Here is a 230686-nt window from a genome sequence, read left to right as displayed (position 1 = left end):
ATTATGACTGTCCGCTTACCGCCAGCGGCATTGTGCTCGTCGATACGCCGGGAGCAGATTCCCTGCATGCGCGGCATACCGGCGTGACGTTTGGTTACATGAAGAATGCCGATGCCATTTGTTTCGTGACCTATTACAACCATGCCTTCTCCAAAGCGGACCGTGGTCTGCTGGCCCAGCTGGGCAGAATTAAAGACAGCTTTGCGCTGGATAAAATGTTCTTCATTATCAATGCCTCTGATCTGGCAAGTGATGAAGAAGAGCTGGAGGAGGTCAAGGGGCATGTCGCGCAGAACCTGCGTGCCGGCGGGCTGACCTCGCCACGTATTTATGCGCTGTCTAGTTTGCTGGCGCTGGAGGGCAAGACAGGGAACGATCGGGACAGATATGAAGCCTCCCGTTTCCGGAGTTTCGAGGACGCGCTGGCACAATTCGCCGGTGGGGAACTTCCGCAGCTGTCGCTGGCCGCAGCGAGGGAGAGCATAACCGCCGTCCGTCTGCGGGCAACGGAATGGCAGGAGCTCGCTGCCATGGAGGCAGGGCGGCGGGAAACAGGCATGCAGGAGCTGCAGGAGCGTAAAGCTGCAGCCGGGAAGCGGCTCATGCTGCTCGCAGCAGAAGCAAGACCTGTCCGTGATCTGCGGCGTGAAGGGGAGGAACTGCTGTATCATGTTCGGCAGCGGATCGGCTTCGCATTGGGACGGTTCTTCCAGGAATCCTTCCATCCATCGCTGCTGCGTGAAGATGCCCGCAACTTGAAAGACATCTTCACGGCCTGCGGCAGAGAGCTGGAGCGTACCCTGCAGCGGGAACTGGAACAGGAATTGTGGGCAACTACGCTTCGGCTCGAAGCAGCAGGACACCGGTTAGTCCAATCGGCTGCTCAGTCAGCGGCAGAGGAGCTGTCCATTTCTCCGCAGGACCTGCAGTTTCTGGAGAATGAGAAGGAGGAGTGGCCATCACCGGATAAACTAGAAGCTTCATGGAATCCGCTTGACTGGCTGTCACTCTGGAGCTGTTTCAAATCGCCCCGCTATTTCTTCGAAGGGCCGGGCCGGTCCGAGCTGCGCGCTGAAGCCGAACCCCTGCTGAAAGAGGCTGTCGCCGGGGCGGCAGAAGTGCAGGAGAAGCTGCTGCTGGATTTCTATGTAAATGTTCTGGAGAAGGCATTAGGACGGGCCGCAGACAGACTTGGTGAAGAGTTAAACGAGCGGGAAGAGGTCATGTCAGAACTGCTGAGAGGAGGTGATTCTGCGGAGCATTGGAGCGATGTTGCTTGGCAATTGCACCGTCTTGAACATTCATTCGACGATGTCGTGGATAACGATCTGTGAAGTTTGTAGGAAAATGTCGAAGAACACTTGCAAATTAGCCGTTAATGGAAGAAAATAAAGAAGCCTGGAAATTTACAATGAAACTGCTGCGTTTACAGAAACAAAGAAAATACAGCAGTCAAATTTGCGAAAGAGGTTGGAATCGACAATGTGGGGAGCTCCTTTTTCAGCCCAAAGCCGTAAGCTGCTGCTCCTGGGCAGCGGCGAATTGGGTAAGGAAGTCATTATCGAAGCTCAGCGCCTTGGCGTAGAGACCGTAGCTGTGGATCGTTATCAAGATGCACCTGCGATGGGCGTGGCTCATCGTTCTTATGTTATCGATATGCTTGACGCGGAGGCACTTAAGAAGCTTATCCGCGCCGAGAAGCCGGACCTCATTGTGCCGGAGATTGAGGCGATTGCCACACATGCACTCCTGGAACTGGAGGCGGAAGGATTCGTTGTCGTCCCTACTGCCCGTGCAGCCCGGCTGACCATGGACCGCGAAGGCATCCGGAGGCTTGCTGCCGAAGAGCTTGGATTACCAACGGCGGCTTACCGGTTTGCTGACAGTCTGGAAGAGCTGCGCTTTGCCGTGGAAGAACTCGGCACACCTTGTGTGATTAAGCCGATTATGAGTTCATCCGGTAAAGGCCAGAGCATTTGCCGGAAGCCTGAGGATGCTGAAGACTGCTGGAATACGGCACTTGAAGGCGCCCGCGCCAAAGGAACCCGTGTTATTGTTGAAGGATTCGTAACCTTCGAGAGTGAAATTACTCTGCTTACGGTCCGTTCGGTAAGCGGTACGGTATTCTGTCCTCCCATTGGCCATATCCAGAAGGACGGCGATTATGTGGAGTCCTGGCAGCCGCATCACATGAGTGAGGCGCAGCTGGCCGAAGCCCAGTCTATCGCCAGAGCCGTGACGGATCAGCTTGGGGGACTCGGTATTTTCGGAGTCGAACTGTTTCTCACGGATCAGGGTGTATTGTTCAGCGAGGTATCGCCGAGACCCCATGATACCGGTATGGTAACCATGATCACACAGGATTTATCGGAATTTGCTCTGCATGTTAGAGCCATTCTTGGATTTCCGCTGGATTCGGTGCAGCTTTTGACACCGGGAGCATCGGCTACCCTTAAAGCGGAAGAGGCCGGACAAGCTTTTGCCATAACCGGTATCAGTGAAGCGCTGGCGATTCCACGTACGCAGGTAAGGGTATTCGGTAAACCTGAAATTCGCCAGGGACGGCGGATGGCAGTGACTCTAAGTGCCGCGGAAGATGTACAAATCGCGCGGACGGCAGCCAAACAGGCAGCGTCTATGCTAAAAGTGGAGGTATATGAGGATGAACAGTAGTACTCAGGAGCAAGTACTGCAAATTCGCAAATGGGGCGCAAGTGATCTGGAGAGAGTTACAGCCCTGTTGCGGGAATTCGGCTATCCGACAACGCTTAGCGTGATGAAAGAGAGAATGGAAGGCATGGAGCATGATCCGTTCCATTGCACACTGGTTGCAGAACTGGATAACGAAGTTGTGGGAATGATTGATCTTCGGCAGGTGAAATCCTATTACAAGCAAGCAGACTGTATTACGGAAATTACCGCGCTGATCGTATCAGAGGAACTTAGAGGGAACGGCCTTGGCAAAAGATTGGTCTCCGCAGCAGAAGATTGGGCCCGCCAGAATGGCTGCTGCCAGCTGTTCCTAAGAAGCGGCAACCGCGTAGAACGCGCGCCGGCACATGCTTTTTACCGTCATATCGGATTCGAGAAAAGCGCAGGCTACCGCTTCAGCAAAGCCCTGCTGTAAATCTTATACGTGCAATCATCCCCATCCCGCTCTTACGGGATGGTTTTTTTTTATGTTCAGCTATGTAAGGATACAGCCTTTATGTGTATTCTTAAAGTTGACCCTTGCCAAACGGGCAGACTAATATTATAGTGAAATGCCCGCTGTTTTTGCAGACATACTTATTTAAACAGACATAGAGGGCTGTGAATCAAAACATTATCCGAAGAGGGATGAAGCATGTATAAATTAATTCTGGCCGAAGATGAAGAAGACGTAAGAGAAGGGATTATTGCCCAGATTGATTGGGCGAAGTATGGCTTTGAAGTGGTGGACTCGGCTGAAAACGGGCGTGAGGCGACAGAGGCCATTGACCGCCTGCTGCCTGATGTAGTTGTTACTGACATTCAGATGCCATTTATGAACGGGCTTCAGCTGGCGGAATGGATCCGCAGCCGTCATCCTAACACGAAGATCATTATTCTGACCGGGTATGATGAATTCGAATATGCCCAGAAGGCGATAAAGCTGCAGATCGATGAGTATATTCTGAAACCGTTCTCTTCACAGGAGCTGATCGATGTTCTGCTTAAGGTAAAGGCGACCATTGAGGCGGAAATCGCCGATAAGGAAAATGTGTATGTGCTTAGCGAGCATTACCGCAAGAGCTTGCCTGTACTGCGCGAACAGTTCCTCTCCTCATTGGTGTCCCGCCGGCTGCCGCTACAGGAGATCACTGACAAGAGCGCGGAATACGGCATCAACCTTGACGGGAAGCAATTTCAGGCTTCGGTGATCAGCATTGACTATATCCGTGCGGGGCAGAGCCGGGAGGCTGCTGCGGGGCGACCCGTATCGTTGCGCGATACCGGCGACCATAATTTGCAGCTGTTCGCGATCCTCAATATTGCCGAGGAGATATGCCAGAAGCATGGCACCGGCAGGGTCTTCATCCACCGGGATGAAGTTGTGCTTCTCTCGGTTAGCAAAGAACCGGACGAAACGGAAATTACCGGCCATACCTTCGCCATCCTTGAAGAGATCCGCCAGAATGTACAGCACTTTCTGAAGCTGACAGTAACTGCGGGGGCCGGGACGGTATGCCAGTCTGCCTCCATGCTGTTCAACTCTTTCTCTGATGCAATGCAGGCGCTGGATTACCGGCTAATTCTCGGCAACAATAGAGTAATCTGGATTGAAGATGTCGAATCCAGATCCAATCAGATGCTGGTCTTCGATGAGCTGACACGGCAATCGCTGATCCGCACGATCAAGCTGGGGACGGTACAGGAGCTGAAGGAGGTCATGGACGAGCTGTTCGGAGGACTTGATACCGCTCATGTCTCTACACAGGATTATCAGATTTTTCTGCTGGAGATCATTACCTCGATTCTGCGTGTAGCCAAGGAGTCAGGCAGCGAGACCGCTAATTTTATCGTCCCTAACATGGCTACACTTACGGATATGAATAAATTCAATAATATGGGCGAAGCCAAACAGTGGATTATTAATGTATGTACCGGACTGATGGATTCCATTGCCTCTGGACGGCAGTCCAGCTATAAGCAGCTCATTGATCAGGCTAAGGAATATATCCGCAGCCATTACGAGGAATCAGATATATCCATCGGCAGAGTCTGCCAGCATCTGCATATCAGCACAGGTTATTTCAGCAGTATATTTAAAAAAGAGATGAAAATGACTTTTGTCAGCTATCTGCTGCAAATCCGTCTTGAGGCGGCCAAGGAGCTGCTGCGCTCCACGGAGCTGAAAGCTTTCGAAATTGCTGAAAAAATCGGGTTTGCCGATCCGAATTACTTCAGCTTCTGTTTCCGCAAGAAATATGGACAATCACCCAAAGAGTATAAGAACAGCGCCCGGGGAGGATAGCCATGAGCAAATCCAAGGGTTATTTCTTTCCGCTGCGGCCGCAGTCCGGTAACCGCGGCAGAATCCGCTTATCCGCCAAGCTGCGCAGCATTCAGCTGATTATTACCCTCTCATTCACGGCAGTAGCCGTCCTTGTTGCAGTAATCGTCAGTACAATGCTGTATAACAAATTTGCCAAAACCGCGGAAGAGAACGCCAACCTGAATATGCAGCAGATTATCGAGCAGGTCAATTATAATCTGGAGCTGTATGTGAAGGGCATGAGCAATATTTTTGAAACGGCAGAGGAGCAGGTTACGACAATTAATTCCATTGACTCACCGCTGCTCTATGAACGGATGGATACACTGATGAGCAGCCGGGAAGATCTTGTGTCCATAGCACTGTTTACCCCGCAAGGGAAGTATATTACTGGCACACCGGGCCAAAACATGCGGGTCAATACACAGCTGGAGAGTCAAAGCTGGTTTACCAACGCCCTAAAGTCCGCGGAGATTTCCTATTCAGCTCCACATATACAGAATTTGTTCAAAGGGCGGTACAACTGGGTGGTTTCGATCAGTAAGATGATTGAATACAAGGAGAAGGGGGAGCTGAAGCGCGGGATTCTGCTGATCGATTTTAACTTCCGTACCATCGACCAGCTCAGCCGCCAGGTAAAACTCGGGAAAAGAGGGTACGCTTACATCCTCGATTCATTAGGCAATATCGTATACCATCCGCAGCAACAGCTGATTTACGCCGGCCTGAAATATGAGAATGTCGAGCCGGTGCTTGCCTATTCCTTCCGCAGCTATCTGGATGAATCAACGGGTGAGAAGCGCTTTATTACTGTGCGAACCCTGGAAGAAACCGGCTGGAAAATTGTTGGTGTTGCCTATTACGATGAGATTGTAACGACCAAGCGCGATCTGAACCAGTTTCTGTTCTGGTTTCTGGCGGCGGTCATTCTCTGCGCCATTGCCGTCTCCGTATTCCTGTCGTGGCTGATTGCAAGTCCTATCCGCAAGCTGGAACGGACCGTCAAGCAGGTGGGCGAAGGGGATCTTAATACCCCGATCAATGTCAGCGGCGCTTATGAAGTCGAGCAGCTGTCGAGGCGCTTTAATCTGATGCTGCAGCGAATCCGCCAGCTGATGGATCAGATTATCTATGAACAGGAGACGAAGCGCAAAGGTGAGCTGGAAGTGCTGCAGTCGCAGATCAACCCCCACTTTTTGTATAATACGCTGAATTCTGTCATCCGGCTTGCCGAGCGGGGGAAAAATGAAGAGGTAGTTACGATGATCCAGTTCCTCTCCAAGTTTTTCCGGATTAGTCTGAGCAAGGGGAATAATATCATTACGGTACAGGAAGAATTGGATCATATCCGCCATTACCTAGTGATCCAGAGCTTCCGTTTCAAAAACAAATTCCGCTTTGAGATTAAAGCGCAGGATGAAGTACTTCCGTTCCAGACGATTAAGCTGATTTTGCAGCCCATTGTGGAAAATGCCCTCTACCATGGTATCGAAATGTCGCCGGATGAAGGACTCATCCTTATCAGCGCTGAACTGCAGGACAACCTGATCGTAATCCGGATCAGCGACAATGGCATCGGGATGTCCAAAGAGACACTTCATAATATCCTAAACGGCGGCAGTAAAAGTGCCGGCGGCTCCGGCGTCGGAGTTCGCAATGTGAATGAACGGATCGGTCTGTATTACGGGCGGGAATTCGGCCTTGCTTTTGAAAGTGAGCTGGAGGAAGGGACAACGGTTACGATCATCTTCCCGGCCATTGGACAGAGTGAAGGTCAAGAGAATACCGCGGGAGGGGAAACGTCATGAAGACAAAACGGTTAGTGCTGACTGTATTAATGTGCGCTCTGGTCTGGCTGACGGTCACCTCCTGCTTCAACAGAGCACCTGTTTATATCACTACGAACAAAACACGAAATATCCACATGATTGTGAAGATGAACAAGGGCGATTACTGGAACACGGTGAAGCTGGGTGCTGAAGCTGCCGCGAAGGAATTCAATGTGAAGCTGACCTTCAAAGCGCCGGATTCGGAAAGCGACATAGATGAACAGATCGCTATGGTGGAGGATTCAATTAACCTGCGTGCGGATGCCATCATCCTCGCTGCCAGCAGCTATATGGGGCTGGCCCAGGTTGTGGATCAGGCCGCCTATTATAAAATCCCTGTGATCTCCGTCGATGCAGAGGTCGGTTCTGCGCGGGTGCGGACCTATGTTGGATCGAACAGCTATGAGGCCGGGCAGAAATCCGCTGAACGGCTGATTAACCTGCTGAACGGATCGGGTGAGATCGGCATTCTCAACTTTACCAGCACCTTGCATGATCAGCGGTCTAACAGTGCTTCTATTGATTACGGGGCACGGGATGCGGACGAACGGGAGAATGGATTCCTGAATTATGCGGCCCGTTATCCGAATATTCATGTTGTGCAGATCTCCTATACCTCTTCCAACACTGCTGAGGCGGAGGAGCTGACCCGGCAAATGCTGCAGAACCACCCAGACCTGCGGGGCATCGCTACACTGAATGAGACGGCGTCACAGGGAGCGGGAAAAGTGATACAAAGTCTCGGACTTAACAATCTAATTAAGATGGTTGCCTTTGACAGCTCTCCGTCGATGCTGGAGCTGCTGCAGGACGGCACTGTTCAGGCCACTGTCATTCAGAATCCGTTCAGCAACGGCTATCTGGCGGTAAAATATGCGGTGGAAGCGCTGGAGGGAATCGAGGTGCCGGAACGTGTAGATACGGGGACAAAGCTGATCGATCTCGGTAATATGCTGTACCCGGAGAACCAGAAGCTGCTGTTTCCCTTCGTAAGATAGTATTTTTATAACATTAGAATTTTTATAAAAGAGAGTAGGATTTTGTATTCGCAACCGTTTTCATCTGGGGCATAATAAGGATGTACCTGAGACACGGTGCACAATAAAAAAAAGAAACATCACCAGGAGGTCATTTAATAATGAAAAAACTCACTTCCGTTTTACTTGCTAGTGCATTACTCGGGGCTGCTTTGGCAGGCTGCGGTGGCAATAACAACAATTCAGAAAATACAGCAACGAATGCTCCAGCCGGCAACGCGGCAACCAACACAGCAAACTCCGGCAGTGCAGAAACTCCAAAAGTCGGTGTAGCCATTTACAAATTTGATGATACCTTCATGACAGGCGTTCGTAACGCTATCGATGCTGCAGCTAAAGGAATTGCAACAGTAGATATCGTAGACAGCCAAAACTCACAGCCTACACAGAATGACAAGGTTGACCTGTTTGTTACTAAAAAATACGACGGCATGCTGATCAACCCGGTTGACCGTACAGCTGCAGGCGTTATCATTGACAAAGCAAAAGCTGCTGACATTCCGGTTGTCTTCCTGAACCGCGAACCGCTTCCGGAAGATATGAAGAAATGGGATAAAGTTTATTATGTAGGCGCTAAAGCTGAAGAGTCCGGCACGATGTCCGGCCAGCTGATCGTTGACTACTGGAAAGCTCACCCTGAAGCTGATAAAAACGGCGACGGCGTGCTCCAATATGTAATGCTTAAAGGCGAGCCTGGACACCAGGATGCGGAGCTTCGTACCACTTACTCCATCCAAGCCATTGAAGATGCCGGCATCAAGGTTGAGAAATTGGCTGAAGATACTGCAATGTGGGACCGCGTAAAAGGACAGGAAAAAATGGCTGCATTCCTTGGATCCCATGGCGACAAGATTGAAGCTGTTCTGGCTAACAACGATGACATGGCACTGGGTGCAATTGAAGCACTGAAAGCACAAGGCTACTTCACTGGCGACAAATACATGCCGGTTGTAGGTGTTGACGCTACTGCACCAGCTGTTCAAGCGCTGCAAGACGGAACTATGCTCGGAACTGTACTGAACGATGCCAACAACCAAGGTAAAGCGGCAATCGTACTGGCATCCCTGCTGGCTAAAGGTGAAACTCCAACCAAAGAAAATGTTGGCTTTGACATCACTGACAACCAATATGTATGGATTTCCTACAAAAAGATCACTAAAGACAACGTAGCTGACGCTCAATAATCGTGTACACATTCACTAGGTTTGCTAAATAAATATAATGACCGGGGAGCGGGTGAAATCGCTCCCCGGAATTCCTTTCGGGTAGGGAACAGGATGGAACCGCTGTGCCTCTCATGGAAAAAGAAAAAAGCGTAGGGGGCGTATCAACATGGCTAATGCTGAGTTTTTGCTGGAAATGAACAATATTACTAAAGAATTCCCCGGCGTTAAGGCGCTGGACGGAGTAAGCCTCAAGGTTAGACCGGGTTCGGTTCATGCACTGATGGGCGAAAACGGGGCAGGGAAATCGACTTTAATGAAATGTCTCTTTGGAATTTATTCACCGGATGCCGGTGAGATTTTTCTGGATGGCGAGAAGGCCACCATTACCAATTCCAATGATGCCCTCGGGCATGGAATATCGATGATCCATCAGGAGCTGCATCCGGTACCTTTCCGGAGCGTGATGGAGAATATCTGGCTAGGACGTTTTCCGACCAGAGGAATCGGGCCGATTCAATTTATTGACCACAAAAAAATGTATGCGGATACGGAAAGTCTGTTCAAGGATCTGGATATCGATCTGAATCCTGAAACCTTGGTAGGCAAGCTGTCCGTGTCAAAAATCCAATCCATTGAAATCGCGAAGGCAGTTTCTTTTCATTCCCGCGTAATTGTAATGGATGAGCCGACCTCTTCCCTGACAAGCGTGGAAGTAGAGCATTTATTCCGGATTATCCGGGATCTGCAAAAAAGAGGCGTAGCTATTATCTATATATCCCATAAGATGGAAGAAATTCTCGAAATCTCTGATGAAGTAACAATCATGCGTGACGGTAAAAAAATCGGTACCTGGCCGTCTGCTGAACTGACGACGGACCTGATTATCTCCAGAATGGTCGGACGCGATCTGACGAACCGTTTCCCGGAGCGCACCAATGTTCCTGGCGAGGTGTATCTGAAGGTAGAAGGACTGACTTCTCCGGAGCCAAGATCCTTTAAGGATGTGTCCTTTAATCTCCGTCGGGGTGAAATTCTCGGGATCGGCGGTCTCGTAGGTGCACAGCGGACTGAAGTTATTGAAGCATTATTCGGTCTGCGGGCAATTAAGTCGGGCAGCATCTCCATTGACGGCAAGAAAGTAAATATCAATTCACCGCAGGACGCCAAAAAGCACGGGCTGGCTCTTCTGACCGAAGAACGCCGTGTAACGGGTATCTTCCCGGTATTATCTGTTCATGAGAATGGTGCAATTGCCAATCTGGACCGTTATCAGAAGCCTTATTTCCTGCTTGACGGCAAGAAGAAGAAAACAGAAGTCGATAAAATGATCGAAAAGCTCCGTACAAAGACACCAACGACTAAGGTCCAGATCATGAATCTCTCCGGCGGTAACCAGCAGAAGGTGCTGCTCGCCAGATGGCTGCTGACTGAGCCTGAAATTCTCCTGCTAGATGAACCTACCCGCGGGATTGATGTCGGCGCAAAGTTTGAGATTTATTCAATCATTGCCGACTTGGCGAAGCAGGGCAAGAGTATCATCATGATCTCTTCCGAAATGCCGGAACTGCTGGGCATGTCTGACCGGGTAATGGTTATGTCCGAAGGACGGCTTACAGGAATATTAGAAGGCGACCAGGCTACGGAAACCGAAGTTATGCGTCTCGCCGCACAGCATTAGGATAGGAGTAACACAAAGACCGGCGAAGACAGTTTTGCATTCCGCAAAGCTGGTTCAACTCACGAAAGAGACGATAAACTTCGCGTAACACTTAAGGAGGAACACTACTCATGAACGTTAAAAAAGCTCAATCCTTTGTGACCCAAAACGCTATCTACATTGTACTTGTAATTCTCATAATGGGGATTATCGTATACGAACCAAGCTTTATGTCGATTAACACTTTGCGTGACGTTCTGATTCAATCTTCAACACGCGTCATTATTGCCCTGGGGGTTGCTTTCATCCTCATTACAGCAGGTACAGACTTGTCGGCAGGCCGCGTGGTCGGCTTCACCGCAGTTATCTCTGCATCGATGCTGCAAATTCCGGATTATTCCCGCCGTTTCTTCCCGGATCTTCCGCAAGTGCATGTCCTGCTTCCAATTGCTATCGCAATCGTGGCCGGTCTCCTCTGCGGATTAGTCAACGGTATCATTGTCTCCAAGCTTAACGTACCTCCGTTCATTGCCACTCTGGGCACAATGCTCATCGTATACGGTGTGAACTCCCTATACTTCGATATGGATCCAAACCAATCGCAGCCTATCGGCGGACTTCGTGAGGACTTCACCAAAATCGGCTCCGGCTTTATCGGCAGCGGCCAATATTCCATACCGTACATTGTCATTATAGCGATAGTCGTCGCGGCAATTGTCTGGGTACTGTTCAATAAAACCAAGCTCGGCAAAAACATGTACGCCATCGGCGGTAACATGCAGGCTGCCAAGGTTTCCGGTATCAACGTTTCCAAAAACCTGATCTACATCTACGCTATCGCTGGTGCCCTTTACGGTCTGGCTGGTGTGCTTGAAGCAGCTAGAACAGGCGGCGCTACCAACAACTATGGTAACATGTACGAGCTTGACGCCATCGCGGCTTGCGTAGTCGGCGGCGTATCCACTACAGGCGGTATCGGTACGGTTCCGGGCGTTCTCGTCGGTGTAATCATCTTCACCCTCATTAACTACGGTTTGACCTTTATCGGTATCAGCCCTTACTATCAATTGATCATCAAAGGCCTCATCATCATCGCGGCTGTATCGTTTGATATGCGGAAATATTCTTCGAAGAAATAGGGTGCGGCTCGGTGACCGGTCGTAACTGCGGGAAAGGTTTGGGCTTCCGGAAGCTGTTGTTCTCGAATTCCTTGATTCTATACCGCCTAGGCGGTGGGAATTCGAGAACAAAGGCGGACACTACCGCTCCTCCAGCTCCAAACTTTCCCTCCGTTACTCCCATCACCTCGCTAAGGTAGGGTAAAGCAGCAAGAAGCGTTTGCTAATACAGCAAACGCTTCTTTTGTTATTTCGATTGCTGCGCTCCGAAATGAAACGCCAAGAAAAAACAAAAATCAAAAAGCCCAACCAGCTACTGTTCAAAGCCCGGCTCAGCAGTGTCAACTGCAATGTTAGTGAGATCCTCAGCTTACACCTCCAATTGCAATAGTAGTGTAACACTAGCTCAGTCCACCAGCTGCGATAGTAGTGTAACCTCGGCTGAACTCACCAACTGCAATAGTAGTGTAACCTCGACTGTCCGCCCAACCTCATCATTCGTGCAAACTCAAGCAAGCCCGCAATTCCCGGCATTAGTGCAATCCGCGACACAGTACAACCCAAAAACTTTGTAGAGGTTACCCGTCGGCCGCTCCTTTCGACGGCTAACGGACTCCACAGCCGTTATTTTCGCTAAACGGCACTCTTGGGGAAGCTAACGGACCGAGAGGACCTTATTTCACCCCTGACAGGCTATTACCAGGCTGAATTGGTAAAATAACGGCGCTGGAGTCCGTTAGAATGTGATACTTGGGATTTTGCGGCGGATAAGGTCATCTGAGTCCGTTAGACGGATAGGAGATGCGGAGAGCACGCGAAGGACACACGAAGGACACGCGAAGAGCATGCAAAAGGTCAGATAAGGATATGCGTGGGCAAGGGGGGACGACTATGTTCTCTGAGCCGTTTCCTGCCGCCAAGCAGCAACAAAAAAAGCAGCCGCTCGACTTCAATCGAAGGGCTGCTGCGTATGGCTATTTTTATAAAGACCTTATTCAACATCATAGCAAGAACGGAAAGAAACAGTCTATATTTTTTCCAGGGATTATTATACAGTGAGGTAGCAGTAGCCGGCAATACATGATCAGAAGTGTTGTTTAATGAATGTTGACGTTAGCTGCCATCTTGCCCCCCTTGCGCTGCAGGAATATATCGGCCAGGTTTTTGGAAGCTCCTGCGTAGTTTCAGGTGTGTCCAGAATGCATGGCGGTGCCCAAAAGGTAGTCTATAAGGTAAACTGCACGAACGGCTTCAGCTGTGTGCTTTATGTGTGGGATCTGCCCATGAATTTTTTTCAGCAGGAAATCGAACAAAATACGATCAATGCAGGTTCTTACGGCAGCGGCCTGTTTGCATCCAGTAACAGGTTTTTGAAGGAACATTCTATCCGCACGCCGGCACTTTACGACTTGAATAATGAAAGAATGGACTATACGTTTGATTACGCACTGGTTGAGTATATAGACGGACAAAAAGCTGAAGCCTATTTCAGCCATCCTGATCCGGAGGTTAAGGAGCATGTTTTGCAGCAGGTAGGGACTCTGGTTACTGCAATGCATAACATCAAGAGGAATACCTTCGGGGCACCTGAGCAGCATCGCAATGTACGTAAACCAGGCCAATGTCATCTGGTGCTGCAGGATAATGCGAAGCAGCAGTTAGCTTATGCAGTGCAGTATATCGACCTCATTAACACTAATATAGAGAAGCTGCTGGATAAACACAGCTTTCTGGAATTCAGATTAGGCGAGTATTACCGCTATTTGAAGAACGATTCCCTTGATCCTGATAGAATGCGGTTTTACCGGTTCCATCATCACATCGCCTTAATCTCGGCCGGGCTGAAGCTGCTGCACCGCGGATTTCCGGATCAGCAATTTTCAAGAAATCTGTCGAGATATCATACAGAGCTTGCCATGCGGTATATTGAATAAGCTACCAAATCAAATTGTCCCGGTCTAACAGCCGCAGGATTACTTCCAGAAAAAAGTAGTCGCCGTAAATAATCGGCACTTCACGGTCCGACTCCCGGTGATACCTTCCGGAGCCGTAGGAAACGATGGAATCCGTCCCGGGGCTCCAGTCACAGAACATGTCAGCTTGCTCGGCGGAGATAAGCATGTTTCACTCGGCGATGGCCTGCCGCTGTTCAAGCTTGGGAAGGGGCTCGTTTTCACACTCCAGAACTCGTGATCTGAGAGAAGGGCAAGCAGGGCGAGGCTTTTGAAGGCACAGTATGGGGACTAGAAGCATTATATCCCTCTGACATATTGAGATTCGGATACGCATAACCAATGGATAACACGCCGCCATTATCAATCTGTAAAACGGATACAGCGCAGATAAGCGTGATTAAAGTAAATTATGGTAGAATTTTACCTGGATTTCACGTTATAGTGGAGAAGGAAAAATGCCATTCAACTTTGCACTGGGGGAGGAACATTTTTGAATCAACATTATCGCAAGCGTAATACCACTGCTTTCACATTGGCATCATATTTTGCTCTGGCTGCAGGTCTGTTCTTATTCTGTCTGGGGGTATATAACGACACTTGGGAACTGAATGTGAAGGGGTATTATCTGCTGTGCATGGTCTTAATTACGATTAGCTGCATCGTGATGCAGAAGGTTGTCCGGGACAATACGGAAGATCGAGAAATCCGCCTGGAAAACCCTAAACACCGGATGAGGAATACATCAGCTTTTACAGGTATGGCTATTGCAGGTTTAGTAATCGGGTATGCGATGTTCTTCATTGGTCTTTATAACGCTCCATTTGAATTAAATGTAAAAGGATATTACATAGCTGTTATTCTGTTAATTTCGTATAGCGCGATTGGCGTTCAGAAAGTGACAAGGGATAACGCAGAAGACAAAGATAATCTTGCCGAGCTGGAATCCAAAAGAGATTACCAGGGCTAAGAGGACGGACATAATTTCAATTTGTTCTGGACTGCCGCATCATTTGATAATGAAGAGGTCATCTCTGGATGGCCTTTTTTATTTATGGGATGTACGTTAATGAAGAAGCATTTGCCGGAGAATGGAGCGGCTGGGGATATGAAATGACCTGCCGGGATCGATACGATCCATGGAAGGGTGGATTTTATCCAGCTTGTCGGGATCACACAGCGTGAAGTGGAAGTGTTGAAGGACGACAGTACTCGTCTAAAAGGAGGATCTTATGTCTACCAGGCTAATCAAACGTTTTATCTCGTTCTCGTTAGTTGTTTTATTACTTCCGGCCACGGCGGTTTGGGCCGCTTCCGTGATCACGGACCCGGTATTGGCGAAAGCCATCCGGACGGAATTGAAGCTGCGGGCGGATACTGAGCTGAAGGCAGCTAATCTGCAGAAGCTGGAATCATTATATATCAACGGTTCCAGGCCTAAAGTTAGAACTGTACAAGGTCTCGAATACGCCGTGAACATGCAGAGTCTGATCCTGCCAAATCAAAATATAAGGTCGATTAGACCGTTGGGCAACCTGAAAGAGTTAACGTTTCTGGCGTTAGACGGGAATCAGCTTACGGACCTTTCACCAGTTGCAAAATTAAGCTCGCTGCGAACTCTGACCATGGACGGTAACCAGATTAAAAGTCTGGCCCCGCTAAAAAATCTGAATAAGCTGTCCTCACTTCTGGCCAACAGGAATCTGGTAGAAGATCTAAGTCCTATCCGGAATTTGAAGTTAGACTGGCTATTTTTGGGCGATAATAACATTCAAGATCTGACGCCGCTAAAGAATCATCCGACCTTGGAGCATCTTTTTCTGGAAGATAACTTTATCCGCGATATTGAAGTGCTCGAAACGATACCAAATCTGCAGGAAGTCTCGTTGTCGAATAATCCGCTGGGTGAACAGGCGGAGCAGGTTATCCGGCATTTAGAGGACAATGGTGTCACAGTAGAATGGGACAATAACGGCGATTCTCAGCTGGAATAGCTTCTAATTCAATGCATGTACCTTATAAGAAGCCGGATGTAGTGGAGCAAGCCAGGACGTTTTTGCTTGAGGCTAATGAACAGAATTTCGACCGGCTGAATAATCTGCTTGCAGAGTTAAGCATTGGATAACAAACAGGGGCTGTATAAAATGACTCCGTTTTCACGAGCATGTGGAAATGGAGCTTTTTTTATACTCCAATACGAATATTACTTGTAAAAAATGATGTGTAATTGCAGGAAATTTTATATAATTATAAAACATAGCAGGAAAATATAAACGTTTGGTTGTAATAATGGGGTTGTTTATGCTCCCTTAGAATTAGGAACATCCATAGTAGCACAAGCTGAGAGGAAGTTAACTTTTGTTTGAAACATTACTTTTAAATTTTCTGTTTTTATTATTTCCGGTCTTAATTGTTGTGATTTTCTTTGAAAATAGAGCAAACCGCTATAATCAAAAACTTCTTGTACTCATGTCTGCCGTTACGATGGTTCTGTGCATGGTTAAGCCCATCAAGCTGGAAATGGGGTACATTTACGATCTCCGGTATATTCCGTTCATTCTTGTGGCACTTTTTGGCGGATATAAGAACGTCCTTCTGTTGTATGTAATATTAAATTTAACCCGCTTCTATGTTGGAGGGCCCGGTACGCTTCCATCCTTCCTATTCTCAACGGCTATGCTGCTGCTGGTGCCATCTTTGAGTAAATGGTTCATCAAGCTAAGCGCGAGGCGCCGGATCTCGTGGGCAACCATCCTGGCGATGTTAACGATGGGGGTTTATCTGATTGTCCTCGGGGTGATGAAAGGTACACTGGATGATCAATTCTGGACGCTTACCGTGTATGCCTTAACGACACATGCGGTTGTGATGAGTATTATTATGATTCTAATAGAGCAGATCATCACCAATATTAAGAACCGTGACCGGGTACTGCAATCAGAGCGTCTGAACGTTGTTAGTGAGCTGGCGGCAAGTGTGTCCCATGAAATGAGGAATCCGCTTACGGTGACCAGCGGCTTTCTGCAGCTGTTAAACAAATCCAAGACCATCACGCCTGAGGAAAAAAGGTATGTGGAGTTTTCACTGCTGGAACTAAACCGTGCGGAGAAGATCATCAGTGATTATCTTTCTTTTGCCAAGCCGCAGTCTGACAACATGGTCTTCTCCAATATGAAAGAAGAAGCGGAGTATACCATGAACATCATCAAGCCCTTCGCAACTACCCACAAAGTAGAGGTCCATTTCAGTTTCAGCAATACGCTGAATATAAGCTACGACAAGAATCAAATTCAGCAAGGCCTGATTAATCTTTACAAAAACGGGATTGAGGCCATGAAAGATAAAGGCGGAGGGATCCTCTCGATTCATTTCTCGGAAAAGAAGCAGGACATCGTGATCACGATCCGCGACACGGGAATTGGTATGACCAAGGAAGAAATCTCGCGCCTTGGCAAGCCGTATTATTCGACCAAGGAAGAAGGAACGGGCCTGGGCATGCTTATGGCTTACAGTGCTGTCAATAAGGTAAAAGGGAATATAGAGGTGGAAAGCGAGAAAGGCAAGGGTACAACCTTCCGGATTACGATTCCTACCTGAAGCGGATCGGAAACAATAGGTCATTGCAATCTCGGTTATATTAGAATAGATAACGGCTATAATTCTTCCATAAGCAGAAAGGTGGCTGCGTATGAAGCATTTAGGAACGATGAATGTGGATGTAATTACGTTATTTGTAGAGGATTTGCTTAAGACGAAAGCTTTTTACCAGGATGTATTTAAATTGTCTACCGTTTACGAGGATGAGGTGTCAGCGGTATTCAGCTTCGGAAATATGAGCATTAATCTACTTGCTATTTCAGAAGCGGATGGCCTGATCCAGCCAGGTAAAGTCGCCAGCCCGCAGGACGGATCACGGTTTCAGTTTACAATCCGGGTAGAAGATATAGACGCTGAAATTAACGAGCTTATGAAAAGCGGAGTGGTGCTGCTGAATGGCCCATTGAACCGCCCGTGGGGAGTACGAACAGCTGCCTTCGCGGATCCGGCGGGTCATGTCTGGGAGCTTGCGCAGCAACTGGTCTAAACAAAAAATATGGATAGCGCGATATCTAACAAACAAGGAGCAGCTTGCCACGGCAGAGTTGCTCCTTGTTTGCGTAGAAGCTAAACGGGTAAACAGGAAGAAAAAAATTCCATCCGTATCCGGCAAATACTATTGACTAACCAGCTACTGCGTGTTACTGTGTAGTGGTAGTAAGTAATACAGCATACCAGTCATACAGAATAGCGAAGGGTGATTGTTTTGGAAAACATAACGGAAATGCTCAAAGGCGTGCTTGAGGGTAGTGTTCTTGAAATTATAAGCCGCAAAGAAACCTACGGCTACGAAATTACACGGCAGCTGAATGCCCTCGGCTTCACAGACGTTGTAGAAGGAACAGTGTATACCATTCTGATCCGGCTTGAAAAAAACAAACTGGTGGAGATCACCAAAAAGCCGTCCGACATCGGACCGCCGCGAAAGTTTTTCGCGATCAACGACGCGGGACGCGCTGAGCTGCAAAGATTCTGGGAAAAGTGGGAGTTCGTATCTTCAAAAATTAGCGAGTTAAAGGAGAACAGATTATGAATTTTTGGGAAAAAATCACCGGAAGTGACATGACTAAAGAATTTAAAGCTTTTGAAACGCGAGCCAAAAAGCTGCCGGCAGATTATCAGGCCGCATGGGAAAAAATCAAAGCCAACCTTTGGACGCACTCGGATTTCACCGGCCGTAATCTCATGCCTATTCTTGACGGTGTGCTTGGCCTGCTGGAAGAAACGGCGGCGGACGGCCAGAGCGTCCATGAGGCTTTGGGTGACGACATCAAAGGCTTCTGCTCCGCGCTCGCCGGCGAAGAAGGGGCAAAGTCCTATCGTGATAAGTGGCGCGAGCAGCTCAACCATAATGTCGCCAAAAAATTAGGTAAATAGGAGAGGATAAAATGAGAATAAGAGATATCATTGAAGGCAAAAAAGAGTGGCGGGCACACGTGGCGCGTGTCAAAGCGCTCCCGCAGGATTATCAGATTGTCTATAAAGAGATGCAAAAATACCTGTTTAAAGTCGGTCCTGTAGAACTAACCGAGGGAACGGGTTTGCTATCGGGGATTATTGATCTGTTTGAAGAAGGCGCGGCCTTGGGCAAAGGGGTGCTTGAAGTAACCGGAAGTGACGTGGCCGCTTTCTGTGATGATCTGATTAAAGACTCCAAGACTTACGCTGATATATATCAAGAATCCGCTAACCAAGAAGTGAACAAGGCTATCAAAAAGACAACGGATAAAACAAAGTAAAGGGGGAATATCGGATGGAACAAGCAATTCAGGTTAAAGGTCTGCGAAAATCCTTCAAGAACACAGAAGTCTTAAAGGGCGTAGATTTTGATGTGAAGCGGGGTGAGATTTTCGCCCTGCTGGGCTCCAACGGCGCAGGCAAGACGACGATTGTCAGAATCCTGAGCACGCTGCTTAAACCGGACAGCGGAACCGTTACCGTTAATGGATTCGATATTGCCTCAAAACCGGATCTGGTACGGCAGTCGATTAGTCTGACGGGGCAATTTGCGGCGGTGGATGAGATTCTGACCGGACGGGAAAATCTGATCATGATTGCCAAGCTGCGGCATCTGGATCATCCGCGTCAAGTTGCGGACGATTTGCTGAACCGTTTCGGCTTAACTGAGGCCGCTGACCGTAAGCCGTCGACTTACTCGGGTGGTATGCGCCGCAGGCTCGACATCGCCTTGAGTCTTGTGGGTAAACCGCAGGTCGTTTTTCTCGACGAGCCAACCACCGGGCTTGACCCCGAAGCACGTATCGAGGTTTGGAAGATTGTAAAGGAGCTGTCGGGCAGCGGCACTACGGTATTCCTGACCACGCAGTATTTAGAGGAAGCAGAGCAGCTCGCCGACCGGATTGCCATTCTGCACGAGGGCAGGATTATCGCCGGCGGCACACTCGCGGAGCTGAAAAAGCTGTTTCCAGCCGCAAAGGTAGAATATGTTGAAAAACAGCCGACACTTGAGGAAATTTTCCTTGCGATCATCGGTAAAAAGGAGGCCATCTAATGGAAGCTGCAAAAAAATATTTTATCAGCGACTTGAGAGTCATGCTCGGACGTTCCATGCGCCATATTTTCCGCAGTATGGATACCATCTTTACGGTCTGCGTCACTCCGATTGCAATGATGCTGCTGTTCGTCTATGTGTTCGGCGGTGCAATTGAGAGTGGCAGTGATAATTATGTAAACTACCTGTTGCCCGGCATACTGCTTATGGCTATTGCCAGCGGGGTGGCCTACGTGGCATACCGCCTGTTTTTGGATAAGCAAAGGGGCATTATGGAGCGGTTCCACTCCATGCCGATTGCGCGTTCCACCGTGCTGTGGGGGCATGTGCTGACCTCGGTGGTGTCCAATGTCATTTCTGTTGCCGTCATCATTCTCGTAGCGCTCATTATGGGCTTTCGCTCTTCGGCCGGGGTACTGTCCTGGCTAGCCGTAGCAGGTATACTAGTGCTGTTTACACTGGCTCTGACTTGGATCGCGGCCATTGCCGGGCTGTCTGCAAAAACGGTGGAGGGAGCAAGCGCATTTTCCTATCCGTTGATCTTCCTGCCGTTCATCAGCTCGGCCTTTGTACCGACCGACTCGATGCCGAAGGCCGTACGCATGTTTGCTGATAATCAGCCGGTAACCTCAATCGTGGAAGCGATCCGTGCGCTGCTCTCCGGTCAGCCGGTGGGCAATGATATATGGGTGGCTTTAGCCTGGTGCTTAGGGATAATGATCGTCGCTTATCTGTTTGCAGTGCGCGCGTACAAACGGAGTGCAGCTTAAGGTTGTGGGCATTAGAATGATGGCGGCCAACTAATGGGAATTAATATAATCAGGGATCAGACTATTACGGTAGCTGTTCCCTTTTTCATTGAAGCAGGTTCAAATCGTGGATGCTGTAAGCAGAATTTGGGATTTACATTACAATAAACACTCTACGGCTCTGCTTAAGGCAGTATTCCAAGGTCTTGATTCAATTATTTCTATCCCCTTCTGTTTACAGATATCAGCTATCCAATCCCCATATGAAATACTTACTTCAGCTCTGAAATGTTGTAATTCGCCACCTTCCCTAGATAAATAATTCTGTAATATTTGGCTTTTGTCTGATTCATGTACAAATATTGATTTTACCTCTGGGGTATCGAAAGATAATGTAAATTCGGGATGGATAAAATCGCCTTCAATAATAATAGGCAATTTATCTTCAATATGCCTATTTGCGAGTTCTTTTAAGACAGGGGATATTTCTTTGCTTACATCAATCAACCAATTTACATTGCCGGCAATTCCAATGTCCTTCCAGTCTACTCCAGAAACCCAATAATGAATTGCCGGAAAGTGATTCTTAGTTGTAACTGTTTTTACTGATAGATGGACATCATCTACTTCCAAGACATTCACACCATAAAATCGAGCAATTTCATAAGCAATACTTGATTTACCTATTCCTGATGCTCCCCCAATAAATAAAACAGTCCAGTTTCTATTAGTATTCATTTATCCAGCCCCAATTATATATTCATCGAGTATTTAGTAATGAAGTTCGACATTAATTAATATTTACCTTTTGTATCACTATAAAAAATAGGAGTCAGCTATTTAAAAAGGATAGAGCGCAGCAGCCCATGACTCACCCGGCTAACACCCTCACATAGGGTGTTTTTGTGCTGTCCTTAAGCCATTTATCAACGATAAGGGGAAAGTGACGGAGCGGTTTTTGGAACTGGAGGAGCGGTAGCGTCCGCCTGAAAGCTTTCCGCAGGAAAGCTCGCTTCGGAAGCAACACTGTCTTCGGATTTCACCCGCTGCAGCCCAAACATCCGCGCAGTTACGGCGATGCACCTAATTGGAAAGGGCAGAGCGCAGCTGCCCTTGACCCACCCGGCCAACACCCTTCACATGGGTGTTTTTGTGTTGCCCTTAAGCCGTTCATCAACGATGAGGGGAAAGTGACGGAGCGGATTTTGGAACTGGAGGAGCGATAGCGTCCGCCTTTGTCTTCGGATTTCACCCGCTGCCAGCGGTATAAATTAAAGAAATCCGAAGACAACAGCGGCCGAAAGTCCAAACATCCGCGCAGTTACGGCCATACCTCATCTTGTTCTTTCACCATCTTAGACACCCCCTTAGGCACATAAACACCCTTTCCCCCTCCATCTCATATTCTATAGGCAAAAGCCTTTGTAAGGGAGCGACTGGAATGCTGAGGATTAAGCTGAATGAGCTGGCAAAAGGAATGGATAGCGGCCCGCTGCAGGCGGAAGTGTGGAAGTGGGACGGGATCGGGTGGAACGAAGCTGTTGCCCAGCAGGAAGAGGATTTCATCCGTGCAGATGATGATCTGTTCGTCACGATCCCCGCAGAAGAGGGATTGTACCGTATAGACTACTCCATAAAACCGCTGGAAACACTTTACCTCCTGACTGATGGGGAAGGAAGCGGACTGCGGGCAGAAGTGCTCCATCCGGCGCCTTTTAAGCTAAAAGAAGGGACGCTGTGGGGATATATCAACAACGAAGGGCGGACGGTGATTGAACCGAGGTATGATTATGCCGAGGATTTTCAGGATAACGGTCTGGCCATTGTTCAGCGCAGGGACAGCAGTGGTCTGATTGACAGCAGCGGACGCGAGAAGGTAAAACCAGTCTATTCGTTTATCGCTCCGTATGCGGAAGGCCTGGCGGTCGTTTCGGATGCAAAGGGCTACACCTTCATTGATGAAAAAGGTAAAGAGGTAACTTCTGCGCGGTATGACTATTTGAATTCACTGCATGAAGGCCGGGCGCTTTTCTCTAAACAGAGCACAACAGGGAATTCAAGGTACGGATACCTGAATGCACAGGGCAAAGAAGTACTGCCCCCGGTGTATCTGGATGCGGGCGATTTCATGAACGGTACAGCACTTGTTAAAGTCAGCGAGGGAGAATATGCGCTGATAAACCCTGAGGGTACTGTTCTGCATACGTATAAACATCCTTTTGTCGGCAATCCGGGGGATGGACTGCTGGCTTATCAGGAGACGGAGAACGGTAAATACGGGTATCTCAATCTGGACGGCGGTGTCGCGATCAAACCGCAATTTACTGCTGCGTTACCCTTTTCTAAAGGAAGAGCGGTCATCAATACTGCGGAGGATTACGGCAACGCCAACGGTCTAATCGATAAGCAGGGCAAGCAGGTTGTTCCGGCCACCTATTATGAAGTGCAACAGCTCGGTGAAGACCGGGTCGCTCTGGGAACTCCGGTCTATGCAGACCAGCCGTACCGCGGGTCCCGCTATGTCATTGCCGATGCCGGAACTGGCAGAATTCTCAGCAATCATCCGCTGCTAGGGGTGAACAATTATCAGCACGGGCTGGCCTCCGTCTATGATGCTAAAGACACCTATTTTATTGACAAAAGCGGCAAAAAAGCATCGCAGCCACCCGTCATTGCCGGAGCAGGCACACTCTCCTTGAGCGGTAGCCTGATCCGCGCGGATATTGATCAGCGGACAGCCTATTACGACCGTAAGGGCAAGCAGGTGTGGCGTCAAAATGGGGTTATTCCGCTCAGACCGCCTTACTCCGTGCTGGAGAAGAAATATAAACCAAACCGGGACTATCTGGTTTATTATCCGGTAATAGAGGGGATTGCCAGCACAGAGGTATCCAAAGCTGTTAATGACAAGCTGCGCAGCCTTTCTCATGCCGAGGGGGTGGGAAGCGGAGGTCCGGCGCAGGATTTCAGCTACACGGGTGATTTTGCCGTAGAATTTTTCCGCAAAAATCTGCTCGTGCTTGAGCTCAGCGGCTATAACTTCCCGTTTGGCGCTGCACATGGCATGCCTACCCGGATCTATGAGCATATCAATCTGCGCAGCGGCAGGTTCTATACGCTCAGCGACTTATTCAAGCCGGGCAGCAAATATGTGGAGAAGCTTAGCGAGATTGTCGGCAAGCAGATCGCTACCGACCCGCAGTATTCCTACGTTTTCCCGGATACGTACAAAGGCATTACGGCGGATCAGCCTTTTTATGTGGATGAAGCTGCACTGTATCTATATTTTGCACCTTATGAGATCGCACCCTACGCCGCAGGATTCCCAACCTTCCGAATTCCATATGCTGAGATTATGGGGCTGATCTCTACCGAAGGAGACTTCTGGCAGTCCTATCATTAAGTGAAGTAGGCTGCAGTGCCGATAAATAAATAAGAAGCATAAATTGACGTGAAGACTGCCGTTCCTGAATAGGGCGGGCAGTCTTCTTAACCATGTGCAGATGCATAGGCGTGCTCTCTTAGCTGGACAAGACTTCCTGGAGTCTACTGATGGAAAAACTTAGAGGCGCACAATGAGAAGGAATTATGCTACAATGACTGAGGAACAGATTACAACTTTGTAATATTTGCCGCCAACACTCTTGGCATCACAGCAAATCCAACAACCAGAACAAGGAGATGGCAGAATGAAGAGCAAGACTGTAAGAGCAATGATAGGTGGTAGTGTAGCAGCTGTTATGGCGCTAAGCATTTCTCTACCATTACAAGCGGATGCTGCAACCAGCAACGCAGTTGAAGGATCAACTATGAGCTTTGCCCAACTCATGCAAAATTTCACTCAATATAGCAATAAGGCATTTTCTTTTAACGGTACGACAGTGACGGTATTTAAATTCAAACCGGTAGTTGTACCTCAGAAGACAACGGCTCCTGCAGCAACAGCAAAACCAGTGGCAACACCAGCACCTGTAGCTACACCAGCAACGGCGAAACCAGCGACACCAGCACCGACAGCAACAGCGAAACTAGCAGCAACACCGGCGCCGACAGCGAAACCTGCGGCAACTACAGCTCCGGCTGCAGCAGTAAACGCTCAAGCTACGTATGTGAAGCAGATTGTGGACCTTGTGAACAAAGAACGTGCCGCGGCCGGATTGTCTCCGGTAAGTGCGCTGGACAGTCTGAATAAGGTGGCAGCTGCTAAGGCAACAGATATGCGTACTAATAATTATTTCTCCCATACTTCACCTACGTACGGTTCACCTTTTGATATGATGGCGACATTCGGTATTACGTACCGGGCAGCAGGCGAGAACATCGCCATGGGCCAGAAATCACCTCAGGAGGTAATGACTGCCTGGATGAACAGTGAGGGTCACCGTGCTAACATTTTAAGCGCGAATTTCAATTACATTGGTGTGGGTTATGACAATAACTACTGGGTACAGGAATTCATCGGCAAATAAGCAATACGAAACCTAAATTGAGATAACAAAGGGACTGTTCAGTTGGCCATGAGATGGCTGGCTGGAACAGTCCCTTTTTGGTGGGGCGGGTTGTTAAACGGTGGCTTCAATGAATTCAGAAGAGTAGATCAGGAGATAATTCCTGCCTCCCAGATCGGTTCGGCGTACAGATTTTTAAGCTTGCTGCTGCAATCCTTACCTGTGTCATACGAGCGGTCGCCCAGCACCTCTTTGAATTTCTCCAGTGCCCGGGAGGCCTCGGCCGGTACTGAACTGTTCAGCCACGAGCCAAGAGCACGCAGTACCGTACGTCCTTCTGCCAGCGCTTCCTCCCACAGCTCCCAGACGCTTTCGGTCCGTACCTCCGAGTAGAGTGCTGAATGCCGCCATTCACCATGTTTTTCATTCAAGTAATCAAGCTTCTCCTCGGCAGGGGACAGCTGCTGTGAGAAAAGACGGCGGGCTTTACCCCGCAGGAGCGATTTCTTCCAGCCCCTCGGATCGTATAGGCATTTATGCGCCAGGAGCATATCGAGATAGGCCTCATGCCACATTTCAGCAGGCAGTTTTTTCGTGTCAGGATACCAGGCAGCTGCAGTTTCGTAAAGAATGGTGTGAATGGGGAGAGGCAGATGGGAGCCGACATTGATTTTTTTCCAGACCGCATGCCGCCAGGTATCAATTCCTTTCAGCCGCTTCATGAACACCGTATCAAGAACGATCTCGAAACGCTGATGGTCACGGTGCTTGTAGCCTGCTTTCCAATTGATATAAGGATGAAGATTACGGTCCAGCAGATGGTGGGTGAGGAAGCCCAGGAAATATTGCTGCACATTCTTCAGGTCGGCAGAGGGCAGGGATATGGCCCGTTTCCAGAATTCGAGCAGCACAGGACCGCAGTTCTCCGTATGCATAAGATCGCCGAGCCGAAGCGCACGGTTCTCTTTTTTCCAGGGCAGAAAGCTGTGATACAGCAGAAAATCCGGTCCTTGGCAGCCTAGCTGGTACAGCTCAGGACGAGTCTCCACATCCTCCAGAAAAGGAAACTCACTCTTGAATTCCTCCGCAAGCTGCTTACCATACTCCAGATGCATCCAAATATTAGGCATCTCCTTCACCCCTCCTGATCGTGGTTTCCTCCAGCATACAGGCTATATATTAAAAGAAAGTGAAACGCGCTATTGCGGATTGTAATTCCCGTTAAATATAGAGCAGCTGTGCTTTGTTTTCCTTCTTCTTTAGGGTACTCCTCACTCTAATCTTTTTCAATAATTCTGCGTTAGAGAAGGGCACTTTTTCCTGCGTGCATAGGCTGCTCCTATTTTTTGCATATTAGCATTTATTCGTAAGGCCGCAAGCTCTCCTGAAGGAGGAATCCGCCCTCGCAGGAAGGTGTCCCGTGTATTTGCAAAATGCGTATAGAAGAATTATGTTTAATTACATAGTTAAGAAGTTTGTAAAATGTGGAATAATGGAGAATAGAACGTACGGAGGGATTGCTTTGAAAGATTCCAAATGGACCTGGCGAAGTGTGAGCCTGATTTCCATAGCAGCAACAATAATATTGATTGTGGGATTTGTTTCTGCAGTAGGCGATATTCTTAACCCGCAGGGAGAAGCTCTGTCAACCGCTTTACCTCAGCAGACAGCAGTTCCTACTGCGGCAGCCGGAGATTCGATGAGGATTCTCGCGCTGGGTGATTCGCTTGCTAAGGGAACGGGTGACAACGACGGAAGCGGTTTTGTTAAGCGTACGCTGGACGGTTTGTCGGCTGACGGAGGATATGCCGAGCTCCTTGGCAATATGGGGATTAACGGACTGACAACGGCCGGACTGCAAACCAAACTTAAGGAAGAGGGCGTCCGTTACGCCCTGCGGCAGGCTAATATTATTCTGGTTTCCATTGGCGGTAATGATCTGTTCCGCGGCTCCGATATTCTGGGAGAGTCGACTGAAGGCCAGGGACCGGCAACACCAGGCCCGTCTCCATCAGCAGCCGCTGAGAAGCAGGATACTGTAAGCTCAGTCCATGCGACAGGAATCATTGACGGGAAGAACAGCGCTCTTGTTACTTCCACGCCTAAGCCGAATGAAGCCGAGTTAACGCCGGAGTCGCTTCTGGCTGCCTTGCCGGATGCCGCGAAGCGGCTCGGTGAGATCCTGCAGACGATTTCCGAGATTAATCCGCAGGCGCAAATTTTTTATGTGGGTCTATACAACCCCTTCGGAGATATTAAGGACCTGCTCGTGCCCGGGAATCAGGCGGCAACAGCCTGGAATAATGCCGCGATGGATATTATCAATACGCACAGCAATATGACCCTTGTTCCAACCTTTGATTTATTCAACCGCCATTTGGACAAGTATCTCTCAGGCGATCATTTTCACCCGAACGGCGACGGGTATCAGCGGATCAGTGAACGGATTATACAAGCGGTTCGATAAGAAGATTAGAGGTTTTCAAATCAGAACTGAACGCAGGCAAGGAGTTGTTGGATATGACAAAAGAGACAGGCGGAGCCACCGGAAACGTTGTATTGTCCGTAGACGGGGTCCGCAAAAAAATAGGCCGTAAATGGATCATCGACGATGTTACCTTTGACGTGAAGCAGGGGGAAATCTTTGGTTTCCTGGGTCCGAACGGCGCCGGGAAAACGACCACCATCCGGATGCTCGTGGATCTGATCCGCCCGACTGAGGGAACCATCACCGTCTGCGGCTACAATGTCAACCGTGATCCCGAAAAGGCACTCCAATACGTTGGCTGTATCGTAGAGAACCCGGAAGTGTACACCTATTTAACCGGGTGGGAAAATCTGCAGCACTTTGCCCGGATGCAGCCTGGAGTAGGTACGGACCGGATTGCCGAGGTGGTGGAGATTGTCCGGCTGGATCAGCGCATCCATGATAAGGTAAGCACCTATTCGCTGGGCATGCGGCAGCGGCTCGGCATTGCCCAGGCGCTGTTGGGACGCCCGCGGCTGCTCATTCTGGATGAACCGACGAACGGGCTGGACCCCAAAGGCATCAAGGAGCTGCGCGAATTTATCCGCGAGCTGGCTGAAGGCGGCCTTGCCGTATTCGTGTCCAGCCACTTGCTCAGTGAGATTCAGCTGTTGTGCGACCGCGTTGCAATTATCAGCAAAGGGCGGGTCCTGGCCGTCGGCGGAGTAAATGAACTTGTTGCCCGTAACTCCCCCTATGTGCTCTGGGATTTGGAGCCGCTTGAAACTGCGAGAGGCATTCTGGAAGAACGCCCGGATATCCGGCTGCTTAGGCTGGACGAGGTTACGCTGGACGACTCCATTATTGCCGGAATGGGCGAGGGCTCTTTGATCACAGCCATGGAGGATGACTTGATACCGGAGATTGTGGCTGTCATGGTTACAGCTCAGGTGGAAGTCAGAGCAGTGCATAAAATTAACCCCACACTGGAACAGCTATTCTTGAAGCTAACGGAAGGTGAATCTATTGACTAATCTGCTTCCGCTCATCCGGAATGAGTGTACGAAAATTATAAAAAAGAAACGATTCTATGTTATACTGCTGATTCTGCTTGTACTCGTGCCAATGTTTACATATGCGCAAATGCGGATAGCTGAACGCAGCCGGGACAAGTTTAATTCGGACTGGAGGCTGGAGGTTCAGCAGCAGATCACCGATAATCAGAACTCGCTCGGCAGTGACCGTATTCCAGAGGAGTGGAAGTCGTACCGGCGGATTTTTGTCCAGCAGCTGCAGTTTTATCTGGATCATGATGTGAATCCGAATGAGCCGAGCGGAGTGACGTTTACCCGTGAATTTCTGGATAATTCCGTCTCTTTATTCATTCCGCTGCTGATTATGGCCGTTGCCTCAGATCTTGTGTCCGGGGAACGGACCACAGGCACGATCAAAATGCTGCTTACCCGGCCGGTCAAGCGCTGGAAGGTCCTGTTCAGCAAGCTGGTGGCGCTGCTCATGTTTGTTTCCCTGATTGTGCTTTCGGTGTTTGTGATCAGCTACCTGATTTCAGGGCTCGCCTTCGGATATAAGGGCTTTAGTATCCCGGTCTTCACCGGCTTTCAGCTCAGCGGAGATACGGTGGACATGACGACCGTTCACTCGGTGCCGCAGTGGAAATATCTATTGATGCAGGGCGGACTGATCTGGTTCGTCAGTGTAGTGGTTGCTGTCTTGGCCTTTATGGTATCGGTTCTGGTGCGCAGCACGGCGGCGAGTATTGTCGTAATGATGGCAGCGCTGATTGCCGGAACCATACTCACCAATATGGCTGCGGCTTGGACGACAGCGAAGTATTTGTTTATGGTTAATCTGGGGCTGACGGGATATTTGGCCGGCACGCCGGCGCCAATTGAGGGAATGACGCTGTCATTTTCCATGGCTGTTTTGGGCGTTTGGGGGATTGCAGCCATAATCATTTCATTCGCCGTCTTTACGAAACGGGATATTTTGAATTAGAATGTACAAAGTGAACGAAAACGTTTGTTTGCATTTCAGAGTAAGTGAGACAAAGAAGGAGGAGCATGAATGCTCGAACAGATCGATATGTTTGCAAAAGTCTCTAAGAACGGCGAATCAGGCCGGACTGGATACGATGCTGACGACATTCAGGTGCTCGAAGGTCTGGTTGCGGTCCGCAAACGGCCCGGCATGTATATCGGAAGTACGAGTTCCTCGGGACTGCACCATCTAGTATGGGAAATCGTGGATAACGCCGTTGATGAGCATTTAGCCAAATTTTGTTCCAAAATTGATATTACCTTGCGTAAGGATGGTTCAGTTACAGTAATTGATAACGGGCGGGGCATCCCGACCGGAATGCATAAGACAGGTGTGCCAACCCCTCAGGTTGTCTTTACAATCCTGCATGCGGGCGGCAAATTCGGCGGTTCCGGCTACAAAAAATCGGGCGGTCTGCACGGCGTAGGTGCTTCCGTGACCAATGCACTGTCCGAGTGGCTGGAAGTCGAAATTTACCGTGACGGCAAAATCCACCGCCAGCGCTTCGAATACTGGGTGGATAAAGCCGGCAAGGAGCATGTCGGCGAGCCAGTAACCGGCCTTGAGATTCTCGGGAATACGAATAAGACCGGTTCGAAGATTACCTTCAAGCCGGATATTCGCGTCTTTGCAAATGGCATTGCCTTGAACTATGACACCCTGGCAGAGCGGGTACAGGAAATTGCCTTCCTGAACTCGGGACTGCGTATTAACATTAGCGATGAGCGCAGCGGCCGTCAGGATGAATATTTCTATGAAGGCGGAGCCAGCCAATTCGTGCAGTTCCTGAATGAAGGCAAGGATACCCTGCATGATGTGATCCATTTCAGTTCGGAGAAGGATGACATCGAGGTTGAAGTGGCCTTGCAGTATAACGCCGGATACACAGAAACGCTGGCCTCCTTCGTGAACTCTATTCCTACCCGCAGCGGTGGGACACATGAGACAGGTTTCAAGACGGCGTATACACGTGTGCTGAATGACTACGCACGCCGGACACAGCTGCTGAAGGAAAAGGACAAGAACCTTGAAGGCAATGACCTGCGCGAAGGCATGATGGCCGTAATCAGCGTGAAGATGTCCGAGGTGGAATTTGTCGGCCAGACGAAGGATCAGCTCGGCAGCGCCTCTGCCCGCAGCGCCGTCGATTATATCGTGTCCGAGAATATGGCCCGGTTCCTGGAGGAGAATCCCCAGGTGGCGCAGAGTCTGCTGAAGAAGTCCATTCAGGCTTCCAAGGCGCGGGAAGCGGCCCGTAAGGCCCGCGATGAAATCCGCAGCGGCAAGAAGCGCAGTGAAAGCTCTAATCTCGGCGGCAAGCTGTCCCCGGCACAGTCTAAGGACGTTACGCGTACCGAACTGTTTATCGTCGAAGGGGATTCCGCCGGAGGATCGGCCAAGCAGGGCCGCGACTCCAAGATTCAGGCTATTCTGCCGCTAAAGGGCAAGCCGATGAATCCGGAAAAAGCCAAGCTGCTTGATATCCTAAAGAACGATGAATACAAAGCCATTATTTCAGCAATTGGTGCAGGGATCGGCCCGGATTTTGCCGTGGAAGACAGCAATTATTCCAAGATTATTATTATGACCGATGCCGATACGGACGGAGCGCATATTCAAGTGCTGCTGCTGACCTTCTTCTACCGCTACATGAAGCCGCTGATCGATGCCGGGAAGGTCTTTATCGCCCAGCCTCCGCTGTATAAGCTGACGCGCAAATCAGGCAAGCTCGAAACGGTGCGTTACGCCTGGAGCGACGAGGAGCTGCAGAATTACCTGAAGGAATTCGGCAAAAACTTTGAGCTGCAGCGTTATAAAGGACTCGGGGAAATGAACCCGGATCAGCTGTGGGAAACGACGATGAATACCGATACCCGCACGCTGCTCCAGGTGCAGATTGAGGATGCCGCCAAAGCGGAGCGCCGTGTCTCTACCCTGATGGGTGACAAAGTCGACCCGCGCAAGCGCTGGATTGTCGAGAACGTCGATTTTACGGAATTTGTGGAGTAGGGCAGGGCAGGGATTTAGATCTCTTGGCTGAACTTATGGCGGCTTACAGCCCAGCGGGCCAAATGCATGCCGCTGATTCTATACGGCATGCAGCTTTTAGCGGAAGTGACGAATACTTCCGTTTCTAAAGAGCTTGGTGATTAGAGGAACAGAGGGGAATTTTGGAACTGTAGGAGCGTTAGCGACCGCCTAAAAGCTTTCCTTGGAAAGCTCGCTTCGGAAGCATAAGCAGTCTGCGGATTTCCACCGCGAACAGCGGTATACAATCAAGAAATCTGCAGACAACAGCGGCCGGAAGTCCAAACATTCTCCGGAGTGACGGTCAGATCACCACACGCTTTTGAATCAGATAGATTGAGGAACAGAAGGTGAGCCAAGTGAGCAGTTTATCAGAACAATTTTCGCCGGCTTTTCTGGAAGAGGTCGTCGGTGACCGCTTTGGCCGGTATTCTAAATATATCATTCAGGACCGGGCAATCCCCGATGTGCGGGACGGGCTGAAGCCCGTGCAGCGCCGGATTCTGTACGCCATGTACGACTCCGGTAATACCCCGGACAAGCCATACCGCAAATCGGCCAAAACCGTAGGGGACGTAATGGGGAATTATCATCCCCATGGAGACTCATCCATCTATGACGGTATGGTCCGTATGGCGCAGCCCTGGAAGATGGGGCATGTGCTTGTAGACGGGCATGGTAACTGGGGATCCATGGACGATGACCCGGCGGCAGCGATGCGCTATACGGAAGCCCGCCTGTCACCAATCGCCCTGGAGATGATGCGTGACATTGAGAAGCGGACTGTGCTGTTCAAAGACAACTTTGACAACACCGCGAAGGAGCCGGTAGTTGTCCCTTCACGGTATCCGAATCTTCTGGTTAACGGCACGAGCGGAATTTCTGCCGGCTTTGCTACGGAGATTCCGCCGCATAATCTGCGTGAGGTTATCGACGCCTGCATCGCCGTGATGCAGAAGCCGGACATCGAACTGGAAGACATCATGACCTTTATCAAAGGCCCTGATTTCCCGACTGGCGGGACAATTATGGGCGGTGACGGAATCATTGATGCCTACCGCACCGGCAAAGGCCGGATCTACCTGCGCTCCAAGACCGAGATCGAGAATCTGCGCGGCGGCAAGCAGCAGATTGTCATTACCGAGGTGCCGTTCCAGATCGTGAAATCGCGTCTTGTTACCTCGATGGAGAATATCCGTTTGGAGAAGAAGATCGACGGTATCGCAGAAGTGCGGGACGAGAGCGGCCGGGATGGCCTGCGTATTGTGGTAGAACTGAAGAAGGAAGCGGATGCTCAAGGTGTTCTGGCTTACCTGCTCAAGAAAACCGATCTGCAGGTTACTTATAACTTCAACATGGTGGCGATCGTCAACAAGGCGCCGCAGCAGCTCGGGCTCAAAGCGATCCTGGAGGCTTATATCGCCCACCAGCGGGAAGTTGTTACCCGCCGCACCCAGTTTGACCTGGAGCGTGCAGAAGACCGTGCTCATGTCCTCGAAGGGCTGGTCAAGGCGCTCAACATTCTGGATGAAGTTATTGCAGCGATTAAGGCTTCCAAGAACCGCCAGGATGCCCAGAATAACCTGGTCTGGATGTTTGGCTTCAGTGAACGTCAGGCTGATTCCATCCTTACCTTGCAGCTGTATCGTCTGACGAACCTGGAGATTCACTCGCTCCAGAAGGAATTGGACGAAATGATGGCCCGGATTGCCACGCTGCGCGGCATTCTCGACAGTGACAAGAAGCTGGTGGCCGTTATCCGCAAGGAATTACTTGAGATCCGCGACAAATACGGCATCGACCGCCGCTCGTTGATTCAAGGCGAGGTCGAAGAGCTGAAAGTCAGCCTCGAAGTGCTGGTTAACGCAGAGGATGTCCTGGTGGCGCTGTCAGCTGACGGTTATATCAAACGCACCAGCATGCTGTCCTTTACACGATCAGGCGGCGAACGGCATGCTTCGGGCGTTAAGGAAGGCGATCATATCGTCAAGCTGCTCGATCTGAATACCCGGGACAGCCTGCTTATCTTTACCCGCAAGGGCCAGTACTTCCTGCTGCCGGTTCACCAGATACCGGAATTCAAGTGGAAAGAGCCGGGGACTGCGGTCGTTAACGTCATTGGTCTGGCTAAAGGCGACAGCATCGTCAGTGTACTGCCGGCCCCGAATCTGGAAGATCCGAATGCCAGTCTTGTATTCGTCACCCGCAAGGGCCAGGTGAAGCGTACGGAGCTCAAGGAGTACTCTACCAGCCGTTCCGGAGCTGTTGCGGCCTGCAAGGTCGCTGAAGGTGACGAGATCATTACAGTGGCGCTGAGCAGCGGAGACAAGGACATTGTACTTGTGACCCGCGAAGGGATGAGCATCCGTTTCAAAGAAAATGAAGTGAACCCGATGGGCCGTGTGGCCAGCGGGGTAAGAGGCATTCAGCTGCGCGAGGGCGATGAAGTAGTATCCTGCTTCTGGGTCAGTGAAGATGAGGGAGAGATTCTCGCCGTCACGGACATCGGTTATGCCAAGCGTACCCTGCTGGTGGATTATCCTTCACAGAGCCGCGGAGGCAAGGGCATGCCGACCTTCGAGTTCAAGGAAGGCAAGCGTGTCCGGCCGAACGGCAGCCGGATCGCAGGCGCATTCCACTGCAAGGAACCGCTGGAACTTATCGCAATAACCCGCGATGGACTTGTACACACCCTCTCTTCAGAAGCTGCACCGCTGAGTGAGCGGCGTTCTACAGGCAAACAGCTGGTTCCTGTGGAGAAGAAGGATGAGATCCTTACGCTTTACCCGGCGATTAAATAATCCGGATCAACACACATAGATATAAACCCCAAACGGCGTGTGCGGCCGCTCTCTAAGAGCTGGCTGCCGCGCCGTTTTAAATGACTCAGAACTAACTACTCCCTGGTAACGGAGGACTGTAACACATTTTTATTTTTTTCTTTTGCAGGAAATGGAATTTTTTTCTCGAAAATGTAGGTATACCGGATAGAGATCCGCAGGGAAAGGAAGGAATACGTGTGCACTCCTCTGAATTCAGTAAAATCTGGCATAAAATATTGAAAGACTATAAACTACATATGGACAGCAAGCTTGCCCCTACACTGACGGATGCCCAGCTCACCGTACTGGAACTGCTTCAGGAACGTGACTCAATGAAACCTTCTGATCTGGCTCCGCATCTGGCAACTAGCCCGGCAGCGGTAACTATGCTCCTAGACCGGATGGAGAAAAACGGACTGATTGTCCGTGAACGTGATGCCGGTGACCGGCGGATCGTATGGGTTAGTATTACGGAGGTCGGGAAGAGGGAGACTGAACGGGGCCTCAAGATCCGCAGTGATTTTTTTGCCGAAGCGCTTGACCCGATTTCGTCTCATAACCAGCAGCTGCTGCTTTATCTAATGGGCAAGATGGCGGTTGCTCCGGCACCCGAAGGTTCTACGCCGTAATTACAATGATCTGAAATCTTGAACAGAATGAATTCCTATAAAAAAAGCAGGTCATCCGTCAGCGGATGGCCTGCTTTTGCAATTGCTGGGGCCACAGACTCCAGGGATGGGTCTGGGGCGGTAATGAAATCAGTTCGATATCGTCTTTGGTTACCGGATGCGGAAAGCCGACGAGTGATGACCAGAGGGCGATTTGCTGGCCCGGTCTGTTCACGGCGGAGCCGTATTTCTGGTCGCCGAACAGCGGGCAGCCGATGCCGCTCAGCTGCACCCGGATCTGATGTGAGCGTCCGGTCAGCAGATCGATCTTCAGCAGGCTGAAGCCCTCAGCACTGCCAAGAACCGTATAGTCAAGAATCGCTTCCTTGCCGCCGGGTGTACCTTTGCGGACAATGGTGACGGTGTTGCTCTTGGCGTCCTTCAGCAGCGTATTGACCAGGCGTCCTTGGGAAGCGGAAGGCTTGCCGTGGACAACGGTCAGATAGACCTTACGGAAGGCGTGGGTACGGACACTCTCGGAGAGCCGGGAAGCCGCCTTGGAGGTTTTGGCGAAGATCATCGCGCCGCCTACAGGACGGTCCAGCCGGTGAACGAGGCCCATATATACATTGCCGGGCTTATTATAACGTTCCTTCACATCTTCTTTGAGCAGGGTCAGCAGATCGGGATCCCCGGTTGCATCTTCCTGCACGGGAATATTAACGGGCTTTACAATGCCTAACAGGTGATTGTCTTCAAACAATACCTCGAAGCGGGATTGTCCGCGGTACGGCTCTTCACCAGCGCCGCCATGCTGCATATTCATGGCTTACGCCTCCCAGCGGCCCAAAATTCCGCAAGGCAGGTTCATGCCGGAGGAAGTGATCGGCAGGCCGATTTCACCGGAAGTCAGCTTGCCGCCGTAACGTTTGCCCATGGTCATGGAGAGCATATTCCGCAGAACGGTCGGCGAGATGCCTGTTGTATAGGAATTGATCAGCATGAAGAGCGGTCTGTCACTCATGATTTCCATACAGCTTTCGAGGAACGGATAGAGGCTGGATTCCAGCTTCCACATTTCGCCTCCCGGGCCGCGGCCGTAAGAAGGCGGATCCATAATGATTGCATCATATTTGCTGCCCCGGCGCTGCTCGCGCTGCACAAATTTGAATACATCGTCCGTAATGAAGCGGACCGGACGTTCGCCGAGTCCGGACAGCTGGATATTTTCCTTCGCCCATTGAACCATGCCTTTGGCTGCATCCACATGTACGACCGAAGCTCCCGCACTGGCTGCTGCCACAGTTGCTCCGCCGGTATAAGCGAACAGGTTGAGTACAGAGATCGGACGGTTCGCTCCGGCGATCTTGTCCATCATCCAGCTCCAGTTAGCCGCCTGTTCGGGGAATAAGCCCGTATGCTTGAAGTTGGTCGGACGCAGGTGGAATTTCAGCTTACCATAGCTGATCTTCCAGTCGTCCGGAATCGTTTTTTTCATTTCCCATTGTCCGCCGCCGGCGGAGCTGCGGTGATAATGTCCGTGCACATCGCGCCACTTGGCTGTCTCACTTGCCAGGGGCCAGATAATTTGCGGGTCCGGGCGGCGCAGGATAATATCGCCCCAGCGTTCCAGCTTTTCTCCGCCTCCGGTATCGATAACTTCGTAGTCTTTCCAATCGCCTGCTATATACATCTTTTATCCATCCTTCAAAAAATTCATTTAGCCTTTATTGTACAACATTTAACCCGGAGGCTACAAACAAAAAGGTTGCAAAGCTGCGACTATTCTCAGTCTGTCCATACTAAGTCTGGTACATAATATTTCCAAATATACAGGGGAGATTTTTTAGAACGCCCGTCATCTGGCGCTGCCGTCATGGATTGTGTATGATCAGGAGTAGTTGAATAACGGGGAAAGCGGAGGCGGAATCGTGATGTATAACCTTGCAAAGCTATATTACCCGATAACGGCAAGACCGGATGGAGCCGGAGAGTTCACTCCATGCAAGGCGCTGCAGCCGTATATCCGCTGTTTCTGGGGTACTACTGGAGGGCCGGACGGTCAGACTAGGGAGCTTACAGCTCAGCCGGACACGCTGCCTGGCCCGCTGACAACCCGGGAGATGATTATACCTGACACCTGTATGGACATCATCTGGGAGTGGGATGCGGCAACAGGCGAAGCCGGAGGTATCTTTTGCGGGATTAATGATACGCCGTTTGAAGTGGAAGCATCGGGGATGGCAGAACCAAGGGTACGCTTTGCCATCCGTTTTCATTTCTGGGCGGTGCATCTGTTTGCGGATGATCATCTGAAGGATGTGCTGAACTATAGCGGTGAAGTGGATCAATACTTCCGGTCGTTCCGCAGGGAATTAGGCGACAGGCTACCCGGAACCCGGACGCTTGGGGATCGCATTGCGGCGGCTGAGCATTATCTGCTGCGACGGCTGGACCAGGCGCGAATGAGCAATAACGGACTGATGAATGCAATACATACCATTTTGCACCATAAAGGAGTCGTGGCGGCAAGCGGACTGGAGAGCAGTACAGGCCTGAGCAGCCGCCAGCTTGAACGGCTGTTCCGGGAGTATATCGGGATCTCGCCCAAAAAAACAGCTGATCTCGTACGGTTTCAGAATGTATGGCTGAATTTATGCCATCCATCACCGCATATCCGGAATGTTCAGGATCTGGTTTATGCATATGGTTACAGCCACCAATCACATTTAAACAACAGCTTCAAGAGATATGCAGGCCGGACTCCGCTGGAAGCTTTGGCGTATGCACGGCAGTGAATGTCGTTTTTTTGCAATACAAAGAATCCGGCAGCAGGTAAACTATCTACAATAGCCGGTGTCCGGCTTACATCACAGTAAGAAAGAGGGGACCTTAATGATATCTGCTTTTGAAGGCATCAATCTGTACACTAAGGATACAGCGGCACTTGCAGCATTTTATGCAGAGATTCTGGGGATTCCGGTTCCGTTTGAGGGATTCGGTAATAGTGACGGGGCTAAGATCGGCTTTGAACGCGGTGTGCCGGGCCTGATCATCTGGGACGAGAATAAGTGGGGCAAGCATACGACTGGCGTCGTTAATCTGGTGTTCTCCTGCAGCAGCCTTGATGAAACTTATGAAGAACTTAAAGCCAGAGGACTGGATTGTCAGCCGCCGGTTACGATGGAGTATGGGGGCAAGGAAATGAATTTCCGTGATCCGGACGGCAACGGGATCACCTTGCTGGAAGGCGCCTATTAAACTTGTTGTTAAACTGCCTGATAAATGGTTCAGGGGAGAAAAGCGGACATTAGCCAGAAGGATGGCTACTATCCGCCTTTTTTAATGTTGACAATGAGAATCATTATCAAATAGAATGAGGATAGCAAAGCATGGTTTCGTTTACGAGGTGGAATCATGACTATACTTCATGTTTATCTTGGGGAGGACGGAATAAATGGCTAAGGTGCTTGTGGCATACGCCAGCTTGACCGGTAATACGGAAGAGATCGCTGAACTGATTGCTGAAGGGATACGCGAGGCGGGCGGAGAAGCTGTTTTGAAATCGGTGACCGACTGCAACGCGGTTGAGATAATGAATTATGAGGCTGTATTGTTGGGCGCATATACTTGGGGTGACGGTGAGCTGCCGGATGAATTCCTCGACTTCTACGAAGAGCTGGATGAGCTGGATCTGTCTGCCTACAAGGCAGCTGCCTTCGGAAGCGGGGACACCGGATATTCGATCTATTGCGGGGCGGTGGACCAGATTGAAGCGAAGCTGAAGGAGCGCGGAGCTGAGATCGTTCAGGCCAGCCTGAAGATTGAATACGGGCCGAATGCTGCGGAAAAAGAGGCCTGCCGGGATTTCGGGCGCCAATTTACCGAGACCTGCGCGGCGGTTTCCTAAAGATGGGCGGAGCGGCAGGAAACTTGGCGGAGGGAAGAACATCCCTACCTGTTATACAATATACACGGCTGAATGATTTTCGGATGGAGCACATCATGCTGGGCGGGTCGGCAGTACCGGACAGCGGAGCTGCAGCCACCGGACTCCCGCGCTGGAGGCAGCAGGTGCAGTATGCTATTGGCCACACGCTTAACGATTTCTACAGTCTGCAGCCTGAAGTGCGCCGGGAAACGCCTATTCAATTTCTGCTTGAACGTCGCTGGCCGCCTAAGGGGAATGCTTTTCCGTCGCTGATGCATTATTGGGATGTGAAGACTGCGGTGGGCGATGAGCTGATGCGGATTGCACCATGCAATCACATCCGAGAAATACCGGTAATGCTTTATGAGCAGTGGCATATTCCGGTCCCGGAGCTGGCTATTGAGCTGGCGATGATCTTTCAGCTGGTCTGGAATTCAGAGGTTAGCGGACGCTGCCTGAACATACAGAAATTCATGGTGTCCGGCAACGAGGAGGTGATCACCGGATTTCTGCATATGGCCAACGTATTTTGCCATAAGGCCTATGGAGAACCGGCGGAAACGATTGAAATCTATTCGCTGATGGATGGACGGAGGCATATATTCGATGGTGCCGGTGTGCCGCTTGCCGAATCCCTGGATTACGTGCGTCTGCTGTCCGTGTTCTTAACCCAGGAGGATTCGGCGGACCAGAAGGTAAGTGTCGGGGACCGCAGGAATGAGAAGAGCGAAGCTTCCTTCGGCGGATTCGGCCTGATGTAATCCGGATGTTTTGTGCTTGCCAATAGGGCGGAGGAGAGATAAGGTAGTGGCAGGAGGTGCCTGAACCAATGCCTGAACCGATCAAAACCTTTAATACCGCGGTTGAAGCAACGCTTGAAGTAATCGGAGGGAAGTGGAAGCCGGTTATTCTTTTCTTCCTTACCTTTGGCAAGAAACGCAATGGGGAGCTTATGGCCCTGATGCCAGCCGTTACACAGAAAGTGCTGACACAGCAGCTGCGCGAATTGGAGGCCGATGGTGTTATTCAGCGGATTTCTTACAATGTAGTTCCCCCGAGAGTAGAGTACGAGTTGACCGAATACGGATGGAGTCTGCGGGACATTCTTCACCTGCTGTGCAGGTGGGGAGATTCCCATATTGAACGGACTTATGGCGATAAGGCCATTGTGTTGTCCGAACGCGAATGGATGAACAAGACAGCCGGTCTCTGAATATAGAGACCGGCTGTCTTTCTGCAATCTAAGGATGTCTGGAAGGGGATTATGGGATGATTTTGCGTTCGCGCAGGAGATCGAAGATTTCCTTGAACATGAGCTCCGTACCTATGAAGTCATGGAAGCCGGCACGGCGCGCCTTGCTGCTGTCCGCAAAAAAATCGTAATCCCAGGAGAAGACAAAATCCCCGAATGCCCAGGAAGAAACACTCTGGTAGCTATTCGGAATCAAATCGTATTTTTTAAGCATTGTGTCCCACAACGCCTCTTTATCCTTCATGACAACAGACAATGACATCTGAAGCGGCGGTGCTGTTTCCAGCTCAAAGTAGGCGGCTATTTTTGGCCACAGCTCGTCCCAGCGGAAGAGGTCGCCATTCGTAATGTTGAAAGCCTGATTGGCACAGCGCTCATCGGTGGCGGCCCACACGGTTGCTTTGGCCAGCAGCCCGGCGTCGGTCATCTCCAGCAGGCTGTGATAAGCTCCAGGTTTGCCGGGAAAGCGCAAAGGGATGCCAAGTTCTTTTGACATAGAAGCATAGACAGCAATGACCATGGCTAGGTTCATGGGATTCCCCAATGCGACTCCACATACGACGGAAGGGCGCAGCGCAGACCAAGTCCATTGTTTCCCTGCCTGCCGCTGTTCAAGGAAGTTCTGCTGATCTATATTGAATTCAGGCGGCATATGATTGGCGTCTGTTTCCCGGGCCGGGGTTTTGAATGGTCCCAGATGCGCGCCATATACTTTATAGCCTTGCATCAGACTGATGTGCTGAAGTCCGCGCGCTGCCGGTTCAACGGCTTCAACTACATTGACCAGCATGGCGAGGTTCGGGGGTACTAGCTCTGCCCATGTAGGACGGTCCTGATAGGCTGCGTAGAAGATATGCGTCACTTCCATAAGGCTCCCAAGCTTTTGCCGGGTATCCAAGGCATCCAGCAGATCGGCGGAAATATAACGGATACGGTCCGTATTATCACCGCCCCGGCGTGACACACCGATAATGTCCCATTCCGGCAGAGTAACCAGATGCTCGATCAGATTGCTGCCGATGACCCCGCCGGCCCCGATCACGAGGGCCGTTTTGCGCATTGCTGTTTCCTGCTGATTCATACAATTGTTCCTCCCTTTGTGTGCTGGCTTCCTCTGCATTATGAGTCTCTGTACACAGGATGAACAGTACGCACTTTGAAGTCATATAGGAACCTTGAAGTAACATAGGCATGCTCATTGCTTGGATAAGGCAGCAAAAAAAAGCCCCTCAGCTCAGCAGGAACTGCCAAGAAAAAGGGGCCATGACTATTATTCCAAAACTCAATTTCGAAAAAAAACCTTGGGATCAGCCGGTATACCGGTAGTAGTCCTGCTTGTTCAAAATCACGAAACCGCAGCTTTCATACAGCTTCAGCGCATTGGGGTTATCAAGCGCCACCTCCAGGTTCACGCCATTGTAATTACGGCGCTCCCGTTCAATGGTCTGCTGCAGTGCGCTGCGTCCGATTCCGAGCCCGCGCAGCTTCCTATCTACGGTGAAGCCGTAAATCCAAGTCTCGTTATTCTCGGTCCACAGCCGCATCTTCCCGGCAGGCTGTCCGTTCATTTCGATCATAATGTGCTCCTGCAATGCTTCGTGCTGCTGCTGTTCAAACATTTCCGCAGCATCCTCCTGCGTCATGTTAAACCCTTCACGGTCCAGCTCGATGAGAATATGAGCCTCGCCTTCACGTACAGGACGCAGGATTACAGTTCCAGCCGCAGAGCTTGCTTCAGCTGAACCCTGCGGCACAGCTGCCGCATCCCATTTCATCTGGTATTCGGCATGATTAAATACGAGCGGCAAGGTCTTCAGAAAGCCGGAAGCAGACAGCGAGGCGGCCGGAGCATTCAAGAGCAGTGTCGTTATATTGTTCCGCTTGATAATCGTCTGTGCCCGCTCCCAGAGCGAGGTAAAGATTTCTCTGCGGCGGTAGCCCGGGCGGACCATCCCGCATACTTCCATCTCGCCGCCGAAGCCATATAAACCAATAAAGCCAACCAGCACATCTTCTTCGTAAGTCACCAGCCACTCTGCTCCACCGGCTTCCGGGGAGTGGCGCAGCATATCCCAATTCAGCTTCAGCGATATGCCTTCGTATTGTTCGCAGCGTTGCTGCAATTCTTCTATATCCTTTAAAGTATCAGCAGTAGTCAATCCGTTTCCTCCTCGAGTTAGAGCGAACTCTTATAGTTTCATATTCCTCAAGGAAACGGGCGCGGTCCTAAGACGAGCTTCCGTCTCCGCTGAGGACATCACCATACTCTTTATGCCGTTCAAATTGTTTGGCAGCATAAGGGCATTCCGGGATGATTTTGACGCCGGCTTCACGGGCCTTGTCCACGACTGCCCGAACCAGCTTCTCGCCTGTACCTTGCCCGCGCAGGTCTTCAGAGACATAGGTATGGTCAACGATCCAATTCCCTGTCGCCTCTTCCAGCCTGTATGTAATTTCAGCAAGGTCTTTTCCGTCACCAGCAATATACAAACGGCTTTCTCCCTGTTCAATTTGATCCATATCCTTCACTCCTGCCTTCTTGTAGTTCCTTTATTTTACTACCCTGATTTGGAAAAAGCGAGAAAACGCGCAAAGGCGGCTGGCAATAAGTTATAATAACTAGCCTCCAAGGACTATGGAAATGGAATTACTTGCGCATCCTCCGCTATTTGTCCTAAGATTAAGACACTAACGCTGTAGCGAAAAGAAGTTGCATCAGGAGGAATGTCAGTGGAATATGAGGTTGAAGTGCAATTCAAGCCGGTATATGAATTAGTGAGCAGCATACATACGTTTATCTGTAAGAAATCCAATAAAAAAATCGATCTGGGAACGGCCTGGGCCAGTGAAGTTGCCAAGGGTCTCAGCGGTGAGCTCTTGTCTGCCCTGGAAGGGACGGAGCTCGGGAATGACTGGAAGCTGCTTAATCTGCTGATTTATTGTTGTCCGGCCAAAGAGAGTGTAGAGAGTGTGCTGGACTGGCTGGAGAACCTGTCTGTAGGGGATATGTATGAGACGCTTGCCGCTTATGTCAGCGTGTTTCCTGCTCACATGGAACAATTCCGCAGCCGCTCACTGTTTCTGTTAACCGAATGGAACCGGCAGTATTTCAGCAGCAGCGACCCTGAGATTCTGACCCGGCTGCAGCATCACGCAGGTGAGCGGAATTTGGAGCTGCAGGGAAATCAGACCTCTAATTTTGTGAATACGACGACTAACGGTTTCTATTTTCTGCCGGTAGACGGGCTGCGCAGGCTGGTGCTGATTCCGCAGTTTCATTTTCAGCCCGCCAATATTATTTATAGCTACGGCTCCCTTACCATTTGCTATTATGCGGCCCGAATATCTGTTACTGACGAAGAGCTTTCCCCATTTATGTACAGGGCGATCCGCAGTCTGGGTGAAAAAAGCCGGCTGAAAATCCTCCAGTCACTCGGCGGTGAACGCAGATCCTTTACGGAAATCGCCAAAATGGCCGGAATCTCCAAAGGGATTGTTCATGACCATATTTTTAGTCTCCGCTGCGCCGGTTTGCTTAATGCCTATATCGAAGGGGAGAATGTTACCGCCTACAGCCTGCGTCTTGAAGGAATTCACCGGATGAATGAACTGCTCTTTGATTATTTGAAATAAACTCCAAGATTACAAAACAATACAATATACTAAAACATAAAGCTGAGATTTTCTCTGGAATTGGAGAATGTTTTGGCTTTTTTTTGCTATAAAAGATAATTATAACTTCTGTTAAAAAAGAATTTTTTTGCTGTTCTCTCTTTACAGAACAGGTTTTACTTTCTATAATGTGAACTATCGGCCTTTATTCACACTTAGTGGGTAGGAATTATGGTATTTATTATACGGAGAGAAGAGAGATGATTGTATGAGAAAAAGCACGATTTTATTGTCCTCGTTATTACTTGTAGGTTCCCTGCTGCTTACGGCCTGCTCTAACAACAGCAATACGAATAACGCTGCGGCAACAGGTAATTCAGTAACGGCTACAGCTGCGGCGGATGGTGCAACGGGTTCTGCGGCTTCGTCATCACCGGCACCGGTTCCGGCAGGGGCGCTAAGTGAGCCTTATACGGCATCTGACTTGTCAAAGCTTCCGGCAGCCGCCCAGAAGCGGACAGACACGATTATCGTCGGCCTTACCGATCCAAGCGGGGCGTTTACTCCTTATTTCCAGGAAAGCGGCTATGACGGCAACGTATCTTCACTGCTGTATGCTTCACTGGTGACGGTAGATGAGAAGGGTGTGCCGATCCCCGAGCTTGCTGAGAGCTGGGAAGTTTCGGAGGATCAGCTTACATACACGTTCCATTTGCGCAAGGACCTGAAATTCAGCGACGGCTCGCCGCTTACAGCGGATGATGTAGCTTTTACGTGGACGATTCAATACGACAAAGCCTATGACGGCGGTTCCTCGCTGCCTACGCTGAATGTGAAGGGCGGCCAGGCTTATAAAGAGGGTAAGGCCACAACCATTGACGGTATCAAGGTGATTAATCCGCAGACGATCTCCGTCACACTGGAAAAACCAAATGCGACGGCGCTGGTAGTTCTCGGTTCTAACGTGCTATCCAAGGCGTACTACGGCAAAGATTATAAGTTTGGCTCACTGGAGTACATCAAGAAGCTGCATGAGAAACCGCTCGGCGACGGCCCTTACAAGCTGGAGAAATTCATTCCCGGCCAGGAAGTCCGTCTGGTAGCCAATGAGAATTACTTCAAAGGCAAACCCAAGACAGAGCATTTCATCTACAAAACCTCTGAGGGTGATGTGTGGCAGTTCCTGGAGACCGGAGAGGTCGATTATGCTTCCTTCAGTGCAACAGAAGAGAATATCGAGAAGCTGAAGGCGCTCGGCTATGTCAACATTCTTCCCTATACCCCAAGCACCTACGGCTACATGCAGGTCAATCTGAAGCATGAGCAGCTGAAGGATAAGCTGGTCAGACAGGCGATTATGTATGGTCTTGACCGTCAGAGCATCTATGTGGATGCCCAGCAGGGGGCCGGTTCAATTGCCAACATTCCGGCTTCGCCAATCTCCTGGGCTTATACAGAAGAAGGTATCAATCCGTATAAATACGATCCGGAAAAAGCCAAACAGCTGCTGGATGAAGCAGGCTGGACGGTTGGTGCGAACGGTATCCGCGAAAAAGACGGCAAGCCGTTTTCGATTCACTATCTCGGCTCGAAGAGCAAGAACACCGATATATTCATCGCGGTAGCCAAAGAAAACTTTGCGGCGCTCGGCATCGACTTCCAGCCTGAAGTGTTCGCTGACTTCAACTCGCTGGTCTCCAAGGTAGAAGGCGGAGATTATGATCTCGTTTCTTTCTCCACCAGTATGCTGACTGATCCGGCAGACGGCTTCATGCAGTTCTTCGACGGAGAAATTACCGACTATGAGAACCCGAAATTCCTGGAGCTGTACAACAAAGCCCTGGCAACCAGCGATATTGAAGAGCGCAAGGCGGTCTATAAAGAGCTCTATCAGCTCTTTAACGATGAACTTCCGATTCTCTTCACCAGCTATAAGAAAACAGTTTACGCCTACAATGGACGCATTCAGAACCTTTCGGTCAGCCCGTTCATCGGACTCGCCGGCAGCCTGCCGGAATGGACGCTGAAATAATGACTACTTCGTCTCCTGCCCGGTACTTATGGGGAGGAGACGAATCCTTAAGGAGCGGATCATGAGTACTTATCTGACTAAAAGACTGCTGTATATGCTGATTATTCTATTTGCGGCGTCACTGCTGATTTTCTGCCTGTATGCACTAACTCCCGGGGACTTCATTACGGGAAACATCAAGCTGACGGCGGAGCGCAAAGCAGAGCTGCGGGAAATTTACGGGCTTAATAAACCGGTATTGGAGCGTTACGGCCTCTGGATGAAAAATGCGTTTCACGGGGATTTCGGAACTTCGCTTGCCCAGCAGAAGCCGGTGCTTCAGCTGTTTGGCGATTATATCTGGAATTCTTTTTTGCTGGCTGCCGTTTCAACCTTTCTGACCTGGGTGATCGCGGTGATTGTCGGCGTTGTTTCGGCGTATAAGCAATATTCCTGGTTCGACACGCTGGTGATGGTGGCGATCTTTGCCGCGATGTCGCTGCCGTCGTTTTTTATCGGCCTGTTCCTGATCAAGATACTGGCTGTGGACCTTAAATGGCTCCCGCCGGGAGGGATGATTACTACTGGAAGCAATGCAACCGGTCTTGCCTATCTCAACGAAGTAGTACGTCATATGACGCTGCCTGTAGTCGTCATGGTTCTGCTGGGTTTAGGTTCACTGACACGGTATTTCCGCAGCAACATGATCGATGTGCTTCAGCAGGATTATATCCGCACGGCCCGGGCAAAGGGGCTTAAGGAGCGGAAGGTGCTGTTCACCCACGCGCTGCGCAATGCGCTGCTGCCGGCGATTACCCTGGTGGGCTTCGAGCTGCCCGCGCTGTTCGGCGGGTCGCTGATTATCGAGCAGATCTTTAACTGGCCGGGCATCGGCCAATTGTATATGAAGTCCTTCGGGCTTAGGGATTATCCTTTGCTGATGGGCTTTACAATGTTTATTGCCATTCTGACCGTCATCGGAACGCTGTTCTCGGATATTCTGTACCGGGTAGCCGATCCGCGGGTCCGGTTGTAGTGAGGAGGGTACCGCTTTGGCTGCTGACAGCAAGTTAACTAAGCTCCATAGGCCGCAGATTAAGCTGCAGAAATCCTCCCTGTTCCGGCAATCGCTGGGGAGGCTAATGCACAATAAGCTTGCTGTTTCAGGTTTTGGGGTCGTTGTTTTTATGTTTGTGCTTTGTTTTATCGGACCGTTCTTTTCACCCTATACGGATAACAAAATTAATATGGCGATGATGAATAAGGCGCCGAATCTTACACACTGGCTGGGAACGGATGCACTGGGCCGGGATATTCTGACCCGTGTAATGCAGGCAGGACGCATCTCGCTTACAGTCGGGCTGGCCTCCATGGTACTGTCGGTGTTTCTCGGTGCACTGCTGGGTGCAATTGCCGGGTATTACCGCGGTTTGGCGGACCAGATAATCATGCGGGTCGCCGATCTGCTGATGACGATTCCAGGCCTTCCGCTGCTGTTCATCTTTGGCGCACTGCTGTCCGAATGGAAGATACCGACGGATTACCGGATGTATATTGTAATGCTCATGCTCAGCATCGTGAACTGGCCGGGACTGGCCCGGATGGTCAGAGGGCAGATGCTCAGCCTGCGGGAACGCGAATTCATGCAGGCAGCCGTAGTGCTTGGACTCCGTGACCGGCGGAAGCTGTTTGGCCACCTGCTGCCGAACATTGTGCCGCTCCTGATTGTAATGGCTACGCTGAATATCGGCGGGGCAATTCTTAGTGAATCGGTGCTCAGCTTCTTCGGCCTGGGCGTCATGCCGCCGACGCCAACCTGGGGGAACATGATTGATGCGGCGAATAATATGATCGATTTCCAGGACCATCCGTGGCTATGGATTCCGCCCGGACTGTCGATTTTCGCTACGGTGATTGCGATTAACATATTTGGTGACGGCCTCAGAGACGTGCTTGATCCTAAACAGAAGAGGTAGGTGCCATCATCTCATGAAGGAGATCATGAAATTAGACGGTCTCAGTACCGTGTTCTTCACCGAAGAAGGAAAAGTGAGAGCTGTCGATGATATCAGCTTCCGGGTACGCGAAGGGGAAACGGTCTGTATTGTCGGGGAATCCGGCTGCGGCAAAAGTGTAACCGCCATGTCGATTATGGGCCTGGTGGAAGAGCCCGGCGGGAAAGTTAGCGGAGGAAGCATCGATTTTCTCGGAGAGGATCTATTGCGGCTGGACAAAAATTCGCTGCGGGCGATCCGCGGCCATGAAATCGCTATGATTTTTCAGGAGCCGATGTCTTCATTGAATCCGGTCATTAAGATTGGTGAGCAGATTATGGAGCCGCTGATTGTTCACCAGAAAATGAAGAAAAAAGCAGCCCGGCAGCGGGCGGTCGAGCTGATCTCGCAGGTGGGGATTTCCCGCGCTGAACAGATTGCTGACAGCTATCCCCATGAGCTGAGCGGCGGGATGCTGCAGCGGATCATGATCGCCATCGCGATCTCCTGCAGTCCCAAGCTGCTGATTGCCGACGAGCCGACTACGGCCCTTGATGTGACAATTCAGGCACAAATTCTCGACATGCTGCGTGAGTTCAAGGAGAGCTCCGGGATGTCGATGATGCTGATTACCCATGATCTGGGGGTGGTGGCGGAGATGGCCGATTACGTTATTGTGATGTATTCCGGCAAAATCGTTGAGGAAGGCGAAGTGGTCCAGCTGTTTCAGAACCCCAAGCATCCGTATACTCGGGGCTTGCTGAAATCTAAGCCCGTAATGGGGCAGCGCCGGGATGAGCTGTATTCCATTCCGGGCCAGGTGCCGAATCCGCTGGAGCTTGAACCTTCCTGCTATTTCCACGACCGCTGTGAACATTGCATGCCGGTCTGCCGGACCCGCCAGCCTGAGCTGAAGGAGGTCAGCGGCGGGCAAAAAGCAGCCTGCTGGCTGTATGAGGAGGCGGAAGTGCATGTCTGAGGCACTGCTTGAAGTCAATCATCTCAAGAAGTATTTTCCGGTTACCCAGGGCCTGCTGGGCCGGACAGTCGGACATGTCAAAGCGGTGGACGATATCAGCATCCGGCTCGCGCCGGGCGAAACCTTCGGCCTGGTCGGTGAATCCGGCAGCGGCAAGAGCACGGTCGGACGGACGATCCTGCGGCTGACCGAGAAAACAGATGGGCAAGTGAAATTCAAGGGCGTGGACATTCATAACCTGTCACCTTCCGAAATGCGGCTCCTGCGTCCCCGGATGCAGCTGATCTTTCAGGATCCCCACAGTGCGCTTAATCCGCGGGTCCGGGTGGGTGACGCCATTGGAGAAGCACTGCTTGATCATGGGCTGTGCCCGAAATCAGAGGTCCGTGGACTGGTACTGGAAGCGCTGGAAGCCTGCGGGCTATCGTCCTATCATATCGACCGCTTTCCGCATGAGTTCTCCGGAGGACAACGCCAGCGTATCGGGATCGCCCGTGCTCTTATTCTGAATCCGGACCTGATTATCGCCGATGAGCCGGTTTCAGCGCTGGATGTATCGATTCAGGCCCAGGTTATTAACCTGTTCAGCAAGCTGCAGCAGAGGAAAGGGCTGACTTATTTATTCATATCCCATGATCTCAGTGTAGTGGAGCATTTGTGCTCCAGGATTGGCGTGATGTATCTCGGTTCGATGGTGGAAACAGCAGCCAGGGACGAACTGTTCCGTCAGCCGCTGCATCCCTATACGAAGGCACTGCTTTCCGCGGTTCCGGTGCCGATACCGAAGCTGAAGCGGGAACGGATTGTCCTGAAGGGGGATATTCCAAGCCCGGCGAATCCGCCTTCCGGCTGCAAATTTCACACCCGCTGTCCCTTTGCAGAGGATGTATGTGCAGCGGAAATTCCGGTCTTCCGCGATGCGGGCGGCGGCCACTTTGTAGCCTGTCATTTAGCATAATTTATTATAAAAATGTATGATAATTGAAGATTACCCTATTTTGACTTGCTGTTGCGGCAGTGCTATACTGATTCCACAACAGGCAAATATGGTTAATAAGAGACTGATTAGACCTTTACATCTAATTGGTCTTGTTTTTTAATACCCACAACCTTTAGGAGGAATATCATGAATACTACAGTTCGTTTGACTGAAAGATCCGGCTCGACTTCTTCACAGCGGAGAAAAGGCTTTGTACCGGTTGTCGTCTACGGTGCAGGTTCAGATACGCAATCCTTTACTGCAGATGCTAAAGCCCTTACTGAAATTATCGGCAAGAACCCCCGGGCAATTCTTAAAGTAGAACTTCCCGGCTCTGGTATCAAAAACGCGGTAATTGCTGAAGTACAGCGCCAGCCGCTGTCACGCAAGCTGCTGCATGTAGATCTGCATCAGATTGACATGAAGGCGGAGCTGGTTACAAAGGTTGCATTCCACTTCACTGGCGAACCTGCCGGTGTGAAGGACGGCGGCATCCAGCAGGTAGAGTTGTATGAATTGGATATCCGCACATTGCCGGACAAGCTGACAGCCACCTTCGATGTGGATATCAGCAGTCTTAATATCGGTGATCAATTGCTGGTTTCAGATCTGCCTAAGCATGAAGGCTGGGAAGTACTGACGCCTGAGGATACGCTGATTCTGCGCATTGCACCACCGGCAGCTCTGGAAGAACCTGCTGAGGCCGAAACTGCGGAAACTGCCGAACCGGCAGCCGCAGCAGACACGGATGAAGTCAAGACAGAAGAGTAAGCATCATCCTTTTGTTCAAATAGTATAGACAGGAGCAGACCATTCCCAGCCGGGAACGGTCTGCTCCTTTTTGCATTTCGGCACCGGATCAGCAACGGTAATAAAATTAGGTTTAGCGGATGAGCAGAAATCCACTCCGGGGCGGAGGTCTGCTTTTTCGGCATACAGTACAATCTTAAATGGCATGAAGCGGAACACGGTAAACGGAAGCCGTCTGGATGGGATAGTCAGGTGTTCACAACGTAACAATGTTATGTTACGATTGCACCAAGGAGTGGTCAATATGGAAGAAGATTTGATTTCCAAGAAGGAATTGCTGGAATTAACGGGGATCTCTTACGGGCAGCTGTACCGCTGGAAGCGGAAGCAGCTTATCCCGGAGGATTGGTTTATTCGCAAATCGGCGTTTACCGGCCAGGAAACCTTTTTTCCGAAGGAACGAATGCTTAGGCGTGTCCATAACATCATCAACATGAAGGGCGATCTTTCCCTTGATGAATTAGCCGAAAAGCTGGCGGATACGACATCTTTTGCCCATGCCCATCTATCCCTGAGTGCTGCCCAGCTGTTGGAACGTAACATTGTTTCGAAGAGAACTCTGGACAGATTCGGTGATGCAACGACTGGCGGAAAGAAGTATACCTTCGATCAGGTAGTACATCTAGTCGCGGTTGACGGGCTGATCAGCAAGGGGGAAATGAATCTGGATGAAGCGGATGGGTTGTTCCGCACACTTACCAACAATACGTCAAAGTTTGCGGGAAAGAGCTGGGAGCTGTTTTTTATCCGCAAAATGGGTGCCAGCTTCTTTCTTCTGGCAGCTACACCGGCGGAATTGATATTTGATGAAGGCACGCGGCTGGTCAGCCGGCTTAGCCTTACGGATCTGCTGGAACAGCTGAATGGCAAGCTGAATTAACAATGTTGCATATCTATTTAGGAGGCATGAGTGATGAATAAACAGCCGCTGCCGGATTTACAGCTCACGGGAATCACCGGAGGAGCCGGAGGCATCTATGACAATGTGATTTTGGAAGGGGTATGCAAAGTGAACGGGGCGGTCCGCGCCCAGGTAATTAAAGCAAACGGAGTCATAACATTTAATGGTGATGCTACGGCAGAGGAGATGCAGGCAAACGGTAAGCTAAAAGTGGGCGGTACACTCCAGTTCGGCAGCATGGAATTTGACGGCATGATGACCATTGACAAGGATCTGCGGGGGGAAAACTGCAATCTGAATGGAATGCTTACCATAAAAGGTAACGGTGAGCTGGAGAACCTGTCCGGTGAAGGTGTCTTTACGGTTAGCGGCCTGCTCAGTGCTGGACATGTGGATTATCGGCTGCAGGGTCAGGCCAAAGCGGGTGAAATTGGTGTTGAGACGTTGGTGATCCGTAAGGCCGGCGGAGGTCTCTGGAACAAGCTGGCGTCCGGGTTGATCCCAAAGCTCAGAACAGAGCTAATCACGGGGTCGATTGAAGGCGATATTCTTGATCTGGAATTTACGACTGCAGATATTGTCCGGGGTGGTATTGTGAAGATTGGTCAAGGCTGCAGGATCGGCCGTGTGGAATATCTCACTGAGCTGTCAGTTCATCCTGACGCCAGCGTAGGGAAGGTGGAGAAGAGCGGTGAATGAGATGATGAACCGGAGTAATCTGAAGGTGCTGGGAACCTCCTCTTCGCTTGGCGGATATTTTCTGGAGATAAAGGTAACCGGAGAATGCAAATTTGCCGGAGATGTGGATTGCCAAAGTCTCAGCTTGACCGGGGAAACCGCAGTGTCCGGCAGCCTGCGGATGGAGAAATTGAAGATGACCGGTGAGCTTTCGGTAAAGAAACGGATGGAGGGCGGTATGCTGCGCGGCCACGGAGAGGTTCAGGCCGGCAGCGTCAGTGCCCGACAACTGAAATTCAGCGGGAGTTTGGAGGTGGGCGGGGACTGTGAAGCGGAGGAGCTTCAGGTGAGCGGTGCGCTGCGGATTAAAGGCCTGCTGAGTGCAGAGACACTGCAGCTGACATTGTACGGACCGTCCAGTGCGGCAGAAGTGGGCGGCAGCACTATTACGGTCAAACGCAGCAAGACCAAAACGCTGCTTCATCTGGGACAGGGGCAGGACATGGTGTTCACTTCAGGGCTGATTGAAGGGGATTACGTGGAGCTTCAGAATACCTATGCCGGGACTGTACGCGGGGAGAAGATTATTATTGGCCCGGGCTGTGTGATTCAACTAGTGGAGTACAGGGACTATCTGGAGATTCATAAGAGCGCAACTGTGTTAGAGCAGAGGAAATATGTGAAGTAGAAAAGAAATAAGGCTCTCTACTGGTTAGATTTGCTATCTAAGGAGGTAAGCAATGGAGTTTTACAGATTTGATAAAGAGACTGGCAGAAGGATATCTAAATATGATTCCGATTTTTTGATGTCCCAAATTATTCAAACTACACAAGGTGCTCATATTGGGTGTATGTATTTAGAAGCGGATGGTATTATTGGCTATCATCAGGCTGTTTCACCCCAAATCCTCTTAATTATAGCCGGGGAGGGAGAGGTTAGAGGTGGAGATAATGAATATTTTCAAGTAAAGGCTGGAGATGCAGTGTTCTGGCAGAAGGACGAATGGCACGAAACCAAAACGACAAACGGATTAACTGGAATTGTAATAGAAAGTGAAGGTATGAAGCCTTCCTCTTTTATGACCGGAAGTCTGAACATTCCCCGAAGCTGTGATTAAGCCGGTGGATTAAATCTAAAATGTAAACACGAAAAAAGGAGCGGGTCATATGAACTCAGCTAAAGCAAAAACGCCTAATCTCGGCATTGTTATCGCAGGTTTACTGCTGGGGATTCTAATGGCCTCAATGGACAGTACGATTGTGTCCACAGCGATGGGCAACATTGTCGGTGAACTTGGCGGAATGGATAAATTTGTTTGGGTAACCTCGGCTTATCTTGTTGCGGAAATGGCGGGTATGCCGATCTTCGGTAAGCTTTCGGATATGTACGGCCGGAAGAGGTTTTTCATTTTTGGCGCCATCGTATTTATGGCCGGTTCGGCGCTTTGCGGTACAGCAGACACGATTACCCAGTTAGCCGCTTACCGGGCTGTTCAGGGAATCGGGGGCGGTGCGCTCGTGCCGATCGCTTTTGCAATTATGTACGATGCCGTGCCGCTTGAAATGCGCGGCAAGCTGGGCGGGGCCTTCGGTGCGGTCTTTGGCTTATCCAGCATCTTTGGACCCTTGCTGGGTGCTTATATTACCGATCATATCGCCTGGCAGTGGGTGTTTTATATTAATCTGCCGCTGGGGCTGCTCGCCTTGGTTATGGTTGTGAGCTTTTACCGCGAGTCGGTGGAGCATTCGAAACAGCCGATCGACTGGCTGGGTGCCGGAACCCTCCTGGGGGCGGTAATCAGCCTGATGTTTGCACTGGAGCTTGGCGGTAAAGAGTATGCCTGGAATTCTCTGTTCATCCTGGGTCTGTTCGCGGCCTTTGTGGTTCTTACGACGCTGTTCCTGCTTGCGGAGAGAACAGCAAAGGAGCCGATTATATCTTTTGCCCTGTTCCGGAAAAGGCTCTACGCCTTCAGCATCCTGTGTGCCTTGTTCAGCGGAGCTGCGTTTATCGTAGCCTCTGTGTACATTCCGATCTTTATCCAGGGGGTGCTAGGCGGTTCGGCTACGAATTCAGGCCTGGTCCTGCTGCCGATGATGGTAGGTTCTGTTATAACAGCTTCAATGGGCGGGTTCCTGATGGTTAAATTCAGCTACCGCAGCCTGATGCTTCCTACACTCGCATTGCTGGTGCTGGGCATTGCACTTGTCACTACACTCACCCCGGATTCATCGAGGCTGCTGGTGACGCTGTATATGATCATGATCGGCCTGGGTGTGGGGGCTTCGTTCTCGGTGCTCAGCACTGCGGCTATTCATGGTCTGGCCGCGCAGCAGCGCGGATCCGCCAGTGCGACGCTCAACTTCCTGCGTTCCCTGGGCATGACGATCGGAATCACTACGTTTGGCATCATCCAGAGTCATTATTTTTCGTCGAAGCTGGCCGGTATGATCTCAAGCGGCGGAGGATCGGCTTCTGCACCGGCTCTTGATATTAAGGATCCGCATGCTCTGTTGTCCCAGGATACGCGTGCACTCATTCCGCCTGACATTCTGTCAGTTATCACATCGGGACTGTCTTCCTCGATTGTGAGAACCTTCGCCTGGGCCGTAATTCCGGCTGTGCTTGCCCTGCTTGCCGCCAGCTTCATGGGCCGTCAGAAGATGGATGCTTCCGCTGAGGAGCCGGCTGTCTCGGGACATTAGCCGGCAAACGGCTGGCTGGAAGTGGAATATCCATGAAATCACAGGTAGAATAGACGGGAGTGAAATTAGACCGAGTGGGTAAGGAGGATTTCAAAGTGGCTGGTCAAGCAGAATTGGTTGTAGACGCACAGGCTTTGCTGGGGGAAGGCCCCCATTGGGATCATAAGGCCGCCAGGCTGTATTGGGTGAATATTGAGGGTAAGCAGCTGCGGAGCTATGATCCAAACACTAAGGACGAGAAGATCTATACCTTCGATAAAAAGATCAGTGCCGTAGTCCCGGCAGCTGGCGGCGGCTGGATACTGGCACTGCAAGACGGGGTTATACCGGTTCAGCGAAAATGAGCCGGAGCAGCGGATTGCTGAGGTAGAACCTGAGCATCCGCGCAACCGGCTGAATGATGCCAAATGTGACAGCAGCGGCAGGCTGTGGTTCGGCACGATGAGTATGGATTTCACAAAGGCGGCGGGCAGTCTGTATGTCATGGATCTTGATGGCCAGGTGCGCCGGGTCTTAACCGGCATAAGCATCTCCAATGGCCTGGCCTGGGATGACCAGCGCGGCCGGATGTATTACGTTGATACGGCAACCCGGGGTGTAGACGTCATGGATTATGATGTACAGTCCGGTACCGTTGACAACCGCCGGAGGGTCTTCCTTATTCCGGAGGGAGCCGGTGACCCGGATGGGATGACGATTGACCGTGAAGGTATGCTCTGGATTGCGCACTGGGGCGGCGGCTGTGTGTCGCGCTGGAATCCCCACACCGGGAAACAGCTCGCCAAGGTTGAAGTTCCGGCTAAAAATGTCACCTCCTGCACTTTCGGCGGCGATGCGCTCGATGAGCTGTATATTACAACGGCACGGGACGGGATGAGTGAAGAAGAGCTCCAGCGCTGGCCGCTTACAGGCGGACTGTTCAAGTTCAAGGCCGGAGTGCAGGGTGTGGAAGCTAATATTTTCAAAGGTGTACTTAAATAAAATCGCCAGCAGGCCTCTCGTCCAGACGGGGGGCATTTTTTTTGCAATACGCAGGGAAAACAGTTCAATGCACCGTGAAAATGGTCCGAAACCCTCTGACAGTTCTCCGCTAACGGATGGCTGTCCTCTCTCCCGGCTCCGATTTAGCTGCTGCGCAGTGCGAAGCCTGTCCACCCGGCCCGCAGGAGGATACAGAACAAACACAAACTGTTCCAGCCGCTTTTCCGGTTATAAGGATCTCTGTAATATGCCGCTGATCGAAGGAAATGTGTTTGTCGAGAATGAGGTTGTGATGCCGGTCATATCTGATTTTGTGAAGGCAGTATGGCGGCTCTTAGACAATCTCTATCATAAGCTTTCGGAAGTACGGGTAACCTTATGAAGCAAAGCCACCAGTGTGTCGGCTTCCTCCTCCGTCAGATTGGCAGTCAGCTTGCGGTTATGCTCATCAAGAATGGATTGAAATACTGGAGCAAAGTCCACGGCTTTGGCTGTAGGATACAAAAGAGAAGAACGCCGGTCTTTCGGATCGGTTCGCCGTTCAATATATCCCAGTTGCTCCAGATGCTTCACGGAACGGGCTGTTGTCGCCTTATCGAATTTCATTTCATTCGTCATCTGGTCTTGGGTAATGCCCGGATGACCGAGAATCAGCTTCAGAAAACTGTGCTGTCCGCCGCTTCCAAGCCCGTAGGGTGCAAGTTCTTTGCTCAATATTTTTGTGTTCTGGCGGTGAAGATAGGCAACCAGCTTGCCGATCGGTTCTTTTCTCAATACGGACACCTCTTTAGATTCATACGCTGCTGTTAGTACTCACTTCAAAAGCTTACCGTAAAGTTGTTGCGCACGCAACTAATTTGCTGTACACTGGGGAATGCAGATTGTTGCGCACGCAACTAGTTCTGAAATTCGATTCAAGAGGGTGTTCTTCCATGAGTGCGATTAGTGCAACCTATCAGGAGGATGCAGCGGTTCAGAAGATGCGCTGGATTATTCTGATTGTTCTTAATTTGTTTACTTTTATGTCTACCCTGGACGGAAGTATTGTCAATATTGCCCTGCCGGTGCTGGTGAAGCAGCTGAATCTTCCGGTTGCCCAGGTCGAATGGGTCACTACAGGGTATCTGATGGCGATTTGTTCGGTTATTCTGTTTTTTGGTAAGCTGGGGGATATGGTCGGTAAGATCCGTGTGTTTAGAATCGGGACAGTGATTTTCATTCTCGGTTCTCTGCTCTGCGGATGGAGCACAAGTCTTCCATTCCTTATTGCCTCCCGTGTCGTTCAGGCCATTGGTGCTTCGATGACCATGGCGAACAGCCAGGGAATTGTGACGGATATTTTTCCGGCTACCGAACGCGGCAAGGCGCTTGGCCTGATCGGGACCTTCGTGTCTCTCGGCAGTATCGCCGGACCTAGCCTTGGCGGAATTATTGTATCCACCCTGGGCTGGGAATATATTTTTTGGGTGAATGTGCCGATTGGCCTGATTGCCTTCGCGCTCGGAATGAAGGTTCTGCCGAAGGATCTGGTCCGGGTGAAATCGCGGATTGATCTGCCGGGCAGTCTGCTGTTTGCGTTCTTTATCATTACACTGTTTGCCGGACTGCTGCTGGGACAGCAGCTTGGTTATGGGGACAGCAAGATCGTCGCTGCGCTTATCGCTGCCGCCGCCTCGTTCATCGCTTTTATTGTCGTGGAACTCCGCAGTCAGGCACCGCTGCTGCAGCTGTCGCTGTTTAAGAACTCCCTATTTTCACTTAGCATTCTGTGTGCCTTTCTCGTATTTGTGGCCAACTTCTGCTTCAATATTATCTCGCCCTTCTATGCGCAGAATATGCTGGGCCTGTCACCGTTCTATGCCGGATTTCTGCTGATGCTCTTTCCGATTTCGATGGTTGTCATCGCTCCGCTCAGCGGGGCTCTGTCTGATAAGATCGGCTCTGAGTTCTTAACCTTCGCCGGGCTCATCGTCATGGTGATTGCCCAGTTCGGGCTGGCCCGGCTGCATGACGGAAGCTCCGTTATTCTCGTCGGACTGTGGATCGCGATGCTCGGGATCGGCAGCGGGCTGTTCCAGTCTCCGAACAATTCACTGATTATGAGTAAGGTCCCGCGCACTCAGCTTGGTTCTGCGGGCAGTGTCAATTCACTTGTCCGTAATGTGGGGATGGTCGTCGGGATCACCATTGCCACATCCATCCTGTTCAATGTGATGAGCAGCAAGGCCGGGCACCGGGTAACCGGTCTCGTTCCGGGCCGTCCGGATATTTTCCTCTCGGGCATGCACGTGGTCTTTATGACTTCTTCGGTCATTTGTCTGGTCTCGGCCCTGCTGACGGGCTGGCGTCTGATTACGATCAGAAAGAGCAAGCGGGCAGAGGCTTAAGACTGGCTGCAGCGTTTGTTAAAGGTAATTGTCACAAAAGATATCCCTGCATTGTCTCCACTATTGAACCTAATTCATGGAGGCGATCAACAATGAGTTTAAGATTTAATTACAGACAGATAAACGCACCCGCGTTCCGGGCCATGATGGCAGCAGAGCAGCATAATGCAGGCAGGGGACTGGACAAGGTGCTTGCCGAGCTGGTCAAAATACGGGTATCGCAGATCAACGGCTGCGCATTTTGTCTGGATATGCATGCCAAGGATCTGCTGAAGCTGGGGGATTACCAGGATAAGCTGGTGCTGGTCAGCGTATGGCGGGAAGCACCGGTGTTCAGCGGCAAGGAAAGAGCGCTTCTTGAGCTTGCGGAGTCAGTAACCCTCATCAGCCAGGGCGGGGTGCCGCAGGCAGTCTATGATAATGTCCGCGAATATGTTAGCGAAGAGGAATTCGTCGACTGGATAATGAGCATCAATACGATTAACAGCTGGAACCGGATCGCGATCTCCACAGGCATGTATCCGGGGGTATCGATGTAATCTACAGGACAAGGGATGGTCGGCAAAACAGAGAGCAACTGCCGGCAAATTTTCAGCCGTGTGAAGCGGACGCTTCAGGCTGATCCGGCCGGCGAAGCAATGTCACCTGCACCGGAGCAGGTTCGTACGGGAATGCTTCAGCGGTTCACCGCCGCCTTTGCCGCACATGATGTGAGCGGGATGCTCGCTCTCCTCACAGAGCAAGCCGTACTCGTTGCTGATGGAGGAGGGCGGGAAGTCCATACGATCCTCCGGCCGATGGCGGGCCGCAAGGGCGTACTGGCACTGCTCACCTCCCGCAGGGTGCTGGCCCGGATGCGAAGCTGGACTTCCTCGATAGAACTCATTAACGGCGAAGCTAATCTGGTCTACAGAGATCAAGGCGAGGTTAAGGCCGTACTATGCCTGGCCTTGAGCCGCAGCGGGGAGCAGATTCAGAGCGTTTACCTGATCATGGGACCGGAGAAGCTGGGTCATGTCTGACCTTCTGCCGCCCTGTAGCCGATTAAGACGTACGCAAAAGCGCCGCCCGCCTGAGATCAGGGGGCGGCGCTTTTGCGTAAACTTAATTCTTGAAGCTGTGGATCGGTGCGGGAATCCGTCCGCCGCGGTTCACGAACCCGGCACAGTTGAACGGATTCACAGCCATCACAGGCGCATAGCCGAGCAGGCCGCCGAATTCGACCATCTCGCCGACGTCCTTGCCGATTACCGGAATGACGCGGACCGCAGTCGTTTTGTTGTTGACCATACCAATCGCAGCTTCATCTGCGATAATGCCGGAGATGGTCTCTTTGCTGGTGCTGCCCGGAATAGCGATCATGTCGAGTCCGACCGAGCAGACACAGGTCATTGCTTCCAGCTTCTCCAGGGTCAGCGCGCCGCGCTGTACAGCCTGAATCATCCCGTGGTCTTCGCTGACCGGAATGAAGGCGCCGCTGAGTCCGCCGACATAGGAGGAGGCCATGACGCCGCCTTTTTTAACATTGTCGTTGAGAATGGCCAGCGCTGCAGTAGTGCCGGGAGCGCCGGCTTCCTCCAGGCCCATGACCTGGAAAATCTCAGCGATCGAGTCTCCGATCAGCGGAGTCGGGGCGAGGGACAGATCAATGATGCCGAATGGCACACCCAGCCGCTTGGAGGCTTCCTGGGCGACCAGCTGGCCGACCCGGGTAACTTTGAAGGCGGTGCGTTTGATCGTCTCGCAGAGCGTCTCGAAGTCCTGGCCCTTCACTTCCTCCAGCGCACGCTTGATGACACCGGGACCGCTGACGCCGACGTTAATGACGAGTTCACGCTCGCCTACACCGTGAAAAGCTCCGGCCATGAAGGGGTTGTCCTCCACCGCGTTACAGAAGACAACCAGCTTGGCGCAGCCGATGGAATCTCGGTCTTTGGTGCGCTCCGCAGTCTGGATAATGATGTCGCCCATCAGCTTCACGGCATCCATGTTAATTCCGCTGCGCGAGGAGCCGACATTCACAGAGGAGCATACACGTTCGGTTACAGCCAGGGCTTCAGGGATGCTGTCTATCAGAATCCGGTCGCCTTTGGTGCAGCCTTTCTGCACAAGTGCGGAGAATCCGCCGATAAAGTTAACACCGACCTCTTTCGCCGCATTGTCCAGAATTTGCGCAACCGGTACATAAGAATCCGTATGAACGGCACCAGCCGCAATGGAGATCGGGGTGACGGAAATCCGTTTGTTGACAATCGGTACACCGAATTGACGCTCCAGATCTTCACCGGTCTTCACCAGCTTCTCGGCGGAGCGGGTAATCTTATCATATACATTCTGGTTAAACACCCGCAGATCGGTATGGGCGCAGTCCATCAGACTGATACCCATCGTTATCGTGCGGACATCCAGATTCATTTCAGAGATCATTTGATTGGTTTCCTGTACTTCGCCACGTGAAATCATTGTTCGCTCATCCTTTCGCTGCTAAATGCGGTGCATAATATTGAAGATATCCTCATGCTGAAGTTTGATTTCTACGCCGATATCTTCGCCCACATGCTGCAGATCCAGAACAATCTCCTCAAAGGATTTGCTTGGCGCTGAAATATCTACAATCATCATCATGTTAAAATAGTCCTGCACAATCGTCTGAGAGATATCAAGTATGTTCAGATTGTGTTCGGCAAGGTATGTACAGACTTTGGCAATAATCCCTACTTTGTCTTTTCCCAGTACAGTAATAATCCCCTTCAATGAAAAAGCCTCCCATTTGTCTATTCTTTGTTCATCCGCCGCATTAACAGAATGAACCGTTTCAATCATTATTGCAAATGATGACACAGGCGGCAACCAAAGGTTTTTTGTCAGTCTGATTATCTATTTGATCTTCAAGCCTATATTCATTAGAATAAGTTGACTGAATGTGTAAGTTAGGATGTCCTTATAGATTGATATATTTGTTTAAGGAGTAAATATGACAACTAGAAAATATAAAGCGCTAGTCGAGCAGCGGACTAGGGAGACTCTGGAGAAATGGTCGGGCCAGCAGTATGTCGGGGAAAGGGAGATCTACCGTTTTCTGCATAATCTAAAAGGAACTGCGGGAACCGTCGGCCTGGACCGGGTAGAGAGGTTTGCCAGCAGTACGCTGCTCTATTTCTCGGATCATAGTGATAAGGTCTGGATGGAGGCGGAATGGCGCGAGGTTTTACACCCTGTACTGGACCTGTTTAGCGGAGAAGAATCCTCCGGAAGCGTGCCCGACCCTGTGCTGGAAATCAGCCTCTCTACCGGCTCCAAGCAGCAGAAGTATGAAATTCTGCTTGTGGATGATGATGTGGAGCTTGTCGCTTTTTTGCGGGAATCTTTGGAGCAGCAATCTTATTATGTGAATATCGCGATGTCGGCGGAGCGCGGGCTGAAGCTGTTTTATGAGAGCAGGCCGGATCTGATTCTGCTGGACATTCTGCTGCCTGATCAGAGCGGAATTGATGTCCTTCACCAGATTATCGGAAAAGCCAAAAAAGAACGTATCCCGATTATTATCATGAGCGGCGAGCATTCCAAGGATCTCCAGTTGTACGCGTATTCACTGGGTGTGATGGATTACATGCCGAAGCCGGTGGACATCGACCTGTTTCTAGTTCTGATCAAGAACCGCTTTGAGCTGAAGAAGGAGTGGCAGAAATCGATTATTATCGATGAGCTGACCGGTGCCTATAACCGCAGATACTTTAACCAGACGATGAAGCAGCTGGTATCCGATTTTAGAAGGACCGAACGGATTTTTTCACTGGCGCTGCTCGACCTGGATTATTTCAAACATATAAATGATACTTACGGCCATCTGGTCGGTGATGAGGTGCTGCAGGCTTTTTCAGAGCTGGTGCGCAGCTCCATCCGTGTTGAAGATACCTTCTGCCGCTATGGCGGGGAAGAGTTTGCCCTGTTCATGCCTAATACGGATGCGGCTTCCGCACTGCTTGTCATAGAACGAATCCAGAGTCAGTTCGCAGCCATGGATTTCTGGGCTAAGCAGCAGCAGTTCCGTGTGACCTTCTCAGGCGGAATCACAGAGATCAGAGCCCGGCGGGATGATCCGGAGGAGCTGATTGAGGATGCGGATCAGGCCCTGTATGCCAGCAAACATGCCGGAAGAAACCAGACAACCCTCTATAACGAGTATCTTCCGGCAGGTAAAGTAGAACAGGTGCTTAAGGTGATCGTTGTCGATGACGATGCGCTGATCCGCCGGATTGTCGTCCAGCAGTTCAGGGAATGGGAGCCGGCAAATAATCTCAAGATGGAGGTAAGCAGCTTCGAAAACGGAGCACAGTTCCTGCAATCGGAATGGTATTCACCCGAAGATAAATTTATCATTCTCCTGGACGGTATCATGCCTGAACTGGATGGACTGGAAGTGCTCAAGCAGCTCCGCAGCAGGTATCCGGAAGTGAATATACTCGTTATCATGCTTACCGGCCGAAATAATCAGCAGGATATTATTCACGCGCTGCAGCTAGGTGCCGATGATTATATTGTAAAGCCGTTTCATCTGCCGGAAATGCTGACAAGGGTTGAGCGGCTGGCACACAGATTTTTATTCTAAAAGATACAGCGCCCGCGGTGCATTTTGAAAGGTGAGAGTAAGATGCAAAAAGTATTGATTGTAGATGACGAGGATGTTTTACGCATGCTGATCGAAGATACGCTGGAGGATCTGGAGGAAGTCGAGCTGCATACCGCCGAGAACGGGCGTGAGGCGATGACGAAGCTGTCCCGGTACAAGTTCGATCTGGTGATACTGGATTACATGATGCCCGAATTGACCGGGATTGAAGTGCTGGGCTTGATCGATGAAGAGATGAAGGCTGCAACACCCATTTTAATGCTGACTGCCAAAGCGCAGGAGGCCGACCGGAACATAGCAAGAGAAGCCGGAGCCCGTTATTTTATGCCGAAGCCGTTTAGCCCAATGGAGCTTCTGCAGATCGTGGAGGGCATTCTCAGTGATAAGAAGAAGCCTCAGTAATATGAGTATCAAACATAAATATTTCCGCATTATTGCAGGCTTAATCATACTGGTGATTCTGACCGGGGCCGGTTTGTTTCTCTACATCAATGCAGAGCAAGAGCGGCTGAACCATAACCAGGAAGTGCTGCAGCATAAGGCCGGAACCATCAATGAAATGGCTGCGACACTGAATGAGGTATTCTTCCGTGTCAGAGGATATTCCCTGCTCAAAAGCGACCATGAACTGCAGCTGGCCTATGAAGCGCTGGATAAGCTGGGAAATGTTCTTGGGGACTACTCCAAACTGAAGCTTTCACCGGAAGAAGCGCAATTCAGAGAAGATCTGGAAGCGTATCTGGATCAGTATCAGAATGTGACACTGCCCAAAGCCATCGCCTTTGTCAAGCAGGATGATTATACCGGGCTGCGTGCACTGGCCAAGAACGGAAACACGCAGGCCGTTAATGATTTCCTGGCGTATACTAAAAATTATGAGACACGCTCCAATCAGCAATTGAGCGATATGGTCGACCAGTCCCTAAAACAGGCGAATGAATTTACGATTCTCGCTTTTCTCCTCAGTATGGCGCTGCTGCTGCTTTTCACGCTGATGATCTGGAGGATTCTCAAAATTGTTATTGATCCGATCGTTCAGCTGGAACAAGCTACGAACTCGCTGGCCGCAGGGGAGGCTGTGCTGCTGAGCAAGCTGCATAAGCAGGATGAAATCGGCCGTCTCTACGAGGCATTCCTCAACATGACCCATAGTATACAGGATAAAGAAGAAGAGCTGATGATGCAGAATGAAGAGCTGCATGCCCAGCAGGATGAGCTTCAGGATCAGCAGTTCAAGCTTGAACGTTCGCTAAGCGAAATAGAGAACATGATGAAGGCACTGGACCAGTCCTCAGCAGTTGCCATCCTTTCACAGAAGGGGATCTTCACCTATGCCAACGAGAACCTGAGTGACTATACCGGCTATAAGAATGCAGAGCTGGCCGGCTCTACCTTCCGATTGTTTGATGTGCAGAATCTCTCGGACTCCCAGACACAGCAGATCATCCGCAAGCTGAGCACCGGCGGGGTGTGGAGCGATGAAATCCGGATGAACATGAAGAATGGTACTCCGGTCTGGCTGCACATGACGATAATGCCTTATCTGAATGATGACGGGGAGATTTACCAGTATATCCTGATTGCCAACAATATTACCTCTATGAAGAATGTACAGCAGGAGCTGGCGGAGACGCTCAAGAATACAGAGCAGACTAAAATCATGCTGGAACGCAGCAACCAGCTGAATCATGACATCACATATACGCTGGACAAACAGGATTTTGCCGAGAAATTCATCGAATTCATGAATAAACAGTATGCCTTTGACTCCAGTCTCTTCCTGCTTGTCAAAGACAACATCAGCGCGGTTAAAGGTGTGCCGCAGGAGAATGTTGAGCGTTATCTAGGCAGTGAAAGCGGCAATATGCTGCACCGCATGCGGACGGAGAAATCCTATATCACCAAGCGGCCGTCTACGTTAAGAGAGAAGGGAATTGCACCTGAAGGTACAGATTCGTATGACTTTTACTCGACAGTTGTGAATGCGCAAGATGATGTCCTCGCTGTATTCTGCGGCACCCGGATTGGGCATTCCTTCAGTGAAGATGAGATCAATGAAATCCAAGGTATGATGAATCGTGTAGCGCTGGCCATAGAAAGGCTGTTCATGTATGAGGAAATTGAATACGGCCGCAGACTGAACCAGGATATTGTCAACAACGTCAATGAAGGAATCCAATTTGTGCAAATGGACGGCAGCATGCTGCATATGAATCAGGTTCTAGCCCAGATGTTCGGCTATAATGAGTGGTCCGAAGGTGATCTTATTCCAAAAGAACGCTGGAGCGGGCATTTCATCCATACAGCCAATGAATCGGATGAGCTTGAGCTGTTCTACCAGAAGGCAATGTCCGAGCATTTCATCGAATCCAGCTCCATGAAGTATTCGCTAGGCAAAGAATCGCTGAAGCATATCGACATGTACGCTATACCGGTATACCGGCGGGAGACCCGCTTCGGGACGCTGTTCGTCCACCGCGATATTACCCGCGAATATGAGCTGGATCTGATGAAATCGGATCTGGTCAGCACGGTCAGCCATGAGCTGCGGACCCCGTTATCAAGCGTCCTCGGCTTCACAGAACTGCTGCTGTCCAAAACGATGAAGCCGGAGAAGCAGCTGAAGTACCTGGAGACCATCCACAGGGAAGCTCAGCGACTAACCGAACTGATCAATGATTTCCTTGATCTGCAGCGTATGGAATCTGGAACCCAGCAGTATAATCCGGAGCCGCTTAACCTTAGCGAGCTTGTCCTCGGAGTGATAGACCAATATAAGCTTAGCGGGACACATCATATTCTGCTGGAAGATGAAGCGCAGAATGCCGAGGTTGACGTGGACAGAGACAAGATCGTCCAGGTACTGACGAATCTGCTCAGTAATGCGATTAAATTCTCACCGGGCGCCAGCGAGATCAAGGTCATGCTGCATAATGAACCGGAGCGGGTTGTTGTGGAGATTCAGGATCACGGTCTGGGTATTCCCAAAAATCAGATCGGTCAGCTGTTCCAGAAATTTAGAAGAGTCGACAACAGCGCCTCCAAGCGGATCGGCGGAACGGGACTCGGGCTTGCTATCTGTAAAGAAATTATTGAGAAGCAGAAAGGCTCCATCGGCATTGAGTCGGAAGAAGGCGAAGGGTCAACGGTCTGGTTCAGTCTTCCTCTTCGCAATGCTTCAGGCAACCGGCATGAGGATGAGCCCATTAAATTGAGTTTAGACAAGGAGCAGAAACCGAATGTAATGATTGTAGAGGATGATTACAGCCTGTCACTGCTGCTGTCTGAGGAGCTGAAGGGCAAGGGATTCCGCGTAACTCATCATTACCGTCCGCAGGAGGCTTATGAGCAGGCGCTGAAGACGCCTTTTGTGGCAATTGTTGTAGATTTGATGCTGGGGGAAGAGCTGGACGGCTGGGATCTGATCCGTATGCTGAAGGATGATGCCCGTACAGAGCATGTCCCGATTATTATTTCCTCTGCTCTCGACAAGGCGGACAAGAATATGCAGGACAATGTCCAGAAATATTTAACCAAGCCTTATCCTCCCGGAGAGCTGACGGGAACCCTGCAGGAAATAGTGGAGATTAGGCAGCGAAGCGGGGAAGTGCTTTTCCCGGATAGCAGTCCATGGGATAACGGAGAATAAGATGGCCTTATACCAACAAGTCCTGTTTTCAGGGCTTGTTTTTTTATCATATAGAAGTATATCCAAATGATTTCAGACAGACTCCCTGTTGGGCTGCAGTCGAGATTGGAACCCGTTGATTATTGGTTAAAGAGCGGTAAGAGGATAATAAATGAGCTGAAGTATACACTAAAAGAAAAACTTGTTGCAAAAAAAAAGGAGACCTTATGACGGAGAAAATAGAAATAAGGGATGCTGGGTGGAATTTAGACAATAGTTATGCCAGCCTGCCGGAATCATTCTTTTCAAAGCTCAAGCCAACCCCAGTCCGCTTGCCGAAGCTGATCATTCTTAATGAGCACTTAGCAGCAGCCCTGGGATTGAACCATTCAGCGCTGCGAAGCAATGACGGCGTTGCGGTTCTTGCAGGCAATGAGGTTCCTGAAGGTGCGGTGCCTCTTGCTCAAGCTTATGCAGGGCATCAGTTCGGGCATTTTACCATGTTAGGTGACGGCAGGGCAGTATTGATCGGGGAACAGATTACGCCGCCGGGCGTGCGCGTTGACATTCAGCTCAAAGGCTCAGGCAGAACACCATACAGCCGGAGGGGCGATGGCCGGGCGGCTCTGGGGCCGATGCTCCGCGAATACATCATCAGCGAAGCGATGCATGCGCTTGGCATTCCGACGACCCGCAGTTTGGCGGTAGTTACAACCGGTGAATCCGTCATCCGGGAAACGGAGCAGCCAGGTGCTATTCTTACCCGAGTGGCTGCCAGTCATCTGCGTGTCGGCACCTTTCAATACGCCGCCGCAAGGGGGAATACCCAAGATCTCCAAGCCCTGGCTGATTACACATTGCACCGGCATTACCCGGAAGCTGAGGGTGGAGTCAACCGTTATCTCTCCCTGCTCCAGGAAGTGATTAACCGGCAGGCAGAGCTGATTGCCAGATGGCAGCTCGTCGGCTTTGTTCACGGGGTGATGAACACCGACAACATGGCCCTCAGCGGAGAAACCATAGATTATGGCCCATGCGCCTTTTTGGATACCTATAATCCGGAGACGGTATTTAGTTCCATTGACCTTCAGGGCCGCTATGCCTATGGCAATCAGCCACGTATTGCCGCCTGGAATCTCGCGAGATTTGCTGAGGCTCTTCTGCCGCTGCTTCATGACAATGAGCCGCAGGCTGTCAAACTGGCCGAGGATGCCCTTTCAGATTTCACAGAGAGGGTCCACCGGAATTGGCTCACGGGAATGAGGGCGAAGCTGGGCATCTTTAACGAAGAACAGCAGGACGAATCACTCTTTGACGGACTTCTCGGGATGATGCAGAAGAACCGGGCGGACTACACCAATACTTTCCGTGCCTTAACTTTGGGCAGACCGGAAGATACGGTCCTGTTCGGGAATGAGGATTTTGCGAAGTGGAATGAGTTATGGGAGGCGAGGCTGAGCAGACAGGAAGAATCTCAAGCGTCCTCCCGCCTGCTGATGCGCAGCAGCAATCCAGCACTGATCCCGCGAAATCACCGGGTAGAAGAGGCACTGGAGGCAGCGGTAGAACGGGAAGACTACAGTGTAATGGAGCGGCTTCTTAGTGTTCTATCGAACCCTTATGCGTATACTCCAGAACAGGAGGAATACTCGATACTGCCAGAGAGCTGCTCCAGTCCTTACCGGACATTTTGCGGTACCTGATTTGGATAACAGATGAAACTAAACGAACGAACAGCCGTTCCTCAGGTGATCTTGATCACCGATTGAGGCGGCTTTTCTTTTTGGATTATCATATATCGGGCAGTAGGGAGCCCGAAAAAAATCTTGCCTTATATTGGACTCTAAGGGGTATAGTGAAAATGAATTGCGGACAACCATTCAGGGATTAAAGGGAGGAAACAAGTGTGAAGTACAGTTATTTGGGTAAATCAGGCCTCAAGGTCAGCCAGCTCTGTCTCGGCACGATGAATTTTGGCCCGGAAACCGAAGAGAAGGAAGCTTTCCGGATTATGGATGCCGCGCTGGATGCGGGAATTAACTTTTTTGATACAGCCAATGTCTACGGAGGCCAGGAGCACCGCGGCTGGACGGAAGAAATAATCGGCCGCTGGTTTAAGCAGGGCGGCGGACGGCGCGAGAAGGTGGTGCTTGCGACCAAAGTATACGGCGATATGTTCGAAGAGCATGACGGGCCAAATTCCGGTTCCGGCTTATCCGCTTACAAAATCAGACGTCATCTTGAGGGCTCGCTGAAGCGCCTGCAGACCGATCATGTTGAGCTCTATCAAATGCACCATGTCGACCGCAATGTATCCTGGGATGAGCTGTGGGGCGCTTTTGAGCTTGCTGTGGCCCAGGGCAAAGCGGGTTATATCGGTTCCAGCAACTTTGCCGGCTGGCATATTGCTGCCGCCCAGGCACAGGCGAAAGCCCGCCATTTCCTGGGCCTGGTCTCCGAGCAGCATTTGTACAACCTGCTTGAACGGACGCCGGAGCTTGAGGTACTGCCTGCTTCGCAGGAGCTGGGCCTCGGCGTAATTCCATGGAGTCCGCTTGCCGGTGGGCTGCTGGGCCGCAACGCGCTGTCCAAGACCGGCGTGCGCAGCGCCCGCTCGGCTAAGCTGGAGCAGCACCGCGGCCAGCTGGAGCAGTTCTCTGCCCTGTGCAAGGAACTGGGCGAGCATGAGGATCAGGTGGCTTTGGCCTGGGTACTGGCCAATCCGGCGGTTACGGCCCCGATTATCGGGCCGAGAACGATGCAGCAGTTCGAGGATTCGCTGCGGGTAACGGAGATTGTTCTGGACGAAGAGACGCTGAAGAAGCTCAGCGAGATTTTCCCGGGACCGGGCCGTCCGGCTCCTGAAGCTTATGCCTGGTAAATAGCTTGTGAAGCTATGAAGTAATAAGGCTTTACAAACAGCAGAGCAGCGCTCTCCTTTCACGGGAGGCGCTGCTCTGTTTTTGTGCCATAAAAGCTGGATTTTAGTGCGAGACGGAAGAGATTACGGCCAGTTCACCTTCTTCAGTGATTTCGGCGTAGGCTACAGACTGCGGTCCGTTATAACCCTGCTTGCGCAACTCACCGGCCAGCCAGGCATCATCCTGCCCCAGGTTGCTGAGGGTCTGGCGCTGTACAATGCCGTCTTCGATAATGCTTAGCGGCAGGGTGGACTCTGGAACCGGCACAAGCAGATCCTCACGGGTCGCCGGTTCATGCTGCGCTTTTTTGAGAATGCTGAGTGAGCCGTTCGTCTCATAAATCGCGTAAGCGACCTCGCTGACAGAGAAGGTATCCTTGGCCCGCAGCATCATCCGCAGCTGTTCGAAATCCAGATTGTTTTTACGAAGCTTAACCAGATCGATCTTTCCGTCACGGATCAGGATTTCAGGCTCGCCCTCCAGCGGTTTGCGTAGCTCAGGAAAATGGAGGGTGATTTTTTCAAAGGCAAAGGACAAAAAAGTCCAGATAGCCAGCGTAAAGATCAGCATCGGTATGGAGTGCTCTTTTTCGTATATAGTATCCCCAACAAGATCACCCAGAATGACAGCCGAAATGAAGTCAAAGGGCGTCAGGGCGGAAATTTCCTTTTTGCCGAGCAGACGTGTCATCGCCCACAACCCGATAAAACCTGCAATCAATTTGATTGTTATTTGTCCGTATTCCATGCGGCAGCCCCTCCAGTCGGTCTTTGTAATCTAAGAATGTTTAACCAGTTAGCTTTTGGATGTAACATATTGCCTGTCCTGCGACAGTACAGAAGCACTGAAATAGGACGATGATGCTAACGGGGGCCGGTCTGTGATAAGCTGGGGGGAGCAGTAGTATTGAGCAGGATGAAATGCACTGAATACAGGGAGGCGCTGGTTTTGCTATTTTATCTGATATCCGTATTGGTCGTTGCGGCGGACCAGGCTGCCAAGTGGATTGTGCGGTCGAATATGCAGCTTGGGGAGATTGTTCCTTTCTGGGAAGGGCATCTGGTATTTTCGTATTATGAGAACAGCGGGGCAGCCTTCAGCTCTTTTCAGGGGTACGGGCAATATTTTGCCATCGTCGCCGCTGGATTTGTCGCAGCGGTCTTCTATTACCGGCATAAAGGAGAGCTGCGGGGTCCGCTCCTGGAAGCAGCCAGTGGTTTTCTGGTAGGCGGGGCTGTCGGCAACGGGATTGACCGTGTATTGTTTCATCAGGTTACGGACTTTCTCGTATTCGGGAAGGGCGGGGGCATTCTCAATTTGGCCGATCTGGCGATTAATGCCGGGGGGATCCTGATTGTCATTCATCTGATTCTCGGGCAAGTGAAGAGCAGCAGGATCAAAAGAAAACAAATCAAGCAAAACTGAACCCCATCAAGGCGAATGCCCCTGAAAAAGGGTTCAGCAACCAAATTTTTATATCATTTTATCTAATGCAAGTTATCATTAAATGTAATGAAGCTGCTTAAATCGGAGTTATTTACTATGATTTAAGCGGCTTTTTTGCGTTTTATTGAATAATGTACCTAGAATCCCATAATTTAGTGAACGAGCGACTCGTTGAAGGTTTCTTATAATTATGTTAGCCTGAGTTCATGATGTTAATAGAGTAGAAGATTTTTTGCTAAGGAGAGGTCGATATTGGTGCAACTACAAGTTACGAATAGCCCGTTTAGCGAGAGCCAGGTTGAACTTCTGAACCGGCTGCTGCCTACACTTACGGAATCGCAGCAGATTTGGCTTGGCGGATATTTATCCGCAATGTCCCTGCGGGGAACTACGAACCCGGTTCCGGCAACCGGTGAGCAGCCGGTGCTTGCGGCAGCCTCGAATGCAGCAGCTCCTGCAGCACCGCAATCATCCCGTCAGGTGACCATTCTGTTCGGCTCCCAGACCGGAAACTGCCAGCGGCTGGCGTCCAGCCTGTCCCGCAAGCTCGAGGAGCAAGGCTTCCAGGTGACCGTGGCGGCGATGAACGCCTTCAAAACAAATACACTTAAAAAGATCGAGAATCTGCTAATCCTGGCGAGCACCCATGGGGAAGGTGAACCGCCTGACAATGCCCGCGCCTTCCATGAATTCCTCTACAGCAAAAGAGCGCCTCAGCTGGAATCGCTGCGATATTCGGTACTTGCTCTGGGCGATACCTCCTATGAATTCTTCTGCCAGACCGGTAAAGACTTCGATCAGCGGCTGGAAGAGCTGGGCGGCCAGCGGCTTAGTCCGCGCGTCGATTGCGATCTGGATTATGATGAGCCGGTTGCTGAGTGGTTCGAGCAGGTCATCAGCGCGTTGAACGGCCCGCAGAATGTGGCTGCGATCGCAGATGCAGCCGTCGAGGCAGTTGAGACAGCAGATGCTCCAGCTTCACCCTACTCCCGCAATCATCCCTTCCACGCAGAAGTGCTGGAGAATCTGAATCTGAACGGACGCGGCTCCGACCGCGAGACAAGGCATCTCGAGCTGTCGCTTGCCGGCTCCAATCTGAGCTTTGAACCAGGCGATTCTCTTGGGGTCTACCCTGAGAACCACCCGCAGCTGGTGGCAGATATTATAGCCGCCATGGGGTGGAATCCCGACGAATCCGTTCCGTTAAATAAGAAAGGTGAAGAGGGGACGCTGCGTGAAGCGCTGCTGCGCCACTACGAAATCACCGTACTGACGAAACCGCTGCTGGAACAGGCGGCAAAGCTGACCACTGCTGCAGGACTACATGCTTTACTTCTTCCGGAGGCTGCGGCAGAACTGAAGGCTTATATCCATGGCCGCGACCTGCTTGATCTGATTGTTGATTTTGCACCCTGGGAGGTTCCCGCCCGCAGCTTTGTAACCATTTTGCGCAAGCTGCCTGCAAGATTGTATTCAATTGCCAGCAGCTTTAACGCAAATCCCGATGAAGTTCATTTTGCGGTCCGGGCCGTACGTTATGAATCCCATGGACGTGAACGTTACGGCGTCTGCTCGGTGCACTGCGCAGAACGGGTACAGCCTGGCGATACACTGCCGGTGTACATTCAGAGTAATCCGAATTTCAAGCTTCCGGCAAATCCCGATGTTCCGGTGATTATGATTGGGCCGGGTACAGGGGTTGCACCTTTCCGCTCATTCCTGGAGGAACGGGAAGAGCAGGGCGCAGGCGGCAAAACTTGGCTGTTCTATGGCGACCGCCATTTCGTGACCGACTTCCTCTACCAGACGGATTGGCAGCGGATGCTGAAGGACGGCGTGCTGAGCAAGCTGGATGTGGCGTTCTCCCGCGATACGGAAGAGAAGGTATATGTGCAGCACCGTATCCTTGAGCACAGCAAGGAGCTGTATGCCTGGCTGAAGGAAGGCGCACATGTATATGTGTGTGGCGATGAGAAGCATATGGCCCATGATGTCCACGCGGCACTGGTTACCGTTATTCAAGAAGAAGGCGGATTGAGCCCTAGTGACGCTGCAGCATATCTGGATAACATGCAACAAGAACAGCGCTATCAGCGCGATGTATATTAAGGGCAGCGGATGGAAGCGGAAGGAGACGATCAATCGTGGCAAATAATGAATCAGCGGTAAAGCCGATCGGCGGGCCGCCAAGTGATGTTGAACATATCAAGCTGGAGAGCAACTACCTGCGCGGTGCGCTGGAAGCGACTCTGCGCAATCCGATCACAGGCGGTCTGCCGGAGGACGACAACCGTCTGCTGAAATTCCATGGCAGCTACATGCAGGATGACCGGGACCTGCGCAGCGAACGCGAACGTTCCAAGCTGGAGCCGGCCTATCAGTTTATGCTGCGGGTTGTAGCTCCTGGAGGAGTGGCAACGGCTGCACAATGGCTGGTGATGGATGAGCTGGCTCATAAATACGGAAACGGCACGCTTCGTCTGACGACAAGACAGGCTTTTCAGATGCATGGTGTACTGAAATGGAACCTGAAAAAAACGATCAAGACCATTAACGATACACTCATGACTACACTCGCAGCTTGCGGGGATGTCAACCGTAACGTAATGAGCTCCCCTAATCCGTATCAGTCGGAGGTTCATGCGGAGGTTTATGAGTGGGCCCGCAAAATTAGTGATCACCTGGCCCCGCGGACGCCGGCTTACCACGAAATCTGGCTGGATGGAGAGAAGGTTGTGGACAGCAAGGCGGACGTCGAGGTCGAGCCGATCTATGGACCGGTCTACCTGCCCCGCAAGTTCAAGATTGGTCTGGCGGTGCCGCCTTCTAACGATGTTGATGTATTTTCCCAGGACCTGGGCTTCATCGCTATTCTGGAAGACGGCAAGCTGGCTGGCTTCAACGTCTCCGTAGGCGGAGGCATGGGCATGACACATGGTGATACGAACACTTATCCGCAGCTTGGACGGGTAATCGGATTTGTCCGGCCGGAACAGATGATTGATGTGGCCGAGAAGACCGTGACCATCCAGAGAGATTACGGCAACCGCTCGGTCCGCAAGAATGCCCGTTTCAAATATACAATTGACCGTCACGGGCTGGACTGGTTCAGAGGCGAACTGCATCACCGGCTGGGCTGGGAGCTTGAAGCAGCACGTGAGTATCATTTCGATCATAACGGTGACCGTTACGGCTGGGTAAAAGGATACGACGGCAAATGGAACCTGACGCTCTATATCCAGAGCGGCCGGATTCAGGATCAGGAAGGTTATCCGCTGATGACCGGGCTCCGTGAGATTGCGAAGATTCACACCGGAGATTTCCGGCTTACGCCGAACCAGAACCTGATCATCGGTGGCGTGAGCAGCGCCAAGAAACGCAGGATTGCCGAGCTCGCGCAGCAATATGGCCTGACGGACGGGGCGCATCATTCTGCTCTGCGGCGCAGTGCCATGTCCTGTGTGGCCCTGCCGACCTGCGGACTCGCGATGGCAGAGGCGGAGCGGTATCTTCCAGTCCTGCTGGATAAGCTGGAGCTGATCATCGACAAGGCAGGCCTGCGAGATGAGGAAATTGTCATCCGGATGACCGGCTGCCCGAATGGCTGTGCACGACCGGCCCTCGGTGAAATCTCCTTCATCGGCAAAGCTCCGGGCAAATACAATATGTATCTGGGTGCCGGCTTTGCCGGCGACCGGCTGAATAAACTGTATAAGGAGAATATCGGTGAACAGGAAATACTGGAAACGCTGGAGCCGATCATTCAACGATATGCCAAGGAACGCAGAACCGGGGAGCATTTTGGTGATTTTGTGATCCGCAGCGGATACGTAGAAGCCGTTACCTCAGGCTTGAATTTCCACGATTAATCATACCCACACAAAGAACCCGTTCTTCCGCGAGGAGGACGGGTTCTTTGTAATGGTCTTTTCCTATCTCATGACTGTAAATCTGGATGGTTGTACTATAGCCATCTTCCAGAAAATACATATAATATAGCAACACAATTGAAAGGGATGATAGCCTTGCCTACCTTTGACAATGTACTGGTTACTGGCAGCCAAACCATACAGCAGGACCTTCAAGTTAACGGAAACGAGACGGTGCAGCAGCACCTAAACGTAAACGGCAGTGAAACGATACAGGGCGATTTACAGGTTAACGGCAATCAGACTATCGTTAATAGTCTTGCAACAGGGGCGGATGTAGACGCCGGAGGCAGCCTCTGGTCCACCTTCCGTGTAGGGTCCAGCAATCAGCCGGTTCTGCCGGGCGGAGGCGCAAGCCTTCAGCAGGTAAGATTCTATGCTGCAGGCGTTGTGTCCCAGCCGGGGCTTATGTTAAAAGGCACGGATGGACTTGATTATGTGCTGTTCATTGATGTAAGCAGCGGTACACCCAGTCTCGCCATCCAGCTGGCTTAAATTAATAGACAGGTGAGGAAAGAAGACTACATTTTAGAATCCACGGCAGGGAAAGCTCCTGCCTGTTCCAGTGCCTTCTTGACCTCCTCCAGATAGCGGAACTGAAACCGGCGGTCTGGTTCAAGAAAGGCGCCCTCTGCCCATTCGTTCCAGGCGTTGATAAATAGAAATTCGCTTTGATAGAGAGATTTCGCCCGCCCAATCTGCTTGGTGAGGTACCAGCCGAACTTGCGCGGAGAGGCTCCGATGGCGCTCTGTCCCCGTTCACCCAGCCGAGGTGTATTATCCCAGTTGACGTAGGCTCCTGGGAATATTTTTTCACCGTTTCTGTGGTGGGAGCGGTTCAGGATTGACAGCCACGCCTGATCATAATCAAATACGAGATGCTTAGGACCGCCGAGATCCATGTAATGCCAGAGATGCTGTGTGTCACCGTGGGCAAAGGTATAATGAGGTTCAAACTCGACGCTGGCATCAAACCCGTTTTGGCTGGGAATTTCAAATCCGCCCAATGTTCTGACAAAAAAAATACCATCCAGGCCATTCTGGGCAGCCAGCCGGTTCCACAGGGCAAGCATCTCTTCACACCGGGGAATTTTCCCCGGTCTATAGATGATAAACACAGGCTTGTTATCAATCCTGATATACCGCTCATCACGGAATGCGTTCAATAGCTCGTAAAAAATGAATTTCCCAGTCCTTTGTGTCGCCGTACTCCTGTCTGATCAGCACTTCGTTGTCTCCGCCATCCCATTTACGCGTCCAGGATTCATTGGCCCAGGAGAGGCAGAACGGAAACTGCGGCTCACCCGAGGTTAAGACTTGATTAAATGGACGTTCGAGCAGTGGCTTACCCTTGAACCAGTAGTGATAATAGCAGAACCCGTAAATGCCATAGGCTTTCGCTACCTCTGCCTGCCAGTTCCTCGCAGCCCTATCCGTCAAATCATAGTAATACTGCTCAAACGGTTCCTTGGGCTGCAAATGGCCGGGATAAAGAGGGACCGCCTTTTTGGTATTCGTCCATTCCGTGAAGCCTTCACCCCACCACTGGTCATTCTCGGGAATACGGTGAAATTGCGGCAATAAAAAAGCGATGAGCTTCAACTTACATACCTCCTGCACGGCGAAGTTCCAGGCCAGCTAATCTTGCCCAGGAATGCATTATGAATAGTTAAAGACGGTATGAAGCAGCTTGTTAGCCATTTGCAGAAAAGAGTAATCATACGTGCTCTTCCATAAGGCACGGCTGGCGATCGCTCTTTTGGCATCTGCATGACTGGAATAAAAGTGCAGCTTCTCCAGCAGCTCGTCGGGAGTATGAAAGATGACAATATCCTCACCTGGGTTCATATATTCATAAATATTCGGATGGCCTTCAGCCAGCTGAAAAACCCCGCAGGCAGCGATATCAAAGACCTTAGCGGTCTGGCCGCCCCAATGGATGACGAGTTCCGCACCGTTATAGTACTCCTCCAGCTCAGCGTCAGGTGCCAGCACCTTTAGCCCTGGATACTCCTCCCAGCCTATACCGGCTGCAGCTACTTTTTTTATAGTGAACAGGTGCTTTATCTTCTCCGCGTATTCTTTACCGGCTGCACTGGCGTCGCCAAGCAGAAGCAGATAAGATCTGTGCTCTGCATTCACGGATCTCGGAGAGTACAGGCTGCGGTCGGCGGGAAAAGGGAGGTAGCGGACCTCCGTGCACCCGGAATGCTGATAAAAGGTAATATGAAGGGTATTTTGGGTAAAGACATAATCGAATAATGCAGCCAGCCGGGCGGTAGATTCACTGGTAACCGTTCCATCGGAGAGCCAGATTGCTTTTTTCAAGGAAGCCTTGCGGATGATCTCCAGATCTGTACCGGAGAATGACTCTTCATTCCCTACAACCAGCAGCAGATCCGGGTTAAGCTGGAGAAGCGCTGAAGAGAAGCTCTGAAAAGCTTTGATGGAAACCAGTTCTTTCGCCAGCAGCCGGAACTGCTCGGCAATCATTTGTTCCACCTGCCACATGGATTCTCCGGTCAGGGAGGATACCATCAGAATCCGTATTTGTTTATGATCAACGAATCCTGAAATCTGCGGAAGTTCGCTGCTGCGGGCTTCAGGCTGCGGGGTATTCATCTTTCGGAGCGTTCGTACTACCGTTTTAGCAAGAAGTATTCGGGTTTTCGGATGCAGCCGAACGGTTATTCCGGAGTTTCTGGGACGGTGTTTTTTCTTCCTACTCATGAAGTTCTGAAATCCCTCCTTACATTCCTGCACTGTCATATTTTATGCAAAACCGGGAAAATTGATCATAAACACAGAATGAATTTGGATTTCCGGCAGTTTTCTTACATAATATAGAGAAGCACCAAAAAAACATATTCAAGAGCCATTATTGTGAGTAATGTGTTCTGTACAGAAGAGGCGAATGAAATGATTATCATGAAAACGATGGAAGAGATTGAAAAGATGCGCGCGGCCGGTAAAATTCTTGCCGAATGCCACCGGCAGATTGCCGGAATCATACAGCCCGGAATCACAACGTGGGAGATTGACGAGTTCGCTGAAAAATTCATCCTGTCTCATGGGGCGACGCCGGAGCAAAAAGGATACCACGGGTATCCCTATGCCACCTGTGCTTCTGTGAATGATGTCATTTGCCATGGCTTCCCCAAAAAAGAGCCGCTGAAAGACGGAGATATTGTAACGATCGATATGGTCGTCAACCTGAACGGCTGGCTGGCGGATTCCGCCTGGTCCTATGCGGTCGGGACGATCAGCGAGCAGGCCAGTAAATTGCTGGATACGACCAAGGAGTCCTTATTCAAGGGAATTGAGCAGGCAGTTGCCGGTAACCGGATCGGTGATGTTGCTCATGCGATTCAGGTGTATGCCGAGTCGAACGGTTTCTCCGTGGTACGGGACTTTATCGGCCATGGCATCGGTTCGGAGATGCATGAAGGGCCTGAGGTGCCGCATTATGGACCGGCAGGCAAAGGTCCGCGGCTGAAAGAAGGCATGGTGTTCACCATCGAGCCGATGCTGAATACCGGTAGCTACCGGACAAAGGTGGATGCAGACGGGTGGACAGCCCGGACTATTGACGGCGGTCTCTCCGCTCAGTATGAGCACACTCTGGCCATTACACCTCAGGGAACGATTATCCTGACGGAGCTGTAACAGGACAGCATTGTTTCTGAATTACAAATAAGGCCCTCCTTCTGCTGGCTGCAGGGAGGGCCTTATTCCTATCGTGGCGGTTAGTCCGTTATATTCCGTGTGTAATATTCAATAATATCTTTGCGGCGGATAATTCCCAGAAAGACACCCGTGCTATCAACGACCGGAACGAAATTCTGGTCCGCGGCTAGCGTCAGCATATCCTCCATTTGGGCGTTGATTTCTACACTCTCATTATGCACATGGCGCTGAATGTCACTTACTTTGACCTCACCCATATTCTCAAAGCTGAGCCCCTCTGTATTCTTGAGTTTCCATAGCAGGTCTCCCTCAGCCAAGGTTCCAACGTATTTATTGTTATCATCAATAATTGGAATGGCGGAGTAATAATGCTGTTCCAATTGCTGCATCGCCTCAAGCATAGAGATCGAGGAAGTGATGAACGCGACCTGGTCTTTAGGCAGCAGGAAAGCTGATATTTCCATGACTAGTCTCCTTTACAGTGGAATTGGTTAGCAGTGTACACTTATTAAACCACAATTCGCACTGAAAGCGCATTATATAATCTATACTACCATACACAAAAAAGGATATAGATTCATTGGACAGTGATCATATCCCTGCCAAGATTGCTATATCCTCTGTATTTGAAAATATGTTTTCAGGCTAAGGTGCTTACATTCCGGCTTCTCCGTTATCCAGGCTGATCTGCCAATCAATACCGAATTTGTCTTTCAAGCTGCCGTAGCTTTTGCTCCAGAAGGTCTCCTGCAGCTCCATGGTAACCGAACCGCCTTCTTTCAGCTGATCAAACCAGGTTTTAACCTTCGCTTCATCACGGGTGACTAGAGTAAGACTGATATTGTTGCCTACGGTAAAAGGCATCCCTGGAAAAACATCAGAGAACATCACATTGCTGCCGTCAATATTCAATCTGGAATGCATTACCAAAGATTTGGCTTCCTCCGGCAGCGGATACTCAGGATTCGGCGGCGCTTCGCCAAAGGTCATGATCTCGGGGGCTCCAGTTTCAAATACCTTTGCATAAAACTCAACAGCTTCGCGGCAGTTCCCATTGAAATTCATATAAACATCAACTGACACACGCTTCACTCCTAATATGCTAAATTAAGGAAGGCACTTGATTTCCATATTGTATCATGGCCTTGTCCAAAGATAAATATTCTTTCCTTAGTTCATATTGGTTAATCAGGGGCATTCAGAATCCCATCAACCCATGTATAACAGCGCTGCAGCTGTTCCGGGGTGATCAGATCCGAGCGGTGCTCAAACATAATTTTGACATTACGGTTCTCTGCACGGATGATCCTCAAGTACTCTTCGATTGGCGCCCAGCCATGGTTAACACTTAATTCAGGCAGCACCGGATAATGGCTGTTCTGTACAGTGTCCGTAATCTGTACGTTGGATAAGTGAATTAATGTGGCATATTTCGTGAAGGTGCTTAGTATTTTATTGGCGTCAAAAAAGGGATCGAGCTTGTCCTGCAGAAACAGTCTGGCAGTATCCAGGCATAGTCTGATCCGAGGGTACTGATTCAACAGCTGCTCCAAAAAATCATGCTCATAGATCAATCTGCTAATCGCGTCGAATTCCAGGACAGGCATGAATTGATATTTGCGGCTCTGCCTGTCAAGCCATTCGAACAGCTGGGCCGTGCGTATGGTCAACTCCTCAACTGTAATTTCATGTTCATGAATGAATTCCCGGCGGTCTCCGAACCGCCAACCCGCCCAGTTCACCCGCTCATCCAGAATTACTGGCTTCGGATAATGGAACAGCACGTACTCCGGCTGAATTGCGGTAAGATATTCAAGCTCCTCCAGAATATGCTGAAAAGCGTCATTGCGCACCGTATCATCACCGGCGAGAACCAACGGGTCTCGCACTCTTGCAGCATTGGCCCGAAACGGAAAATGAACGCCAATCTGAAAGCCTCTGCTCCGGGCGGCTTCAATTAACAGCTCAGCATCCTCCCGGGAGGCAAATAAACAAGCTTCGATACCATAAAATCCGTTTTGGAAATCTTTAAGATATTTCTTATCATCAAAGCCTCCATATTGCCCGATCATAAACTGCTGCAGGAGAAGCACCTCGCTTAAAGTAAGATATTGTAAATCATACTATGGGGATTCCTGATAGACAATCAGCAGACTTGTTCAATATACTGGAGGAAAGTACCAAAGATCATAGCTGGCGTAACGATTGCAGTGTATAGGGATCAGCAGAGGAGTGAGCCGAAATGAATAGGGAGATTGCCGGACTCCGGCTGTTGAACCAGCATATTATCAGCTCTGCAAATTTGGAGCCTGGGCAGGTTGTCCGCGCGCTGGGTGCGTTGCAGGCGCAGGATTATATGCAGGCCGCTTGGGCCATCGGGCTTCGTACGCCTGCCGCAGGGCTGGCGGGTGTGGAGCAGGCGATTGCCGGCAGGCATCTTCTGCTGACCTGGAGCCTGCGGGGAACCCTGCATTTTTCACCGCCGGAAGACGTGAAATGGATGATACAGCTGAGCGCACCGCGGCTGCTCAGACAGGCTGGACGCCGGCTGGCGCAGCTGGAACTGGATGACAAAATACTAGGCCGCTGCAGGAAAATAATCTATCATGCATTAAAGGGCGGTAAATGCCTCACCAGGCTTGAACTGCTAAGCCTGCTTGAGGCTCAGGGTATTAGCACCGCAGGCCAGCGGGGTTATCATATCCTGTGGCATAGCGCGTTTAACGGACTAATCTGTTTTGGCCCAATAGCGGGCAAGCAGCAGACCTTTGTACTGCTGGACGAATGGGTGCCGCTGTCCCGGGAATTGTCCTATGAGGAATCACTGGCTGAGCTGGCACTTCGCTACTTCACCTCCCGGGGACCTGCCACTGTACATGATTTTGCCTGGTGGGCCGGACTCTCGGTTACGGAGGCCAGAGCCGGGCTGGAGGCGGTAAGGGCTGGGCTGGCATCCGAGGTAATCGGAGGCAGCGAATACTGGTTGCCGGACATACCTTCTGCTGCCGGGAGACATCCTGCCGGGGTTCATCTGCTTCCCGGCTTCGATGAATATATCCTTGGCTATAAGGACCGGAGCGCTGTGCTTGAGCCGGAGCTTGCACCGCGGATCGTTCCGGGCAACAACGGAATGTTTTTGCCGGTAATTGTGTCAGAAGGACAAGTTATCGGTACCTGGAAACGGACTATTAAGAAGAAGGGAGCCGAGCTGCTGCTTATTCCATTTGAACCCTTGCAAGACTACAGCCGGGCACAGCTCGTCTCCGCTGCAGAAGCATACGCCGCTTTTCTGGGGCTGACGTTAATCAAGCTTGAGTATCAGGAGATTCATTTGTTATGAATCTTAAAATAACCAAAGGGAGTGCTGCAATTTGGAAGATTACAGCTCGTTATTGGAACAGATTCTCCGGCAGGAGCAGGATTACCAGTTCACAAGATTTACAAACCAGACGGCCATAGAGCTGGGCAATGCCATTCTGGAAAGAGCCCACAAATTGGGGAAACTGATAGTAGTGGATATCCGTAAAAACGGGCAAGTGCTGTTCCATGCCAAAATGGATGAAACAGGACTGAACAATGACCGCTGGATCGCCCGCAAGATCAACGTCGTCAATCATTTCGGACACTGCTCTTATTATATGAATGTGCTCTACAAATCATGGAACACCACCATTCAGGATAACGCGTTCGTTGATCCGATGGAATACGCCGCAGAGGGCGGATGCTTTCCGGTGCTGATCCGGAATGTCGGGCCGGTCGGAACGATCTCCGTCTCCGGATTATCCGGTGAAGAGGACCATGAGATGATTGTGGCTGTGCTGGAACAGTTTTTGAAATCTGCATAATCTTCCTCATCAGGATCACTCTGCTTCGAAGTTTTATGTGTCCCGGTAGCCGTCATTTTGGCTTCTGGGACATTTTGCTTATTTCATTTGCCTAAGCGGAGACTTTTTTGCAGAAACACCGGAAAATATAAGCAGGAATATTCTGGAGCCGTATCGAATAGATAGCGGAATCAACAAAATTCGACTTTTAATTTACTTATCAAAGGGGATTTCATGAAAAAAGGACATAAGCCAGTATTCTTAATCGTAACGTTTGTTTTGATTTTCCTGCTGCCTTTATTCGGCAGTTTGACTAAATGGGGAGGCCTTCCACCCGGTTATGGGGTTTTCCCTGCCCAAAAGGTTGAAGCGGATCCCGGATTCAGCCTGCTTTATTTTTCACTCGCTTGTATAGTGGCCGTGTTCATTACGCTGGTGCTCGTTATTCCGCGTATATTCGGTTTTAGGAAGCTTCCACATGAGCCTCAGCCGCAGCCGGCCAGAGCAGGTTTTCCAGTGTGGTTCTGGTGGAGCCTGCCTGTTCTTGCGGTCAGCTGGTTTTTGATGTGGGCACGGATCAGATTATTTGTCCCGCTGGAGAATTATACCTTTGTCCCGCTATGGTGGTCCTTTATACTGATATTGGACGGACTGGTCTACAAGCGGACAGGCGGGAACTCCATCATTTCCCGTAAACCACATGTAATGCAGCTGCTCGCTGTTGTGTCCTGCTTCAGCTGGTTTGCCTTTGAGTATCTTAACTTTTTCGTGATGGAGAACTGGTACTATCCGAATGAAAATGTCTTCTCTAACTTTGGGAATGTGTTCTGGTTTTCCTTATCTTATACTACTGTTCTTCCGGCGATCGTTGAGTGGTATCTGCTGCTGAAGACTTTCAAATCGATTAGAGAGCGGTACAGGAATGGTCCAAAAATAAACGTCAGCAGAACACTGCTGATCATTTACTTTATCATTGGAATGTTTCTGGCTTTCGGTATGGGTTATTATCCTTATCTGCTGTTCTGGGTGTTATGGGTGGCACTAGTGCCTATGCTCTCGGCTGCGATGGCGCTTTGCGGTTACTGGACTCCTTTTACGCCGATCAGAAACGGTGACTGGTCCAGGATTATCCTGGTCGCACTGGCCACCTTGTGTAACGGATTTTTCTGGGAGTTCTGGAACTTTGGCAGTGAGTGGTTCCATGACTCCTTGCCCACCAACCCGAATTACTGGAAATATTCTGTACCGTATCTGGATAAAATTCATATTTTCTCGGAGATGCCGATTCTGGGCTATTACGGATATCTCTTTTTTGGCGTGAACTGCTGGATTGTCTGGCTCATTGCCGCTTATGTGTTTAAGTTTGATGCTGATTTTGAATTAACGGGAGACACTCGCTAAAGGTGGAATGGGTATGATTACGTTAGACAACTATCTAATTCTGGAGACCATTTCCGACAATTATACGAAATCGGTATACAGATGCGGAGATACGATATCAGAGGAAACGGTAATTATAAAAGTACTGAAATCCGAATTTACCGGGCCTGAGGCGGTTATGCGGTTTAAGCAGGAATACAGGCTGCTCAAGGAGCTCAGTGAACATATCGAAGGCGTAATCAAACCCCGTAAGCTTGAAGAAAAAAACGGCTATTATATTATGGTGCTGGAAGATATCCACGGGCGGTCTCTCAAGGAGATTATGGAAGAGGATCCGCCGGATCAGGCTGCTCTGGTGAAGCTGGCCATACGGATAGTGGACATACTCGGTGCGGTGCATGAACAGAATGTTATTCACAAGGATATTAAACCCTCCAATATCATCTGGAACAGGGAGCAGGACATCGTGCGGCTGATCGATTTCGATCTGGCTGTGAAGCTGCCCAAAGAGAAGAGGGAATTTCAGAATAGCGGGGTGCTGGAGGGGAGCATTCAGTACATATCGCCGGAACAGACCGGCCGGATGAACCGCAATATTGATTACCGGAGCGATTATTACTCGTTGGGTGTCGTTCTCTACGAGCTTATGACGGGTAGCAGACCCTTTGAAAAGCAAGAAATGCTGGAGCAGATCTATTCCATTATTGCCAAGGAGGCTATTCCGCCCCATCAGTTAACCGGAGGCAAGGTTTCCTACGGGCTGTCAGGGATCATCATGAAGCTAATGGCAAAATCGTCCGAAGAAAGATACCGCAGCGCTTATGGGATCAAGGCCGATTTGAAAAAGGTGCTGGAAGGAAATACGGATTTTGTGATCGGGGCGGAAGACCGGCTCAATATATTCCGGATTCCGCAAAAAATCTACGGCCGTGATCAGGAGCTGACAAGGCTCGTGCATGCTTTCCGGCATAGTGTCCGGGGCCAGTCGCAGCTCATGCTGGTAACCGGAGAGGCCGGGATGGGTAAAACGGCTCTGGTGCATGAGCTCCATAAGTCAATCAGTGAGGAAAAGGGCTTATTTGCCGAAGGCAAATTTGACCAGTATAACCGCAATACTCCTTACAGCGCGATTATACAGGCTTTTCGCCGTTTGATCAGCCAGTTGCTGGAAACCCCTGACAAGGAATACAAGAAGCAGATTAAGCAATCTTTAGCACAATCCCTGGACGGGAACGGAAGTCTCATATCCGGACTGATCCCGGAGCTGGACGGATGGATCGGTAAACAGCTTGAGATGGAGCCGCTTAATCCTGCAGAGGAAACCAACCGGTTTTTTATAACCTTTGCCAAATTTATCGAAGGGATAACCTTGAATGAACGGCCGCTGGTCCTGTTTCTGGATGATTTGCAGTGGGCTGATTTCTCGAGTGTGCAGCTTGTTGAACGCTTAATGCTTGATCCACACCTGTGTAGACTGTTCATTGTCTGTTCTTACCGAGCAAATGAGATTCATGAGGGGCACCCGCTGTTTACCTCCATTGCCAAAATTAAGAAAAGCCGGGACGTGGGCGTCATCGCTCTAGAGCCGCTCGCTGCCCATGATGTGCAGAACCTGATTGCCGATACTCTTTACAGTTCGCCGGAGCGGGTGAACATGCTTGCGGAAGTCATCTACAAAAGGACAAAGGGCAATTCGTTTTTTGTAAGCGAGCTGCTCAAAGAGCTGTATCGTAACGGGCTTTTACATTTTGACGAGAGACAGGGGATCTGGAGCTGGCAGCTGGAGCAGATTCTAAAATTACCGGTCAATGACAATGTGGTCGAGTTTCTGATGATGAAGCTGAACAGTTTGCCTGAAGAGGTCCGTTCGATTCTGATGCTGAGCGCTGCCATCGGGAATGAGTTTAATTTCGGAATGCTAAAACTGATCAGCGAAGAGCCGCTGAGTTTTGTCACCCGGGCTATTACTGCTGCGGTTGAGGAGGAGCTCATTGTTCCGGCAGATTCGGGCTATACCCTGTTCTCCGGTTATTTGGACGAGAAGGATAAGGAGCCTCTGCTGCAGGCGGCGGTTTCTTTCCGGTTTGCCCATGACCGGATCCAGCAATCCTTCTACCAGATGATTGACGCAGATACAATGAAAGAGCTGCATCTTAGCATCGGCCGGCTGATGCTGAAGAATCTGGCACCGTCGGAAGCGGAAGAGTTTATCGTCGATATAGCAGCTCATATGAATAAAGGCTTGGAATTAATCAGTGACCGGGCAGAGATGAACGAGATAATAAGACTTAACCTGAAGGCAGCCCACAAAGCTAAGGCGGCCTTCGGTTATGATTCAGCTTATACGCTGCTGGAAACAATGCTGCCTCAGCTGCCGGAGAACGTCTGGCAAAATAATGACGTTCCGGCAGCGGAGCTTTACGAGCTGCTGGCACAATGCGGCTACCTAACCCATCATATCGCGGAGGCAGATGCCGCATGTGCGGTACTGCTCCAGTTCACCACCGATAAACAGGCCCGTGCGCAAATTTATGAGATGCAGGCCAATCATTATATGTATCTGGGAATGATGAAGGAATCGATTGCTTCCGGCAGGCAGGGTCTGCAGGTGATGGGTATCCACATTCCGCGCCAGGTCGGGATGGTTTCCGTGCTGGCTGAGCTTGTGAAGATTAAAGCCGCACTCCGGGGAAAGACGCCTGAGGCTATTTATACGGCTCGGCAAATGGAGGACCCGGATATGCTGCTGATTATGCGGCTGTTGATCAACTTTATCCCGCCGGCCTTTATCTCCGGGGAAGCTTCACTGTTTGGCTTAATTGTGCTTAAACAAGTTGGTTTGACCCTGAAATACGGCAATTCTCCTGAATCGGCACTTGCCTTTATTGGGTATTCCATGCTGTTGTCCGGATTCGGCGATGTGAAGGGAGCTTTTGAATTCGGCAGGCTGGGCATCCGGATCAATGACAAGTTCAACGATTTGCAGTGGAGAGGTGCGGTGCATGTCTTATATACCCTGTTCAGTCATGTCTGGATAGAGCCGTGGGACACTTTGCATGACTGGTTTTCGACTTCGATTGAAGCCAGTCTTCGGACCGGCAATTTACTTTATCTTGCCCATTCCTGCTTCTATGTGAATTTATGGAATCCGGAAATGGATCTGGTCACGCACCTGCAGGAGAGCAGCCGGATGATCGCGATGATCGAGAATACCAAATACAAAGAGTCGCTGGCGACGGCTCTGCTGGTCCGGCAATATTACCGCAATCTTCTGGGGGAAATGGAAGACCGCAGCTCTCTTAGTGACGAGTCATTTGATGAAGAGAATATGCTGCATGATTTGGAGCTCGCCAAATACAATTCCGGAATAGCTATTTACTATATTTACAAAATGAAGCTGTTATTTACCTATGAAAGCTACAAAGAAGCTTTAGGGTATATTGATAAAGCTTATCCGATCATTGGCGCACTTTCCGGTTCGGCTTTTATGGAGGAATTCGCCCTGTATACCTTCCTTAATCTGGCCTACAGTTATCCGCAGCTGAGTGCCAGTGAACGGAGAAAGGCAAAGGCCAGAATGCGTAAGGAGCTCGGCCGGGTCCGCAAATGGGCCAAGCACGCTCCGGATACCTTCAGGCAGCATGAAATGCTGATGAAGGCGGAATGGGCACGGATTTTCGGGCCGGAGGATGAGGCGGGATACTATTATGACCTGGCCATTCAGGCCAGTGAGCACGGGAATTTCGTCAGATATAAGGCACTTACCAACGAACTGGCTTCTAAATTTTATAACGGTAAGCAGTTCAATGAATTTGCCGCTTATCTGCTCAGACAATCCGTTTATTATTACTCCGTCTGGGGCGCAAAGGCGAAAATTGAATTCATTAATGAACGTTATCCGGACCTCGTCCGCAAGATCAACTCGAAAGAGTTCCTGTACGGACGGAGCGTAGCGGAATACTCCGAGAGTATTGATCTGGACTCGATGATTATGGCATCCCAGGCGATTTCTAAGGAAATTGAGCTGGATAACCTGCTGGAGGCACTCATGGAGATTGTCATCAAGAATGCCGGGGCGCAGAAGGGCTGCATCCGGATGTCAGTAGGCTCAGGATTGCTGGTCGAAGGTGAATATCAGCCCGGGGAGAGTAAGATATCCATCGCCGTGTATAGCCAGGGACGTTACGACAATCTGCCGGAAGCTATTTTGAGACAGGTAGAGGAGAGCGGAGAAACACTGATCTACAATGACGCTTTCTCTGAAACGCAGTTTGTGAATGATCCCTATATTGTGAGGCACCGCCCGAAGTCCGTGGTCTGCATGCCGCTGATTAATCAGAATAAGACAGTTGCCGTCATATATCTGGAGAATAATCTGGTAACAGGCGTATTCACCAAAGAACGGATGAAGATCATAAATCTGCTGTCGCGGGAAATGGTGTTCTCGCTCGAAAATGCCAGCCTGTATTCAGAGCTTGAACGCTCAGAAGAAAAGTACCGTGAGCTGGTCAACAATTTGCAGGATGGTATCTTTATTACCCAGGGTTATATTTGTAAATACGCCAACGAAGCATTGGCCAAGATGCTGGGCTATGAGGCACAAGAGATGCTGGAGCAGCCGTTTGAGAATTTCGTAAGTCCGGCGGAGCGCGAGAAGGTCATGCATTATTATGACCGCAGAATGGACAGTAAGCCTGCACCTTTTGAGTATGAGACCCGCTTACTGCACAAAGACCAGGTGCAAGAGATTATTGTGATTCACAAAGTAACGCTGATCAACTATATGAATAAGCCGGCGATACAAGGGACCGTAAAAGATATCACGATGCGTAAGCAGGCGGAAGAAGAGCTTTTACGGCATAAAGAACACCTGGAAGAGCTGGTCGCGGAGCGTACGAAGGAGCTGGAGCTGAATAACGAGGAACTAAACAAATATATTGGCTTAATCGAGCAGATTTCTATTACCGACGAATTGACAGGGCTGTACAACCGGAGATATTTCAATAAAGTATTTGTGGAGGAAGTTGAAAAGGCCGCCGCAGGGCAAAAATATCTGACCTATCTGATGCTCGACATCGACTATTTCAAAAAATATAATGACACTTATGGACATTATGAAGGGGATTCGGTGCTGCGGAGAGTAGGGAAACTGCTGCATGAGCTGGCTGAACGTGCCGATGGCTTCGCCATCCGGCTGGGCGGGGAAGAATTCGGTATTATAGTCTCCGGCTTCACTCCCAAGCAGTCGCGTGATTATGCAGAGGGTATCCGCAGAAACATTGAAGATTTGCAGATACCACATGCCATGAGCCCGCAGTTTGGAATCATCACAGTATCTGTTGGTGTTGCAGCAGTCCGGGTCGAGCATGTCCGCGAAGAAGATATTTACAAGCTCGGTGATAACGCGCTTTATCAATCTAAGGCGGAAGGCAGAAACCGTGTAACGCTGTTTGAAAAACTATAATTAAATGTAACCCTCCGGCGCTCCTTCATCCGGAGGGTTTTGCTGTGTCTTCATGGGTAAAATCCCCGGGTATTGCAGATACTTTGCTAAAAAGACCGGGAGGCTGTATTCATGAAGCAGGGGGAAAAGGGTTTATCGGTATGGCAGCTTACAATGCTGGCGCTTGGAACGGTAGTGGGTGGCTCATTTTTTCTAGGGTCCTCGGTAGCCATTCGTGCAGCCGGACCTTCTGTCCTGCTGTCCTATGTGATCGGAGGTATTCTGGTCTATTTTATTCTGTCGGCATTATCGGAGATGACAGTTGCCAATCCGGTTGCCGGATCATTCCGCACCTACACTGAGCAGGCTTTTGGCAAGGGAGCGGGCTTCACCGTAGGCTGGGTATACTGGACAGGACTTGTGCTGGCAATGTCCAGTGAAGCTACAGCGGTGTCTATTTTGCTGCGCAGCTGGTTCCCGTTACTGCCTTTGGGGCTGCTGGGGTCGGGAATCATTATCGGCGTAACCTTATTGAATCTATTGGGGGCAGAGCGGCTCAGCAAACTGGAGAGTGGCCTGGCTGCCTTTAAGCTGCTGGCCATCGCCGCCTTTATCCTCATTGCAGTCTGTATCGCAATCGGAATAGGGACAAGGGGGGCGGGGGCAGTTGGCACACAGGTTCTGCGCAGCCAAAGCTGGATGCCGGGAGGGTTGGCCGGCATTGCCGGAAGCATGCTGATGGTCATGTTCACCTATGCCGGCTTTGAAGTGCTCGGACTCGCTGCTTCAGAAGCAGGGAACCCGGGTGTGACCATCCCGAAAGCGATCCGCTATACCCTCTTGCTGCTGGTAGGGCTATATATCGCGGCCATGACGGCTTTGTTCCTCCTGCTGCCTACAGCAGCCGTATCTGAACAAATCAGCCCGTTTGTGACAGCGCTGAGCCGCTACGGCCTGGGCTGGACGGGTACGGTGATGAACATAGTGCTGGTGTCGGCGATTCTTTCGACGATGCTTGCCTCCGTCTTTGGCCTCGGCCGGATGCTCCGCTCACTCGCGGAGGAAGGGCACACTCCGGCCTGGATACGGGACCGCACAGATATCCCTTACCGGGGGATCCTCATTTCCGGCGGAGCCATGTTAGCCGGTCTTGGTCTTGGCATGCTGCTGCCGCAAGGGGTATACCTGTTTCTGGTCAGCTCCGGCGGTTTCTCGCTGCTGTTCTCCTATCTCATTATTATGGCGAGCCATTACCGGCTGCGGAAACGGCAGGGCAGTTCGCTTACCCAGCGGCAAGGCTTGCGCGGTTATCCGTATACTTCATGGATTGCCATGGTCAGTCTGCTCGCCATTCTGGCAAGCATGCCGCTGATTCCGGGACAGGGCGGCGGACTGGCTGCAGGAGTAATGTTTGTTGTGTTCTTTGCCGGAGTCTACACGGTAGGGAAACTGCGCCGGAAAGGCAGAGAAGGAGTGCGGAAGCCGCTGCTGCGGATTCCAACAGCTGCGAGAGCACAGATGGAGGCCGGGGAGGAGCTTGGAAAAGAACAGAAAGATACCGAGTGAGCGGGAAGCCTCTAATAAATTTGAGCACAGCCAAGCTTTTTACGAAATGAAACCCGCCCGTGACTCACACGGGCGGGTTTATGCATTACCTGTCAGTACACATTGAACATAGCGGCGATTTCATCATAATGTGTGGTTTGTGTCAGCGCCAGCGAGAGCAGAATCCGTGCTTTTTGCGGCACCAGACTGTTGCAGGGAATGGAATTAGCAGAGAGGTCAATGTAAGAATCTTTAAGCGTTATCCCGCTGGAAATCCGCGAGCAGCGGACCACCGGGATATTGTTGTTTTTCAGCTCGCCTACCTTATCTATCCACGGTTTGCTGTATATCCCTCCGCCTGCACCGGCGATAACAATTCCTTTGGAAACCGTGGACAGGTAATCCAGAATACCAGGGTTGGCATCTACATGGAAATAGGCGACGGATACCTCAGGCAGTCCCGTCAGGGAGGAGACGTCAAACTGTGCATCTATGGTGTGCTTTTTCAAAGAACGGGTGTAAAAGAAGGCTTGGGCATCCCGCATATATCCGAGACAGCCGAAATCCCGTTCATCAAAAGCATTCGCCTTAAATGTGTTAACCTTCTGAACATCCCTGCCGCTGTAGATCCCCTCTGCAAACACGACCATTACGCCCTGTCCGGAAGCGTCCGGATTGGCAGCGAGCGCAACAGACTGGAAGAGGTTCAGCGGTCCGTCTGCACTGATTGCCGTGGCCGGGCGCATAGAGCCTGTGATAATAACCGGCTTATCCGTCTTGATGACCAGATTCAGGAAATAAGAGGTCTCGTCCAGAGTATCTGTTCCGTGAGTAATCACAAACCCGTGGACATCCTCCCGCAGGGCCAAGGTATTAATGATTGAAGCAAGTGTCAGCCAGTGATCGCTGGTAATGTCGGCACTGCAAAGATTGCTTACCTGAATTCCTGCGCAATTAGCTAACCGCTCCAGGTGGGGGACACTGTCCAGCAGATCTTGTATCGGGAGGGCGCCGGGTTCATAATTTAAGGTTTTATGGGCTTCTCCGCTGCCGGCAATCGTTCCTCCGGTGGCGAGAATGACGACATTTTTCAGGCTGGGATTATAAAAGGGAGAAGCTTCGAAATTCACTTCCGGAGTTGGAATAATCATCTGCAGTTTCCTTTCAATCTAAACTATATATGTGAGAAAGCTAACGTAAATCAAGTAAGAAGTCAATAGAATTTTCTAAAAGGGAAATATTACAGCGGAACACTTGATAATCTATAAAGGATGATGATTGTAACCGGCAGGGAGACAGGATTCATACTCATACTTGTGTCCCGGAACTAGCCGTCTTCTAACACTCTTTGAACTGTGAACAATCTAATGCTCAATAGTTTCCAGTTTATAGTATAATGGCAGTTAATTTTATTGTCACATTGGGGGAATGAGATTGAACAAATTCTTCACCTTGCATTCAGTAGCTTCAGGCGTGTGGGCGGCAATTGTTATTCCGGGCAGCGGAGCGTTGGGGAATGCTGCGGTAGTTGATTTAGGTGATATTACAGTTGTAGTAGATACGTTCTGTCTTCCCGAAGCGGCTGGGATATTGCGGGAATCTGCCCTGGAGCTGACCGGGAAACCGGTGAAGTACATAGTCAATACGCATTTTCATGGAGATCATCATTACGGGAATCAGATGTTTGCGGACAGTCTGATCATCACTACTGACCTTACCCGGGAGATTCTGACTAAAGAGGGTGCTCCGGAAGTGGAAGTGTGGCAGGAAGGATTGCAGAAACAAATCGAGGGATTAACGAAAGGCATGCATGCGGCACAAGACCTCAGGCTGCAATCTGCATTTGCCTATGAAATTGCGGATAAAGCTGCACTGCTGGCGGCCGTTCCCGGCATCCGTAGAAGGACCGCGGCACTAACCTTTTCAGACAAGCTAATGATTCATGGGACTGCGCGTTCGCTGACTCTCCTGACCTTTGGCGGCGGGCATACGGATAGTGATGCCTTTGTATACATTGAAGATGCAAAGGTGCTGATCGCCGGAGATCTGGTACTAAGTAAATCACATCCGGCTATGCTTAGCGGGTTCCCGGCCGCATGGATAGAGATTCTGCAGCGGATCGGACAAGAGCTTGATTTCAGTCTGGTGATTCCCGGCCACGGGGAAGTTACAGACCACAGCAGCATTGGTGAGATGATCAGTTATCTTACTGAAATTCAAATCTATGCAGAACAAGCCGCAGCAAGCGGAGAATCAGCTGATTTCTGGATGGCTCGGGGTATACCTATACCTTTTGCTGAGTGGCAGATGTCTCATGTCTTTGAATGGAATTTCCGTTGGCTGTATAAACAATTTGTTAACGAAAAGCGAGGAGAAGGCAATGATTGAACTGAAAAGCAGGGACTATTACCTGGCCTTACCGGTGCTGGATCAAGTAAAAATAAACACGTTATTCGCCAGAAGCGTCCTGGAGCAGAATATTGGCGGGAAGGTGTTTGCGGATTGTGCAGACAGTCCCCGCGCTTTTTATGTGGTTCATTCTTATGGCATGTCACTTTTATTTGGAGAAAGAGGCGATGAAACCTTTGAACGCTCGCTCTTTGATTACGTGACCAATAAATCCGAAACCAGACGGGCGGCGGAGTGGCTGCAGGCAGATCCGGCAGGAGACTGGACCAGCTTAATCGATTCTATCCGGATTATGCATAATGGTATGCTTGACAACGGATCTGACTTGCCGGAGGGCAATAACTCCCGGGCCATTCAGCTGAATACAAGGGTTAATTTCCGCTTCGACCGGCAGGCTTACCTTACTGCCAGGGAGCAGTTTTTTAAGCAGGATGAATTGATCGTACAGACCACCAAAGAGCAGTTTGGCGCGCTGGCAGAAGGTGTGGTGCCCCGTTTTTTCTGGCGGGATGCGGCACATTTTGAAGCGGAGGGGATAGGATACACTTTGCTGCGGGGCGGCGAAATAGCCGCGACTGCGTTCTCAGCCTGCTGCGCACAGAATCAGCTGGAGATTGGCATTGAGACGGCACAAAAGTACCGGGGAAAAGGTTACGCGTTCTCCGTCAGCTCGGCCATGATTGATTACTGCCTGGAACGCAGGCTGGAACCGGTCTGGGCCTGCCGTTTAGAGAATGAAGGATCGTATTATCTCGCGCAGAAGCTGGGCTTTGTCCCGGTACTCAATCTTCCGTATTATCGGTTAGCCTATTAAAAATGCGGGGAGGAGGGTTAGTATATGCCCAGGATTTCACTTCTTCGGCTGTGGAGTCCAAATCATAACCGAAGGGCATACTGCAAATACATCCGGGGAAGCCCCGTTCAGAGCTATTCTTGAAGATTCAAAAGTCAGCATCCCTTATGTGAAATTAGGTGAGTCTGTTCAAATTCAGCTGGAGAAGGGGGCTCCTGCCGTATATGAACTGAGTGATGTGCTGCTGAGTGAAAACGGCGGCTATATATACAGAATGCCGGAAGACAAGCCGATAGTCATGGAATTTAGCAGCGGATCAGGTTCTTTTGTACTTAAAGAGAATATGGCAGCTTTTTTAAGCTCAAATACCAAGGACTATGAGCCCGGTGCCACCATTCGCGGATTCAAGCTCACGAAGCAGGGTGGCGGGGAGAAGCAGGAATATTATTTTGTGCTCAGAACTGACGCAGGGTCAGTCAGCCAGAGGCTATAGATGTGCTATTGAAGAAGGATGAATCAGCTAATCTACAAGTACAAGGACGCTGCCGGGCGTTCTTTTTTTTTTTTATTGAAAATATTATAGACAATGATTATCATTATCAATAGTTCGAAAACAGTTAGCGGATATGGAGGAGACTTCAATGGACCGGATAGAAGCGCTGAATATAAACGATACCGGAAGCAGAGAACCGATTCTGCATCAGGGCTGTGAAGAATATGTAATAACTGCGGGTGAGCGTAAGCTGGAGTACCGGATTTTGCTCTCGCACCCTTCCGGCGAAGCCCCGCCGGAAGGGTATCCGGTTATCTATGCCCTGGATGGCAACGCCGTATTTCATACCCTGGCTGAAGCTGCCCGGCTGCAGACACGTAAGCCGCACGGCTTTGATCCGGTGGTCATTGTCGCCATCGGCTACCCGTCAGATGAGCCCTTTGACATGACAAGACGCTGTTATGATTTCACTATACCGGTGCTCGAGCAGACCCTGCCGAAACGTCCGGATGGCAGTAACTGGCCTGAGCATGGCGGGGCGGACAGCTTCCTGGATGTCCTGCAGGATGAGATCATGCCGATGATCTCAAGTCTATTTCCGGTAGACGTCAGCCGTCAGGCCTTGTTCGGCCATTCCTTAGGCGGGCTGTTCGTTCTGCATGCGTTATTTACCAGACCAGAGCTGTTTACGCACTATGCAGCAGGCAGCCCCTCGGTCTGGTGGGGGGACTACTCCGTATTGGCTGAGCAGGAACGTTTCTCCGCAGACTACCCTCAGCGGCAACTGCAGCGGAAGCTGCTTATTACCATCGGTGCTGAAGAGCTAGACCACATGGTTCAGGATGCAGAGAAGCTGGCGTTGCTGCTAGAGCCGCTATCGGAGCAGGGACTGCAGGTCAATCTGGCCAAGTTTCCGGAGGAAAGCCATGTCAGTGTCCTGCCGGCTGCGCTCAGCCGCCTGCTGAAATTCGCACTGGAGAAGAAGTAAGAGTTCATTGCACAAGAGAATGTACAGTATAAACACAAAGTCCCCTGCCGGAAACACAGGGGACTTTGCTGCATAGTGAAACCATTTTAATCAACCGTTCAGGCGCTTGTGGTTCTCATGCGCGATGCTGATGAGTGCGGTGTACAAAGGCTGTACATTGAATTTTTTGGAAAATTCAAATTTATAGACGGCCGTCTGCAGATTATTCGTTTTATGATACGGGGAGGTAATATAATGCAGATTGATTTCACAATCATCAAAACCGGTGCCGCCAGTCTCCATAGTGACTTCAAATATAGAGCTGAGGTGGATTGACGCCACGCGCGTTTTCTTGCCGGTGACACCTTGATGATCAATCAGAATTAAACGTTCATCCGTAATAATAAAAGCATCGCGGATCAGTTTGAAGCCTGAACGGATTTGTTCTTCAGGCATTAGATATGCCCCATACTGGTTCTTCAGCTCCGGAAGGGTCACCTCCGAATAATTGCCAAGTAAACCGCCGAACAAGTTAGCCATTTTATTCCCTCCTGAGTTCCACATACTGATGTGGATGTATTGTTGCTTTATTAATCTCTGTTAATATTCTCCAAAAACCGACATAATCCTGCTGTACTATAATGCTAAACTTATCTCAATAACTTTAAGCGTGGGATTAGAATGCCGGATATTCACGAAGAGGCAGACTGCTGCTGGTGATGGAATTGTTCAGGCGCAGGTTTTTGTGCCTTTTTCATTCTGCTTAAGTATATAAATTGAATGCATGGTGAAAAATATGGAAGAATGATAAAGAAGGGAGTGGCAAAGCTGGATATTACAATGGGATCAGATGAGGTCATTAACCGGATCAAGCAGCTCCAATCGGGTGGGGGAACGGTCAATAAGAAGCAGGTTAAGCAGCAGGATCCGGAATTAATGCGGAGCGCACTGTATTATTTTCCAAGCTGGGAACATGCTGTGAAGAACGCGGGACTGCTATAAGCAGCCCGCTAATACAAAGAGCCGGGAATCTGCAGAATTTAGGGTCTGCAAATCGCGGCTCTTTGTGCTGTCAATCAGCTTCGTGAATAGGTATTCCGGACAGTCACGATTTTTGAACGATCGTTTGGCGTTCGATCGCTTTTTGATTTAAATGAAGCTGGTTCATATAATCGTTGATTTTTAGCTGCAGCTTGTGGAGAATCTCGATCTGCATCTCATTGATCCGGTCTTCAATACAAAAGGCTGAACAGGAGAGCTGGCCAGCCGTATATGACTTGGATTCATCCACCACGGTATTGAGCTTCTCTTTATAAATTCGCTTTACCGGGCCATCCTCGCCTTTAATCTCGTAATAGCGGTTCGTCTCCAGCAGCAGTCTCCAATGACTTACCTTGACGTCAAATTCATCTTTTTCAATAGCCGCGGATACTTTCACAATTCTGATGTGACTGTCCATGGTGATAGATCCTCCTACAAACCCATAATATTAATGGGTTTTAATTTCGTGGTAAAGCCATTAGCGATTATATCATGTCAGTCAAGGTATTCCCACTGGAAGTTATGGTAAGATAGTTCAATCGGACTAAGTCTTAATACCCCCGAATGTTAAATAATGGGACTGCAACTTTTTTCTATTTTTTGAGTCCAATAAATGTATGAAAACAGGAAATAAGAGGAAGGGGTTGATCGTTCATGCGAAAAATATGGCTTGTTTTACCTTTGCTGGCCTTTTCACTGATTTTTGCTTCGGTCTCGTCTGCTGCTTCGAACGCTTATTTCAGCTATACATTGGAAAATGGGGGGTATGCTACCGGACCAGCACTGCTAAAGGATGGTACTGTTTATGCCCGGGCTACTTTTTTGGAATCGGCTGGCCTGCAGGTTACCTGGAATAAGTCCCACCGTCAGGCTACTTATACCGGATGGGAGAAGTCGGTAGTGATCACAGTAGGCAGCAAGACGGGGAAGCTGGACGAGAAAACTGTACAACTGGGCGGAACGCCTTTTGTATACAAGGATGAATTATATCTTCCTGCCCGGTTTATGGTCTATGCTCTGGGAGGCGAATCGGTAAGCTGGAATGCCAAAAGTGCAGTTTATACCGCTAAAGGTATTCAGACCTTCGCCAGTACCAATGCTTCCTATGCGGGTGTGAACTATACGGTTGATAAACAAACAGGGAAGCTATATGCTTCTACTCCCGCGGGTCGGCCCCGGCTGATTGCCAATCTGGGCTCAGAGCTATATGACATGGTTACTTTCGATTTTCAAAAGACAGCCGGAGGCTTAATATATCTGACCATATCAGATATTTACGGAGAGCCGCATATCAACAATAAATGGTATACGCTGATTATTAAGGACGGTATGGTGATCCGGCAGGCAAGCGTGGGGTACTGGATCCGGTTCGGAGATAATGTGAACATGTATGGAAACAAACTGATTCTGACGGATGGCAAGACTCTGCGGATAATCGAAGATGGGACAGGCAAAGTAGCAGAGACGATGGATTTAACCAAGCTTGGCGGTGTAGACGATAAGTATCTGATTGAAGGAATGGATGAGGATTTCCTGCTGATTCGTCCTAATCAAAAAGGCCTGCTTACCCTGATCGACCGCAAGACTGGCGCCAAAACATTGTTGTACAAAGCATTACTGGATGCAGACCAGCAACTTTATGCTGAAACGAATGATATTCCTTTCTATGGGGATCAGCTTGAATTTGTTGAACGCAAAGGCAATCTGCTGTTGTTCAAGAACCAGGCAGTCCGCGACGGCCGGATCTACGAATATGATCTTTCCAAGACTCAGCCTTAGGCTGAGTTTTTTACAGGCATGGTAGAGATAGAACCTTTATAGAAAGGTGGTATTCCAATTGGATTATTTATATCATTACTATGAGAAGGCAATCGGACCTTTTCGAAATCTGTCAGATCTGCCGGCGGATGAGGCCGCAGAGGTTCTTGACTCGATTAAACACAATAAGGATGTTATGGCGGGGCGCAGAGCTGCAGGATATATGAAAAGAAGATACGAGCTGGAGCAGCTGGCCAGAGCGATGTTCATTGCCAAAGGAGGGCAGCCGGTCAGAAAAGTCCCGCATTATATGGTAGTCGGCGAATGTGAATGGCTGAATAGCTGGTATGAGGAAGGCGCAGCAGTGAAAATCCATATCTCCAGTTTTAACACCGATACTTTATCCTTCTCGTATGGAGATTTATTTCCGACCTTCAGCCCGAAGGTAGACGACGGCAAGGAGTATCGCGGAAATATTTATACATATAAAGAAATGGTACAGCTTATACATAAATATGGTCTGCCTCAGGTCTGGAACAAAGAAGGTACAAAGGGTCCGGAAAGGTATATTGAAGTGCAGGTCTGGGACGATGAACCTCTGCAAATAAGTAGAATTAAAGGAGAGAAGTAATGACAAACACCCGTAAAAAGAGTCATCCCGTTATATTCTCGCTTATGCTTGGTATCCTGCTGACGTTATTGATTTCCATAGCTTCGGCAGCCGCAAGCATTATGGAATTAAGTGACAACGGGATATTGGTTGCCCAGGCCGGAGCCTTTCTAGTCATGGCTGTGATCGTTACCGTATACATGACCAGAGGCAGCAGGAGCTTAGCACAGTTCGGGTTCAAGCCGCTGGAGGGAGCCTCTTCCAAAGATGCACTCTACTATCTCCCCCTGCTGATCATTGCCTTGGTTCAGCCGTTTATAGGCGGTATAAACGTGAAGCTGACCACAGCTGAGGTATTGTTCTACCTGGTGTTCACTCTGCTGGTTGGTTTTACGGAGGAATCGGTATTCAGAGGTATTATCAGAGACAAGCTAAAGTTCAAAGGCTCCGTATTCTACATCGTGTTTTCGTCGATCTTCTTTGGAATCTTACATATGTCTAATGCTTTAAACGGAAACGACCTTGCACATGTTCTGATGCAGGTTATCAATGCGTTGCTGCTCGGCTGTATTCTCGCCCTGCTGATTGAAACAACGGGCAATATTATTCCGCTGATTGCTTTTCATTTTGTGTATGATGCCTTAGCGTTTATGACAAAGGAGAATTCGGACAAAGAACTCCTGGCCGTTATTATATTAAACCTCTTATATCTGGTGTATGGCATTTACCTGGTTTACAATTTGCGGAGACGTAAGAAGCTGAATACAGCTCCGGGGAATAGGATTCATGCAACATAAAATTTTAGCTGACATAACCGTGTTAAAGCTGAAAATAAAAGTGGAGCACCATTTGCGGCTTAATATTTTTTTACATTGTAAATTGCACGTAAAACCACAAAAAAAGGAGCAATTCTTAGGCTATGGCGGCCATATCTCCGGGAATAGGCTTTTCCAGGAAATACGACAAAATATGAAAAATTATGAATGTTTAAAATCCAGCGGTTATGCGCTAAGATAGTGTCATCACCAACAAGTAGCTGCAACACATGTTTTTTAGAAGCTTACTTGCAGGTGATTAATTGAAGGAAGGAGAGATTCCCAAAGAAACCATGAACAAGGAACAAGCTTTTCAGGCAAGACACATCTTGCAGTCGAAGGAGCGTGATTCCGTTGAAGCAGGTTAGCGAAGCGTACAACTGCGGTTGACACAGTAGGGAAAACGTCCGTGAAAACGTTTTTCGTGTAATCGTGTACGCGGGGAACTCATCCCATATGCAGGACATGGAGCAATACTCCGATTACGGAGCGAACGGGAAATACCGAATATGAATTAACAATTACCATGTCAGGGATATGGATTGTTGCTGGAGGAAATGATTGAATTGAATATTGGATTGGACACATAAGTCCCCGTTACCTAGGTTTATAAGGTAGACGGGGATTTATGCATTTTCCGGCTGAATTTTATAGGTGAGGGTCTATCTCAGAGGGATCCTTCACTGAGCAGCGGAGCGATCCATTCGCGGAACACATCTACAGGAGGTTTCTTCTGCTTGCCCTGGTGATCTTGTGTTAGAACAACAACTGTCTCAAGCGCAGGAAGTACATAAACAAATTGCCCACCATACCCTCTGGCGTAATAATAGTGCAATTCAGATCCTGTTGTACCGCCTGCTGCAATAGCATAGCTGCCTGTCCACCAATGCCAGCCGTAGCCGCCGCGCCGGGGAGCTTCCGCCTGTATGGCGGTTTGCGTGGAGCGGGTGATCAGCTCTGAAGGAATCAGCTGCCGCTCCGCCCAATTCCCTTGCTGCAAGTAGAGCTGCCCAAACATCAGCAGATCGGATGGCCGCAGGCGAAGCCCGAATCCTCCGGTATGAATCCCTTGCGGATCCTGCTCCCACTCATACTGCTCAATTCCAAGCGGCCCGAACAGGTGCAACTCAGCAAACCGGGCAGTGGGTATCTCTGTTCCTTGTACCAGAATAGCCGACAGCAGCTGTGAGACACCGGAGTTGTATTCCATATGCTCCCCTGGATTATGCGACAGCTTCTGCTGCAGCACGAAATTCGTCCAGTTCTCTGACCGGGTCATCCGGGGAAAAGAGTTCTGTCCGCCAAATTCAGTCCAGTTGAACCCTGCGGACATCGTTAACAATTGCTCCAGGGTGATTGCTGCCTTACGCTTATCTGTGTCCAGCTGAAGTTGGGGATAGAAATGCGACAGGGGAGTAGAAGGCTGTGGAAGCAAGCCCTGCCCGATAGCGATGCAGATCAGCGCGGATAGAATGCTTTTGGTACAGGAGTTGATTTTGGCAATCTGGGTAACAGTGTGAGGCTCTCTATATTGTTCATATATAAGCCGGCCTTCCCGGCTGATCAGACAGCTGCGTAAATTCTGCGGCGCAAGTGCTGCGGACAGTTGAGATATATTCATTGCGGAATTCCTTTCTTATGCCGTTGGATTGCTGTCTTTTTCGTTTCATTGTACATATCTGATAAAGAGTGTACCAGTCCGCATGGGAAAAAGCGAAATAACAAGGTGAAATACCCCTATCATGATCTGAGTTTGGGGCTGATTAAGGAATATTCAATGATTGTTCCTAAGGCTGAACTGGAAAAGTGGACTAGAAAGAGATGGATTTGGGATAGAACCTTATGTCTCATATGTGACTTAATCAGGCGTCAGTCCGGACGGATAAATGGTATATTTTATCTCTGCATGGATATTATTTACACTGTGGAGAGGAGATCAGAGCTTATGAAAAATGGCAGCTGGGAAGCAATTTATGTGGAGCAGGGAAAAACGCAAATTGATGTATTGGATACAGTAGTAGAGGCTGCGCAGCGATTTACAGACAACGGCTGTACATCTATACTGGATTTGGGCTGCGGCACAGGCCGGCATACGCTTTTTTTGGCTGATCAGGGCTTTCATATACATGCAAGTGATCTCTCCCCTACGGGTGTGCAGCTAACCAGACAGCTTGTGGATCAATGTGGAGCCTATGATGTGGAATACAGTGTGCAGAATATGTACGCGATGACATTGGAGGATCAGAGGTTTGACGGCGTGTTATGTATATGGGTTCAAGGGCACGGAGTCAGGGAAGACATCCGGCAAGGAATCCACGAGATACATCGTGTACTCAAGAAAGGCGGAACGGTAGTAACGGATTTTGTGACGACTGAAGATCCCACTTACGGGATTGGTGAGGAGATCGACAAGAATACATTTGTCGGGGGAAGACCCGGCGAGGAAGATATTCCGCATTATTACACTACGCGTGAAGAACTGGAGACCCTGTTTGCTGAGTTCAGCGAAGTTGAATTAGCGGACAAAGTGTATGAGTTCACAGATATGCACGGTAATGAACATAAAATTGTTGCTATTCTGGTAACAGCAAAGAAATAGTGAATAAAAACGCTGGCATTCAGTCAGTGTCTTTATTTTTTCTGATACGCTGTCAGAAGCCGCTTTTTTTTGCGCTTTCATGTAGTGACACAAATTTGTGAAAAACATCACGTGATATTTTTCAAATTTTAATATATAATATGGTTATTAAAAAGAAATAGGGGGATTTAAAAATGAAATTCGTTAAAGTTTTGCTGGTTGCTGGTGTTTCTGCTGCATTGTTGTCGGGTTGCGGTTCGAATGGTAACAATGAAGGAAATGAAGCGGCTGCTACAGCTACAACTGCTCCTACAGCTGCTGCACAGACAGATGCAGTATCTACAGCATCCATTGTTAAAGAACAAGATCCATTCCTTAAAGCAGTAAGCGCAGAAGGTAACTGGATCGTAGCGATCCTTAATGACCTGACAGTAGATCAGGATGTTGTTGTAGCCGGGGAATTCCATGATAAAGGCGCTGCCGAAAATGCAATTTACCGCAAGCTTGCCCTGTATGCTCAGGATGCTGATCACAAAGTTACAGCCAGCTACACTCTTACTGCACCTAAAGTGACTGTTCAAAGTGAAAACTTCAGAGTGCAAGGCGGAACGATCAAAGGTGACGTTTACGTAGAAGCTAACGGCTTCAACCTGTATAAAGATGCTACAATCGACGGTAACCTGTACTTTGCAAATGCAGATGTACAAGCATCCGCTGTTATGGAAGGTAAAGTGACTGGAGCAACTGAAGTTAAATAATTACTTCACACTCCGCAAGGTAGAATAAATAGAGCCTGCATACTTAATCCCTATACTAGGAGGTTGAGTTAGCAGGCTTTTTTCTTGTCTCTGCAGAAATATATGGAAAGGTTATCCATCAGAGTCCAAGATAAGGAGGAACTAGGGTGCGAATATGGATGTTTCTGCTCTCCTGTATGCTGTTATTTGGAATTCTGGGCTGCAGTGAACCTAAAGTGAGAGAGGTGGATAAGATACGGCTGGAGTGTGTGGATTTATGTACCAGTGATCAGCAATCTACCGTACCCTTTACAGAGAAAACGTATACTGGAGCAGATGAAATTAGAACCTTCGTTAGTGCCATCGATAAGTCGGTCAAAATGAGCGGGGTATTGGATTACGGGACTTATTTTCTGATGTATGTGTCCTATGAAGATGACAGCCAGAAGACTTATGTCTTGAATATTTCTGATTCCGGTCAAAAGGGGATTAGAGGCCTGCTGGTCGATACTGAAGATAGCGGGCAAGGTTATGAGATCCCGGCAGCGATTCATGAGGAACTGAGAGAGCTGATTTACCGGAAATAATACTGAGAAAGGATAATAGATGTGACAATTGTAGTGAGACGAGCCACAGTTGACGATGCCGAAGACCTGGCCAGGCTAAACTTTGAGTTTAACGGCGGGGAGCCACGGCCATGTCAGGATATAATAGCGAGCTTAAGGAGCAATCAGGAATTGGTCGCTGTAGCTCTAATGCTGGATGAAGTTGTAGCATTTGGGTGCGCACAGAGCTACAGGTCTTTCTGTTATCCCGGTGCATACGGGGAGATTACTGAAATGTATGTATCAGAAGTTGGCCGAAGGAAAGGCGCTGCGACAGCGCTGATTGCTTTTTTAGAACAGGAGCTAAGCTATCAAGGTGTCACCAGTGTTAAGATTCTAACCGGCAAAACTAACAATCCGGCGCTGAAGACATACCAAGCAAGTGGCTATATTACAAGTGCTGAAACGGTGTTGCTAAAAGAGGTAAAGAGAGCATGAATAAACTTTATTTTGCCATTACTCGTTCAAGAACTTGGCGACACCATTAACAGCGGCCCCCGGCTGTTTCCGATCAGCCCGACGTATTATGCATTGTATTTCGACGATCCCTGCGGTAATCAATATGAGCTGGTGCACCGGCTGAATTAATATCATTCTTGTACAGCGATCTCCTTGCCGGGGGTCGTTTTTGGTTTGCGCTCAGAGATATAGGATCCGCTTAAGGTGAGCAGGGTGCCAATCAGGATGGCCCAAGTGAGCTTTTCATGCAGAAATAGCGCAGCGGCCGCTACAGTAATGACCGGTACAAGATAGATATACACGCTTGTTCTGACCGCTCCCAAAATACCGACAGCACGGTTCCAAGTCACGAAGCATAACGCTGAAGCTCCCAGACCCAAGTACAGAAGATTCATAAGATTGGCAGACTCGCTTAATCTGTTCAGACTGAACTGGAAATCCATCAGCGGCAGAGCGGGCAGCATCCCGAGCAGGCCATAAAAAAACACTCTACGGGTCGCGCCGATGGTGTTATGCTGCAGTGCACTGATTTTGCGCATCAATACAGAATATATAGCCCAGACCACAGGAGCGAGTAAGGCCAGCAGGTCTCCGAGCGGATTCAGCTCCACGCGGAAGCTTCCGTTCAGTAAGATGCAGACAATGCCGCTCAGCGCAATCAGAAAGCCAGTGATGAATGAGGGGGTTAAACGTTCTTCCTGTAAGCAGAAGTGGACGAGCGCCGCGGTTAGAAACGGAGTGACCGATACAATGACACCGACGTTTGACGCGAGCGTATAGACAAGGGCAATATTCTCGATCAGGAAATATAAGGTGACGCCGCAAAGTCCGGCTGCGATAAACAAAACTTCCTCTTTGAAGGAACACGTCCGGATCCGGCGTGGATGGAGAAGGAACAAGACCAGATAGCCCAGAATAAACCGGAAGAATAAGATTTCAAGCGGAGAAAAGTCAGTCAGCAACAGTTTGGTCGAGATAAAGGTGGTTCCCCAGATCATAATTGTTAGGAAGGCAAGCATATGTCCGGTGGCCGCAGTGTGTTCGTTTTTCATGATGAAGCGACCTCCGATGTTTTCTCTTCCGCCTGTTGTGTAAATATCCGCAGATACTGCTTGGGCGTTAAGCCGATCAATTTTTTGAAGAAATTCGTAAAATGGCTCTGGTCGCTGAACCCGGTCTGCAGGGCGACTTCCATCGGCAAAACCCCTTGCTTCAGCAGCCGTTTGGCGTGGTTAATACGAATCGTCTCCAGATAACGGTACGGGGAGATGCCTTTTTGCTTAGTAAACAACCGCAGCAGGTGATATTTGCTCAGACCTGTCAATTCTGTCTGCTGATTTAGTGTAATATTTTCAGTATAATGACCCTCTATGTATTGGCAGATCATTTTGATTTCTGTCGTAAGCTCCGTAGCGGGAATAGGTGTACCGGCGTCCGAATATTCCCGCAGCAGCTGCTCCAATAGGAACAGGAACAATTCTTCTTTCTGAAAATCCGCCTGTTCGTCCAGAAGCATCTGATGCAGATCATGCAGCGGTGAAGCCAGCTCACTCTGGAAGAGTACCGCCTGTGTGAACCGCGGCAGATAGTCTTTTCCCGTAATCTCTTGCACATACTGGCGCATAATCTCAGGCTGGACATTGATGCAGCGGTAATCCAGGGTTCTTCCATCCACCTGTTCACAGGAATGGGGGTCCTGCGGGTTGAAGATGATTACATCTCCGCTGTTCAGGATATATTCCTCATTGCCGCATAGCAGATATCTTTTACCTTGTTCAATATACCCGATAACGTAATAGTCGTGAAAATGATTGGGGAATTTCTGCATAATTCCTTCAAAACGGTATGCCTCCAGCGTAAGCTCTGTATCAAAAACGACGGTCCGGACTTCACGAGCCAACTGTGTTCACCTTCTTTTCCGATAGTGTATAGCTATTATAATACGAATTTAATGGATGTTCTTGAATGATGTTGCGCTGAAGGGGAGGCGGCATCGTCCGTTATTTACCAGATTATAGTATAATGATGGGAGTTATCGGGATCGTATTGTTTGACAGGAGGAATTATGGAGAATACAACCGTATACAAAGCGAAACGTTCCGCGGAACTATCGCTGCTGATAGGATTAAGTTTGAGTATGGGGTTATGGAGCTATTTTATCATTATCGGCGCTTGGGATTTTCACTTAGCTTTTGCATGCCAGTGACATCAAGACTGTGTTTGTAAAAGGTTATTTCGTGCCTGTCATCGGTATTAGACCTAAGGGGAATTTACTTGTGCCTTACAAGAATTGTTTCCGTTTAGAAAATGATAATTACATAAAAGACCTGACGGAATGGGCGGAGCAAAGGAAAATCAAAGTATCCCATAAGCGGTTTATGCGATGGCTTTAAAAATAGATTCATAATCAGTATTATTAATCATGCATTGAGATTCGAAACGGGGTGCCTTTTTTGTTCAAAATCATGTTGGTCGAAGATGATGTTACTTTATTTAAAGAGATAAGGGAGCGCTTATCCCAATGGTCCTATGAGGTATACGGCATCACGGATTTCTCCAAAGTACTGCAGGAGTTCACGGCGGTTAAACCGGAGCTTGTCATCATTGATATCCAGCTGCCGCTATATGACGGGTTCCATTGGTGCCGGATGATCCGGGCGCATTCCAATGTGCCGATTATCTTTCTCTCCTCCCGCGATCACCCGAGTGATATGGTTATGTCCATGCAGCTTGGCGCGGACGATTTCATGCAGAAGCCGTTCCATTTCGAGGTGCTGATCGCCAAAATCCAGGCTACCCTGCGCCGGGTGTACAACTACAGCAGCGAACGGACGGAGCTGAAGACATGGCGGGGGGCGACGATTGAATATGTGAAAAATACAGTTACAAATAGCCTCGGTGCCGCTCTGCTCACCAAAAATGAAATGTTCATTCTAAAAATACTGGTGGAGCGTAAGAATCAGATTGTCGACCGTGAGGAACTGATCAAAAACCTTTGGGACAATGAGCATTTCGTGAGCGATAATACGCTGACTGTGAATGTGAACAGGCTGCGCAAAAAGCTGGAGCCGCTGGAGCTGGACGCTTTTATTGAAACCAAGGTCGGGCAAGGTTATATGGCGACCGAAGAGGCGGCGTTATGATCACCAAATACATAAAAGAGAAGCGGAGCTGGCTCTGCCTGCTTGCCGGGATTCAAGTGATGATCCTGTTTGTTGCTTTCGTGGATGCTTCCATACCCTTTCTGCCGCTTCTCTATATTGTTCTGCTGAATGTGCTGGTTTGTACGGCGTTTGTGTTCATCCGATTTCAAAAGGAGACCCGGTTCTACAGGGCCGTCAAAGCCTGGGACCAGGTATATGATCTTGAGGCGTTTGACGAAGCGGACAGTCCGTTTGAACAGATTGTGCAGGAGGCAGTAACCGCCCAGACAGAACGCTACCGCCGGGAATCCTCTATGAGCTTCCGGCTGCTGGAGCAGGAGAAGGATGACCTCCTGTCGTGGATCCATGAGGTGAAGACCCCGCTCACTGCGATGCAGCTGATGATTGAACGCCTTCCGGATGAAACGCTGCGGAGCCAGATCATGTACGAATGGCTGCGGATACATCATCTGCTCGACCAGCAGCTTCATCAGAAGCGTATTCCGTTTATGCGCAATGATCTTTTCATTGAGGACACCGGACTTGAACCAATCCTTAATCAAGAGATCCGGGCGCTGAAGTCCTGGTGCATTCCCAAAGGAATCGGGTTCGATGTGTCGCTAGAGGCGAAAACGGTGCTTACTGACGGGAAGTGGCTCGGGTTCATGCTCCGGCAATTGCTGACGAACGCCGTGAAATACAGTGAAGCTTCGGATATTGCAGTTAGGAGCTGGGAAACGGATGGACATGTTGTACTGGTCATTGAAGATCAGGGGAGAGGGATCGATCCCAAGGATCTGCCGCGTATTTTTGACAAGGGCTTCACCTCCACACTGGGCAGGCAGGAAGGGGCGGCTACCGGCATGGGCCTCTATTTGACGAAGCAGGTGGCGGAGCCGCTGCTGATTGGCATCCGGGCGGAGTCGGCACCCGGGAAAGGCACAACATTTACACTGACCTTTCCGCGGGAGAATGATTTCGTGAGGCTTGCCGGCCACTGATTGCAGGCATTATCTTCGGAGTCCGGTTTCACGGATAGATATCATTCAGCTCATTCGCCGACATTAACCCGGAGCTGTACAGATTCAGATATTCTTCGGAAACACTCTGATTAAAGATCAGCATATCGTCAGAATTGATAGTTACGGGTACTCCGGCATCATACAGGGCCCGGACGGGATGGGTGGAGTAATTATCTGTCCGGCCGAGCATCACATTGCTGGTCGGGCACACATTTAAGGTAATGTTATGCCCGGCAAGCCAGTTCATGACTTGGGGAGACTGCGCTGCGGCGATTCCATGATGAATCTCCTGGAGCTCCAGCTCTTCGACGGCTTCCATTACATCATCGGCTGTGCCGAATTCACCGGAATGAGCTTTTAGAATGAGCCCGGCCTCCTTGGCCCGGCGATAGAGAGAGCGGAAATTTCCTATCGGCTGGGCCAGCTCAAGACCGCAGATATCAACGGACTTGAACCAGTGATAGGACAGGATTTCATCCAATCTGTCCAATGCTTCGTCAACATTATCACGGCTGTCAAATGCCAGCTCCGGCAGGAATTGTGTGTGCGGCGCATAATGATGACTCAAGCCGTCCATTGTATGTATGAATGACTCCATACCTCCGAGGGCATCAATTTCATCTATCCCGTAGCTCAGGGCCAAGCGTTCAATCCCGTCATCAGCAGCCTGGACGAAGGAAGCCTCAATTCGTTTCAGATAGCCTTGGATACCCGGGCAAAGGCTTTTTACATTACTGACGAACCACTCCTGCATCTCACCCAAAGATCCGAATTTGGAGGAAGGCGGCAGGATGGGGGTATTCGCCCAGTCTCCGATATACTTGATATTGCCTCCGCGCCCGGCGTGGTTATGTAAGTCGCTTTTGGGGATTCTGCGCAGCTCATCCAGCGAATGATTTTCTAGAGCATCAATGAATTGATTTTTCATTGTAACCTCCTAAGATTAGATTTGCTAACAGGTAAATTTAGGATGTGACATTTTGAATATAGCACACCAGCTATATTAGTGGAACTTGACCTTACCTGAATGGGCAGAAGTGACGGAGGGGAAGTTTGGAGCTGGAGGAGCGATAGCGCAAGGAATCTGTGAACAACAGAGGCCGGATGTCCAATCATTCTCCGCAGTTACGGCGTATGCCCATTCCCCACCTTATTTAGATAACGGGCATGTGACAATAATGTCACATGCCCGTTCATATTGTCCGGCGAATCGCAGGAAAAGAAAGCTAATCCCGCTTATGATGAAATTACAGAAAAGGAGTGGGTGAACATGGTCATTTTGCAAGCCAATAAAATCTACAAAACCTATGGTAATAAATTTAACAAGCAGGAAGTGCTTAAGGGAATTGATCTGCAGGTGAATAAAGGCGAGTTTGTCGGCATTATGGGAGCATCCGGGTCAGGCAAAACGACCCTGCTGAATGTTCTATCCTCTATCGACCGGGTCAGCCAGGGGACGATTGAGATCGAAGGCAAGGAATTTACCGGGATGAAGGAGAAGCAGCTGGCAGAGTTCCGTAAGCACCATCTCGGATTTATTTTTCAGGAATATAATCTGCTGGATACTCTGACGGTCAAAGAAAATGTGCTGCTGCCGCTCTCGATTACCGGGATTTCCAAGAAGGAGGCTCATGTAAAGTTTGAGCAGGTGGCCGGGGAGCTGGGGATTTCCGAGCTTCAGAACAAATATCCGGCGGAAATATCCGGGGGACAGAAGCAGCGGACCTCGGCAGCGCGGGCGTTCGTGCATGAGCCGAGCATTATTTTTGCAGATGAGCCTACGGGAGCGCTGGATTCCAAATCCGCTTCGGATTTGTTGAATAAACTTGCTGACATGAACAGCAAACGCCAGGCTACGATCATCATGGTTACCCATGATCCTGTAGCGGCCAGTTATTGCAGCCGGGTGGTCTTTATCCGTGACGGACAGATTTATACACAGCTCAACAAAGGCGAAGAGTCCCGCCAGTCCTTCTTCAACGACATTATCAAAACCCAGGGTGTATTGGGCGGTGTTCAGCAATGAGCCTGAACTTTATCATTTTCCGTAATCTGAAAAAGAATCTTAAAAACTATTACCTGTATGTCTTTGCCCTGATTTTTAGTGTGGCGCTGTATTTCTCCTTCGTTACGCTGCAATTCGATCCTGCGCTGGATGACATTGAGGGTTCCGTCAAAGGGGGGGCGGCTATCGGCACGTCTTCGGTGCTGCTGGTGGGGATCGTCGCAATCTTCCTGCTGTATGCCAATACGATCTTTATCAAGCGGCGCAGCCGGGAGATCGGGCTGTTCCAGCTGATCGGACTGACCAAAGGGAAGATTTTCAGACTGCTGAGCGCTGAGAACCTGATGCTGTATTTCGGATCGATGATTCTCGGTATTGCAGCCGGGTTTGCTGTATCACGTTTGATCCTGATGGTCCTGTTCAAAATCCTTGAGATCGAAGCAATGGCCAAGCTGCGGTTCTCCCCTGATGCACTGGTGCGGACGATCGTCGTCTTTGCTGCTATCTACCTGCTGATTATGCTTATGAACTATCTGTTCATCAAAGGGCAGAGTATTTTATCTCTGTTCAAAGCGGGAGCAACGACTCAGACACGCGTCCGCAAAATGCCGCTATGGGAAATCATTCTCGGACTCCTGGGCATCACCTTTATTGCCGCAGGGTATTATATTTCAACTCAGCTCTTCAGCGGCAAATTTAAGGAAATGTCCGAACTCATGACTGCGATGATTGTCATCCTCGCTCTTGTGATTATCGGTACGTATCTGTTCTACAAAGGTTCGGTCAGCTTCCTGTTCAATGCCATCCGCAAGAGCAAAAAGGGGTATCTCTCAATCAATGAGGTGCTGTCGCTCTCCTCGATTATGTTCCGGATGAAATCAAACGCGCTGCTGCTGACGATTATTACTACGGTCTCGGCGCTGGCGATTGGTCTGTTGTCCCTCAGCTACATCTCTTATTATTCGGCGGAGGCAACGGCCAAACAAAGCGCACCGCATGATTTCGGTTTTGCCCGGGCTGCAGTGAAGGAGAAATTTGTACAGGCCCTGGATGCGAAGCATATTGAGTACAAGGAGATAGATATGCATCCGGTTCGGATGGAAGTCGATGCTTCAAAGATTATGGAACATTCGGAGTTTACAGCTCCGGGGGATAATGTACTTACAACTTCTGTAGTGAGTGACAGTGAAGTCGATGGGGTGGAACTGAAACCGGGTGAGACCCGGATAGTAGGCTACGGCGGTGCGCTGGAAAAATTCATGTCACTCAGTAAAACCGGTGAGGTGGGGTTCCGGACTGTTAATGGCACGATCAAGCAGCAGCTTAACGGGATATTCGAGACTCCGGTACTGCCATTCTATTATGGGGAAGGCGGTGGAATTTTCATTGTAGATGAAACTGTATTTAAGGAACTGGTGCAAGAACGGAATCCTAAGCTGCAGAAAAAGCAGGAGGTGGCGGATTATTACGGCATTGAGTTGACCAACCGCTCACAGATCGATACGGCGAATCAAATCTATATGGACCAGAAACCGCAATCACCAAGCTTCTCCCAGTATGAATACGAGCTAAACCAGCGGACCAACATGGGAATGATGATGTTCATTGTCGGATTTCTCGGTCTGACCTTCCTGATTACCTCCGGCTGTATCCTGTACTTTAAGCAGATGGACGAGGGTGAAGAGGAAAAAAGCGGGTATACCATTCTGCGTAAGCTGGGCTTCACCCAGAGTGATCTCCTGCGCGGAATCCAGTATAAGCAGCTGTTCAACTTCGGTATTCCACTAGTCATCGGGCTGTGCCACAGCTATTTCGCAGTCAAATCGGGGTGGTTCTTCTTCGGAACCGAGATGCTCACACCAATGATTCTGGTAATGCTGCTGTATACGGTACTGTATTCGATATTCGGATTCCTATCTGTACTCTATTACAAGCGGGTAATTCGGGAATCGTTGTAAATAGTTGAAGTGAATAAGGGCAGTTCAGAACGCTTAGGGCGCTTTTGGACTGTCTTTTTCTATGCCACGGTGGAGGCAAATATCATAGACGTATTTCCAGTAATTACATATCTTTACGGAGACAAGTTTACAGAATTTGGAGGATGAGAGATGTCCATTTATTTGGTTAGACACGGCAGGGATGATGAAGGTTATCGGGGAGGCTGGAGTCAGCGGGGATTGAATGCGGAAGGGTACAGGCAGTCGGAACGGCTGGGGATCTATTTAAACGATAATAAGCAACTCTATAATATACACCGGATTGTCAGCAGTGACCTCAGCCGGGCGCTGGATACAGCAGGCGAGATTGCTGCGAAGCTCAGCCTTACAGTGGAGCCTAGCAGAGACTGGAGAGAAACCAACAATGGTGTTGTTGCAGGTATGCCAAACGAAATCGCCGATGAGCGGTACCCCGGTCTATATTTCGCCGGCCTCCGTATGGATGAACGTTACCCGGGCGGGGAGAGTCCGCTTGAATTTTATACGCGGATTAAGAATACTTTCGAACAATGGTGCCGGGAGCAGGAGGAGCAGAGTCATCGTGAAAATGTATTAGTCGTAACCCATGGCGGTGTAATAAATGTGGTCTATCATCTGGTGCGGGAGCTGGAGTGGACGAATCTGTCCAAAGCATTCCCGTCTTCGTACACAAGCGTACATAAAATTGAGCACAACAGCGGGAAATGGGAGATTCAATTAGCATATTGAGAAAGCAAAACATAGGAGGAACACAGGCATGATTGAGGAAATGATCCAGCTCGGCTCTGTCGGCATAAACGTCAGATATTCGTTACAAGAAGATAAAGAAGTCGTAGTGCTTCTTCATTTTAGCGGCGGTAATTTGCATATGTGGAATGGGATTATCCCGCAATTTGTAGAGAAGTACAGCATCATTGCACCTGATTTTCGCGGACACGGCAAATCGGATAAGCCGGAGACCGGTTATCATATCGAGGATATGGCTCACGATCTATGGTTATTACTGAAGCTGCTGCAGGTTGAGCACTGTCATATCATAGGAAGCTCGATGGGGGCTGAGATTGGTCTCAGTCTGGCTGCGGCACATCCGGAACTTGTGCAGTCGCTGATCTGCGAGGGTGCTATCTATAATGAATTTGGTAAGTACGGATTATTTAACGGAACCGCAGCAGAGATTGAACAGAAGAAAACGCTGATGCTGGCCGGGTTGTCGGATAGGCAGGAACGCGTATTTTCAACCATAGAGGAGTACATCGGCGCGGAGCGTGCAGAACTGACAGAGCAAGGGTATTGGAATGAACATTTTCAGATATTCTTCGAAAATAGTCTGCAGCAGCTGGAAGACGGAAGTTATACCTGCTGCTATAAGAACCATGTGCGAACCGAGTATGTTCAAAAATACTGGGACGTGAAGTTCGAAGACTACTACCAGAACGTAAAATGCCCTGTACTGTTTCTTCCCAGTGAGAAAGAGTGGGCGAATGAGCAAATACGAAGCAGTCTCTATTATTTTGCCGGGCTGCTCGACCGGTATGAGATTGAATGTATAGAAAACTCTGAGCATGCCTATGTCTGGCTGATGCAGCCGGATGAAGCGGGTCAAGCGGCATTGAAATTTATCAGTAAATATAACATGTGATCTGGAAACCGGATTGCTTTCTGACGAATGCAATAAATAAGGCTGATGTGGATCAGGCAATCCGGATTTTATATAATACACAGCTCCCCTTCAACGGTTATTTGGCAAGCCTTGGTCTGATCAGTTTTTATCCGGCCAGGCAGCTTGGCAGGTTTGCTCTTCAGGATAAAGGGACTGTTACCGGGGGCGGAACAGCAACCGGACAGAATCCGGGGCTGGACTGACATAATTGCCGGGTGAATTCCGGGTCTAGCTTGGCGAGCTCTGCAAAATAGCTGCTGATGATGTGATTAAGGCCGATAGCGCCATTCTGGAAGGTGAGCGTGTTGAGCGCCGGAACATGACTGTAGTAGTAACGTTTTTCCCGTTTGGGCAGCTTATAGATGGTCGGGGGAGCATAGGTTACGGCGTCAAAGGTATTGGCGATACGGTAGCTGCTGCGTACATACATAGTGAATGCTTTTTTGAAGGCCGGATCACCGACACGGGGTGAACCATAGGTGTACAGCAGGGGTGAAGAGAAGACAGTGTTGGCTGCAACATCGACTGCACAAAGGGTAGCAAGTGCTGCACCGAGGCTGTGGCCGGTGATGATTAAGGTCTTGCCGGGTGGCAAGCCGTCGAGCACAGAGATGATCTCACTCCTGGCTGAAGAATAGATGTCGGTGAACCCGCGGTGGGTCAGGCAGTCTTCCTTGATATATTTGAATCTTTTTTGCGAAGCGATAATGTCGGAAATCCAGTTGGTGGTCGAGCTGGTTCCCCGAAAGGCAATAATAATTTCCTCTGGTGATTCCAGGATGAATCCGAACCTTTCCCAGATGTTTCCTACCGACTTGGCCATAATTGTATATTTCAGCGAGTAATTAAACGGCACCACGAATGATCCGTCGGGATTATTGAATTGCACATAGGTCTGACTGCATACAGCCGCCAGAAAGGTTGCCCGCTGCTCAAAGGTTATATTGTTGCCCATCTGCATCCCGCCCTTCTATCTTCCAACTATGTATGCTGGATTAGGCGAATGGGTGCATGTTCCCTTCAACCGAAGCGGCTCTGATCACGATTCTTCAGGCAGGGGGATTTTCCAGTACTTCCTGCCGTCAGAGGTTCTGCCCAGAAGGCGGCTGTCAACCAGCTCTCTCCGTAAAAAGCAGTGATCATTAAAGGTGTGATTGTCTTTGATAATCTCATTGACCTCTGCCTCGGTATACTCCACACCATCAGCAAAATTTGTACTTAAATACTCTACAACGATTCTTTGATTGGTACGTTTGGCGGGCCAACTGCGCAGCTTACGGTCACAGTCCAAAAAATTATCCAGTTTACTCTTCATTTTTGTGATCCTCCATTTTAACTGATATTTAATTTTATTATAGTCTAATTATATATACATCTAATTAGAATGCAAATGTATTTTTCTTGGCATAGTTAAAATTAAAATATTTGTAGGCTTGATGAATGTTTAGCTGCACTACACACGTTCATATGGGATAATTATCCTAAGTAGAACAAGCAATGGAGGATGAAAGGGAATGCAGATAGCCAATAAGACAATGGTTGTAACCATTGCTTTACTGTTAAGCCTGACCGGGTGCTCTAATTTCGGTGTGGAGGGGGACGTTCAGGCGGATCATCAGGAAGCTAGCTCTACGGTTGCTGCTGTTCATGAGTATGACTTATCTACTCTTGCCTTGGAGCTGCCTGCTGGCTGGGAGCTGGATACGGGGGATCAAATGAATTATTTGCTGAAAAATGACCGGGGTGAAAGAGTAGGGCGAATCTCTTCAAGTCCATATGTAGCTGATTTTGAATTTAAGCATGCACTGCCTAATCACAGCTCGGTCATAAACGATGAAACAATAAACCTGCCTGCGGGGGTTTGCAGATTAATTACCCTCGATGCTGATAACGGGCCCGCAGCATCCGGCGCGACCGGAACTCATAATACATACTACGGGATTGTAACCATCAAGGATAAAGTGATATATATTCTGGAGTTTACTAATCTGGATAAAGATCCGCAGAGCAAACAGCAGTTCATTGATCTCCTGAACAAGATTTCGCTGAAGGAACCGGTCAGCCGGCAATGACAATTCCGTCAATACGGTGCACGAACTGTCGGAGCCTGGCGGCGTGATTTTGTTAATCTGGACTTGAGGAAAGGAGGAAGCTGCATGAATCCGCTGGAGGATATGAATAAGGCACTCACTTATATTGAGGGGCAGCTATCGGGTGAAATTGACTATAAGGAAGCAGCAAGGCGGGCGATGTGCTCGGAATATCATTTTAAGCGGATGTTTTCATTTCTGGCCGGAATCCCGCTGTCTGAATATGTGCGCCGCAGACGCTTGACGCTGGCAGCCTTTGAACTGCAGCATAGTTCCTTAAGGGTCATCGATATCGCTGTCAATTACGGTTACAGTTCACCTGATGCCTTTACCAAGGCTTTTCAGCTGTTTCATGGAGTAACGCCTTCTGAAGCCAGAGTGAACGGTCAGCTGCTCAAGGCCTTTCCTCGGATGATATTTCAATTAACAGTCCAGGGAGGAAATGAAATGAATTACCGTATGGAAGAGAAGGAAGCGTTCCGCATTGTAGGTCTTCATAAAAGAGTGCCGATTATTTTCGAGGGAGTAAATCCGGAAATTGCGGCGATGTGGGGAAGTTTGAATATGGAGATGATCAGCCAGCTTAAAGCTCTCTCCAATATAGAACCCCAAGGAATGATCAGTGCATCTGTGAATTTCCCGGAGGGCCGGATGGAGGAAAAGGGGGAATTGGATCATTATATCGGCGTGGCTACGACACTGGATTGTCCAGAGCCCTTCTCGCAGCTTGAGGTGCCTGCCGCTACCTGGGCTGTATTTGAAGCCGTGGGTCCTTTTCCAGATACACTGCAAAACGTTTGGGGAAGAATCTATTCTGAATGGTTCCCTTCCTCACATTATGAGCTGGTGGAAGGCCCGGAGATGTTATGGAATGAGAGTAAAGATACATCATCACCCGCATACAGAAGTGAGATTTGGATCCCTGTTGTGAAAAAAATTGAGCAGAACAACTAGAAGCTCCACACTCCAGATACATTTTGTGTACACTTACTTTAAGCAGCAGCTTAATTTAGTTAGAGGTGTCTGAGAACATGCATATGAAGATGACCATAAGCAGGCTAAAGCCTGAGGATAAAGAGGCGGCAGCCCGGATTTTTGAAATTTCAATTAAGGAGGCTTTTGAACAGGAGGGGCTTGGCGATTTACGCGAGGATATTCAACATGAAATTGAGGGGAAAAGCAAGCTTGTCCTGAGCTCGCTCTCGGGGGACAACCCGGACACCTTGTTTATGCTTGCCAAGCTGGACGGTACAGCAGCCGGGACCATTTCCTTCGGTCCCTGTGGAGAGGATATCCGGGTATGTACAGGCGGTGAGCTGGATGGTACAGGTGAGCTGGGCAGTTTATACGTATTGCCGCAGTTTCAGGGCCAGGGGGTGGGCTCAGCGCTGATTAAAAGCATGGCTGCGTGGCTTAAGAGGCAGGGGATACAGCAATTTTGCCTGGACAGCGGGTATAAGCGCGCGCAGCAACGATGGCTCAGAAAGTTCGGGGCGCCGTATAAGACGGTTCAGGACTACTGGGGCCTTGGCAATGATCATATGATATGGTTATGCGATGTGAAAGACTATATAGAGACTGCCCAATAACCGCGGATTAACGGTATTCTAAATGGAGATTGTCACTGTCAAAGTACACAAGATCTCCTTGTTCATAATGCCATACCGCTTTTAGGTGAGTGGGCTGCCGGACGCCACCGATTATTCTGTAGTTATCCATGTAGGCGGTCCATTTCACCTTTTGTTTTGAACCATCCATCCCGATGGCCGTGCGGTCTTCTGTCGTGAAAGAGCTGCATTCCCCGTTCTCGCGAAAACTGAATATTCCGCTGGCTGTAATGCCGTAACGGGAAATAGTAGCTTCCGCATGCAGATCATCTACCCTCTTCCAGGTAATGTAGCTTTGCAGTGCAGCGCTTGGCAGCAGCATAACCTCTGACAGAAAGGTGACCAGACTCGCCTGATCCATTTCCCCGCCACGCTGGTTAAATAGAGTAAATGTCTTGCCGAGAACGCCCTTCATGCCGCCTTCACCCCCTACATAGGAATCCAGTCCCTGAAAAGGGACACCATACATCGAAGTGTCAATAAAGGCTATTCTGGCGGGCTGATCTATGAAGTTGTATTGGGTGTAGTCTATGGTGATAGCCGGCTTGCGTGGGCTCAGGATGAAATCAACCTTACGGAAGACGGCTTTCATCGAGGACATCTGGGGAATTCCGGTAAATCCGGCGGTTTCAAAATACTTCCGGACAGGCGGCGGCAGCGCAGCCCAATCCTCCTTGGTGAATACTTTATTCGACGCACTTGGTGCATCCTTGAGCAAACCGGAGGCTAATTTTTGGAATTCAGCCTTGGTTTTGGAGTACGGAATTTGCCAAAAGACAACTGTAGCGGTAACGAGACTAACAAAAATAATGATCAGCAGAATCATAAGGGTTCTACTCCTTTTCTTCATCTGGGGAGCCAGCTTCCATCCGGGTAATGTTATCAGTGAGCTTGGTCAGACCCGTGAACAGTCCGCTGGTCAGCTCCGCATTGAAATCCTGGAATAAATCGTCCATAAACTGTTCTTCCTCCCGGTTTCTACCCGCAAAATAAACCATACATTCTTCGGTAAGCCTCACACGCAGAATCCGTGCATCCTTTTCATCCTTAGAGAGCGTCACAAATCCCTGCTTCTCCAGCAGAAGGGCCATTTTCTTGACATTTTGCCTGGAGCTTCCGATCATCGCAGCCAGATCGCTTAAGGCCGGTGCAGGTGAGCCGCTCTTTAAAATAACGGCAATCAGCAACCACTGTTTCATTGTGATCTTCTCATCCAACTGGTCACCCAACACCTGAAGACGGTTAGCGAGCGTAAGGAAGGCGCCGAGGATGTAAGCCTGCTGTTCTTTTAAGTCCATTAGTTTCTGCTCCTTTCATAAAGGTAACCTATTACACATTTATTATATGTAACAGGTTACCTTTTTGTCTACGATTATTTATTCCGGTTTCTACATCCGGGGGCGGAGGGCAAAATGGTCTTGCAGACCGTTAAGCAGTTCCATAATCAGGCTTATAATGAACAGGACTGAAGGGCTGAAGAAATACATACACGTTTATATTCAGTTTAAATAAGGGATTTATGATCCTTATATATTAGTTGTGTAGGAGGAGTAGCAAATGAGTCAACAAACCAAAAAAACGCCGCAGCAAGCAGCATTAGCCATTGAAGCGCAGGGGCTGGTCAAGGTGTTCGGAGACAACCGTGCGGTAGACGGGGTGGATCTTCAGGTAGCCACCGGTTCCATCTACGGGGTGCTCGGGCCTAACGGCGCCGGGAAAACGACAGCGATCCGTATGCTAGCAACCTTATTGCGCCCGGATGCCGGATCCGCCAGAATCTTCGGGCATGATGTGGTGAAGGAGCCGCAGATCGTACGGCAATTGATTGGGGTAACCGGACAATACGCATCCGTCGATGAGTCGCTTAGCGCAACCGAGAATCTGGTGATCTTCTCCCGGCTGCTTGGACTGGGCCGTGCGGAGTCCCGGCGTAAAGCTGCGGATCTGCTGGAGGAATTCGGGCTGACCGAAGCCGCCAAACGCCCGCTCAAGCATTTCTCCGGTGGGATGCGCCGCCGGCTGGATCTGGCCGCAAGCCTGATCGCCCAGCCGCCGCTGATCTTCCTGGATGAGCCGACTACGGGGCTTGACCCGCGCACCCGCAACCAGATGTGGGATACGATCCGCCGGTTGGTAGGCTCAGGTTCAACGGTCCTTTTGACCACACAGTATCTGGAGGAAGCGGATCAGCTGGCAGACCGGATAGCGGTTATTGACCATGGAAGAGTGGTTGCCGAAGGTACCGTTGATGATCTGAAATCCTCTGTTGGCAGCTCATCGCTGCACTTAAGAGTGGAGAATCCGCAGCAAATGATGGTTGCCCGGCAGACTGTTGAACGGGTGCTGCGGGTTCAGGCCGCTGTATCCGCAGAAGCTGCCAAGATTACTGCGCCGATGGGCAATGCGGATCAGGTAACCGATCTGCTGATTGCGCTTCGTGCTGCGGGAATCCCCTTATCCGAAATGAGTGTACAGAAGCCGACCCTGGACGAAGTTTTTCTGTCCCTGACTGGTCATGGTGTAGAAGATAATGCAGCACAGGTATCCGAAAAAGATAATAAAGCAGGGGGACAACAATATGAGCACATTAATTAAGCCGGGGGCTGAGCGCCAGTTGAAGAATCACTCCAGCTTCGGCCAGGCGGTTCGCAATTCCCTGACAATGGCTTACCGGGGGCTGCTTAAAATCAAGCGTACCCCTGAGCAGCTGTTTGATGTAACGTTTCAGCCGATTATTTTCACCCTAATGTTTACCTATATCTTCGGCGGAGCGATCTCTGGTGACGTGGTGAGCTACTTGCCGGTAATCATCCCAGGAATTCTGGTGCAGACGGTCATTACCACCTCCATCGTTACTGGCGTGCAGCTTCGTGAGGACATGGAAAAAGGGGTGTTTGACCGCTTCAAATCATTGCCGATCTCGCGGATTGCGCCACTTGCAGGAGCTTTGCTCGCTGATACGGTCCGCTATACCATCGCAACGGTGCTTACCTTCGTTATGGGGTATCTCATGGGTTATCGCCCCGAGGGCGGCATCGGTTATGTGGCGATTGCTGCGCTCCTGGTGATCGGGTGCTCGTGGGCCATCAGCTGGATCTTCGCGTTCTTCGGTGTAATTGCCCGTACGGCTTCAAGTGTGCAGGGGATATCCATGATTGTGCTGTTCCCGCTCACGTTCCTATCCAATGCCTTTGTGCCGGTCGATACTATGCCTGACTGGCTCCAGTGGTTCGTTAATATCAACCCTATTTCCCATCTGGTTACGGCTGTCCGTGAATTAACCAATAGCGGTACAGCAGGTTCGGATCTTGTCTTCTCCCTGGTCGGTGCAGCGGTTATTGTGGCTATCTTTGCACCCATCACCGTCCGCGCTTACATGCGCCGCACATAATTTTCATAGGCCATCCAGAGTCGAACCACACTCAGAGGTACCTCAAAAAGCTTCTGCAGCATCTGCTGCGGAAGCTTTTTTTGCGGGATTGACAGATGATGGAATGAAGGGTATTATGATTTTGGATTTAGTAAATTAGTAATTTAGTAAATTAGTAAATTTAATTGGAGCGTGTAGAGATGAAAATTCCAACCACCCTAAAACATAAACCTGTGATCGTATCCGAAAATTATGAGCAAGTTGACGGCCGTTATGCCGGCAATACAGATGCCCAAGGGCTGTCCCTCGGCTTAGCCCAGTGGAATGACCGGGGAAAGGTCGATATCTCAGCTAAAGTATGGAGACATACAGGGGAGAAGTGGTCTAGACAATCGGAGGAACTGCCAATGCACCGTGTGCTGGATCTGGCGATCCTGATCTGCAGAAGCAGCTTATATTTCCAGGATGCTTACCGTATGCCCAAAATGTATGATCCGGAGAACACGACGATTGACCGTATCGGACTGCAGGGAGATGCCATGAATGTGGCTGTGTGTACCGACAATCCAATGATTGATAATGACATAAAGCTGTTTGCCCAAGCGCTTGGCGAAGACGGTGAAATGATCGGTGAACGGCTAAGTGTATTGTCCCGGGTATTGAAGGAAATGGGCTATTAGGACGACAAAATTTTGAGGAGAGAACAATATGGACAAGAGCAAACGCAAGGAGCTTCAAGAGGAATACAAGCAGATTAAAACATACATGGGTGCCATCCAAATCACCAACAAACTAAGCGGTAAAATCTACATCGATACCTACTCCAACCTGAAGAACAAATGGTTTACCCTCCAGATGCAGCTGGATATGGGCCGGTTCGCAAATGCAGAGCTCCAGAAGGACTGGAAAGCGCTTGGAGCAGAGAATTTCAGCTATGAAGTGCTGGAGGAGAAGGAAACTGACGAAATCGCCGATGTGAAATGGGAATGCAAGGTGATGCTGAAACGGTGGTTGGAGCAATTGCAGCCGTATGAAGACAAAGGCTACAATAAACCACTGCAGAGATAATAGGAATACGGCTGATAGGGCTCCCCCGGGAACATTATCGGCCGTTTTTTTAGTCTTCACTTCAAACTCATACGTGAGATAGATCAGCATCTACCGAAACTTCCAAATTTAGGGGGCGTATTAAAGGGTAACGCGTGAGAAGGAGGTTCTGAAATGGCAAACGGGGCAACAAGGTTTTTTAAGAGTTTTTCCAAAAATATAAAAGAGTTAACAGCAGCAGCCCCCTATCAGGTGAATGGCCTGCGTGTGATCTGCGTGCACTGTCAATATGATAAATTCGATCATGGCTATGCGCAGTTGAATACCGCTTTACTTAGTTTCTTGAATCTTGATTTCGCCAACCGTTCAGCGAATATTTTGACCTGCGACCGCTGCGGGTATATTCATTGGTTCAATAAAGACATAAAGAAGGTGCGGACATGACCAGCAAGCGCAAATTTGCCGGATTCGGTGCGTGTTTACTGTCGGTAATCCTGCTGTTCACCGCATGTGATTCCAAGTCCGAAAAGCTGTCCGTTAAGGAAGCTGAAACAATTATTCAGGAGTTGCTGGGTCAGCAGAAAGACAGTCTGGTTAGTGATCTGAAGGAGATTACACCCCCTGAGGTCTGGTCAGAGACCAAACATCAGATTTTTAAAGACAGCAGCAGCTTAGAGACCTTTGTTGTCACTGAAGGGAAGGCTGCAGTGCTGGGAAATGGGTTCGGTGCTTCCGCACTGAAGATTTAATATTGAAGCGGGAAGGCCGCAATATAATTGCTTATCAGATTGATAACATGCAGAATAAAGAGGACGTGCACGAAGCTCTGCTGAAATACCCCTCGAAAAAGGATATTCAATCGATGGAGCTTAAGCAGGACGGCGTTCTCTTCCTGGAGAATAATCAGCTGTTCTATGAAGCTGTAGATGTGAAGTAACCGGGACACTGCTTTTTCATAACAGAGGTTTGGAGATGATTACATGTTCCTGCGAAGTGTGGAGATTCTACCGAAAAAGGATACGGATCTTTCCCGCTATCCATTTACCATTTCAGCCCTGAAAAATCTGCACCGTCTTGAATTCAAGACGAATGTTACCTTTCTGGTTGGCGAAAACGGCTCAGGAAAGTCCACTCTGCTCGAGGCAGTCGCTTATCAGTGCGGATTCAATACGGCAGGCGGAGGCAGGAACAATACTTACGAGGTAGATGCTTCCCAGTCGGCGCTGGGAGATCACCTGCGTTTATCCTGGCTGCCCAAGGTAACCGACGGCTTTTTTCTCAGGGCGGAGACCTTTTACCACTTTGCTTCACATATCGATACGATGCCTTCCAGCTTAAGATTTTATGGGGGGCAGTCATTACATGAACAGTCCCATGGTGAGGCGTTTTTGTCGCTTTTTAAGCACCGTTTCGGAAAAAAGGCGATCTATCTGCTGGACGAACCCGAAGCTGCGCTCTCACCAGCCCGGCAATTGTCATTACTTCGTATCATTAAGGATCTGGAAAAAGAAGCCCAGTTTATCATCGCTACGCACTCCCCGATTCTGCTGGGCTATCCGGATGCCCAAATCCTGAACTTTGACAGCCAGCCTGTCGGGGAGATTCAGTACGAAGACACACTGCACTACATCTTAACCAGGCGTTTTCTCGAAAACCGTAAGGCAGTATTGCGGGAGCTGTTCAGCGATGAATAGGTTCGTTATTAGAGCAGCAAACCTCCAGATCGTGGAGGTTTGCTGCTTTTTGCGGCTACGAGACGGAGGGGGATTTTGGAACTGTAGGAGTGGTATAATGGACAAGAGAATGAACACTGCAGGAGGAAAGAACAACAATGTCCAAAGAATATTCGCGCATGTATATTGAAAGTGTAAAGCAGGAGCTGCTAAGCCGGCTTGGCCTGAAGCAGGTATATTTTAAGGGTCAAGCGGGCGATGATCTGCTCTATGAGGCATCCGGCTTTGACAGAGGGACATCACATAAATTTTGTGTCAGAACCAAAACCGGAACCGTCGATGAATCGGTTGCCGGGAAGTGGATGAAGGTCCGTGGCTTTACGATTAAGAGCAAGGAACTGAATTAACCTGAGGAATATCAGAGGAATTCTCCGAACAACTGGTCCAGTACCGCATTATTGACACCAAGCTTACCCTGCCAGCCGGCCCATGGCATCTCCATATCGGAGCGTCCCCGGGTATTGTTCAAATGAAGCTCCCCATTCAACATTTCTTCTGTATTCGTCCACTGACCGGGGGTAAGCGTCAAGATCTGATTCGGCAGCACACCTAGCACAGCAAGCGATTGCAGAATACCCCGGCGCGTACCCGCAGTACCTTTAAGCAGCCGGGAGGAAGTCAGCCGTTTCTCGAATTGACCGGGAGTTTCGTCAGGCGGTGCTGAATCAAGGCTTTCGATAAGCTGTCTGAAAAGCTCAATATTCGCTGCTGCCGGTACAATAGGGCTGTGCTCCAGCAGCTCCGCGATCTCCGTTAAATCAGCGTATGCTCCTGTAGTGCTGCTGCCATAAACATTGCCTAAGTGGAGGGTATAACGGATGTAAGAAATATTCTCCCATTGGTCTTTATGAAATCCGCAGGTTTTGCAGCAAATGAAGCGCTTTGCTTGAACATATTCATGTTCCTTCATCTGGAGCATCCTGTGATAGCTCATGAGGGGAGATATGCCTCTAGGGAAGCTTCCGCCTACACCTGCTATGAACGCTCCCGCTATCCCTGACCATGACAACCGCTCATCCGATTGAAGGGCCATCAGCTTCCGGTTCCCTTCATCATGGGTGATCCATTCCAGTTCATTTGCTTCCCATCCATATTGCATGAGTAGCCTGCGCTCTTCAAGGCTTAAGCTATCCAACCGGTACAGACTGACGCCGCGCTCTGCATCATACCCGGAATTGTCATAACGGTACAGCTTCTTTAATGCAGCCAGCGTTTTTTTGTCCATCAGCAAGTCCTCCAATATAATACGGGATCTATTGACTACTAGAATAATGGAAGATTGGGTTTCTTACAAGAAAAGGGGGCTATAGATGAAGACTTTTAAGCTCGAGACGAACCGGTTAATGATTAGGGAATTCACGCATGGCGATCTGGAAGAAGTACATGCCTATGCGTCAGATCCGTTAGTGGCCAAATATATGATCTGGGGCCCGAACTCAGAAGCGGAGACAAGAGATTATCTTAACTTGACTATTGATATGCAAAAGCAATCTCCCCGGCGGGGTTTTGAATTCGCAGTGGTATTGAAAGCTACGAATCAGTTGCTGGGCGGATGCGGACTTCATCTCAGTGACCCGAAGCAGGGGGAGATCGGGTATTGTTTTAATCCGCTGTTCTGGAAGCAGGGCTATACGAGTGAGGCGGCGGAAGCTCTGCTGAAGCTCGGTTTCCGGGAGTTTGGGTTGCACCGGATTTACGCGACCTGCCGCCCGGACAATATCGGTTCTGCGAAAGTGATGCAAAAGATCGGAATGGTTTACGAGGGCCATTTGCGTGAACATATGTGGCATAAGGGTGGATGGCATGACTCCTATCTGTATTCGATTCTTGAACATGAGTACAAAGGCTGACCTGAATAGTAAGAAAATGGATTTAAAAACCGTATTTCTTAAGGAGGAACGATATGGAAGTTTTTGCAGAATATTTAGCGAAGATTGATCATCCGGAACATCTGGCACGCGTGGAAGAAGTGTTGGCTTGGGTAGCTGATTCCTTTCCCGGCTTGACACCCAAAATTGCCTGGAATCAGCCCATGTTTACCGATCACGGCACATATATTATTGGCTTTAGCGTAGCCAAACAGCATATGGCGGTTGCCCCTGAACTCGCAGGGATTAATCATTTCTCTGATAAAATTGTGCAGGCCGGCTATGATCATACCAAGCAGCTGGTGCGCATCCGCTGGGAAAAACCGGTGGATTATTCCTTACTGAAGGAAATGATCGAATTCAATATTGAGGATAAAAAAGATTGTTCAACTTTTTGGCGGAGTTCCAAGTGAAGGCCAAGATTTAGACCGATTTAGATCAACAGTATGTTAATCCATTGTGCGTCTTTCACAAATATATATTAAAATTGTAAAAATAGTAAAATTATATGCTTTGCTATATTTTTCTATGCTATTCTAGTTGCGACCGCCATTGGTCATATCCTAAGAATAGAGTGGAGGAATGTTAATGCTTCATAGCTTCCCGCGTCTGCGCAAAACCTGGACGAGCCTGGCCATTGCCGCAGTTCTGGCAGCGTCTTTAGGTATCCCGTCCCTGAAGGTCAATGCGGAAGGACCGTCTGATCCGGCTCCGAGTATCACCCCGGCTACAGCAAACGGAAAGAAAGTTCTGTTCGATAATACGCATGCCCAGACCGCTGGTGCTGCGGATTGGGTCATCGATGGAGCCTTTTCGGATTTTGCGGGCGGTTTGGCGGGTGCTGGCTATTATGTGCAGGAATTGCGTAAAAGCACTGCGATTACATTGTCGGATCTGTCCGGCTACGACGTGTTTGTGATTCCGGAAGCTAACATTCCTTACAAAACATCCGAGCAGGCAGCGCTGCTCAGTTATGTAAATGCCGGGGGCAGTATTTTCTTTATCAGTGATCATTACAATGCGGACCGGAACAAAAACCGTTGGGATGCCTCCGAGGTCTTTAACGGCTACCGGCGGGGGGCCTGGAGTAGTCCTGCACTTGGTATGTCTGCGGAGGAAGCGGCTTCGTCCGCCATGTCTGGCGTTGCTAGCTCAGATTGGCTGTCGACTAACTTTGGCGTGAGATTCCGCTACAACGCGCTAGGTGATGTTGTTGCCAACAACATTGTGGCCCCGGCCCAGGCTTTTAATATTACAAGCGGAGTTTCCACAGTTGCCGTTCACGCCGGTTCAACGCTTGCTATTACCAATCCGGCAAAGGCGAAAGGAATCGTCTATGTGCCGACCACAGCTACGGCCTGGTCGAGCGCAGTAGATGCCGGTGTATATAACGGCGGCGGAGTTGCGGAAGGGCCGTTTGTTGCTGTGGCCAAGGTAAGCGCAGGCAAAGCAGCATTTATCGGGGATTCCTCGTCGGTAGAGGATGCTTCACCCAAATACAAGAAAGAAGAGACCGGCGGTACCAAAACCACCTATGACGGCTATGCAGAAGAGGATGATGCCACCCTATTGCTCAACATGGTCAACTGGTTAGCAACGAAGGAAAGCTATACCTCACTTTCTGCGGTACCCGGGCTTACCTTGGATACAGCCACTACACTGTCCAGTTGGGAAATACCTGCTAACTCCACCCAGCCGGTGGCAGAGCCATGGGCAACTCCGGCTTCCGGATACAAATGGTATGACCCCTCTACGTTTAAAAGTGGTTCTTATGGTGTAGCTGCACCATCTACCACTAACCCGGCATATGTATTTGAACATCAGGCGACACTGCCCAATCAATATGAATTCCAGGTGAAAGTTATCCTGTCAGGTTTGACAGCCAACTCAACAACCTCCGGCTACAGCTTGGGCATCTACAACGGCTCTGGAACGCAGGTTGCGAAGATCAAGAACAGCGACGGTTCCTGGCCGTCTTCCTATGGCTACAGTTCGGCTTTCTCGCTTACGGCTGATTCTAGTGGTGTTGCCTCCAAAACATTAACCGTGTCCATCAACCCGAACATAACCGGTGCGGCCAGTATGCGTCTGCGATTGAACAGTACGGCAAAATACACAGAGTCAGTGACGATTGCGAACGTACCGGTCGAGTAAATATCTCTCAGAGCAGCCGGGTATCTCCCGGCTGTTTTTTGTGTTTGGAACTGATTCTTTGTGATGTCCTTCTATTGAGAAACTCGGATGCTGATGGCAATAAAAAACACGGAGCGCAAATGGTTATGCACTCCGTGTTTTAATTACAGCTTTTTTGCCAAAAGGAAAGCAATTATTGCCTTATTCCAAGACTTCCCTATCCGGTAATTGCGACACATAGCTATCGGAGAGCTGAAGGAGCTTCAGCGCACGGTCGAACTCATCCTCGGTGGAGAGAAGCGGCTTGTTGCCGTCACCAGACAGCGTATAATGCTGGCCGTCTTCGTACCCGCTGCCGGATAAGAACAGCTCTTCGTTATTTACAAACGATCCTGTTGGGAGATAATAACGCTGAGGCAGCAGATTGTAAGTCGTCTGATTTAATAAATCCTGTCCGAAATGAATATGATTCTCCACAGGCACACCCAGCAAATTCGCTACTGTCGGTAAAATATCCACCTGTCCGCCTAATTGATTCTGTACGCTTGGAACCGGAATTCCGGCAGAGGAGATTATTAAGGGAATATTAATCAGATCCCGCTCGTTGTATTCATGACCCAGAATTTCTTCCAAAAGAACGTTGTCCTCTTCCTTCAGCGAGAAAATTGGCAGTCCGCGGTGATCTCCGTACAAAACGATTAAGCTATCGTCCCAGACGCCTTTCTCTTTGAGTTCAGCAATAAACTGTCCCAGCGCGTAATCCGCGTAGTTCTGGGCACGAATGTAATCGCCAACAAAGGTACCCTCATATCGCTCCGGCAGCTTCATTTGATATTTGTTCTCCGGAATAGAGAAGGGGTTATGGGAAGACATGGAGATGACATGGGAATAAAAAGGTTCACTGCGTTCATTCATCCGGGCCAGCTCCGATGAGGTCTTCGAATAGAGGACTTCGTCAGAAGAACCATAAAAAATGGTGTCGTCTTCACCGAAAAAGGCTTTATCATAATAACGGTTAAAACCAAGTGCCCGATAGAGCTCGCCGCGGTTCCAGAAATCAACTTCGTTCGTATGGAAGGTTGCGGTATCATAGCCTTGAGCCTGCAGTAATTTAGGTAAGCTTGGCAGCTCTTTGGGAGCATAAATTTCGGTTGCCGGACCATCCGGCGGAACATAAAAGGAAGTATTTACGATAAATTCCGCATCAGAGGTGTTGCCTTGACCAACCTGCTGGAAGAAACGCGGGAAATAGATACTGCTGTCCGCCAGCTTATTCATGTTCGGTGTGATTTCGTGTCCGTCTATCGACAAATGGATTAAGAAGTTCTGAAAGGATTCCATCTGAATGATAATGAGATTCTTGCCTTTGGCGGCACCGAAGAGAATAGGACTATTCTGGGCCTGAATACCCTTGGTCTGATCGATCACCGATTGAGTAATCTGGGCGCTGTCAATGACCTCCTCCTCCTGATCCGCAAGCAGGGCGTAGGCTTCATAATTCAGAATCCCCATTTGCTCAGCTTGGACTGTCTCATTCATACTGGCTTTGTTGGGGAAGATATTCATCATGCAGATTACCAGGGAGATACAGAACAATACTGCGACTACCTTGCGGTTGCTCTGGCGCGACATGGCTTTCTTCCAGGCCAGCGCTTTCTTCCGGCTTAGCATAATGAGGCTGATAATAATGATATCCAGGAAAATCAGCATATACTGCGGATGTATGACCGCAAATATACTCTTTTTGACCGCTCCCACCTGTTTTGCCTGACCGATCACCTGTGAAGTGGCAATTATCCCGAAGTGATTATGGTAGACTATTAGTGAAAAGAATAGAACGGTAATTAACAGATTAACCAGCATGTAGATAGCAATCTTCCGTTTCGTGGCGAACCACTCGATCAGACAGAATATGATAAGGACAAAGGGGAGTTCTTTGAACAATGTACTCCAGGTCGGGCCGTCTTCGAACAAGTAGTACCAGGCAAAATAGCTTTTTGCAAGCATGATAATGGAGAAAAATAGTATGGATCTCTTACTGAGTGTACGCGGTTCCTTCAATCGCATGGGTTATGCGCATCCTTTTCTATTTAATTCATTCATTCTATTACACCGGGGCTTTCAAAATCAACTACATAAGATTACCCGAAATTGATGAAAATTCATATGTAAAAAACATCTAAAAAAATCAGAGAGATACCCAAAACCAGGCGGATGTCTGTTTCTTTGTTTAGTATACAAAATGATACTATCTCACATTAATGTGCGTTCTTAACGGAAGTGCATGTATAAACTATACTTACTGTACTAACTATTTATAAGGACATCACAGTTACGATAAGGAGATGCGAACCCATGACCAAAGAAACAATGAAAGCAGTAGGCTTAATCAAATACTTGCCGATCGATGATGCAGAGAGCCTGATTGATGTGGAGCTGGAGAAGCCGGTCCCAACAGGCAAAGACATTCTGGTAAATGTTAAAGCGATATCTGTAAATCCGGTAGATGTCAAAGTACGCTCCCCAAAAAGCCGGGTAGAGGAAGCCCCAAGGGTGCTCGGTTGGGACGTTGCAGGTGTGGTAGAACAGGTCGGAGAGGATTGCACATTATTCCGTCCTGGTGACGAGGTCTACTATGCAGGCAGCATTAAGCGTGCGGGTGGAAACAGTGAGTATCATCTGGTGGATGAGCGGATCGTCGGTTCGAAACCGGCGACACTGTCGTATGCTGAGGCTGCTGCACTTCCATTAACGTCGATCACGGCGTGGGAAGGGTTGTTTGACCGGCTGGGGATTTCCACGGGCAAGGCTAATAATGCCGCCAAAACGCTTCTGATCATCGGAGCAGCAGGCGGTGTCGGTTCAATCGCCATTCAGCTTGCTAAGCATGCAGGACTGACCGTTATCGGTACGGCATCCCGTCCGGAATCAGCCCAATGGGCGAAGGGATTGGGAGCAGATCATGTGATCAATCATTATGAGGAGTTTCTGCCACAGCTGCAGGCTGCCGGATTTGCCCAGGTGGATTATATCTTTTGCCTGAACAGTACGGAGAAGCACTGGAAGAGTATGGCCGCGGCTATCGCCCCGCAAGGGAAAATCTGCTCGATTGTCGAGACGGATGAACTGCTCAATCTGACCCTGCTCAAGGACAAAAGCGTCACGTTTGTCTGGGAGCTTATGTTCACCCGTTCCATGTTCGGGACTCCAGATATGATTGAGCAGCATAAGCTGCTGAATGAGATCGCACGGCTCGTTGACGAAGGTGCAATTCGCACAACGACGACCGACAAGCTGGAACCGATCAATGCGGCGAACCTGCGTAAGGCACATGCTATGCTGGAATCGGGCCGTACCGTTGGCAAAGTGGTGCTGGAACGCTTCGAATAAACCATCTTCGTACAATAAAAGAGGGGGAGTACTGATGAGAGTGATCTTTACGCATCCGACCATGGCAGAAGCACTGAATGATGTGTTGGCACAAGTTTGACTGTGATTGGATTAGAGAACTGCCGGGAAATTTCCGGCAGTTTTTTGTGTGTTTTTTGCTCAGGCAATAGCCTGGTCTGCAGCTGAAAGAAAAAACATCATTTCTTTTGTAATCTGTATGGAGTTGCGGAGCCAAAACCTTTATAATATGACGAGTATACTTTGTAAAGGAAAAGGTGTTAAATTCATGAGCATATTAAATGTAGAGAAGCTTAGTCACGGCTTTGGTGACCGTGCTATTTTCACTGATGTATCTTTCCGCCTGCTGAAGGGTGAACATATTGGTCTGATCGGTGCCAACGGTGAAGGGAAATCTACCTTCATGAATATCATCACGTCCAAGCTTCAGCCTGACGAAGGTAAGATTGAATGGGCCAAACGTATGCGGGTAGGCTATCTGGACCAGCATGCTGTGCTGACTAAGGGACAGTCGATCCGGGATGTGCTCCGCGGGGCATTTCAATATCTGTTCGATATGGAACAAGAGATGAATGACATGTACGGCAGAATGGGCGATGTCACTCCGGAGGAGCTGGAGCAGCTGCTGGAGGATGTCGGTACGATTCAGGACACACTGACGAACCAGGATTTCTACATGATCGACGCCAAAATCGATGAAACCGCCCGCGGGCTGGGACTAACAGACATTGGTCTGGATAAGGATGTTCATGATCTCAGCGGCGGACAGCGGACCAAGGTACTATTGGCTAAACTGCTGCTGGAGAAACCCGACATTCTGCTGCTGGATGAGCCTACGAACTATCTGGACGAGCAGCACATCGTCTGGCTGAAGCGCTATCTGCAGGAATATGAGAATGCCTTCATCCTGATCTCGCACGATATTCCGTTTCTTAACAGTGTCATCAACCTGATCTATCACATGGAGAATCAGTCACTGTCGCGGTATGTGGGCGATTATGACTACTTCCAGCAGGTGTATGAGGCGAAGAAACAGCAGCTTGAATCTGCTTTTAAACGCCAGCAGCAGGAAATTTCGGATCTGAAAGATTTCGTGGCCCGTAACAAAGCCAGTGTGGCAACGCGCAATATGGCCATGTCCCGGCAGAAGAAGCTCGACAAGATGGAAGTGATCGAGCTCGCCAAGGAAAAACCGAAGCCGCAGTTCAACTTCAAGCCTGCACGTACCTCCGGTAAAGTGGTATTTGAGACCAAAGACCTCGTCATCGGCTATGACTCTCCATTATCCAGACCCCTGGATCTGAGTATGGAACGCGGCCAAAAAATCGCTCTAGTCGGTGCAAACGGTATCGGTAAAACCACACTGCTGCGCAGCATTCTCGGACAGATTCCGGCAATTTCCGGTTCAGCCAGACTCGGAGATCTGCTGGAAATCGGCTATTTCGAGCAGGAAATTAAGGATGCCAATTACAATACCTGTATCGAAGAGATCTGGAGTGAGTTCCCATCCTTCACGCAGTTCGAGATCCGCGCAGCGCTTGCGAAATGCGGTCTGACGACGAAGCATATCGAGAGCAAGATCGCAGTGTTAAGCGGTGGCGAAAAAGCCAAAGTCCGCCTCTGCAAGCTGATCAACCGTGAGACGAATCTGCTCGTACTGGATGAGCCGACGAACCACCTTGATGTAGACGCCAAAGAAGAGCTGCAGCGAGCCCTCAAAGCATATAAGGGCAGCATTCTGCTGATCTCCCATGAACCTGAATTTTACCGTGATATCGTAACCGATACTTGGAACTGCGAATCGTGGACCACGAAAGTATTCTAAACCGCTATAACCGGGCTGCCTCTTTGAGGCAGCCTTTTTGTATGTTTGGCAGATTCGAGAGATGCGTTGGACCCATTTAACGGCCTTCCGATTTAGATTTTGCGGGCGACAAATTGATGGTTTACCAGATCCAATGTGTATACCCTTGGCTCCAGTTCCGGTTCGCCCCCAGCACCAACCGGAGAGAATACGACCAACTGTTCATGATCGTTGACTGGTGCCGGCTGCAGTTCGGCGTAGACAAGCGTATCTTGTACGATACCGTCCTGTACGAAGGATAGCGGAAAGGCCTCCCCGCTCCGTTTGTCGATAGCAAAGGCATACCCGACTAGTCCATGTCCGGACTTGTACTGGGGAGTTAGCAGGTACATATCTGCCTCTTTAAAGCTTACCATTGCAAAATCCAAAATACAGTCTGTCGGCTGCACGAATAAAAAAGCAGGCAGCTTGGACAATTCCAGATCTTGGTTTCCTTTCCGGTACACGATGGAGTAATCTGCCTGATAAGTCTGCTCACCTTCCAGACCGTAATTGCTGGATACATTCAGATGTCCCCGCTCTTCAGGACCGCTGGAGATCATCAGCAGTTCGCCTTGCCCCGCTGCTGTTCTCGCCCGAATCGTCTGAGCATCATTAACAGAATCTAGAATCACTGAACCGGCCAGACCCTCCAGTGGAAATTGGCTGGTGATACCTCCTGTATTTGCTGGAAGCTGTTCCGGGTCCGTCGCGGCAGATGAAACAGAAGGAGTTGAAGCTGGTGAAGTTGACGGAGCTGCTTCAAAGGTTGCAGCAACAGGGATGGATGACTTTTGACTGCTGCAGCCTAGCAGCAAGCTAAGCGAAAGAATCGCGCCCGCTGCCTGCATTGTAGTTCGGATTGGACTCAACCCTTTCTGTGTAAGTTGCATATCCCCCCAATTATACCAGCACTGCAAAAGGAAGGCTGGAAATGATATCATATGTGTGAAACAGGATTCAAAGCGATAAATATTTTACTAACCAAAGGCGGGGCTTGCATGGATAGCATTATATTTGATTTGGATGGAACCCTCTGGGATTCTACGGAAGTAGTAGTGGTGGGCTGGAATTCAGTATTAAGCAGTTACACTGAGATCGGCAATGAAATCACTAAGGATGATTTGAAAGGAATAATGGGCCTCCAAGTTGCAGAGGTTGGCAGAAAACTGTTCCCTAATCTAGAGGAGCACATTCAAGAAAAGATTTTAAGTGAATGTTGTGCCATGGAGTGCCAGTACCTTGCCGAGCAAGGCGGAATGTTATATGAAGAGCTGGAGGCCGTGCTCCAGGCGTTATCCACTAAATACAAGCTATTCATCGTAAGCAATTGCCAGGCAGGATATATTGAAGCTTTTTATAAGTATCATAAATTGGATAAGTATTTCACAGATTATGAGAATCCGGGTAGAACCGGGCTTTCCAAGGGGGAGAATATTAAGCTGATCATGCAAAGAAACAATTTAGCGAACCCGGTTTATGTGGGGGATACGGAAGGGGATCAGAAGGCGGCTGCGTTTGCCGGAATTCCTTTCGTCTTTGCAAGCTATGGATTCGGGACGGTCAGCCGACCGGATTATACGATTAATCGTTTAAAGGATCTTGTAGAGTTGTTTAACTAACCCGGAATCGAGCTGAAACCATGAAATCAAAAATCGGAATTGTTAAATTTGGCGGAATTGCTTTTATTCTTTCGGGAATTCTTTTCCTGGGTGTGTCCCTGTTTCTTCTCCCGGTGCCTAGCCCCCCGCTGCCGGATACGGAGCTGATGAATTGGCTGGAGGAGTGGAGGTTCAATATTTCGATGGCGGATGAGCTGCTGATGTTTGCTTCATTATTGCTTATCCCTTCTATTGCCGGATTGTACAAGGTATTGGAGAAGACGGATAAGATCAAAGCGCTGCTGGGCTGCGGTCTGCTGGCTGCCACTGTCCCGGTATACATCATCCTTGTCATTATCCTGGGGAGGCTCGTCTATCCAGTCTATGATATTGAGCTTTCGCCGGATATGTATAAGCTGGTTATCAGCATCTATTATGGAGGCATACACGCTGTAGTGATCATATTAAGTATAGCAACCATTATCTTGAGTCTTGTTATTAGAAAAAATCCGCTTGGCAAGTCTGCGGCTTACTTTGGATTTGTGGTCGCGTTACTGGATCTAATCGGGGCTTTCCCGTGGCTGACCGGAAGTGCAGTGGGGTTTGTGTGTCAGGCGGCTTCCTCTGTGTGGTTTGTATTTGTTGGTGTGAGGATGATAGGGAAAGCGGGCGTAGTAGAGGCCTGAGTCAAATTAAGTAGAATAATTCAGGAGGTTACGCTAATGATCAAACTATTCGAATACAACTGGCAAGTCCGCAATGACTGGTTCGACTGGTGTGAAACGGTGAGCCGGGAAGAGCTGATGAAACAGCGCACAGGTGGTATAGGGTATATTCTCCCCACTCTCTATCATATTGTAGCTGTCGAATATGGCTGGATCTGCGGCGGAATTCAAGAGAGACCAATTGATATCCCTTCGTTTGAGGAGGTGGCCAGTCTGCAGCAAATCAAGGATTTCTCTGCCCGCTGCCACACGGAAGTAGCTCCATTTGTCTATGCGTGGGACGACAGCCTTGAGGACCGTATCATGATGGATATCTTGGACGATGGAACACAGGAAGCCCATCCATACGGTGAAGTTATGCGGCATGTGATCGCTCACGAGATCCACCACATCGGGCAAATGTCTATCTGGTCAAGGGAAATTGGAAAAGAGCCGGTTACTGCAAACTTGATAGGCAGAGGGCTTTTCAAGCTTTAATATGAATTCATCTAGGAGGGGTAGCTCTGACGGTTTTAACAAAAGTAGGAATAGATGCCGGCGGTACACTTATTAAAATTGCTTATCTTAAAAATGACAAGGTTGAACTAGTCAAATTCCCGTCCAGTCAAATGTCTTTTACCGTCTCATGGCTACATGAAAAATTCCCCGCTGCCAGGTTTTGTGTGACCGGAGGTAAAAGTGACGTACTTCAGAGACACTTACAGCTGAGCGTCTTGAAAATGGCCGAGTTCGAAGCCACCTGCAAGGGGGTTCTATTTTTACTGCAGGAAACAGAAGACATGCCTCAGGAATTTGTATTGACTAACGTTGGAACTGGAACTTCCGTTCATATCGTAAGGCCAGACGGCCATTTTCGGATCGGCGGTACGGGTGTCGGAGGCGGGACCCTGCTTGGTTTATCCAGACTGCTGACAGAAGTCAGTGACTATGACGATATTGTCCGGCTAGCGCCGCAAGGAGTGCGGGACAGAGTAGACTTGAAGGTTAGTCATATCTATGAAGGCTCAGAGCCGCCTATTTCCGGCGATTTGACAGCCAGTAATTTCGGTAACATCACCGGAATTTCATCCGGCATTGAAACACCTGATTACCTGGCCTCCGTAATCGGATTGGTCGGAGAAACGGTCACCACAGTGAGTGTACACGCTGCTATGCAGCACGGGTTATCGGCGATTGTATACATTGGTTCATCTTTTATAGGGAATGAAGCGCTTGCCAAGGTGGTTGCCGACTACACGATATTACGGGGGGCACATCCATTACTATTGAAAAATGGGGAATACAGCGGTGCGATTGGGGCGCTATTATCGATAGAGTAAGTTGGATGGGGGAGTATCAAGTGGAGGATGCCATTAAGAACATATTGAATACACATCCTGTTATAGACATTGCAGCGAACCGCTACGGAATCAATAGGGAAGAGTTGTCTTACCTTGGCGGGTTTCAGAATTTTGTATACGAATATCAGCAAAATGATAGATCATACATATTAAGAGTTACTCCGGATAAACATCGTTCGGCTAACCAGGTAAAAGCAGAGCTTGACTGGATTATGTATCTGGCTAGAAATGGAATTTCTGCTTCTTTACCTATCCTTTCGGTCAATCATGCTTGGGCTGAGGTTATAGAAACACCGGAGATGTCTTTTATTGCTGTCTCCTTTGAAAAAGCTCAGGGGCACAAGATTCCCTACCCGGAGTGCCTGAAGGATAATGCAATATATGAGCAGCTGGGTCAAATTACAGGTAAGATGCATGCGCTCTCCAAGCTATATAACAAGCAGGACACCGGTATTCTAAGACATGATTGGAATTTGAATTATTATTTACAGAACATAGACATCCTGCCTGCCTCACATGATCCTGTTAAGAAAAGTTATTACAGCATCATTGACACCCTCAAAAAATTACCGATGGATAAAGACGCCTACGGACTTATTCATGGTGATATGGGTTTTGGGAATTTTCATGTGAGTGAGCAAGCCGGGATTACGTTATTCGATTTCGATGAGGCGCAATACAGCTGGTTTGTTGAGGACATTGCCATTCAAATCTATTATCTAGTCTACGTGTATGGAGGAGAAGAGGGTAAAGCTAGTCGTGAAGAACAAGCTCTCCGGTTTATGCATTATTTCATGAAAGGATACATTAAGGAGAACGCATTAGATGATTACTGGCTAAAGCAAATTCCTGTGTTCCTAAAGCTGCGGGAATTAATTGTATACATCGGGGCATTTCGGAATTTTGACGGTGATGAGACATTCAGTACATCAGATAATCAATGGTTCAAGGATTGGATCAGAGAAAGCAGGGACAGATTAGAGAATAATGTTCCTATAGTTAATGTGTGGTAGGACTCTGAAAAATATAATAGAAGCTACTACTTCATGAAGGCGGGGAGCAAAAACATGATCTTATTCCTTTCATCCGTAGGATTTGCAATATTGATTGCTATTGTAATCCTTTTTCAGGCAGCATTGGCTGTCGGCATCCCGTGGGGTGAGTATGCGATGGGCGGGAAATATCCCGGTAAGCTTCCAGCTCCAATGCGAGTAGCCTGCCTGGTTCAGATCGTCATATTAGCTTTTCTGGCAGTTATCGTGCTCAGTCAAGCAGGGAGTATCCTTCCGGGCTGGAGCGGGTTTGCAAATGTGGCGATATGGTTTGTTGTTGCTTTTTCAGTGCTTTCTACAATCCTCAATCTCATTACAAGAAGTGTCTGGGAGAGAAGAATATGGGCTCCGGTAGCAGTTTTAATGCTTATTACCAGTCTGATCGTGGCGATTGGATAACGCGAGGCGAAGCCTTGGAACACTTAGAGGGAAGGTGGAGTATGAAAAGAGGGATTACTTTCGGGATTCCGAATGAGCACGGACGTATTCTTGGAGAGATCTTGAAGCCCTTTGATGTAGCAGCATTTCATTGGTATAACGGGGGTGAAGAGGCCTACTTCTCGGATATGTTAGAGCCGCTTTTTCCTGAACAGACTTTCGGGATGGACGGCATTCTGCTGAAAGAGATTTTAGAGAATTATGATTACTACGTCATTTTTGCAGATCTTAAGGCTTATCCGAAGGATAAAAAGGTAATAGATGTTCAGACGTATGAAGAGTATTTAAAAAGTGACTGTCAATTCGTACTGCTCGTGGTCGACTGTACCTATACCACGATTTATTGCAAGGATCAGGAGAAGCTGGCGAACTTATATCACAATGCACTTTCGCTAGGATTCAGTAACGTAGAGTATACTACCGACGATAATGATTATAGAACAAGGTTATCTGTGTGGTAGCAGATTGATTAGGTTAAGAAGACGCTGCTCATGTAGCGTCTTTTGTCAATTTCATACAAATCTGTGGTTCCTCATCCTCATCAACTTTCCTGCAAGGTTCACAGGCTTCAAATCCAAATCTGGCGACACTTGCTATAGATGCATGGTTCTGTGGATGGGTAAGGATATAAATACAATCAACGCCAAGATGCTCAAAGCAGATATTCAGGAGTACTGTTAATTCTTCCGACATATAGCCCTGTCTCCAATAATCCTTCCAGATATCATAACCCACCTCAACTTGTTTAAGGTTATGATCCCAATAGTGATAGCCACATGTGCCAATAAATGCCCCGCTTTCTATATCAAACATTCCGTAACGTAGATGGCCTGCTCCCTCTGGATTCTTGTAATGGGCAATGATTTCTTTTGCTTCCTCCAGATTTCAATCCAACTCCGAAATGCAGAAGGTCAAGACACTTATACATGAGTGGGCACATGGGTTGCTTCACATTGGCCCTGAAGCAATGACCGTCGAAAATCATGTTCGGGAATTGGAAGCTGAATCAACGGCATTCATCGTATGCCAGGAGCTAGGTATTGACAGCTCACATTATTCCTTTGGTTATTTGGCTGGATGGGGTGATGGAGAAAAGGCAATCGAGAATATTAGAAAAGCCGGAGAAAGAATCTTAAAGGCATCTAATGAGATTCTGGACACGATTCGGAAAGATCAGGAAATGAGGGTTCTATCTGATTCTGAACAAGCAGCCGTCTAAGAAAAAGGAATTTGTCGTGTATTAAAAAAGTTTGGATTGATCTCCTGAATTGTGATGATCTCCAAACGAAGAAGAATACTGCTTGCTTGATCTCCCTTTAGGTTGACGATCAGCAAAGTATTCTTCTTTTTTTCTATAGAGCGAAGTTCTGGATTTTCCGGTCTAATAATTTATTTTTTAGTCTAATACTTTATTTTCTTTTGACAGTAGGCGGTGCTCTGGATCTCCAGATAAACTCGCGGCACAACAGGAATAAGGAGGGAAGAGGTTACATATTACGATGAAGTAGTATTTGGCGGATTTATGACAAGTCTAGGTTATGGATTTGTTATACCTCAATCAGCGACAAGATATTTCAAGTTTGATTATTAATAATTAAAAAATGTTATAATACACACAGCCGTCTTGGTGTGTGTATTATTTTTGAGAAGGTGTGGTGAATCTGTTGAGTATTTTTAAAGATTATATGGAAACTGATAATTTCGAAGATTTAATAAAATTTTCAAGGGGCGGAGTCCCTCCCGAAATAGACCAAATAAAAACTGAGTCGAACGGTAATCTAACTTTGTTAGGGAAGTTTTTTGTTTCTCCCTTTATTCTATATGGTGAAAATTCAGAAATATCAATTCCAATAATTGATGCTGACATTGAAAAAATAGTAGTTGAAGAGATTGCAGGACACTTTTTAAAAGTTCGCAAAATAACTAAAGGAAACTTAATTGAAATCACGTTAAAAGACGTAAAGCCTTCATCAAGAGAGAAATTTGTAAATAGCGCCAAAGATATGCCTCCAATGATAATAGATATTTTTGGATCGAACTTTAGTAATAAAGAGAAAAAGGTTAATCTTACAAATTATAGAACCAAGCAAATTGAACTAGATCTAGGAAAAATAAATAAAATTTCTGATGATCAAACTAGTGAAATTTGGGACTTTATCTCATCAACATTTTTAAAAGTGGAACCGTATTTTTTATTCAAACCCAGTAATTGGGAGTGTAATGAGGAGTTAAAGAATCACATTGCAATAAAAAATTTCGCTAGTGTATGTAAGAAAATATGGTTCAATGTAAATTTAGAAACTAACGAAATAACTTCAGTTGGATTGAGGTAATCTTGAAAGCCTCCGGGAGTACTTGAATTTAGTAATGCGCTCTTCTATTTTAGAAAACATGCTCATATGCTTGGAGCATGTTTTTTTCTGTTCTTGGATCGGGAGAGCAATAATCAATACGCCAGTTGCCGGAAGTTTAGGCCGCATCCAGTAGAGCTGTGGTAAATAAAAAAGGCTCGCCTTATTGGCGAACCTTGGCAGCAGGTCGATCCTGCTTTAATTTAGCTATAGCATCGCTAACCTTTTTGTCACGCTCTGGATTTGCACCAGGAAGTGTTTGTTCCACGTAATGACCATCAGCATGCAGGCGGACAACATCGTCAAGATCGGTTGCAGGATACTTTTTCACGATCATCACCTCTTTAAGATAAGTATAGCATAATTAGACGCTCCGCGACAGTTTCATCAATAACGAACAGACCGCCTCCAACGTGAGTCGCCCCAATGACACGCGCATAATACTGCATCAATTTTGGACTTGTCTTGGACTGCAGCGCGACAGCCCCTTCAAAGCCAAGTTCGATGCTTCGTTTGCAAGCAAGTGCGAGCAGATGTAATCCAATCCGTTTAAACTCTTTACGCTGCTCCGGGATGCTCTCAATGAGATGTACCCAAATGTGATCCTCTTTACGCTCAAGAGCAATCACACCTTGAATAACATCATTTCCTCGCAGCACCATTTTGTATACTTCCACTCTGGCCTTGCCAAAATAAATCGACCAATCGAAAGCCTCATTCCAATCATGTAGCTGGTTCATGTCAGGGGGGTGCAGCGCCAGGAATGCGACAGGGTATTCCTCGCGGCTGCGGATATGTAGTAGCACGATTCCATCTCCCGATATAATAGATTACCTTTTTAATCAACAGATATTTGGATATCTTAGATATCCGAATTGAAAAGTGACTTATAGGGGAACCGTAAGAGCAACGGGGATTTCCACATGCGTCGTTTAGTTTGAAAAGGTTCTGATAAGCGCATACGGGAGAACAACCCCCTTTCTTTTGGACTATCATATGTATACAACTATTATGTTTTGTTGAGTGAACAATGTCTATGATCATTCTTCGATGCTGTTGAAGTTGAAGGTATACCGTGCAGCGAAGTTGATTTACGCACAAAACATACTTGACTAGTGGGGATAATAGGATTATAGTATGAAAAAAGCTTAGACAGCAGAGAAATGTTTCCGAAACTTTCCGGTTCAATTACATAACTAATAATTGTATACAATTATACAATTATAATAAAGACATTCCGAAAACGATAAATGAGGTGCGATATAGGTATGGAGCTAGGATCACGAAGGTTGTCAAAGGATAATACCTACTATGCATTAAAGCAAAAAATAATAGATAGCGAGTTAGAGCCCAATCAAGCAGTAAATGAAGAAAATTTGGCGGCATTGCTCGGGGTCAGCCGCACTCCGCTAAGAGAAGCCATTCAGAGATTGGAGAATGAGGATTTTCTTATCCGTCAGCCGAATGGAAGGTTGCGGGTTGCCTCATTGACTATCAAAGAGGTTGAAGAGATATTTCAAATTCGCAGCATGCTAGAAGGCTATATTGCCAGAAGCGCAGCCAAGAATGCTACAGACAAAGATATTCAAAAGCTAACGATGATGATGGAGCAAATCAAACATTCCTTCCAGCATGGAGATAAGCGGAATTTTGTATCCTATGGCTTTGAGTTCCACGATTATTTATCCGAAATCAGTGGGTTGAAAACATTTGAGAAAGTTCTGAATCAGTTAAGAGATCATTCACTTCGCTACTGTCGATATGTATCCTTGCACGGAGATTGGAACACGCAAGCGGATGAAGAACATAATTACATCTTGCAAATGATAGCTGACAAAAATGAAGACGGTGCAGAAAAAGCCATGCGGGATCATATTTTAAGCAGTCTATCTACCGCGCTGGAACGTGTTAAAGGGATTGAAGCACCATAAAGAAAGGGGATTACTTCTATGGATTCACAACATGAGCTTGAACAAGCTTTAGCTGGCCAATTGATAGAGGTTCGGAGGAACCTGCACCGGGAACCGGAGCTGGCCTACGAAGAGTTTCGAACAACAGAGAAACTGCGGGAATGGCTGACAAATGCCAATATACATATCTTAGATCTCCCTTTAGAAACTGGTCTTATCGCAGAGATCGGACATGGTACCGGGCCCATTGTGGCTATCCGCTGTGATATCGATGCTCTTCCGATAGAAGAGCAAACGGAATTACCGTTTGCCTCTGAGATTCCAGGGAAAATGCATGCCTGTGGCCATGACTTCCACACCGCTGTCATTTTAGGTGCTGCCTTGTTGCTGAAGAAACGTGAAAGTGAACTGCCGGGTAAGGTCAGAGTATTGTTCCAGCCTGCAGAAGAAACAGGTCACGGGGCGGAAAGTGTCCTAGCCTCAGGCGGCCTCAAAGATGTAGCGGCTATATTTGGTTTACACAATTCCCCTGACTTACCTACAGGAGCCTTTGGAACGAGAACGGGAGCTTTAACAGCAGGTGTGGACCGGTTTGAAATTACCGTAAGAGGTATCGGTGCTCATGCGGCTATGCCGGAAAAAGGTGTAGATACCATTATGACCGCGGCACAAATGATAACGGCGCTGCAAACCATCGTAAGCCGTCTCACTAGTGCTATAGAGCCGGTAGTGTTGAGTGTTACCAGAATTCATGGGGGCTTCACATGGAATGTGCTGCCCGAGCTGGTTGAATTAGAAGGTACAGTTCGAACTTACAATGAAGAGATTCGCCGCCAAATCCCCATCCAAATGACCCGGATCATCGAAGGAATTGCCGCAGGAGCCGGGGCTGAGGCGCAATTGCATTGGTATCCGGGCCCGCCGGCAACGATTAATCACGGAGAATGGGCTGATTTTACCAAAGAGGTCGCCTTAGAAGCAGGATACGATGTGCATGATATTGCGCCGCAAATGGGAGGAGAAGATTTCTCCTATTATCTGCAGCAGATACCGGGTGCGTTTGTCAATATCGGAACAGGTACAGCGTATGCGTTGCACCACCCCCGATTCGATGTGGATGAGGCAGCCATACTGCCTGCTGCAAAATATTTTGCTGCATTGGCAGAGCAGGCCCTTGCGAAGCTGCAAACGAAGGCTTAATCCTGAATCTTAAATTTACGTATGATTGAGGGGAATGAACATGATTGAATTAAGGGATGTGTACAAGACATTCACCCGCAAAGAGATGCAGATTGATGCTCTGAAGGGAATTAACTTGAAGGTTGAAAAAGGCGATATCTTCGGGGTGATCGGCTACAGCGGTGCCGGGAAAAGCACATTAATCCGTTTAGTTAATTATCTGGAAAGACCGACAAAAGGACAGGTTCTGGTAGCCGGACATGACTTAGGCGAATATAACGACAGAGAGCTGCGGGCAGCGAAAAAGAACATAGGCATGATATTTCAGCATTTTAACCTCCTGGAATCTAAAAAAGTATTTGATAATGTTGCGATCCCTCTCGTCTTGCTGAAAAAGAATAAGACTGAAATCCGCAAGCGGGTAGAGGAGCTGCTCGAATTCGTCGGATTAAGCGACAAGGCCGGAAGTTATCCTAGTGAACTATCAGGCGGACAGAAACAGCGGGTTGGTATTGCCAGAGCGCTTGCCTCGAATCCCTCAATCCTTTTGTGTGACGAGGCGACCTCTGCCTTAGATCCACAGACAACACAATCGATTTTACAGCTGCTGAAAAGGATCAATGCAGAATACAACATTACGGTGATGATCATTACGCATGAAATGTCTGTCATCCAAGAGATTTGTAACAAGGTGGCAGTGATGGAAGAGGGAAGGATCATCGAACAAGGAAGCGTTCTGGATGTATTCGGTCACCCTAAACATGAAACCACGCAAAATTTTGTGAAAACTGTCATTCAGAATAGCCTGACTCCCAGCGTCCAAAAATCAATCAAAGCGGAACATGGAAAACTGCTCTATAAGCTTAATTTTATCGGGGAAAGTGCATCTGAGCCCATTCTGTATGAGATGATCCGTTCAAGCGATATAAAAGTCAATATCCTGTTTGCGAATACGACGGAGATTCAAGAAATGACACTGGGTACTGTAATCATTCAATTAAATGGAGACCAGACAGAGATTAATAATGCTATAGCTTTCTTAAAGAGAAATGGAGTAGGCGTGGAGGAGGTAGAATCTTATGTTTTCGACCACAGTAACAGGTGAACAATTTTTCCGGGCGATCTTAGAAACGATTCAAATGGTGGGGTTCTCCTTATTGCTAGGTGCCCTAATCGGGATTCCCGTCGGGATATTGCTCGTAATCACTCGTCCGGGAGGTGTTTTGGAGAACAGAGCCCTTTATTCCATACTAAATCCGGTGATTAACATTGTTCGCTCTCTGCCGTTTATTATTTTGCTGGTGGCGATTATTCCGTTTACCCGATTAATTGTTCATACTTCGATTGGGACAAGCGCAGCAATCGTACCGCTGATTATCTATATTGCCCCTTATATCGGACGGTTGGTAGAGAACTCTCTGCTTGAAGTGAATCCGGGAATTCTGGAAGCTGCCGAGGCGATGGGGGCTACTCCGTTCCAAGTGATCTGGTACTTTTTGCTGCCGGAAGCGGTCGGTTCCTTAATCCTGTCGTTGACTACGGCTACAATCGGGTTGATCGGGGCAACTGCCATGGCAGGTACGGTAGGCGGAGGAGGCGTTGGAGATTTGGCTATCGTCTATGGATACCAGCGGTTTGACACCGTAGTAATGGTAGCTACCGTCATTATTCTCATCTTTTTCGTGCAAGGCATTCAATCTTTAGGTAACACGCTGGCCAGAAAAATTCGCCGCTACTAGTTATTACGCATACAAGGGGGACATGCAGATGAGTGAATGGAGTAAGCAAGACCGGTTTAAAGCCTTATTATCCGGAGAACTGGCGGATCGTCCGATTGTCAGCGGATGGCGTCATTTTATTGACAAGGAACAAAATGCAGAGGATTTGGCGGCAACAACGGTTTCTTTTACGAGAAAATATGATTGGGACTGGGTCAAAATTAATCCAAGAGCGACCTACTTAGCTGAAGCTTGGGGCAATCAGTATGATTTTACGGATTATCAGACTGTATTTCCCAGACAGACAACGACGGTTATACCTGCAGCCGAGAATCTGTGGGATCTAGATGTGAAAAAGGCAACCCAGACTGCATCACTGCTGGAGCATTTAGAGGCGGTTAAAAAAATCCGTCAAGGGTTACCTGACACACCGCTCATCCAAACTGTATTTTCGCCATTAACGGTGCTGCTGTTTATTGTAGGGCGTTCTGCTTATGTAACCAAAACGGTGTTCGGCATTGAGCAGCCTGTTACTTTGGAATCTTTGTTCAAGGAGCATAGGGCGGCAGCACACCATGCGTTACATGTGATTTCATTAACCTTGGCCGATTATGTGCAGGAGCTGCAGAAGGCCGGTTCAGACGGTTTGTTCTATGCGGTAACAGGAACGGCACATCCGGGATTATTTGATGAAGCGATGTTTGATGAGTTCTCCAGGCCCTATGATTCAATTGTTCTGGAAGCCGCAAGCTATGGCAAAAACATTTTACATACCTGTGGTGCCTACGCCCAGCCTGAGAAATTTAATGATTACCGTATTGACGGAATCAGCTGGGATACGATAGCCGAAGGAAATCCGGGCCTTGCAGCCAATCTCAAAGCCACCAAGGTAGGCGGAGTGGATCATGGATTGTTTGCCGTAAACAACATAGAGCAAATTAAGCAGCAGGCTCAAGAGGCTTTGGCATTCATGAAAGACAAACCTTTTATTCTGTCGCCAAACTGTGCAATCCCGTTAAACGTAACAGATGAGGCGTTAGAGCAATTTAAAAACCAAGTATTGGAATAGGGGATGAGGGTAATGAAAAAGTTAATGGTAGTGATGTTGATTAGTGTAATGGCGGTACTGGCGGCTTGCGGCAATAATAATGAAGCAGGAAGCTCCGGAGACAAGAAAAAAATTACGGTTGGATTTGGTGTTGGTACCTATGAGGAGCAATTCCGTCAATCGATTCTGCCGATCCTGGAGAAAAAGGGCTACACCGTAGATATTAAAACCTTCTCGCAAAACATGCAGGTCAATCCGGCAATGAAGGAAGGCTCTATTGACGCAAGCATTTTCCAAAGCACAGCCTATATGGAGGCTATCAATAAAGAAATTGGTGCAGACATGACCGGAATTGCATATGTACCAGGTGCTCCGCAAGGCCTTTATTCCGTAAATCATACGACGCTTGACGATGTAAAAGACGGTACGACTGTAGCAGTTCCTAATGATCCGGTAAACCAGGAGCGCGCGCTGCGTATTCTGGAAGAACTGGGCTGGATCAAAATTAAAGATGGAGCTGGTGTAGCGGATTTCAACATTAGCAGCATGGAGCCGGATAAGTACAATATTGATATTAAAGTGCTTGATCCCGCTCAAATTCTGGTCTCCCTTCAGGATGTTGATTATGGTGTTGTGAACGGGAATTACATTGCGAATTCACCAGACAGAAAGATTACGGATGCACTCAAGATAGAAAATACGCCGATGCAGCACAGAATCATCGTATCCATTAATAAAAAGGATGAAAATACCGAGTGGGCCAAAGACCTCAAGGCCGCCTATGAATCCAAAGAATTCGAAGAGTACATTCTTGGACAAGACAAATATGATGGTTTTATTCTGCCGGAAGCATGGAAGAACAACTAAGTTAAGGAAGTGAGCTTAAGTGATGAAGAGCAGGATACATTTCATTGGCGGAGGACAGATGGCCGAAGCGATCATCCGCGCATGTATTGCGGGTGAGACGCTGACTGCCGGTCAAATCAGTGTGTCAGATGTGAACGAAGCACGTCTTCAGCTGTTGAAGGCAAAATATAATGTAGATACAGAGAGTCCGCAGGAGCACGGCCTCTCTACAGCAGAGCTGATCGTTATTGCCGTCCGGCCGCAGGATGATCTGGCTACACTCGGACAAAGGGTCCGGCAATTCGCTTCACCGGCTGCCGCAATCGTGTCGATTGTGGCGGGGGTAACGCTTGTGCAGCTGGAGGATTATTTTGGAGCAGAACGCCCGATTGTCAGGGTTATTCCTAATACATTGACAGACACAGGATATGGATACAGCGGTGTGGCTTTGAATGCACATGCTGCCCGTGATCAAGTGGAGGATTTCCTGCTCGGCTTCGGCAAAGTACAATATCTTGAGGAATCCTACATTGATATCTTCACCGGCTTCGGTGTGGCCGGACCTAACTATATCTATTATTTCATTGAATCCTTTACGGATGCCGGTGTACTCGCCGGACTGCCGCGGGAACAGGCATGGAAGGTTGCGCTGGAGAATATGCTGGGAGCGGTGGCCATGCTGCAGCAGACCGGACTGCATCCAAGACAGCTGCTGGATATCAACAATTCACCCGGTGGTGTAGGCATGCATGGGTTGTACGAGCTGAACAACAGTGACTTCGCAGCCGGACTGCAGAGAAGTGTGCTGGCGGCCGTAAAGCGGACCACGGAGCTGGGAGTGAAGAAATAATGGCAGTACTGAAATGGGATCATCTGGTGCACTATGTCAACGATCTGGATCAGCCGGTGCAAAGCTTTGGTGAACAGGGCTTGGTTGCTTTCCGGGGGGGATCTCATAAGGCTTGGGGAACTTATAATGCTTTAAGTTACTTTGGGCTGACCTATCTTGAGTTCCTCGGCATCGAGAACCTGGAATTAGCACAAGCGACTGAGCACAATGTTGTAGTGAGGGATGCCGTAACAGTCCTTCCAGAGCATGAAGTCTTAAGCAGAGTGGTGCTCCGGACGGATGATATTGAAGCTGTCGAAGCTTCACTGAAGGCTGCAGGGCTATCCCTATCTCCCATCATTGACGGCCGGCGTCTGGATAATAAGGGCAATTTAATCGAGTGGCGGATGATGACCATTGACGGAAACTTCCAAGGACTGGTCTATCCGTTCATCATTCAGTGGAACGGAACCGATGAAGAACGGCTGGAACACCTAACGTCATCCGGTATCATCCAGGCCCATCCTGCGGGCAATGTTGATATCGTAAGCGCGGTATTCAGAGTTTCCGATCCTGCCGCTGCCGCTAAGCATTGGGGAGAGCTGTTCGGATTGCCTGTTACAGAGTCTGGGGTTAATCTCTTCAGCCTTAAAATTGGAGATCAGTCCTTTGATTTCGAGCAGGGGGATGACAACCAGTTCAAACAGGTTCTTTTTACAACAGATTCACCATCCCTAAAAGGAAAAATGATTCGCGTGGGTGAAGGGGAATATGTCTTCGCTTAATGTGACAAATATTTGTGCAATAAATTTATAGATAGGGCCAAGCCTCTGGGGGAAACTCCGGGGGCTTTTTTGTATAACCGCAGGGAAGTGAACGAATGGAACGTCTTATTAGATAAGAAGGCGAATATGAACTGACACTAATAACGGGGAGAAAACTTATGAAGAAATTACTTAGAAGAAATAGGACGATACTGGTCAGTGTTGTATTGCTTATCGTAATCATCCCTACGGTTGTTTGTTGGCATCAGCTTGGAACTTTGTTTACAGCAGGGAAATATGGGAGTGCCGATGAAATGGTCCGGACGATTATGGCCAAAACAGCAACTCCTGGCGTAGCGATGGTAACATCCAAGCAAGGAAAGACGGATTATAAGGTATACGGTTATTCCGATGTTGATGGGCAACAGAAAGTCACCAGTGAAACACTCTTTGAATTGGGATCGGCTACTAAGGCGTTTACGGCTTTGGCTGTTGTTTTGCTGGAAGAACAGGGAAAGCTAGCGTACTCCGATTATGTCTCCGAATATCTTCCTGAATTTGTCCCTACCTATAGAGGGGGGAAAGCGGAGATCTCGATTAACCAGCTGATGGCTCATACAAGCGGAATTCCGTCGTGGACGATAAAGTTAATTCCTGAAGGGACTACAGCAGACACCCTTACACAAACTATACATAAGATTTCAGACATTGCCTTGGATACATACCCGGGAACAGACTATCAATATGCAACCATTAATTATGATATTCTGGCGATGATTATCGAACAAGTTACAGGTTCAAGCTATCAGGATTTTGTAACTCAGAATATACTTATTCCGCTGGGCATGACAGACAGTTATTTTTCAACAGGCCAGGAAATGAAGCCGGATCAGCTTAGTAAGGGTTACCGCGTGTTTTTTGGCAAAAGCTTAGAATATGATGCTCCGAGATATTACGGGAATATGGCTGCAGGTTATTTGGTGACGAATCTAAAGGATTTGGAGCACTGGCTTAATGCCCAGTTGGGAATGGGAGATGTACCGGATCATCTGAAACAAGCGATAAAGCAATCTCATGAGGCTGACTTGGAGACTGCCGGATATGAAGCTGAAGATTTGTACTATGCCTACGGGTGGGATAACGATCCAGAGAGGCGGCTGATCAGCCACACCGGAATGAATCCGAATTTTTCCTCACAGGTCATTATCGATCTGAAGCAGCAGGAAGCCGTATTTGTACTGGCTAATCTGAATTCAACCGCCCCGTCCCTGATTGCACACAACATATACGGCAGCATGAACGGAAATCCGATGAAACCTTTCAACTATGATGATAGCAGTATCTTAATGGATTGGGTATTTTCGTTCTTAGTCCTACTGGCAGTCATTAGCGTAATTCATAAGGCATTGAAACTGATGAGTGGGGCCGGAACAAGCTTACACAATGAACGGTCAAGACGCAGGAAAAGAGTTGGAGCGGGCATCCATCTGATCATTAGACTGCTGCTGCTGGTGTTGATACTGATCTGGCCTTATCTTATTCACTACGATTACTATATGATTAGCGTGTGGATGTCGTATTCTGTTATTGCGTGGATAGGACTTGCGGCGATTAGCTGTGTGTTGGCGATTATATTGAATCTGAAAAGAATGGCGGCGCTTAGGGGCCGTTAGTTCATGGTAAAAACTAAAACTCATAAAGTGTAATAAAGGGTACGTTTGGAACTGCGGGAGAAGCACTATGATAAGATGAAATGAACAATCTTTATTGTATCCGGGTATCTACCCGAGAGAAACGGGAGGAATGAGTGAATTGAAACATCCTTTTCATCTAAAAGCAGTTTGGAATGGCGGGCGTAACAGTGAAGGGCATATTGATGTAGGCGGGCTAAAAACGACAATTTCAATTCCGCAGGAGATGGGGGGGCCGGGAACAGGTACCAATCCTGACGAAATGCTTCTGGGGGCCGCATCGACCTGTTATCTGATTACGCTGGCAGCGATGCTTGAGCGTTCCGATATTACACCTCAGGATTTGACTATGGAGTCTGAAGCGATTGTGGATGTTACAAATAACGTGTTTACGTACGAACGGATCATGCACAAACCCCGGATTGTACTCAAAGCGGATGCAACTGAAGCAGAACTGACGAAAGCCGAACGGCTGGCACATATGGCAGAGAAGTCTTGTATGATTTCGAGAGCTGTAGCGGGTAATGTCACGATAGAAACACTGCCTACTATAGTAACATCAGGGCTTAACATGGTGTGAAGAGTCAATACCATACTTACTGCAATACGCCCATGCTTTTGATGCCGGAGGCAGTATTAAACCGGTAGTCCCGGGCTGTCGCCTAAACGCCCCCCACTGAATACATTTGAAGTATAAATGATTCAGGAGAGGATGTTGGCTGTGCAAGCTGTTTCTCATAATCCCGTTCAAGGATGGATCGCCTACACGTCGGACCGTGGCGGAGCGTTCGACATTTGGCTGCACCGGCCGCAGGATGGATTCAATATTCAAACTACACAGGGGCTTGGTGCGGAGTATTCCGTTCCCTATTGGTCTCCGGACAGCAGGAGAATTGCTTTCATCGGCACTAACAACGTGATCCACGTGCTTGATACCGTTACGCTAGCCGTTGCCCGGATTGACCAAATTGAACCCTACACATTGTTGGACTGGTCCCCGGACAGCCGGTTTCTCGCGTATGTCAAAAACGGGAGAATCATCATCTATAATACGTTCTCTCATAACAGCTATACCATCACGGAGCCAGGCGCCGGCGATGTCCAGTGGTTCCCTTCGGGTAGAGAGCTTCTGTTCTCGGCTCCGGATTCCAGCGGCAATACCCAGCTCTTCCGCATCGGGATCGACGGCACAAACCGGAGACAAATCACGCACAATACGGACGGACCGCTCCATAACGTTCGGATTTCCCCGGACGGAACATTTGCACTTTATACATTCCCCGGTGCAAGCATCTCTATTATTTCGACGGTGGATCTGGCCACCGGCACCATCTATACACTGGAAGGCGGAATGCTCGCCAAAAATTATTTTCCGGTTTGGTCCCCTGACTCCCGGAGCATCGCCTACAGTGCAACCGCCTACCAGCAGCCGAATTATTATTCTCTCATTCAAATCGACAGCCGAACCGGTAAGAATCAAAGGACACTCTCGGCCTCCAGTTGTTTCGCCACTCCCGTCAGCTGGTCGCCGGGCGGTGACAGGATCGCGTATTTATCGGGATGCTCAGATGTAGAAAGCGCAAGTCAGCTCTGGATAGTCGATCTCAGGAAGCAGATACCGGTGAATATCCTCAACGGCGGCCGGATTACAGCCCTGCAGTGGTCTCCCCGTGTCAGAAGGATTCCGGAAGCCATATACACAAACTCCGTGTACCGGGTATCCTTCCCATATCCTGCATACTGGCACCGGGTCAGCAAAGAGAGGTACGAGGGGCCAGACGGTTTTTTTCAGGTATCTGCGATTTCAGCAGGCGACCGGATTGCCGATGTATGCAGCTCCGAAGCTTTTCATCCATTGATGCCTTATGGCTCCTCTCCCAAGATTGTCATGATGACGATCCAAAACCAAGAAGCTTGCTTCATTTTTCCGTCGGATGACCAACCCGCGGAGATGAACCAGCAGGCCGCCCTCATTGTGAGATACCCCCGCCTAATCCAGATCGGAGAAACGTTCTACAACTATTTTATTTTGTGGGCTGATGAGAACCATATCCGGCAAATGGGCGGACGGCTGTCATTCCTTTAGCGTTTACAGCTGAATCCATTATTTCCGCCATTCCCAAAAAAAGCGATCTTGACAAGAGCTGTTTAACAGCCCTTTGTCAAGATCGCTTCATAGTACTCTCTAACAAATTACAACTCAGACCAGGTTAAGGTCAGCTCCACAGTGTCTTCCTGCGAGGACAACGTACCACCGATCAGTGACCAGCTTTCCGTAACTGTATCCCCTTGAAGGATGAGGTTTTTCTCGTCAATGGTCTCTGCTGTGTCTTTGACCCCTTGATCCTGAAAGTACTGTTTATAAGTTTCTGCCAGCTTGTCGAGCTTTTCTTGGGATCTAAAAATTAAAAGAACCGACTTTTTGCCGTCGTTTTGCTCCGAGTGGGAAGTGGTTACTTCAGCATCATCCGGGAGTGGAAAGTCCTTTGGCAAGTATTCCGGTCTCTCTGTTTCCTCCACCTGAACGGCTGCTGCTTGATTCTCCGGTTCTTCAGATGCGGTGGAATCTTTGGCAGAACACGCCCCCAGCACCCAGGCCAGTGCAGTCGTCAAAAGAATCAGCTTACCAATATTCCATCGTTTATGAATCATGTGTTCACTCCGTTTCTGTAATGATCTATTGTTGTGACAAACCTCACACAGAACCATATCCAGTATATAACAGGACAATTTGGAAAAACAACTTTTTGGACGATGGATGTGGCGTTACAGAACGCGATCGGTCAAAATGGTCGTTTTACATTACAAACTGGTTTAATAGCCTTTGGACAACGTCACGCTTTATGGGCTTACTAATATATTCATCCATTCCTTCTGTAAGGCACTTTTCCCGGTCACCCTTCAAAGCATTGGCTGTGACGGCAATGATGGGCGGGCTGTTCTCCTTGTGTTCCTCTTTAATCAACTTCATTGCATCGAAGCCGTTCATAATCGGCATGTGCAAATCCATTAAAATGAGATCAAACCGCTTGCTCTGCGCTGCTTGAACTGCGTCTATGCCGTTCGTGACGGTAGTAATCTTGTGCCCCATTTTCTCAAGTGTTTTGGTCAACACTAGCTGGTTGATATGGTTATCTTCAGCAATCAAAATGCTCGCTTCTCGTACCGGTTGACGCTTTTGCAGGTGATTCTCTTGTGTCTGAGGTGCGACTGTTTTCTTGAGCCTGATTGTGAAAGTAAAAGACGAGCCACTCTTACCGTCACTCTCCGCGTAAATCTCACCGCCCATCAACTCTATAATTCGGCGGCTGATGGCCAGCCCAAGGCCAGTGCCTTCATGCCTGCGGGCCATAAAACTGTCAATCTGTGCAAACGGTTCGAATATTTCGTTAAGCTGCGATGGTTCAATCCCAATACCCGTATCGGTTACTGTAAATACCAGCAGGGAGGGATCCTGCTCTCCAAGCTTTACCTTTACCGAAATACTTCCCTTGGACGTGAATTTTACGGCATTGCCGAGCAGGTTTATGAGTACTTGCTTTAAACGTTCGGCGTCACCGTAAATGTAGTCAGGAACACCGTGATTTATCGTGCTGGAGAGCTCCAAGTGATGTTGCTCGGCTCTCAGGGAAATGACAGCGAAGCTCTCATCAATGCATTTGCGCAGTTCAAATGTATCTTCTTGCAGCTCTGTTCGTCCTGCCTCAATCTTGGAGAGATCAAGGATGTCGTTGATAATATTGAGCAGAGTATCCCCGCTTTTACGGATAATCTCCACATAGCCCCGTTGTTCTTCACTAAGCTCCGTATGGTCAAGCAGAATATCCGTCATACCGACGACGCCGTTCATAGGGGTGCGAATTTCATGGCTCATCATGGCTAGAAACTCACTTTTAGCTTTGTTCGTGGATTCAGCGGTCTCCTTCGCAAGCAACAACTGTTTCTGCTCGGAGATGTCCTTGCATATGAGATAGAATCCGATATTTTGATTGTTCACAAAAATTGGTGCAATACTGGTAAGCACTTCGATAACTTCGCCGTCTTTGGCGATAAGTGTGTTTATGTGCTGTTCAACCGAATTATCGTACAGCGCCCGATCCAGAATGTTATGGACATTCTCCTGCCCGATTAGCTCTGCAAGCTCCATACCGATCAGTTCGGCCTCGATGGAGTAGCCTGTTATCTTTTCCGCCATACTGTTGGCGTTAATAATCCGGCCGTTTAGGCCAAAGGAGATGACGCTGTCATGGTTGTATTTTTTAAGTGATGTGTACCGCTCTACGGATTCCTGAAGGCGTTGCTCAGATTCCTTTTGCTTCGTGATTTCAATGATTTGGCAGATGTAATACGCCGGTTGGTTCATCTCATCGGTGAAAAGCTTGAGGGAGAGCAGTCCCCACATGTCATCACCCATTCTTGTGAGAAACGGCTTTTCGAGCTGTACTTCCGTTTTATCACCCATGAGTGCCTTTAGATCGTTAATATTTCTAATATTATCCTTATCGTGGGAGAGGTCTTCTAACCTCATACCGTCAAACTCTGCTTTTGAATAGCCAAAAATTCGTTCCATGGCGGAGTTTACGGACAAAATCATACCGTCTGGTGTAATAAGTGCGATCCCAAATGAAGCATGATCAAACACTTGTTGGTAGAATTGATTCTGGTTTAGATTAACGCGATGCATGGCGGCCTCCATTGGGTGCGTAATGTTTTCATGAAAAAATAGACCTCCTAATTGAAGGTCATATCAATATTGATAAATTTGAATATTATTAGAATATTAAATGAATGAGACTTCAATTTTATTTACCCACTTATCGCTTGCCGAAACAATCCAAATCATTGCATATTACTTAATCATGTTCTGAAAATAGAGAGGGGCTGGTAATTTCACGAAGTTTCGAGAATATGACATTATATAAATCCCCGCAGTACAATAGAGAACATAGAAACGAAACAAAGAATAGGTACTATTATGTATTGTATATCTTGCAAGGATAAGGAATATCCATGGAAGACAATTTATCATGAACTTGATCGAGAAATTTTTCAGGAAGATGGAAGGTTTCTGGAGATTTTTCAATTATGGATTGATCCTGGTTACCGTAGACATGGATATGGAACGCAATTAAAGAGATTTGTTGAAGATGAAGCAAGAAGACATAGAGTAAACCTGGTATATACCCATACTGAGGAAAGTAATCAGCATGTAATTGATCTAAACCTAAAGTTAGGATACAAAGAAGTAAGACGTGGGCCTATTTGGGATGAAATAACGCGAGTAAGTCTAATTAAATACATTAAGTAAGAAACACTGAAAGTAACACTAAGAAGGTTGCTTACATATCAGAATGATGAATGATTTTAGAATATCCCAACAAAACCACACCATTGTTAGGTGTGGTTAGTTTTTATAAACTGATGTATATCTAATGGTTAAATCCCACTTTGTGCTTAAATACATATAGGTGAACGGCAAACGATAAAATTGCTCAGTAATGGGAAATTAAATTAGAGCCGAGGATGGCTACGGACAATCTTGATGAAATAAATCCGCTGCCACCCCATGTCAAAAGGTTTTCTACGTACCCTAATGTATCCGAATTAGTTGTGCCGGTAATACGTTGCACAGCAAGTAAATCATAGCTATTACTTTTTACGTTTGTAACAATGGGGTATAACGCACCTATAGCAAGAACCTCACCTTTTACGGGTTGTTTTAGTTTGCCATCTTCGTTGTAATATTGTGATAAATATTCGTTACCCTTGTAGCTAATGTCAATAGTGAATAGCACGTTAAGTTGGGGACTCCCTACGCTTACCTTGTAAAAATCCTCATAATTCACATTAAATTTATATATAGTGTTGTATTTTTCAATATTAAATATCTCCTGCAGATTGTTATCCTTAAAGGAGTACATATAAAATATGCCATAACCTCCGCTTCCTCCGGAATCAATACTTATTAAAATGTCCGCTACGCCATCCTTAGAAAAATCCCCCAGAAAAAGTCTGGCATTATATCCTGCATTGTATTGAAGATATACCGTTGTAGTTTGGTTAGAATGCCCATCTTGGATCACAAGTGTGATTTGATCAGCAAAGTCTCCAGTTCCATCTGGTTTATTACCGTATAAATAAATGTTATCTATCGTTTTGTCCCCATTTACATCGGCCTGCTTAAAATCCAACAAAGTGATGGTTCTGTAAAGAGTCAAGCTACCATACCCCCGCTCTCGGTATATTGGGTTTGAATATTGGAACGGAGTTCCAAGGTTAATCATTTGCCGGTTACAATTAGACATTTATATTCCTCCATGTAATTGGGTTATAATCCATACACTCAGATAGGAAGGCGCATATCATGTGTTAGAAAGCAAAGAGGAGGGGAAATCAATGGGATGTCCTGAAGTTTGTAACGTTGGCTATACTTCCACTGCTGCAATTCTGGTTCTTTATATTTTGCTGGTAATCATTTTGTCTGCTGGTTTCTTTGTTTAGTACCAAGACCAGTAAAGCGTATTAGCAAGAACATGAGCCTATACTGTTAGGCTCTTGTTCTTTTTTTGTAGGATGGTGAGCGATTTATTTAGTTCCAATCACAAGAATATATCCGATAAATTCTTCATAACTGTCCATTATACTGTTGTACTTACGGATTACTTCCCACATGGAGTGGTTGAGAAAGGAACCTGCATCGATTTGTTGATGATCATCCGGTTGCTCAAACAGATCCACACTTGATTTAGGAAACATGAAGGGGCCCTCTATCTGTGAACGAATAAATCCTATTGTTTGTACTAAGGCTGACCAATCCTTAATGTCCCATAGCTTATCGACGTGATAAAATTCAGTAATTTCTTGACTGATTTCAGGGGGCATGGGTTTTCGTTGGATCATTTCCCTGTCAAAAAGTTGGCCTCCAGACCGCAAAACTCTGTAGTATTCGGATAATGCCTTTCCGGTGTCCGTGAATATGGATACAGATTCAACCAGAATGACATCAAATGATTCGTCAGGAAAAGGCAGTGAAGTGGCATCTCCCTCCAGGAATTTCAATGATAGATTCTCTGTTTCAGCCCGCATTTTGGCTTTTGCAATCATATCCGGACGGATATCTATCCCTACTACATCATGTCCCTGAGCTGCCAAATAACAAGATGTTCTGCCTGTGCCGCACCCCACTTCTAGAATTCTGGATTTAGCGGGTAGGGGATATTGTTCGAATTGCTTTAACGTTGCAGAGAATCCTCCAGGATGGGCGTTACCAATCCCTAATTTAGCCAGCATGTCGAAATATTCCATGGTTTAAATTTCCTTTCACCGCAGGTTTTATCTTATAATATGTAAGGAAATAGACTTTGCACCGCACGGACTGACTTTACTTCTGCTGAGTTTTAGCAGGAGTTTTTTTGATTTGGAGGCAAGAGGTATATTCGAGAAAAGGGATTGAATGTTGGTATTAACATATTTATGCTTATATGTAACATTCAAAGTAGACAAGAACGAGAAGAATGTCGGGATCGGTTACTACACTAGAATTAACAGACCGGATGAGTTGAGAATTCTCTTGACCTTAACGTCGCGTAAACCTGTATATTTACTCTCAGAAGGAGGGATAGTCATCGAACTGCAAACCATCAGTCAAGTGTCAAAGCATTTTTCAATCTCAACCCGTACACTTAGGTATTACGAGCAAATCGGGTTGATTACTCCTGTGAAAAGGGAAGAGTCCGCATACCGCGCTTACGATGCAGAAGCCATCACACGGCTGCGTCAGATTATCGTTCTGCGTAAACTGCGGATACCGCTCAAACAGATTGCGGAGGTTCTGCAAAGCGCGGAAGCGCGCGTTGCAATCGAAGCCTTTGAGCGTAACCTTGCAGAGATTGAGGACGAAATCACCGCGCTCTCCACCATTCGCAGTGTTATCAAAGCCTTTGTCGAATATCTTAATCTCCGAGGTACTAATTTCGCGCTACCTGACGATGCAAGTTTACTCGAGGTTGTGGATTCCTTGACTGTCTCTAAAATTAACTTCAAGGAGGAAAAGTCAATGGACGATTTAAACAAGGCAAATGAAAATTTAAACAAACTGGCTGACAAAGATGTTCGGATTGTATATCTGCCGCCCATGACTGTGGCAGCTGCTTACGCAACGGGAGAAGGCTGCGAAGGAAAAGCGGGTGAAATGATAACGCGATTTGTAATGGAAAGCGGATTGCTAACAATCAAACCCGATGCCCGGAGTTTTGGTTTTGACTGCTCTAAGGGGGCAGCGACACTCGGAGAACCTTCGCATGTATATGAGGTGTGGGTATCCATTCCGGACGACATAGAGATCCCCGCACCATTAGTTAAACGAACGTTTGAAGGCGGGTTATATGCGGCACATGTGTTGAGAACGTGGGACTTTGAGGACTGGCGTTTTTTAGGGGAATGGGTTAACGAAAGCAATAAATATGATAATGACTGGAATTCCCCCCGCTGGACATCACCAGAAACGGTTGCAGGACAAGGATTTGAAGAAACATTGAATTTTTATAATTATGTTCAAAAAGGCGGTAAAATGGAGGATTTACAGCTTGATTTATTGTTTCCGATTAAGGAGAAGGGCTAAATGGAGGATATTAAAATCGGCTCATCATTATCATTCGGCGGTTATAATTGGCGTGTGCTTGACATTCAAAACAATACGGCTTTGATAATAACCGAAGATATTATAGAACAACAGGCTTACCATGTTGCTTATAAAGATATCACTTGGGCGGACTGCGCGTTAAGAAAATATCTCAATGGTGAATTTTACGATCAATTCAACGCAACTGATAAATCAAAAATAATTCCGGTAATTAATAAAAATCCTGACAATCAGTGGTATGGTTCAGAAGGCGGAGCGGATACGCAAGACAGCGTATTTTTATTAAGCCTTGAGGAAGTGTGTACATATTTCGGTGATAGCCGTTCCAAGCTGCACAACCGGGGGAAAAATCAAAGATATTGGTTTGAAAGAAAAGATGAGAACAACAGCAAGCGAATAGCAAAACTTGAGGCTAATAAAGGGGGGATTTGGTGGTGGTGGCTTCGGTCGCCCGGCCGCGTTAATGTAAAAGCCGTGTACATCCACGGTGACGGTAATATAGGTATCCAAGGCAACAATATATTGAAAGGCAACATCAGTGACGGCAAGTGTACAGGCGGTGTCCGTCCCGCTTTGTGGTTGAAGCTGTAATTTAATCATGTCAATAAGCAAACTACAAAGCGGACTAAATACGGCACAACGCCGTGAGTAACCGGATTAGACACGCTCCCCCATAGGACAAGGCTATTATTGCTTTGTTCTTTTTGTTCTGCCCTTGTACACGTTTTTAGAGTAGCAAGGTAATCCCCTACAGTCCCAAAACCAGATGTAAAGAGCCTTTGTTTACGCGGTATCACAGACAATTTAACTGCGTCGTATCCTGAAGAGGAACGAATTAAGGTCATGGGAACGCATGAGAAGTTGAAGACACAGGAAGAACATGATGCCATCGTAGAGCGTTTTGTGAAGAACAGGCTGATGCCACTGTCGGGACTACTCTACTGTGAGAAATGTGGCTGTAGAATGCAGTTCAGAGTGGGCAAGAGTAAGAAACAAGATCAATACTGGAGGGCGTTATGTTATCACCATTATAAGGGTGGCAGCAAATATGAGCAGTAGTGGAAGGTGTTGGACGAAGAGTTTTTTAATACTTTATATGAGCGGATCATTAAGGTAGACCCAAACATTTTGCAGGAGATTGAGCTACAAGGTTGCGGTTTTTAGAAATAAATCTATTAGGTATAGCCGCTTAATCGTATAATTATAAGGAATAATATGAGAAAATAGGTGGATATATGTATTCTGTAAAAAAGTCGATGTTCAAAATAGATTTACTAAACTGCAAAAGAAAAATTTTTTATTCATTATGGCAATTTATTCAATGAAAATTTAATGGTTGGAAAGCACAAAATGAATATATCAAAGATAAACGTGATTTTGTATAGAAAACATTTACTTTGAGGCAATGCGCTTTAAATCGGTAGCATTATAATTTCTCGAAGAAATTAATGAAATTGAAAAGAGGCAGATGCAATGATTAACGGTACCTTGTCTGTTAAGCTTAGACCATTAAAGTTTGCAATAATCATTGAACCATATGACACACAATCATTGGAAACAGCTATTTATATTAATTCGTATTTGTGGGGAGGTACATATAATCCAATAATTCCTGCATTCTCAGATGGAAACGGCAAAATATCGTCAACTGACATGGAAATGATTGAGGGGTATGTTTTTAATTTTGATCCAGACTACATAGTTAATCTTTCTAAAGTTGATCTTAGTGAGACTTACCTGCATGAGAAATTAATTAGTATTGAGTCTATAATGGATTTAGAAAACATTGAAAATAATAAAAATTATGGTACAAGCGTTTTTCATATACTAGATGTATTTTGTGAACAAGAATTAAAGTACCAAAGAAGGGAACAGCTTCAAATTGTTCATCCGATTTTTCAAGGAGAATTTGAACTTTTCTTATCAAGCGTATTTGGTTCTCTTCAGGCTCAATTAAATGATAATTACTTGAGATCATTTGTAGAGCTTTATAATGTTAAAAAGGCTCCTTGTTCTTTGGAGAATTTTACAGAATACTTAGAACCAGATATTTTGTTTCTACGAAGAATCACATCAAAGTTTCTTAATATATCTAGACGAAACGATCACCACTGTAGCTATATTTTTTTTATGGATGCTAGTAGTCCAGTCGATATTATCGATTTTTGGAATCTTCGTGCCCTTGGGTTAAATATTCTCCCAGTGCCAAAACAAATATTCATAAACGAATCCAGCTTGGAAATAGTACAACATTTCATTGAATCTAGCTTTTTTCCATTGAAGTCGAATTCCGAAATTTATCATAATACAACGATACAAAAGAGTAGACAAACAAGTGAAGAAGAGCTAAGTATGTTTTTAAAACAAATTAGTTTCTTGAAGCAAAAAGAGGGTTATAACCATAGTTATGTTATAAGAGAATGGTTTCCAAGATTATGGATAGAAGATGTGCTTTTTTCTGATGATGCAATTTGTTGCGAGATAACAAGCAGATCTGAAAGAATTAGTATTCAAGGAGAAAAAAGACTTGAAATTAAGGTGCTGAGACCTGATTTTCACATAGATTCTTTTAAACCAATGTATGTAAATGAACTAAATTGGAGTGTATATAACCAAACGGAGCTACTTAGTGAAATTATACCTGAGGGTGATAATAAATTAATTCGGATATTAAATAACACTGAGATAAATAATTGGAAAATTTCAAGGAGAGGTTTGTCTTATTTTTGTGATTATACTGATACTATTAGGTTCTCTATTCCAAATGCAAAGGATACATTTGGATACTGGATGCAATTAAATGGATGGGAAACAGCATTATCTAATTCTGGACGAATTGCTGAACAGATGATGAGACATTTGGGTGGACCCCAACATTTATCTATTATTTCACAGGAAAAATTAGTTCAATTGTTACTGAATATAAGCAAAAGAGATTGGATTACTGACGAAGAATTCAGAAAAGAAATAAATATAATAATGGATGGAAATGCGAAGAAATATGCAGATGGATTTATTAATACACTGTTAAAAACAAAGATGATAAAACTGGGTATTCGAACCCAATGTCCTGTATGTACTCATTATAATTGGGATTCATTGGATAAAAATAATTATTCTTTGAACTGTGGGAAGTGCTTAAGTGAATATGAAATGCCTTCCTATAATACCAAGCTAATTAAGTGGGCCTACAAATCGTTCGGTCCCTTTAGCTTGCCAAATAGTGCTTATGGAGTATATTGTGTGTTGCTAACATACCGATTTTTCGCTCAGATACTTGATGGGACAACTACAACATTATTAAGTTCTACTGCATCAAAAAATAACAAAAAAATAGAGTTTGATCTAGCCCTGCACTTTAAAATGAATAAGTTTGATGATAAGTCTAGATCAGATCTTTTATTCTGCGAATGTAAAACTCATAATTTATTTGAAAAAAATGATATATCTAGAATGAGAGAACTTGCTAGAGAATTTCCTAAAGCAATTATAGTGTTTTCAACAATGAAACCTAAACTAAATGATAATGAGAAGCTATTGATAAGTGAAATGATATATGAATTACGTCGCGAGAGAAAAGAGAGACGCTTAAATTCTGATGTATTGATTTTGACTGGAATTGAACTATATTCAGAATTTCATCCGACTTTTGCATGGGAAAACCTAGGTGGAGCATATCAAGAAAAAGCTAAAAATTACAGATGGGTGCACGATATTAAAGGATTATGCGCTGCAACGCAGAATATTCATCTGGATATCGAATCATATGAAGAATGGATAAGACAACAATAAGATAATTCTACATCAGCTCGTTAGATTTTTCAGGAATATTATTAAGTAAATGCTTAGTGACTAATCATGCGACTGATAAATTTGTGCCTTACCCCACCTTTTTGGGTAAACTAACCCTAAGCATAACTTTACCCAAATCCAACACGAAACGAGGTGATGCCCCATGACAACTCAAAAAGTACCCAATAGATTAGCCAAGGAAAAGTCACCGTACTTGCTGCAACACGCACATAATCCGGTGAACTGGTTCCCTTGGTCGGACGAGGCTTTTGAAGTCGCGAAGCGCGACAACAAGCCTGTCTTCCTTTCTATTGGGTATAGCTAGTTGTTGATTCACACGTACATGTCATTGGTGTCACGTAATGGAGCGCGAATCCTTCGAAGATGCAGAGGTCGCGCAGCTGCTTAATGATAACTACATTGCGATCAAGGTCGACCGCGAGGAGCGGCCGGATATTGATGCGCTGTATATGTCGGTGTGTCAGGCGCTGACCGGGAGCGGCGGGTGGCCGCTGACGGTGCTGCTGACGCCGGACAAGAAGCCGTTTTATGCGGGGACGTATTTTCCGAAACGGCAGATGTTCGGGCGAATCGGGCTGATGGATGTGCTGGAGCAGATTCATAAGAAGTGGGAGCAGGATGGCGATGCGCTGAGTAAGCTCGGTGACGAGCTGCTGGCAGATCTCCAGTCGCTGGACCGCAATAATGCGCAGCTTGCCGGTGCAAGCGGCGGTGCTGTACCGGGCGAAGAGCTGCTGCATGAAGCCTATGAGCTGTACAGACGCCAGTTCGACGAGGAATACGGCGGGTTCGGCAATGCGCCGAAGTTCCCTTCACCGCATAATCTGTCGTTCCTGCTGGCGTACAGCCAAGCTTACCAGCAGCCGGAAGCGCTGCGGATGGTGGAGAAAACGCTGGATGCGATGTACCGTGGCGGGATGTATGACCACGTAGGGTTCGGGTTCTCCCGATACTCCACAGACCGGGAGTGGCTGGTGCCGCATTTTGAGAAAATGCTCTATGATAACGCGCTGCTGACCATCGCCTATCTGGAGGCCTACCAGATTACCGGGAAGCCGCTGTATGCGGAGATTGCCGAGCAGATCTTTACGTATGTACGGCGGGATATGACTTCACCCGAGGGTGCATTTTACTCAGCGGAGGATGCAGATTCTGAAGGGGTGGAAGGGAAGTTCTATGTCTTCACCCGCGAACAGATTGAGGAAGCGCTGGGTCTGGAGGATATGCATTCCTACTGCCATGTGTACGGAATTACACCGGAAGGCAACTTTGAGGGAGCCAATATTCCGAATCTGCTGCAAGAGCTGCCGGAGGATATGGCTGAACGTACGGGTATGAATCCGCTTGGCCTGAAGACGCGGATGGAGGAATGGCGTGAGAAGCTATTCGCTTACCGGGAACAGCGGATTCATCCGTCCAAGGATGATAAAGTGCTGACCTCCTGGAACGGCCTGATGATCGCGGCGCTGGCCAAAGGGGCCAAAGCGCTCCAGAAACCGGAGTATGCCAGAGCAGCGGTAGCGGCGGCAGACTTCATCTGGGACAACCTCCGCCGCCGTGAGGATGGTCGGCTGCTGGCCCGCTACCGTGACGGGGAATCGGCGATTCCGGCATATGTGGACGATTATGCCTTTATGATCTGGGGATTGACCGAGCTCTATGAAGCTACAGGTCAAGCCGTGCACCTGGAGCGGGCTTTGCAGCTTAAGGATGGGCTGCTTGCGCTGTTCATCGATGAGGAAGGCGGCGGCTTCTTCTTCACCGGCCGTGACGGTGAAGAGCTGCCGATCCGCTCCAAGGAATTGTATGACGGAGCGCTTCCGTCCGGGAATTCGGTGGCGGCGAAGCAGCTGCTGAAGCTGTCGGTGATCTCGCAGGATGTGGAGCTGAAGGCTGTTGCTGAACGAACCGCTCAGGTACTGGCCTCTGCGGCAGCAGAATATCCGCCGGGTTACGCGATGTATCTGCAGGCACATCTGGCGCTGATCTCCGGCGGCCGTGAATGGGTGCTGTCCGGGAAGCCGGAGGATCCGGCGCTGCATGGAATGCTGGCTCAGGTTCAGCAGTCTTACCTGCCGGATGCCTCGCTGATTGTCAACTGGTCCGGCAGTGAGGGGGATGTTTTGCATCATCTGCTGCCGCATCTGGCCGATAAACCGGCGGTGGATGGCCGGGCAACGGCGTATGAATGCCGGAATTTTGCCTGCCGTGCGCCGCTTAGCAGTCTCGAAGCTGTTAAGGAGCTGCTGGCTACGGGGATGCGGCAAGACTAGAATATATATAGAAGGGACAGCCTGAGATAGGCTGCCCCTTTTTATCTTGTGTATGGAGATAACTGGTATAGAAATGCTCAAGTGAACAGCGCATAGAAGGAATCACGGGGAATCGCCTCGGCGAGTCTGCGCGATTGCGACTGAAGCTCTGCGAGTACGGTTTTACCGGACCAGTCCGCAGGCAGCAGTTCATCCGGCAGCGAAGGATCAACCATAAATAAGCCGCTAAGCACTTCGCCGATTTGCAGATACAGCAGAAACAGGCGTAAAGCCTGCCCGTCGCGGACAGCCTCCTCTACAAGGGGCGCGAACTCCGTCTGTGACCAGCTCCATTTGTCCTGATACACCGCTTCCACCTTGTCGAGCTGCCAGATGGTCCAGGCTTTGGCCGGGGTGATCGAACCCTCTGCGAACTCTCCTCGAATAATCGAGACATTGCCTGTAAGCTCCAGACTCTGAATATACCCGGCTACTTCCTGGCGATAATTCCACGGAGAGATGTAGACACTATTATATAGCAGACCGAAGCCAAGCTGCAGAATCGTCGTACGGAAGGCATCGCGTTTTTTACGTTCGTGCTCAGGCACTTCCAGCATGACGACATCCCAGGTGTGGTCCCACTTTTGATGATAACGGGCAGGTTTGCTGTTAATGGATTTGATGGAGGAGCGTCCGTTATCCGTGATTTGGTATAAAGAACGGGATGGTGAGGCGATGTAGCCCTCTTTTTTCAGGCGGGACAAGCTGTTTCGGATATAGGTAGAGGTGTACCCTCTTTGTTCGTAGATTTCCACGAATTGCTGGGCGCCCATCTGGTCCACACGGGACAGCAGGAAGAGCATGGTTTTCTCAACGGACAGCAACAGTCCTCACGCCTCTCTTGACAGGTAGTGATGATGAATATATTATAAAAATATACGTACGTGATTAAAATGAGTATATTGTTAGGGGCCAGTATTGATGTTTCAAGGACTGCAACGGATATCACAATACTCACCCTGTCATTGTAACGTAAACTTTATACCTTTGCACGGTAAGTCCATATTGATTGAACAGGAAAATACTCGTTTTGGAGAAGTGCGGAAGGGAATTTTGGAACTGTAGGAGCGGTAACGTCCGCCTTTGTCTTCAAATTTCTACTGCTAAAAGCGGTTAAAAATAAGAAATTGGAAGACAACAGCGGCCGGAAGTCCAAACATTCTCTGGAGTCACGGCTAATCCAAAATAGAAGAATCACTAGTTCAATCTACTTAGAAGAAAGGGAGAGATAACGAATGAAGATCATTTTTCACGGCCATTCCTGTGTACAGATTGAGGTTGGCGGCAAGTCGCTGATTATCGATCCCTTTATTAGCGGTAACCCGGCTGCGGTAACGAAGCCTGAGGACATCAAGACGGATGCGGTTCTTCTGACCCACTCGCATATGGATCATATTCTGGATGCTGCGCTAATTGCGATCAGTAATAATGTTCCGGTGGTTGCTACTGTAGAGTTGGCTGCCTATATCGGATGGAAGGGTGCGCAGACGATCGGGATGAACATCGGGGGGACGGTGGATCTCGGCTTCGCTAAGGCGACGATGATTCATGCGTTCCACACCAGCGGTATTACCCTGGATGATCAGCAGCAGATCCTTTACGGCGGCATGCCTGCCGGTTTTATTATTGAAGCGGAAGGGAAGACCGTTCTGCATGCGGGCGACACCGGGCTGTTCAGTGACATGAAAATGTTCGGCGAGCTGTATAACATCGACCTGGCCATTCTCCCGATGGGGGGTCATTTCACGATGGGGCCGGAGCATGCGCTGATTGCTGCTAAATGGCTAAACGCCAAGCAGGTGCTCCCTGTTCATTACAACACTTTCCCGCCAATCCGCCAGGATGTGGCCAGCTTTGTTGACGCCCTGGGCAAGGAAGGGATTAAAGGAATTGCGCTGGAATATGGAGAGTCATTGGAACTGTAAACGACCATAAGTTGGATGGTGAGATATAGCTGATTGTATAAAAAGACGCCTATGACGGGACGGGAAGCCCTGCGTAAGGCGTCTTTTTGCTGTAATCGTGATCAGCTCCGGGGGAGCTTACTACCATACTGTGCCCGCAGCTTCTGAAGCTTCTCGAGCTTGCGCAGACTGCTGTCTTTATTGAGCAGACCCACGCCGAGAATCAGGTTCTCGATGATATAAGTCGGTCCGACCATCGAATGAAATTCCCACACCTCGCCGCGCCCCGCGTAGAGCACAATATCGGCGTCCTGTGAACGGGGATAGACCAGCCTGTCGGTAATCAGGATGACGAGATAGCCTGCTTCGCGCGCATAGTCTAGAATCACCTCCGTTTCCGGCAAAAGCTGGACAAAACCGAACACCAGCACGACATCTTTTTTGCCGGCATGCATCAGGGTTTCCATCAGCTCGTGGCCGCTTGGCGCCATCCGCTTCAGGCTCAGCCCGTACCTGGCCATCCGGTAGGCCATCAGCTCAGCAAGACCAACGCAGGGGCCGGGGCTATAGATGTAAATATGCTTGGCGCCGGATAATGCGGCCACTGCGCGCTGCAGCAACGCTTCATTCAGATAGCGGCTGGTTTCCTGCAGGTGGTGGGAAGCAACCTCCAGCAGCATTTGCGAAACAGAGCTGCCGCCGGTCCGCTGCATGGCATCGCGCATTTTCTCAGAGGGGGTGGATTCGAAGCGGAAGCGGAGGCTGTTCTTGAAATCCTTGGCATGCCGGTAACCTGCCGCCTTCCAGAACCGGGACACTGAAGCGATGCTGATATGCAGCTCGTCAGCCATTTCCTGCTCGGTCATATAGAGGACCCGCAGCTCGTTTTTTTGAATGAAATCAGCAATGACCCGCTGGTTTGGCGAGAATGGCCGGCGGTTCCAATCCTTGTACATTGGCGGTTGACCTCCTGAACATAAAAATGCTTCTTCACTATAGCCTGTCAGTGTGATGTAAATATTTTTACAGCGTTAAAAATCATGGAAAAAAGATTACACCCTCTTAACAAACGGAAAAAGCTGCCCTGACATGCTCTCCCTATACTTAAGTTAAATTCCTGAAGGGGGCTACGAAGTAATGAGTACCTTGAAAACTCGCTATACCCTTACCCAGTCGCAGAAAATGATGATTTTTGTGCTGTCCATGTCACTTTACGGATTGTCCAACATGTTTACGGAGCTGATCCCGAGTGTACAGCTGGGTCCGGTTGAGCTGTCGGTTGAGTATTTTGCCTTCATACCGCTGACGCTGTGCATGCTGTTTCATCCGCTGTATGCTGCCGTGGGGGCGGCGGTCGGAGAAATTATTTTCGGTGAGCTGATGCTCGGCCAGTTCGGCGGCCTGGGGGAACTGGAGAAGTTCATTACCTTCTCGATGGCAATGTACATCGCTGGCCGGATGGTATCGGATCCGAAGAACCGCAGGCAGGTCGGGATCGCGGCGATCAGCGGGGTGGCGATTCACCAGTTCTGCAGCTCCGTGATCGACATAGTTAAGGTGTGGGTCGGTGTGGAGGAGCTTGAAGCGGTTAAAGGGCTGGCGGAAAGTATTGTGATTATCGAGGGTGTCGGCTTCCTGAACGATGTACTGTTCTCGGGGATTCTGTTCGCACTGCTGCCGACCATGTATCTGGTGCCGCGTCTCTACGGCAAAATCGAGCCTTTGCTTGGCATGAAGCCGCGTGAACGGAATATGCAGTATGCATCAGGCGGCGGGAACCGGCTGTCTCCGAAGCTCGCGGGCGGCGGACTTGTACTTGCCCTGGTAGCCCTTGGCGCAGAGCTGCTGTCGGAATCCGGCTGGAGCATCGGCGAGTTTGAACTGCCGGGAGCGGAATCCAATGAATCCCTGCTGATCTGGATCAGCATGCTGGCTGCCGCACTGATCGCGGCGCTGGCAATTATCTTCACCCTGCGCCGTGCTTCGCGCAGGCGGCAGGAAGCGGGGCAGCTGGATGGATAAGCCCATACTGGAACTGAGGAATATCTCCTTTACGTATCCCGGCGCGGAGCAGCCAGTCTTGCAGGAGGTTTCCTTCAGCCTGCGGAAAGGGGATTTCGTTGCGGTCATCGGCAGCAACGGCTCGGGCAAATCGACGCTGTGCAAATGCTTCAACGGCCTGATCCCGCATTATTACACCGGTGATTTCGCGGGGGAGGTTATGCTGCTCGGAGAGTCTGCGGAGGGCAAAAGCGTAAGCGAGTTGTCCAGGCATATCGGCTACGTCTATCAGGATTTTGAGAATCAGCTGGTCCGTCCGACGGTGATGGATGATGTGTGCTTTACACCGCTGAACTACGGGCTGCCTGATTATCGGGAGCGGGGAATGCGGGCGCTGGAGCTGACGGGGCTTCACGGCATGGGCCGTGAATTCATCTGGCAGCTTAGCGGAGGGCAGAAGCATCTGCTGGCACTGGCCGGAGCACTGGCCATGGACCCGGACATTCTCGTCATCGACGAGCCGGTAGCCCAGCTTGATCCGCAGCATGCCCGGCAGATCTATGAGATCCTGCGCAGGCTGAACGAACAGCACGGCAAGACGATTGTCGTCATCGAGCATCATGCCGAGTTCATTGCGGAATACTGCCGCACGGTGGTGCTCATGGATGCGGGGAGGCTGCGCTGGCAGAAGCCGGTGCGCGAAGCATTAAGCTCAGTTGAGGAGCTGCTGAGCCTAGGTATCTATCCGCCCGATGTCACCCGGGCGGCCTGGATGCTGCAGCCGGACCGGCAGGCTGCAGCAGGTTATCCGCTGAGCAGCGAGGAAGGACGGCACTGCTTCTCGCGCCGCGTGTCTCCGGCGGATATTCAGGCAACATCACCGCAGCCACAGACAAGTGACTTACAGTCTGCTTCCCCTGAGGCGAAGCCGGTTGTAGAAATGGAGCATATCCGGCTGTCTTACCGGACGATCCACAAAACGCTCCATCCGGTACTGAACGACATCAGCCTGGAGCTGCGTTCCGGGGAGCGTGTGGCGCTGATCGGCAATAACGGGGCCGGCAAATCCTCGCTCATGAAGCTGATTGCCGGAATTACCGCTCCTACCGGCGGCACGGTGAAAGTCAAGGGAATCACCGTCAACGGACTGCCTCCGGAACGGCTGGCAGGCATTGCTTCTTATGTGTTCCAGAACCCCGAGGATATGTTCATCGATGATTCGGTGCGCGGTGAGATTGCTTATTACCTGAAGGCCAGAGGGTTAAAGGATAGGGACGAAAGAGTCGATGCCATGCTGGAGGCCTTCCGTCTCCAGGAGCTGGCCGGGCGGGATGCCCGGCTGCTCAGCGGAGGGCAGCAGCGCCGGGTGTCGCTGGCGATTGGTGCTGCCGTCCGCCCGGCAATCATGCTGCTGGATGAGCCGACGGCCAATCTGGACATTTCAACGAAGCAGGAGATGACCCGGGTGCTACAGACCCTGCGCGGCCATGTCGAGACGGTTGTCATTGCGACACACGATATGGCGCTGGTGGCCGAATGGGCCAGCCGGATTATCGTGATGAGCGAAGGAAGGATCCTTGCCGACGGCGGCAAGGATGAAATCTTCTCCGACGGGCAGCTGCTGCGGCGTGCCGGGCTGGCTGAAACGCAGCTGATGGAAATGAGCCGGCTGCTGGAGCTGCCGCGGATCTGCTGCAGCCTGGAGGAGTTCGTGGCCCGGTCCGAATGGAGGAAGGAGGAACTTGTTCATGGTGGAAGCCGTTAAACGGGCGCTGAACCGCATATCGGTGGAGCAGATCAAGCTGGAGCTGCTGGGTACAGCCTATAACAGTAGCAGTACCTTTCTGGGCAGGCTTGATCCGCGTATGCTGCTGATTTGGTATTTGTTCTTCGCCATTACCCCATGGTTTGTGTACAACCGAACCATTCTGCTCGGCATGTTTGTGTTTATGGTGGTAACTACGGTACTCTCGCGGGTCAGCCCCTACATTGTGTTTATCCTCTGTCTGGGTCTGGTCAGCCAGATCGGCTGGATGTTTCTGCTGTCGCTCTTTTTTGGCGGCGGGGCGGAATCACTGCTGCCGATGCTGACGCTTACGCTGAAGCTCTCCGTCATTTCCTTGGCGAGCATTACCGTCTTCTCCAGCCTCGACCCGGAACGGCTGAGCGACGGTCTATCCGCACTCGGTGTCCCGGATGCCTTTGCCTTCAGCCTGTCTTATGGATACCGCATTCTGCCTACGCTGCTGGAGGAATTTCATCAGATCCTGCTTTCATTCAGGCTTAGAGGCCAAAGGCCGCTCAAGCACGGATTCCTCTACATGCGCACCGCCGCCTATTATTTGCGGATTCTCGTGTTGGTCTTTTATCCGCTAATGCTGAATACGGCCAAACGCTCGCGGACTACCGTAGAAGCGCTTGAGACCAGAGGCTACACCTATGCGGTCAATAATCCGCAGGTCAAAAAGCTGCGCCTGTCCTACCTGGAGATGCAGCGCAGAGACTGGCTGTTCGCCGCCTTCTCTGCTGTATATGTCGGCCTGCTGTTTCCTTTGGGAACCGTGTTTCCCAATCTAATCTACTAATCCCAGGAACTAAGGAGTGTCATCCACTTATGAATATAGATCTGCACACCCATGGCAAGCTGTCGAAAAAATCCGATTTCTCCGTAGACTATTTCCGCGAAATGGTCAGCGAGGCTGTGGCGAACGGGCTGCAGGCACTGGCGCTGACCGAGCATTTCAACACATCGAATTTCTTCGGAATGTATGAGACACTAGATAGGCTGTATCCTTACAACGGCCACTATTATGAGGCGGATGGGCTCCTCATTTTTCCCGGAATGGAAGTGGATATCGCCGAGACCGGCCATATTCTGCTGATCGGACTGAAGGAGGACATCCTGTCTGTCCGTTCCGCGCTGGAGGGATATACCCGGGAAGGGGAATTCATCCCTTTTGAGGAGCTGCTGGATCTTGCGGACCGCCACGGATTATGGAAAATCGGTGCCCATCCGTTCCGTACCACTACGCCCCTGCACCATTTGGATCCGCAGCTGCTGGCCCGGCTGGACGCTTTTGATATGAATGCTAAAGATATTTATATGCAGGGGGTGGACACTTACCGGGCACTGATTGAGCCGTTTGCCCATAGACTTGGGGTTCCTGTCATTGCCGGCAGTGACAGCCACCAATGCCTGCAATACGGCAGTGTCGTGAACCGGCTGGAGCTGGAATGCTCCACTGTAGAGGAATTGAGAGCAGCGGTAAACCGGAGACAATATTCGATCGAAGTCTCACCCTGCCTGCACACGAAGGTGAAGGGCTCGATCATGATGAAGAAGCTGCTCAAGCAAATGCAGGGTGAGGCCCCATCCAGGGATGAGGAGGCAGAGTATAGCGCCTAGAAGAGTGTACTCGGCTCGGGTGTTTCAGAGCTTGAATTGTTAGAAAAAGCCGCGATTCTCTTTAACAGGAGAAGCCGCGGCTTACTGCATTTATAGACATAGTGCCCAAAGCAAATAAAGTTCTAGACTGAAAAAGACATTTTATTTACCATGAGAATTGCTACGGATGGAAAGATGAAAGGGTGAGGATTGATGGAAGTAGATGTGTTAGAGCGTTTACCAAATCCAATAATCTTAAAAAAACTAATGAAAATCCAAGCATCACTAAATATTATTCTTTGCCAGGAGGAGTGGCTTCGTTACCATAGCTTTGTTCAAGATTGGGCTGAAGGTGTTGGTATGGCGAAAATAGATAATGGAGCAGGTGACCATCTAATTATTTTGTTTTCCCCTGAAGGGGCCATAATAAAGGGCTTCGATCATGAATCTGGATTAAGCCCATATGCGCAAGATGAACATAAAGTATGGCAAGGGATTTATGATGACGTACCAAAGGAATTATTATCTTTACTTGAAGAGGATGCAATTGCAAAAGACGATGTGACTTTTTGTATTTGGCGTAAAAACAGTGACAGGAACTGGCACAAGGGAAAAGTTGATATTCCAAAAGGGGAAAGCGACGGTTCTGATTTTTTAGTGGGCTGTATATTCCTTACACCAGCGGATTTCGTTGAATTTGCAATAGATTATTTTGAATGCTCACCATCACTAGATGTTGTTGCAAGAATTTACGATGATTTTCCCATTACGGAAGAGATGATCAATATCTTAAATCCCAACTGTGATGCAAAGGAAGTTTTTCAAGAGCTAGAGTTATTTTGCTTAGATCGTTAGCTTTTATTACGTTAACGGGCAGCGGAGTTGAACAAGGAGATAAAAGATATTTAAAAAATGAAAGGAGAATTAAAATGGCTTATGAATTTAGTGTAATAACACAAGAACAAGCAGAAAATATTGCGCTTAACTGGCATTATGATGGCGAATATTCATTTTATGATATGGAAGCTGATGAAGAAGATTTAGCTGAATTTTTAAACCCAGAAGAACGAGGAAACTCAACGTTTGCTGTAACAAAAGAAAATGAATTGGTTGCGTTTTTGAGTTTTAGTCAATTTGCCGACAGAACCTTTGATATTGGTTTAGGGATGAGACCAGATTTAACTGGAAAAGGAAATGGGATAGAATTTCTAAGGGCAGGTATCAACTTTATTCAATCAGAATTTAAACCTGATAAAATCACATTATCAGTTGCAACGATTAATTTAAGAGCGATAAAGTTATATCGCAAATTCGGATTTAAAGATGTAGAGACTTTTATCCAAGATACAAATGGAAGTACATTTGAATTTCTAAAGATGGAATATAAATGCCTGCTGTATGAATTGACCAATGGCGTATTTCGATAGTTACAGGGATGAACGGCAGAGTGCCGGTCATCCTTTTGCTTTTTGCGGATTGGCGGAGTATTGTGAATATTTGAGAAGTGAATTATAGATTATCCCTTTAGGAGAGGTGGAAACGAAGATGAACACGAGAATTCTAGGCAATGAAGGGCTGAAGGTATCTGCGCTTGGACTTGGGTGTATGGGCATGTCCGATTTCTACAGCGGGCGGGATGATCAGGAGTCGATCCGCACAATCTACCGCGCCTTTGATTTGGGCGTTACCTTCCTGGATACCGCAGACATGTATGGTGTGGGCAAAAATGAAGAGCTGGTCGGCAAAGCAATCAAAGGCCGCCGTAACGATGTTACTATCGCTACCAAGTTTGGCAACGTGCGCAGCGCGGACGGAAGAATGCTCGGGATCAACGGGCGGCCGGAATACGTGAAGTCTGCCTGCGATGCCAGTCTCCGCCGCCTGGGTGTTGATCACATTGACCTCTATTACCAGCACAGGGTGGATCCGAACACACCGATTGAAGAAACCGTCGGCGCGATGGCGGATTTGGTACAAGCAGGCAAAATCCGCTACATTGGTTTATCTGAAGCCGGAGCAGGAACGATCCGCCGGGCGCATAGTGTACATCCGGTGTCTGCGCTGCAGACGGAATATTCGCTCTGGAGCCGGGATGTGGAGGATGAAATCCTGCCGGTTTGCCGCGAGCTTGGTATCGGTTTTGTGCCGTACAGTCCGCTGGGAAGAGGCTTCCTTACCGGACAAATCCGGACCTTCGAGGACCTGGCAGAGGATGATTACCGCCGGAATTCTCCGCGTTTCCAGGGAGATAATTTCAGTAAGAACCTGGAGCTTGTAGAGCGGATCAAACAGATTGCTGCGGAGCAGGAGGTTCAGCCGTCCCAGCTGGCGTTAGCCTGGCTGCTGGCCCAGGGTGAGGATATTGTGCCGATTCCCGGCACCAAGCGGACGAAGTATCTGGAAGAGAATGTTGGAGCACTGGCTATCGGGCTGAGTGAAGCAGATCTGCAGCGGATTAACGAAGTGGCTCCGAAGGGGGCGGCTGCCGGAACCCGCTATCCGGAGCAGGGGATGAAAAGTGTAAGCCTGTAATTCGTAGGCAGACGTTGGACATTACAGAAACACGCAAAGCAGCGCTCCTCCATAACAGGGGAAGCGCTGCTTCTATGTTTGACCAACGGCGGCACAAGGTCACTTCATTTGGCCGTTAATGGCATGCCGGGACAACCTTTGCCGCTATGCACTATTGCTTATTGTTTTCATTATCTTTCGGTGACACTCTGGCCGGACGGACGACCCAGTTGCTGCGGTTCATCGGCTTTACAGTATCGATCCGCGGATTAGACTCTTGCTGGATGTTTGCAGGAGAGGTCTCCGCCTCTGCGGAGCTCTTAACCGGATTGCTCCGCTTCGCCAGACCCCCGCCGTTATGCTTGCCTTTGTTCCATACTCTGTTCTTGCCCACACGTTACACTCCATTTCTATATGCTGATTTATCAACCATATCACAATAAGGATAGTGATGAAAGAACCAGTTAAACCGGGTGATTAAGCGTATAACACGAATGAAACAGGGGGAAAAAGGGGAATATACCTTTTTTAGTTGTGGAAGCATAAAAACGATTTTTTGACAAGTTATAAAATGTACTATTGATATCCTGTACCCGTGCCTATAATGGTATAGAATTGAAAGGAGAGTACCCTGATGCCCATCAAGATTATTACGGATAGCGGTTCCGATTTACCCCTTGAGTATGTTGAGAAGTATGGTGTTATGATTGTACATCTGCCGGTTCATTTCGGGGATGAACTAATGCCTGAGAACACGTCCACCAAAGATTTTTATGCTAAGATGGTTAACTCTAAGGAGCTGCCGACTACAGCTAGTCCGAGTCCGCAGAGTTTCCTCGAAAAGTTCAAAGAAGTGGAAGCAGGCACAGATATCATGGTTATCTGTATGTCCTCCAATATCAGCAGTACTTATCAGACCGCAATGATTGCCAAGGAAATGTACGAAGAAGAAGGATTTCCGAATGCAATTGAAATTATAGATTCGAAGAGATTCTCCGGTGGCCTGTCACTTATTGTGGCAACGGCGGCGAGATTATCGCTCACTTGCAGCAGTATGGCAGAACTGAAGGAAATGGTGCTTACCCAAATCCGGGAAACAACGGCATACTTTACGCTGGATACACTGGAAAATGTCATTAAAGGCGGAAGGCTGAACCGTTTGTCGGGTGCCGTAGCATCGGTGCTGAACATTAAGCTGCTGCTCAAAATCAGCGACGAAGGTATCGTAGAAGTAGTGGAAAAAACACGCGGGCTGCCAAAGGCGCTGAATCATCTGCTGGCCAAGCTGGATGAGAAGACTTTCGATTACGAGAAAGCGGCCATTGCCATCGTGCACAGTAATTGCGAGAAGCTGGCGCTGGAAATCAAAGGCCGCATTCTTGAAAAGCACCCCTTCAAAGAGATTGTTTTCTCCAGCATGGGCTCGGTGATGGGCACTTATGCCGGTGAAGGCGGGATCGGAGTGGCTTTTTAGGCTGCTGCCATCCCTATATAATCATCTTCAAACCGTACCTGGCCACCTGCCGTTGTACGGTTTTTTTGGGCGATTAGACACTATCATATAGGCTTCTGCATAGAATGGAGCAAATCCATTTACGGAGGTCAAACCTTATGCCGACATATAATACGGGTCAGCCATCAACGGTTATTTATCAAGCTGATCCAGCGGTTGTCCAGCATTTACACGGTGTGCGCGAATCCCTGCACCATTCCTGCAAGCCTTACTTAAACCACAAAGTGAAGGTGCAGACTATTGATGGAATGATGCATGAGGGCATCATTGCCGGGATGGACAGCAAACATATGTACCTGATGATTACAGTGAATACCGAGCCGGCACGCGGGTTCTATAACCCATACTACCATCCGTATCCGGGAACGGGATATCCATTCCCAGCACCGATTAACAACGCCATTCTTCCGCTGGTGCTGTTCGAACTGCTCGCGATTTCCTTGGTCTAATAATCTGACTGTACAGACCTGTCAGAAAAACAGACATGAACCGGTTCAGCGGCTGTGTGCCGTATGACCGGTCATGTCTATTTGTGTTTGTTAAGGGTGCATCCGCCCGCCGTAAGCTCTCCGGCTTCTGGTAAGACCCGCAAGATGTTAAACTGGGAAGAAAAGCTAAAAAACAGAAGGTGGGATCCAATGATTACATACCCGGTGTTTAAACCAGGAGCGGCAATTGGTGTTACTGCTTCGTCCTTTGGAGTAGATGAAGGGAGCCGGGAGACGTTTGGCGAGTCAGTAACCCGGATGAAGGAAAGAGGCTATAATGTAATACTCGGGCATACGGTGTATAAGCAGCATAAAGCGAAGTCCGTACCGGGAAGAGAGCGGGGAATGGAGTTCAACCAGATGATGCAGGATGAAGCCGTCGACCTGATCATTCCGCCTTGGGGCGGGGAGCTGCTGATTGAAATGCTGGAGTTCATTGATTTTGACCGGGTACAGGGAAAGTGGATTCTCGGATTTTCTGATATCAGCCTGCTGCTGCTCACCATCACTTTAAGAACAGGTATAGCGACGGCACATGGGCCTAGCTTCGGGGATCTACGAGGAAAGCTGACGGACGAGACAACTGCGATGTGGCAAAAGGTGCTCGCTACGCCGACCGGAGGCTCTATTCTCCAGCATTCCTCACAGAAGCATCAGGGAAAAGGGGAACCGGGCGGGACTTCACCTTATGTTTTTCATTTAAATGCAAAGACCGGATGGAAGACGGTATCAGGAAAGGACGAAGCGATAAAAGGGCGCTTGCTCGGCGGATGCATAGATGTTATCAGACATATCATCGGGACGCCATACGGCGATGTTAAGCGTTTCAATGAGGAGATCATACATGGGGAGCCTATAATCTGGTATCTGGAAAACTGTGAGCTAAATACCGTGGATGTCCGCAGATCCCTGGTTCAAATGAGATATGCAGGCTGGTTCGATAACTGTTCCGGGATTCTGTTCGGGCGCAGCGGAGGTAATCAGCCGGTTGATGATTATACAGCAGAAGATCTCTACCGTGACCTTTCAGAGGAATTGCAGCTGCCGGTCATTTATGAGATGGATTTCGGACATGTCCCTCCGCAGATGACGCTGATTAATGGTGCCTATGGCGAGGTAGAAGTAGTGAACGGCCAAGGTACCCTTAAGCAATATTTCCGCGAATAGTGAAAATATAGCAAAGAGACAGCCCGCCGGGCTGTCTCTTTGGTATTCTTACTGTTGGAATTACGTATTCACAATAGCGGTGATTTCCTCATCCAGGTCCAGCCGCACATCTTCACGGTAGGCGCGGATGCCGTATTCACTATGCATGTAGCGTAGAATCGCTTCAATCATATTGGACTCCACGAGATACTGGCTTCGCCCCTGGATCCAGACTTCGGCGGTGTAGCCGGTATCTTCCTCCCAGCTGAGCTCCACTTGCACGTCCTGGACACGTACCGCTTTGCGCTCAGCCATATGCAGGCAGATGGCATTGATGATTTCATCCATACTAAGAACGGTAGTTGGCATTAGTAGCGGCTGTTCCTTTCCTCAAATCTGCGTCTTTCTCTTCTGCGGCGGAAGAAAGACATGATAAGCACCACTACAAGGTAGATGGCGAGCATATTAATCAGGAATCCGAGAATATTGCCGAAGGCGCCCATCCCGGCGAACATGCTGCCGAAGAGGAAGCCGGCAAGTCCGCCGATCATTAACCCCTTCATTAAGCTGCCGCCGCTGAAGAATCCCCGTTTAGCAGTGGAACCGGCAGTTCCTGCCGTAGTGCCTTTGGTGCTATCACTTTTTTTCACGTTGTCCGTAGTTGATTTTTTGGGAGTCGTGGTAAAGCCGCGGCTTCCGGATTTGAACCCTCCGCGTCTCGCATCTGCGAAATCGGGAACGGTAACAGCAAAGAACAGGGTAAAAGCCATTACGATCATCATTACACGTTTCATGGATTTCATTTAGTACAAGTACCCTCCTAAAGGTTGTCTTGAAATTTTGTGGTTCTATCCAGTAATACGTAGTATGCCCTAGGAGGTTTCAATTTTAATTAAAATTATTATAAGTTAATTCGCACCTGAAGTCAGTTTTGACCAAAAAAAGTGCGTGGACCTCAGTCCACGCAAACAGCAGTTTCAGAGAGTTGCCTTGTTCTCCACATACCCGTCCGAGACAAGTTCAAGCGCTCCGGTAGCCGGATCAATGATCATGCCGTGCACAGGAATGTTTGGGGGGAGTAAGGGATGGTGCTTAATCAGCTCCACAGTCTGAATTACCCCTTCTTCCACATTGTCAAACCCGCGCAGCCATTTGGTAAGTTTAATTCCTGAGTTCTCCAGCGTGGACAGCACCTCTTCGGAAACACCGCGTTCTTTAATCGAATTGATCATTTTGTCCGCGTTCAGTGAAGCCATGCCGCATTCATGGTGTCCGACCACAACCACTTCATCCGCATCCAGTTCGTACAGTGCAACCATGACGCTGCGCATAACCGATCCGAAAGGCTGGGAAATGATCGCACCGGCGTTTTTGATAATTTTGACATCGCCATTTTTGAAATTCATCGCTTTCGGCAAAAGCTCCACCAGCCGTGTATCCATACACGTGATGATAATCATTTTTTTATCCGGAAAGCGGCTGGTCAGATAGGCTTCATATTCTTTCTTCTCTACAAAGTTCTTATTAAAATTCAAAATATCCGATATTTGAGTCATGATCATTATTCCTCCTAAAAGTTTTTTGTGTGTAGTTCGCTTTAAAAGCGTACCTAAATTTATTGAGCCTATACGTATGTACGTAAGGTCTAACAAGCTGTTGTTTCGAGAATAATTTACTGCTGCCGGGCGTAAATGAACTGGCGATCAGGAACATTAATTCCATCGCAGCCGCAGCCCTCCGTATCAAATATGGGTTGTAAAAAACCAGGCTTCCCGCCAAGCCTCTCCGTCAGCTTCCTCTCTGCCTTCGGCGTAACTTGAATGTTCATGTTCTGTTCACGCTCCTTGAGTATGTGTGATTAGATGAAATATTTCAAATTTGAAGCTGAATGCTTTGAAATGATTATACGGATTATAATTAACACACGTCAATATCCCCGAATATTCCTGGATTCTTCATAACGCAGATCGTTATAACATCTTTGAAAAATATTTTGGAGACTCCGCAAAGCCCTGCCGGTCATAAAAGCGGTGCGCGTCAGTTCTGCGGGAATGACAATGAACCTGAATTCTGTCGCAGTTCCTTTGTTTAGCAACGCTGCTGGCATACTCTTCAATGATTTGCCCGATGCCTTTACCTCTTATGGTTTCATCAACGATAAGATAGCTTATGCAAGCAATATCCCCTATAAGAGCTAACTGGGGAATAAAATGCAGTGAAATGCAGGCAGCTACCCGTCCTTCCTCTTCATAAACCATTAACTCTTCATCAGGATGGGCAAGCAGTCTTTCAATATTTTCTTTAATAAAGGACTCGGTATTAGGGTAGCCCAGCTGATCTAACAATGCAGAGATCTGTTTCCAATCGTTTACTCGCGCGTGCCTGATCATAACCCCCACTCCTTTTTGTGCGTGATCCAGAATTAGCATTACTATAGCCCTCTGAAAACCAGGCGTCCAGTACCACAACCGTTTGATTTTTGCGCCTTCTGGCTGGTTCAATAACACTTAAAAGCTGCTACAGGTACCTGGCGCGGTTGATTATACGGATTTAAAAAAGTATCATCAAGAGGAGTTAGTAAAACAGAGAAAGCAGGTGCGCAGGAATGGAACAAGCAGTAAGAGAAGAATGGGAGAAATTTCAGGAGCTGTTATCCAAAATCAGCGGTTATAACGAAGCCATCGGACTCCTTCATTGGGATTTGCGCACAGGTGCGCCGCGAAAGGGAGTAGAGGTCCGCTCGGGAACGATCGGCATGCTCTCCGGAGAATTGTTCAGACTGGAGACATCACCGGAGATGGGCGAATTTACGAAGTTTTTCAGCCGTCCTGACGTTGCGAGCCAGTTAAGTGATGCCCAGAACAAAATCGTTAAGGACTGCCTCAAGGAATATGAACGCAGCAAGAGCATCCCTTCCAAAAAATTCGAGGAGTACTCCGTTCTGGCAGCCCATTCCGAGAGCATGTGGGAAGAAGCCAAGGAGAACGATGATTTTGCTTCCTTTGAGCCTTACTTAAGCAAGATTGTCGCCTTCAAACAGGAATTTATTGATTATTGGGGTGTCAAGGATACCCGGTATGATACGCTGCTTGATATGTACGAGCCCGATTTGACTGTCGCCAAAGTCGATGAAATCTTCGGCCGCCTTCGCGCCCGTCTTGTGCCGCTCGTAGAGGCGATTAGTGCTTCACCTAACAAGCCTGATACCGAATTTTTGAGCCAAATCTATGCCAAAGAGCAGCAGGAGAAATTCGGCCTGTTCGTACTGGAGCAGATGGGCTATGACTTTGAAGCAGGACGCCTTGATGAGAGTGTGCATCCGTTCGCTACTGGACTGAATCCAGGTGATGTGCGCATCACGACCAATTATTTGCTCGATAATGTAACAAGCGCGATTTTCAGTTCACTCCATGAAGGCGGGCACGCCCTGTATGAGCAAAATATCAGCAAGGATCTGGTTGGTACACCGCTCGCTACCGGCACCTCCATGGGAATCCATGAATCCCAGTCGAGACTGTGGGAGAATATGATCGGCCGCAGCCGTGCTTTCTGGCAGCGTTACTATGGTGATCTGCAGCAGCATTTCCCTGAGCAGCTGGCGAATGTGGAAGTGGAGCAGTTTTACCGCGCGATCAACAGTGTAGCCAATTCGTTTATCCGGATTGAAGCCGACGAGCTGACGTATAACCTGCACATCATTATCCGTTATGAAATCGAAAAGCTTATTTTCAATGAAGGCCTTGAGGTTAAGGAGCTGCCAAAAGTCTGGAATGCCAAATATCAGGAATACCTGGGCATCACCCCGCCTTCCAATGCGCTAGGCGTACTGCAGGATGTTCACTGGTCCGGCGGAGACTTCGGTTATTTTGCTTCTTACTCCCTGGGGAATATGTATGCGGCACAGATTCTGAATACGCTCCGTAAAGAGCTTCCGGATTTTGACAGCCTGATTGCTGAAGGCAACCTGCTGCCAATCAAGGAATGGCTGACGGACAAAATCTACCGCTTCGGCAAGAGCCTGACCCCTTCGCAAATTATCGAGCAGGTTACCGGAGAGCCGCTGAACCCGGACTATCTGGCTGATTATCTGGAAGCGAAATATAAAGAGCTCTATAAGCTGTAATCCGGCTGCCAAACACGGTATAATAGAAGGAAACGCAAACGGAAGGATTTTTGTGATGGCAAATACTTATACTTACAGCCGCAGGGAAGAGGTTGCGAATGCAATTACGCATGGTATCGGTACGGTACTGAGTGTAGCTGCGCTTGTCCTGCTCGTTGTTTTTGCCAGTCTGAAGGGAACGGCCTGGCATGTGGTCAGCTTCTCCATTTACGGGACGACGATGCTGCTTCTGTATCTTAATTCCACACTCGTGCACAGTCTGCGGGAGGGCAAAGCTAAGGATTTATTCGAATTCTTTGACCATTCCTCCATTTATCTGTTTATTGCCGGCACCTATACGCCGTTCCTGCTGGTGGCGATCCGAGGGACATTGGGCTGGAGCCTGTTTGGCATCGTCTGGGGAGTGGCATTGTTCGGAGTGCTGTTCAAAGCGTTCTTCGTCAAAAAGTTTCTGTTCATGTCTACGATCTTTTACATTGCCATGGGCTGGCTGATCGTCATCGCCTGGAATCCGCTCTCGGCGTCTGTGGCCGGAGGCGGCATGACGCTGCTTATGGCCGGTGGGATCTTGTATACGCTCGGGACAGTCTTTTATGTATGGAGAGGCTTTCCGTTCCATCATGCAGTCTGGCATGTCTTCGTGCTTGCGGGCAGTGTGACTCACTTCTTCGCAGTCCTGATTTACCTGTTGCCGATCCGCTAATTGCAGTGAAATAGCCTCTAAATGATACATTTTGCACACAAAAAAAGATGACAAGCAAAAAGACTTGACATCTTTCTTTGTTTTCGGTATCATAAGGGACGTTGTGAAGCTGTAAAGTGTTTTTCCTTGACGAAGGGAGTGCCCTTAATGAGTCAGGAGAATAGGCTCGAGAAAACGAACCGGATCAACCTGTTATTCGCATTCTATGAACGGCTGCTTACTGATAAACAGCAAACGTTTCTGAAATATTACTTCCACGATGATTTCTCCCTGGGAGAGATCGCTGCGGAATTTGCAATCAGCCGGCAGGCCGTGTATGAGCATATCAAACGTGCCGAGCAGGTGCTGGAGAATTATGAAGAGAAACTTGGCCTATTAGCCAAACATGAAGACCGTAACCGATATTTAGAAGAACTGCGCAGACTGCCGGATAATGGAATGCTGCCTGAGGAATATAATCAGCGGTTCACGGAGCTCGTGGATCGTCTGCAGAGGTTAGAGTAGCATGAAGGGAGACAGCCGCATATGGCATTTGAAGGTTTAAGCGGAAGATTGCAGAATGTGTTCAGCAAGCTGCGCGGCAAAGGTAAAGTATCCGAAGATGACGTAAACGAAGCCATGCGCGAAGTGCGGCTGGCGCTTCTGGAAGCCGATGTTAACTTCAAAGTAGTCAAGGACTTCGTGTCCAAGGTGAAGGAGAAGTCCATTGGCAAGGAAGTAATGGACAGCTTTACTCCCGGCATGGTTATCATCGACATCGTTAATAAGGAACTGACCGAGCTGATGGGCGGAAGCCAGGCGAAGCTGGCCAAGTCGAACAAGCCGCCGACCGTGATTATGATGGCAGGTCTGCAAGGGGCCGGTAAGACGACCACTTCAGGCAAGCTGGCCAAGCTGCTGCAGAAGGGCAATCACCGCCCGCTGCTTGTAGCCGGGGACATATACCGTCCGGCTGCGATCAAGCAGCTTCAGGTGCTGGGCGAACAGATTAAGGTTCCTGTATTCGCATTGGGGGATCAGGTTAGTCCGGTGGAGATTGCCAGACAAGCTATCCAGCATGCAAAGGACAATAATCTGGATTATGTCATCATCGATACCGCAGGCCGCCTGCATATTGATGAAGCGCTGATGGATGAGCTGAAGCAGATCCACACGGTAGTTAATCCTGATGAAGTCCTGCTTGTAGTCGATGCCATGACCGGTCAGGATGCCGTCAACGTAGCCGACAGCTTCAACAAGCAGCTTGAGCTTACCGGGGTCGTGCTGACGAAGCTCGATGGCGACACCCGCGGTGGTGCGGCGTTGTCCGTCAAGGCTGTAACCGGCTGCCCGATCAAGTTCGCTGCACTGGGCGAGAAGATCGACGCGCTGGAGCCGTTCCATCCGGAGCGGATGGCTTCGCGGATTCTCGGTATGGGTGACATGCTCTCCCTGATCGAGAAGGCTCAAGCCAACATCGATACCGAAAAAGCGAAGGAAATGGAACGTAAGATGCGTAATGCGGAATTTACGTTCGACGATTTCCTGGAGCAGATGGATCAGGTTAAGAAGCTTGGCCCAATCGACCAGATTCTTGATATGCTGCCTGGCATGAACAAAGCCAAGGGCGTGAAGGACCTCAAGGTTGACGACAAGCAGATGGGCCGCGTCGAGGCAATTGTTCATTCCATGACCAAAGCCGAGAAAGCCCAGCCCGAAATCATTAACCACAACCGCCGCAAGCGTATTGCTGCCGGCAGCGGAACGAATGTCGCAGAGGTCAACCGCCTCATCAAGCAATTCGATGAGATGCGCAAGATGATGAAGCAGTTCTCCGGCATGATGGGCGGCGGAGGCAAGGGCGGCAAGAAAAACGCCATGAAACAGCTTAAGAGTCTTGGCGGTAAGGGCGGCATGAAGTTCCCGTTCCGTTGATCCTAAGGTTTTGATCTTAATCTTTTGATCTTTACCAGATCAGACATAGTACAACATCAGATGATCGAGTCGTTTTTGATCTTAATCTTTCATAGATCAGACATAGTACAACATCAGATGATCGAGTCGTTTTTGATCTTAATCTTTTGACCTTAAGTCCTTAATCTTTAAAGTAGAAGTTTGTGTTAAACCAGTCCCAAGGTACCGCCGCAGTTAAGCGGGTCCCGTAAGGGACGAAAAGCGATCCTTGCTCCCCCATCCCAAGATCCCGCCAGTCTGAACACTTACGCCAGTTGCACTTAAGCGGGTGTCCAGAGGGCAAGGCCCTTGGGGCCCTCCCTTGGAAGGGAGGGTTTGGGAGGGATCGAAAAAAGGTTTACCCTAAACATCTTCCCAATATTTCGATACTTTTTTAAGGAGGTGAATTTCGTGGCAGTACGTATTCGTTTGAAAAGAATGGGTGCACATAAAGCGCCTTTCTACCGTGTAGTGGTTTCCGATTCCCGGTCCCCTCGTGACGGTCGTTTTATCGAGGAAATCGGTTACTATAATCCGATTGAACAACCGGCAGTAGTTAAGATCGATGAGGAAAAGGCTCTTAAATGGCTTCAAACAGGTGCACAAGCATCTGATACCGTCCGCAACTTGCTTTCCAAAGCAGGCGTGATGAAGAAGTTCCATGAGTCGAAGCAACAGAAATAATGACTGATTGCGAGGGTCCTCTATGGAAGAATTAGTTGGAGTAATTGCTAAGGCTTTAGTGGATCATCCAGAAGATGTGACGGTGCGGACTGTGGAGAAGGATCACCTGATTGTTTATGAGCTCTCTGTACATCCTGATGATGTCGGTAAGGTCATCGGCAAGCAGGGGCGGATCGCCAAAGCACTTCGCACAGTAGTTACATCCGCAGCAGTCAAGAGCGATAAACGCGTGACCGTAGATATTTTATCTTAATCGATGCGCACAATGAGGGGCTAGGGATAGTATATCCCGGCTCCTTTTTGGTTCAAATATAGAGAAGTGAATAGATAAAGGAGTGGGTAAAATGGCGGAAGAACTTACGGTAGGCAGACTGGTCAATACGCACGGCATTCGCGGGGAGATCAAAATCTTGTCGCATACCGATTTTCCGGACGTGAGGTTCGCACCCGGTAAAAAGCTGCTGGTTATCCCGGCAGACGGCAGCCCGAAATTCGAGGTGATCGTAGAGTCAGCGAGAGAGCATAAAGGGATGTTTATTGCCAAGCTGAAGGGATATACCAATATTAATCAGATTGAGAAGTACAAAGGCAGTCTGCTTAAGGTTCCCGGTGACGACCTCGTGGAGCTTCCGGAGAACGAATATTACTTCCATCACATTGTCGGCTGTGAAGTCTACACAGATGAAGACGGAAGCAAGCCGTTAGGTACAATTACAGATATCCTGCAACCGGGGGCGAATGATGTCTGGGTAGTGAAGCCCGCTAAGGGACAGGACATTCTGATTCCGGTGATCAATGATGTCGTGCTCGATGTGGATATCGCCGCCAAAAAGATCACTGTTCACCTGATGGAAGGGCTGCTGCCATGATGAGAATTGATGTGCTGACGCTCTTCCCGGATATGTGTGAGGGTGTATTTAGCACAAGCATTCTTGGCAAAGCGCGTGAAAAAGGAATTGTCTCACTGAACGCGGTCAATTTCCGTGACTTCTCAGGCAACAAGCATAATACAGTGGACGATACACCCTATGGCGGAGGCGGAGGCATGGTGCTGAAGCCGGATCCGATATTTGCAGCGGTGGAGCATGTTCTGGAGAGTGTGCAGGATGAGAGCAGTCCGAAGGTACAGGATTCGGAGATAGCAGAAGAGCCTTCTGCACCTGTTCCGGTGAAGCCGCGGATTATCCTGATGTGCCCGCAAGGGCAGACTTATAACCAGCAGATCGCTGAGGAATTGGCCCGGGAGCAGCACCTCATCTTTATCTGCGGTCATTATGAAGGCTATGATGAGCGGATCAGAGAGCATCTGGTGACAGACGAGCTGTCCATCGGGGATTATGTACTGACAGGCGGAGAGCTACCAGCCCTGACCGTTATTGATTCGGTGGTCAGGCTGCAGCCGGGAGCGCTCGGTAATGAGACCTCGGCTATCACGGATTCCTTCAGTACAGGCCTCTTGGAGTATCCGCATTATACGCGTCCTGCGGAATTCCGCGGCTGGAAGGTGCCGGATATCCTTCTTAGCGGACATCATGCCAATATCGAGCTATGGCGGCGCGAGCAGGCACTTAAGCGTACGCTGGAGCGCAGGCCGGATCTGCTGGATACCGCCGAGCTTACGGCAAAGGACCGGAAGACGCTCGATCTACTCAAAGAGCAGCTGGGACAGTCTTGAGCCTAATTTTTATAGAAGTTGTCATATCTGACGTCTTTTTAACGTATATTACGTTGAGGAGGCGTTTTTTGTTATGTCCAAATGGTTATATAAATCTCAGTAGAGAAAAGCTAGACACAGAAACATCACAAAAAAATACGAGCAAATGTGCGTTGGTATCCTTATTTTAGGGTAATGAATAGAGGTGCCGCAAAACACTCCACTTAGACGCAGCTAGCTCAACAATCGAAAGGAATGAACATAAGTGACTACGAATACGCATGAACCACTCAAGCCAGACGTGGACACTGTCCACAAGGAAGCGGAGCCGCTCCGCACCGTTAACGATATCATCGAGTTTTATACGAATCGTAAATCGTAACTTACTATAGGATGACACAAAGAAACTTTAAGGAGGTACCCGCCGGGTACCTCCTTAAAGTTTTTTTGTGTAAATGTATAGCAGAAGACATAAAAAAGACCGTCCGAAGACGGTCTCTCTACCCGAGGCGCTTTTTATTGCTTTGATCCGTATCCCGCGCCACCAAGACTTAGGTTCAGCCGTTGGTCCGGGTAAGGGATACGTTCAGCATGTCATGCTTGATGTGAACGCACCTCCTTTCCTTGTGCCAAGAGTATAGCATAGCCATTTCCGAAAATCTATAAAAATTTAATAATAGTTTTAAATAATTTTCCGCTTGAATGTAAGCATTTTCTGGAGTATATATAAATATAGATAGGTTATACATATCCGTCGGGGTATAGCGCAGCCTGGTAGCGCGCACCCTTGGGGTGGGTGAGGTCGCAGGTTCAAATCCTGTTACTCCGATAACCAAAAAAACCGCTTTCTGCAGGATTCTGGAATCCTTGCGGAAAGCGGTTTTTACGTTTGGAATGGTTAGTTATTCTACCGTATCCCTGCTGCGTTTGAGCTGGAAAAGACCTGTAACCAGCGAATACGTTCCTACAGCCAGAAGCGCTACAATTGCCCATGTATAGTGACGTACCGAGTAGGTGAGGGACGCGAACATGATGAATATGGCGATGCGAAGGACCCCTTCATTCATAAAACGTCTGCTTGCTGTGCTCATGATTGCTGCCTCCTCATATTAGTTATATTGGCTAATAAACAAGCCCGAAAGCGCTTGAATTCTTTGTATTCATTATAAACCTTTTCTCCAGAAAAAGACACACTTTGTTCACAAGTACTTTATTTCACAATAATTTCACATAGTGCAGTGAATTCACAAAGAATTCACCATGTGGTTAGGCCGAAAATTATTAAGCCCAGCTTCCGCATCCCTGTACCCTTGCCGTTGCCGCTTTATCACGGACCTCATAAAATACAGCAAACGAAGGAGGAGGGATACTCTGGTGGAAGCTTATTACAATTGCCTGCACTGCAAAAACAAAAGGGTGCGGATTATGACTACTGACGGAAAGCGGTATGAGGGAATTGTTGTCGACGTCGACAGAAATAACGTATATCTGAAAACCAAAGGAAACGGCCGGATGAAGACATCTGCTTTTTATCCTGGAAGCTATTATGGCGGGTACTACGGATACGGCAGTGAAATTCTAACCTTAAGTCTGTTTACACTGCTGGCAATCGCACTAATTTAAATGAAAAAAACGGGCTTTCCCAAGTTGATTTGGGACAGCCCGCTTTATGGAATATTCGTCTAATCCCGGACGGTAATGGCGCCGATTTCTGTAGAGAGTGCGAGCAGCGGTCCGCCTCCATTATAATCCTGTTTGCCTTTGGATACACCGCTAATCGCACCAAGCTCACTGGAAGCCTTCACAGTGCATTTAAGACCGCTGGCGAGTGTTGTTTTAATAGCGCCTACGTCACTGCTGGCTGTAAGGCTGCTGCCGCTGGTCATACTGCCTAGTCCAAGGGAGATGCTCCCGGTATCTGTTTGAACAATGGACTTACCGGTAATTTGAACGTCCTGGAGAGAAATGGTTCCGACATCGCTGATAATCTTGAAGCTGCCCTGGAGGCCGCTCAGTTGAACCGAACCGACATTATTATTTATCTCATATCCGGTGATGCCTGCCGGAACTTCAATTACATAATTAATGCTGAAATCGGAATGCTTGTATTTCTTTTGTGCCCAGGTCCACAGGTCTTTTTTGGGACTGTCTTTGGGATGAGCGGATACCATAAGCTTGCCTCTGTTGCTCTCGATGGAAACCTCGGCATTATCCAGGATCTTCTGGTCAACTTCTTTGGTCACAGGGTTATGTGCGATAACAGATGCGGATACATGAACGGTATCTCCTTCAACCGAGACGACATCGATCTTGCCGACTGCATTGTCGAGAATAAGCCCTGTTGAATCCCCGCTCTTCAATGATACTGTAAGATCTTGTCTTAGTCCGTTCTCATTAATCTGGTCTGTTACCTCCGCTGCAGCTTCCTGGACGGCTTCCTGTACATTGCCAGCAGCTTCCTGTACATTGCCAGCAGCTTCCTCGATGTCCTGGCCTACCTCTTCTGATGCCTCACTGAGTTCAAGATGAAGTGATTCCAGAAAGGGAGTGCCATTATTCCCGGAGAAGCTCTCCTCAAGCTGATTATCAGCAGCCTCCTTGCCGGGAAGCTCCCTGCAGCCGGCCAGAAGCACCAACGAGAAGACGGTGACTGCCGCGATTATTGCGGTGCTATGTTTTTTTCTCAACAATATTACCTCCCACAAAAATTCTTGTCTGCCTATGTAGTATCAATAGTATATATTATGGTAAATAATTGAAGAACAGGCTGCAGTCGGGTTCCTCTGCTGGACTATAGTCCAGGATGCCCGGTGTCACTGTAATTTGATCATTAATTATGGTAAAATGGGCTAAAGATTAGCTGTCTTATGCAGCGGAGCTTGGCAGCGGGAACAGACCGTCACTCAGACATCATTTAAGGGCGGTCTATTTACTATTTTGACTGTGAAAGGTCAAGGGAGCGGATGAGCCAAATGGTATATGCAGCAGTTCTGATGGTAGTGTTAGTTATTGTTGCTGTTTCTTTTGTATCCCGGAGCCGTAGCAGCAAGCCCAAAAGTCCGGGAACGGGTACTGCCAGCAATGTAATATCAATGGATCGACATCGTAAAGCAAAGCAAAGCACTGTTGAGCAGCCTTGCTCCTCCTGCAAGAAGAAGAACGGCAAACTGATATTTTATGCCCAGGACAATGGAAGCGTTGTCGGACTATGCAAGGATTGTAAGGCAAAGGCGAAAAAACGGGATTTGATGCCGCTATAATCAAAAATGATGTTGTAATAGCCTATCTTTTATGATACTATTATTTCTGTTGTGTGGAATACGGTGGTCCGCTGCGGATAATGAGGGAGAGCAAAGGTCTCTCCGGAAGAGGCAAGAACACCTGTACGGAAGGAGGAAGTCCTAAATGAATATCCTACAAGCAATTACGCAAGAGCAACTTCGTAAAGATATCCCTAGTTTTCGTCCAGGTGATACTTTGAAGGTGCACGTAAAAGTTATCGAAGGAACTCGTGAACGGATCCAGTTGTTCGAAGGCGTTGTAATCAAACGTCGCGGCGGTGGAATCAGTGAGACTTTTACAGTTCGTAAAATTTCTTACGGTGTTGGTGTGGAAAGAACTTTCCCAATCAACTCGCCTAAGCTCGAGAAAATCGAAGTGGCTCGTCGTGGTAAAGTTCGTCGTGCGAAGCTGTACTATCTTCGTGAACTTCGCGGTAAAGCTGCAAGAATTAAAGAAATTCGTCGCTAGAATAGTGACAGAGAAAAGGGGCTTGAATTCAAGCCCTTTTCTTTTTTCTTGCAGGCAGAGCCGTTCTTTTTGTGGTGCAAACATTAAACTTTAACATATATGCCTTAGGATCAGCTTCTCCGAAAAGGCCTCCTGAAGGAGTAATTCGTGGAGGAGTTTTTGGCAGGAGTTTTTTTGTTGTATAGTGGATGTATAGTGAGAGTAATCTAAAGAGAGGACGGTGAACTATGCAGCAGGATTTGCAGCAGGGACAAGGCGAGATAGTGGAGCCAGGCGGCCAGAACCCTCGAAAGCAGAAGAATGAAGTACTTGAATGGATAAAAGCGATAGCCATTGCATTGGTCCTGGTAATCTTGATACGCTGGCTGTTGTTTAAGCCGTTTATTGTCGATGGACCATCCATGCAGCCGAATTTCCACACCGGTGAACGGGTAATTGTGAATGAGATTCTGTATGACATCCGCTCTCCGCAGCGGGGTGAGGTTATTGTATTCCATGTGCCATCGGAAGGCAGAGATTTTATTAAGCGGGTCATTGCGGTAGCTGGAGATACGGTGAAGGTGGAAGGGGATGTCGTAACTGTTAACGGCGAACCTGTAGACGAAACGTATATTCAGGATGCGATTGATGCAGCGCACAATAACAATGCTCTCTATAATAACAAGGATTTCCCGAATGAAGAATTGCCGGACGGTACTGTGCCGGAGGGACATGTATTTGTAATGGGAGATAACCGCTCAGACAGTACGGACAGCCGGATGATCGGCTATGTGCCGCTGGGGGATATTGTCGGCCGAGCTGATCTGATCTTCTGGCCGGTCAAGGATATTACTGTAATTAATCATTAAAATAAGCTGACAGAAAGTCAAAGGAGGTGACGGCAATGGCCATTCAATGGTTTCCCGGTCATATGACGAAGGCAAGACGGCAAATCGAGGACAAGCTGAAGCTGATTGATGTTGCAATAGAACTGCTCGATTCCCGTCTGCCGCTTTCCAGCCGCAATCCGATGATTGACGATATTTTGCGGGATAAGCCAAGACTGATTATTCTCAATAAGAGCGATCTGGCTGATCCTGAGGCGACGCGCAAATGGCTGGCATACTTTAGAGCGGAAGGCCATGTTGCCCATCCTGTAGATGCGTCTACCGGAACCGGCATCAAAGAGATTCCTGAGCAGGTCAAGCTGCTGCTCAAGGAGAAAATTGACCGGCAAATCGCCAAGGGAATGAATCCGCGGGCGAGCCGGGCTCTGATCGTGGGTATTCCAAACGTGGGTAAGTCAACGCTGATCAACCGGATGGCGGGCCGGAACATTGCTATCACCGGGGATCGTCCTGGTGTCACTAAAGGGCAGCAATGGATTAAGACGGGCGGAAATCTGGAGCTTTTGGATACCCCAGGTATTTTGTGGCCAAAGTTTGAGGACCAGGAAGTAGGCTATCGTCTGGCCATAACAGGTGCGATTAAAGAAGAAGTTCTTAACATTGAGGATATCGCCTTTTATGCGGTGAAATATCTGGTCAAGGATTACGGCTCGCGGTTCCAGGAGCGTTTTGGAATAGAGAAGCTGCCCGAAGATCTGGAGAATCCGGATGAAATTGTGGCGGTCATGGAAGCGGTAGGGCGCAAGCGCGGTTGTCTGATCAGCGGCGGGCGTGTGGATCTGGAGAAAGCTTCCCGGACCCTGCTGCATGAGCTGCGTGCAGGCAAATTAGGGGCGTTTACGCTGGAAACGCCTTAAGTACGGAGATTATTCGGAATGGAGCCATCCAAGAGTTTGGGTGGCTTTTTTTGTTTTTCTATAAAGGGTCCGCCCGGTGGAAGGCTGGGTTAAAATCAAAAAGAGGGATGCCTCTTGAAGTCTTCTTGTGATAAGCTGGCTAGTAGATGAGCTGATAAATTGATATGGCGGTGGAGAAATAATGAGTACGATTGATATGCTGAAGTTTGAAAAAGCGGGCTGGGAACAATCCTACCGCCGGATTGCCGGTGTAGATGAGGTGGGCAGAGGCTGCCTGTTTGGTGATGTGGTTGCTGCGGCGGTGATTTTGCCGGAAGGGCTGATTATTGACGGTGTGGATGATTCCAAAAAGCTGACCGCCAAGAAGCGGGATGCTCTGTATGAGATCATTATGGAGCAGGCGCTGGCAGTCTGTGTCGGCCATGTGGAGTCTACAGTTATTGATGAGATAAATATTAAGCAGGCCTCACGCCTGGCGATGAAAAAAGCGGTTGAGGGGCTTGCCCATACCCCTGATTATTTGCTGATTGATGCTGAGAAAATTGATCTGCCGCAGCCGCAGCAGGCTATTATCAAAGGGGATGCCAACAGTCAGTCAATTGCAGCGGCTTCTATTGTTGCAAAAGTAACACGTGACCGGTTGTGCGAAGGCTTGTGGGAGGAATTATATCCTGGCTACGGGATTAAAATACATAAAGGCTATGCCACTAAGCTGCACCGGGAGCAGATAATCTCACTCGGGCCTACACCATTGCACCGGCGCAGCTTCATCGGAAGAATCCTGGCAGAACAGCAGACTTTATTTTAGAAAGATTCCTCTTTCATAAAAAGTGCGAAAATGTCGATATATAAGAATAATAGTTCAACCAGGAAGGGAGGGATAACGGCATGAATATCGGATCTTTAATTCGTGGGCTGCTCGGAGACAGTAAGCCGGGTGAAGCCAAGACGCTTGAACTGAAGGAAGGCCAGGTCGTCCGTGGTCAAGTCCTCAGCGTATCTGATTCCGGCAAGGAGGCGGTAGTCCAAATTCAGGGCACATCTGTCCGCGCGGAGCTGGAAACCCCGCTGCAGCCCGGACAGACGATGATGCTGCAGGTTGCCCCTCCCGGCGAGGGAGGGCTGCCGGTACTAAAGCCGGTATCCCTTGGCGATGCTACACTTTCATCCCCGCAAATGATGGGGGAGGCGCTGGAGTCACTCGGCCTAACGGATTCCAAGGCAGGGAAGGAAATCATTCGTGCAATACTGTCAGGGGGACTGCCGCTGACCAAAGAGACAGCTGCAAAGCTGGATGCTGTAATGAATGCTAAGCCGCAGGGAGTCCCGACTTCGGAATGGCTGGAATCTGCCGTCATCTCGGTCAAACGCGGCCTGCCGGTTACGGCGGAGAGTGTGAAGGGGATTCAGCAGGCCGTTTTTGGACCGAAGCTGCATGAGCTGTTGGCCAAACTCGAAACAGAGCTTGGAGCTTGGGTTCAGCAGGAGGAAGACAACAGCAGCGGCGGCATTGCTATCACTCGCACGGATAAGCAGGTCAATACTAGTGGTGCTGGATTTGCAGCAGGTACCGGAGCTGCGGTTGATCATGCTTCCGGGAATGAAGCTGAAGCTGTCCGTTTGGCAGCAGCTAAAGGTGTTGGTAATGCTTCCGTGACAGATGTGGCTGCGGTTGACACGAAGTCAGCTGCACAGCACGTAGATATACAGCTAGCTTCCGCTCGCAAATCTGAGCAGGCTGCCGGAGCAACAGGGATAAGAACAGACGATCAGGAGCCGGAAGGTGCTGTGGTAAGCGGAGTGCCAGCTGAAGAGGAATCCGCCGGTGGCGGTGTACTATCCAAAACAGGCACTGGTAAAGAACAGCCGGTAACCGGAAGTGTCGCAGCAGGTGCTCAAGGGAATATCACGGGAAGTGCTGAAGCCGAAGGAGCGGGAACTGCCGTTAAGCCAGCAACTGCAGATGCGGCAAGAACGGCCTCCGCTGCAGGGCTCCAAGGGAATGCAGCGGGGAGCACCGGATCAGAGGCAGCAGGAACTACTGCCAAGCCGTGGGCTGCAGATGCTGCAAGAGTTGCCGGCAACCTGGCGCCTAAGGAGACTGAGGGGAATGCAGTGAAGGGGGCAGCTCCAGAAGCAATGGGGAGTGCTGCGAGGCCGGTGGCTGCGGAGGCCTCCGGGGGTGCCCTGCTCGCGAAGCTGCAGGGCGTCCTCACTGAGCTGCGCGGCACGCTGCCGCAGCTCACAGAGCAGGCTGCGGCACCCGCCCAGCCTGCAGCCGGTAACGCCCCGCCTGCAGCGGCGGGGCAAGTGCAGGCCCCCGCGGCTGGCGCGCCGCGCGGGGATAACCCGGCTGCGTCAGCGCAGCCGGGAGGGGCACCCGCCCCTGCCCAAGACACGGAGTCTTGGGTGGGGCGGGTGCTGAAGCTGCTCGGTGCGGAGCACGAGCAGCAGGCGGTCCGCGGCGGCGCACCGGCAGCCGCGGATGTGCGTACCGCGGCAGCGCCTGCGGCCGCGGGGGGGCGCGAAGCAGCGCTGCCGCAGGCGGCGCTGCAGCCAGCCATCGGCGAGGCGGATGCCGCCGCCGATACGCTGAAGGGCGTGCTGCTGCAGGTGATGGGCAGCAGTGACGCCCCGCCTGCGGTCAAAGAAGCCGCGGGCCAGCTGATTCAGCAGCTAACGGGCCAGCAGCTGCTGCTGAATACGGACCGCACGGCACCTTTCGCGCAGGTGACATTGTTTCTGCCCTTGCGGGGTGCGGACGGACAGGAGACGGCATCCGTTCATATTCAGTCGCGGCGGGGCCGCAAGGGGGAACTGGATGCGGCGAATTGCCGGCTCTGGTTTGATCTCGACATGAAACAGTTGGGCCAGACAATGGTCGACGTTCAGGTGGTGGACCGGATTGTTAGCCTGAAGCTGCATAACAATGACCCATGGGTACTTGAGCTGCTGGAAGAACGGCGGGATGACGTGGCGGCGGCAGTTGAGTCCATCGGTTACCAGCTGTCAAGCCTGCGGACAGAGCCGTTACCCGAAGCGGATGTGGTATCCGCATCGGCACAAACTGCGGCGAAGCTGGCCGATTATGTTCCGGATTCCTATAAAGGAGTCGATTACCGCATATGAGTGAAGAGAGTAATGAAGAGCTTACCTACAGTATGAAAAAGGCTGTTGCCTTGAAATATACCCCCGGGAAAACGGAAGCTCCAGTAGTTATTGCCAAGGGTTCGGGAGCAGTTGCCGATATGATTCTGCAGAAAGCAAAGGAGAATGGAGTAGCTGTACAGGAGGATGCTGCACTAGTGGAGGTTCTCTCCCAGCTGGATCTGAATCAGCAAATTCCGCCGGAGCTCTATAATCTCGTGGCCGAAATACTCAGCTATGTCTATCAAAGCGACCGTTCTGCCGGGGAACGGAGACCGAAGTGAGGGAATCCTACAATAGTCAGCGTTTCAGCCGCAAGCTTAAAGGGGCGGCTGCGGAAAAAGCGGCAGCCTTGTATTTGTCCTCTCAGGGTTATGATATTCTGGAGGCTAACTGGCGTTGCCGCAGCGGTGAACTGGACCTGATTGCCGAGCACGGAGGAGATCTCGTATTTATTGAGGTGCGGAGCCGTAGCGGCAGTCCGCTGCAGGGAACGCCGGAGGAATCGGTGGATATCCGCAAAATCCGCCAGGTACGCAATACGGCGGAGGTCTATCTCCATCTGAAGGGTCAGGAGGACCGGAGGATAACCTTCGATGTAATCAGTATTCAGCTGAATGAGGATTTGAGTATTGCCGGACTCCGGCATATCCGAGAGGCTTTTTAAGAATGAAAGCAATTAGCCGTTTCCGCAAGGGCAAATAACTGCCTAACTGACACAGAACGCATGCATGGGTCATTTCTCCAAGGAAATGGGTAAACATTATTGTAACTTTTTAATGCTACCAGAGGAGGCTGTCCCCGTGAGTAATCAACCGGTTGACATACAGGTAAGCTTTGCTTGCCAACATTGTGAGCAGAAGATCGATGTAAATTTGGGTGCGGAGCCTTTGGCGGTCATTTGCTGCAGTAATTGCAATAAGAGCTTTACGATCATGCGGCCAGCCATAGCGGAAGAGATATTGCTTGACTGGGAGAGCGAGGCGCTGATTCAAAAAATCAGGGCGGAAAAAAGTCAGAGCAGCCACAGCAGCCTGATGTCGCTGGTTATCAGAGTGATAGAACTGCTTACGTGGCGGGATAAAGGAAATGGTCAGGTCGAAGCGATTAAGGAAATGCGCAAATGGCTGGTAGAGCATGAGGAAATACCGCCTTTGGCTGAACTGATCCATCTGGATGTCAATCAGCGGTCCAGCAAACGCGACTGGCAAAAATGATCAGCGGCCCCTCCTTTTATCATGATGGGGGAGTTGTTTGGAGGGTTTTCGCAATTATGAAAAATGCGGCAGAATAATGCTTTGTGTATAAGAAAGGTGTGCAGGAGATGTCTAATGTCTATTTTACTTCGGACCACCATTTCGGGCATGAACTGATTATTGATTTTGAGTCGCGCCCCTTTATTAATGTGCAGGAAATGGATAAGGTAATGATTGAGAATTGGAATTCTGTGGTGGAAGAGGGGGATACCGTATTCCATCTTGGAGACTTCTCCTTTTTGGGCCTTGAAGCGACGCGGAGGATTGTCAGCAGCCTGAACGGCCGCAAAATTCTTATCCTCGGCAATCACGACCGCGGACGGGGACGGAGCTGGTGGCTGGAGGCGGGTTTTGATGAGGTCAGTGAATATCCGTTGATCTATAAAGAATTTTTCATGCTCTCCCATGAACCTATGTACATGAACAAGCATATGCCTTACGTAAATGTGCACGGTCATATCCATGGCCAGAAATACGAAGGCAAAAACCATTTCAACATTTGTGTGGAGCACTGGGACTATAAACCGCTGTCGTTTGCGCAAATCCGGGATGCGGTTGTGGGTAGTGAAGAAGGATAGCTCCAAATGAAACATTTGCATAAATATACAATTTCGTCCGGCTGACTTTTCCTTTGCCAATACTTGAATATAATAGAGGATCATTTGTATACTGTTATTAATACTGCGGAAATTGAGGAAGCACCCTTTTTCTTGATGTAACAGCGCTTGAACGTAAGCGTATTTCAGGAGAAGAGGTGTTTTTTGTTATGTACGGAAAAATGCACAGTGCCTGCCTGTACGGAATTGAAGGCGTTATGATTGGGGTAGAAATTGATCTGGCCAACGGGTTGCCACAGACGAACATCATTGGATTACCCGACTCAGCCATTCGCGAAGCTGTGGAAAGAGTGCGGGCTGCTGTCAAAAATTGCGGCTACCGCTATCCCCAGCAGCGGGTCACGATCAATCTGGCTCCTGCGGATCTGCGTAAGGAGGGGTCTGCTTTCGATCTGGCTATTGCACTTGGAATTCTGACGACCAGTGCCCAGCTGATCATGCCGGCAGCCGCCAAAATGCTGCTGATTGGCGAATTGGCATTGGACGGCAGTCTTAGACCCGTCACTGGTGTATTGGCGATGGTTGAGGCTGCTCGCCGCTCAGGTTTTCAGGCAGTGCTGGTGCCCCGCGGCAATGCGGCCGAGGCTGCGCTGATAAGCGGGATGAACGTGTATGCTATTGATCATCTGCGGGAGCTGCAGCAGAAGGGACAGGGAACAGGAGGAGAAGATGATTTTGAGGAGGGGCAACACTTAGCAACACTGATAAATACTGCTTCCCAGGAGCATATACTTCCGTTTCCGGTGATTGTCGGTACCGGCACTACATCACAGGATAAGCCCCCGGTATTAGCGGAGGATCTGGAACATTTGAGATATATACCGAGATATTCGGATGCTCCTGCTATCCCGGCTGCAGACGGTTTGATGAAAGAGGATTACAGTGATGTACTGGGTCAGAATCATGTGAAACGGGCGCTGACCATTGCGGCTGCAGGCATGCACAACATCGTTCTGATGGGCCCTCCCGGGACGGGCAAGACGATGCTGATCAAGCGTCTGCCGGGAATTCTTCCAAACTTAAGTGACAGTGAATCACTGGAGGTCACCAAAATATTCAGTGCAGCCGGTAAGCTAAAGGATGCCCACAGCGGTCTTTTGCGCAGCAGGCCGTTCCGTTCCCCGCATCACACGATTTCGGGAGCCGGTCTTATCGGAGGGGGAGGCATTCCGAAGCCCGGGGAAGTGAGCTTAGCGCACCGCGGCATTCTGTTTCTTGATGAACTGCCGGAATTCTCCCGTAATGTGCTGGAAGTCCTGCGGCAGCCTCTCGAAGATGGCGTAGTTACAATCAGCCGTGCACGTGCAGCATTTACATTCCCTGCGCGTTTCTTGCTAGCATGTTCGATGAATCCTTGCAGCTGCGGTTATTTAGGCAACGCGGGAACCCACCAGAGATGCACCTGCAGCCCGGCCAGGATAGCCCAGTACCGGGCCAAAATCTCTGGCCCGCTGCTGGATCGTATTGATATGCAGGTAGACGTGCCCCGCCCTAAAGAATGGACTCAGCAGGGGCCTTCGATGTCATCGGCTGAGATGCGTGCAGAGGTGAACCGGGCCCAGCTGATTCAAGCTGAACGTTACAAGGACCTGCCGATCTCGTGGAACAGCGAGCTTTCCGGAGCAGCGCTTCGCCGTTATGCCTATTTGAATAGAGAAAGCAGCCAGCTGCTGCATGGAATACTGGAAAGTCTCGGTCTAAGCATGCGCGCGCATGACCGGATTATTAAGCTGGCCCGTACCATTGCTGATCTGGCTGGAGTTCCTGCTATAAGTTCAGCTCATCTGGCAGAAGCTGTGCAGTACCGGAATCTGGACCGGCAGGTATTCAGGGAGGATTGAATGAAGCGTAATCTTTTTCTTCATTATATGTATCTCCCATTATTTGCTGCATAAACGTGCATATGAAACAAGCCGTCCGGAGCTGCTCCAGACGGCTTGTTCGTTCTCATACTGAGATTATTCTGAGTTGCTGTTCTATTTTGAGTTACAGTACGTTCAGCTCTACTTCGATATTTCCGCGGGTAGCACGGGAGTATGGGCATGCTCCATGTGCGGCTTCAACAAGCTTAGTGGCTGTTTCACGGTCCACACCTTTGACCAGAATATCAAGCTTGACTGCGATGCCGAAGCCGCCGTCTTCAACTTTGCCGAAGCTCACAGTAGCAGTTACTTCACTGCCTTCAATTTTCACTTTACCCATCCGGGCAACCATATTCAGGGCGCTGTCAAAGCAAGCAGAGTATCCGGCTGCGAAGAGCTGCTCCGGGTTGGTGCCTTCTCCGCCGGCTCCGCCCATTTCGCGTGGAGTGCTGATTGTCAGGTTGAGTTTAGGGCTTTCAGATTCGATGTATCCGTTTCTTCCGCCAACCGCTTTAACTGTAGTTTCATACATTTTTTGTTGAATTGTCATCATTATAAATCGCTCCCGTTCGTTTATTAAATGTATTGTACACAATTTAATTTAACACAATATTAATAATAGTCAATATATTTTTTGCTATTAACATGATATTTCGGATGAATTGTGATAAAATAATGTCACAAAGGCAGGTGAAGAAGATATGCAAAAAGCAACCACATCCCCTGAGCTGATGCTTGAGAATCAACTTTGTTTTACTATTTATGCCTGTTCGCGTGAATTTACGAAGCTGTATCAGCCTCACCTGGATAAGATAGGCCTTACCTATTCACAGTATTTGGTGATGATTGTGCTGTGGGAGAAACAGCAGTGTACAGTTAAAGAGCTTGGTGAAGCCCTCTTTTTAGATTCAGGGACGCTGACTCCACTCTTGAAACGGCTGCAGGCTGCCGGCCTTATCCTCCGTGAACGCTCCTTGCAGGATGAACGGAAGGTGCTCATCTCGCTTACAGACAAGGGCTGGGCGCTGCAGAGTGAAGCAGTCTGCATTCCTGGAAAGATGGCGGAAGGGACGATGCTCTCAGCTGAGGAGTTTGTAAATCTGCTGGGCCAGTTCAAAAGCCTGCTTGCCCGTGTTCATGAAGCGAATAACGCTGCGACAAAATAGCTTTAGAGAGATTATGTCAATGTAATCGTTCGCATTCCGGCATGAAATCAAGCGAAAATATATGTATAAATAGTGAAAGATTTTAAGGTAAGCCCTTTTGAATCATGTTACAATATTCTGGGTTTCCTTTTATGGCATATAGGTAGATAGAGATGCAAATCTGTAATTCGCCGTATGTCTCAGGCAGAGAGCCCGCCGTTTTCTTTGGAAATCGGCTGGATTCTTGCTTGTACCGGAATATTTATAATGGATTACCGGTCTGGACCCGGCTTTGGAGTATCAAAACGGAATGCGGTTTGGCTGCAGGCTGCCTGCACAGGCCACCGCAACACTTTAGGAGGCTTCCGGTATGAATATCCACGAGTATCAGGGAAAAGAAGTACTTAAGAAGTACGGCGTTGCCGTACCGAACGGAAAAGTAGCTTATACAGTGGAGGAAGCGGTAGAAGCTGCATCATCACTCGGCACACCGGTGGTGGTAGTTAAAGCGCAGATTCATGCAGGCGGACGCGGTAAAGCAGGAGGGGTTAAGGTTGCCAAATCGCTTGACGAGGTTCGCTCCTATGCCGGAGAGATTCTTGGCAAGACATTGGTTACCCATCAGACCGGACCTGAGGGCAAAGTGGTGAAACGGCTGCTCATTGAAGAGGGCTGTCAGATTGTTAAGGAGTATTACATTGGAATCGTGGTAGACCGCAGTTCCGGCCGAGTAGTCATGATGGCCTCTGAAGAAGGCGGCACTGAAATTGAAGAGGTGGCTGCAAGTCATCCGGAGAAGATTTTCAAAGAAATTATCGATCCGGCAGTAGGACTGCAGACCTTCCAGGCACGCAAATTAGCGTACAGCATCGCTATTCCGACAGAATTGGTTAATAAAGCGGTCAAGTTCATGCAAGCGCTCTATTTGGCTTTTGTGGATAAAGATTGCTCTATCGCTGAGATTAACCCGCTGGTAGTTACAGCTGACGGCAATGTGATGGCGCTCGACGCCAAGCTCAACTTTGACTCAAATGCCTTGTTCCGCCATAAGGATATTCAAGAACTCCGCGACCTGGATGAAGAGGACGAGAAGGAAATTGAAGCTTCCAAATACGATCTCAGCTATATCGCCCTGGACGGCAATATCGGCTGTATGGTTAATGGTGCGGGACTAGCGATGGCAACAATGGATATTATCAAATATTACGGCGGCGAACCTGCCAACTTCCTGGATGTAGGGGGCGGTGCGACGACCGAGAAGGTTACTGAGGCCTTTAAAATAATTTTGTCTGACGATAAAGTGAACGGTATTTTTGTTAATATTTTTGGCGGGATTATGCGCTGTGACGTGATTGCTACTGGTGTGGTAGAGGCAGCCCGGCAGCTTGGCCTGACTAAACCGCTTGTAGTGCGTCTTGAAGGAACCAATGTGGCGCTGGGGAAACAGATCCTCGCCGGTTCAGGACTGAACATCGTTGCTGCAGATTCCATGGCAGACGGTGCCCGTAAGATTGTATCTCTTGTGTAACGCAAGTATCTCGTATTCGACAAACTAAGTAGGGATGTGACCAAAACGATGAGCATTCTTGTAGATAAAAATACGAAAGTCATCACACAGGGGATTACAGGCTCGACGGGCCTGTTCCATACCAAAGGTGCGCTGGATTATGGTACACAAATGGTAGGCGGAGTGACACCGGGCAAAGGGGGAACTTCTGTTACAATTACGCTGGAGAACGGCAAGGAGGTTAGCCTGCCTGTATTTGATACAGTAGTCGCCGCCAAAGCCGCAACCGGGGCAACCGCCAGCGTGATTTATGTACCTCCGGCTTTTGCCGCTGACTCTATCATGGAGGCTGTGGATGCGGAGATGGAACTTGTTATCTGTATTACTGAAGGTATACCGGTACTGGATATGGTCAAAGTATCAAGGTACATGGAAGGCCGTTCTACCGTCCTGATCGGGCCTAACTGTCCGGGTGTCATTACACCGGGAGAGTGTAAGATCGGCATTATGCCGGGCTACATTCATACCCCCGGATATGTAGGTGTAGTTTCCCGCAGCGGAACACTTACCTACGAAGCGGTGCATCAGCTGACAGAACGCGGAATCGGGCAGTCCTCGGCAGTCGGAATTGGCGGTGATCCAGTCAAAGGCTCGGAGTTCATCGACATTCTGAAGCTGTTTAATGATGACCCGGGTACGAAGGCTGTCATCATGATCGGTGAAATCGGCGGAACAGCTGAAGAAGAGGCTGCACTCTGGATTAAAGAGAATATGACAAAGCCTGTGGTCGGATTCATCGGCGGCGTTACCGCACCTCCAGGCAAACGCATGGGTCATGCCGGGGCTATTATTTCCGGAGGGAAAGGGACTGCCAGTGAAAAAATTGCCGTTCTGGAATCCTGTGGAATTAAAGTCGCACCGACACCGGCTGAAATGGGCTCAACGCTTGTGAGTGTGCTTGAAGAACGCGGTATTCTGGGTGCTTTTACAACCCATTAATCATGAAATAATTCTTCTATTAAAAGTCACTGTGCTGGGATCAGCCATAGTGTATGATTTGTTATAGGTAAGCAACCTTTTATTCCTGTGCAACAGGGGAAAGGTTGCTTTTTTTGCGTATAGTTCTGGTGCCAGGGAACCAGCTTCGCAGCGGTCACTTGCATTTTTTACGCAAGTACCACAAAATAGGGAAGGCTGACCCTTCCAACCTAAGGGAGAGAATACATATGGAAACACGTGACTTATTATTTGGACTGAATGAAGTGGAGGGGATCGGCTGGAAGAGCATCGACAGAATCCGCCAGGCAGGGTTATTGACGGAGCGAGCGTTTGTTTACAGTCCGGAAGATTGGCAAAAGGCCGGATTACCGGCAAAAATTGCACAGCGGCTGGCTGAAGCGTTTGATGCGGGATGGATTCTTAAACGCCGTCTTTTAATGGAAGAAAGCGGAGTAGCCGTGGTTACTGTTCTGGATGAGCAATACCCTGCTTTGCTGAAGGAAACAGCACAGCCGCCATGGGTGCTTTATTACAGGGGATCTCTGGAATATGCTTCCCGTCCTGCAATAGCGATGGTGGGTACACGTGTGCCTACTGCCTATGGACGCAAAGTAGGAGAGATGCTCTCGGAGCAGCTGAGTACGGCAGGGCTTGCGGTAGTCAGCGGACTGGCCCGGGGAATCGACAGCGTGTGCCATGAAGCGGCATTAGCCTGCGGCGGAATTACAATCGCTGTTGTTGCTACTGGTCTCGACAAGGTCTATCCGCCCGAGAACAGGGAGCTGGAGCGGGAGATTTCACAAAAAGGGCTGGTGCTCAGTGAGTATCCGTTAGGCACCCAGAGTCATCCGGGCCTGTTCCCGCAGCGCAACCGGATTATCGCCGGTCTGACCTTAGGGACGCTAGTTGTCGAAGCTGACTCCCGCAGCGGTTCCTTGATCACGGCTGATGCCGCCCTGGAAGCGGGAAGAGATGTGTTTGCGGTTCCCGGACCGGTTACTTCTCCCAAAAGCCGCGGAGCGCTTGATCTGATCAAACAAGGGGCAAAACTTGTAACCTCTGCAGAAGATATTGTGGAAGAATATATTTCTTTTATACCTGTAAAGGCTGATAGAGAGAGCTTAAACCCCCTTTTTGAGCTGGGGAATGGGGATGGGCTGATCGAAAAGAAATTGACAAGTGAGGAGTCTCACCTATACCATATACTGCATCAAGGCCCGTTTAGTCTGGATGAGCTGCTGTTTAGAACAAGGTGGGATTTTGGACATTTGCATTCAGTTCTGTTATCTTTAATCATAAAAAAAGCGGTAACACAATTGCCGGGTGCAATTTATAAGGTAATTTAATATAGAAGGAACAGACTTAAGCGTATTCTCAAGAAGAGTGTATGCTTCCGGAGCAAGATTTGAACGGTCTAATTCATGGAAATAACTGCTCACAATACTTTTAGGAGGAACAACCTATGGCAGATACATTAGTCATTGTCGAATCGCCGGCAAAAGCGAAGACAATCGGCAAATATTTAGGCAGTAAATATATTGTAAAGGCTTCTATGGGACATATCAGAGATCTGCCGAAAAGCCAGATTGGCGTCGAGGTAGAGAATGACTTCAATCCCAAATATATCACGATTCGCGGTAAGGGATCGATTCTCAAGGAACTAAAAGATGCCCGCAAAAAAGTAAAAAAAGTCTATCTGGCGGCTGACCCGGACCGCGAAGGTGAAGCTATTGCCTGGCATCTGGCGCATGCGCTGGATTTGGATAACACAGAGGAGTGCCGGGTTGTTTTCAACGAGATCACGAAGCAGGCTGTAAAGGATGCTTTTAAGACCCCGCGCAAAATTAATATGGATTTGGTTAACGCGCAGCAGGCCCGGCGGATTCTGGACCGGCTCGTCGGTTATAAAATCAGTCCACTATTATGGAAGAAAGTCAAAAAGGGCTTGTCGGCCGGGCGGGTGCAATCGGTTGCTGTTAAGATTATCATGGACCGAGAGAATGAAATCTCCGCTTTTGAACCGACTGAATATTGGAGTATTACCGCAAAGCTAGGCATCCGCGATTCCGTCTTTGAAGCCAAGTTTCACAAGCTGAATGGTGAAAAGAAAGAGCTGGGCCGGGAAAGCGAAGTTCAGGAAGTGCTGGAAGCCATCAAGAATGCTGATTTCAAGGTGCGGGAAGTGAAGGAGAAGGAAAGACAGCGACATCCTTCGGCACCGTTTACCACAAGCTCACTTCAGCAGGAAGCAGCCCGCAAGCTGGGCTTTCGTGCTGCCAAAACCATGTCTGTGGCTCAACAGCTGTATGAAGGTGTAGAGCTTGGCAAGGAAGGCACGGTCGGTTTGATCACCTACATGCGTACCGACTCCACTCGTCTTTCCGCTACCGCTCAGGAAGAAGCGAAGGAGCTGATTTTGGCCAAGTACGGAGAGAAGTTTATTCCGGAATCACCGCGCCAATATTCCAAAAAAGCTGCAGGAGCCCAGGATGCGCATGAAGCGATTCGTCCAACCTCTGCACTGCGCGAACCTGAGATGGTCAAAGAGTTCATGAGCCGTGATCAATTCCGCTTATATAAACTGATCTGGGAGCGCTTCGTCTCCAGTCAGATGTCCTCTGCTCTACTTGATACACTCTCCGTGGATATTACTGCAGGAACTGCAATCTTCAGAGCAGTCGGCTCCAAGGTTTCTTTCCCTGGTTTTATGAAGGTGTATGTAGAAGGTAATGATGACGGTACGACTGACGAAGAGAAGTTTTTGCCGCCGCTGAAAGCCGGGGATGACCTGGTGAAGCAGGACATTGAGCCTAAGCAGCATTTCACCCAGCCGCCGCCGAGATATACTGAAGCACGTCTGGTTAAAACACTGGAAGAGCTGGGTATTGGCCGCCCGAGTACGTATGCACCTACACTGGAGACAATCCAGAAACGCGGCTACGTAGCGATTGAAGAGAAGAAATTTATGCCTACTGAGCTAGGCGAGCTGATAATAGAGCAAATGGAACAATTCTTCCCGGAAATTCTCGATGTGGAATTTACTGCGCACATGGAAGGGGATCTTGACCATGTGGAAGAGGGCGCGGAGGATTGGGTAAAAGTATTGGCCGGATTTTATGAATCTTTTGAGAAGCGCCTGCTGTTTGCTGAAGAAGAAATGAAAGAGATTGAGATTGAAGATGAAGTGTCCGATGAGCTCTGCGAGAAATGCGGGAAGCCGATGGTTTATAAACTGGGACGGTTCGGGAAGTTCCTGGCCTGCTCAGGATTCCCTGACTGCCGCAATACCAAGCCGATTGTGAAGGATATCGGAGTAAGCTGTCCGAAGTGTCATGAAGGGAAGGTCGTCGAGCGTCGCAGCAAGAAAGGACGCGTATTCTATGGCTGCGATCAGTACCCTGGTTGTGATTTCGTCTCCTGGGACCGTCCTTCAATTAAACCTTGTCCAGTTTGCGGCTCCTGGATGGTGGAGAAGCGCAACAAGCAAGGCACGAAGCTGCAATGTACCTCTTGTGACCACACTGAGGCTGTACTTGAGGGCGAAGAATTAGCAGAATAAATAGTTTTCAGGAGGAAAGGAAATTGACAGAAACAGCTAAAGTAACAGTAATTGGAGCGGGCCTCGCCGGCAGCGAGGCTGCCTGGCAAATTGCCTCAAGCGGGGTGCCGGTCAGATTATATGAAATGAGACCCGCAGTTAAAACACCTGCTCATCACACAGATCAATTCGCCGAACTGGTATGCAGCAACTCGCTCCGGGCTAATGGACTGGGAAATGCAGTGGGCGTATTAAAAGAAGAGATGCGGCGGCTGAACTCGCTGGTCCTTGGCGCAGCTGACCGTCATGCAGTTCCTGCGGGCGGAGCACTTGCTGTTGACCGGGACGGATTCTCTGGTGAGATCACCCGGACGTTGCACGAACATCCGCTAGTGGAAGTCATAAATGAAGAACTGACGCATATACCGGAGGACGGGATTGTTGTCATCGCGACAGGACCTCTGACTTCTCCGGCATTATCTGCTGAGATAAAGGCTTTATTGGGTGAAGAATACTTCTATTTCTATGATGCTGCAGCACCGATTGTGGAGAAGGATACTATCGACATGAGTAAGGTATATTTGGCTTCCCGGTACGACAAAGGAGAAGCGGCATACCTGAATTGCCCGATGACCGAAGAGGAATTTGACCGTTTTTATGATGCGCTGATTTCGGCTGAGACTGCTGCGCTCAAAGATTTTGAGAAAGAGATTTACTTCGAAGGCTGCATGCCGATTGAAATTATGATGAAGCGCGGCAAGCAGACAGCGTTATTCGGGCCGATGAAACCGGTGGGACTTATGAATCCACATACGGGGAAACTGCCTTACGCTGTCGTTCAGCTGCGCCAGGACAATGCTGCCGGAACACTCTATAACCTGGTTGGCTTTCAGACTCACCTTAAATGGGGTGAACAGAAGCGGGTATTCTCACTGATTCCGGGTCTGGAAAATGCGGAGTACGTCCGTTATGGTGTAATGCACCGTAATACATTTATTAATTCTCCCAAGCTGCTGCACCCTACTTATCAGATGAAGGGCCGGGAAAGATTATTCTTCGCCGGACAGATGACAGGCGTTGAAGGCTATGTGGAGTCTGCGGCATCCGGACTGATTGCGGGAATCAATGCAGCCAGAGCTGCGCTTGGTGAAGAAGGCATCGTATTTCCTGAGGATAGTGTGCTGGGCAGTATGCCTGCATATATTACTTCCGCCGATCCGGAGCATTTCCAGCCGATGAATGCTAACTTTGGACTGCTTCCGAAGCTCGAGAAGAAAATCCGCAGCAAAAAAGAAAAGAATGAACTTCTCGCCTACCGGGCACTCGACAGTATCGCAGAATTCGCGACCCGAACAGGCCTTGCTTACAAAGAACCGGAGCCCGCGGAACCCAAACTGTCATAATTTGAAGTTTACTCAGCATAAGCTTATGATTTATATAGCATGAATTTAAGGATGATGCTTACTATACAGTATTCTTAAAGTTCATATTAATAAGAAATAAGTTTATTCTAGGAGGTGCTAAATTTATGTTACCCAGCTTTCATGCAACTACAATTTGTGCGGTTAGACATAATGGCCATGCTGCGATAGCGGGCGATGGACAGGTTACATTTGGCGAGAGCGTTATCATGAAGACGACGGCCAAAAAAGTCCGCCGCTTGTACAGGGGACAAGTAATTGCCGGTTTTGCGGGTTCCGTAGCCGATGCGATTACTCTGTTTGAGAAGTTTGAGGGCAAGCTTGAGGAGCATCACGGCAATCTGCAGCGTGCAGCAGTAGAACTGGCTAAAGACTGGCGGCAGGACCGCATCCTGCGCAAGCTGGAGGCTCTGATGATCGTGATGGACAGGGAAGGTATGCTGCTGATCTCAGGCAACGGTGAAATCATCGAGCCGGATGATGATGTGCTGGCCATTGGTTCCGGAGGCAACTTTGCCCTGGCTTCGGGACGCGCACTCAAACGCCATGCTCCGGGCCTCAGTGCCGCAGAGATTGCCAAAGAAGCACTGCAGATCGCCTCGGAGATCTGTGTGTACACCAATTCCAATATTATTGTTGAACAATTATAGGCACGGCGCCACAGAAAGAGGGAGGAAGTTGTAATGGTGAATCAATCACTAACACCCCGTCAAATCGTCGCTGAACTTGATAAATATATCGTAGGCCAGAAGCTGGCCAAAAAATCGGTAGCGGTTGCTCTGCGTAACCGTTACCGGCGCAGCCTGCTCCCGGAGGAGCTGCGTGACGAAGTTGTTCCCAAAAATATTCTGATGATTGGTCCAACCGGTGTAGGAAAGACGGAGATCGCCCGGCGTCTGGCCAAGCTGGTTAATGCACCGTTCATCAAAGTTGAGGCTACCAAGTTTACCGAGGTTGGATATGTGGGCCGGGATGTGGAGTCCATGGTTCGCGATCTGGTGGAGACTTCAATCCGAATGGTCAAGCTAGAACGGACCGAGAAAGTGAAAGATCGGGCTGAAGAGCTTGCTAATGAACGTATCGTCTCGATTTTGGCACCATCGTCTTCGAAGAACAAATCACAGCGCAATCCTTTTGAGATGATCTTCGGAGGCAACAATGCAAGTTCCGAGGACAGCAAGGAAGAAGCGGAGGATGGAAGTCTGAGTGAACGCCGCCGCAATATCAAATTCAAGCTGCTTGCAGGCCAGCTGGAAGAAGATATTATTGAGATCGATGTTGAAGATACGGCTCCAACCATGCTCGATATGTTTGCCGGCCAGGGTAATGATCAGATGGGGATGAACATGCAGGAAATGTTCGGAAATCTGCTGCCTAGGCGGACCAAGAAACGTAAGCTTCCGATTAAGGAAGCCCGTAAGGTACTGATTCAGGATGAGGCTGCCAAACTGATTGATATGGATGACGTTATTCAGGAATCAATAACCCGTGCAGAACAGTCGGGTATCATATTTATTGATGAGATCGATAAAGTAGCCAGCCAGGGTAAAGGTTCCGGACCGGATGTCTCCCGTGAAGGGGTACAGCGTGATATTCTGCCAATCGTAGAAGGTTCTACTGTGATGACCAAATACGGCCCTGTGAAGACCGACTACGTGCTTTTCATGGCAGCCGGAGCTTTCCATATAGCAAAGCCTTCTGACCTCATCCCTGAGCTTCAGGGGCGCTTTCCGATCCGTGTGGAGCTGAGCAGTCTTACACTGGAGGACTTTGTGTCTATTCTGACGGAACCGGAGAATGCGCTGACGAAGCAATATGTCAACTTACTGAAGACAGAGAATATTGAAATTCAGTTTCAGAAGGAGGCAATTCAGGAAATTGCCAAAATTGCTGCATCAGTGAATCAGAATATGGAGAACATCGGTGCCCGGCGTCTTCATACCATTCTGGAGAAGCTGCTGGAGGATCTTTCTTTTGAAGCGCCAGAATTAACACTGGAGACCATGGTGATAACACCTGAATACGTTCGTGAAAAACTGTCAGGAATCGCGCAGGATCGGGATTTAAGTCAATATATTTTGTAAAATGCTTATCTTCGGAAATTTCATTAAATTTAGGTATTTAGAATTAGTGATGTGCATAAAAATCCTTAAAAAAGAATAAATCATGTAATAAATTGTTAAATAAATACATATTATGGCATTAGAATGTCAAATAATTGAAAAACCATGCTTTAAGCCCTCTCTTTTCAGAAAAGATAGGGCTTATTTCTTATTGTAATAATATACAAATTCTACGAGAATCAAAGTATATGAGATTGCCAATAGAATTATCCATCGACACCTTTCGACCTTGATTTCAAAAAAATAGCAAATATATTAGTTTTTTTTGTCGAATCAAGCAGGAGTTATTAAGGAAGTTGTGGAATTCTTTTCATTATGATAGCTTTGGAAGGGGGATTTCCATGGGTTTGCTGAATAGTGTCAGTTTTCAACGATTACAGGGAGGCCTTGATGCCGCCAACAAGCGACAAAGCATTTTAGCCAATAACGTAGCCAATGCCGACACACCCGGATTTAAACGTTCAGACGTTTCTTTTGAAAGTGTGCTTGCCGCACAGGAAAGTGGACTGAAACCGACGCTTGGTGCGAAGGTAACGGATTCTCGCCACTTCCAATTCGGAAATGTGTCTGCTGTACCGTCTGCGGTCGTTAGCACAGATGAAACCACCTCGATGAATAACAACGACAATAATGTGGATATGGACCGGGAGATGGCGCTCAGTGCTGAGAACCAGCTCAGGTATAACTCTTATGTCCAGCAGTTGAACAGTCAAATCTCGATGATGCGCACTGTAATTCAAGGGGGGTAAGCAATAGTGAATTTTGGTAGCAGCTTCGGAATAAGCGCCTCAGCCTTAACTGCCCAGCGGCTCAGAATGGACGTGATTTCCTCTAACATTGCCAATGCTGAGACAACAAGAGCTTCTGTGGTGGATGGTAAGGCCGTTCCGTACCGGCGTAAGCTTGTAGTGCTGGAAACAGAGAAAAATAACAGTTTCTCAAACATTTTGAATTCGAAAATGGGTAGTGAGATCGGTAGTGAAGGCGTTAAAGTGCAGTCAATCATTGAGGATTCTTCACCACTGAAGCCAGTCTACAATCCAAGTCATCCGGATGCGGATGCCAACGGATATGTATATATGCCCAATGTGGATCTGACTAAAGAAATGGTGGATATGCTCTCCGCCTCCCGTTCTTATGAAGCGAATGTTACAATGCTGAACGCATCAAAAGCTATGGTCAGCAAAGCGCTCGAAATCGGAAAGTAAGATGAAGTGACATTTTAGGAGGGTAATCATTGATACAAAATTTAACTATCGGGACACAGGCTATCCAACCGCTTGCTATGAAATTAGCAACCGTCGAGTCTGGGCAAGTAACCGGTTCCAAACAAAGCTTCGGCTCTTATCTGGAAGATGCTTTGAATCAGGTGGCTGGCCAGGAACAACAAGCCAAGGATATGAGTAATAAATTTGTATTGGGAGAAGTCAATATCGATGAGGCGATGATTTCTTCGCAACAGGCATTGCTGAGTTTGCAGCTGACTACACAAGTCCGGAACAAAGTGATTGAAGCCTATCAGGAAATTATGAGAACTCAGATCTAAATAATCCTAGCTTAGTTTCGGATGGGGTGACACTGTGAATGAAAGATTTGCCCAGTACAGGGAGAAGTTAACCCAGTATTGGAACAGATTCAGCGGTAAACAGAAAATTTTATTTTTCTCTACCCTGTTTATCATCATAATAATAATCGTAGTTTTGACCATGCAGCTTTCGAAGACGGAATACGAGGTAGCCTTTCAAGATCTGGATAGTACAGATTCCGCAGGTGTCATGACTTACCTGGATTCCGCCGGGATTTCTTATCGATTGAGCCCGGATGGCAAAAGCATCTCAGTACCAAGCACAGAGGCTGCCCGTATTAAAGTGGATATCGGTTCGCAGGGGATCGTGCAGGGAGGCTCTATCGGATACAAAATTTTTGATGAGTCCTCGTCCATGATCGGTACGACGGACAGTGAGTTCAATGTCAAATATAACAATGCCTTGAATGGTGAAGTAGAACAATTGATGAGACGGATGCAGGGCATCAAGGATGCCAAGGTGCTGATCAATCTTCCAAAAGAGACGGTTTTCGCTTCCCAGGAAGATCAGGAACAGGCTTCCGCTTCTGTAGTGCTCACTTTTGATCCGGGATTTAGACCCTCTCAAGATAATATTGACGGATACTTCAATCTTGTGAAGACCGCTGTGCCGAATTTGCCGGTAGACAACATCACGATCGCCAATAACGAGGTCGAATTGATGCCGAGCGCTAGAGGCGGACAAACTGGTGTATCCAGCCAAGTGGAAGAAAACTTTGCTCTTCAGAAAAAATTTGAAGAAGAAGTCAAAAAGGATGTCAAACAATTTCTTAGTACACTCACAGGTCCCGATAAGGTGGATGTTCTGGTCTTCTCTAAGCTGAATTTTGATAAGGAAAATCGGAAGGAAGATCTAGTCACACCGGTGGATACGGAGAATATGAAAGGAATTGAAATTAGTTCGCAAATTATCAGCAACACCTATTCGGGTCAGGGAAACACTACCGGGGGAGTTGCGGGTACAGGATCGCAAGATGTCTCAGGTTATCCTTCTGGAACAGATACTGGCACCTCTACTTCTGAAGAATCTTCGGAAACCAGGAACTACGACGTGAACCGGATCACCAAGGATATTATCGCGAGCCCATATACTGTTAAAGATTTAACCATAAATGTTGCTGTTGAACCACCTACCGGACAAACAACTTTAGATGCAGCAACTTCGGCTGCTATTCAGAACATTCTGGTTAATATCGTCCGTGCTTCATTGGCAGATTCAGGAGTCAATTATACAGACGCAGATTTAACCAAAAAAGTTTCGGTATACTCGCAGCAATTCGGAAGCAATGAAGCGGCTGCCGGTTCCGGCGGACTTGCAACATGGATGATTTGGGCGATTGCAGCAGGGGCGCTGCTGATCGGTGCGGGTGGCGGATTCGCTATTTACCGGAGCCGCAAGAAGAAGGAAGAAGAAGAAGTGGAAGAAGATATTCCGCTGCAGGTTCCTACCGAGTTCCCATCCATTAACTTGGAGAGCGTGACGAATGAAAGTCAGGTTCGCAAGCAACTGGAAAGTCTGGCGAAGAAGAAGCCGGATGAATTCGTAAATCTGCTGCGTACATGGCTTGCAGACGAACAGAGGTGAACTAATGGCAAAAGCTAGCCAGCAGGGTCTCAGCGGCCGCCAAAAGGCGGCAATCCTGCTTATCACACTAGGGCCCGAGGTATCGGCGCAAATATTCAAACATCTAAGAGACGAGGAAATTGAACAGCTCACTCTGGAAATTGCTAATGTCCGCAAGGTGGACAGTGTAGAAAAAGAGTCGATCATGTCCGAATTTCACCAGATATGTCTCGCTCAGGAGTATATCTCCCAAGGCGGTATCAACTATGCCAAGGAGATTCTGGAGAAGGCTCTGGGTTCAGCCAAAGCGCTTGAGGTTATCAACAGGCTGACGGCAACGCTGCAGGTTAGACCCTTTGACTTTGCCCGTAAGGCTGATCCTAATCAGATCTTAAACTTCATTCAGAATGAAAATGTACAGACAATCGCACTTGTTTTATCTTATTTGCAATTTGAACAAGCGGCCACGATCCTTTCTTCTCTGCCACAGGAAAAGCAGGCAGAGGTTGCCAGAAGAATTGCGATTATGGATAGCACCTCACCAGAGGTTGTTACGCAAATTGAGCGAGTATTGGAGCAAAAGCTTTCCGCGACGGTTACGCAAGATTACACGAATGCCGGTGGTATCGAGTCTATTGTTCAGATCTTGAACGGTGTAGACCGCGGAACAGAACGTACGATATTGGATTCCCTGGAAATTCAGGATCCGGAGCTGGCCGAAGAAATCAAAAAACGGATGTTCGTGTTCGAGGATATTGTCAATGTGGACAATCGTTCGATTCAGCGCATTATCAAAGATATCGAAAATGCGGATCTGCAGCTGGCACTCAAGGTTGCAAGCGAAGAAGTGCGGGATGTTATTTTCCGCAACATGTCCAAGCGGATGGCCGAAACCTTCCGCGAAGAGATGGAATATATGGGTCCTGTCCGGCTGCGTGATGTTGAAGAGGCACAGACACGCATTGTAGGCACGATCCGCAGACTTGAAGAATCAGGTGAAATTATCATCGCCCGTGGCGGAGGAGATGACATAATTGTCTAGGCTGATTAAACACTCCCAATATGTTCCGGTAGATGTGCTTAAACGGTTGGAGCAGGCCAGGCAGCATGCCGGCCTGACTGAAGAACCTGTTGCAGAAGATGCGGTAGGTGACGTTCATTATCATGATCCCGCCCGTGAAGAGGCAGAGCAAACCCGCAGGCAAATGCTGAAGGATGCCCAGGAATTCGCTGAAGGTCAGGTCCGGAACGCATCGCAGGAAGCTGAGAATATTGTGGAATCGGCACGGACGGAAGCAGAGGAATGGTGGCGGCAGCGCAGAGAGCAGGATGAACATCTGGTCGAGGCCGTCAAATCCGAGGCGTTCCAGCAAGGATATCAGGAAGGCCTGACACAGGCAGAACATGATATGGCGCAAAAAATGGCCGAGATGATGGAAGAGGCGCGGAATGTGCTTCAGGAAGCATACCGGGCAAGAGATGTAATTATTCAGGAAGCCGAACCTTTTCTGGTGGAGTTAAGCTGTGGAATCGCAGAAAAAATCGTGGACAAGCAGCTGACGGTTGAACCGCAGTTTGCCATGGATCTGATTCGTAAAAATCTGGCACGTAAAAGGGAGCAGGGATTAATCTCCTTGTGCGTATCACCTGCTCAGTTTGCTTTTGTTAACTCGGCGAGAGAGGAGCTGTCGCTGGCGGTGGACTCTCAGGCAGAGCTGCAAATCCTGCCCGATTCGACAGTCAAAGATCTGGGATGTGTGGTCCGTTCTTCCTTTGGCAGCATTGATGCCCGGATTGACACCCAGCTTGCTGAAATCAAAAAAGAGCTGGTAAGAATCGCATTGGACACCGAGGAGCACAGAAATGGGGAAGGCGATGCTTGACAGTAGACGATATAAAGAACAACTGCGTAATTTCGACCCGGTTAGAATCAACGGGAAGGTTACCCAGGTTATCGGACTGATGGTCGAGTCAGAAGGGCCGGATGCCAGCATTGGAGATGTATGCTATATCTATCCTGCAAAAGGCAACAAGCCGCTCCAGGCTGAAGTTGTAGGTTTCCGGGACAATAAGGTGCTGCTGATGCCGCTTGGTGAACTGCAGGCGATTGGGCCGGGCTGCGATGTGGTTGGGACGGGTAAACCGCTAAGTGTTCAGGTGGGTTCAGAACTGCTTGGCAAGGTGCTGGACGGATTGGGCCAGCCGCTGGACGGATCACTAATTCCCGCGCGGATGCCGCACAGCTCAACCTTTAATATCCCTTCTAATCCACTAAATCGTCCTCGTGTACACGAGCCTATCAGTATTGGAGTCAGAGCCATAGACGGACTCCTGACAATCGGCAAGGGGCAGCGGGTTGGGATCTTTGCCGGATCCGGGGTTGGCAAAAGTACCCTTATGGGAATGATTGCCCGAAATACTTCGGCAGATGTCAATGTGATTGCGCTGATTGGTGAACGCGGCAGAGAGGTTTTGGATTTTATCGAACGTGATTTAGGGCCTGAAGGACTGCAGCGTTCCGTAGTCGTTGTCGCAACCTCAGACCAGCCGGCATTAATCCGGATCAAGGGTGCACTGATAGCAACAACGATAGCAGAGTATTTCCGTGACCGGGGCTTAAATGTCATGCTGATGATGGATTCTGTCACACGTTATGCAATGGCCCAGCGCGAGGTTGGACTTGCGGTTGGAGAACCGCCGGCGATGAGAGGTTACACACCATCCGTATTTGCTAGTTTGCCTAAGCTGCTTGAAAGGGCGGGAACCGGGCCGACGGGCTCCATTACCGCATTTTATACAGTGTTGGTTGACGGTGATGATATGAATGAGCCAATCGCCGATGCTGTGCGGGGGATTTTGGACGGGCATATTGTGCTAAACCGTAATATTGCTAACAAAGGCCATTTCCCGGCGATTGATGTGCTTGCCAGCATCAGCCGTGTAATGAAGGATATTGCTCCAGAGGAGCAGATTGCGGCTGCTGAGAATGTAAAGAGGCTTATGGCGGTATACAAGGATTCGGAAGACTTGATAAATATCGGAGCCTATCAGCGAGGTTCGAATGCCCAGATTGATGAGTCCATGCACTACATTGACAGCATATGGGATTTCACCAAGCAAAAAGTGAACGAGAAAGTAACCCTGGCAGAAGTTCAGCAAGCTCTAATTTCACAGTTCTCGAGGAGTTGATTGGCAATGAGGTTCCATTATACTTTTCAAAAAGTTGTGGACTTGAAAGGCAACGAGAAAACACAGGCAGAGTGGATGCTCTCAAGCGCGCTCGGAGAACTGCAAGCCCAGGAGAAAAGCCTTGATGAATTGCTGGCTCAGCGGAATTCACTGATGCTGTCGCTGCAAAGTGCGGCGGAGCAAAAAACGCCAATGGCTAAGATCATTGAGATGCAGAATTATTTGGAGCATTTGGACCACTGTATTGCCCGCAAGCACGCTGACATCAAACGCGCGCATCAGGAAGTCCAGCATAAACAGGACCAGCTCAGCACAAAAGTATTGGATGAGAAGGTTTGGCTGAAGGCCAAAGACAAAGCACAGACGCTTTTTCAGCAGAATATGATTTTACGGGAACAAAACGAACTGGATGAGATGGCTACCGTCCGCTTCGCGATGAAATCCCTCTAACCCGGGAGGTTTCCGCTAGTGGCTAAAAATGATATAGAACTTGAAAATGAAGAGTCAGCAGGCAAATTCGAGCGTTTTTTATTTCTGATGATACCTATCATATTTACACTTGTACTGCTTGGTGTATTACTGACTCTTTTTAATATGGACATCCGTAACAACGTCCTGGAAATCGCAAATAAGATCCCAGTCGTGGATAAATGGGTTCCTGATCCGGCTGCTGATCCGGCCAGTGAATCCCCAGATGATGAGGCAGCACAAAGCGAAGAACAGGCTGCAAGCTCAGAATCAACGATTAAAGAGCTGAAAGCCCAGCTTGCTGCACAGGAAGCCCAGCTGAAGCAGGCTAATGAAGACAAAACTGCACAGCAAACCCGGCTAGAAGCGCTACAGAAGCAGATTGACACCATGACAGAAGAGGCAGCTGCGGCGGCTAGCACTGAGGAAACAGTGGATCCTTATCAGGAGAAAGTGACCGAGTTAGCCAAGCTTTACGCGGGAATGAAGGCTTCCAAAGCGGCACCGATTATGGAAAATTTGACTGCAGATGAAATGGTTCAGATATTTAGTGCAATGAATAATACCAGCAAAACGGCAATCCTCGAAAAAATGGATCCTAAAAAGGCTGCTGAAGTGTCGGTAAAGCTAAAAGAAACGACGAATTCTACCGATATGGCTATTGCAGCCCTTCAATCGCGACTTAAGCAAAGTCAGACAGATACACCTGCAGCATCAGCTGCCGGCAACTTGAATCAAGATGAACTCAGTCAGACCTTTACCACGATGCCTGCAGCTGACGCAGCCACTCTGTTAGGTTCGATGTATACGATTAGCCCGGATAAGGTAATCACGATCCTGAATACGGTTAGTGATAGTGTGAGATCCTCGATATTGGGTGAAATCACCAAAAACGACAGCACGCTGAGTGCCAAAATTGTAAATCGTCTTATGGGCGGTAAATAAGACTTGAGAGGAGGTGAAAAATAAATGAGTTTAGTTTTATCATCACTATCCGGCGGAAATACGGTACCGACAAATGGCACATCTGCAACGGTTGGCGGAACAACTACTGCTGTTGGAACTGCTGCGGCTGCAGGTGGCGGGCCAACAGCATTGCCTTTTGCCCAGACGCTTGTACAGACCATGGGAGGAAGCATACCAAAGGGGGCAGAGACACCGCTGCTTGGCAATCTGGCATCGCTGCTTCAGGGGCTAATGAATGCTGTACAGACTACAGGTGGAGAAACAGGTGATGCTGCAAACGTCCAAAGTGCAGATCTATTAAAAGGTCTTACAGAAGATGTTGAAAAGCTGGATGAGAACATTAGCGCTGACCCTGCATTGTTGGCAGCTCTTCAAGGATGGCTGCTTCAAGTTTCTGCTCTGTTAACTGGCAGTAATGCTGCAGGAGAGTCCAGCGGGAGCGAAGGCAATACGGATGCGGCAGCAGTGTTGTCGCCGCTTGCCCAGAATCCTGAGACGATACGTTTTGCCGTTCAGGATGAGCTTAACAGTCTTGTCGGCCTGATTAAGGATGCGGCAGCTAAGGGAAAGGAAGCCTCAGCCGTTAAAGGGGCTGAACTTCTCAACCAGTTCTCGGCCATCATGGCTGAGGTAGTAAATCCTGAGAACAACAAAGTGAAAGCTAGAGGAACAAATATTACGGACACAGCAGCAGCTTCGGCTAAACAGCCTGCCGGAACAGAAGGCAGTATTAAATCGAATGCTACTGATGCAACAGTCCCAGTACTTGTTAAACCTTCAACTGTTACTTCAACGACCCAAACAGCAGCTGATGCTTCTGCTGCAACTGCAGTAGAAGAGGCCAGTGCAGACGTGATCGCTACACAGGTTACCAAACCAGCAGCCTCTGCTGAACCACTGAAATCAGCTTCCACAGAAGAGCCGCTTCCTGAAGTGAAGGCAGCTGAAGGAAGTCATGACATTGTGACTGCCGGTCAATTGTCGATCAGAGACGGTATTGCAGCACCATTGAAGGCTGAATCAGCTCCGGTACCGGTTAGCCAATTTGCGCAGCAAATGGATACTTTTATTACCGGCAAGCTGGAAATCGTCAAAAAAGGCGGAGTAGCAGAAGCAACGATCACTTTGTTCCCGGAAAATCTGGGACAAGTCGATGTTAAAATTACGATGCAAAACGGAAATCTGATTGCTCAATTTAATACTGCGCATTCTGGCGCCAAGGATATGCTGGAACAGCAGATGAGTCAATTGCGGGCAGCGCTTCAGTCTCAGGGAATTCAAGTAGAGAAGCTGGAGGTTACACAGAATAATACACCGCTTTTCTCGCAGTTTAATGGACAGCAAGGAAGGCAGCCGGGTTCGAGCGGACAGCAGGGCGGTCGTTCCAAGGAGCGACGTGAGGAAGCCGGAGATGCGGTACTTGCAGCAGAACTGAATGGTGAATGGAAGGACTGGGTTGCAGAGACCAAACAAAGCAATCCAAACCAAGAAGGAAGTTTCTCAGCCAAGGCTTAGTTCTATGAAAAGCGAGGTGAAATGAAATGGCAACGACAAATCCAGTGTCAAACAGTGAACAATGGAATTACGTGTCTAATAGTTCGGCAACATCCAAAACAACCGGCAACTCCACGCTAGGCAAGGACCAGTTCCTGAAAATACTGATCACACAGCTGCAGAATCAGGATCCTATGCAGCCGATGGAGGATAAGGAATTTATTGCTCAGATGGCTCAATTTTCATCCGTTGAACAGCTTATGAATATTTCGACCCAACTGACAGCGTTGAATCAGTCCCTGGGCTCAGTATCCGGTTTGATTGGTAAGGATATCACTTGGACAGATGCTGCAACAGAGCAGCCGAAGACAGGGAATGTCGAATCGATCGTAGTGAGTAGTGGTGTGCAATATGCTGTAGTAGGCAGTGAACGTATTGCATTGACTGATATTACACAGATTCAAAATGCTGCTCCTAAAGCTGATATCGTCAGTGACAGTGAGACATCTGCAAATGGTGGGGAGAGCGGGGTGACGACATGAGTGACCGGCTGACTATAGGCCAGTTATATCCCGCAAGTGTTCATCCACAAGTGCTGCAGAGAACACAGGCAGCTAAAAACTCTGCTGCTGCAGAAGCGTCATTCGAGAGCGTGCTGCAAAAGAATATGCTTAAGTTCAGCAATCACGCTGCCAAACGCCTGGAGCAACGGGGAATAGAACTTGGAAGCAGGCAATTGGATCAGATTTCGTCCGCAGTGGACAAGGCAGCTGCCAAAGGCAGTAAGGAATCTTTGATTTTATTGAAGGACATGGCCTTAATTGTAAGTGTGCCAAACCGCACCGTAGTGACAGCAATGGATGGAAGTTCGATGAAGGATAATGTTTTTACGCAAATTGATAGTGCAGTTATTATTTCTTAACCGGCCGGTCCTAACCGGAGAGCCGGAATGACCGCCGACCGACTGACGCGGCCATAGCTCAAAGAACAATTATTATACTAAATGAAGAGTCTTTGGACTCTACAATCTGGGAGGGCTTTAACAATGTTAAGATCAATGTATTCAGGAGTTTCAGGTATGCGCGGTTTCCAAACGAAACTGGATGTTATCGGTAACAACATTGCCAACGTAAATACGATCGGTTTCAAATCCGGCCGTGTAATGTTCAAAGACATTATGAGCCAGACGGTATCCGGTGTTTCTGCACCGGTGGATGGCGGACAAGGCGGGGTGAATGCTAAACAAATCGGCCTCGGTGTAAGTATTGGATCTGTGGATACTTTGCATTTGGCAGGAAGTGCAATGACTACAAACAACCCAACTGATCTGCGGATTGACGGTGACGGGTTCTTTCTGGTTAAGCTTTCGGATGATCAGGAAACACCGTTCCTGACCCGTGCCGGGGATTTTCATATGGATGCAAGCCGCAACCTTATCACCTCTGACGGACTGCATGTACTGAATGCTGATGGTGAATCCATTCAATTGGGTGAGGATGTAACAGCATTCTCAATTTCCAGCAACGGCACCATTGTACAGACTATGGCAGACGGAACGACTGAAGCCGGTGCGCAAATCGCTGTAGCTAAAGTAAGCAATCCGCAGGGCCTTGAGAAAATCGGGGGCAATCTGTTCCGCATGACGCTCAATGCCAATGCTGATGGCGAGCTTACACCTACAACAGCCAACAATACAGAAGTAGGTACTGGGGCTATTGTGGCGGGCCAGCTGGAAATGTCAAACGTTGATTTGACCGGCGAGTTCACTGAAATGATCGTTTCCCAGCGTGGCTTCCAGGCGAATTCACGGATTATTACCACTTCCGATGAAGTGCTCCAGGAAGTTGTTAATCTGAAGCGTTAATTTTCTGACCATTAATCAAGTCATGGGGGGGAACTCCTCCCCCTATTTATTGTAAGGAGGCCTGTTATGATTTCGGTAACAAGATTGAACGGGGCGCCCATGTGGCTTAATGCCCTGCTCGTAGAAATGGTGGAAGAAAGTCCAGATACTTATATAACACTTGTAACAGGCAAAAGATTGATCGTGCTTGAAAAAGCCGATGAGGTAATCAGTAAGATTCGGGATTATAACAGGGACATAGGCACATATGCTGCCACCATTAAAGTCCAATCAATGGAGGAGCTTTCATGAAAAAGATGCTGCCGTGGCTCATTACGATTTTACTGGCGATTACACTTATTGTAGTTGCCGCATTTTTACTAATGGATAAGATTTTTCCGAGCGATACTAATGATGTGAATGCGGCTGTCCAGAATGTGGAAGCCAAAAGTCTTAGCGCTGATGAAATCGTTGAGCTGACGACGGAAATCACCGACATCAAAACTAATCTTGCCGACCCCGATTATATCGTTTTAATAAATTTCGCGTTCCAGCTGGATGCTGTTAAGTCCAAGGAGGAATTCGAAAAGATCAAGGATATCAAGATTAAGCCGCTGATTATCAAGACGCTTGCCGATACCAAGCCGGAGGAACTTAACGGGGCGAACGGCAAGGATCAGCTGAGCAGCAAATTGGTAAATCTGATTAACAAGACCTTGACAGAAGGCAAGCTGACCCAGATTGAAGTAACTAACTTCATCATGACTTCTATTTAGCTGCTGTAAGGATAATTCCTTGTTGGGGGGGTGATAAAATTGGTTGATGTACTATCACAAAACGAAATTGATGCTCTGCTTGCTGCGCTTTCTTCCGGTGAAATGGATGCCGACGACCTTAAAAAAGAAGAAACCCAGAAAAAAATCCGCTCCTATGATTTCAAACGGGCCGTACGTTTCTCTAAGGATCATATCCGCAGCCTTACGCGGATTCATGATAACTTTGCCCGCTATCTTACGACGTACTTTTCGGCCCAATTGCGCACCTTCGTGCAGATAAATGTCGTTCAAGTAGAGCAGCTCCCTTATGATGAGTTTATCCGCTCCATTCCGAAGATGACGATATTGAATATTTTTGAAGCCGAACCGCTTGAAGGCCGGATGGTTATGGAAGTGCATCCGAACATTGCCTTTGCTATGCTGGACAGAATGCTTGGAGGCTTTGGAACTGCCCCGAGCAAAATCAGTGCACTGACCGAAATAGAAACAACCATTATGGAGAGGATCTTCAGCAGATGTTTTGAAAGTCTGCAGGAAGCTTGGAAGACCGTGCTGGACATTAATCCCCGGATGGAAGCCTTGGAGACCAATCCGCAGTTTATGCAGATTGTGTCACCAAATGAGACTATTGCCTTGATTTCATTAAGCACCAAAATTGGCGATACGACCGGGATGATCAATCTTTGTATACCTCACGTTGTTCTCGAGCCGATCATGACAAGGCTATCCGTGCATCAATGGTTTGTATCTGAGAAAAAGGTTCGCGATGAGGTTGAGTTAGAAGCTATTAGATCTAGAGTTAATAGGGCACAGTTGCCAATTGTGGCAGAGCTAGGCGAATCGAGGTTATCCATTGCTGAATTTCTCGGGCTTAGCGTCGGCGACGTAATATCTCTCAACAAGACTGTCGATACCGGATTGTCAATCAAGGTAGGGGACAAGCTGAAATTTGTCGGAAGTCCAGGGATGATAAAAGATCGTGTGGCTGTGCAAATAGACGAGATTGTCAGTGAAGGAGTTGAAGAGTTTGACGAGTAAAGATTATTTATCCCAGGAAGAAATCGATGCTCTTCTCAGACAATCTGCGGAAGGATCCTTGGCCCCACAGGAGAAGACGGTAGAGGACTTCTTAACCCCGTTTGAGCAGGATGCCTTAGGAGAAATCGGTAATATTACATTTGGCAGTGCAGCAACAGCACTTTCCACGTTGCTTGGCAAGAAGGTAGATATAACTACCCCTAAGGTATCGATTATTACCCGCGGCGAATTTGAGGAGGCTTTTCCTAAACCGCACGTAGCAGTACACGTACAGTACGTAGACGGTTTTCAGGGGATTAATTCCCTGGTAATCAAGATTAGGGATGCTCAGGTTATCGCCGATTTAATGCTTGGCGGTGAAGGCGATCCTAAGGACGAAGAGCTGAATGAAATTCATATCAGCGCCGTGCAGGAAGCGATGAATCAAATGATGGGCTCATCCGCTACCTCCATGTCTACGATCTTCAACCGGTTTGTCAATATCTCACCCCCTGGTATCGATATTCTAAATATGTCCAGTGGTGAAGGTGTAGGCAGCCTTCCGAATGATGAAACCCTGATACAAATCTCATTCCGACTGAAAATTGGAGAGCTGATAGATTCTACGATCATGCAGCTCTTGCCAGTCCAGTTTGCCAAAGATATGGTTACGATGCTCATCGGAGATGTCAGCCAGGCAGACACGGAGACGGCTGCAACGCAGACTGAAGCGCCTGCAGCGGCACCATCTGCTCCAGAGCAGCCTGCCCCGGCAGCTCCTCCTGCACAGCAGGCTCCGCCTCAGCCAGGCGGTTATCCGCCGCAATATCCGCCGCAGGGGATGCCCCCTTACCCGGGGATGGAAGGAGGCTATTATTATCCTCCAGCCGGCATGCCTGCCTATGGCATGCCCGGTATGCCGCCTTATGGAATGCCGCCGCAGGGAATGCCATATGCGCAGACTCCGCCGCAGACTCCACCGCAGTCTCCGCCTCCAAATCGCAATGTGAATGTACAGCCTGTACAGTTTGCTAACCTGAGTGCTGGAGCTTTTGGCAACATTGATGAAAACAATTTAAATTTATTGATGGACATACCACTGAGAGTAACCGTAGAATTAGGAAGGACCCAGAAGCAGATAAAAGATATTTTAGAAATGTCACAAGGTTCGATTATCGAGCTGGACAAGCTGGCGGGTGAGCCAGTTGACATTCTGGTTAACAACAAGCTGATCGCCAAAGGGGAAGTCGTGGTTATCGATGAAAACTTCGGAGTTCGCGTTACGGATATCGTCAGCCAGTGGGACCGAATTCAAAAATTACAATAAGCATACTTAGGGAGGATTTTTTAAAAATGGCTAACCGAATTCTAATCGTGGACGATGCAGCATTTATGAGAATGATGATCCGTGACATTTTGTCGAAAAACGGATTCGAGGTAGTGGGTGAAGCCCAGGACGGTTCGCAGGCTATTGAGAAGTTTAAGGAGCTGCGTCCGGATTTGATCACGATGGATATTACCATGCCTGAAATGGACGGAATCGCCGCCCTTAAAGAAATTAAAAAAGTGGATGCCAACGCCAAAGTCATCATGTGTTCAGCCATGGGTCAGCAGGCTATGGTAATTGACGCTATTCAAGCAGGTGCCAAAGATTTCATTGTGAAGCCTTTCCAGGCAGACCGTGTTATCGAAGCTATTAACAAAACGCTGGGCGTCTAGGCAAGAGGCATGTTATCCGCTTCCGGAACGCTCGGAGATAGTAGTCCCCTGCTGAGTTTACTGAAAGTTATTTTTGTCCTAGCTATCATTATCATCCTCATAGTACTGCTGATCCGGTTCCTAGGGCGCCGCAATCAGACGTTAATGAGTGGGCAGTCGATCCGTACGCTTGGTGCGCTCGGATTGGGGCCCAATAAATCTGTGCAGATTGTTGAAATCGGCGACAGCCTCTACTTGATCGGGGTTGGTGAGAATATATCGATTCTGGATAAAATCACTGACCCTGCTGAAGTAGCACTTATTATATCTCGGTTTGAGGATCAAGCTTCAGGACAGAATAATTTTCTATTACCGCTTATAGCTAAGATCAAAGCCAAGGTGCGCGGAGAGATACCTTCTCAGGAAATCGAACTTAACGAAACATCCTCTTTTTATGAGACTTTGCAATCCAAGCTTGCGCTAGCACCTGAGCGTAAAGAGAAACTGGAAGAGCTTCTCCGGGATGATGGTCTTAAGGATGAGTCGAGGGATTTATGAAAAAAAAGCTGATTCTTTCTTTTCTGTTGCTTGGTATGTTTAGTGTTCTGCTCTTGCATCCGATTCACGCTGATCCTATTCCGAATATCAATATTCAGGTCGGCGAGAATGACGGTTCAACCGGCGGAGGGACCAGTTCCATCTCGATACTGCTCCTTGTGACGGTACTGAGTGTGGCCCCGTCTTTTTTAGTACTTATGACCAGCTTTACACGGATCGTCATCGTGCTGGGGTTTGTCAGAACTTCGCTGGGAACGCAGCAAATGCCCCCGAACCAGGTGCTGGTGGGACTTGCCTTGTTCCTCACCTTATTCATCATGACACCTACGCTTACACAGGTGAATGAGCAGGCACTGCAGCCGTACATGAAGGGGACACTTACCCAGTCCGAGGCGCTTGCCAAAGCAGCCGATCCCATGAAGGAATTTATGTTCAAGCAGACAAACACCAAAGATCTGCTGCTGTTTATGAATTACACCGGCAATAATGCATCAGTCAAACCTGCTACTTACAGCGACATACCGCTTACGGTGATGGTTCCGGCCTTTGCAATCGGGGAAATGAAAAAAGCCTTTACAATGGGTTTTATGATTTTTATTCCCTTTCTGATTATTGATATTGTTGTATCAAGTACACTGATGGCCATGGGGATGATGATGCTGCCCCCGGTTATGATCTCATTGCCTTTCAAAATAATGCTCTTTGTACTGGTAGACGGCTGGTACTTAGTCGTTAAATCACTACTGCTAAGTTTTAACACCTGACGCTAAAGAGGAGGCTTGAGGGATGAATACGGAGTTTATTATCGGTCTAGCGGGCCAAGCCGTATATTTGGTGCTGGAAACGAGCGCCCCCATGCTGATTCTTGGTCTGGTGGTAGGACTAATAGTCAGTATATTTCAGGCAACAACACAGATTCAGGAACAAACCTTGGCATTCGTTCCGAAAATTGTTGCCGTATTGCTAGCCTTACTACTGTTTGGACCTTGGATTATCACCAAACTGGTGGACTTCACCAGCCAAATTTTGGGCAGTCTCTATATGTATATCGGTTAAGATGATGGATATGGAGACCTTGCTGCAAAGTTTTCCCGTCTTTTTGTTAATTTTTTGTCGAATTACCTCCTTTTTTGTTGTAGTTCCTGTATTCTCTTCGCAAAGCGTACCGACAACGTTCAAGATCGGACTGTCCTTCTTTGTCGCATTAGTCGTTTTTAGTGCGGGGGGAACGGGGATTGCTGTTACACAGGACCTTACTTTTATTTTACTGATTATAAGAGAAGTGCTAATAGGATTACTGCTTGGCTTTATTGCTTACCTGATGTTCATGACGATTCAGACAGCGGGCTCTTTTATCGACATACAAATCGGCTTCGGGATCGCGAACGTTATTGATCCGATGACTGGCGCTTCTGCTCCTATTATCGGCAACTTCAAGTATATGATCGCTCTGTTGATGTTTTTAACGATGAACGGCCATCATTATCTGCTGAATGCAATCATCTACAGTTATAAATGGGTGCCACTCAACAATGATATTTTGGTCAAAATGCAGGATGGCAGCCTTTCGGATTTTCTAGTCCGTACGTTCGCCCAATCCTTTACGCTGGCCTTTCAAATGTCGGCGCCGCTCGTGGCCGCATTGTTTCTTACCGATGTGGGTCTGGCATTTCTGGCGAGAACCGCCCCGCAGTATAATGTATTTGTCATCGGGGTTCCACTCAAAATCATTATAGGTCTTGCACTGCTCGTATTGTTGATGCCGGGTCTGGCCGTTCTGTTCCAGAATCTCTTCGACATTATGTTTGAGTCTATGCAAAATCTATTGAATCTTATCGGGAAAAGCCCTTAGATGGCTGTTGGGAGAGAGTAACATGCCGAACACCAAACGCTATAAACTGGATCTTCAGCATTTCGGGGGAGATAAGACTGAAAAAGCAACTCCTAAGAAACGGCAGGATGCCCGAAAGAAGGGGCAGGTAGCCAAAAGTGCTGAAATATCCGGCGCAGTTGTGTTGTTATCGGCACTTCTCAGCCTTACTATTTTCGGGGGCTTCATGAAAGAACGGTTCATGTCGCTTTTTCTGGACATTTTTCAGAATCGTATGATGATGGAGGTTACTGCTGAGAACGTTTCAAAGATGTTTAACGAGTATGGTCTGCAAATTTTGATTCTGCTTGCCCCGTTGCTGGGGATTACTTTTTTGCTGGCATTGGTTGTGAATTTTGCCCAAGTCGGATTTATGGCTACCGGGGAAGGAATAACACCTAAGTTCAGTAAAATTAACCCGATTAAAGGATTCAAAAATATTTTCTCCATGCGTTCATTTGTGGAATTCCTTAAGTCGATCTTTAAGCTGGTGTTAATCGCATATCTGGTATATAGCACTCTTTGGGGTGAAAAAGAGAGTTTCGCTTCTCTATCACATATTGATGCAGAAGGTGTATTCCGGTTCGTAGCCAAGCTGACGATGAATCTTGGAATAAAAATTGGGGCTGTACTCTTCATCATGGCGGTCCTCGACTATATATACCAAAAGTATGAACATGAAAAAAGCCTGAAAATGTCGAAACAAGAAATTAAGGATGAATACAAAAAGATGGAAGGCGATCCCATCATCAAGGGGAAAATCAGGGAACGCCAACGCAGAATGGCTATGCAGCGGATGATGCAGGAAGTCCCCAAAGCGGACGTAATCATTACTAATCCAACGCACTTTGCAGTTGCCCTGAAATATGATGGATCCCAAATGGAAGCTCCGCAGATTATTGCCAAAGGCCAGGATTATGTGGCGCTCCGCATCAGAGAGCTGGCGAAGGAGCATGGTGTTATGACTATGGAGAATAAGCCGCTGGCACGGGCATTATTCCAAAGGACAGAGATCGGTGATGTGGTTCCTGCAGATCTGTTCCAGGCGGTTGCCGAGGTGCTGGCCTATGTATATAAGCTTAAAGGCAAGAGGAAATAGCCCGGGGGAGGAAAAGGACATTGAAAGCTAGAGATCTAACAGTTCTACTGGGCGTAATCGGTATTGTGCTTATGATGATTCTGCCTATCCCGGCGTGGCTTCTGGACGTACTGCTGATAGTCAATATCTCGATAGCGTTAACCATTATTTTGGTAGCAATGAATACGAAGGACCCGCTGCAATTTTCAATATTTCCATCATTGCTCTTAATTACGACCTTATTCCGGCTTGCTCTTAATATCTCAACTACCAAATTGATTCTCTCGAACGGTCATGCCGGTGAGGTTGTGGCAACCTTCGGTAGCTGGATCGCCAGAGGGCAAATTGCCATCGGATTCATTGTGTTTCTGATTCTGGTCGTTGTCCAGTTCATCGTAATTACTAAGGGTTCGGAGCGTGTTGCTGAGGTAGGTGCACGCTTTACACTGGATGCGATGCCAGGTAAGCAGATGAGTATCGATGCAGATTTGAACGCCGGAATGATCAATGAACAACAGGCGCGGGAACGCCGCCGTAATGTTGAACGTGAAGCTGACTTCTTCGGCGCCATGGATGGAGCAAGTAAATTCGTCAAGGGTGACGCGATTGCCAGCATTATCATCCTGCTGATTAACCTGATCGGCGGTTTTATTATCGGAATGACTGTTCATGGTTCTTCATTCCAGGATGCGCTATCGACTTATTCCGTACTGACAATTGGGGATGGTCTGGTCAGCCAGATTCCGGCCCTGCTCATTTCGACTGCTTCTGGTCTGATTGTTACACGGGCAGCATCGGAAGGCAATCTCGCAGAAGATCTCACTGGTCAATTATTGTCTTATCCGAAGCTGCTGTACATAGTGGCTGTAACCATCGCTTTTCTCGGGTTCTTCACACCAATTACGGTAATGTCCACTTTGCCGCTGGCAGGACTTATGGCATATGCTGCTTACAGCATGGGCCAAAAGGCTAATAAAAAGCTGATTGCCGAGGAGCAGCTGGTGGAAGAAAAGCAGATAGAAGAAGTACGCAGTCCGGAAAGTGTAATCAACTTACTGACAGTTGATCCGATTGAGTTCGAGTTTGGATATGGACTGATTCCGCTGGCGGATACAGGTCAGGGCGGGGATTTACTTGACCGGATTATCATGATCAGGCGTCAATGTGCGCTGGAAATGGGACTTGTTGTTCCTGTTATACGTATTCGCGACAATATTCAACTAAAACCGAATGAATATGTCATCAAAATTAAAGGGAATAACGTCGGCGGCGGTGAATTATTACTTAATCACTATCTTGCCATGAGTCCCGGGTATGATGATGAGTCGATTAATGGCATAGAAACGGTGGAACCGTCGTTTGGACTGCCAGCACTGTGGATTGATGATTCTGTTAAAGAACGGGCGGAGTTATCCGGCTATACCGTAGTAGATCCGCCTTCTGTTGTGGCTACTCACTTAACAGAGCTGATCAAACGTCATGGTCATGAGCTGCTTGGACGCCAGGAGACGAAGCAGCTGGTCGACAACCTCAGGGAGAATTATCCTGTGCTGGTTGATGAACTTATTCCTTCAGTACTTGCCATCGGCGACATTCAAAAGGTTCTTGGCAAGCTGCTGCGTGAGAAAATCTCGATTCGTGACCTGGTTACGATCTTCGAGACACTGGCAGACTATGGCACCTATACTAAAGATCCGGATATTCTGACCGAGTATGTACGCCAGTCCTTGTCCAGGCAGATTACCCAGCAATTTTCCCAGGCGGGAGAGACTTTACGGGTCATTACAGTCGGGCCTAATCTGGAGAAAAAGATTTCCGAAAGTGTTCAGCAGACGGAGCAAGGAAGCTATCTTGCACTCGATCCGGTTTCGACACAAACGGTATATCAACGTCTTACGGAGCAGATTAACCGTCTGCTTCAGTCCGGACAGCAGCCGATTGTGCTTACATCCCCGACCATCCGGATGTATTTGCGGCAGGTCATTGAACGGACGATGCAGGATATTCCGGTATTATCTTATAGCGAGCTGGAGCCTAATATTGAAATTCAAAGCGTTGGGGTGGTGAACTTATGAGAGTGAAGCGTTATGTGGTCGATACGATGCCAGACGCGATGCATTCCATCCGCAGCGAGCTGGGAAGCGATGCCGTCATCCTAAGCACCAAAGAGATTAAAATCGGCGGATTTATGGGAATGTTCCAAAAAAAGAAGATTGAAGTGGTAGCAGCAGTTGAGGAAACACGGAAGCCAGCTGTTCCGAGTAATACCACAACAGCACC

Annotated in this window: 240 protein-coding genes, 1 tRNA gene and 2 pseudogenes (2 of these 243 cut by a window edge); 193 read left to right on the top strand and 50 right to left on the bottom strand. The window is 48.7% G+C overall.

Features of this window, described 5'->3' with window-relative positions; translation table 11 throughout:
* From JRJ22_RS17820 to JRJ22_RS17770, 11 genes are all read left to right on the top strand, one after another.
* Positions 1 to 1334, top strand: the final stretch of a protein-coding gene (locus tag JRJ22_RS17820; RefSeq protein WP_206100789.1) for a dynamin family protein. The gene continues 2326 nt to the left of window position 1, outside the view; the window shows 1334 of its 3660 coding nt (coding positions 2327–3660); its start codon lies beyond the left edge, outside the window; the stop codon is at positions 1332 to 1334.
* 148 nt (positions 1335 to 1482) lie between these two features.
* Complete coding sequence (gene purT / locus JRJ22_RS17815) at positions 1483 to 2673, top strand: formate-dependent phosphoribosylglycinamide formyltransferase (RefSeq protein WP_206105192.1); 1191 nt, start codon at positions 1483 to 1485, stop codon at positions 2671 to 2673.
* Positions 2663 to 3127, top strand: a complete 465-nt coding sequence (locus tag JRJ22_RS17810) for a GNAT family N-acetyltransferase (RefSeq protein WP_206100788.1) — start codon at positions 2663 to 2665, stop codon at positions 3125 to 3127. The genes purT and JRJ22_RS17810 overlap by 11 nt, the downstream gene beginning before the upstream one ends.
* Positions 3128 to 3346: 219 nt before the next feature.
* Positions 3347 to 4996, top strand: coding sequence for a response regulator (locus JRJ22_RS17805; RefSeq protein WP_206100787.1), 1650 nt, complete (start codon positions 3347 to 3349; stop codon positions 4994 to 4996).
* Between the two features lie 2 nt (positions 4997 to 4998).
* Entirely contained in the window at positions 4999 to 6825 is a 1827-nt protein-coding gene (locus JRJ22_RS17800) for a sensor histidine kinase (protein ID WP_206100786.1), read from the top strand.
* The gene (locus tag JRJ22_RS17795) at positions 6822 to 7844 is read left to right on the top strand and encodes a substrate-binding domain-containing protein (RefSeq protein WP_206100785.1); all 1023 of its coding nucleotides are present in this window, start codon (positions 6822 to 6824) and stop codon (positions 7842 to 7844) included. The genes JRJ22_RS17800 and JRJ22_RS17795 overlap by 4 nt, the downstream gene beginning before the upstream one ends.
* A 140-nt stretch (positions 7845 to 7984) precedes the next feature.
* Positions 7985 to 9067 (top strand): galactose ABC transporter substrate-binding protein, encoded by a 1083-nt coding sequence (locus tag JRJ22_RS17790; protein WP_206100784.1) that lies wholly within the window; start codon positions 7985 to 7987, stop codon positions 9065 to 9067.
* 148 nt (positions 9068 to 9215) lie between these two features.
* Positions 9216 to 10727 (top strand): sugar ABC transporter ATP-binding protein, encoded by a 1512-nt coding sequence (locus JRJ22_RS17785; protein ID WP_206100783.1) that lies wholly within the window; start codon positions 9216 to 9218, stop codon positions 10725 to 10727.
* A 110-nt stretch (positions 10728 to 10837) separates the two neighbouring features.
* Positions 10838 to 11845: a galactose/methyl galactoside ABC transporter permease MglC gene (mglC, locus tag JRJ22_RS17780; RefSeq protein ID WP_206100782.1), complete on the top strand. Its 1008-nt coding sequence runs from the start codon at positions 10838 to 10840 to the stop codon at positions 11843 to 11845.
* A gap of 870 nt (positions 11846 to 12715) precedes the next feature.
* Positions 12716 to 12883 carry a hypothetical protein gene (locus JRJ22_RS17775; RefSeq protein ID WP_206100781.1) on the top strand — a complete coding sequence of 56 codons (168 nt, stop codon included), beginning with the start codon at positions 12716 to 12718 and terminating at the stop codon, positions 12881 to 12883.
* Positions 12884 to 12924: 41 nt separating this feature from the next.
* Positions 12925 to 13758, top strand: coding sequence for a phosphotransferase (locus JRJ22_RS17770; protein ID WP_232380881.1), 834 nt, complete (start codon positions 12925 to 12927; stop codon positions 13756 to 13758).
* 1 nt (position 13759) lies between these two features.
* Here JRJ22_RS17770 and JRJ22_RS17765 read toward each other — a convergent pair whose 3' ends face one another.
* Entirely contained in the window at positions 13760 to 13945 is a 186-nt protein-coding gene (locus JRJ22_RS17765) for a hypothetical protein (RefSeq protein ID WP_206100780.1), read from the bottom strand.
* Positions 13946 to 14269: 324 nt separating this feature from the next.
* On the opposite strand from JRJ22_RS17765, the pseudogene JRJ22_RS29575 reads away from it, so the two are divergent.
* The 10 genes and pseudogenes from JRJ22_RS29575 to JRJ22_RS17720 all read left to right on the top strand — a co-directional run.
* A pseudogene (locus JRJ22_RS29575) lies at positions 14270 to 14452 on the top strand (YiaA/YiaB family inner membrane protein); the annotation flags it as partial.
* Positions 14444 to 14746 carry a YiaA/YiaB family inner membrane protein gene (locus tag JRJ22_RS29570; RefSeq protein ID WP_408637904.1) on the top strand — a complete coding sequence of 101 codons (303 nt, stop codon included), beginning with the start codon at positions 14444 to 14446 and terminating at the stop codon, positions 14744 to 14746. The pseudogene JRJ22_RS29575 and the gene JRJ22_RS29570, both read left to right, overlap by 9 nt.
* A 262-nt stretch (positions 14747 to 15008) precedes the next feature.
* A complete protein-coding gene (locus JRJ22_RS17755) occupies positions 15009 to 15770 on the top strand; it encodes a leucine-rich repeat domain-containing protein (protein ID WP_206100778.1) in 762 nt (253 codons plus the stop codon).
* 421 nt (positions 15771 to 16191) lie between these two features.
* On the top strand, positions 16192 to 17373 hold the full coding sequence (locus JRJ22_RS17750; protein ID WP_332461402.1) for an ATP-binding protein: 1182 nt from the start codon (positions 16192 to 16194) through the stop codon (positions 17371 to 17373).
* Positions 17374 to 17464: 91 nt separating this feature from the next.
* Positions 17465 to 17860 carry a VOC family protein gene (locus JRJ22_RS17745; protein WP_206100776.1) on the top strand — a complete coding sequence of 132 codons (396 nt, stop codon included), beginning with the start codon at positions 17465 to 17467 and terminating at the stop codon, positions 17858 to 17860.
* A gap of 237 nt (positions 17861 to 18097) precedes the next feature.
* Positions 18098 to 18406 (top strand): PadR family transcriptional regulator, encoded by a 309-nt coding sequence (locus JRJ22_RS17740; RefSeq protein WP_269751886.1) that lies wholly within the window; start codon positions 18098 to 18100, stop codon positions 18404 to 18406.
* Positions 18403 to 18750 (top strand): DUF1048 domain-containing protein, encoded by a 348-nt coding sequence (locus tag JRJ22_RS17735; protein WP_206100774.1) that lies wholly within the window; start codon positions 18403 to 18405, stop codon positions 18748 to 18750. The genes JRJ22_RS17740 and JRJ22_RS17735 overlap by 4 nt, the downstream gene beginning before the upstream one ends.
* Before the next feature lie 11 nt (positions 18751 to 18761).
* Positions 18762 to 19112 (top strand): DUF1048 domain-containing protein, encoded by a 351-nt coding sequence (locus JRJ22_RS17730; RefSeq protein ID WP_206100773.1) that lies wholly within the window; start codon positions 18762 to 18764, stop codon positions 19110 to 19112.
* A gap of 14 nt (positions 19113 to 19126) precedes the next feature.
* On the top strand, positions 19127 to 19885 hold the full coding sequence (locus JRJ22_RS17725) for an ABC transporter ATP-binding protein (RefSeq protein WP_206100772.1): 759 nt from the start codon (positions 19127 to 19129) through the stop codon (positions 19883 to 19885).
* Positions 19885 to 20655 (top strand): ABC transporter permease, encoded by a 771-nt coding sequence (locus tag JRJ22_RS17720; protein ID WP_206100771.1) that lies wholly within the window; start codon positions 19885 to 19887, stop codon positions 20653 to 20655. Before JRJ22_RS17725 ends, JRJ22_RS17720 begins: the two co-directional genes overlap by 1 nt.
* Positions 20656 to 20793: 138 nt before the next feature.
* Here the strand turns inward: JRJ22_RS17720 and JRJ22_RS17715 are convergent, their stop codons facing one another.
* The gene (locus JRJ22_RS17715) at positions 20794 to 21372 is read right to left on the bottom strand and encodes a hypothetical protein (protein WP_206100770.1); all 579 of its coding nucleotides are present in this window, start codon (positions 21370 to 21372) and stop codon (positions 20794 to 20796) included.
* 703 nt (positions 21373 to 22075) lie between these two features.
* Here JRJ22_RS17715 and JRJ22_RS17710 point away from each other — a divergent pair.
* Positions 22076 to 24037, top strand: coding sequence for a WG repeat-containing protein (locus tag JRJ22_RS17710; protein WP_206100769.1), 1962 nt, complete (start codon positions 22076 to 22078; stop codon positions 24035 to 24037).
* Positions 24038 to 24323: 286 nt separating this feature from the next.
* Entirely contained in the window at positions 24324 to 25103 is a 780-nt protein-coding gene (locus JRJ22_RS17705; RefSeq protein ID WP_232380879.1) for a CAP domain-containing protein, read from the top strand.
* A 128-nt stretch (positions 25104 to 25231) separates the two neighbouring features.
* Here the strand turns inward: JRJ22_RS17705 and JRJ22_RS17700 are convergent, their stop codons facing one another.
* A complete protein-coding gene (locus JRJ22_RS17700) occupies positions 25232 to 26212 on the bottom strand; it encodes a zinc dependent phospholipase C family protein (RefSeq protein WP_206100768.1) in 981 nt (326 codons plus the stop codon).
* Positions 26213 to 26604: 392 nt separating this feature from the next.
* On the opposite strand from JRJ22_RS17700, the gene JRJ22_RS17695 reads away from it, so the two are divergent.
* The 6 genes from JRJ22_RS17695 (at position 26605) to JRJ22_RS17670 (ending at position 35086) form a co-directional block, all read left to right on the top strand.
* Positions 26605 to 27549, top strand: coding sequence for a GDSL-type esterase/lipase family protein (locus JRJ22_RS17695; protein ID WP_232380878.1), 945 nt, complete (start codon positions 26605 to 26607; stop codon positions 27547 to 27549).
* A 53-nt stretch (positions 27550 to 27602) separates the two neighbouring features.
* Positions 27603 to 28583: an ABC transporter ATP-binding protein gene (locus JRJ22_RS17690; RefSeq protein ID WP_206100766.1), complete on the top strand. Its 981-nt coding sequence runs from the start codon at positions 27603 to 27605 to the stop codon at positions 28581 to 28583.
* Entirely contained in the window at positions 28576 to 29565 is a 990-nt protein-coding gene (locus JRJ22_RS17685) for an ABC transporter permease (protein ID WP_054941281.1), read from the top strand. Before JRJ22_RS17690 ends, JRJ22_RS17685 begins: the two co-directional genes overlap by 8 nt.
* Before the next feature lie 69 nt (positions 29566 to 29634).
* Positions 29635 to 31617: a DNA topoisomerase IV subunit B gene (gene parE, locus JRJ22_RS17680; RefSeq protein WP_206100765.1), complete on the top strand. Its 1983-nt coding sequence runs from the start codon at positions 29635 to 29637 to the stop codon at positions 31615 to 31617.
* A gap of 377 nt (positions 31618 to 31994) precedes the next feature.
* Entirely contained in the window at positions 31995 to 34436 is a 2442-nt protein-coding gene (gene gyrA, locus JRJ22_RS17675; protein ID WP_206100764.1) for a DNA gyrase subunit A, read from the top strand.
* A 218-nt stretch (positions 34437 to 34654) separates the two neighbouring features.
* Entirely contained in the window at positions 34655 to 35086 is a 432-nt protein-coding gene (locus JRJ22_RS17670; RefSeq protein WP_206100763.1) for a MarR family winged helix-turn-helix transcriptional regulator, read from the top strand.
* Positions 35087 to 35144: 58 nt separating this feature from the next.
* Here JRJ22_RS17670 and JRJ22_RS17665 read toward each other — a convergent pair whose 3' ends face one another.
* Together JRJ22_RS17665 and JRJ22_RS17660 are read right to left on the bottom strand one after the other, a co-directional pair.
* A complete protein-coding gene (locus JRJ22_RS17665; RefSeq protein WP_232380877.1) occupies positions 35145 to 35891 on the bottom strand; it encodes an RluA family pseudouridine synthase in 747 nt (248 codons plus the stop codon).
* Between the two features lie 3 nt (positions 35892 to 35894).
* Positions 35895 to 36758, bottom strand: coding sequence for a class I SAM-dependent methyltransferase (locus tag JRJ22_RS17660; protein WP_206100762.1), 864 nt, complete (start codon positions 36756 to 36758; stop codon positions 35895 to 35897).
* Positions 36759 to 36999: 241 nt separating this feature from the next.
* On the opposite strand from JRJ22_RS17660, the gene JRJ22_RS17655 reads away from it, so the two are divergent.
* The 5 genes from JRJ22_RS17655 (at position 37000) to JRJ22_RS17635 (ending at position 40209) form a co-directional block, all read left to right on the top strand.
* Entirely contained in the window at positions 37000 to 37863 is an 864-nt protein-coding gene (locus tag JRJ22_RS17655) for a helix-turn-helix domain-containing protein (RefSeq protein WP_232381202.1), read from the top strand.
* Positions 37864 to 37960: 97 nt separating this feature from the next.
* Entirely contained in the window at positions 37961 to 38326 is a 366-nt protein-coding gene (locus JRJ22_RS17650) for a VOC family protein (protein ID WP_206100760.1), read from the top strand.
* 196 nt (positions 38327 to 38522) lie between these two features.
* Positions 38523 to 38975 (top strand): flavodoxin, encoded by a 453-nt coding sequence (locus tag JRJ22_RS17645; RefSeq protein ID WP_206100759.1) that lies wholly within the window; start codon positions 38523 to 38525, stop codon positions 38973 to 38975.
* 83 nt (positions 38976 to 39058) lie between these two features.
* On the top strand, positions 39059 to 39757 hold the full coding sequence (locus JRJ22_RS17640) for a hypothetical protein (RefSeq protein ID WP_206100758.1): 699 nt from the start codon (positions 39059 to 39061) through the stop codon (positions 39755 to 39757).
* A gap of 68 nt (positions 39758 to 39825) precedes the next feature.
* On the top strand, positions 39826 to 40209 hold the full coding sequence (locus JRJ22_RS17635) for a winged helix-turn-helix transcriptional regulator (RefSeq protein ID WP_206100757.1): 384 nt from the start codon (positions 39826 to 39828) through the stop codon (positions 40207 to 40209).
* Positions 40210 to 40258: 49 nt separating this feature from the next.
* Here JRJ22_RS17635 and JRJ22_RS17630 read toward each other — a convergent pair whose 3' ends face one another.
* The 3 genes from JRJ22_RS17630 to JRJ22_RS17620 all read right to left on the bottom strand — a co-directional run bounded on the left by JRJ22_RS17630 (position 40259) and on the right by JRJ22_RS17620 (position 42768).
* Positions 40259 to 41329, bottom strand: a complete 1071-nt coding sequence (locus JRJ22_RS17630) for an SDR family oxidoreductase (RefSeq protein WP_206100756.1) — start codon at positions 41327 to 41329, stop codon at positions 40259 to 40261.
* A 226-nt stretch (positions 41330 to 41555) separates the two neighbouring features.
* Positions 41556 to 42407 (bottom strand): GNAT family N-acetyltransferase, encoded by an 852-nt coding sequence (locus JRJ22_RS17625; protein ID WP_206100755.1) that lies wholly within the window; start codon positions 42405 to 42407, stop codon positions 41556 to 41558.
* 67 nt (positions 42408 to 42474) lie between these two features.
* A complete protein-coding gene (locus tag JRJ22_RS17620) occupies positions 42475 to 42768 on the bottom strand; it encodes a GNAT family N-acetyltransferase (RefSeq protein WP_206100754.1) in 294 nt (97 codons plus the stop codon).
* A gap of 210 nt (positions 42769 to 42978) precedes the next feature.
* Here JRJ22_RS17620 and JRJ22_RS17615 point away from each other — a divergent pair, with 210 nt between their 5' ends.
* The 7 genes from JRJ22_RS17615 to JRJ22_RS17585 all read left to right on the top strand — a co-directional run bounded on the left by JRJ22_RS17615 (position 42979) and on the right by JRJ22_RS17585 (position 50594).
* Positions 42979 to 43881: an ArsR/SmtB family transcription factor gene (locus JRJ22_RS17615; RefSeq protein WP_206100753.1), complete on the top strand. Its 903-nt coding sequence runs from the start codon at positions 42979 to 42981 to the stop codon at positions 43879 to 43881.
* A gap of 247 nt (positions 43882 to 44128) precedes the next feature.
* Positions 44129 to 45892, top strand: a complete 1764-nt coding sequence (locus JRJ22_RS17610) for an ABC transporter substrate-binding protein (RefSeq protein WP_206100752.1) — start codon at positions 44129 to 44131, stop codon at positions 45890 to 45892.
* A 61-nt stretch (positions 45893 to 45953) separates the two neighbouring features.
* The gene (locus JRJ22_RS17605; RefSeq protein WP_206100751.1) at positions 45954 to 46907 is read left to right on the top strand and encodes an ABC transporter permease; all 954 of its coding nucleotides are present in this window, start codon (positions 45954 to 45956) and stop codon (positions 46905 to 46907) included.
* Between the two features lie 16 nt (positions 46908 to 46923).
* Positions 46924 to 47847: an oligopeptide ABC transporter permease gene (gene opp4C / locus JRJ22_RS17600; protein ID WP_206100750.1), complete on the top strand. Its 924-nt coding sequence runs from the start codon at positions 46924 to 46926 to the stop codon at positions 47845 to 47847.
* Positions 47848 to 47860: 13 nt separating this feature from the next.
* Positions 47861 to 48844 carry an ABC transporter ATP-binding protein gene (locus tag JRJ22_RS17595; protein WP_206100749.1) on the top strand — a complete coding sequence of 328 codons (984 nt, stop codon included), beginning with the start codon at positions 47861 to 47863 and terminating at the stop codon, positions 48842 to 48844.
* Positions 48837 to 49802 (top strand): ABC transporter ATP-binding protein, encoded by a 966-nt coding sequence (locus JRJ22_RS17590; protein ID WP_206100748.1) that lies wholly within the window; start codon positions 48837 to 48839, stop codon positions 49800 to 49802. The genes JRJ22_RS17595 and JRJ22_RS17590 overlap by 8 nt, the downstream gene beginning before the upstream one ends.
* 168 nt (positions 49803 to 49970) lie before the next feature.
* Positions 49971 to 50594, top strand: a complete 624-nt coding sequence (locus JRJ22_RS17585) for a 50S ribosomal protein L25 (RefSeq protein WP_206100747.1) — start codon at positions 49971 to 49973, stop codon at positions 50592 to 50594.
* Positions 50595 to 50609: 15 nt separating this feature from the next.
* Here JRJ22_RS17585 and JRJ22_RS17580 read toward each other — a convergent pair whose 3' ends face one another.
* Positions 50610 to 50780 carry a hypothetical protein gene (locus JRJ22_RS17580; RefSeq protein ID WP_206100746.1) on the bottom strand — a complete coding sequence of 57 codons (171 nt, stop codon included), beginning with the start codon at positions 50778 to 50780 and terminating at the stop codon, positions 50610 to 50612.
* A 97-nt stretch (positions 50781 to 50877) separates the two neighbouring features.
* Between JRJ22_RS17580 and JRJ22_RS17575 the strand changes: the two genes are divergently transcribed.
* From JRJ22_RS17575 to JRJ22_RS17550, 7 genes are all read left to right on the top strand, one after another.
* Positions 50878 to 51513, top strand: a complete 636-nt coding sequence (locus JRJ22_RS17575) for a YhbD family protein (protein ID WP_206100745.1) — start codon at positions 50878 to 50880, stop codon at positions 51511 to 51513.
* Positions 51514 to 51546: 33 nt separating this feature from the next.
* Positions 51547 to 52233 carry a hypothetical protein gene (locus JRJ22_RS17570; protein ID WP_206100744.1) on the top strand — a complete coding sequence of 229 codons (687 nt, stop codon included), beginning with the start codon at positions 51547 to 51549 and terminating at the stop codon, positions 52231 to 52233.
* A complete protein-coding gene (locus JRJ22_RS17565; protein WP_206100743.1) occupies positions 52226 to 52900 on the top strand; it encodes a hypothetical protein in 675 nt (224 codons plus the stop codon). Before JRJ22_RS17570 ends, JRJ22_RS17565 begins: the two co-directional genes overlap by 8 nt.
* Positions 52901 to 52952: 52 nt before the next feature.
* Positions 52953 to 53330, top strand: a complete 378-nt coding sequence (locus JRJ22_RS17560) for a cupin domain-containing protein (RefSeq protein ID WP_206100742.1) — start codon at positions 52953 to 52955, stop codon at positions 53328 to 53330.
* 49 nt (positions 53331 to 53379) lie between these two features.
* Entirely contained in the window at positions 53380 to 54918 is a 1539-nt protein-coding gene (locus tag JRJ22_RS17555; RefSeq protein WP_206100741.1) for an MFS transporter, read from the top strand.
* A 95-nt stretch (positions 54919 to 55013) separates the two neighbouring features.
* On the top strand, positions 55014 to 55262 hold the full coding sequence (locus tag JRJ22_RS29295; RefSeq protein ID WP_232380876.1) for an SMP-30/gluconolactonase/LRE family protein: 249 nt from the start codon (positions 55014 to 55016) through the stop codon (positions 55260 to 55262).
* Positions 55204 to 55899: an SMP-30/gluconolactonase/LRE family protein gene (locus tag JRJ22_RS17550; RefSeq protein ID WP_332461401.1), complete on the top strand. Its 696-nt coding sequence runs from the start codon at positions 55204 to 55206 to the stop codon at positions 55897 to 55899. The genes JRJ22_RS29295 and JRJ22_RS17550 overlap by 59 nt, the downstream gene beginning before the upstream one ends.
* A gap of 348 nt (positions 55900 to 56247) precedes the next feature.
* Here the strand turns inward: JRJ22_RS17550 and JRJ22_RS17545 are convergent, their stop codons facing one another.
* Complete coding sequence (locus tag JRJ22_RS17545) at positions 56248 to 56673, bottom strand: MarR family winged helix-turn-helix transcriptional regulator (protein WP_054941258.1); 426 nt, start codon at positions 56671 to 56673, stop codon at positions 56248 to 56250.
* Between the two features lie 158 nt (positions 56674 to 56831).
* Between JRJ22_RS17545 and JRJ22_RS17540 the strand changes: the two genes are divergently transcribed.
* From JRJ22_RS17540 to JRJ22_RS17530, 3 genes are all read left to right on the top strand, one after another.
* Entirely contained in the window at positions 56832 to 58286 is a 1455-nt protein-coding gene (locus tag JRJ22_RS17540; protein WP_206100740.1) for an MFS transporter, read from the top strand.
* 92 nt (positions 58287 to 58378) lie between these two features.
* Positions 58379 to 58825 (top strand): carboxymuconolactone decarboxylase family protein, encoded by a 447-nt coding sequence (locus JRJ22_RS17535; protein ID WP_206100739.1) that lies wholly within the window; start codon positions 58379 to 58381, stop codon positions 58823 to 58825.
* Positions 58826 to 58840: 15 nt separating this feature from the next.
* Entirely contained in the window at positions 58841 to 59308 is a 468-nt protein-coding gene (locus JRJ22_RS17530) for a sigma-70 family RNA polymerase sigma factor family protein (protein WP_206100738.1), read from the top strand.
* A gap of 82 nt (positions 59309 to 59390) precedes the next feature.
* Here JRJ22_RS17530 and JRJ22_RS17525 read toward each other — a convergent pair whose 3' ends face one another.
* Entirely contained in the window at positions 59391 to 60746 is a 1356-nt protein-coding gene (locus tag JRJ22_RS17525; protein ID WP_269751885.1) for a PFL family protein, read from the bottom strand.
* 24 nt (positions 60747 to 60770) lie between these two features.
* Entirely contained in the window at positions 60771 to 61040 is a 270-nt protein-coding gene (locus tag JRJ22_RS17520) for an ACT domain-containing protein (RefSeq protein WP_054941253.1), read from the bottom strand.
* A gap of 220 nt (positions 61041 to 61260) precedes the next feature.
* On the opposite strand from JRJ22_RS17520, the gene JRJ22_RS17515 reads away from it, so the two are divergent.
* The 5 genes from JRJ22_RS17515 to JRJ22_RS17495 all read left to right on the top strand — a co-directional run bounded on the left by JRJ22_RS17515 (position 61261) and on the right by JRJ22_RS17495 (position 69425).
* Positions 61261 to 62895, top strand: a complete 1635-nt coding sequence (locus JRJ22_RS17515) for a GGDEF domain-containing response regulator (RefSeq protein WP_206100736.1) — start codon at positions 61261 to 61263, stop codon at positions 62893 to 62895.
* 42 nt (positions 62896 to 62937) lie between these two features.
* Positions 62938 to 63318, top strand: coding sequence for a response regulator (locus tag JRJ22_RS17510; protein ID WP_206100735.1), 381 nt, complete (start codon positions 62938 to 62940; stop codon positions 63316 to 63318).
* A 1-nt stretch (position 63319) separates the two neighbouring features.
* Positions 63320 to 66565 carry an ATP-binding protein gene (locus JRJ22_RS17505; RefSeq protein WP_206100734.1) on the top strand — a complete coding sequence of 1082 codons (3246 nt, stop codon included), beginning with the start codon at positions 63320 to 63322 and terminating at the stop codon, positions 66563 to 66565.
* A gap of 206 nt (positions 66566 to 66771) precedes the next feature.
* The gene (locus JRJ22_RS17500; RefSeq protein WP_206100733.1) at positions 66772 to 68247 is read left to right on the top strand and encodes a protein adenylyltransferase SelO; all 1476 of its coding nucleotides are present in this window, start codon (positions 66772 to 66774) and stop codon (positions 68245 to 68247) included.
* Between the two features lie 203 nt (positions 68248 to 68450).
* Complete coding sequence (locus JRJ22_RS17495; protein WP_206100732.1) at positions 68451 to 69425, top strand: aldo/keto reductase; 975 nt, start codon at positions 68451 to 68453, stop codon at positions 69423 to 69425.
* Between the two features lie 103 nt (positions 69426 to 69528).
* Here the strand turns inward: JRJ22_RS17495 and JRJ22_RS17490 are convergent, their stop codons facing one another.
* On the bottom strand, positions 69529 to 70212 hold the full coding sequence (locus JRJ22_RS17490) for a DUF421 domain-containing protein (RefSeq protein ID WP_206100731.1): 684 nt from the start codon (positions 70210 to 70212) through the stop codon (positions 69529 to 69531).
* Positions 70213 to 70413: 201 nt separating this feature from the next.
* On the opposite strand from JRJ22_RS17490, the gene lspA reads away from it, so the two are divergent.
* The 4 genes from lspA (at position 70414) to JRJ22_RS17470 (ending at position 75335) form a co-directional block, all read left to right on the top strand.
* On the top strand, positions 70414 to 70890 hold the full coding sequence (gene lspA, locus JRJ22_RS17485; RefSeq protein WP_206100730.1) for a signal peptidase II: 477 nt from the start codon (positions 70414 to 70416) through the stop codon (positions 70888 to 70890).
* Between the two features lie 276 nt (positions 70891 to 71166).
* Positions 71167 to 73020 carry an assimilatory sulfite reductase (NADPH) flavoprotein subunit gene (locus JRJ22_RS17480; RefSeq protein ID WP_206105188.1) on the top strand — a complete coding sequence of 618 codons (1854 nt, stop codon included), beginning with the start codon at positions 71167 to 71169 and terminating at the stop codon, positions 73018 to 73020.
* A gap of 35 nt (positions 73021 to 73055) precedes the next feature.
* Positions 73056 to 74780, top strand: a complete 1725-nt coding sequence (gene cysI / locus JRJ22_RS17475) for an assimilatory sulfite reductase (NADPH) hemoprotein subunit (protein ID WP_206100729.1) — start codon at positions 73056 to 73058, stop codon at positions 74778 to 74780.
* A gap of 147 nt (positions 74781 to 74927) precedes the next feature.
* Positions 74928 to 75335 (top strand): hypothetical protein, encoded by a 408-nt coding sequence (locus tag JRJ22_RS17470; RefSeq protein ID WP_232381200.1) that lies wholly within the window; start codon positions 74928 to 74930, stop codon positions 75333 to 75335.
* A 26-nt stretch (positions 75336 to 75361) separates the two neighbouring features.
* Here JRJ22_RS17470 and JRJ22_RS17465 read toward each other — a convergent pair.
* Both JRJ22_RS17465 and JRJ22_RS17460 read right to left on the bottom strand, forming a co-directional pair.
* Positions 75362 to 76442 (bottom strand): annotated as a pseudogene (locus tag JRJ22_RS17465) (glycosyltransferase WbsX family protein).
* A gap of 57 nt (positions 76443 to 76499) precedes the next feature.
* Positions 76500 to 77570 (bottom strand): glycosyltransferase family protein, encoded by a 1071-nt coding sequence (locus JRJ22_RS17460; RefSeq protein ID WP_206100728.1) that lies wholly within the window; start codon positions 77568 to 77570, stop codon positions 76500 to 76502.
* A 189-nt stretch (positions 77571 to 77759) separates the two neighbouring features.
* Here JRJ22_RS17460 and map point away from each other — a divergent pair, with 189 nt between their 5' ends.
* Positions 77760 to 78506 (top strand): type I methionyl aminopeptidase, encoded by a 747-nt coding sequence (map, locus tag JRJ22_RS17455; protein WP_054941240.1) that lies wholly within the window; start codon positions 77760 to 77762, stop codon positions 78504 to 78506.
* Positions 78507 to 78586: 80 nt separating this feature from the next.
* On the opposite strand, the gene JRJ22_RS17450 is transcribed toward map, so the two are convergent.
* The 3 genes from JRJ22_RS17450 to JRJ22_RS17440 all read right to left on the bottom strand — a co-directional run bounded on the left by JRJ22_RS17450 (position 78587) and on the right by JRJ22_RS17440 (position 80599).
* On the bottom strand, positions 78587 to 78991 hold the full coding sequence (locus tag JRJ22_RS17450) for a CBS domain-containing protein (RefSeq protein WP_054941239.1): 405 nt from the start codon (positions 78989 to 78991) through the stop codon (positions 78587 to 78589).
* 190 nt (positions 78992 to 79181) lie between these two features.
* Positions 79182 to 79610, bottom strand: a complete 429-nt coding sequence (locus JRJ22_RS17445; protein ID WP_206100727.1) for a VOC family protein — start codon at positions 79608 to 79610, stop codon at positions 79182 to 79184.
* 101 nt (positions 79611 to 79711) lie between these two features.
* Positions 79712 to 80599 (bottom strand): sugar phosphate isomerase/epimerase, encoded by an 888-nt coding sequence (locus JRJ22_RS17440; RefSeq protein ID WP_232380875.1) that lies wholly within the window; start codon positions 80597 to 80599, stop codon positions 79712 to 79714.
* A 170-nt stretch (positions 80600 to 80769) separates the two neighbouring features.
* On the opposite strand from JRJ22_RS17440, the gene JRJ22_RS17435 reads away from it, so the two are divergent.
* The 5 genes from JRJ22_RS17435 to JRJ22_RS17415 all read left to right on the top strand — a co-directional run bounded on the left by JRJ22_RS17435 (position 80770) and on the right by JRJ22_RS17415 (position 90740).
* Positions 80770 to 81867 (top strand): winged helix DNA-binding domain-containing protein, encoded by a 1098-nt coding sequence (locus JRJ22_RS17435; RefSeq protein WP_206100726.1) that lies wholly within the window; start codon positions 80770 to 80772, stop codon positions 81865 to 81867.
* Positions 81868 to 81898: 31 nt separating this feature from the next.
* Positions 81899 to 82372, top strand: a complete 474-nt coding sequence (locus tag JRJ22_RS17430; protein WP_206100725.1) for a heme-degrading domain-containing protein — start codon at positions 81899 to 81901, stop codon at positions 82370 to 82372.
* Between the two features lie 213 nt (positions 82373 to 82585).
* A complete protein-coding gene (locus JRJ22_RS17425; RefSeq protein WP_206100724.1) occupies positions 82586 to 83752 on the top strand; it encodes a small-conductance mechanosensitive channel in 1167 nt (388 codons plus the stop codon).
* 13 nt (positions 83753 to 83765) lie between these two features.
* Complete coding sequence (locus tag JRJ22_RS17420) at positions 83766 to 89195, top strand: diguanylate cyclase (RefSeq protein ID WP_206100723.1); 5430 nt, start codon at positions 83766 to 83768, stop codon at positions 89193 to 89195.
* 111 nt (positions 89196 to 89306) lie between these two features.
* Positions 89307 to 90740, top strand: coding sequence for an amino acid permease (locus JRJ22_RS17415; RefSeq protein WP_206100722.1), 1434 nt, complete (start codon positions 89307 to 89309; stop codon positions 90738 to 90740).
* 92 nt (positions 90741 to 90832) lie between these two features.
* Here JRJ22_RS17415 and JRJ22_RS17410 read toward each other — a convergent pair whose 3' ends face one another.
* Positions 90833 to 91870 carry an asparaginase gene (locus JRJ22_RS17410; protein WP_206100721.1) on the bottom strand — a complete coding sequence of 346 codons (1038 nt, stop codon included), beginning with the start codon at positions 91868 to 91870 and terminating at the stop codon, positions 90833 to 90835.
* A 283-nt stretch (positions 91871 to 92153) separates the two neighbouring features.
* Between JRJ22_RS17410 and JRJ22_RS17405 the strand changes: the two genes are divergently transcribed.
* The 4 genes from JRJ22_RS17405 (at position 92154) to JRJ22_RS17390 (ending at position 95402) form a co-directional block, all read left to right on the top strand.
* The gene (locus JRJ22_RS17405; protein WP_206100720.1) at positions 92154 to 93107 is read left to right on the top strand and encodes an MBL fold metallo-hydrolase; all 954 of its coding nucleotides are present in this window, start codon (positions 92154 to 92156) and stop codon (positions 93105 to 93107) included.
* Positions 93100 to 93942 carry a GNAT family N-acetyltransferase gene (locus tag JRJ22_RS17400; RefSeq protein WP_206100719.1) on the top strand — a complete coding sequence of 281 codons (843 nt, stop codon included), beginning with the start codon at positions 93100 to 93102 and terminating at the stop codon, positions 93940 to 93942. Before JRJ22_RS17405 ends, JRJ22_RS17400 begins: the two co-directional genes overlap by 8 nt.
* A 148-nt stretch (positions 93943 to 94090) precedes the next feature.
* Entirely contained in the window at positions 94091 to 94414 is a 324-nt protein-coding gene (locus tag JRJ22_RS17395; RefSeq protein WP_206100718.1) for a hypothetical protein, read from the top strand.
* A gap of 148 nt (positions 94415 to 94562) precedes the next feature.
* Positions 94563 to 95402, top strand: coding sequence for an alpha/beta hydrolase (locus tag JRJ22_RS17390; protein ID WP_206100717.1), 840 nt, complete (start codon positions 94563 to 94565; stop codon positions 95400 to 95402).
* Between the two features lie 90 nt (positions 95403 to 95492).
* Here the strand turns inward: JRJ22_RS17390 and JRJ22_RS17385 are convergent, their stop codons facing one another.
* Positions 95493 to 95921, bottom strand: a complete 429-nt coding sequence (locus JRJ22_RS17385; protein ID WP_206100716.1) for a PH domain-containing protein — start codon at positions 95919 to 95921, stop codon at positions 95493 to 95495.
* Between the two features lie 264 nt (positions 95922 to 96185).
* On the opposite strand from JRJ22_RS17385, the gene JRJ22_RS17380 reads away from it, so the two are divergent.
* Entirely contained in the window at positions 96186 to 96383 is a 198-nt protein-coding gene (locus JRJ22_RS17380) for a hypothetical protein (protein ID WP_206105360.1), read from the top strand.
* 103 nt (positions 96384 to 96486) lie between these two features.
* Here the strand turns inward: JRJ22_RS17380 and JRJ22_RS17375 are convergent, their stop codons facing one another.
* Entirely contained in the window at positions 96487 to 96840 is a 354-nt protein-coding gene (locus JRJ22_RS17375) for a hypothetical protein (RefSeq protein WP_232380874.1), read from the bottom strand.
* Between the two features lie 236 nt (positions 96841 to 97076).
* Between JRJ22_RS17375 and JRJ22_RS17370 the strand changes: the two genes are divergently transcribed.
* From JRJ22_RS17370 to JRJ22_RS17360, 3 genes are read left to right on the top strand one after another with little or no spacing between them, the layout of a single operon-like run.
* Positions 97077 to 98201, top strand: a complete 1125-nt coding sequence (locus JRJ22_RS17370; protein ID WP_206100715.1) for a copper amine oxidase N-terminal domain-containing protein — start codon at positions 97077 to 97079, stop codon at positions 98199 to 98201.
* Between the two features lie 58 nt (positions 98202 to 98259).
* Positions 98260 to 98811, top strand: a complete 552-nt coding sequence (locus JRJ22_RS17365) for a hypothetical protein (protein WP_206100714.1) — start codon at positions 98260 to 98262, stop codon at positions 98809 to 98811.
* Positions 98811 to 99587 carry a CPBP family intramembrane glutamic endopeptidase gene (locus JRJ22_RS17360; protein WP_206100713.1) on the top strand — a complete coding sequence of 259 codons (777 nt, stop codon included), beginning with the start codon at positions 98811 to 98813 and terminating at the stop codon, positions 99585 to 99587. Before JRJ22_RS17365 ends, JRJ22_RS17360 begins: the two co-directional genes overlap by 1 nt.
* Before the next feature lie 685 nt (positions 99588 to 100272).
* On the opposite strand, the gene JRJ22_RS17355 is transcribed toward JRJ22_RS17360, so the two are convergent.
* Complete coding sequence (locus tag JRJ22_RS17355) at positions 100273 to 101226, bottom strand: serine hydrolase domain-containing protein (RefSeq protein WP_206100712.1); 954 nt, start codon at positions 101224 to 101226, stop codon at positions 100273 to 100275.
* A 324-nt stretch (positions 101227 to 101550) separates the two neighbouring features.
* Here JRJ22_RS17355 and JRJ22_RS17350 point away from each other — a divergent pair, with 324 nt between their 5' ends.
* The 5 genes from JRJ22_RS17350 (at position 101551) to JRJ22_RS17330 (ending at position 104113) form a co-directional block, all read left to right on the top strand.
* Complete coding sequence (locus JRJ22_RS17350; protein ID WP_206100711.1) at positions 101551 to 102204, top strand: class I SAM-dependent methyltransferase; 654 nt, start codon at positions 101551 to 101553, stop codon at positions 102202 to 102204.
* 173 nt (positions 102205 to 102377) lie between these two features.
* Positions 102378 to 102941 carry a polymer-forming cytoskeletal protein gene (locus JRJ22_RS17345; protein WP_206100710.1) on the top strand — a complete coding sequence of 188 codons (564 nt, stop codon included), beginning with the start codon at positions 102378 to 102380 and terminating at the stop codon, positions 102939 to 102941.
* Positions 102942 to 103087: 146 nt separating this feature from the next.
* Positions 103088 to 103507: a YhfM domain-containing protein gene (locus tag JRJ22_RS17340; RefSeq protein WP_206100709.1), complete on the top strand. Its 420-nt coding sequence runs from the start codon at positions 103088 to 103090 to the stop codon at positions 103505 to 103507.
* A 21-nt stretch (positions 103508 to 103528) separates the two neighbouring features.
* The gene (locus JRJ22_RS17335) at positions 103529 to 103963 is read left to right on the top strand and encodes a GNAT family N-acetyltransferase (protein WP_206100708.1); all 435 of its coding nucleotides are present in this window, start codon (positions 103529 to 103531) and stop codon (positions 103961 to 103963) included.
* A 12-nt stretch (positions 103964 to 103975) separates the two neighbouring features.
* A complete protein-coding gene (locus JRJ22_RS17330; RefSeq protein ID WP_206100707.1) occupies positions 103976 to 104113 on the top strand; it encodes a VOC family protein in 138 nt (45 codons plus the stop codon).
* 2 nt (positions 104114 to 104115) lie between these two features.
* On the opposite strand, the gene JRJ22_RS17325 is transcribed toward JRJ22_RS17330, so the two are convergent.
* Positions 104116 to 105036: a DMT family transporter gene (locus JRJ22_RS17325; protein WP_206100706.1), complete on the bottom strand. Its 921-nt coding sequence runs from the start codon at positions 105034 to 105036 to the stop codon at positions 104116 to 104118.
* On the bottom strand, positions 105033 to 105884 hold the full coding sequence (locus JRJ22_RS17320) for an AraC family ligand binding domain-containing protein (RefSeq protein ID WP_206100705.1): 852 nt from the start codon (positions 105882 to 105884) through the stop codon (positions 105033 to 105035). The genes JRJ22_RS17325 and JRJ22_RS17320 overlap by 4 nt, the downstream gene beginning before the upstream one ends.
* 553 nt (positions 105885 to 106437) lie before the next feature.
* On the opposite strand from JRJ22_RS17320, the gene JRJ22_RS17315 reads away from it, so the two are divergent.
* Both JRJ22_RS17315 and JRJ22_RS17310 read left to right on the top strand, forming a co-directional pair.
* A complete protein-coding gene (locus tag JRJ22_RS17315; protein ID WP_206100704.1) occupies positions 106438 to 107127 on the top strand; it encodes a response regulator transcription factor in 690 nt (229 codons plus the stop codon).
* Complete coding sequence (locus JRJ22_RS17310; protein ID WP_206100703.1) at positions 107124 to 108128, top strand: sensor histidine kinase; 1005 nt, start codon at positions 107124 to 107126, stop codon at positions 108126 to 108128. Before JRJ22_RS17315 ends, JRJ22_RS17310 begins: the two co-directional genes overlap by 4 nt.
* A gap of 28 nt (positions 108129 to 108156) precedes the next feature.
* On the opposite strand, the gene JRJ22_RS17305 is transcribed toward JRJ22_RS17310, so the two are convergent.
* Positions 108157 to 109077 carry an amidohydrolase family protein gene (locus JRJ22_RS17305; protein WP_206100702.1) on the bottom strand — a complete coding sequence of 307 codons (921 nt, stop codon included), beginning with the start codon at positions 109075 to 109077 and terminating at the stop codon, positions 108157 to 108159.
* Between the two features lie 342 nt (positions 109078 to 109419).
* On the opposite strand from JRJ22_RS17305, the gene JRJ22_RS17300 reads away from it, so the two are divergent.
* The 4 genes from JRJ22_RS17300 to JRJ22_RS17285 all read left to right on the top strand — a co-directional run bounded on the left by JRJ22_RS17300 (position 109420) and on the right by JRJ22_RS17285 (position 113769).
* Entirely contained in the window at positions 109420 to 110175 is a 756-nt protein-coding gene (locus tag JRJ22_RS17300; RefSeq protein WP_206100701.1) for an ABC transporter ATP-binding protein, read from the top strand.
* Positions 110172 to 112112: an ABC transporter permease gene (locus tag JRJ22_RS17295; protein ID WP_206100700.1), complete on the top strand. Its 1941-nt coding sequence runs from the start codon at positions 110172 to 110174 to the stop codon at positions 112110 to 112112. The genes JRJ22_RS17300 and JRJ22_RS17295 overlap by 4 nt, the downstream gene beginning before the upstream one ends.
* A 150-nt stretch (positions 112113 to 112262) precedes the next feature.
* Complete coding sequence (locus JRJ22_RS17290; protein WP_206100699.1) at positions 112263 to 112859, top strand: histidine phosphatase family protein; 597 nt, start codon at positions 112263 to 112265, stop codon at positions 112857 to 112859.
* A 28-nt stretch (positions 112860 to 112887) separates the two neighbouring features.
* On the top strand, positions 112888 to 113769 hold the full coding sequence (locus JRJ22_RS17285) for an alpha/beta hydrolase (protein WP_206100698.1): 882 nt from the start codon (positions 112888 to 112890) through the stop codon (positions 113767 to 113769).
* Between the two features lie 160 nt (positions 113770 to 113929).
* Here the strand turns inward: JRJ22_RS17285 and JRJ22_RS17280 are convergent, their stop codons facing one another.
* Positions 113930 to 114745 carry an alpha/beta fold hydrolase gene (locus JRJ22_RS17280; RefSeq protein ID WP_408637839.1) on the bottom strand — a complete coding sequence of 272 codons (816 nt, stop codon included), beginning with the start codon at positions 114743 to 114745 and terminating at the stop codon, positions 113930 to 113932.
* 84 nt (positions 114746 to 114829) lie between these two features.
* A complete protein-coding gene (locus tag JRJ22_RS17275) occupies positions 114830 to 115105 on the bottom strand; it encodes a DUF2087 domain-containing protein (RefSeq protein ID WP_206100696.1) in 276 nt (91 codons plus the stop codon).
* A gap of 199 nt (positions 115106 to 115304) precedes the next feature.
* Between JRJ22_RS17275 and JRJ22_RS17270 the strand changes: the two genes are divergently transcribed.
* The 3 genes from JRJ22_RS17270 (at position 115305) to JRJ22_RS17260 (ending at position 117469) form a co-directional block, all read left to right on the top strand.
* Entirely contained in the window at positions 115305 to 115862 is a 558-nt protein-coding gene (locus JRJ22_RS17270) for a hypothetical protein (RefSeq protein WP_206100695.1), read from the top strand.
* Between the two features lie 84 nt (positions 115863 to 115946).
* Positions 115947 to 116834 carry an AraC family transcriptional regulator gene (locus JRJ22_RS17265; RefSeq protein ID WP_206100694.1) on the top strand — a complete coding sequence of 296 codons (888 nt, stop codon included), beginning with the start codon at positions 115947 to 115949 and terminating at the stop codon, positions 116832 to 116834.
* A 65-nt stretch (positions 116835 to 116899) separates the two neighbouring features.
* The gene (locus tag JRJ22_RS17260) at positions 116900 to 117469 is read left to right on the top strand and encodes a GNAT family N-acetyltransferase (protein ID WP_232380873.1); all 570 of its coding nucleotides are present in this window, start codon (positions 116900 to 116902) and stop codon (positions 117467 to 117469) included.
* A 7-nt stretch (positions 117470 to 117476) separates the two neighbouring features.
* Here the strand turns inward: JRJ22_RS17260 and JRJ22_RS17255 are convergent, their stop codons facing one another.
* Complete coding sequence (locus tag JRJ22_RS17255; protein ID WP_206100693.1) at positions 117477 to 118313, bottom strand: DUF6544 family protein; 837 nt, start codon at positions 118311 to 118313, stop codon at positions 117477 to 117479.
* Positions 118314 to 118320: 7 nt separating this feature from the next.
* Positions 118321 to 118785 (bottom strand): MarR family transcriptional regulator, encoded by a 465-nt coding sequence (locus JRJ22_RS17250; RefSeq protein WP_206100692.1) that lies wholly within the window; start codon positions 118783 to 118785, stop codon positions 118321 to 118323.
* A 259-nt stretch (positions 118786 to 119044) separates the two neighbouring features.
* On the opposite strand from JRJ22_RS17250, the gene JRJ22_RS17245 reads away from it, so the two are divergent.
* The 9 genes from JRJ22_RS17245 to JRJ22_RS17205 all read left to right on the top strand — a co-directional run bounded on the left by JRJ22_RS17245 (position 119045) and on the right by JRJ22_RS17205 (position 123984).
* Positions 119045 to 120082, top strand: a complete 1038-nt coding sequence (locus JRJ22_RS17245) for an ATP-binding cassette domain-containing protein (protein WP_206100691.1) — start codon at positions 119045 to 119047, stop codon at positions 120080 to 120082.
* A complete protein-coding gene (locus JRJ22_RS17240) occupies positions 120066 to 120878 on the top strand; it encodes an ABC transporter permease (protein ID WP_206100690.1) in 813 nt (270 codons plus the stop codon). The genes JRJ22_RS17245 and JRJ22_RS17240 overlap by 17 nt, the downstream gene beginning before the upstream one ends.
* 179 nt (positions 120879 to 121057) lie before the next feature.
* The gene (locus JRJ22_RS17235; protein ID WP_206100689.1) at positions 121058 to 121537 is read left to right on the top strand and encodes a DUF6530 family protein; all 480 of its coding nucleotides are present in this window, start codon (positions 121058 to 121060) and stop codon (positions 121535 to 121537) included.
* Between the two features lie 28 nt (positions 121538 to 121565).
* A complete protein-coding gene (locus tag JRJ22_RS17230; RefSeq protein ID WP_206100688.1) occupies positions 121566 to 121925 on the top strand; it encodes a GIY-YIG nuclease family protein in 360 nt (119 codons plus the stop codon).
* A 153-nt stretch (positions 121926 to 122078) separates the two neighbouring features.
* Complete coding sequence (locus JRJ22_RS17225) at positions 122079 to 122348, top strand: hypothetical protein (protein ID WP_206100687.1); 270 nt, start codon at positions 122079 to 122081, stop codon at positions 122346 to 122348.
* Positions 122345 to 122653: a hypothetical protein gene (locus JRJ22_RS17220; protein ID WP_206100686.1), complete on the top strand. Its 309-nt coding sequence runs from the start codon at positions 122345 to 122347 to the stop codon at positions 122651 to 122653. The genes JRJ22_RS17225 and JRJ22_RS17220 overlap by 4 nt, the downstream gene beginning before the upstream one ends.
* 47 nt (positions 122654 to 122700) lie before the next feature.
* The gene (locus tag JRJ22_RS17215) at positions 122701 to 122841 is read left to right on the top strand and encodes a hypothetical protein (protein WP_206100685.1); all 141 of its coding nucleotides are present in this window, start codon (positions 122701 to 122703) and stop codon (positions 122839 to 122841) included.
* A gap of 43 nt (positions 122842 to 122884) precedes the next feature.
* Positions 122885 to 123598, top strand: a complete 714-nt coding sequence (locus tag JRJ22_RS17210) for an AAA family ATPase (protein ID WP_206100684.1) — start codon at positions 122885 to 122887, stop codon at positions 123596 to 123598.
* Between the two features lie 137 nt (positions 123599 to 123735).
* Complete coding sequence (locus tag JRJ22_RS17205; RefSeq protein WP_054941180.1) at positions 123736 to 123984, top strand: hypothetical protein; 249 nt, start codon at positions 123736 to 123738, stop codon at positions 123982 to 123984.
* Between the two features lie 11 nt (positions 123985 to 123995).
* Here the strand turns inward: JRJ22_RS17205 and JRJ22_RS17200 are convergent, their stop codons facing one another.
* A complete protein-coding gene (locus JRJ22_RS17200; protein WP_206100683.1) occupies positions 123996 to 124862 on the bottom strand; it encodes a hypothetical protein in 867 nt (288 codons plus the stop codon).
* Between the two features lie 85 nt (positions 124863 to 124947).
* Between JRJ22_RS17200 and JRJ22_RS17195 the strand changes: the two genes are divergently transcribed.
* The 3 genes from JRJ22_RS17195 to JRJ22_RS17185 all read left to right on the top strand — a co-directional run bounded on the left by JRJ22_RS17195 (position 124948) and on the right by JRJ22_RS17185 (position 127659).
* Entirely contained in the window at positions 124948 to 125487 is a 540-nt protein-coding gene (locus JRJ22_RS17195) for a GNAT family N-acetyltransferase (RefSeq protein WP_206100682.1), read from the top strand.
* A 53-nt stretch (positions 125488 to 125540) separates the two neighbouring features.
* Positions 125541 to 125918 (top strand): iron chaperone, encoded by a 378-nt coding sequence (locus tag JRJ22_RS17190; protein ID WP_206100681.1) that lies wholly within the window; start codon positions 125541 to 125543, stop codon positions 125916 to 125918.
* A gap of 175 nt (positions 125919 to 126093) precedes the next feature.
* Positions 126094 to 127659, top strand: coding sequence for a DNA-binding protein (locus JRJ22_RS17185; RefSeq protein ID WP_206100680.1), 1566 nt, complete (start codon positions 126094 to 126096; stop codon positions 127657 to 127659).
* A gap of 180 nt (positions 127660 to 127839) precedes the next feature.
* Here the strand turns inward: JRJ22_RS17185 and JRJ22_RS17180 are convergent, their stop codons facing one another.
* Positions 127840 to 129705, bottom strand: coding sequence for an LTA synthase family protein (locus tag JRJ22_RS17180; RefSeq protein ID WP_206100679.1), 1866 nt, complete (start codon positions 129703 to 129705; stop codon positions 127840 to 127842).
* Positions 129706 to 129993: 288 nt separating this feature from the next.
* Here JRJ22_RS17180 and JRJ22_RS17175 point away from each other — a divergent pair, with 288 nt between their 5' ends.
* Together JRJ22_RS17175 and JRJ22_RS17170 are read left to right on the top strand one after the other, a co-directional pair.
* A complete protein-coding gene (locus tag JRJ22_RS17175) occupies positions 129994 to 131028 on the top strand; it encodes a zinc-binding alcohol dehydrogenase family protein (protein ID WP_206100678.1) in 1035 nt (344 codons plus the stop codon).
* 286 nt (positions 131029 to 131314) lie between these two features.
* Complete coding sequence (locus tag JRJ22_RS17170) at positions 131315 to 132871, top strand: ABC-F family ATP-binding cassette domain-containing protein (protein WP_206100677.1); 1557 nt, start codon at positions 131315 to 131317, stop codon at positions 132869 to 132871.
* Positions 132872 to 132963: 92 nt separating this feature from the next.
* Here the strand turns inward: JRJ22_RS17170 and JRJ22_RS17165 are convergent, their stop codons facing one another.
* Complete coding sequence (locus JRJ22_RS17165) at positions 132964 to 133740, bottom strand: hypothetical protein (RefSeq protein ID WP_206100676.1); 777 nt, start codon at positions 133738 to 133740, stop codon at positions 132964 to 132966.
* A gap of 150 nt (positions 133741 to 133890) precedes the next feature.
* Here JRJ22_RS17165 and JRJ22_RS17160 point away from each other — a divergent pair, with 150 nt between their 5' ends.
* The 7 genes from JRJ22_RS17160 to JRJ22_RS17130 are packed head-to-tail and all read left to right on the top strand — an operon-like array spanning position 133891 to position 138506.
* Entirely contained in the window at positions 133891 to 134511 is a 621-nt protein-coding gene (locus JRJ22_RS17160) for an HAD family hydrolase (RefSeq protein WP_206100675.1), read from the top strand.
* Positions 134512 to 134531: 20 nt separating this feature from the next.
* Positions 134532 to 135176 carry a hypothetical protein gene (locus tag JRJ22_RS17155; protein WP_206100674.1) on the top strand — a complete coding sequence of 215 codons (645 nt, stop codon included), beginning with the start codon at positions 134532 to 134534 and terminating at the stop codon, positions 135174 to 135176.
* Between the two features lie 36 nt (positions 135177 to 135212).
* Positions 135213 to 135692 (top strand): DinB family protein, encoded by a 480-nt coding sequence (locus tag JRJ22_RS17150; protein WP_206100673.1) that lies wholly within the window; start codon positions 135213 to 135215, stop codon positions 135690 to 135692.
* 5 nt (positions 135693 to 135697) lie between these two features.
* Complete coding sequence (gene coaW, locus JRJ22_RS17145; RefSeq protein WP_332461400.1) at positions 135698 to 136534, top strand: type II pantothenate kinase; 837 nt, start codon at positions 135698 to 135700, stop codon at positions 136532 to 136534.
* A 20-nt stretch (positions 136535 to 136554) separates the two neighbouring features.
* On the top strand, positions 136555 to 137568 hold the full coding sequence (locus JRJ22_RS17140; RefSeq protein WP_206100672.1) for a phosphotransferase enzyme family protein: 1014 nt from the start codon (positions 136555 to 136557) through the stop codon (positions 137566 to 137568).
* Between the two features lie 54 nt (positions 137569 to 137622).
* Positions 137623 to 138006 carry a hypothetical protein gene (locus JRJ22_RS17135; RefSeq protein WP_206100671.1) on the top strand — a complete coding sequence of 128 codons (384 nt, stop codon included), beginning with the start codon at positions 137623 to 137625 and terminating at the stop codon, positions 138004 to 138006.
* Between the two features lie 41 nt (positions 138007 to 138047).
* A complete protein-coding gene (locus tag JRJ22_RS17130; protein ID WP_206100670.1) occupies positions 138048 to 138506 on the top strand; it encodes a DUF2691 family protein in 459 nt (152 codons plus the stop codon).
* A gap of 28 nt (positions 138507 to 138534) precedes the next feature.
* Here the strand turns inward: JRJ22_RS17130 and JRJ22_RS17125 are convergent, their stop codons facing one another.
* Positions 138535 to 138906 carry a GNAT family N-acetyltransferase gene (locus JRJ22_RS17125; protein ID WP_232381198.1) on the bottom strand — a complete coding sequence of 124 codons (372 nt, stop codon included), beginning with the start codon at positions 138904 to 138906 and terminating at the stop codon, positions 138535 to 138537.
* Here JRJ22_RS17125 and JRJ22_RS17120 point away from each other — a divergent pair.
* Together JRJ22_RS17120 and JRJ22_RS17115 are read left to right on the top strand one after the other, a co-directional pair.
* Complete coding sequence (locus JRJ22_RS17120) at positions 138905 to 139264, top strand: hypothetical protein (protein ID WP_206100669.1); 360 nt, start codon at positions 138905 to 138907, stop codon at positions 139262 to 139264. The genes JRJ22_RS17125 and JRJ22_RS17120 overlap by 2 nt on opposite strands.
* 445 nt (positions 139265 to 139709) lie before the next feature.
* Positions 139710 to 140378 (top strand): hypothetical protein, encoded by a 669-nt coding sequence (locus JRJ22_RS17115; RefSeq protein ID WP_206100668.1) that lies wholly within the window; start codon positions 139710 to 139712, stop codon positions 140376 to 140378.
* 181 nt (positions 140379 to 140559) lie between these two features.
* On the opposite strand, the gene JRJ22_RS17110 is transcribed toward JRJ22_RS17115, so the two are convergent.
* Together JRJ22_RS17110 and JRJ22_RS17105 are read right to left on the bottom strand one after the other, a co-directional pair.
* Positions 140560 to 140727 (bottom strand): hypothetical protein, encoded by a 168-nt coding sequence (locus JRJ22_RS17110; protein ID WP_206100667.1) that lies wholly within the window; start codon positions 140725 to 140727, stop codon positions 140560 to 140562.
* 13 nt (positions 140728 to 140740) lie between these two features.
* On the bottom strand, positions 140741 to 141202 hold the full coding sequence (locus JRJ22_RS17105) for a hypothetical protein (RefSeq protein ID WP_206100666.1): 462 nt from the start codon (positions 141200 to 141202) through the stop codon (positions 140741 to 140743).
* Positions 141203 to 141685: 483 nt separating this feature from the next.
* Here JRJ22_RS17105 and JRJ22_RS17100 point away from each other — a divergent pair, with 483 nt between their 5' ends.
* The 11 genes from JRJ22_RS17100 (at position 141686) to JRJ22_RS17050 (ending at position 152467) form a co-directional block, all read left to right on the top strand.
* The gene (locus tag JRJ22_RS17100) at positions 141686 to 142327 is read left to right on the top strand and encodes a GntR family transcriptional regulator (protein WP_232380872.1); all 642 of its coding nucleotides are present in this window, start codon (positions 141686 to 141688) and stop codon (positions 142325 to 142327) included.
* An 18-nt stretch (positions 142328 to 142345) separates the two neighbouring features.
* Positions 142346 to 143506: an amidohydrolase gene (locus tag JRJ22_RS17095; RefSeq protein ID WP_206100664.1), complete on the top strand. Its 1161-nt coding sequence runs from the start codon at positions 142346 to 142348 to the stop codon at positions 143504 to 143506.
* Positions 143507 to 143546: 40 nt separating this feature from the next.
* A complete protein-coding gene (locus JRJ22_RS17090; protein WP_206100663.1) occupies positions 143547 to 144590 on the top strand; it encodes a methionine ABC transporter ATP-binding protein in 1044 nt (347 codons plus the stop codon).
* On the top strand, positions 144565 to 145224 hold the full coding sequence (locus JRJ22_RS17085; RefSeq protein WP_206100662.1) for a methionine ABC transporter permease: 660 nt from the start codon (positions 144565 to 144567) through the stop codon (positions 145222 to 145224). Before JRJ22_RS17090 ends, JRJ22_RS17085 begins: the two co-directional genes overlap by 26 nt.
* A gap of 28 nt (positions 145225 to 145252) precedes the next feature.
* The gene (locus tag JRJ22_RS17080) at positions 145253 to 146272 is read left to right on the top strand and encodes a uroporphyrinogen decarboxylase family protein (RefSeq protein ID WP_206100661.1); all 1020 of its coding nucleotides are present in this window, start codon (positions 145253 to 145255) and stop codon (positions 146270 to 146272) included.
* A gap of 12 nt (positions 146273 to 146284) precedes the next feature.
* Positions 146285 to 147118, top strand: a complete 834-nt coding sequence (locus JRJ22_RS17075; protein ID WP_206100660.1) for a MetQ/NlpA family ABC transporter substrate-binding protein — start codon at positions 146285 to 146287, stop codon at positions 147116 to 147118.
* 22 nt (positions 147119 to 147140) lie between these two features.
* A complete protein-coding gene (locus JRJ22_RS17070; protein WP_206100659.1) occupies positions 147141 to 147947 on the top strand; it encodes a pyrroline-5-carboxylate reductase family protein in 807 nt (268 codons plus the stop codon).
* The gene (locus tag JRJ22_RS17065) at positions 147947 to 148711 is read left to right on the top strand and encodes a VOC family protein (RefSeq protein ID WP_206100658.1); all 765 of its coding nucleotides are present in this window, start codon (positions 147947 to 147949) and stop codon (positions 148709 to 148711) included. The genes JRJ22_RS17070 and JRJ22_RS17065 overlap by 1 nt, the downstream gene beginning before the upstream one ends.
* Before the next feature lie 158 nt (positions 148712 to 148869).
* Positions 148870 to 150363, top strand: coding sequence for a serine hydrolase domain-containing protein (locus tag JRJ22_RS17060; RefSeq protein WP_206100657.1), 1494 nt, complete (start codon positions 148870 to 148872; stop codon positions 150361 to 150363).
* Positions 150364 to 150502: 139 nt separating this feature from the next.
* A complete protein-coding gene (locus JRJ22_RS17055; protein ID WP_206105181.1) occupies positions 150503 to 150961 on the top strand; it encodes an OsmC family protein in 459 nt (152 codons plus the stop codon).
* Between the two features lie 132 nt (positions 150962 to 151093).
* On the top strand, positions 151094 to 152467 hold the full coding sequence (locus JRJ22_RS17050) for a TolB family protein (protein ID WP_206100656.1): 1374 nt from the start codon (positions 151094 to 151096) through the stop codon (positions 152465 to 152467).
* 107 nt (positions 152468 to 152574) lie between these two features.
* Here JRJ22_RS17050 and JRJ22_RS17045 read toward each other — a convergent pair whose 3' ends face one another.
* Positions 152575 to 153033 carry a hypothetical protein gene (locus JRJ22_RS17045; RefSeq protein WP_206100655.1) on the bottom strand — a complete coding sequence of 153 codons (459 nt, stop codon included), beginning with the start codon at positions 153031 to 153033 and terminating at the stop codon, positions 152575 to 152577.
* Positions 153034 to 153178: 145 nt separating this feature from the next.
* Entirely contained in the window at positions 153179 to 155077 is a 1899-nt protein-coding gene (locus JRJ22_RS17040) for a PAS domain S-box protein (RefSeq protein ID WP_232380871.1), read from the bottom strand.
* 279 nt (positions 155078 to 155356) lie between these two features.
* Between JRJ22_RS17040 and JRJ22_RS29770 the strand changes: the two genes are divergently transcribed.
* Positions 155357 to 155689: a GNAT family N-acetyltransferase gene (locus tag JRJ22_RS29770; protein ID WP_206100654.1), complete on the top strand. Its 333-nt coding sequence runs from the start codon at positions 155357 to 155359 to the stop codon at positions 155687 to 155689.
* A 184-nt stretch (positions 155690 to 155873) separates the two neighbouring features.
* On the opposite strand, the gene JRJ22_RS17030 is transcribed toward JRJ22_RS29770, so the two are convergent.
* Positions 155874 to 156686, bottom strand: coding sequence for a VCBS repeat-containing protein (locus JRJ22_RS17030; protein WP_232380870.1), 813 nt, complete (start codon positions 156684 to 156686; stop codon positions 155874 to 155876).
* 280 nt (positions 156687 to 156966) lie between these two features.
* A complete protein-coding gene (locus JRJ22_RS17025; RefSeq protein WP_206100653.1) occupies positions 156967 to 157686 on the bottom strand; it encodes a class I SAM-dependent methyltransferase in 720 nt (239 codons plus the stop codon).
* 265 nt (positions 157687 to 157951) lie between these two features.
* On the opposite strand from JRJ22_RS17025, the gene JRJ22_RS17020 reads away from it, so the two are divergent.
* The 6 genes from JRJ22_RS17020 to JRJ22_RS17000 all read left to right on the top strand — a co-directional run bounded on the left by JRJ22_RS17020 (position 157952) and on the right by JRJ22_RS17000 (position 165108).
* Positions 157952 to 159001: a MerR family transcriptional regulator gene (locus JRJ22_RS17020; protein WP_232380869.1), complete on the top strand. Its 1050-nt coding sequence runs from the start codon at positions 157952 to 157954 to the stop codon at positions 158999 to 159001.
* Positions 159002 to 159613 carry a DUF6273 domain-containing protein gene (locus tag JRJ22_RS17015; protein WP_206100652.1) on the top strand — a complete coding sequence of 204 codons (612 nt, stop codon included), beginning with the start codon at positions 159002 to 159004 and terminating at the stop codon, positions 159611 to 159613.
* A gap of 252 nt (positions 159614 to 159865) precedes the next feature.
* Positions 159866 to 160081, top strand: coding sequence for a recombinase zinc ribbon domain-containing protein (locus tag JRJ22_RS29765; RefSeq protein WP_408637838.1), 216 nt, complete (start codon positions 159866 to 159868; stop codon positions 160079 to 160081).
* A gap of 414 nt (positions 160082 to 160495) precedes the next feature.
* Positions 160496 to 162814 (top strand): hypothetical protein, encoded by a 2319-nt coding sequence (locus JRJ22_RS17010; protein WP_206100651.1) that lies wholly within the window; start codon positions 160496 to 160498, stop codon positions 162812 to 162814.
* Between the two features lie 163 nt (positions 162815 to 162977).
* Complete coding sequence (locus JRJ22_RS29470; protein ID WP_206100650.1) at positions 162978 to 163139, top strand: DUF255 domain-containing protein; 162 nt, start codon at positions 162978 to 162980, stop codon at positions 163137 to 163139.
* Between the two features lie 37 nt (positions 163140 to 163176).
* The gene (locus JRJ22_RS17000) at positions 163177 to 165108 is read left to right on the top strand and encodes a thioredoxin domain-containing protein (protein ID WP_206100649.1); all 1932 of its coding nucleotides are present in this window, start codon (positions 163177 to 163179) and stop codon (positions 165106 to 165108) included.
* Between the two features lie 77 nt (positions 165109 to 165185).
* On the opposite strand, the gene JRJ22_RS16995 is transcribed toward JRJ22_RS17000, so the two are convergent.
* A complete protein-coding gene (locus JRJ22_RS16995) occupies positions 165186 to 165971 on the bottom strand; it encodes a PaaX family transcriptional regulator C-terminal domain-containing protein (RefSeq protein ID WP_206100648.1) in 786 nt (261 codons plus the stop codon).
* A gap of 411 nt (positions 165972 to 166382) precedes the next feature.
* Between JRJ22_RS16995 and JRJ22_RS16990 the strand changes: the two genes are divergently transcribed.
* Positions 166383 to 167072, top strand: a complete 690-nt coding sequence (locus JRJ22_RS16990) for a metal-dependent hydrolase (RefSeq protein ID WP_206100647.1) — start codon at positions 166383 to 166385, stop codon at positions 167070 to 167072.
* Between the two features lie 101 nt (positions 167073 to 167173).
* Here JRJ22_RS16990 and JRJ22_RS16985 read toward each other — a convergent pair whose 3' ends face one another.
* Positions 167174 to 168007 carry a MurR/RpiR family transcriptional regulator gene (locus JRJ22_RS16985; RefSeq protein ID WP_206100646.1) on the bottom strand — a complete coding sequence of 278 codons (834 nt, stop codon included), beginning with the start codon at positions 168005 to 168007 and terminating at the stop codon, positions 167174 to 167176.
* 181 nt (positions 168008 to 168188) lie between these two features.
* On the opposite strand from JRJ22_RS16985, the gene JRJ22_RS16980 reads away from it, so the two are divergent.
* From JRJ22_RS16980 to JRJ22_RS16950, 7 genes are all read left to right on the top strand, one after another.
* Positions 168189 to 169073: a DUF8171 family membrane protein gene (locus JRJ22_RS16980; protein WP_206100645.1), complete on the top strand. Its 885-nt coding sequence runs from the start codon at positions 168189 to 168191 to the stop codon at positions 169071 to 169073.
* Positions 169066 to 170817, top strand: a complete 1752-nt coding sequence (locus JRJ22_RS16975; RefSeq protein ID WP_206100644.1) for an ABC transporter ATP-binding protein — start codon at positions 169066 to 169068, stop codon at positions 170815 to 170817. Before JRJ22_RS16980 ends, JRJ22_RS16975 begins: the two co-directional genes overlap by 8 nt.
* A complete protein-coding gene (locus tag JRJ22_RS16970) occupies positions 170801 to 171637 on the top strand; it encodes an energy-coupling factor transporter transmembrane component T family protein (protein WP_332461336.1) in 837 nt (278 codons plus the stop codon). The genes JRJ22_RS16975 and JRJ22_RS16970 overlap by 17 nt, the downstream gene beginning before the upstream one ends.
* 29 nt (positions 171638 to 171666) lie before the next feature.
* Positions 171667 to 172458: a PHP domain-containing protein gene (locus JRJ22_RS16965; RefSeq protein WP_206100643.1), complete on the top strand. Its 792-nt coding sequence runs from the start codon at positions 171667 to 171669 to the stop codon at positions 172456 to 172458.
* 192 nt (positions 172459 to 172650) lie between these two features.
* Positions 172651 to 173292: a hypothetical protein gene (locus JRJ22_RS16960; RefSeq protein ID WP_206100642.1), complete on the top strand. Its 642-nt coding sequence runs from the start codon at positions 172651 to 172653 to the stop codon at positions 173290 to 173292.
* A gap of 74 nt (positions 173293 to 173366) precedes the next feature.
* Positions 173367 to 173864: a GNAT family N-acetyltransferase gene (locus tag JRJ22_RS16955; protein WP_206100641.1), complete on the top strand. Its 498-nt coding sequence runs from the start codon at positions 173367 to 173369 to the stop codon at positions 173862 to 173864.
* Positions 173865 to 173982: 118 nt separating this feature from the next.
* Positions 173983 to 174969, top strand: coding sequence for an aldo/keto reductase (locus JRJ22_RS16950; RefSeq protein WP_206100640.1), 987 nt, complete (start codon positions 173983 to 173985; stop codon positions 174967 to 174969).
* A gap of 151 nt (positions 174970 to 175120) precedes the next feature.
* On the opposite strand, the gene JRJ22_RS16945 is transcribed toward JRJ22_RS16950, so the two are convergent.
* The gene (locus tag JRJ22_RS16945; protein WP_206100639.1) at positions 175121 to 175342 is read right to left on the bottom strand and encodes a hypothetical protein; all 222 of its coding nucleotides are present in this window, start codon (positions 175340 to 175342) and stop codon (positions 175121 to 175123) included.
* 240 nt (positions 175343 to 175582) lie between these two features.
* Here JRJ22_RS16945 and JRJ22_RS16940 point away from each other — a divergent pair, with 240 nt between their 5' ends.
* From JRJ22_RS16940 to JRJ22_RS16930, 3 genes are all read left to right on the top strand, one after another.
* Positions 175583 to 176422 carry a DegV family protein gene (locus tag JRJ22_RS16940; protein WP_206100638.1) on the top strand — a complete coding sequence of 280 codons (840 nt, stop codon included), beginning with the start codon at positions 175583 to 175585 and terminating at the stop codon, positions 176420 to 176422.
* A 137-nt stretch (positions 176423 to 176559) separates the two neighbouring features.
* A complete protein-coding gene (locus tag JRJ22_RS16935) occupies positions 176560 to 176910 on the top strand; it encodes a hypothetical protein (protein WP_206100637.1) in 351 nt (116 codons plus the stop codon).
* Between the two features lie 189 nt (positions 176911 to 177099).
* A complete protein-coding gene (locus JRJ22_RS16930; RefSeq protein WP_206100636.1) occupies positions 177100 to 178116 on the top strand; it encodes a S66 family peptidase in 1017 nt (338 codons plus the stop codon).
* Between the two features lie 60 nt (positions 178117 to 178176).
* Here JRJ22_RS16930 and JRJ22_RS16925 read toward each other — a convergent pair whose 3' ends face one another.
* The 5 genes from JRJ22_RS16925 to JRJ22_RS16905 all read right to left on the bottom strand — a co-directional run bounded on the left by JRJ22_RS16925 (position 178177) and on the right by JRJ22_RS16905 (position 180485).
* On the bottom strand, positions 178177 to 178464 hold the full coding sequence (locus JRJ22_RS16925; protein WP_054941114.1) for a YxcD family protein: 288 nt from the start codon (positions 178462 to 178464) through the stop codon (positions 178177 to 178179).
* Positions 178464 to 178898, bottom strand: coding sequence for a hypothetical protein (locus JRJ22_RS16920; protein ID WP_206100635.1), 435 nt, complete (start codon positions 178896 to 178898; stop codon positions 178464 to 178466). Before JRJ22_RS16920 ends, JRJ22_RS16925 begins: the two co-directional genes overlap by 1 nt.
* 174 nt (positions 178899 to 179072) lie before the next feature.
* Entirely contained in the window at positions 179073 to 179651 is a 579-nt protein-coding gene (locus JRJ22_RS16915) for a beta-class carbonic anhydrase (protein WP_206100634.1), read from the bottom strand.
* 116 nt (positions 179652 to 179767) lie between these two features.
* Complete coding sequence (locus JRJ22_RS16910; protein WP_206100633.1) at positions 179768 to 179923, bottom strand: hypothetical protein; 156 nt, start codon at positions 179921 to 179923, stop codon at positions 179768 to 179770.
* 142 nt (positions 179924 to 180065) lie between these two features.
* Positions 180066 to 180485, bottom strand: coding sequence for a GNAT family N-acetyltransferase (locus tag JRJ22_RS16905; RefSeq protein WP_206100632.1), 420 nt, complete (start codon positions 180483 to 180485; stop codon positions 180066 to 180068).
* 215 nt (positions 180486 to 180700) lie between these two features.
* On the opposite strand from JRJ22_RS16905, the gene JRJ22_RS16900 reads away from it, so the two are divergent.
* From JRJ22_RS16900 to JRJ22_RS16860, 9 genes are all read left to right on the top strand, one after another.
* The gene (locus JRJ22_RS16900; RefSeq protein ID WP_206100631.1) at positions 180701 to 182218 is read left to right on the top strand and encodes a carboxypeptidase M32; all 1518 of its coding nucleotides are present in this window, start codon (positions 180701 to 180703) and stop codon (positions 182216 to 182218) included.
* A 55-nt stretch (positions 182219 to 182273) separates the two neighbouring features.
* Complete coding sequence (gene trhA, locus JRJ22_RS16895; RefSeq protein ID WP_206100630.1) at positions 182274 to 182921, top strand: PAQR family membrane homeostasis protein TrhA; 648 nt, start codon at positions 182274 to 182276, stop codon at positions 182919 to 182921.
* Between the two features lie 147 nt (positions 182922 to 183068).
* Positions 183069 to 183425, top strand: coding sequence for a putative DNA-binding protein (locus tag JRJ22_RS16890; RefSeq protein ID WP_206100629.1), 357 nt, complete (start codon positions 183069 to 183071; stop codon positions 183423 to 183425).
* A gap of 21 nt (positions 183426 to 183446) precedes the next feature.
* Positions 183447 to 184835 (top strand): signal recognition particle protein, encoded by a 1389-nt coding sequence (ffh, locus tag JRJ22_RS16885; protein ID WP_206100627.1) that lies wholly within the window; start codon positions 183447 to 183449, stop codon positions 184833 to 184835.
* 429 nt (positions 184836 to 185264) lie between these two features.
* Positions 185265 to 185537, top strand: a complete 273-nt coding sequence (gene rpsP / locus JRJ22_RS16880) for a 30S ribosomal protein S16 (protein ID WP_054941109.1) — start codon at positions 185265 to 185267, stop codon at positions 185535 to 185537.
* Positions 185538 to 185559: 22 nt separating this feature from the next.
* Positions 185560 to 185790: a KH domain-containing protein gene (locus tag JRJ22_RS16875; protein WP_019910364.1), complete on the top strand. Its 231-nt coding sequence runs from the start codon at positions 185560 to 185562 to the stop codon at positions 185788 to 185790.
* A 91-nt stretch (positions 185791 to 185881) separates the two neighbouring features.
* The gene (gene rimM / locus JRJ22_RS16870; RefSeq protein ID WP_054941108.1) at positions 185882 to 186406 is read left to right on the top strand and encodes a ribosome maturation factor RimM; all 525 of its coding nucleotides are present in this window, start codon (positions 185882 to 185884) and stop codon (positions 186404 to 186406) included.
* The gene (gene trmD, locus JRJ22_RS16865; protein ID WP_206105176.1) at positions 186406 to 187212 is read left to right on the top strand and encodes a tRNA (guanosine(37)-N1)-methyltransferase TrmD; all 807 of its coding nucleotides are present in this window, start codon (positions 186406 to 186408) and stop codon (positions 187210 to 187212) included. The genes rimM and trmD overlap by 1 nt, the downstream gene beginning before the upstream one ends.
* 734 nt (positions 187213 to 187946) lie before the next feature.
* Positions 187947 to 188020: transfer RNA gene (locus JRJ22_RS16860), tRNA-Pro, on the top strand.
* Between the two features lie 73 nt (positions 188021 to 188093).
* On the opposite strand, the gene JRJ22_RS16855 is transcribed toward JRJ22_RS16860, so the two are convergent.
* Complete coding sequence (locus JRJ22_RS16855; RefSeq protein ID WP_206100626.1) at positions 188094 to 188282, bottom strand: hypothetical protein; 189 nt, start codon at positions 188280 to 188282, stop codon at positions 188094 to 188096.
* 283 nt (positions 188283 to 188565) lie between these two features.
* Between JRJ22_RS16855 and JRJ22_RS16850 the strand changes: the two genes are divergently transcribed.
* Positions 188566 to 188814, top strand: coding sequence for an LSm family protein (locus JRJ22_RS16850; protein ID WP_206100624.1), 249 nt, complete (start codon positions 188566 to 188568; stop codon positions 188812 to 188814).
* Between the two features lie 59 nt (positions 188815 to 188873).
* Here JRJ22_RS16850 and JRJ22_RS16845 read toward each other — a convergent pair whose 3' ends face one another.
* Positions 188874 to 189878 (bottom strand): hypothetical protein, encoded by a 1005-nt coding sequence (locus tag JRJ22_RS16845; RefSeq protein ID WP_206100623.1) that lies wholly within the window; start codon positions 189876 to 189878, stop codon positions 188874 to 188876.
* A gap of 718 nt (positions 189879 to 190596) precedes the next feature.
* Between JRJ22_RS16845 and rplS the strand changes: the two genes are divergently transcribed.
* From rplS to JRJ22_RS16795, 10 genes are all read left to right on the top strand, one after another.
* Positions 190597 to 190941, top strand: coding sequence for a 50S ribosomal protein L19 (gene rplS / locus JRJ22_RS16840; protein WP_036688590.1), 345 nt, complete (start codon positions 190597 to 190599; stop codon positions 190939 to 190941).
* 227 nt (positions 190942 to 191168) lie between these two features.
* Positions 191169 to 191789, top strand: a complete 621-nt coding sequence (gene lepB / locus JRJ22_RS16835) for a signal peptidase I (RefSeq protein ID WP_206100622.1) — start codon at positions 191169 to 191171, stop codon at positions 191787 to 191789.
* Positions 191790 to 191824: 35 nt separating this feature from the next.
* Positions 191825 to 192685, top strand: coding sequence for a ribosome biogenesis GTPase YlqF (ylqF, locus tag JRJ22_RS16830; RefSeq protein WP_054941102.1), 861 nt, complete (start codon positions 191825 to 191827; stop codon positions 192683 to 192685).
* A gap of 181 nt (positions 192686 to 192866) precedes the next feature.
* Entirely contained in the window at positions 192867 to 193493 is a 627-nt protein-coding gene (locus JRJ22_RS16825) for a ribonuclease HII (protein WP_082451855.1), read from the top strand.
* 80 nt (positions 193494 to 193573) lie between these two features.
* Positions 193574 to 195814, top strand: coding sequence for a DNA ligase (locus tag JRJ22_RS16820; RefSeq protein ID WP_206100621.1), 2241 nt, complete (start codon positions 193574 to 193576; stop codon positions 195812 to 195814).
* Positions 195811 to 196116, top strand: a complete 306-nt coding sequence (locus JRJ22_RS16815; RefSeq protein ID WP_206100619.1) for an EscU/YscU/HrcU family type III secretion system export apparatus switch protein — start codon at positions 195811 to 195813, stop codon at positions 196114 to 196116. Before JRJ22_RS16820 ends, JRJ22_RS16815 begins: the two co-directional genes overlap by 4 nt.
* On the top strand, positions 196113 to 196499 hold the full coding sequence (locus tag JRJ22_RS16810; protein WP_206100617.1) for a YraN family protein: 387 nt from the start codon (positions 196113 to 196115) through the stop codon (positions 196497 to 196499). The genes JRJ22_RS16815 and JRJ22_RS16810 overlap by 4 nt, the downstream gene beginning before the upstream one ends.
* A 136-nt stretch (positions 196500 to 196635) precedes the next feature.
* Positions 196636 to 197049: a hypothetical protein gene (locus JRJ22_RS16805; RefSeq protein ID WP_206100616.1), complete on the top strand. Its 414-nt coding sequence runs from the start codon at positions 196636 to 196638 to the stop codon at positions 197047 to 197049.
* Between the two features lie 83 nt (positions 197050 to 197132).
* Positions 197133 to 197666, top strand: a complete 534-nt coding sequence (locus JRJ22_RS16800; protein ID WP_232380868.1) for a metallophosphoesterase — start codon at positions 197133 to 197135, stop codon at positions 197664 to 197666.
* Between the two features lie 188 nt (positions 197667 to 197854).
* Positions 197855 to 199546 carry a YifB family Mg chelatase-like AAA ATPase gene (locus JRJ22_RS16795; RefSeq protein ID WP_206100615.1) on the top strand — a complete coding sequence of 564 codons (1692 nt, stop codon included), beginning with the start codon at positions 197855 to 197857 and terminating at the stop codon, positions 199544 to 199546.
* Positions 199547 to 199691: 145 nt separating this feature from the next.
* Here JRJ22_RS16795 and JRJ22_RS16790 read toward each other — a convergent pair whose 3' ends face one another.
* On the bottom strand, positions 199692 to 200120 hold the full coding sequence (locus JRJ22_RS16790) for an organic hydroperoxide resistance protein (RefSeq protein WP_206100614.1): 429 nt from the start codon (positions 200118 to 200120) through the stop codon (positions 199692 to 199694).
* 148 nt (positions 200121 to 200268) lie between these two features.
* Here JRJ22_RS16790 and JRJ22_RS16785 point away from each other — a divergent pair, with 148 nt between their 5' ends.
* From JRJ22_RS16785 to flhF, 33 genes are all read left to right on the top strand, one after another.
* Positions 200269 to 200733, top strand: a complete 465-nt coding sequence (locus tag JRJ22_RS16785; protein WP_206100612.1) for a MarR family winged helix-turn-helix transcriptional regulator — start codon at positions 200269 to 200271, stop codon at positions 200731 to 200733.
* A gap of 349 nt (positions 200734 to 201082) precedes the next feature.
* A complete protein-coding gene (gene sucC / locus JRJ22_RS16780) occupies positions 201083 to 202240 on the top strand; it encodes an ADP-forming succinate--CoA ligase subunit beta (protein ID WP_054941092.1) in 1158 nt (385 codons plus the stop codon).
* Positions 202241 to 202288: 48 nt separating this feature from the next.
* On the top strand, positions 202289 to 203218 hold the full coding sequence (gene sucD / locus JRJ22_RS16775) for a succinate--CoA ligase subunit alpha (protein WP_206100611.1): 930 nt from the start codon (positions 202289 to 202291) through the stop codon (positions 203216 to 203218).
* A gap of 227 nt (positions 203219 to 203445) precedes the next feature.
* Entirely contained in the window at positions 203446 to 204564 is a 1119-nt protein-coding gene (dprA, locus tag JRJ22_RS16770) for a DNA-processing protein DprA (RefSeq protein ID WP_206100610.1), read from the top strand.
* Between the two features lie 116 nt (positions 204565 to 204680).
* Positions 204681 to 206777: a type I DNA topoisomerase gene (topA, locus tag JRJ22_RS16765; protein ID WP_206100608.1), complete on the top strand. Its 2097-nt coding sequence runs from the start codon at positions 204681 to 204683 to the stop codon at positions 206775 to 206777.
* Positions 206778 to 206800: 23 nt separating this feature from the next.
* Positions 206801 to 208159: an FADH(2)-oxidizing methylenetetrahydrofolate--tRNA-(uracil(54)-C(5))-methyltransferase TrmFO gene (trmFO, locus tag JRJ22_RS16760; RefSeq protein ID WP_206100607.1), complete on the top strand. Its 1359-nt coding sequence runs from the start codon at positions 206801 to 206803 to the stop codon at positions 208157 to 208159.
* A 125-nt stretch (positions 208160 to 208284) separates the two neighbouring features.
* Positions 208285 to 208827 carry an ATP-dependent protease subunit HslV gene (gene hslV, locus JRJ22_RS16755; protein WP_206100605.1) on the top strand — a complete coding sequence of 181 codons (543 nt, stop codon included), beginning with the start codon at positions 208285 to 208287 and terminating at the stop codon, positions 208825 to 208827.
* Between the two features lie 33 nt (positions 208828 to 208860).
* Positions 208861 to 210261 carry an ATP-dependent protease ATPase subunit HslU gene (gene hslU, locus JRJ22_RS16750; RefSeq protein ID WP_206100604.1) on the top strand — a complete coding sequence of 467 codons (1401 nt, stop codon included), beginning with the start codon at positions 208861 to 208863 and terminating at the stop codon, positions 210259 to 210261.
* A 380-nt stretch (positions 210262 to 210641) separates the two neighbouring features.
* Complete coding sequence (flgB, locus tag JRJ22_RS16745; protein WP_206100603.1) at positions 210642 to 211049, top strand: flagellar basal body rod protein FlgB; 408 nt, start codon at positions 210642 to 210644, stop codon at positions 211047 to 211049.
* A gap of 6 nt (positions 211050 to 211055) precedes the next feature.
* Positions 211056 to 211508: a flagellar basal body rod protein FlgC gene (flgC, locus tag JRJ22_RS16740; protein WP_206100602.1), complete on the top strand. Its 453-nt coding sequence runs from the start codon at positions 211056 to 211058 to the stop codon at positions 211506 to 211508.
* Positions 211509 to 211537: 29 nt separating this feature from the next.
* Entirely contained in the window at positions 211538 to 211846 is a 309-nt protein-coding gene (gene fliE, locus JRJ22_RS16735; RefSeq protein ID WP_408637837.1) for a flagellar hook-basal body complex protein FliE, read from the top strand.
* Between the two features lie 34 nt (positions 211847 to 211880).
* Entirely contained in the window at positions 211881 to 213470 is a 1590-nt protein-coding gene (gene fliF / locus JRJ22_RS16730) for a flagellar basal-body MS-ring/collar protein FliF (protein WP_206100601.1), read from the top strand.
* A 4-nt stretch (positions 213471 to 213474) separates the two neighbouring features.
* Positions 213475 to 214491 carry a flagellar motor switch protein FliG gene (gene fliG, locus JRJ22_RS16725; protein WP_206100600.1) on the top strand — a complete coding sequence of 339 codons (1017 nt, stop codon included), beginning with the start codon at positions 213475 to 213477 and terminating at the stop codon, positions 214489 to 214491.
* Positions 214484 to 215332, top strand: a complete 849-nt coding sequence (locus tag JRJ22_RS16720; protein ID WP_206100599.1) for a FliH/SctL family protein — start codon at positions 214484 to 214486, stop codon at positions 215330 to 215332. Before fliG ends, JRJ22_RS16720 begins: the two co-directional genes overlap by 8 nt.
* Positions 215325 to 216638, top strand: a complete 1314-nt coding sequence (gene fliI / locus JRJ22_RS16715; RefSeq protein WP_054942108.1) for a flagellar protein export ATPase FliI — start codon at positions 215325 to 215327, stop codon at positions 216636 to 216638. The genes JRJ22_RS16720 and fliI overlap by 8 nt, the downstream gene beginning before the upstream one ends.
* A gap of 6 nt (positions 216639 to 216644) precedes the next feature.
* Positions 216645 to 217088: a flagellar export protein FliJ gene (fliJ, locus tag JRJ22_RS16710; RefSeq protein ID WP_206100598.1), complete on the top strand. Its 444-nt coding sequence runs from the start codon at positions 216645 to 216647 to the stop codon at positions 217086 to 217088.
* An 18-nt stretch (positions 217089 to 217106) separates the two neighbouring features.
* Positions 217107 to 218051, top strand: a complete 945-nt coding sequence (locus tag JRJ22_RS16705; RefSeq protein WP_206100596.1) for a MotE family protein — start codon at positions 217107 to 217109, stop codon at positions 218049 to 218051.
* Between the two features lie 24 nt (positions 218052 to 218075).
* Positions 218076 to 219587, top strand: coding sequence for a flagellar hook-length control protein FliK (locus JRJ22_RS16700; protein WP_206100595.1), 1512 nt, complete (start codon positions 218076 to 218078; stop codon positions 219585 to 219587).
* A 26-nt stretch (positions 219588 to 219613) separates the two neighbouring features.
* Positions 219614 to 220108, top strand: coding sequence for a flagellar hook assembly protein FlgD (gene flgD, locus JRJ22_RS16695; protein WP_206100594.1), 495 nt, complete (start codon positions 219614 to 219616; stop codon positions 220106 to 220108).
* Positions 220105 to 220488 (top strand): TIGR02530 family flagellar biosynthesis protein, encoded by a 384-nt coding sequence (locus tag JRJ22_RS16690; protein ID WP_206100593.1) that lies wholly within the window; start codon positions 220105 to 220107, stop codon positions 220486 to 220488. The genes flgD and JRJ22_RS16690 overlap by 4 nt, the downstream gene beginning before the upstream one ends.
* A 123-nt stretch (positions 220489 to 220611) precedes the next feature.
* Positions 220612 to 221430, top strand: a complete 819-nt coding sequence (flgG, locus tag JRJ22_RS16685) for a flagellar basal body rod protein FlgG (RefSeq protein ID WP_206100592.1) — start codon at positions 220612 to 220614, stop codon at positions 221428 to 221430.
* Positions 221431 to 221496: 66 nt separating this feature from the next.
* The gene (locus tag JRJ22_RS16680) at positions 221497 to 221721 is read left to right on the top strand and encodes a flagellar FlbD family protein (RefSeq protein ID WP_206100591.1); all 225 of its coding nucleotides are present in this window, start codon (positions 221497 to 221499) and stop codon (positions 221719 to 221721) included.
* Positions 221718 to 222185 (top strand): flagellar basal body-associated FliL family protein, encoded by a 468-nt coding sequence (locus JRJ22_RS16675; RefSeq protein ID WP_054941073.1) that lies wholly within the window; start codon positions 221718 to 221720, stop codon positions 222183 to 222185. The genes JRJ22_RS16680 and JRJ22_RS16675 overlap by 4 nt, the downstream gene beginning before the upstream one ends.
* Before the next feature lie 39 nt (positions 222186 to 222224).
* On the top strand, positions 222225 to 223223 hold the full coding sequence (gene fliM / locus JRJ22_RS16670; RefSeq protein WP_206100590.1) for a flagellar motor switch protein FliM: 999 nt from the start codon (positions 222225 to 222227) through the stop codon (positions 223221 to 223223).
* Entirely contained in the window at positions 223213 to 224529 is a 1317-nt protein-coding gene (fliY, locus tag JRJ22_RS16665; RefSeq protein ID WP_206100589.1) for a flagellar motor switch phosphatase FliY, read from the top strand. The genes fliM and fliY overlap by 11 nt, the downstream gene beginning before the upstream one ends.
* Before the next feature lie 26 nt (positions 224530 to 224555).
* The gene (locus JRJ22_RS16660; protein WP_019910416.1) at positions 224556 to 224921 is read left to right on the top strand and encodes a response regulator; all 366 of its coding nucleotides are present in this window, start codon (positions 224556 to 224558) and stop codon (positions 224919 to 224921) included.
* 9 nt (positions 224922 to 224930) lie between these two features.
* The gene (locus tag JRJ22_RS16655; RefSeq protein WP_206100588.1) at positions 224931 to 225458 is read left to right on the top strand and encodes a flagellar biosynthetic protein FliO; all 528 of its coding nucleotides are present in this window, start codon (positions 224931 to 224933) and stop codon (positions 225456 to 225458) included.
* Positions 225455 to 226222 (top strand): flagellar type III secretion system pore protein FliP, encoded by a 768-nt coding sequence (gene fliP, locus JRJ22_RS16650; RefSeq protein ID WP_206100587.1) that lies wholly within the window; start codon positions 225455 to 225457, stop codon positions 226220 to 226222. The genes JRJ22_RS16655 and fliP overlap by 4 nt, the downstream gene beginning before the upstream one ends.
* A gap of 22 nt (positions 226223 to 226244) precedes the next feature.
* Positions 226245 to 226514 (top strand): flagellar biosynthesis protein FliQ, encoded by a 270-nt coding sequence (gene fliQ, locus JRJ22_RS16645; RefSeq protein WP_038593488.1) that lies wholly within the window; start codon positions 226245 to 226247, stop codon positions 226512 to 226514.
* A gap of 10 nt (positions 226515 to 226524) precedes the next feature.
* Positions 226525 to 227310 (top strand): flagellar biosynthetic protein FliR, encoded by a 786-nt coding sequence (gene fliR, locus JRJ22_RS16640; protein ID WP_206105173.1) that lies wholly within the window; start codon positions 226525 to 226527, stop codon positions 227308 to 227310.
* Between the two features lie 22 nt (positions 227311 to 227332).
* Positions 227333 to 228427 (top strand): flagellar biosynthesis protein FlhB, encoded by a 1095-nt coding sequence (gene flhB, locus JRJ22_RS16635; protein WP_206100586.1) that lies wholly within the window; start codon positions 227333 to 227335, stop codon positions 228425 to 228427.
* A 71-nt stretch (positions 228428 to 228498) separates the two neighbouring features.
* On the top strand, positions 228499 to 230481 hold the full coding sequence (flhA, locus tag JRJ22_RS16630; protein ID WP_408637903.1) for a flagellar biosynthesis protein FlhA: 1983 nt from the start codon (positions 228499 to 228501) through the stop codon (positions 230479 to 230481).
* Positions 230478 to 230686 carry the 5' end (the start) of a flagellar biosynthesis GTPase FlhF gene (gene flhF / locus JRJ22_RS16625; RefSeq protein ID WP_206100584.1) on the top strand. The gene runs 1189 nt beyond the window's last position, so 209 of the gene's 1398 nt are visible here — the first part of the coding sequence; its start codon is at positions 230478 to 230480; its stop codon lies beyond the right edge, outside the window. The genes flhA and flhF overlap by 4 nt, the downstream gene beginning before the upstream one ends.

The organism is Paenibacillus tianjinensis (genome assembly GCF_017086365.1).
GTDB classification, from domain to species: domain Bacteria; phylum Bacillota; class Bacilli; order Paenibacillales; family Paenibacillaceae; genus Paenibacillus_AQ; species Paenibacillus_AQ tianjinensis.
The sequence above is the reverse complement of the archived record's forward strand: the minus strand, read 5'-3'. Positions and strand labels throughout refer to the sequence as shown.

Excerpts from the sequence above, each read along its gene's own strand:
- purT (WP_206105192.1), top strand. The coding sequence starts at position 1,483 with ATGTGGGGAGCTCCTTTTTCAGCCCAAAGCCGTAAGCTGCTGCTCCTG.
- JRJ22_RS17810 (WP_206100788.1), top strand. The coding sequence starts at position 2,663 with ATGAACAGTAGTACTCAGGAGCAAGTACTGCAAATTCGCAAATGGGGC.
- JRJ22_RS17805 (WP_206100787.1), top strand. The coding sequence starts at position 3,347 with ATGTATAAATTAATTCTGGCCGAAGATGAAGAAGACGTAAGAGAAGGG.
- JRJ22_RS17800 (WP_206100786.1), top strand. The coding sequence starts at position 4,999 with ATGAGCAAATCCAAGGGTTATTTCTTTCCGCTGCGGCCGCAGTCCGGT.
- JRJ22_RS17795 (WP_206100785.1), top strand. The coding sequence starts at position 6,822 with ATGAAGACAAAACGGTTAGTGCTGACTGTATTAATGTGCGCTCTGGTC.
- JRJ22_RS17790 (WP_206100784.1), top strand. The coding sequence starts at position 7,985 with ATGAAAAAACTCACTTCCGTTTTACTTGCTAGTGCATTACTCGGGGCT.
- JRJ22_RS17785 (WP_206100783.1), top strand. The coding sequence starts at position 9,216 with ATGGCTAATGCTGAGTTTTTGCTGGAAATGAACAATATTACTAAAGAA.
- mglC (WP_206100782.1), top strand. The coding sequence starts at position 10,838 with ATGAACGTTAAAAAAGCTCAATCCTTTGTGACCCAAAACGCTATCTAC.
- JRJ22_RS17775 (WP_206100781.1), top strand. The coding sequence starts at position 12,716 with ATGTTCTCTGAGCCGTTTCCTGCCGCCAAGCAGCAACAAAAAAAGCAG.
- JRJ22_RS17770 (WP_232380881.1), top strand. The coding sequence starts at position 12,925 with ATGAATGTTGACGTTAGCTGCCATCTTGCCCCCCTTGCGCTGCAGGAA.
- JRJ22_RS17765 (WP_206100780.1), bottom strand. The coding sequence starts at position 13,945 with ATGCTTATCTCCGCCGAGCAAGCTGACATGTTCTGTGACTGGAGCCCC.
- JRJ22_RS29570 (WP_408637904.1), top strand. The coding sequence starts at position 14,444 with ATGCAGAAGGTTGTCCGGGACAATACGGAAGATCGAGAAATCCGCCTG.
- JRJ22_RS17755 (WP_206100778.1), top strand. The coding sequence starts at position 15,009 with ATGTCTACCAGGCTAATCAAACGTTTTATCTCGTTCTCGTTAGTTGTT.
- JRJ22_RS17745 (WP_206100776.1), top strand. The coding sequence starts at position 17,465 with ATGAAGCATTTAGGAACGATGAATGTGGATGTAATTACGTTATTTGTA.
- JRJ22_RS17740 (WP_269751886.1), top strand. The coding sequence starts at position 18,098 with ATGCTCAAAGGCGTGCTTGAGGGTAGTGTTCTTGAAATTATAAGCCGC.
- JRJ22_RS17735 (WP_206100774.1), top strand. The coding sequence starts at position 18,403 with ATGAATTTTTGGGAAAAAATCACCGGAAGTGACATGACTAAAGAATTT.
- JRJ22_RS17730 (WP_206100773.1), top strand. The coding sequence starts at position 18,762 with ATGAGAATAAGAGATATCATTGAAGGCAAAAAAGAGTGGCGGGCACAC.
- JRJ22_RS17725 (WP_206100772.1), top strand. The coding sequence starts at position 19,127 with ATGGAACAAGCAATTCAGGTTAAAGGTCTGCGAAAATCCTTCAAGAAC.
- JRJ22_RS17720 (WP_206100771.1), top strand. The coding sequence starts at position 19,885 with ATGGAAGCTGCAAAAAAATATTTTATCAGCGACTTGAGAGTCATGCTC.
- JRJ22_RS17715 (WP_206100770.1), bottom strand. The coding sequence starts at position 21,372 with ATGAATACTAATAGAAACTGGACTGTTTTATTTATTGGGGGAGCATCA.
- JRJ22_RS17710 (WP_206100769.1), top strand. The coding sequence starts at position 22,076 with ATGCTGAGGATTAAGCTGAATGAGCTGGCAAAAGGAATGGATAGCGGC.
- JRJ22_RS17705 (WP_232380879.1), top strand. The coding sequence starts at position 24,324 with ATGAAGAGCAAGACTGTAAGAGCAATGATAGGTGGTAGTGTAGCAGCT.
- JRJ22_RS17700 (WP_206100768.1), bottom strand. The coding sequence starts at position 26,212 with ATGCCTAATATTTGGATGCATCTGGAGTATGGTAAGCAGCTTGCGGAG.
- JRJ22_RS17690 (WP_206100766.1), top strand. The coding sequence starts at position 27,603 with ATGACAAAAGAGACAGGCGGAGCCACCGGAAACGTTGTATTGTCCGTA.
- parE (WP_206100765.1), top strand. The coding sequence starts at position 29,635 with ATGCTCGAACAGATCGATATGTTTGCAAAAGTCTCTAAGAACGGCGAA.
- JRJ22_RS17665 (WP_232380877.1), bottom strand. The coding sequence starts at position 35,891 with ATGAATATGCAGCATGGCGGCGCTGGTGAAGAGCCGTACCGCGGACAA.
- JRJ22_RS17660 (WP_206100762.1), bottom strand. The coding sequence starts at position 36,758 with ATGTATATAGCAGGCGATTGGAAAGACTACGAAGTTATCGATACCGGA.
- JRJ22_RS17655 (WP_232381202.1), top strand. The coding sequence starts at position 37,000 with ATGTATAACCTTGCAAAGCTATATTACCCGATAACGGCAAGACCGGAT.
- JRJ22_RS17650 (WP_206100760.1), top strand. The coding sequence starts at position 37,961 with ATGATATCTGCTTTTGAAGGCATCAATCTGTACACTAAGGATACAGCG.
- JRJ22_RS17645 (WP_206100759.1), top strand. The coding sequence starts at position 38,523 with ATGGCTAAGGTGCTTGTGGCATACGCCAGCTTGACCGGTAATACGGAA.
- JRJ22_RS17640 (WP_206100758.1), top strand. The coding sequence starts at position 39,059 with ATGGAGCACATCATGCTGGGCGGGTCGGCAGTACCGGACAGCGGAGCT.
- JRJ22_RS17635 (WP_206100757.1), top strand. The coding sequence starts at position 39,826 with ATGCCTGAACCGATCAAAACCTTTAATACCGCGGTTGAAGCAACGCTT.
- JRJ22_RS17630 (WP_206100756.1), bottom strand. The coding sequence starts at position 41,329 with ATGAATCAGCAGGAAACAGCAATGCGCAAAACGGCCCTCGTGATCGGG.
- JRJ22_RS17620 (WP_206100754.1), bottom strand. The coding sequence starts at position 42,768 with ATGGATCAAATTGAACAGGGAGAAAGCCGTTTGTATATTGCTGGTGAC.
- JRJ22_RS17610 (WP_206100752.1), top strand. The coding sequence starts at position 44,129 with ATGAGAAAAAGCACGATTTTATTGTCCTCGTTATTACTTGTAGGTTCC.
- JRJ22_RS17605 (WP_206100751.1), top strand. The coding sequence starts at position 45,954 with ATGAGTACTTATCTGACTAAAAGACTGCTGTATATGCTGATTATTCTA.
- JRJ22_RS17595 (WP_206100749.1), top strand. The coding sequence starts at position 47,861 with ATGAAGGAGATCATGAAATTAGACGGTCTCAGTACCGTGTTCTTCACC.
- JRJ22_RS17590 (WP_206100748.1), top strand. The coding sequence starts at position 48,837 with ATGTCTGAGGCACTGCTTGAAGTCAATCATCTCAAGAAGTATTTTCCG.
- JRJ22_RS17585 (WP_206100747.1), top strand. The coding sequence starts at position 49,971 with ATGAATACTACAGTTCGTTTGACTGAAAGATCCGGCTCGACTTCTTCA.
- JRJ22_RS17580 (WP_206100746.1), bottom strand. The coding sequence starts at position 50,780 with ATGCCATTTAAGATTGTACTGTATGCCGAAAAAGCAGACCTCCGCCCC.
- JRJ22_RS17575 (WP_206100745.1), top strand. The coding sequence starts at position 50,878 with ATGGAAGAAGATTTGATTTCCAAGAAGGAATTGCTGGAATTAACGGGG.
- JRJ22_RS17570 (WP_206100744.1), top strand. The coding sequence starts at position 51,547 with ATGAATAAACAGCCGCTGCCGGATTTACAGCTCACGGGAATCACCGGA.
- JRJ22_RS17560 (WP_206100742.1), top strand. The coding sequence starts at position 52,953 with ATGGAGTTTTACAGATTTGATAAAGAGACTGGCAGAAGGATATCTAAA.
- JRJ22_RS17555 (WP_206100741.1), top strand. The coding sequence starts at position 53,380 with ATGAACTCAGCTAAAGCAAAAACGCCTAATCTCGGCATTGTTATCGCA.
- JRJ22_RS17540 (WP_206100740.1), top strand. The coding sequence starts at position 56,832 with ATGAGTGCGATTAGTGCAACCTATCAGGAGGATGCAGCGGTTCAGAAG.
- JRJ22_RS17535 (WP_206100739.1), top strand. The coding sequence starts at position 58,379 with ATGAGTTTAAGATTTAATTACAGACAGATAAACGCACCCGCGTTCCGG.
- JRJ22_RS17530 (WP_206100738.1), top strand. The coding sequence starts at position 58,841 with ATGGTCGGCAAAACAGAGAGCAACTGCCGGCAAATTTTCAGCCGTGTG.
- JRJ22_RS17515 (WP_206100736.1), top strand. The coding sequence starts at position 61,261 with ATGACAACTAGAAAATATAAAGCGCTAGTCGAGCAGCGGACTAGGGAG.
- JRJ22_RS17510 (WP_206100735.1), top strand. The coding sequence starts at position 62,938 with ATGCAAAAAGTATTGATTGTAGATGACGAGGATGTTTTACGCATGCTG.
- JRJ22_RS17505 (WP_206100734.1), top strand. The coding sequence starts at position 63,320 with ATGAGTATCAAACATAAATATTTCCGCATTATTGCAGGCTTAATCATA.
- JRJ22_RS17500 (WP_206100733.1), top strand. The coding sequence starts at position 66,772 with ATGACGGAGAAAATAGAAATAAGGGATGCTGGGTGGAATTTAGACAAT.
- JRJ22_RS17490 (WP_206100731.1), bottom strand. The coding sequence starts at position 70,212 with ATGGAATACGGACAAATAACAATCAAATTGATTGCAGGTTTTATCGGG.
- JRJ22_RS17470 (WP_232381200.1), top strand. The coding sequence starts at position 74,928 with ATGATAGCCTTGCCTACCTTTGACAATGTACTGGTTACTGGCAGCCAA.
- JRJ22_RS17460 (WP_206100728.1), bottom strand. The coding sequence starts at position 77,570 with ATGAGTAGGAAGAAAAAACACCGTCCCAGAAACTCCGGAATAACCGTT.
- map (WP_054941240.1), top strand. The coding sequence starts at position 77,760 with ATGATTATCATGAAAACGATGGAAGAGATTGAAAAGATGCGCGCGGCC.
- JRJ22_RS17450 (WP_054941239.1), bottom strand. The coding sequence starts at position 78,991 with ATGGAAATATCAGCTTTCCTGCTGCCTAAAGACCAGGTCGCGTTCATC.
- JRJ22_RS17440 (WP_232380875.1), bottom strand. The coding sequence starts at position 80,599 with ATGATCGGGCAATATGGAGGCTTTGATGATAAGAAATATCTTAAAGAT.
- JRJ22_RS17435 (WP_206100726.1), top strand. The coding sequence starts at position 80,770 with ATGAATAGGGAGATTGCCGGACTCCGGCTGTTGAACCAGCATATTATC.
- JRJ22_RS17425 (WP_206100724.1), top strand. The coding sequence starts at position 82,586 with ATGAAAAAAGGACATAAGCCAGTATTCTTAATCGTAACGTTTGTTTTG.
- JRJ22_RS17420 (WP_206100723.1), top strand. The coding sequence starts at position 83,766 with ATGATTACGTTAGACAACTATCTAATTCTGGAGACCATTTCCGACAAT.
- JRJ22_RS17415 (WP_206100722.1), top strand. The coding sequence starts at position 89,307 with ATGAAGCAGGGGGAAAAGGGTTTATCGGTATGGCAGCTTACAATGCTG.
- JRJ22_RS17410 (WP_206100721.1), bottom strand. The coding sequence starts at position 91,870 with ATGATTATTCCAACTCCGGAAGTGAATTTCGAAGCTTCTCCCTTTTAT.
- JRJ22_RS17400 (WP_206100719.1), top strand. The coding sequence starts at position 93,100 with ATGATTGAACTGAAAAGCAGGGACTATTACCTGGCCTTACCGGTGCTG.
- JRJ22_RS17390 (WP_206100717.1), top strand. The coding sequence starts at position 94,563 with ATGGACCGGATAGAAGCGCTGAATATAAACGATACCGGAAGCAGAGAA.
- JRJ22_RS17385 (WP_206100716.1), bottom strand. The coding sequence starts at position 95,921 with ATGGCTAACTTGTTCGGCGGTTTACTTGGCAATTATTCGGAGGTGACC.
- JRJ22_RS17380 (WP_206105360.1), top strand. The coding sequence starts at position 96,186 with ATGATAAAGAAGGGAGTGGCAAAGCTGGATATTACAATGGGATCAGAT.
- JRJ22_RS17375 (WP_232380874.1), bottom strand. The coding sequence starts at position 96,840 with ATGGACAGTCACATCAGAATTGTGAAAGTATCCGCGGCTATTGAAAAA.
- JRJ22_RS17370 (WP_206100715.1), top strand. The coding sequence starts at position 97,077 with ATGCGAAAAATATGGCTTGTTTTACCTTTGCTGGCCTTTTCACTGATT.
- JRJ22_RS17360 (WP_206100713.1), top strand. The coding sequence starts at position 98,811 with ATGACAAACACCCGTAAAAAGAGTCATCCCGTTATATTCTCGCTTATG.
- JRJ22_RS17355 (WP_206100712.1), bottom strand. The coding sequence starts at position 101,226 with ATGAATATATCTCAACTGTCCGCAGCACTTGCGCCGCAGAATTTACGC.
- JRJ22_RS17350 (WP_206100711.1), top strand. The coding sequence starts at position 101,551 with ATGAAAAATGGCAGCTGGGAAGCAATTTATGTGGAGCAGGGAAAAACG.
- JRJ22_RS17345 (WP_206100710.1), top strand. The coding sequence starts at position 102,378 with ATGAAATTCGTTAAAGTTTTGCTGGTTGCTGGTGTTTCTGCTGCATTG.
- JRJ22_RS17325 (WP_206100706.1), bottom strand. The coding sequence starts at position 105,036 with ATGAAAAACGAACACACTGCGGCCACCGGACATATGCTTGCCTTCCTA.
- JRJ22_RS17310 (WP_206100703.1), top strand. The coding sequence starts at position 107,124 with ATGATCACCAAATACATAAAAGAGAAGCGGAGCTGGCTCTGCCTGCTT.
- JRJ22_RS17305 (WP_206100702.1), bottom strand. The coding sequence starts at position 109,077 with ATGAAAAATCAATTCATTGATGCTCTAGAAAATCATTCGCTGGATGAG.
- JRJ22_RS17300 (WP_206100701.1), top strand. The coding sequence starts at position 109,420 with ATGGTCATTTTGCAAGCCAATAAAATCTACAAAACCTATGGTAATAAA.
- JRJ22_RS17295 (WP_206100700.1), top strand. The coding sequence starts at position 110,172 with ATGAGCCTGAACTTTATCATTTTCCGTAATCTGAAAAAGAATCTTAAA.
- JRJ22_RS17290 (WP_206100699.1), top strand. The coding sequence starts at position 112,263 with ATGTCCATTTATTTGGTTAGACACGGCAGGGATGATGAAGGTTATCGG.
- JRJ22_RS17285 (WP_206100698.1), top strand. The coding sequence starts at position 112,888 with ATGATTGAGGAAATGATCCAGCTCGGCTCTGTCGGCATAAACGTCAGA.
- JRJ22_RS17280 (WP_408637839.1), bottom strand. The coding sequence starts at position 114,745 with ATGGGCAACAATATAACCTTTGAGCAGCGGGCAACCTTTCTGGCGGCT.
- JRJ22_RS17275 (WP_206100696.1), bottom strand. The coding sequence starts at position 115,105 with ATGAAGAGTAAACTGGATAATTTTTTGGACTGTGACCGTAAGCTGCGC.
- JRJ22_RS17270 (WP_206100695.1), top strand. The coding sequence starts at position 115,305 with ATGCAGATAGCCAATAAGACAATGGTTGTAACCATTGCTTTACTGTTA.
- JRJ22_RS17265 (WP_206100694.1), top strand. The coding sequence starts at position 115,947 with ATGAATCCGCTGGAGGATATGAATAAGGCACTCACTTATATTGAGGGG.
- JRJ22_RS17255 (WP_206100693.1), bottom strand. The coding sequence starts at position 118,313 with ATGATTCTGCTGATCATTATTTTTGTTAGTCTCGTTACCGCTACAGTT.
- JRJ22_RS17250 (WP_206100692.1), bottom strand. The coding sequence starts at position 118,785 with ATGGACTTAAAAGAACAGCAGGCTTACATCCTCGGCGCCTTCCTTACG.
- JRJ22_RS17245 (WP_206100691.1), top strand. The coding sequence starts at position 119,045 with ATGAGTCAACAAACCAAAAAAACGCCGCAGCAAGCAGCATTAGCCATT.
- JRJ22_RS17240 (WP_206100690.1), top strand. The coding sequence starts at position 120,066 with ATGAGCACATTAATTAAGCCGGGGGCTGAGCGCCAGTTGAAGAATCAC.
- JRJ22_RS17235 (WP_206100689.1), top strand. The coding sequence starts at position 121,058 with ATGAAAATTCCAACCACCCTAAAACATAAACCTGTGATCGTATCCGAA.
- JRJ22_RS17230 (WP_206100688.1), top strand. The coding sequence starts at position 121,566 with ATGGACAAGAGCAAACGCAAGGAGCTTCAAGAGGAATACAAGCAGATT.
- JRJ22_RS17225 (WP_206100687.1), top strand. The coding sequence starts at position 122,079 with ATGGCAAACGGGGCAACAAGGTTTTTTAAGAGTTTTTCCAAAAATATA.
- JRJ22_RS17220 (WP_206100686.1), top strand. The coding sequence starts at position 122,345 with ATGACCAGCAAGCGCAAATTTGCCGGATTCGGTGCGTGTTTACTGTCG.
- JRJ22_RS17215 (WP_206100685.1), top strand. The coding sequence starts at position 122,701 with ATGCAGAATAAAGAGGACGTGCACGAAGCTCTGCTGAAATACCCCTCG.
- JRJ22_RS17210 (WP_206100684.1), top strand. The coding sequence starts at position 122,885 with ATGTTCCTGCGAAGTGTGGAGATTCTACCGAAAAAGGATACGGATCTT.
- JRJ22_RS17205 (WP_054941180.1), top strand. The coding sequence starts at position 123,736 with ATGTCCAAAGAATATTCGCGCATGTATATTGAAAGTGTAAAGCAGGAG.
- JRJ22_RS17200 (WP_206100683.1), bottom strand. The coding sequence starts at position 124,862 with ATGGACAAAAAAACGCTGGCTGCATTAAAGAAGCTGTACCGTTATGAC.
- JRJ22_RS17195 (WP_206100682.1), top strand. The coding sequence starts at position 124,948 with ATGAAGACTTTTAAGCTCGAGACGAACCGGTTAATGATTAGGGAATTC.
- JRJ22_RS17190 (WP_206100681.1), top strand. The coding sequence starts at position 125,541 with ATGGAAGTTTTTGCAGAATATTTAGCGAAGATTGATCATCCGGAACAT.
- JRJ22_RS17185 (WP_206100680.1), top strand. The coding sequence starts at position 126,094 with ATGCTTCATAGCTTCCCGCGTCTGCGCAAAACCTGGACGAGCCTGGCC.
- JRJ22_RS17180 (WP_206100679.1), bottom strand. The coding sequence starts at position 129,705 with ATGCGATTGAAGGAACCGCGTACACTCAGTAAGAGATCCATACTATTT.
- JRJ22_RS17175 (WP_206100678.1), top strand. The coding sequence starts at position 129,994 with ATGACCAAAGAAACAATGAAAGCAGTAGGCTTAATCAAATACTTGCCG.
- JRJ22_RS17170 (WP_206100677.1), top strand. The coding sequence starts at position 131,315 with ATGAGCATATTAAATGTAGAGAAGCTTAGTCACGGCTTTGGTGACCGT.
- JRJ22_RS17165 (WP_206100676.1), bottom strand. The coding sequence starts at position 133,740 with ATGCAGGCAGCGGGCGCGATTCTTTCGCTTAGCTTGCTGCTAGGCTGC.
- JRJ22_RS17160 (WP_206100675.1), top strand. The coding sequence starts at position 133,891 with ATGGATAGCATTATATTTGATTTGGATGGAACCCTCTGGGATTCTACG.
- JRJ22_RS17155 (WP_206100674.1), top strand. The coding sequence starts at position 134,532 with ATGAAATCAAAAATCGGAATTGTTAAATTTGGCGGAATTGCTTTTATT.
- JRJ22_RS17150 (WP_206100673.1), top strand. The coding sequence starts at position 135,213 with ATGATCAAACTATTCGAATACAACTGGCAAGTCCGCAATGACTGGTTC.
- JRJ22_RS17135 (WP_206100671.1), top strand. The coding sequence starts at position 137,623 with ATGATCTTATTCCTTTCATCCGTAGGATTTGCAATATTGATTGCTATT.
- JRJ22_RS17130 (WP_206100670.1), top strand. The coding sequence starts at position 138,048 with ATGAAAAGAGGGATTACTTTCGGGATTCCGAATGAGCACGGACGTATT.
- JRJ22_RS17120 (WP_206100669.1), top strand. The coding sequence starts at position 138,905 with ATGATTTCTTTTGCTTCCTCCAGATTTCAATCCAACTCCGAAATGCAG.
- JRJ22_RS17095 (WP_206100664.1), top strand. The coding sequence starts at position 142,346 with ATGGATTCACAACATGAGCTTGAACAAGCTTTAGCTGGCCAATTGATA.
- JRJ22_RS17090 (WP_206100663.1), top strand. The coding sequence starts at position 143,547 with ATGATTGAATTAAGGGATGTGTACAAGACATTCACCCGCAAAGAGATG.
- JRJ22_RS17085 (WP_206100662.1), top strand. The coding sequence starts at position 144,565 with ATGTTTTCGACCACAGTAACAGGTGAACAATTTTTCCGGGCGATCTTA.
- JRJ22_RS17080 (WP_206100661.1), top strand. The coding sequence starts at position 145,253 with ATGAGTGAATGGAGTAAGCAAGACCGGTTTAAAGCCTTATTATCCGGA.
- JRJ22_RS17075 (WP_206100660.1), top strand. The coding sequence starts at position 146,285 with ATGAAAAAGTTAATGGTAGTGATGTTGATTAGTGTAATGGCGGTACTG.
- JRJ22_RS17070 (WP_206100659.1), top strand. The coding sequence starts at position 147,141 with ATGAAGAGCAGGATACATTTCATTGGCGGAGGACAGATGGCCGAAGCG.
- JRJ22_RS17065 (WP_206100658.1), top strand. The coding sequence starts at position 147,947 with ATGGCAGTACTGAAATGGGATCATCTGGTGCACTATGTCAACGATCTG.
- JRJ22_RS17060 (WP_206100657.1), top strand. The coding sequence starts at position 148,870 with ATGAAGAAATTACTTAGAAGAAATAGGACGATACTGGTCAGTGTTGTA.
- JRJ22_RS17050 (WP_206100656.1), top strand. The coding sequence starts at position 151,094 with ATGTTGGCTGTGCAAGCTGTTTCTCATAATCCCGTTCAAGGATGGATC.
- JRJ22_RS17045 (WP_206100655.1), bottom strand. The coding sequence starts at position 153,033 with ATGATTCATAAACGATGGAATATTGGTAAGCTGATTCTTTTGACGACT.
- JRJ22_RS17040 (WP_232380871.1), bottom strand. The coding sequence starts at position 155,077 with ATGGAGGCCGCCATGCATCGCGTTAATCTAAACCAGAATCAATTCTAC.
- JRJ22_RS29770 (WP_206100654.1), top strand. The coding sequence starts at position 155,357 with ATGTATTGTATATCTTGCAAGGATAAGGAATATCCATGGAAGACAATT.
- JRJ22_RS17030 (WP_232380870.1), bottom strand. The coding sequence starts at position 156,686 with ATGTCTAATTGTAACCGGCAAATGATTAACCTTGGAACTCCGTTCCAA.
- JRJ22_RS17025 (WP_206100653.1), bottom strand. The coding sequence starts at position 157,686 with ATGGAATATTTCGACATGCTGGCTAAATTAGGGATTGGTAACGCCCAT.
- JRJ22_RS17015 (WP_206100652.1), top strand. The coding sequence starts at position 159,002 with ATGGAGGATATTAAAATCGGCTCATCATTATCATTCGGCGGTTATAAT.
- JRJ22_RS29765 (WP_408637838.1), top strand. The coding sequence starts at position 159,866 with ATGGGAACGCATGAGAAGTTGAAGACACAGGAAGAACATGATGCCATC.
- JRJ22_RS17010 (WP_206100651.1), top strand. The coding sequence starts at position 160,496 with ATGATTAACGGTACCTTGTCTGTTAAGCTTAGACCATTAAAGTTTGCA.
- JRJ22_RS29470 (WP_206100650.1), top strand. The coding sequence starts at position 162,978 with ATGACAACTCAAAAAGTACCCAATAGATTAGCCAAGGAAAAGTCACCG.
- JRJ22_RS17000 (WP_206100649.1), top strand. The coding sequence starts at position 163,177 with ATGGAGCGCGAATCCTTCGAAGATGCAGAGGTCGCGCAGCTGCTTAAT.
- JRJ22_RS16990 (WP_206100647.1), top strand. The coding sequence starts at position 166,383 with ATGAAGATCATTTTTCACGGCCATTCCTGTGTACAGATTGAGGTTGGC.
- JRJ22_RS16985 (WP_206100646.1), bottom strand. The coding sequence starts at position 168,007 with ATGTACAAGGATTGGAACCGCCGGCCATTCTCGCCAAACCAGCGGGTC.
- JRJ22_RS16980 (WP_206100645.1), top strand. The coding sequence starts at position 168,189 with ATGAGTACCTTGAAAACTCGCTATACCCTTACCCAGTCGCAGAAAATG.
- JRJ22_RS16975 (WP_206100644.1), top strand. The coding sequence starts at position 169,066 with ATGGATAAGCCCATACTGGAACTGAGGAATATCTCCTTTACGTATCCC.
- JRJ22_RS16970 (WP_332461336.1), top strand. The coding sequence starts at position 170,801 with ATGGTGGAAGCCGTTAAACGGGCGCTGAACCGCATATCGGTGGAGCAG.
- JRJ22_RS16965 (WP_206100643.1), top strand. The coding sequence starts at position 171,667 with ATGAATATAGATCTGCACACCCATGGCAAGCTGTCGAAAAAATCCGAT.
- JRJ22_RS16960 (WP_206100642.1), top strand. The coding sequence starts at position 172,651 with ATGGAAGTAGATGTGTTAGAGCGTTTACCAAATCCAATAATCTTAAAA.
- JRJ22_RS16955 (WP_206100641.1), top strand. The coding sequence starts at position 173,367 with ATGGCTTATGAATTTAGTGTAATAACACAAGAACAAGCAGAAAATATT.
- JRJ22_RS16950 (WP_206100640.1), top strand. The coding sequence starts at position 173,983 with ATGAACACGAGAATTCTAGGCAATGAAGGGCTGAAGGTATCTGCGCTT.
- JRJ22_RS16940 (WP_206100638.1), top strand. The coding sequence starts at position 175,583 with ATGCCCATCAAGATTATTACGGATAGCGGTTCCGATTTACCCCTTGAG.
- JRJ22_RS16935 (WP_206100637.1), top strand. The coding sequence starts at position 176,560 with ATGCCGACATATAATACGGGTCAGCCATCAACGGTTATTTATCAAGCT.
- JRJ22_RS16930 (WP_206100636.1), top strand. The coding sequence starts at position 177,100 with ATGATTACATACCCGGTGTTTAAACCAGGAGCGGCAATTGGTGTTACT.
- JRJ22_RS16925 (WP_054941114.1), bottom strand. The coding sequence starts at position 178,464 with ATGCCAACTACCGTTCTTAGTATGGATGAAATCATCAATGCCATCTGC.
- JRJ22_RS16920 (WP_206100635.1), bottom strand. The coding sequence starts at position 178,898 with ATGAAATCCATGAAACGTGTAATGATGATCGTAATGGCTTTTACCCTG.
- JRJ22_RS16915 (WP_206100634.1), bottom strand. The coding sequence starts at position 179,651 with ATGACTCAAATATCGGATATTTTGAATTTTAATAAGAACTTTGTAGAG.
- JRJ22_RS16910 (WP_206100633.1), bottom strand. The coding sequence starts at position 179,923 with ATGAACATTCAAGTTACGCCGAAGGCAGAGAGGAAGCTGACGGAGAGG.
- JRJ22_RS16905 (WP_206100632.1), bottom strand. The coding sequence starts at position 180,485 with ATGATCAGGCACGCGCGAGTAAACGATTGGAAACAGATCTCTGCATTG.
- JRJ22_RS16900 (WP_206100631.1), top strand. The coding sequence starts at position 180,701 with ATGGAACAAGCAGTAAGAGAAGAATGGGAGAAATTTCAGGAGCTGTTA.
- trhA (WP_206100630.1), top strand. The coding sequence starts at position 182,274 with ATGGCAAATACTTATACTTACAGCCGCAGGGAAGAGGTTGCGAATGCA.
- JRJ22_RS16890 (WP_206100629.1), top strand. The coding sequence starts at position 183,069 with ATGAGTCAGGAGAATAGGCTCGAGAAAACGAACCGGATCAACCTGTTA.
- ffh (WP_206100627.1), top strand. The coding sequence starts at position 183,447 with ATGGCATTTGAAGGTTTAAGCGGAAGATTGCAGAATGTGTTCAGCAAG.
- JRJ22_RS16875 (WP_019910364.1), top strand. The coding sequence starts at position 185,560 with ATGGAAGAATTAGTTGGAGTAATTGCTAAGGCTTTAGTGGATCATCCA.
- rimM (WP_054941108.1), top strand. The coding sequence starts at position 185,882 with ATGGCGGAAGAACTTACGGTAGGCAGACTGGTCAATACGCACGGCATT.
- trmD (WP_206105176.1), top strand. The coding sequence starts at position 186,406 with ATGAGAATTGATGTGCTGACGCTCTTCCCGGATATGTGTGAGGGTGTA.
- JRJ22_RS16855 (WP_206100626.1), bottom strand. The coding sequence starts at position 188,282 with ATGAGCACAGCAAGCAGACGTTTTATGAATGAAGGGGTCCTTCGCATC.
- rplS (WP_036688590.1), top strand. The coding sequence starts at position 190,597 with ATGAATATCCTACAAGCAATTACGCAAGAGCAACTTCGTAAAGATATC.
- lepB (WP_206100622.1), top strand. The coding sequence starts at position 191,169 with ATGCAGCAGGATTTGCAGCAGGGACAAGGCGAGATAGTGGAGCCAGGC.
- ylqF (WP_054941102.1), top strand. The coding sequence starts at position 191,825 with ATGGCCATTCAATGGTTTCCCGGTCATATGACGAAGGCAAGACGGCAA.
- JRJ22_RS16825 (WP_082451855.1), top strand. The coding sequence starts at position 192,867 with ATGAGTACGATTGATATGCTGAAGTTTGAAAAAGCGGGCTGGGAACAA.
- JRJ22_RS16820 (WP_206100621.1), top strand. The coding sequence starts at position 193,574 with ATGAATATCGGATCTTTAATTCGTGGGCTGCTCGGAGACAGTAAGCCG.
- JRJ22_RS16815 (WP_206100619.1), top strand. The coding sequence starts at position 195,811 with ATGAGTGAAGAGAGTAATGAAGAGCTTACCTACAGTATGAAAAAGGCT.
- JRJ22_RS16795 (WP_206100615.1), top strand. The coding sequence starts at position 197,855 with ATGTACGGAAAAATGCACAGTGCCTGCCTGTACGGAATTGAAGGCGTT.
- JRJ22_RS16790 (WP_206100614.1), bottom strand. The coding sequence starts at position 200,120 with ATGATGACAATTCAACAAAAAATGTATGAAACTACAGTTAAAGCGGTT.
- JRJ22_RS16785 (WP_206100612.1), top strand. The coding sequence starts at position 200,269 with ATGCAAAAAGCAACCACATCCCCTGAGCTGATGCTTGAGAATCAACTT.
- sucC (WP_054941092.1), top strand. The coding sequence starts at position 201,083 with ATGAATATCCACGAGTATCAGGGAAAAGAAGTACTTAAGAAGTACGGC.
- sucD (WP_206100611.1), top strand. The coding sequence starts at position 202,289 with ATGAGCATTCTTGTAGATAAAAATACGAAAGTCATCACACAGGGGATT.
- dprA (WP_206100610.1), top strand. The coding sequence starts at position 203,446 with ATGGAAACACGTGACTTATTATTTGGACTGAATGAAGTGGAGGGGATC.
- topA (WP_206100608.1), top strand. The coding sequence starts at position 204,681 with ATGGCAGATACATTAGTCATTGTCGAATCGCCGGCAAAAGCGAAGACA.
- hslV (WP_206100605.1), top strand. The coding sequence starts at position 208,285 with ATGTTACCCAGCTTTCATGCAACTACAATTTGTGCGGTTAGACATAAT.
- hslU (WP_206100604.1), top strand. The coding sequence starts at position 208,861 with ATGGTGAATCAATCACTAACACCCCGTCAAATCGTCGCTGAACTTGAT.
- flgB (WP_206100603.1), top strand. The coding sequence starts at position 210,642 with ATGGGTTTGCTGAATAGTGTCAGTTTTCAACGATTACAGGGAGGCCTT.
- fliG (WP_206100600.1), top strand. The coding sequence starts at position 213,475 with ATGGCAAAAGCTAGCCAGCAGGGTCTCAGCGGCCGCCAAAAGGCGGCA.
- fliI (WP_054942108.1), top strand. The coding sequence starts at position 215,325 with ATGCTTGACAGTAGACGATATAAAGAACAACTGCGTAATTTCGACCCG.
- fliJ (WP_206100598.1), top strand. The coding sequence starts at position 216,645 with ATGAGGTTCCATTATACTTTTCAAAAAGTTGTGGACTTGAAAGGCAAC.
- JRJ22_RS16700 (WP_206100595.1), top strand. The coding sequence starts at position 218,076 with ATGAGTTTAGTTTTATCATCACTATCCGGCGGAAATACGGTACCGACA.
- flgD (WP_206100594.1), top strand. The coding sequence starts at position 219,614 with ATGGCAACGACAAATCCAGTGTCAAACAGTGAACAATGGAATTACGTG.
- JRJ22_RS16690 (WP_206100593.1), top strand. The coding sequence starts at position 220,105 with ATGAGTGACCGGCTGACTATAGGCCAGTTATATCCCGCAAGTGTTCAT.
- flgG (WP_206100592.1), top strand. The coding sequence starts at position 220,612 with ATGTTAAGATCAATGTATTCAGGAGTTTCAGGTATGCGCGGTTTCCAA.
- JRJ22_RS16680 (WP_206100591.1), top strand. The coding sequence starts at position 221,497 with ATGATTTCGGTAACAAGATTGAACGGGGCGCCCATGTGGCTTAATGCC.
- JRJ22_RS16675 (WP_054941073.1), top strand. The coding sequence starts at position 221,718 with ATGAAAAAGATGCTGCCGTGGCTCATTACGATTTTACTGGCGATTACA.
- JRJ22_RS16660 (WP_019910416.1), top strand. The coding sequence starts at position 224,556 with ATGGCTAACCGAATTCTAATCGTGGACGATGCAGCATTTATGAGAATG.
- JRJ22_RS16655 (WP_206100588.1), top strand. The coding sequence starts at position 224,931 with ATGTTATCCGCTTCCGGAACGCTCGGAGATAGTAGTCCCCTGCTGAGT.
- fliP (WP_206100587.1), top strand. The coding sequence starts at position 225,455 with ATGAAAAAAAAGCTGATTCTTTCTTTTCTGTTGCTTGGTATGTTTAGT.
- fliQ (WP_038593488.1), top strand. The coding sequence starts at position 226,245 with ATGAATACGGAGTTTATTATCGGTCTAGCGGGCCAAGCCGTATATTTG.
- fliR (WP_206105173.1), top strand. The coding sequence starts at position 226,525 with ATGGAGACCTTGCTGCAAAGTTTTCCCGTCTTTTTGTTAATTTTTTGT.
- flhB (WP_206100586.1), top strand. The coding sequence starts at position 227,333 with ATGCCGAACACCAAACGCTATAAACTGGATCTTCAGCATTTCGGGGGA.
- flhA (WP_408637903.1), top strand. The coding sequence starts at position 228,499 with ATGATGATTCTGCCTATCCCGGCGTGGCTTCTGGACGTACTGCTGATA.